This is a genomic window from Enterobacter sp. AG326 (assembly GCF_004362415.1).
Classification (GTDB): Bacteria; Pseudomonadota; Gammaproteobacteria; order Enterobacterales; family Enterobacteriaceae; genus Enterobacter; species Enterobacter asburiae.
The window spans coordinates 699102-893760 of the sequence record NZ_SNXG01000002.1; the positions used below are offsets into that span (position 1 = coordinate 699102).

Genomic DNA, 194659 nt, shown 5'->3' on the forward strand with positions numbered 1-194659 from the left:
AGGGTCTGGTGCGCGCGACGGGTAATTTCGATATAGCTGTAGTAACGCACCACCGGCAGAATTTTCTTCGCCAGAATCTCGTGACACAGCGGTGAGTCGTCGGCCCAGTTGTCGCCATCGGACGCCTGCGCGGCATAAATGTTCCACTGCGACGGGTCGTAACGCTCTTTGACCACTTCATCCATCAGCTTCAGGGCGCTTGATACGATGGTCCCGCCGGTCTCCTGCGAGTAGAAGAACTCATGCTCATCCACCTCTTTCGCCTGAGTATGGTGGCGGATATAAACTACCTCCACGTTCTTATAGGTTCTGCTCAGGAACAGGTAGAGCAGAATATAAAAACGCTTTGCCATATCCTTGGTGGCCTGGTCCATCGAGCCGGACACGTCCATCAGACAGAACATCACCGCCTGGCTGGAGGGTTCAGGCCGTTTTTCGTAGTTCTTGTAGCGCAGGTCAAAGGTGTCGATAAACGGTACCCGTTCGATCTTCGCTCTAAGTTCCGCAATCTCTTTACGCAGGCGCTCCTCTTCCAGCAGTTGCGCCGGTTCCGTGTTTTCCACGACCTTCAGGCTGCTCTCCAGCTCGCGCAGTTCGCGCCGTTTGCCCGCCGTCATGGCCGTTCGTCGCGCCAGTGAATTCTGCAACGAACGCACGACGCTGATATTGGCGGGCACGCCGTTGGCGGTGTAGCCCGCGCGATGGGTTTTATATTCATTAAGCTGACGATGCTGATTCTTTTTCAGATTCGGCAGCGCCAGATCTTCAAACAGCAGGTCGAGATATTCGTCTTTCGAAATCTGGAAGACAAATTCGTCCTGACCTTCACCGTCCTGGCTGGCCTGTCCCTGACCGCTTCCTGAACCACCGCCGCCGCCCTGAGGACGCTCAATTCTGTCGTTCTGAACGAAGTGGTCATTACCTGGGTGTACGCGATGGCGCAGGCCGCCTCGCCCCTGATGAAACATCGGTTCGCTGATGTCATCGGTGGGGATGGAGACAGATTCGCCGCTGTCGACGTCGGTCACCGAGCGTTTATTGATGGCCTCGGAGATAGACTGTTTAATTTGCGCTTTATAACGACGCAAGAAGCGCTGGCGGTTCACCGTGCTCTTGTTTTTGCCGTTAAGACGCCGGTCAATAAACCAGGTCATAAACCCCCCGTACTGCATTTGCCAACTTGCATTTTGTAGGCCCGGTATGCGCTAACCGCCACCGGGCACTTGTTTTTAAGACGATTTACGCACGCGCAGATACCATTCGCAGAGCAGGCGGACCTGCTTACGGGTGTAGCCTTTTTCCATCATACGGTCGACAAAATCGTCGTGCTTTTTCTGCTCATCGGTTGAGGTTTTGGCGTTAAACGAGATCACCGGCAGCAGCTCTTCGGTATTGGAGAACATTTTCTTCTCAATGACCGTGCGCAGCTTCTCGTAGCTGGTCCAGTTCGGATTGCGCCCGTTGTTATGCGCTCTGGCACGCAGGACGAAGTTCACAATCTCGTTACGGAAGTCTTTCGGGTTGCTGATCCCGGCAGGCTTCTCGATTTTTTCCAGCTCCGCGTTCAGGGATTCACGGTCAAACAGCTGGCCGGTATCCGGGTCGCGGTACTCCTGATCCTGGATCCAGAAGTCAGCATAGGTGACATAACGGTCGAAAATGTTCTGCCCGTATTCTGAATAGGATTCCAGGTAGGCCGTCTGGATCTCTTTGCCAATGAACTCGGCGTATTTCGGGATCAGGTAACCTTTGAGGAACTCAAGGTAGCGTTCAGCCTGCTCCTGCGGGAACTGCTCGCGTTCGATTTGCTGCTCCAGCACGTAGAACAGATGAACCGGGTTGGCCGCCACTTCCGCATGGTCGAAGTTAAAGACGCGGGAAAGGATCTTAAACGCGAAACGCGTGGACAGACCGTTCATTCCCTCGTCGACGCCAGCGTAATCGCGGTACTCCTGATACGATTTCGCTTTCGGGTCGGTGTCCTTCAGGCTCTCACCGTCATAGACGCGCATTTTCGAGTAGATGCTGGAGTTTTCTGGCTCTTTCAGACGCGAAAGAATGGAGAAGCGCGACAGCGTTTCCAGCGTGCCGGGCGCGCAAGGGGCGTGCACCAGCTCGCTGTGGTTAAGCAGTTTCTCGTAAATTTTGATCTCTTCGGAGATCCGCAGGCAATAAGGCACCTTGACGATGTACACGCGGTCAAGGAAGGCCTCATTGTTTTTGTTATTACGGAAGGTCACCCATTCAGATTCGTTCGAGTGGGCGAGAATAATCCCGTTAAACGGCAGGGCGGAGATACCTTCCGTCCCGTTGTAGTTGCCTTCCTGGGTAGCCGTCAGCAGAGGATGCAGCACTTTAATCGGTGCTTTAAACATCTCGACGAATTCCATAATCCCCTGGTTCGCGCGGCACAGCGCGCCTGAGTAACCATAGGCATCCGGATCGTTTTGCGCGAAGTTTTCCAGCTTACGGATATCGACTTTACCCACCAGCGCCGAGATGTCCTGGTTGTTCTCATCACCGGGTTCTGTTTTGGCGATGGCGATCTGCTCAAGGATAGACGGCCAGACCTTCACCACGCGGAATTTGGTGATGTCGCCACCAAACTCGTGCAGGCGTTTTGCCACCCACGGCGACATGATGGTGCCGAGGTAGCGACGCGGGATGCCATACTCTTTATCCAGAATCTGCGCGTCTTCCTGCGGATTGAACAGGCACAGCGGATGGTCGTTCACCGGGCTGCGTTCACCGTTGGCGCTCAGAACATAGATAGGCACGCGCTGCATCAGCGACTTCAGGCGTTCAGCCAGCGAGGATTTACCGCCACCCACCGGGCCGAGTAAATAGAGGATCTGTTTCTTCTCTTCCAGACCCTGAGCGGCATGCTTCAGATAGGAGACAATCTGTTCGATGGCATCTTCCATACCATAGAACTCTTCAAACGCCGGGTATCGGGCGACCACCCGATTCGAAAAGAGACGGGAAAGCCGAGGCTCCAGGGCAGTGTCAACCATGTTTGGCTCACCAATAGCCATCAATAGCCGTTCTGCCGCATTGGCATAAGCACTGCGATCTTGCCGACAGATGGTAAGAAACTCCTGCAGTGTGAACTCTTCGTCCTTGGCAGCTTCATAGCGCTGGCGATAGTGATCGAATATATTCATGGCATGCCGTCCTTTCGTTTTTTAGCACAGGATAAGAGCCGTTCGTATGAGTAGTGGAGGCTCCCGGAAGAGAATCTCTCGCACCTCACTGCCAGAGCAGCAACCTGTGTGCCAGGTCAGACGCTAAGAACCGCAGGGTGTTCAGGAAAACTCTTCTTAAATTAAAGCGTAGATGGCATTTGCAAAACTTGCATGCCCAGAAAATCTACTTTCAATGACATATCAATAACTCATCCAAAAATTTCCACTGTCGTTATAAGACAAATGCACGTTTTTCATTCAGTGGTCATATAAATGAAAGCGGGCTGTCATCTGAAAAGTTAAAAATAACGGGTTAATCAGACTGATTAGCAGGCAAAAAATTTTGGGATGTACGGGAATGGCGGTTACACTTCATCCGCTGATTATTTGACTACAGGAAAGAATGGATTGTGACCAAACTCAAACTTCTGGCATTAGGCATCTTTGCCGCGACCGCAGTGAACACCGCACAGGCGGAAAGTCAGTGGACGGTTGGCGCGGGTGTTGGCGTCATTAACAGCCCGTATAAACAGTATGACCGTGATGTTTATCCTGTTCCCGTTATCACCTATGAAGGCGACAACGTCTGGTTCCGCGGGCTCGGTGGCGGCTACTATCTCTGGAACGATAAGGCCGATAAGCTCTCCATCATGGCCTACTACGATCCAACGCACTTCAAGCCGGGTGACAGCGACAGCCATGCGCTTCGCCAGCTCGACAAGCGTAAAAGCACCATGATGGCCGGGCTCTCGTATGTACATAACACCGAGTATGGCTTCCTGCGCACGGCCCTGGCGGGTGACACGCTGGACAACAGCAACGGCTTTATCTGGGATCTGGCGTGGTTGTACCGCTACACCAACGGCGGGCTCACCCTGACGCCGGGTATCGGTGTGCAGTACAACAGCGAGAACTACAACGACTATTACTACGGCGTCTCTAAAAGCGAGTCCCGCCGCAGTGGTCTGAAAAGCTACAGTGCAGATGACGGCTGGGATCCTTACCTGGAGCTGACCGCGAGCTACAACTTCCTCGGTGACTGGAGCGTGTACGGTACCGGCCGCTATGAGCGTCTGAGCGACGAAGTGAAGGATAGCCCGATGGTCGATAAGTCCTGGGCAGGCATCTTCTCTGTGGGTGTGAGCTACAAGTTCTGATTGTGCATTAATTCAGTGCAATCTATGCATCAAAACGGGGCGCTTGCGCCCCGTTTGCATTAGTGTGGTGCAGGGAAATTATCGCTTAACAATCCGAATCGTCTGCCCTAAACGAGACGGTTTTTCTTCACTCGCTTTCTGCGGGTTGGTCACGCGAGCCGTTTCCACGCAGACAAACGTTTTATATCCATCATCCGTCATGTCGGCCATGCTGACGGACAGCGCAGGCCCCGGGTTCCAGCCCACCACGTCGCTGTGATGATGATGGACCACTTCAATGCCGCGGTTCAGGGCGCCGTCGTGGATCACGCTGCACGCTTCCGGGTGCAGGTAAACGCGATCGGTACGGTCAGGGAATGCCTGAACGCCGTCGCTCAGTTTGCCTTCTTTCGCGTTATCCACTTTGTCGATATAGGTATCGCCCAGGCCGCTCACCTTCACTGCGCTGATATCACCCACGTTGAAATAGGTGTGCAGGGCAGAGGTGGTTTCGAACTCGCCGTGAGCTTCCAGTTCGATTTCACAGGTTTTACCCAGCTTGAAGCGGGCATACAGGGTGAAATCGTGCGGCCAGAGGGCGCGGGTTTCATCATTAGCCTGCAGCTCAAAGGTCAGCACTGCGCCGTTGTCATCTTCGTTATGCGCTTTCAGCGTCCACTGCTGGTTGCGGGCAAAACCGTGAGACGGCAAACCCGACTGTGCGGACGGGCCGAACCACGGCCAGCAGATCGGTACGCCACCGCGGATTGCGGCCCCTTTTTTGAAGGAGGTCGCATCGCTCAGCCATAAGCCTTCAGCTTCGCCTTCCGGTTTCCAGGAGAGCAGGTGAGCGCCGTTCAGCGCCACGGACGCTTTGACGCGCGGATGGTCAACGACGATAACGTCGGCACCGTCAATCTGACGGCGTGAGAGCACAGGGGTAAGTTGTTCGACTACCGGAAGTGCAAAAATTTTATTAATCATTAAGCAATCCTCTGTCTTATAAATAAAAAAAGGCGACCGAAGTCGCCTTTTTGGATCAAGCACTCATCTCAACTTATTTAGAGATGTGAGCGATCAGGTCCAGTACTTTGTTAGAGTAGCCAGTTTCGTTGTCGTACCAGGAAACCAGTTTCACGAAGTTGTCGTTCAGTGCGATACCTGCTTTAGCATCGAACACGGAAGTGCAGATTTCGCCGTTGAAATCGGTAGATACAACGTCGTCTTCGGTGTAGCCCAGAACGCCTTTCATTGCGCCTTCGGAAGCAGCTTTGATTGCTTTCTTAATTTCTTCATAAGAAGCAGCTTTTTCCAGACGAACGGTCAGGTCAACAACGGATACGTTAGGAGTTGGAACGCGGAACGCCATACCAGTCAGTTTGCCATTCAGTTCTGGCAGTACTTTACCTACAGCTTTAGCAGCACCGGTAGAGGATGGGATGATGTTCTGAGCCGCGCCACGGCCGCCGCGCCAGTCTTTGTGAGACGGGCCATCAACGGTTTTCTGAGTAGCGGTGGTTGCGTGAACGGTAGTCATCAGACCTTCGATGATGCCGAAGTTGTCGTTGATAACTTTAGCCAGCGGTGCCAGGCAGTTGGTGGTGCAGGATGCGTTAGACACGATATCCTGGCCAGCGTAAGTTTCGAAGTTTGCACCACGAACAAACATTGGGGTGTTGTCTTTGGAAGGACCAGTCAGAACAACTTTCTTCGCACCCGCAGTGATGTGTTTACGTGCAGTTTCATCGGTCAGGAAGATACCGGTTGCTTCAGCAACAACGTCAACACCGATTTCGTTCCATTTCAGGTTAGCTGGGTCTTTTTCAGCAGTAACGCGGATGGTTTTGCCATTAACAACCAGGTGGCCGTCTTTCACTTCAACGGTGCCGTCGAAACGACCGTGAGTTGAGTCGTACTTCAGCATGTACGCCATGTATTCAGCGTCCAGGAGATCGTTGATACCAACGATTTCGATGTCAGAACGTTTCTGAGCAGCACGGAAAACAATACGGCCGATACGGCCAAAACCGTTGATACCTACTTTGATAGTCATATATTCCACCAGCTATTTGTTAGTGAATAAAAGGTTGCCTGTAAAATTACAAAAACCTTACGCAGCGTCAAGCGGAATCGTGTCAATCATTGCGACAAATCAATCCTGTGACTAACGTTTGTGCGACTGACTCGCCTCACTTTCCCTTTGAGCTTGCACCCATATGGGGGCTGAGCCGGGATTTTAAAGTCCTCGCAGGATAAAAATGTGAACATGATCACAATTGCCTGACCGCTTATTCGCGACACATAAGTTTAGATCAAAAGTGCACGCAAGGGTGTTAATGTTTTGTTAGAATCCGGGTTGAAAGATGTCTGTTTCTACAGCGAGATGTAAGCATATGTCGAACCAACGTAACCCTGACGATTTGAAAAAAAACCTCACAGAAATGCAGTTTTACGTGACGCAGAATCACGGGACGGAACCGCCGTTCACCGGGCGTTTACTGCACAATAAGCGAGACGGCGTCTACCACTGTCTGGTCTGTGATGCCCCGCTGTTCAATTCACAAACGAAATTTGATTCTGGCTGCGGCTGGCCGAGCTTCTACGAGCCGGTGAGCGATGAGGCCATCCGCTACCTGACAGACTCGTCGCACGGCATGGTGCGCACGGAAATTCGCTGCGGCAACTGCGATGCGCACCTTGGGCACGTTTTTCCGGATGGCCCACAGCCTACGGGCGAGCGTTTCTGCGTAAACTCAGCCTCAATGAGCTTCACTGACGACGAAAACGGCGACCAGGTGAAGGGTTGAAAAAACGATTCAGCAAATTATTCCTTTGAAAGGGCGCGAGTGTGAATATTGATGACATGATTAGCGGCATGACGCCGGAAATTTATCAGCGTCTGGTGACCGCCGTAGAACTGGGAAAATGGCCCGACGGCGTCGCGCTGACGCCGGAGCAAAAAGAGAACAGCCTGCAGCTGGTGATGCTGTGGCAGGCGCGCAATAACACCGACGCGCAGCACATGACTATCGACACCCAGGGCCAGATGGTGATGAAAAGCAAGCGCGAGCTGAAAGAAGACTTCGGCATTACGCCGAAGCCGATTGCGACGATGAAAATGCAATAACGGTGCGAGTTGATACCCTCTCCCAACCCTCTCCCACGGGGAGAGGGCTTGATTGTCTTACTACTTATGCGGGATCCCAAGCGACTCCGCCAGCTGTTTCGCTAACTGATTGTTGTCATCAGCCCCGTACTCCCAGAACATGGCTCCGGCGAGACCTTTCTCTTTGATGTAGCCCGCTTTGATCGCAACGGAACGTGGGTTCTCATACGAAATCGCAAACAGCGCGTTGCCATCGGCACCCTTCACCGAGAGCCACGGCACTTTCGCCTGGTCGTCCCAGTGCTCGGTAAAGCGCTTCTGCGGATCGTTCAATAGCTTCTTCACGATATCGTTGTACTTCACGTAGGTATCTTTGGTCAGGTCATAGCCGAGTGACTTGAACAACCCGATCTCCTGATGTCCGAAGTAGGGCTGGGTAACCGGATTTTTTTGCGCATCCGGTTTCGTCCAGTCGATCCCCGGCTCTACGGCGCGTTTCGGTACGCGGCCATAGAAACCAATCCCGAGGTTCATCTGCTGCGGCTTCAGCCCGGCGTCCAGATAGTTGTTCACCACAAAATCCACGCTGTATTTGTCTGCGGCAGCCACCGTCGGCCAGGCGCTGGAGTCATACAGGTTGGCGTTGAAGTACTGCGTACCGTACGCCATGTCGTAGGTCATCAGGTTGATGTAGTCGAGCAGGGGCGCGATGGCTTTAACATCCACCCAGCTTTTCGGACTTTCCGCGTTCGCGCCTACAGCAATGGTCACCAGCTTTTTATGCCCGAACGCCGTACGCATCTCTTTCAGCAGGGCGGTGAAGTTATCCCGGTCGGCGGGCTGGCTTGCGACCAGCCCCCATGCGCCGTTTACCGGATACTCCCAGTCGAGATCGATCCCGTCCAGACCGTATTTGTCGACAATCTCCTGCGCGGAGCGGATAAACACCGCGCGCGTCTCTTTGGTTGCCGCTGCGCCAGAGAAGCCACGCGCGCCCCAGCCGCCGACGGAAAGCAGCACTTTGAGGTTCGGGTTTTGCTTACGCAGTGTGGGGATTAAGGCCAGATCGGACGCCACTTTTGGCGATAGCCAGATCTGATGCAGCTTCGCCGGATCTTTTAGCGCAGCGTTGGTTTCGTCTTTTTCGTCGTTATAGACCAGACCAAACGAGTAGTTCAGGTGGGTGATCTGGCGAACGTCCAGTTTATTGATATCGCCACCCGGTCCGGCGGTGACATCGCCACCCCCGTTAAAGTAGCCCACGGACATCAGGGTACTGGCGGAGGCAACTGACGCGCAAAGCAGGGGTAATGCTGCCAGCAAGGGCAAACGTTTCATACAAGTTCCTCTTTGACTTAACAAAACGACCACGCCACAGAAAAGGCGTGGCGAAAAAACAGCCTGACGAGAATAGCATTGCCGCTGCGCTGAGGATGCGAGGGAGTTCACTTTGTGGGGATTGGGGTAGAAATGCCGGGTAAGCGTCTGCTCCACCCGGCTTAAAAGGCTTACGCCTGCGTTTCCAGCCAGTCTTCGAGCGTATACAGCGTTGCGCCTTCCGCAGCCATATCCATAAACGCCTGAGCGCTGTCCTGCGGGTTAATGTTCACCCCGCGGCAGCCGTCGGTGATGACGCTGACGGTATAACCTAACTGGAGCGCGTCCAGCACGGTAAACTTAACGCAGTAGTCCGTCGCCAGGCCCAGCACGATCAGCTCCGTGATTTCGTGATGACGTAACCACGCGTCCAGCGCCGTTTTCTGGCGATGCCCGTTATCAAAAAACGCGCTATAGCTGTCGATAGCCGGGTTTTCACCTTTATGGAACACCGCGTCGATGGCTTTCTGATTCAGAAGCGGATGCAGTTCCGCGCCTTCCGTCTGCTGTACGCAGTGATCCGGCCAGAAGGTTTGCGCCAGCCCGTCGAGTTCCCCCTGAGTGAACGGCTCAACGTTGTGCTGGCTGGCAAAGCTGCCGTGATTCGCCGGGTGCCAGTCCTGGCTTGCGACAACGGCTTCGCCGCGGGCTTTACACCAGTCAATCAGCGTGTTTGCCACGTCAACGGTGCTGTCACCTTCGGCGACGGCCAGCGCACCGCCCGCGCAGAAATCATTTTGCAAATCGACCAGTAGCAGGGCGCGTTGCTTCATGAGTACTCCTTATTCGTCCGGGGTCAGCTCGCCGCGCAGGTTTTGCATCATCGCGCTGCGGATGGACTGAATGTCCAGATCCTGACTCAGTAAATAGTGAAGTTTAGTCAGCGTTGCCTCAACGGTCATATCGAAGCCGCTGATGACTCCCGCATGCGCCAGCGCGTTGCCGGTGGCATAGCCGCCCATGTTGACCTTTCCGGACATGCACTGGGTCAGGTTCACGACCACAATTCCGCGCTCGCTGGCTTCCTGGAGCTCTTTCAGGAACTCGCCGTTCTGCGGGGCATTACCTACGCCATAGGAGCGCAGAATCAGCGCTTTCACCGGCTGGCGAAGGAAGTTACGCACCACATCAGCAGAGATACCCGGGTAGATAGTGACCACGCCAATCGGTTGCGGAGTGATCGGATGCACGATCAGCTCGCCGGCGGTGTTCGGCGCAGGCGACGTGCCCAGACGACGGATATGAATCCCGGCCTCCAGCAGCGGCTGCAGGTTAGGGGAGGCGAAGGCGTCAAAACCGTCGGCATGGGCTTTGGTGGTGCGGTTGCCGCGATACAGACGGTTATTAAAGAACAGCGACACTTCGTTGATCGGGTAATTCGCCGCTACGTACAGGGAGTTCAGCAGGTTGATCTGCCCGTCCGAGCGCAGCTCCGCCAGCGGGATTTGCGACCCGGTGACGATAACCGGCTTGCTCAGGTTCTCCAGCATGAAGGAGAGCGCTGAGGCGGTAAACGCCATGGTGTCCGTGCCGTGCAGGATCACGAAGCCGTCGTACTGGTCGTAATGGGCTTTAATGTCATCCGCGATGTGCTGCCAGTCTTCCGGCGTCATGTCGGAGGAGTCCATCAGCGGCTCGTATTCATGGATGGTAAAGTCAGGCATTTCCGGACGGTGGAATTCTGGCATCAGCGCAAGCTGACGCTGAAGGTGGCCGGAGACAGGGATATAGCCGTTTTCAGAGCGCTGCATACCGATGGTACCGCCAGTGTAGGCTACATAAATCGATTTCTTCTGCATGGTAGTGAGTTCTTGTTCTTCAAAAGAAAAAAATCCCCTCTTCGCGGGAAGAGGGGACGGTTTTTAACGGACGTTAGCGCAGGTCAGGCAAAACGCGTAACGACTCTGTGGATCGTTAAAGGCCGCGAGCTTGTCGCTTTCCGCCTTCATCGCTTTCGCTGCCGTGGCGACCGGCGCAGGCAGGTAAGCCTGCATCGCCTCCGGCAGCATGGCGCGTACCGAGCCGGACATGCTGTCCATGACCATATCGAAGAACGACGGCTCGTCCTGGTAATACTCGATATGCCATTGCTTGAGCTTCGCCAGCTCGGCGGCTTTCTTCACCGCGTCATCGAAGTCGCCCAGGCTGTCCACCAGACCGTTGCTCTTCGCATCCTGGCCGGTCCAGACGTGGCCCTGTGCGATCTGGTCGATCTGCTCAGGCGTCTTTTTACGCGAGTCTGCGACCAGGGTGATAAAGCGTTTATAGCCGTTCTCAATGCTGAGCTGCATCATCTCAGAGACTTCCGGCGGCAAGGATTTGGTCACCGACACATCCGCCAGCGGAGAGGTGGCCACGCCATCGGTATGCACGCCCAGAGAATCCAGGCTGTTCTCCACGGTGTTGATCACCCCGAAGATGCCAATCGAACCGGTCAGCGTGCTTGGATTGGCCACGATGTAGTTGGCTGGCGTTGAGATCCAGTACCCCCCGGAGGCGGCCATTCCGCCCATGGATACGACGACCGGCTTGCCGGCGGCACGCGCCGCGGCCAGTTCAGCGCGGATCACCTCGGAGGCGCTGACGCTGCCGCCAGGGCTGTTCACCCGCAGGACGATCGCTTTCACTTTTGGATCCAGGCGAGCATCGCGGATTTGTGACGCGGTAGTATCGCCGCCCACGTTCCCCGGAGTCTCCTGGCCGTCCATGATGGCGCCGTTGGCAAACACCACCGCGACGCTGTCACCGCTGTCATCCGGCTTTTTCGTCGAGTAATCATACATGCTGATGGCGCTGTAATTTTTATCCTCTTTGCTCCAGCCAAACTGCTTGCTCAGGGATTTTTCAATCTCGGCGCTGGTGCCCAGGGCATCAACCAGTTTGTTATCCAGCGCATATTTCGCGGTATCACCGTCAACCTTACGCAGGCCATCCAGCACGCCCTGCGCGCCGGGGAACGCCTGCTCAGGCGTAATCTGGCGGTTAGCGGCAACGGTGCCCAGATAGTTCTGCCACAGCTCGCCAATCCAGCGGCTGTCCGCTTCACGGGCGGCAGGAGACATATCGTCGCGGATAAACGGCTCGACGGCTGATTTATACGTGCCGACGCGGAAGACGTGGGTGGTGACCTTCAGCTTGTCGAGCAGGGATTTGTAGTACAGGCCGTTGGTGGCAAAGCCGTGCAGATCCACCGTCCCCTGCGGGGAGAGCCAGATTTTATTGGCGAAGCTCGCCAGATAATATTGTCCCTGGCTGTAGCTGTCGCCCACGGCAATCACCGGCTTGCCGCTGTCGCGGAATTCGCGCAGCGCTTTACCGATGTACTGCATTGAAGGCTGATCGCCTCCGGCAAAATCTTTCAGATCCAGCACGATCCCGGTGATGTTCCGGTCGTCTTTGGCCTGGCGGATGGTATCGACGATATCGAACAGGGAGTTTTCCTGCAGACGATCTGAGGTTGCGCCAAACAGCTGGCGACCAATCACGCTCAGGCGACTGCTGGTGGACGGCTTATCAACGATAACGCCGGTGATATCGAGTAACAGGGCCCCGCGCGTTGAATGCTGCGCCTGATTCGCGTTGCTGATATGCATCCAGATGCCCGCGCAAACCAGAACCAGGAAGATGAAGAAGATGTTCATCACCAGGTTGCGGACGAAGTTGAGCAGTCTCCACGTCCATTTAAAGAAACCGGCAATGATTCGCCAAAGGGTTCGCATGTATTCTCCCTAACCAGAAAATGACTGTTTCCGTCGCCACTGGACGGTAATGTTGGGTTATCGTAATGACCCAACCGCCACTTGTCAGCAGGAATCGCCTGCCAGGCTGTAACAAAATCTGCCGTCGTGTTAATTTTGTGAGTAAATTTCAAGAAAGGAGTTAACCAATGGACGCACTCGAACTGCTTGTTAACCGCCGTAGCGCTTCCCGTCTGGCCGAACCTGCTCCGGCAGGCGAGCAGCTGGAGAACATTCTGCGTGCCGGCATGCGTGCCCCCGATCACGGCACGCTGCAGCCGTGGCACTTCTTTGTGATTGAAGGCGAAGGCCGCGATCGTTTCAGCCAGCTGCTGGAGCAGGGCGCGGTTGCCGCCGGGCAGGATGAGAAAGGTATCGACAAGGCGCGCAATGCCCCGTTCCGCGCCCCGATGATTATCGCCGTCGTGGCGAAATGCCAGGCTGACCATAAGGTGCCGGTCTGGGAACAGGAAATGTCCGCAGGCTGTGCGGTCATGGCGATGCAAATGGCCGCCGTCGCGCAGGGCTTTAACGGTATCTGGCGTACCGGTGCGCTGACCGAAAGCCCGGCGGTCCGTGACGGTTTTGGCTGCGGCGAGCATGACAAAATTGTCGGCTTCCTCTATCTCGGCACCCCACAGCTTAAAGCCTCCAGCACCATCAGCGTGCCGGACACCACGCCTTTCGTCAGCCGTTTCTGATCACGCACGCTAAACTGTCTGGATTCTGAGCATCTGCTGCAGAATTCAGACAGTCATACTTACCTCTTTATGGAATGAGCGCTACCATAGCGCGATTGAGATGACAGGAGACGTCCATGAGCGAGCAAACCATTCGTTTAACGCAGTACAGCCACGGAGCCGGTTGCGGTTGTAAAATTTCCCCGAAAGTGCTGGAGACCATCCTGCACAGTGAACAGGCGAAGTTTGTCGACCCGAACCTGCTTGTCGGCAACGAAACGCGTGACGATGCTGCAGTTTATGACTTAGGTAACGGCACCAGCATTATCAGTACTACCGACTTCTTTATGCCGATTGTCGACAACCCGTTCGATTTCGGGCGCATTGCGGCCACCAACGCCATCAGCGATATCTTCGCGATGGGCGGTAAGCCGATCATGGCGATTGCCATTCTGGGCTGGCCGATCAACACCATCCCGCCGGAAGTGGCCCGTGAAGTGATCGATGGCGGACGCTTTGCCTGCCAGCAGGCGGGGATTGCCCTGGCCGGCGGTCACTCTATTGATGCGCCCGAACCGATCTTCGGCCTGGCCGTTACCGGCGTGGTGCCGACCGAACGCGTGAAGCGCAACAGCACCGCCCAGGCGGGCTGCAAACTCTTCCTCACCAAACCTCTGGGCATTGGCGTGCTGACAACCGCCGAGAAAAAATCCCTGCTGAAACCGGAGCACAAAGGCCTGGCAACCGAAGTCATGTGCCAGATGAACCTCGCCGGTGCGGCGTTTGCCAATATCGACGGCGTGAAGGCGATGACCGACGTCACCGGTTTTGGCCTGCTGGGACACCTCTCTGAAGTGTGTCAGGGCGCGGGCGTGCAGGCGCAGGTCTGGTATCAGGACGTGCCGAAGCTGCCGGGCGTGGAGGAGTATATTGCTCAGGGCGCGGTTCCGGGCGGTACCCAGCGCAACTTCGCCAGCTATGGTCACCTGATGGGCGAAATGCCTGAGGAGTGGCGCAACCTGCTGTGCGATCCGCAAACCTCCGGCGGCCTGCTGCTGGCGGTCACGCCGGAATCCGAAGCCGAAGTACAGGCGACTGCCGCCGAGTTCGGCATCACCCTGACGGCGATCGGCGAGCTGGTGACCGCGCGCGGCGGTCGTCCGATGATCGAGATCCGTTAATTCGATGCGGTTGTTTATTGCCGAAAAGCCGAGCCTGGCCCGCGCCATCGCCGACGTGCTGCCTAAACCGCATCGCAAAGGTGACGGCTTTATCGAATGCGGTAACGGGCAGGTGGTCACCTGGTGTATTGGTCACCTGCTTGAGCAGGCGCAGCCGGACGTCTACGACAGCCGCTACGCCCGCTGGAATTTAAACGATCTGCCCATCGTGCCGGAAAAATGGCGCCTGCAGCCCCGACCTTCGGTCACCAAACAGCTCAACGTGATCAAGCGCTTCCTGCATGAAGCCGCTGAAATCGTTCACGCGGGTGACCCGGACAGGGAAGGACAGCTGCTGGTGGATGAGGTGCTGGACTACCTGGAGCTGGCGCCGGAAAAGCGCCAGCAGGTGCAGCGCTGCCTGATCAACGACCTCAACCCGCAGGCCGTCGAGCGGGCGATTTCGCGCCTGCGCGCCAACAGCGAGTTTATTCCGCTGTGCGTCTCGGCTTTAGCCCGCGCCCGCGCCGACTGGCTGTACGGCATCAACATGACCCGCGCCTACACCATTCTTGGGCGCAACGCGGGCTATCAGGGAGTGCTTTCCGTGGGGCGCGTGCAGACGCCTGTGCTGGGGCTGGTGGTGCGTCGTGATGAAGAGATTGAGAACTTCGTCGCCAAAGATTTTTTCGAAGTGAAAGCGCATATCGTCACGCCTAAAGACGAGCGCTTTACCGCCGTCTGGCAGCCGAGCGATGCCTGCGAATCGTACCAGGATGAAGAGGGGCGCTTGCTGCACCGTCCGCTGGCGGATCATGTGGTTAACCGCATTACCGGCCAGCCGGCTATTGTTACCAGCTATAACGATAAACGGGAATCAGAACCCGCGCCGCTGCCGTTTTCGCTTTCTGCACTTCAGATTGAGGCGGCAAAAAAGTTTGGCCTGAGCGCGCAGAACGTTCTGGATATCTGCCAGAAGCTCTACGAAACCCATAAGCTCATCACCTATCCGCGTTCGGACAGCCGCTATCTGCCGGAAGAGCACTTTGCCGGACGCCACTCGGTGATGAACGCCATCGGCGTGCACGCGCCGGATCTGCTCCCGCAACCGGCGGTAAACCCGGACACCCATAACCGCTGCTGGGATGATAAAAAGGTGGATGCCCACCACGCGATTATCCCGACGGCCCGCGCCAGCAGCGTCAACCTGACCGACAACGAAGCGAAGGTCTATAACCTGATCGCCCGTCAGTACCTGATGCAGTTCTGCCCGGACGCGGTATTCCGTAAGTGCGTGATTGAGCTTGAGATTGCCAAAGGTAAGTTTATCGCCAAAGCGCGTTTCCTCGCAGAAGCGGGCTGGCGCACGCTGCTCGGTAACAAAGAGCGCGACGAAGAGAACGACGGCACGCCGCTGCCGGTGGTCGCTAAAGATGACGAACTGCTGTGCGAGAAGGGCGAAGTGGTTGAACGTCAGACCCAGCCTCCGCGCCATTTCACCGATGCGACGCTGCTGTCGGCGATGACCGGGATCGCCCGGTTTGTACAGGATAAAGATCTGAAGAAGATCCTGCGCGCCACCGACGGTCTGGGGACGGAAGCAACCCGCGCGGGGATCATCGAGCTGCTCTTTAAGCGCGGCTTCCTGGAGAAAAAGGGACGCTATATCCACTCAACGGAGCCGGGCCGGGCGCTAATCCACTCTCTGCCGGAGCTGGCCGCGAGGCCGGACATGACCGCGCACTGGGAATCGGTGCTGACGCAGATAAGCGAGAAGCAGTGCCGCTATCAGGACTTTATGCAGCCGCTGGTCGGGACGCTTTACCAGCTGATCGATCAGGCGCGCAGCACGCCGGTGAAAACGTTCAGAGGGATGGTTGCGCCCGGTAGCGGCGCGAAGAAACCGTTCAAGAAGAAAAAGAGCGCGGCCTGATACGCCCGGTTTTCTCCCTCTCCCTGTGGGAGAGGGCCGGGGTGAGGGCACCCGGCCGCACGCTGTAAACCTTAAATCACGCCTTGCCCAATCATCGCATCCGCCACCTTCACGAACCCGGCGATATTCGCCCCGCGCACGTAGTTGGTTTGCGATGCCTCGCCGCCGTACTCCACGCAGGCATGGTGAATATCCAGCATGATGTGGTGCAGGCGCGCATCCACTTTCTCCGCCTTCCAGCCGAGACGCGCGGCGTTTTGCGCCATCTCGAGGCCGGAGGTCGCCACGCCGCCCGCGTTAGCGGCCTTGCCCGGCGCAAACAGCACGCCCGCTTCCAGGAACAGGTCCGTCGCGTCGATGGTGGTCGGCATATTCGCCCCTTCGGCCACCGCTTTTACGCCGTTGCTAATCAGGGTACGCGCGGCGTCCGCATCCAGCTCGTTCTGCGTGGCGCACGGCAGGGCGATATCCACCGGCACGCCCCACGGCTGTTTCCCTTCCAGGTAGGTCAGGCCAAACTCCCGGGCATAATCCGCCACGCGGCCGTCGCGGCTGGCTTTGATCTCACACAGGCGCGCCAGCTTCTCTGCCGTGAAGCCCGCTTCATCCACCACCGCGCCGCTGGAGTCAGAGGCGGTCACCACGCGAGCGCCAAGCTGCATCGCTTTCTCAATAGCGTACTGCGCCACGTTACCGGAGCCGGACACCGCGACGCGCATGCCTTCAAAGCCTAAACCGTGACGCTTGAGCATCGCCTCGGTGAAGTAAACCAGGCCGTATCCTGTCGCTTCCGGGCGGATCAGGCTGCCGCCAAACGACAGACCCTTGCCGGTAAAGACGCAGGCGCTGTTGTTGGAGAGCTTTTTCATCATCCCGGCCATAAAGCCCACTTCACGTCCGCCCACGCCGATATCACCTGCAGGAACGTCGGTATCCGGGCCGAGGTGACGGTAGAGTTCGGTCATCAGCGCCTGGCAGAAGCGCATCACTTCCCCTTCGCTTTTGCCTTTCGGATCGAAATCGCTGCCGCCTTTCCCGCCGCCCATCGGTAGCGTGGTGAGGGCGTTTTTAAAGGTCTGCTCGAAGCCGAGGAATTTCAGAATCGACAGGTTCACGGACGGATGAAAACGCATGCCGCCCTTAAACGGGCCAATCGCCGAGTTAAACTGTACGCGCCACGCGCGGTTAACCTGTACCTGATTGCGATCGTCAACCCACGTCACGCGGAACTGGATCACGCGCTCTGGCTCGACAAGGCGTTCAAGCAGCGACATCTGGCGATAACGCGGGTTTTGTTCAAGGAAGGGCCACAGGGTGGTCATAACTTCACGCACGGCCTGCGCGAACTCGCTTTGGTGCGGGTCGCGCTGCTGAACATGGGCAAGGAAACTTTCCAGAGAGCGTGTCTGATCCATAGATATAAGAACCTCTTATCGTATTTTATGTGTATTACTTATGCGATTTGTGTTGTTTTTTTGACTATACCACCCGTACCGCTTTGTGAGGCAAGCAGAAATTTATGCCGAAAGGGAAATTAATGAGAGGGCGGGCGTCATAACGAAAAGCGATGAAGAGATAAATTAAAGGTTCCGCTCTGGTTTACCGTTATAGTCATTATCAAGGAACTACTGGAAGATGTGTCTATGAAACGTTATCTACTCACCGCGTTATGTCTGATCTTTACCGCAGGCGTGCAGGCCAACCCCATTCTCCCGGACGTGGAGGTGAATGTGCCGCCGGAAGTGTTTAGCTCCAGCGGCCAGAATCAAACGGTGCAGCCCTGTAATCAGTGCTGTATCTATCAGAATCAGAACTACTCGGAAGGGGCCGTTGTGAAAGCGGACGGCATTCTGCTGCAGTGCCAGCGCGACGAGCGCGCCATCAGCACGAACCCGCTGGTCTGGCGTCGCGTAAAACAATAAACGCTTCCAGCAACGGAATATCCGCCGGGGCTAAGGCGTAGCCAAACGCCTCTTCCGGCGTACACCACGCGAGCGCGCTGTGGTAGTGCGCCGTGAGCTCGCCGCGAAAAGCAGGGACGTGCCAGGCATGCAGGTTGATCAACCGCTGCGACACTTCCCGCTGGTGGCTTGCCACGTATTGCCCCGGCAGGGCGTCAATGCCCAACTCTTCACGCAGCTCGCGGATAAGCGCTTCTGGCTGGGTTTCTCCGGCCTCGACTTTACCGCCTGCAAATTCCCACATTCCCGGCTGATCGGCGTGGGCAGGGCGCTGCGCCAGTAAAATGTTGCCGTCTTTTTCGATGATGGCGGCAACGACATCGAGTGTTTTCAGCATGGTCGTCAATAATTAATAGCGAAAAAAGACATATTATCGTGCCCTTTCTCAGAGTCCAGTAAACAGGAGAATCAGGTGAAAGAGTCCACCGCCTGGGTTGCCCCCCTCGAATCCCTTCCCGCCAGCCTAAAACCGATAGCCGCCATGCAGAAAAAGCATTTTGGCGCGGTGCTGAATCCCACCCGCTGGTGGGGGCGAATGCCGCGTCTGTTCTGGCTGGTGGCGCTGTTTGTCGGCTTTCTGGAACGCCGTCGCGCGCGCCTGACGCCCGCGCTGCGCTCGCTGCTCATGACGCGGGTATCCCAGCTCTGTCACTGCGCTTTCTGTATTGATGCCAACAGCCTGCGTCTGGCCGAGCGCTGCGGCGCGCTGGATAAGGTTCAGGCCGTGAGCGACTGGCATGATTCCGTCTTGTTCACCGAGCAGGAGCGCGCGGCGCTGGCCTACGCCGAGGCGTTGACCGCCACGCCGCCCCGGGCGGATGAGGCAGTCAGAATAGCGCTGAAACGCCACTTCACGGACGATGCCATTACCGAGATGACGGCGCTGATTGCGTTTCAGAATCTCTCCGCCCGCTTTAATGCCGCGCTGGATATTCCGGCGCAGGGGCTGTGCGCCACGTTTAACGAGACTCCCCATGCTTGACCGTCACCTGCACCCGCGGGTTAAGCCCGCTCTGAATCGTCTGGTTTCCGTGATGAATAAGCCGGGCATCACGCCCGACGGATTGACCCTGACCGGGTTTGCCATCGGCGTGCTGGCGCTGCCGTTTCTGGCCCTCGGCTGGTATCCGGCTGCGCTGGCTGCCATCGTGCTTAACCGCCTGCTGGACGGTCTGGACGGCGCGCTGGCGCGGAGGAGAGGGCTGACCGATGCGGGGGGATTTCTCGACATCGCGCTCGATTTTCTGTTCTACGCCCTGGTGCCGTTTGGCTTTGCGCTCGCGGCTCCCGCAGAAAATGCGCTGGCGGCCGCCTGGCTGCTGTTTGCGTTTATCGGTACCGGCAGCAGCTTTCTGGCGTTTGCGGCGCTGGCCGCGAAGCACGACATCGACAATCCCGGCTATGCGCACAAGTCGTTTTATTACATCGGTGGGTTAACGGAAGGGACGGAGACCATCGCGCTGTTCGTGCTGTGCTGCCTGTTTCCGGCGCACTTTACGCTATTCGCGTGGGTATTCGGCGCGCTGTGCTGGCTGACCACCACAACGCGCGTCTGGAGCGGCTATGTGACGCTGAAGTCACTCAACCCTTAGAGAGCGCTTTCTGGCCCGCGCGCGCCGGTGGTGACCGGGTTCTGCGGGTGACTGCTCCATTCGTACCAGCCGCCGTCATAGACGGCGACATTCTTCCAGCCCATCGCCCGGGCGTACATAAAGGTTTCTGACGCCCGCCACCCGGTGCCGCAGTAAAACGCGACGTGCTGCTCCGGCAGAATATTCCAGCGCTTCCACTGGGCGGCGATATCGTCCGCGCTGCGCATGGTGCCATCCGGGTTATGGAAGTCTTCCATATGGGTCGCGTCGCTGCCCGCATGACCCCAGCGGGTACCGGCTATTTCACCTTTTGGCTTGATGTAGCTGTAGCCGCTGGTTTCGCCGATGAACTCCGGCCACGAACGAATGCTGACCAGGGAGGCATCCTGACGGTGCAGCATCCCGCGCGCCTGTTCCATATCAACCATCAGCTGCGGCTGGCCGGGGATCGGCGCGCCGAAATCGGGTGCTGGCGTCACTTTGCCGGGCGTGCCGCGTTCAACCGGGAGGCCTGCATCCGACCACGCCTTCCAGCCACCGTCGAGAATGCGCACATCCTTCACGCCCGCATACAGCATGATCTGCGCCACGCGCGCGGCGGCGTAAACGTCACGGCCATACAAAATAACGGTGGTGTCGTGACGGATCCCGTGCTTCGCCAGCATCGCTTTCAGCTTGTCGTCGGAGACTTTATTCCACAGCGGCTCGCTTTCCACCTCGTTGGTGTCGATGTAGCCCGCGCCGGGAATGTGGTTCAGCAGGTAAAACTTCGGTGCGCCCCAGGCGGCTTCAATCACTTTCCAGTCACCAGCAGGCGCGGCGGTCACGGGTTTACCCTGCTGGAGGCGGTGGATCCACTGCGGGTAAACCAGCTGTTCAAAGTGAGGCAGGCGCTGAAGGCGGTCGGGCGTCTGCAGCGCGTCGCTGAGCAGCGAGACGTGGCGGTATCCGGCTTTCTCCAGGCGGGACTTCACCGCCAGGTTATCGTTCTCGTCGCCGTACAGGGCGATGGCGGTTGCAGGCGTAAGCTGATGCTGTTTTGCCCAGCTCGCAATCTGCTCGTCGCTCATTGCGCCCAGCCAGGCGGCAGCCAGGTTGAGTGCGGCGGGTTCATGCCCGGAGGGGCCGCTGAGGGTCTGCGGCCAGCCGTTGTAAAACGCGCTGGGACGGGTGTCGACAGGCGTGCCGTGCTGCGCCTGAAGCTGAGACAGCATCATCACGTTGGGCATATCAGCCGCCAGAGAGGAAAAGGAAGCGAGGCCGCAGAGCAGGGCCAGCGCGGTCAGTTGAGAAACACGTTTCATCGAATAACCTGACGTCAGTAAAAGAGGGGGGCATTGTCGTCTCTCCGGAAACGGAAAACATTGCGTTAGCACATTATTGCCAGCGAGAGATCTCAATCAGCTCGCCGCCGGGCGGAATATCATCTTCGTCATGCGTGACCAGCACCGCCGGGATATTGCGCGCGCGGACGGCGTCAAATACCCATGTCCGAAACGTCGTGCGCAACGTTTTATCGAGGCGGCTGAACGGTTCGTCCAGCAGCAGCGCCTGCGGCTCTGCGAGCAGGGCGCGCAGCAGGCTGACCCGTGCACGCTCCCCGCCGGAGAGGGTGGCCGGATCGCTGGCGTAATGACCGCTCAGCCCGGCGGAATCCAGCGCCTGCTCGACCGCTTCCCGACGCGCTCTCCCGACGATCCGCTCAGGCAGCGCCAGCAGCAAATTTTGCCCGACGCTGAACTGTTCAAATAGCAGCGCGTCCTGAAAGAGTATGCCCAGCCCGCGGGATTCAACGGGAAGACCGTCGCAGCGACGTGCGTCGAGCCACAGTTCGCCTTGCGCCTGAAAATCGTCTGACAGCGCGCCGACCATCCACGCAAAAAGGGTCGATTTGCCGCTGCCGGACGGCCCCATCAGGGTAACGATCTCCCCGTCTGGAACGCAAAAACTGACCTCGCGGAAAAGTGGTTCGATGGTGAGATGGTTTACCTTCAGCATTATCGTAATCCTTGACGGTAGCGGCCCGCGAGCCGGGATATCAGGGCGGCAAGACCGAACACCGTGCCCGTCACCAGCAGTAATCCCAGCGCCCTGCTGGCGAGAACGGGGATGCTGCCCCCGCTGCTGAGCGCGACGGTTTCGGTGGTCAGCGTGGCGAAACGTCCCGCGCCAAGCCAGAGCGTCGGCATGTATTGCGCCATGCTGACGGAAAAGCCGGTGGCAAAGGCCAGCAGCGCAGGGCGCACCAGCAGGGGGCATTTCAGCAGTAAGAATATTTTCGCCCGTCGCCAGCCGAGCGTTCTGGCGGTAAGGATAAGCCGGGGATCGATCCGCCGCCAGGCGGGCTGCAGAACCAGCAGCATCCACGGCAACACCCACAGCAGATGGCTCCAGAGCACGGCGGCATAGTGCCCGTCGAGCCCCAAACGCAATGCAATAAAATATTGACCGGTGACGAGCGGCAGCGCCGGAAGGGCGAGCGGTGACCACACCCACGCTGCGCCGCGCTGCGGTCCCCATTCCAGCCAGAGAAAAATGACGATGAGGGCGATCAGGCTCGACAGCAGGCCGAAGGAAAGGCTGGTCCCCACGGGACCCACGTCGCCCCCTTGTGCCAGCATCAGCAGTACCGCGGCGCACAGGATGCCGCACGCGGGCAGTAACCCGCCTAATGCCCGCTCAGGCAGGACGAGTGGAGAACGGGGGCGCGTCCCCGCGAGGTTCGGGATCGTGCGACGCCATGCTTTCCAGAGGCCGTACCCGAGGGCGGCAAGCGCGGCCAGCAGCATAAGGAGAAGCAGGCACAGCAGCATTCCTTTTGCCTGCTGCTGCGCGTCGCCCTGGCTTAGCCATTGCCAGGCCAGCACGGCCAGGGTGGGCGGGTTACCGGGCCCGAGAACGATCGCCACGTCCACGACCGAGAGCGACCATGCCAGCACCGCCAGCATCACCGCGCCGAGGACAGGGGCGATCGCCGGGAGGATCAGCCAGCTGAGCGTCTGATAACGCCCGTAGCCAAAGGTTTGCAGGACGATCTTCTGCTGCGCGAGCCGTTGTTCCGGCAGTACGGCGTAAATGGCCCACAGCACGAACGCGCTCTCTTTGACCGCGAGCGTCAGGCCCAGCCCGACGCCGTAGCGGTCAAACGGAGCCGTACAGACGGTACAGAGCTGATAAAACAGACCGCCCTCGGCAAACTGCAGCAACGCGCTGGTGGCGAACGCCACATGGGGGATCGCCAGTAGCCAAGGCAGTCGGGTCGTGAGGCGCCGCCAGCGTTGACCGGGCCACAAAAGGCAGACGAAGAAAAGGGCAATCAGCAACGCCCCCAGCGTGGCGATGAGCGTTGAGACCAGCGTGGCGACGGTCGCCTGAGGCAGCTGCGGATCGTTCAGCAGCCGCTGCCAGTTTGTCGCAGAAAGCGCCGGTGCGAACAGCATCACGCCAGCGGGCAGGATCGGCAGATAAATCACCGCCATCGCCAGCCAGACGAACCCGCTCAGCGGGTGCCGTAACGACGCAGCCATTCCTGCTCCAGCGCGTTCACCCAGGCGGACTGCGGCTCTGCAAGCACCTGCGGCAGCCCCTGAGGCGTATGGGCCCGCAGCTGTTTCGCGTCACCTTCGGGCAGCGTTTTCGCATCCAGTACGCTCGGGTCTCCCCAGACGGCCGGGTCGGCCTTGCGGATCTGCGCCTGCGGCGACAGCAGGAAATTAGCGACCACTTTTGCACCCGCGCTCGCGCCGGCATTGGCCGGGATAGCCACAAAATGGACGTTGCCGAGCATCCCGCTATGGAAACCAAAGCTGTAGCTGTCGGCAGGCAGTTCGCCGCTCGCCACTTTCTGCTGCGCATGGGCCGGGTTAAAGGTCAGCGACAGGTTCAGACTGCCGCTGGCAAGCAGGGCATCCATCCGCGCAGGCGAGGGAGGGAAATCTTTTCCTTCGCGCCACAGCAGCGGATGCAGCTTATCGAGGTAGGTCCACAGCGGCGCCGTAACCTGAGCAAACGTTGCATCTGGCGCTTTTTGTAAAGCCTCAGGGCGATCGGTGAGCGTCAGAAGCAGCTGCTCAAGAAATGCCGTGCCGGTAAAATCGGGCGGGCGAGGATAGCTGACCTTGCCCGGGTGCTGCTGCGCGTAGGCCAGCAGCGCCTGCGGATCCACCGGCGGCGTCGGCATGCTGGCTTTGCGGGCGATAAAGGTCAGCTGCGCGCCGCCCCACGGCGATTCCGCCCCGTCGGTGGGAATAGCAAAATCTTCCGTGACGGGTTTACGGGTATCGACATAGCGCCAGTTTGGCAACGTCTGCGCCCATCCTGTTTGCAGCAGGTTCGCCTCTTTTAACGTGCGGAAGTTTTCGCCGTTGACCCACAGCAGGTCGACCGAGCCGTTGGTCTTACGCCCCGCGGCGGCTTCGGTCTGGATCCGTTTTACCGCATCGGCGGCATCCGCCAGCGGGACGATTTTTAGGGTAATGGCGTAGTGCGTTTGCATCTCACCGCTGACCCACTCAAGGTAACGGTTGACCGCCGGATCGCCGCCCCAGGCGTTAAACCAGACGGTCTGGCCTTTGGCCTGCTGTTGGATAGCGTGCCAGCTTTCGGCGGCACAGAGGGGGGCTGCCAGCAGCAGACCGGTCAGGAACGCGCAAAAACGCACACGGCGCATAATGCCTCACTTTTTAGCAGACGGGAGATAACGGGAAAACAGCCGGCGCGTGGCCAGCGGCAATAACCCCAGTAGTGTAAAGGCGATTAGCATGCCCGGCGACAAAATATCGCGCAGCGACGCCACTTTCCCCAGCTCGCGCCCGGCATTCAGAAAGACAATCGTCGCGGGCAGCATGGCGACCTGGCTGACCCACCAGTAGTGATATACGCCAATGCGGGTCAGCCCCATCAGCAAATTCACCAGGAAAAACGGGAACAGCGGCATCAGGCGCAGGGCAAAAAGATAGCCCGCGCCGTCATGCGCCATACCGGCGTTCACCGTTTTCATCTGCTGAGCAAACCGACGCTGGACCCATTCGCGAAGCAGATAACGGCTGGCGAGCATCGCAAGCGTGGCTCCGAGCGTGGAGGCAAACGAGACCAGCACGGTGCCTTCCCACAGGGGAAATAACGCCCCGCCCAGCAGGGTGAGGATCGCCGCGCCGGGGATCGACAGAGCGGAGACCACCACATAGAGCGCAAAAAAGATCAGCGCGCTTCGCAGCGGCGCGTGGTCAACATGGGAGAGGAGTGCCTGCTGGTGGGTTTTAATCCCTTCCAGGGAGAGCGTGCCTGGGGGAAGCATGACAAACGTCAGAATAAATGCGCCCAGAAGGGCGCACAGTAAAGCGAGTTTTCGAATGTTCACGCGTCATTACAGCTTGAATTTAGCCCACACCGGCGCGTGGTCAGACGGTTTTTCCATGCTGCGGATCTCATAGTCGATCCCGGTTTCGATGCAGCGCTCTGCCAGCGGCGAACTGGCGAGCAGCAGGTCGATACGCAGGCCGCGGTTGTCGTCAAAGCCTTTTGAGCGGTAGTCAAACCACGAGAAGCGATCCTGCGTGTCCGGGTTGGCGGTACGGAAGGTATCCACCAGCCCCCAGTCCAGCAGGCGCTGCATCCACTCGCGCTCTTCCGGCAGGAAGGAGCATTTGCCGGTACGCAGCCAGCGTTTGCGGCTGTCTTCACCGATGCCAATATCCAGATCGGTCGGGCTGATATTCACATCACCCATGATCAGCACCGGATTGTCTTTGTTGAGTTCGGTTGTCAGGTAGTTCTGCAGATCCTGATAAAACTTGGCTTTGACCGGGAATTTGGTCGGATGGTCGCGGCTTTCGCCCTGGGGAAAGTAACCATTAATCACTGTGATGTTACCCAGCGGGGAAGGCAGCTCCGCCATGATGATGCGGCGCTGTGCTTCTTCGTCATCGCCGGGAAACCCGCGGCGGACTGAAACTGGCGTCTCTTTGGTCAACAGCGCAACGCCGTAATGGCCTTTCTGCCCATGATAGAAGACGTTGTAGCCGAGCTTCGCCACCTCTTCGAGGGGGAACATATCGTCGTGAACCTTGGTCTCCTGCAGGCCGATCACATCTGGCTGATGTTGTTCAACGATAGCTTCAAGCTGATGGGGGCGGGCGCGCAGGCCGTTGATATTAAAAGAGACAAATTTCATAGTCGCTGCCAGTGCAAGGTGAATAGTGCATGGATGGTAGCAGAATTTGCGTCAACTGTTACCGGGTTCGACCAATAACTGCGACAGATAATGTCGGTGGTGCAATATTTGCACCATTCTGACGCGCCTCGCCCTCAAACAGGGCGTAAATGACCGATAAATTTCGCGAGCGATCACAATTCCAGAATTATATTTGGCCTGTGCATACTCTTTCTGATTTTCATGCGGCAAAGCGCCGCTTGTCGTAAAAATATTCACTTATTATGCACTAACAGTGAATAACTCCATATCGTAACTTATTGATATTCTGTTACCCCAACCCGTTTATGCATTTTTATCGCTGGCTGGCACGAAGGCTGCAATCTACATTCACAGTGCAAACACTCAATTATTTAACATTCAAATAACTTTTTATTTACCGGATGAGGTCGCTATGTCTCTGTCAATTACGCGTGAAAATTTCGATGAATGGATGATGCCGGTTTACGCTCCGGCGGCTTTTATTCCGGTTCGTGGGGAAGGCTCGCGCCTGTGGGATCAGCAGGGTAAAGAGTATATCGACTTTGCAGGTGGGATTGCGGTCAACGCGCTGGGTCATGCGCACCCTGCGCTGCGTCAGGCCCTGAATGACCAGGCGGCGAAGTTCTGGCATACCGGCAACGGCTTTACCAACGAGCCTGCGCTGCGCCTGGCCAAAAAACTGATCGACGCGACGTTTGCTGAAAAAGTCTTTTTCTGTAACTCGGGGGCGGAAGCCAACGAAGCGGCGCTGAAGCTGGCGCGCAAATATGCGCACGATAAATTTGGTACCCACAAGAGCGGCATCGTGGCGTTTAAAAATGCCTTCCACGGGCGCACGCTCTTTACCGTCAGCGCGGGCGGCCAGCCTTCCTACTCGCAGGATTTCGCCCCGCTGCCGCCGGATATCCGTCACGGCATTTATAACGATCTGCAGTCCGCCAGCGAGCTGATTAACGACACCACCTGTGCGGTGATCGTCGAGCCGATGCAGGGCGAGGGCGGCGTGCTTCCGGCGCAAAAAGCCTTCCTGCAGGGGCTGCGCGAGCTGTGCGATCGCCACAACGCGGTCCTTATTTTCGACGAAGTGCAGACCGGCGTGGGCCGCACCGGCGAGCTGTATGCCTATATGCACTACGGCGTGACGCCGGACGTGCTGTCGACCGCCAAAGCGCTGGGCGGCGGCTTCCCGATTGGGGCGACGCTGACCACCGATAAATTCGCCAGCGTGATGACCGTGGGTACCCATGGCACCACCTACGGCGGCAACCCGCTGGCCACCGCCGTCGCCGGGCAGGTTCTGGACATCATCAACACGCCTGAGGTGCTGAAAGGCGTTAAGCAGCGTCATGACTGGTTTGTCGAGCGCCTGAATGCCATCAACGGCAAAACGGGGCTGTTTAAAGAAATTCGCGGTCTGGGGCTGTTAATCGGCTGCGAGCTCACCGCTGAGTTTGCCGGGAAAGCTAAACTTATTTCACAGGAAGCGGCAAAAGTGGGCGTGATGGTGCTGATTGCCGGTGCCAACGTGGTGCGTTTCGCGCCGGCGCTGATCGTCAGCGAGGAAGAGGTGCAAACCGGTCTGGACCGTTTTGCGCTGGCGTGTGAAAAAGTGAAATCCGGGGTGTCATCATGATGGTCATCCGTCCCGTTGAGCGCGGCGATCTCGCCGGGCTCATGCAGCTTGCCGGTAAGACGGGGGGCGGGCTGACCTCGCTTCCCGCCGATGAAAAAACGCTGTCGGCGCGCATTGAGCGCGCCCTGCAAACCTGGCAGGGGACGTTGCCAAAAAGCGAACAGGGGTATGTGTTCGTGCTGGAAGACACCGACACGGGGACCGTAGCCGGGATCTGCGCCATTGAAGTGGCCGTCGGGCTTAACGACCCGTGGTACAACTACCGCGTCGGCACCATGGTTCACGCCTCGAAAGAGCTGAACGTCTACAACGCGCTGCCCACGCTGTTTCTCTGCAATGACCACACGGGCGCCAGCGAGCTCTGCACGCTGTTCCTCGACCCGGCGTGGCGCAAAGAGGGCAACGGCTATCTGCTCTCCAAATCGCGCTTTATGTTTATGGCCGCCTTCCGCGATCGCTTTAACGAAAAAGTGGTCGCTGAGATGCGCGGCGTGATCGACGACACCGGCTACTCGCCGTTCTGGGAGAGCCTGGGCGAGCGCTTCTTCTCGATGGAGTTCAGCCGGGCGGACTATCTCTGCGGCACCGGCCAGAAAGCCTTTATTGCCGAGCTGATGCCGAAGCATCCTATCTATACCCATTTCCTCAGCCCGGAAGCGCAGGCGGTGATTGGCGAAGTCCATCCGCAGACCGCGCCCGCCCGCGCGGTGCTGGAAAAAGAGGGGTTCCGCTACCGGAACTATGTCGACATCTTTGACGGCGGCCCAACGCTTGAGTGCGATATCGACCGCGTGCGCGCGATCCGTAAAAGCCGTCTGGTTGAGGTCTCTGAAGGTCAGCCCGCGCCGGGTGACTGGCCCGCCTGTCTGGTGTCGAACGAAAATTACGCCAACTTCCGCGCCATGCTGGTGCGTACCAACCCGAAATGTGAACGTCTGGTGCTGACGGCTGCAGAACTGGATGCCCTGAAATGTAACGCCGGCGATACGATTCGCCTGGTGCGTCTCTGCCCTGAGGAGAAAACAGCATGACATTATGGATTAACGGTGACTGGGTCACGGGCGAAGGCGAAGAGCGCGTAAAGACCAATCCGGTCGGAAAAGAGGTGCTCTGGAAGGGGCATGACGCCAGCGCCGCGCAGGTGGAACAAGCCTGCCGCGCCGCGCGCCGCGCGTTTCCGGCGTGGGCAAAACAGCCTTTCGCCGTGCGCCAGGAAATTGTTGAAAAGTTTGCCGGGCTGCTGGAGGCAAATAAGGCCGAACTGACGCGCATCATCGCGTCTGAAACCAGTAAACCGCGCTGGGAAGCGACAACCGAAGTGACGGCGATGATCAACAAAATCGCCATTTCGGTCAAGGCGTACCACACCCGTACCGGCGAACAGCACACCGACATGCCGGACGGCGCGGCCACGCTGCGCCATCGTCCGCACGGCGTGCTGGCGGTATTTGGCCCGTATAACTTCCCGGGACACCTGCCGAATGGCCACATTGTGCCTGCGCTGCTGGCGGGCAATACCGTCATCTTCAAACCGAGCGAGCTCACGCCATTCACCGGCGAAGCGGTGGTTAAGCTGTGGGAACAGGCCGGCCTGCCGCCGGGCGTGCTGAACCTGGTGCAGGGCGGGCGGGAAACCGGTCAGGCGCTGAGCGCGCTGAGCGATATCGACGGCCTGCTGTTTACCGGCAGCGCCGGTACGGGCTATCAGCTGCACCGCCAGCTGGCAGGGCAGCCGGAGAAAATCCTGGCGCTGGAGATGGGCGGCAACAACCCGCTGATTGTGGAAGACCCTGACGATATCGACGCCGCGGTGCACCTGACGATTCAGTCCGCCTTTATTACCGCCGGACAGCGCTGCACCTGTTCCCGCCGTCTGCTGGTGAAGCGGGGCGCACAGGGGGATGCCTTCCTGAAACGTTTGGTTGAAGTGAGCGCGCGTCTGGTGCCTGCCGCGTGGGATGCCGATCCGCAGCCGTTTATCGGCGGGCTGATTTCCGAACAGGCCGCGCTGAACGTGCTGAAGGCCTGGCAGGACCACGTCGCGCGCGGCGCGAAAACCCTGCTGGAGCCGAAGCAGGTTCAGCCGGGTAGCTCGCTGCTGACGCCGGGCATTGTAGAGATGAGCAGCGCGAGCAACGTGCCGGACGAAGAGGTCTTTGGCCCGCTGCTCTGCGTCTGGCGTTACGACGATTTCGATGCGGCTATTGCGATGGCGAATAACACCCGCTACGGCCTGTCGAGCGGGCTGATTTCGCCGCATCGCGAGAAGTTTGACCAACTGCTGCTGGAAGCGCGCGCCGGGATTGTGAACTGGAATAAACCGCTGACCGGGGCCGCGAGCACCGCGCCGTTCGGCGGCGTGGGCGCGTCGGGCAACCATCGCGCCAGCGCGTGGTATGCCGCCGATTACTGCGCGTGGCCGATGGCAAGCCTGGAAACTCCGGCGCTGACGCTGCCGGAGACGCTTAATCCGGGGCTGGATTTTACCGGAGGGGATCGTCATGAAAGCGCGTGAGGTTAACTTTGACGGGCTGGTGGGGCTGACGCACCACTATGCCGGTCTCTCTTTTGGTAATGAAGCCTCGACGAAGCACCGTTTTCAGGTCTCCAACCCGAAGCTGGCGGCGAAGCAGGGGCTGCTGAAGATGAAAGCGCTGGCGGATGCCGGTTTCCCGCAGGCGGTGATCCCGCCGCAGGAACGCCCGAACGTGGCAGTCCTTCGTCAGCTCGGCTTTAGCGGTACCGATGAGCAGGTGGTTGAAAAAGCGGGTACGCAGACTCCGCACCTGCTCTCCGCGGCAAGCTCCGCCTCCTCGATGTGGGTGGCAAACGCCGCGACCGTCGCGCCGTCAGCCGACACGCTGGATGGCAAAGTCCATCTGACGGTGGCGAACCTGAACAACAAATTCCACCGCGCTACAGAAGCGGAAACCACCGAGCGCGTGCTGCGCGCCATTTTCAACCATGACGCCCATTTTGAGGTGCATCAGGCTCTGCCGCAGGTAGCGATGTTTGGCGACGAAGGCGCGGCCAACCATAACCGCCTGGGGGGCGACTATGGCGATCCGGGCCTGCAGCTGTTTATCTACGGGCGAGAAGAGGGGGGGCACGCCGCGCCAACCCGTTATCCTGCTCGTCAGACGCTGGCGGCCAGCCAGGCGGTTGCTCGCCTGAACCAGGTCAATCCTTCCCAGGTGGTTTTTGCCCAGCAAAACCCGCATGTGATTGACCAGGGCGTGTTCCATAACGATGTGATTGCCGTTTCTAACCGCCAGGTGCTGTTCTGCCACGAGCAGGCGTTTGCTCATCAGGAGAAGCTGCTCGCCACGCTGCATGAGCGCGTGCGCGGCTTCACGCCAGTCCAGGTGCCCACGGAGGCGGTGAGCGTGCAGGACGCGGTAGAAACGTATCTGTTCAATAGCCAGCTGCTCAGCCGTGACGATGGCAGAATGATGCTGGTCCTGCCGCAGGAGTCCCGGGATCATCAAGGCGTGTGGCGCTACCTGACGGAGCTGGTCAAGGCCGATAACCCGATTGACGAACTGCGCGTGTTTGATCTGCGCGAAAGCATGGCTAACGGCGGCGGTCCAGCCTGTTTACGTCTGCGCGTGGTCCTGACCCAGGACGAAATGCAGGCGGTGAACCCCGCGGTCATGATGAACGATACGCTTTTTACGCGGCTGAATGACTGGGTCGATCGCTACTATCGCGATCGTCTGACGCAGGCGGATCTGGTTGACCCGCAGCTTCTGCGTGAAGGGCGCGAGGCGCTGGACGCGTTATCGACAATCCTGCAGCTGGGATCGGTTTACCCGTTCCAGCGCTAAAGGAGTGGATATGGAAAATTTACTGGCGCTGACCCTGGCCGATGAGACGCCGGAACAGAAAGAGGGGGACGGCCCCTCGTTTCGCTGGCGGTGGCTGGGGCGCGGGGTGCTTGAGCTGATGCCGACCGTCAAAAGCGATCTCTCGCTGCTGCTTTCCACGGGTATCCACGGGAATGAAACCGCACCCGTTGAGATTGTTGATCTGCTGCTGCGTGCGCTGTATCGCAATGAGATCGCCCTGAAGTGCCGCGTGCTGGTGGTGCTCGGCAATCCACCTGCGCTGGCGCAAAACAAACGCTATCTGGTGAGCGACATTAACCGCATGTTCGGCGGCCGCTGGTCGCAGTTTCCTCAGAGCGATGAAACGGCGCGGGCAGAGTGGCTGGAGAGCGTCGTGACCGCGTTTTTTGCCGCCGCGGGACCGGCGCGCTGGCATCTGGATCTGCATACGGCAATCCGCGCGTCCTACCACGTTCGCTTCGGCGTTCTGCCGCAGCGCAGTCAGCCGTGGGATGAAGCGTTCCTGAGCTGGCTGGGTGATGCCGGTCTGGAGGCGCTGGTATTTCATCAGTCGCCGGGCGGAACGTTTACCCATTTCACCTGTGAACGTTTCGCTGCGCTGGCCTGCACGCTGGAGCTGGGAAAAGCGCTGCCGTTCGGCCAGAACGATCTGACCCGCTTTGCGCCTACGCATCTCGCCCTTCGGGCGCTGCTGGGAGGAACGGCTCCCGAGCACGCGCATCAGCCCGTTGAGCGGTATCGGGTCGTACAGCAGATCACGCGCCGCAGCGATGCCTTCCTGCTCCATATGGCCGCGCACACCCTGAACTTCACCCCGTTCCGCAAAGGGGCGCTGCTGGCTGAGGATGGCGAGGAACGTTACGAGGTGCAGAAAAACACCGAGTATGTTTTATTCCCTAACCCCACCGTCGCGTTTGGCCTGCGGGCCGGGTTGATGCTGGAAAAAATATCCTGAACCTTTCCCCTCTCATCATCAGGGAGGGGGAAGCAAAAAACTTTTCTTAACGATTAAAGCGCTTGCGCTTGTTTTGCAGAATATTCCTGGTGAATTGCTTTATTATTGATCTGCACTTCGCTATACTTCTGCTAAATTTCTTTAAAATCATCGCATTGAATATTTCTTGTTGCAACTCTCCACGCTTTATCCTTATTTCCTCCACATTTGACGGAAATTTGTTTTTTACACTTTCATTGTTTTACCGTTGCTCTGACTAATTGACGATAAACCCCGTAAAGTTAATCTCGTCAACACGGCATAGCGCCGAAGAATAACTGAAAGAAAGGAAATAAATTATGCGTAAGTTTACTGCACTGTTTGTTGCTTCTACCCTGGCTCTGGGCGCTACCAGCATGGCGTTCGCCGCAGATACTGCGACCACTACGACTGCCGCGCCTGCTGAAGGCAAAATGATGATGCATCATAAAGGTCCGGGTATGCACAACGAGATGATGATGTTTAAGGATCTCAACCTGACGGATGCGCAGAAGCAGCAGATCCGCGACATCAGAAAAGGCGAACGCGACCAGATGAAACGTCCTCCGCTTGAAGAGCGCCGTGCGATGCATGACATCATCGCCAGCGACAGCTTCGATAAGGCGAAAGCCGAAGCGCAGATCGACAAAATGGCCGAGCAGCACAAAGCCCGCATGCTGGCTCACATGGAAACCCAGAACAAGATCTACAACATTCTGACCCCGGAACAGAAAAAACAATTTAATGCGAATTTTGAGAAGCGTCTGACAGAACGTCCGGCGATGGAAGGTAAAATGCCAGCACCAACCGAATAATCGGTTCACACTCTTAAGACCGCCGGGATCCTGTCCACAAAAGCGCAACCGCTGTGGACAGGACCGGCGGTTTTTCTTTCCTGCCCTCTTGCCTGCCGCCGCCAGCGCGGTATCCTCCTGTAGTCGCTTCAGAGAATGTTTGCACAGTCATGGCGTTAGAATTTTTATTAACGTTCCGCTAAGGCCTGCCCGCTCTGCTGCCGATACTGTTTCTGTGAATACCCAACGATAACAAACAAGACAGCAACGATAGCGATATCCTTGCCCTGGCACGGGTTGTGCCATTCAGGAGTGGTGATGGAGTTCTTTGATATCCGTAAGATGCCGGTCAGCCTCTGGCGCAATGGTGCTGGCGAAACGCGTGAGATTTGCTGCTTCCCTCCCGCGACGCGCGATTTTCACTGGCGTGCCAGTATCGCGACGATTGCCAGCAACGGCGAATTCTCCTCGTTTCCCGGTGTTGACCGGGTGATTACCTTGCTGGAAGGGGGAGAGGTGACGCTGGATGCGGGACAGGCGTTCTCCCATACTCTCAAGCATCATCAGCCCTACAGTTTTGCCGGCGATTTGCCGGTGAAAGCGCTGCTTTGTGATGGGCGGATGGCGATGGACTTTAACATCATGACCCGGCGCGACTGCTGCCGGGCGAAGGTGCGCGTTGCTGACCGAACCTTTACCACCTTTGGCTCACGCGGGGGGGTGGTGTTCGTGCTAAGCGGGGCGTGGCAGCTGGGCGATAAACTGCTGACGGCCGAGCAGGGGGCCAGCTGGGAGGAGGGTACCCATACGCTGCGTCTGCTGGAGGCTCAGGGCACCTTATTGTTCAGCGAAATCACGTGGCTGCCGGGTCATTGAGCACAATGATCTCAAACTTTCCGGCCAGGACCGGTTTACAGAGAATTTTATAGCCATCGTGGTCAAATCCGGCGGGCGTGCGCAGCAGGGTTGCCGCGTCGTTGATGTCGTCGACAGCGCCCAGCCAGAGCCAGTTGTTGACGATGTGATACTGGGTCATTGCCTCGCCCACCTCTTTTAGCGCAACGGCGCTTTCCCAGGGCCAGCAGTTCACGCTGATGGCCGCCAGACCGGTGAGAAGCCGGGCGTGATGCGCCTCAACGCTCTCTTTCCCGCAGCACGCACCGGCGCAGCGCTTCAGCGCGGATCGAAAACAGGCGCGTCCGCGGGTGGTTGCCTCCAGACCTAAAAGGCTGTAGCAAAGCTGTAAATCGTCCGCCAGCGTCTGCAGCGCCTGGAGCGCGGCGCGCTTATTGGCGAAAAGCCCATAGAGATTCGGGGCATGAGAAAAATCGACGTCGCGCGCGTAGACGACCTGCGGCTTGCCATCGTTGATCTGCAGGGAGCAGAGCTGACGGTTGCGGCGCAGGCGCTTATTGAACAGCGGCTGTTGTTCTTTTATCAACCGCGCCTCCAGCAGCAGCGCGCCCATTTCTCCCGCCGTCTGGAACCAGGTAATGCGTCGCGACTGGCGCAGCATGGCGGCCTCGTCCGGCGTACGCAGATGGGATAACACCCGGCTGCGAATGTTAACGCTCTTGCCGATATAGAGCGGCAGGGTGTCGCTTTCACCGTGAAAGATGTACACGCCCGGCTGTTTAGGCAGCGCCTCAAGCCAGGGGCGAAGGTGCTCGGGATATTCGTAGATAGCCGCCGGTTCAAACTCAAGACGCGGGGCGGATTGACGCCTGCTCACATACTGCTCCATATACTGTTCAGACATACAGTGTAGCAGGAGTGCGGTGGTTAAAAAAGAGCCGGGTGGGGGCTACGCCTTACCCGGCCAGGACGTGCGGCCTGATGCCCTCACCCCAACCCTCTCCCACGGGAGAGGGCGCAAACACTAAAAACGGTAACCTGGTTACCGTTTTGCTTTATTTTTTCCAGAAGTCGTCAAACACCGTAATTGGCGTGTGGCGCTTGTGCTCGGTTTTCAGATACCAGCCTTCGATGATTTTCGCGGTACCTTCATCCAGCTTTTTGCCTTCCAGATAATCATCAATGTTGTCATAGGTGACGCCAAGGGCCGCTTCATCCGGCAGGGAAGGGCGATCGTCTTCCAGGTCCGCTGTTGGCGCTTTCTTATACAGATGCTCAGGACAGCCCAGCGCGGCCAGCAGCTGCTTACCCTGACGCTTGTTAAGACGGAAGATAGGGTTAATGTCGGTGCCGCCGTCGCCGTATTTGGTGAAGAAACCGGTGATCGCTTCTGCCGCATGGTCGGTGCCGACGACAACGCCTTTGGTCATCCCGGCGATGCTGTACTGCGCTTTCATGCGCTCGCGGGCTTTCTCGTTGCCGCGAACAAAATCGCTCAGCTCAATGCCCGCTTCGCGAAGCGCCTGCTCGCTTGCCAGCACCGAGCCCTTAATATTCACGGTCAGCACGCGGTCAGGCTGGATAAAGGTAATCGCATCCTGGCAATCCTGCTCGTCCGCCTGTACGCCATAAGGAAGACGCACCGCGATAAACTGCAGTTTCTCATCGCCCGTCTCTTCGCGAAGCTCTGAAATCGCCATCTGGCAGAGTTTACCGGTCAGGGTAGAGTCCTGGCCGCCGCTGATGCCCAGCACCAGGGATTTCAGGAACGCGTTCTTTTTTAAGTACGATTTTAAAAAATCCACGCTGCGGCGGATCTCTTCATGTGCATCTACCGTAGGCTTCGCGCCCAGTGCCTGAATAATCTCTTGTTGCAGAGCCATCACGCCCTCCATATGCAGTACATAAACAGAATGTGTTAGCTGTTAAAACTAACCCTTTGGGCGAGAAACGACAAGGATCACAGTTTCGAGTGCGCTAATTTGCGCCGATTTAGCAGGTTATCGTTGTTTTATTAGAATTTTCCGAAATTCGTCTGGTGTAATCCACAAAGTTGAACAATAGTACTTTTTATCCCATGCTTAGATAACACGCTGATAAACAAGAGGACGGAATATGAACAAGAACGTAGCAGGAATTCTTAGCGCAGCGGCGGTACTGACTATGCTGGCAGGGTGTACGGCTTACGATCGCACTAAGGATCAGTTTACGCAGCCCGTAGTAAAAGACGTTAAAAAAGGCATGACCCGTTCGCAGGTTGCTGCGATTGCCGGTAAACCTTCTTCTGAAGTGACCATGATTCATGCGAAAGGGACCTGCCAGACCTATATCCTGGGTCAACGTGATGGTAAGGCAGAAACCTACTTCGTCGCCCTGGATGATACCGGTCATGTGATCAACTCCGGCTATCAGACCTGTGCTGAATACGACACCGATCCGCAGGCACCTAAGGCGCAGTAACCCTGCTTGCCTGAGGATGTTAACAAACCGGCCCATGGGCCGGTTTTTTTATGCATCAGAAAATCTTATTTCTTTGCGCGAATTATTTGCCCGAAATGTGAAGGGAGTCAACAAGCCAGGTCAATGAGAGACAATTTGAGTCTATCCAGAATTATCCCCTGTCTGTACCATTGCGTATACTCACTCCAACGATAAACAACAGTACGCAAGCTACCTGTCTGCCGGGACAGCGAGTCGAGTGATAGCGCGATGGCAGGTAGTCATACAAGAGGGAAATCACGATGGAAAAGAAACATATCTACCTGTTCTGCTCAGCGGGCATGTCAACGTCGCTTCTGGTGTCAAAGATGCGTGCGCAGGCTGAAAAGTATGAAGTCCCTGTGGTGATTGAAGCGTTTCCAGAGACGCTGGCGGGCGAAAAAGGCCAGACAGCCGATGTTGTTTTACTGGGGCCGCAAATTGCCTATATGTTGCCCGAAATTCAACGACTGTTACCCAATAAACCGGTCGAAGTGATCGACTCGGGGCTGTACGGCAAGATTGATGGTTTAGGTGTTCTTAAAGCTGCTGTGGCAGCCATTAAAAAAGCTGCTAATTAATTTTTATTTTTCCCGTCAAAGAGTTATTTCACACACAATACGCCGTAACATGCGTTACGGCATTTAAGGGTATTTTCCTATGAGTAAAGTCATCGCTTCACTTGAAAAGGTACTCCTTCCTTTTGCTGTTAAAATAGGAAAGCAGCCTCACGTTAATGCCATCAAAAACGGCTTTATTAAATTAATGCCGTTGACGTTGGCCGGGGCCATGTTCGTTTTAATTAACAACGTTTTTCTGAGCTTTGGTGAAGGTTCCTTCTTTTATTCATTAGGAATTCGGTTAGACGCTTCCACTATTGAAACCCTTAATGGTTTTAAAGCCATTGGCGGCAACGTCTATAACGGTACGTTAGGGATTATGTCGCTGATGGCGCCTTTCTTTATTGGGATGGCACTGGCAGAAGAGCGTAAAGTGGATCCGCTGGCTGCCGGGTTATTATCCGTCGCCGCCTTTATGACCGTAACGCCTTACAGCGTGGGTGAAGCCTACGCCGTTGGCGCCAACTGGCTGGGCGGGGCCAACATCATCTCCGGTATTGTTATCGGCCTGGTGGTGGCAGAAATGTTCACCTTTATTATCCGTCGCAACTGGGTTATCCGCCTGCCGGATAGCGTACCGGCTTCCGTTTCTCGTTCATTTTCCGCGTTGATTCCAGGCTTCATTATTCTCTCCATCATGGGGATTATCGCCTGGGCGCTCTCCCACTGGGGCACAAACTTCCACCAGATCATCATGGACTCTATCTCTACGCCGCTGGCGTCGATGGGTGGCGTGGTCGGTTGGGCGTATGTGATTTTCACCTCTCTGCTGTGGTTCTTTGGCGTGCATGGTTCACTGGCACTGGCCGCGCTGGACAGCGGGATTATGACCCCCTGGGCACTGGAAAACGTTGCGCTTTACCAGCAGTACGGCTCCGTTGACGCGGCGCTTGCAGCGGGTAAAACCTTCCATGTGTGGGCGAAGCCGATGCTTGACTCCTATATCTTCCTGGGCGGTACCGGGGCGACCTTGGGTCTGATCATCGCGGTCTTTATTGTCTCTCGTCGTGCTGACTACCGTCAGGTCGCGAAGCTGGCGCTGCCATCAGGCATCTTCCAGATTAACGAACCGATTCTGTTCGGTCTGCCAATCATCATGAACCCGGTAATGTTCATTCCGTTCATACTGATTCAGCCGCTGCTGGCCGCGATCACCCTGACGGCGTATTACATGGGCATCATTCCACCGGTCACCAACATTGCACCGTGGACCATGCCGGCGGGCCTGGGCGCCTTCTTCAACACCAATGGTAGCGTCGCGGCCTTCCTGCTGGCGATATTCAACCTCGGGATTGCCACCCTGCTGTACATGCCGTTCGTGGCGATTGCCAACAAAGCCGCCACCATTATTGATGAAGAAGAGAGCGAAGAGGATATTGCCCTCTCACTGAAATTCTAAGATTGACCGGCGCGGGGAAGCCCGCGCCAGCCACAAGGAGCTTAAAAATGTTAGATTTGGATAGTATTGTCGCAGACGAAGCCGTCGAGAACGATCTCGAAGAAGTGGTGATGGGGCTTATCATCAACTCCGGACAGGCTCGCAGCCTGGCCTATGCCGCACTGAAGCAGGCTAAGCAGGGGGATTTCGCCGCGGCGAAAACCATGATGGACCAGTCCCGCACGGCGCTGAACGAAGCGCACCTGGTGCAGACAAAGCTGATTGAAGGCGATCAGGGCGAAGGGAAGATGAAGGTCAGCCTGGTGCTGGTCCACGCGCAGGATCACCTGATGACCTCGATGCTGGCGCGTGAGCTGGTGGCGGAGCTCATCGAGCTTCACGAGAAAATGCACTGAGTCGGATTTCGCAGCAGGAGGTCAGCACGATGGAAATTAAAACCGCACTTGAACAGCAGCTGTTTAACGGCAAAAATTTTCACGTGGTTATCTACAACAAGACGGAGAGCGCCAGCGGTCTGCACCAGCATGACTACTACGAATTCACGATTGTTCTGACCGGCCGCTACTACCAGGAGATCAACGGTAAGCGCGTCCTGCTTGAGCGAGGGGATTTTGTCTTCCTGCCGATGGGGTCTTATCACCAGAGCTTTTACGAATTTGGTGCCACCCGTATTCTGAATGTGGGCGTCAGCAGACGCTTCTTTGAGAAGCACTATCTGCCGCTGGTGCCGTTCTGCTTTGTGGCCTCCCAGGTCTATCGGGTCAAAAACGAGTTCATGACCTGGATTGAAACGGTTATCGCCTCGCTTAACTTCCGCGACAATGAATTTGATGAGTTTATTGAAACGGTGACCTTCTACGTGATGAACCGGCTGCGCCATCATCGTGAGGAGCAACAGGTGACGGATGATATTCCACAGTGGCTGCGCAGCACCGTTGAGCTGATGCACGATAAAGGCCAGTTCAGCGAAAATGCGCTGGAAAATATGGTGTCACTGTCGGGGAAATCCCAGGAATATCTCACCCGCGCGACGCAGCGCTATTATCGTAAAACACCCGTGCAAATTATTAATGAAATCCGCATTAATTTTGCGAAGAAACAGCTGGAAATTACCAACTACTCTGTCACCGATATTGCATACGAGTCAGGATACAGCAGTCCCAGCCTGTTTATTAAGACCTTTAAAAAATTGACTTCATTCACACCGAACAGTTACCGGAAGAATTTGACGGTAATTAATTAACTTTCGGCGGATTACCCGCCACAAATATTGCTTTAATGGCTTGCCCAAATAGCGGGAAGAGTACGCTATACCTTGCAGGCGATTAACCTGATACGCTAAGGGAGATATTATGCAGAAGAAATTAAAAGTCGTAACCATTGGTGGCGGCAGCAGCTATACCCCGGAATTACTTGAAGGTTTTCTGAAACGTTACCATGAATTACCGGTCAGCGAATTATGGCTGGTGGACGTTGAGGAAGGTCAGGAAAAGCTGAATATTATTTTCGACCTGTGCAAGCGCATGGTGGAGAAAGCGGGCGTGCCTCTGACCGTGCATAAAACTCTGGACCGTCGTCTGGCGCTGAAAGATGCGGATTTCGTCACCACCCAGCTGCGCGTCGGCCAGCTGAAGGCGCGCGAGCTGGACGAGCGTATTCCGCTGAGCCACGGCTATCTCGGGCAGGAAACTAACGGCGCGGGCGGCCTGTTCAAAGGCTTGCGTACTATCCCGGTGATTTTCGACATCGTCAAAGACGTGCAGGAGATCTGCCCGAACGCGTGGGTGATTAACTTCACCAACCCGGCCGGGATGGTGACCGAGGCGGTCTATCGTCATACCGGTTTCAAGCGCTTTATCGGCGTCTGTAATATTCCGATCGGTATGAAGATGTTTATCCGCGACGTGCTGGCGCTGACCGACAGCGACGATCTTTCCATCGACCTGTTCGGCCTGAACCACATGGTGTTCATTAAAGACGTTATCGTGAACGGTAAATCGCGCTTTGCCGAACTGCTCGACGGCGTGGCTTCCGGTCGCCTGACGGCGGCATCGGTGAAAAACATCTTTGACCTGCCGTTCAGCGAAGGGCTGATCCGCTCGCTCAACCTGCTGCCGTGCTCGTACCTGCTTTACTACTTCAAGCAGAAAGAGATGCTGGCCATCGAAATGGGCGAGTACTATAAGGGCGGCGCGCGCGCGCAGATCGTTCAGAAAGTCGAGAAGCAGCTGTTCGATTTGTATAAAGATCCGAACCTGAACGTCAAACCGAAAGAGCTGGAGCAGCGCGGCGGGGCCTACTACTCCGATGCGGCGTGCGAGGTGATTAACGCCATCTACAACGACAAGCAGGCGGAGCACTATGTCAACGTGCCGCACCACGGCCATATCGACAACATCCCGGCGGACTGGGCGGTTGAGATGACCTGTATCCTGGGACGCGATGGCGCTAAACCGCATCCACGCATCACCCACTTCGATGATAAGGTCATGGGCCTGATCCACACCATCAAAGGCTTTGAAGTTGCGGCAAGCAATGCGGCGCTGAGCGGCGAGCTCAATGACGTGCTTCTGGCGCTGAACCTCAGCCCGCTGGTGCATTCCGACCGCGATGCGGAGCAGCTGGCCAGCGAGATGATCCTGGCGCATGAAAAATGGTTGCCGAACTTTGCCGCCACGATCGAGAAGCTGAAGTTCAAACACCACTAAGAGGACGCACAATGGAAAACCTGCTGATCGTTAATGCTGATGATTTTGGCCTCTCGAAAGGCCAGAACTACGGCATTATTGAAGCCTGTCGCCGGGGAGTTGTGACCTCTACCACGGCACTGGTGAATGGCGAGGCGGTTGAACACGCGGCGCAGCTGAGCCGCGAGGTGCCTGAGCTGGGCGTCGGCATGCATTTTGTGCTGACGCTCGGGATGCCGCTTTCGCCAATGCCGGGCCTGACGCGCGACGGCCAGCTGGGCAAATGGATTTGGGAACTGGCAGAGCAGGATGCTCTGCCGCTCGAAGAGATTGCCGGCGAGCTGGAGCGTCAGTTCAACCGCTTTATTGACGCGTTTGGTAAGGCGCCGACGCACATCGACAGCCATCACCACGTGCATATGATCCCGGCGATTTTCCCGATTGTCGCGGAGTTTGCGCAGCGCAAAGGCGTGGCGATGCGCGTGGACAGGGAGGCGCGCGGCGTGCCCGACTGCGCCGTGACCACCACGGAGGGGTTCAGCAGCGCATTTTACGGCGACGAGATCGACGAAGCGCTGTTCCTGAAGGTGCTGGATGATTCCGCAGCGCGGGGGGAAAAGTCGCTGGAGGTCATGGCGCATCCTGCTTTTGTCGATAATACCGTGCGGAAAAGCGCCTACTGCTGGCCGCGCCTGGCGGAGCTGGACGTGCTGACGTCGGCGTCGCTGAAGTATGCGATTGCCGAGCGTGGGTATCGGTTGGGGACGTTCGGGGATTTGTGAGAAATTCCCCCTCACCCTAACCCTCTCCCTTTCAGGGAGAGGACCGGGGTGAGAGTATTTTTTACGCCGGGATCTGATCAATCTTGCTGCTGCGCGACCACACCCTGTGCGCGGCGAGCAAATCAAACAGCTTCGTCATGAACGCATCGTCAACGTTGTCGCCCTCGACAATGCCGTCCTCACCCTGATCGGCCACCTTCAGCTGCGCCTTAAACCGTCGCGCGTCGCCGGACAGCGCGATCGGTTTCAGGTGCTTGTAGGCTTCCAGCAGATAATACACGGCGTCACCGTTGGTCAGCAGGCTGTCTATATCCCCGCACGGCACAATCACCGCATCAACGGTCAGCGATGGCGCCCCGGCAAAGGTCGCCGCCACCGGCAGCACGGAGCCGTCATCGGCGGTCACTTCCCCCATGCGGGAATAAAGCAGTTTCGCATGCACGCCCTGGGTTTTCAGCGCCTGCATAATCCCCAGCACGTCGCTGGCGCGGGTTTTGTCGTTCAGCAGGATGGCGACCACGCGGCCTTTAATCGAGCCACCCGGCACAGCATACAGGCTCAGCGACGGATCTTTCTTCACGCCGTTAACGTCTTTCGGCGGGGCAAGGTTGCGCTGCTCATCGGTCAGCGTAATGCCCAGGTTATCCGCAACGCTCTGGGCGAGCTGAATATCAATGCGCGCCAGCTGATCGACGACCCGCTCGCGGATGTAGGTACGCACCACTTTGCTCAGCTCAAAGCTGAAGCCGCCGATAATGTGCTGCTGCTCAATCGGCGTCTGGCTGTTCCAGAACAGGCGAGGGTGGGCGTAATACTCGCCGAACGACGGGCTGCGCTCGCGAATTTTATTGCCGTCGACACGCTCCTGGTACGATTCGAATCCACCGCGTTTCGGCGCCGGGGGCGTTTCGCGCGGCCAGTTATCGTTAATCGAGTTCGGCTCATAGTTAGCCGGGTTGGTATCGATATCCTGACGGTGCATCCCGTCGCGCTGGAAATTGTGGTACGGGCAGGTTGGGCGGTTAATCGGAATTTCGTGGAAGTTCGGCCCGCCAAGACGGCTGATCTGCGTATCGGTGTACGAGAACAAACGTCCCTGCAGGAGCGGATCGTTGGTGAAATCCAGCCCCGGCACGATATGCCCCGGGTGGAACGCAACCTGCTCGTTTTCGGCAAAGAAGTTATCCGGGTTGCGGTTGAGCACCATTTTACCCACTAGCTGAACCGGCACCAGCTCTTCCGGGATCAGCTTCGTCGGGTCAAGCAGGTCGAAATCGAACTTAAATTCGTCCTCTTCCGGTATGAGCTGCAGGCCCAGTTCGTATTCCGGGAAGTCGCCCGCTTCAATGGATTCCCACAGCTCACGGCGATGGAAGTCCGGATCGCGCCCGGTCAGCTTCTGCGCCTCGTCCCATACCAGCGAGGCTTTACCCGCCACCGGCTTCCAGTGGAAGCGGACAAACGTGGCCTTACCCTCGGCGTTGATCAGACGGAAGGTGTGGATGCCAAACCCCTCCATGGTGCGATAGCTGCGCGGAATGCCGCGGTCTGACATCGCCCACATGACGTTGTGTAAGGTTTCAGGCTGCAGGGAGACGTAGTCCCAGAAGGTGTCGTGCGCGCTTTGTCCCTGCGGTATGGCCCAGTGGGGCTCCGGTTTTACCGCATGGACAAAGTCAGGAAATTTATGCGCATCCTGAATGAAGAACACCGGGGTGTTATTGCCCACCAGATCGAAAATACCCTCTTCGGTATAAAACTTGGTGGCAAAGCCGCGAATATCCCGAACCGTATCTGCCGAACCCGCGCCGCCCTGTACGGTGGAGAAGCGAACAAATACCGGGGTGATTTTGTCCGGGTCGGAGAGGAAGTCCGCTTTGGTGATCGCTTTCAGGCTCTTGTAGGGCTGGAAGTAGCCGTGCGCAGCGGAACCGCGCGCGTGGACGATGCGTTCAGGAATTCGCTCATGGTCGAAATGGGTGATTTTTTCCCGCAGGATGAAGTCTTCCAGCAGGGTAGGCCCGCGCGCGCCTGCGCGAAGGGAGTTCTGATCGTCAGCAATGCGCACGCCCTGATTGGTGGTGAGCGCAAAACCTTCGCCGCCTTTGCGGTGCGGCTCAAGCGATTTCAGCTTCTCGTTTTCCGCGTCCGGTGATTTCATGCTTCCCGGTGCGGTAGGTTGTTCGCCCGGTGCGGAAGGGCCAGGGGAGGGGCGGTGAGAGCCGTCAGCAGGGGCGAGAGAGTCCATGCCCGGTTGAGATTCCTCAGTGCCATGAATCGGTGATTGATGAGTTTTATCTTTGTTCGACATTGCACGCTTCTCCTTTATCCATTGCTAAAAACCCTATTAAGGATAGAACAATGTCGCGAGATGGCTCGCGAACTAAGAGTTTTCACATGCCGTCATTGACGAAAGGAGCCATCCCGCCCACTCGGAGCGCGACGGAAGGCAGCAGGATCGGCTATCATAGAATTTTCCTGCTTCAAGAATTTGCTTTAGTGAACCAGTCGCTTATGAAACCTCTTCGTCAACAAAACCGCCAGGTTATTAGCTATGTGCCCCGCGTTGAGCCCGCGCCGCCTGACCATGCCCTGAAAGTGGAGGGTTTTCGCGATGTCTGGCAGCTGCGGGGAAAATACGTGGCCTTCGTGCTGATCGGCGAACACTTCCGTCGTTCACCCACGTTTACGGTGCCGGAATCGGCGCAGCGGTGGGCGATGCAGATCCGCCAGGATGAAGAGGTTGAAGAATAACAGCCATAAAAAAACCGCCATCAGGCGGTTTTTTTATTTCTACCGTGATTAACGGTGCGCCAGCTCGGCGTCGTCTTCACTTTCCAGAATCGCTTTGTCGGTCTGCTTCAGCCACTGGCTGGTCAGCGTACCGGCGGTCATGGAGCCGCTCACGTTCAGCGCGGTACGGCCCATGTCGATCAGCGGCTCAACGGAGATCAGCAGCGCGACCAGCGTCACGGGCAGGCCCAGCGCAGGCAGCACAATCAGCGCGGCGAAGGTTGCGCCACCGCCAACGCCCGCAACGCCTGCGGAGCTGATGGTAACAATCCCGACCAGCGTGGCAATCCAAACCGGATCCAGCGGGTTGATGCCCACCGTCGGGGCGACCATCACGGCCAGCATCGCCGGGTACAGACCCGCACAGCCGTTCTGACCAATGGTGGCACCAAAGGAGGCAGAGAAGCTTGCGATAGATTCAGGCACGCCCAGACGACGGGTTTGCGCTTCAACGTTCAGCGGAATAGACGCGGCGCTGGAACGGCTGGTGAAGGCAAAGGTCAGTACCGGCCAGACTTTACGGAAGTATTTCAGCGGGCTGACGCCGTTCACGCCCAGCAGGATGCCGTGCACCACGAACATAATGCCCAGGCCCAGATAAGAGGCGACAACGAAGCTGCCCAGCTTAATGATGTCCTGCAGGTTAGAGCCGGCAACCACTTTGGTCATCAGCGCCAGCACGCCGTAAGGAGTGAGCTGCATGACCAGACGAACCAGCTTCATCACCCAGCTTTGCAGGGTATCAATCGCGGTCAGCACGCGTTCGCCTTTAGGCGCGTCGTCTTTCAGCAGCTTCAGCGCCGCTACGCCCAGGAACGCGGCGAAAATAACCACGCTGATGATCGAGGTTGGGCTCGCACCGGTCAGGTCAGCAAACGGGTTCTTCGGAATGAAGGAGAGCACCATCTGCGGCACGGTCAGATCAGCCACTTTACCAACGTAGTTGGTTTGAATCGCGGTCAGACGCGCCGTTTCAGCGGTACCCTGAACCAGGCCTTCTGCGGTCAGGCCAAACAGGTTGGTGACCAGCACACCCACCAGCGCGGCAATCAGCGTGGTGAACAGCAGTGTACCAATGGTCAGGAAGCTGATTTTTCCCAGCTGCGTGGCGTTATGCAGGCGGGCCACGGCGCTCAGAATAGAGGCGAATACCAGCGGCATAACGATCATCTGCAGCAGCTGGACATAGCCGTTACCGACGATGTTGAACCACTGAATAGAGTCTTTCAGAACTGGATTATCGGAGCCATAAATTGCCTGTAATGCCAGACCAAATACGACACCCATGGCCAGACCAACCAGCACTTTTTTCGCCAGGCTCCACTGTTTGTGGCGCGCCTGCGCGAGAAGCAATAGCAATACAACGAACACAACGACGTTCGCGATGAGTGGAAAATTCATCCCCGTTCTCCTGATTTATTATTGGGTCGGTTTTTACCGATCCTGTTGGCGGAAGGTTAGCAGAAGTGTGATGTAGCGCTTATATCCAAATGGAATGGGTTATGACAAATGGGATAATTTTGTCGGTTTACTGTTCAATCTGGTGATGAATAAAGCGATTGAACTGAAATTGCAGCGAATTAATCATCTGGGATGACCAGCGGACTGCACTGTTTTCGGGCAATGTTTGCGGCATCCAGACGGCGTAAGCAAACAGCGCCATGCACAATACGCGCTCAAGCTGGTTGCCTTTCTGCGGTGCGAGGATGGGAAAACGGAAACGCCATCGGCAGGGCCAAAGCAGCGGCACGCCCGCAGGCGTCAGCATATCGGCGAGAATATGGCTTAAATAGCCCAGCACCATCCCCTGGATGGCATCGGCGGGGACTATCCAGCTTTCGGGCACTTTTAAATAGAAAAGCGTCAGCAGGCCAAACACGGCCAGCAGGCTGTGCGTAAACCCCCGGTGGCCGAACGCGCGGGCGATGGGTTTCGACACCCACTTCAGGCGTTGTCCGAGGAAAGATTTAGGATGGTCAATGTCGGGCAGCAGACAGGTCAATACGGCGGAAGGGACAATATGCCACCAGTCCCCCTGTGCCAGCACGGGGGTGAGTTCAGCGTTTTTGGCAAATACTGCGCACGCAATAGAAAAAAGCAGGTGGCCTTCCGCCGTCATGATAAAACCCACAAAACTGTCAATTCATACAGTATAGGGTTTTTATACAGTAGGCGGAAGAGGTGACGGTGTAACTGTTTGTCACAAACCGGAGGAGGGCGTTAACCTCCGTGCAGATGATGCGCCGTGAGTTCTGCCAGTGAATTAAGCTTCACATCGGCAAGAGCAAACCGGGGATCGTGACGGCCTTCTTCAGCGGGCACCACAATGGAGCGCATCCGCGCAGCCTTCGACGCCACCATACCGTTAACGGAATCTTCCAGCGCAACGCAGTTGAGGGGATCCAGGCCCAGCTTTGCGGCGCAGTCCAGATAGACCTGCGGGTGCGGCTTGCTGTAAGGCAATTTTTCAGCGGACGCCAGCGCGTCGAAACTGTCGCGCAGTTCAAACATCGTGAGCACTTTTTCCAGCATATGCAGCGGCGAAGCCGAGGCCAGGCCAACCTTCAGCCCCTGGGCTTTACACAGCGCAACGGCCTCACGTACGCCGGGCAGCAACGGCCTGTTCTCTTCCACCAGCGAAATGGCGCGGCTGATAATCCGTGCGGTCACCTCATCGCGATTGGGCCCTACCCACGGCTGTTGGGCAAACCACAGGTCAACCACCATATCGATGCGCAGGCCCAGCGTATCGGGAAGTTCATTACGGCGGCTAATATCCACGCCCAGGCTGGCCATAACGTCCAGTTCGGCGCGATCCCACAGCGGTTCGGAATCGATCAGCAATCCATCCATGTCAAAAATTGCGGCAAGAATTTGGCGCGGTGTCGACATCACAACGTCTCCTTATCCAGGGTGTTCGACAGACGATACGTGCTAAGCACAATCTGCAATTTAGCATATTGCTTTTAAAGAGCGGGCGAAATTGATGACCAGCAGGTAGACTTAGGCACAAATAACGCGTCTTTATGAAGAGGAACTGATGACGTATCAACAAGCTGGACGCATTGCGGTCTTAAAACGTATTGCTGGCTGGGTGATTTTTATTCCTGCCGTCATTTCTACGCTGATTTCTGTACTCAAATTTATGTACGATCACAGCGAAAAACAGCCGGGTATCAATGCGGTAATGCTTGATTTCGCTCATGTCATGATTGAGATGATGCGTTTTAATACGCCATTTTTGAATGTCTTCTGGTTTAACTCACCCACCCCGGATTTTCATCAACAGCTGAATATCGGCTTTTGGGTGATATATGCCCTGATCTTTGTCGCGCTGGCGCTGCAGGCCTCTGGCGCGAGAATGAGTCGCCAGACGCGCTTTTTACGCGAAGGTGTTGAGGATCAGTTGATTCTGGAGCAGGCCAAAGGCCCGGAAGGAATGAGTCGGGATCAGATTGAATCCCGCATCGTTGTGCCGCGTCACACCATTTTCCTGCAAATTTTCCCGCTCTATATTCTTCCCGTAATCATCATTGTGGCGGGATACTTCTTCTTCTCACTGCTCGGTTTTCTGTAAGCGATAGGGGTGGCGGCAAGGCCACCCGTCTCTTCTCAGGCGGCAAGCATACGCTCGAGTGCCCGCTGCGCGTTAACAAGGTGTTCTCCGCCAAAAAGAATGGCACGGTTCATCAGCGTATATAGCTGATACACCGGCTGGCGGTCGAGGAAACCGGGCGGCAGGGGGGAAACAGACTGGTATCCGTCGTATATTTGCGGCGGCTGTTCAGGGTGAAGCGGCAGCATGGCAAGATCGCACTCTCTGTCACCCCAGTAGCAGGCCGGGTCAAAGATGTACGGGCCGTTGGGACCCAGCGCGCAGTTATTGGACCACAAATCGCCGTGAAGCAGCGACGCCTGAGGCTGGTGGGATGCCAGACGCTGTTGAACGTGCTCAACGATGGCGTCGATATTGCCAAATTCCAGTCCTTTTTCGGCGGCCAGCTCAAGCTGCCAGCCAATGCGCTGCTCAGCAAAAAATGTCGACCAGCGACGCTGCCAGGCATTGGGCTGTGGCGTGGTGGAGAGATCGTTGTCAAAATCGAGACCAAACTGCGGCTGGTCGCTCCATTGATGCAGGCGCGCTAACTGTTGGCCAAGGATGAACGCATTATGGGCATCCAGCGGGCGGGCGGGGAGATATTCCATTACCAGGAAGCTGTAGTCGCGGTCGCTCCCCACGGCCAGAACCTGCGGGACCGTGACCGTTTTACTGCGCGACAACAGCTCCAGCTGGTCGGCTTCGGCGGTAAATATTGGAAGCAGCTCTCGCTCATCGCACTTAACGAAAAGATCGCGTCCTGCGTAGCGTAAATGCCACGCGGCGTGGATCTCACCGCCTGGCAGTTCGTTACGCAGTTCAATTTCACCTTCACCCAGCTGCTCACGTAAAAGATGACTGATAGCCTGCCACATGTTGTCTCTCCCATGTTGTCTGCCAGATCATAAAGTTAGCGCATAACTGCGGTAAAAAAATACGAACTAACGCACACCTGAGCGGTTTAAATTCATACAGCGCACTTATTGTTCTTTTTTCCGCCAGCTTTCCCATGTATCCACGTCGATTTCGGCAGGCTTGTCGGTCACGCTCTCCACCAGACTGGCGGCCAGCGCATGAACCTCTTCCTGGCTCAGGGCGCCGATCAGACCAAATGCCAGGGTGCCTAAATCATGAATATTGCCCTCGTCATCCGTCAGCGTAAGGAGAAAATTAGCCCGGGTGAAAGCATTGTTGAGCTCATTCAGCTCGGTCAGCGATGCTTCATGAAGGTTGATGGTCACGACGTAGCGTGTGATGTCACCACTGCTCATAATTCACCTCATTGTTATCATGGAAGTTTTCTTAGCATAGTCGATAGTTTGCGTTTGGCGACTCAGAGAGGACATTCCCCTCCGTAAAGACGAAGGGGAAAAGGGGTTAATTTCGGGACAGGTAATCGACGATTTTTTGCGTATCGGCAAGCGAACAGAGACGCGTGCCCTGGTTGATGGTGGCGGCGCTGCCCGCCGCCACGCCGTAGCGTGTCATTTCGAGCAGAGACGCGCCCTGCGCCAGTTTTAGCGTCATCGCACCCACCATGCTATCGCCCGCGCCAACCGTGCTCTGACTCTTCATCGGCGGTGGGACAACCTGAACGGACGAAGACTCATCGACTGCCAGCGCCCCCTGAGGGCCAAGGGAGACAACTACGCGCCGCGCTTTTCCGCTGCGCACCAGCTCCTGCGCGGCGGTGCGCACATCATCAGGCTGCGTCAGTTCGCGGTTGACCAGCGCGCTTAGCTCTTTCTGGTTGGGTTTGACCAGCTCCAGATTGCCCGGCACCAGGGCCGCCTGCAGGGCCTCGCCGCTGCTGTCGACAATGCAGCGGATGCCGCGCTGTTGCGCAGCCTGAATCAGCGCCGTTAATTTTTCCGTGCTTACGCCGGGCGGCAAGCTGCCGCTTATCACCAGCAGCGCGCCGCTTTCTATCGTCAGCACTTTCTCTTCAAGCTGACGAAACTCGTCATCGCTGAGTTTCGCGCCCGGCATGACAAAACGGTACTGCTCGCCGCTGGATCCCACGTGGACGTGCAGGTTTTGCCGCGTCCAGTCTTTGGCCTCAACGGTTTCAACAGCCACCTGTTCATCGGCCAGTAGAGAGATCAGATGTTCACCGGTGGCACCGCCTGCGGGGAAAATTGCCGTGGCTTTGCCGCCGAGATGTGTAATGGCGCGCGCCACGTTGATCCCGCCGCCGCCGGGCTCAAAGACCGGGGCGCTACAGCGCAATTTACCTTCCGGGTAAATCTGCGGCGTCAGGGTGGCGGAATCCAGGGAAGGGGAGAGCGTCAGAGTATAAATAGAAACCATCATTACCTCCTTTTAGCATGGGTTCTTATTAGCCTGGCACCATTTGTCAGGAAGGCAATGTAAATAACAGTATGATTTTAAATATGAATACTGACAAAAAGTGAGGCGGGGGATATATAAAATAAAACGCTTTTTGAGATCGTTCTTATTCAAAAAATGAAATAAGAAAACATTGCTATGTTATTTGCGGCTTTTTATAATTTGTTACCTTTCTCTGGACGCCTTGTCATTGATCCTCAAGAAAGATTCCGGGACCGTGTGGTCTCTTTTTTTGTTGTACGGACTCCTTAATAAAATGAAGCTTTTAAAGACAGTGCCCGCTGCACTGATGCTAGCGGGTGGCGTGTTTGCGGCTATGAACGCGACCGCTGATGATACCGTTTTTACTGTCATGGACGATCCTTCCACCGCGAAAAAACCGTTTGAAGGTAACCTGAACGCCGGGTACCTGGCACAATCCGGTAACACGAAAAGCTCTTCTCTGACGGCGGACAGTACGCTCACCTGGTACGGCAACACCACCGCCTGGTCTCTGTGGGGTAATGCCAGCAACACTTCCGCTAATGACGAACGTTCTTCCGAGAAATATGCGGTAGGCGGACGTAGCCGTTACAACATGACCGACTATGACTACCTGTTTGGACAGGCAAGCTGGTTAACTGACCGTTACAACGGTTATCGCCAGCGCGATGTGTTCACCGCCGGTTATGGTCGCCAGTTCCTGAACGGTCCGGTACACAGCCTCCGTTTTGAATTCGGTCCTGGTGTGCGTTATGACGAGTACACCAATGGCGATACCAAAACCCAACCGCTCGGTTACGCTTCCGGTACCTATGCCTGGCAGATGACTGACAACACCAAATTCACCCAGGGTGTTTCTGTATTTGGTGCCGACGACACGACGCTGAACTCTGAGACGGCGCTGAACGTGGCTATCAACGAACACTTTGGCCTGAAAGTCGCCTACAACGTGACCTGGAACTCTTCACCACCAGAATCTGCGCCGGATCATACCGACCGCAGAACCACGGTTTCACTGGGTTATAGAATGTAATAAAAGCGGGCCGATGATAAGGTCGGCCCGTTTATTGTCTGCGGTCTTTTGACGTCCCTTCTGATGACTTGTCTTCGCCCCTAGCCCCAAATCATTGCCGCCCAACGGAGTAGCAGCATTGCGCCGCAGATGGCAATCAGCACCAGCACCATTTTCCAGTGTTTTACGGCAAATCGTTTAGTTGGCATAACCTAATCCTTGTTGGTTGATACCCACAGTCTACCAAACAGGGCCGAAATATGCCCCTTCTCGGGATCGATTAGGTTATGCCAGCGCAGGGTTCGGCTCAGAACCAGTGGAATCGTTCGGCGAGTATCAACAATAAACCTGTGGCGGAAAGGACATTCAATATCACAACCGTTCTGCTGGATACGTTCATGGTATGCACCTTTGGGTTTAAAGACCTGTTCAAGAGTAGCCCAGCATCTTCGAAATGCGAGCGCAGGGGAGAAGCAACCTGCAGATTCGTACGAAAGTGCCAGCCCATCAATCTGGCCGCAGAGGGTGCAATCTCCTTTCCGTTAGTGTTAACATTACGTCGCTTGCCGTAAATCCGCATTAATCTGAATTCGGCAGGTGAATGATGACGAACCAATTTGACGATTGTTGGTCAGATGGTGTCGTAATCTATTGTCAAATCACGATTATTTTCTTTGTATATGCTCTTATGTGTGGGGCATCACTGCAAATAAGGATATAAAATGCCTGTAATTACTCTTCCTGATGGCAGCCAACGCCATTTCGACCGTGCTGTTAGCCCAATGGATGTTGCCCTGGACATTGGTCCTGGTCTCGCGAAAGCGACTATCGCTGGCCGCGTTAACGGTGAGCTGGTGGATGCTTCCGATCTGATCGAAAACGATGCGACGCTTGCAATCATCACTGCGAAAGACGAAGAAGGTCTGGAGATCATTCGTCACTCCTGCGCGCACCTGTTAGGCCATGCCATCAAACAGCTGTGGCCAAACACCAAAATGGCGATCGGTCCGGTTATCGACAACGGTTTCTACTATGACGTTGACCTTGACCACACCCTGACTCAGGAAGATATCGACGCGCTCGAAAAACGCATGCACGAGCTCGCCGAAACGAACTATGACGTCATCAAGAAGAAAGTCAGCTGGCACGAAGCGCGTGAAACCTTCGTGAAGCGCGGCGAGAGCTATAAAGTCTCTATTCTTGACGAAAACATTTCGCATGATGACAAGCCTGGCTTGTACCATCACGAAGAATACGTCGACATGTGCCGTGGACCGCACGTGCCGAACATGCGCTTCTGTCATCACTTTAAGCTGATGAAGATCGCGGGCGCCTACTGGCGTGGCGACAGCAACAACAAGATGTTGCAGCGTATCTATGGTACCGCGTGGGCCGATAAAAAAGCCCTGAACGCGTACCTGCTGCGCCTGGAAGAGGCGGCGAAGCGTGACCACCGTAAAATCGGTAAGCAGCTTGACCTGTACCACATGCAGGAAGAAGCGCCGGGTATGGTGTTCTGGCATAACGACGGCTGGACTATCTTCCGTGAACTGGAAACTTTCGTACGCTCCAAGCTGAAAGAGTACCAGTATCAGGAAGTGAAAGGCCCGTTCATGATGGACCGTGTGCTGTGGGAAAAAACCGGCCACTGGGACAACTACAAAGATGCGATGTTCACCACCTCGTCTGAGAACCGTGAATACTGCATCAAGCCAATGAACTGCCCGGGCCACGTTCAGATCTTCAACCAGGGTCTGAAGTCCTACCGCGACCTGCCGCTGCGTATGGCGGAGTTCGGTAGCTGCCACCGTAACGAACCATCAGGTGCGCTGCACGGTCTGATGCGCGTTCGTGGCTTTACTCAGGATGATGCGCATATCTTCTGTACTGAAGATCAGGTCCGTGACGAAGTTAACGCCTGTATTCGTATGGTCTACGATATGTACAGCACCTTTGGCTTCGAGAAGATCGTCGTCAAACTCTCAACGCGTCCGGAAAAACGTATCGGTAGCGATGAGACCTGGGATCGCGCAGAAGCGGATCTCGCCGTGGCGCTGGAAGAGAACGGCATTCCGTTCGAATACCAGCTGGGCGAGGGCGCATTCTACGGTCCGAAAATTGAATTTACCCTGTATGACTGCCTCGATCGCGCATGGCAGTGCGGTACTGTACAGCTGGACTTCTCCCTGCCGCAGCGTTTAAGCGCCTCTTATGTTGGCGAAGACAACGAGCGTCAGGTACCGGTAATGATTCACCGTGCAATTCTCGGTTCTCTGGAGCGCTTCATCGGCATCCTGACCGAAGAGTTCGCTGGCTTCTTCCCAACCTGGCTTGCGCCAGTGCAGGTCGTGGTGATGAACATTACCGATTCTCAGGCAGATTACGTTAAAGAATTGACGCAGAAACTGCAAAATGCGGGCATTCGCGTAAAAGCAGACTTGAGAAATGAGAAGATTGGCTTTAAAATCCGCGAGCACACTTTACGTCGTGTCCCGTATATGTTGGTCTGTGGTGATAAAGAGGTGGAAGCAGGCAAAGTTGCCGTTCGCACCCGCCGTGGTAAAGACCTGGGCAGCCTGGACGTAAGTGAAGTGATTGAGAAGCTGCAACAAGAGATTCGCAGCCGCAGTCTTCAACAACTGGAGGAATAAGGTATTAAAGGCGGAAAACGAGTTCAAACGGCACGTCCGAATCGTATCAATGGCGAGATTCGCGCCCAGGAAGTTCGCTTAACAGATCTTGAAGGTGAACCACTGGGGATTGTGAGTCTGAGAGAAGCGATCGAAAAAGCTGAAGAAGCTGGAGTAGATTTAGTTGAAATCAGCCCTAACGCCGAACCGCCAGTTTGTCGTATCATGGACTACGGCAAGTTCCTTTATGAAAAGAGTAAGTCTTCTAAGGAACAGAAGAAGAAGCAAAAAGTTATCCAGGTTAAGGAAATCAAATTCCGTCCTGGTACCGACGATGGCGATTATCAGGTAAAACTCCGCAGCCTGATTCGCTTTCTGGAAGATGGCGATAAGGCCAAGATCACACTGCGTTTCCGCGGTCGTGAGATGGCCCACCAACAGATTGGTATGGAAGTGCTTAACCGCGTCCGTGACGATCTGAGTGAACTGGCAGTAGTCGAATCCTTCCCTACGAAGATCGAAGGCCGCCAGATGATCATGGTGCTCGCTCCTAAGAAGAAACAGTAAGGCCTTCAAGCAGCAAAATCTGTGGAGCCTTCGGGTTTCATAGGTTTTGTTCGCCTATGTTTCGTTTATTTAACAATGCGAAGTGGAAGTTATTAAGATGCCAAAAATTAAGACCGTACGCGGTGCTGCTAAGCGCTTCAAAAAAACCGGTGGTGGTGGATTTAAGCGTAAGCACGCAAACCTGCGTCATATTCTGACCAAAAAATCTACTAAGCGTAAACGTCACCTGCGTCCAAAAGGCCTCGTTTCTAAAGGCGATCTGGGTCTGGTTATCGCGTGCCTGCCGTACGCATAAGCCGTTAACGTTTAATTTTTTTACTAAGAATATAGATACAGGAGAGCACATATGGCTCGCGTAAAACGTGGTGTAATTGCACGTGCACGTCACAAGAAAATTTTGAAACAAGCTAAAGGCTACTACGGTGCGCGTTCACGCGTTTACCGCGTTGCCTTCCAGGCTGTTATCAAAGCAGGTCAGTACGCTTACCGTGACCGTCGTCAGCGTAAGCGTCAGTTCCGTCAACTGTGGATTGCGCGTATCAACGCAGCAGCACGTCAGAACGGTATTTCTTACAGCAAATTCATCAACGGCCTGAAAAAAGCCTCTGTTGAAATCGACCGTAAGATCCTGGCTGACATCGCAGTATTCGACAAAGTAGCGTTCACCGCTCTGGTCGAAAAAGCGAAAGCAGCACTGGCATAAGCCAGTTGAAAGAGGGGGCTTTGCTCCCTCTTTTCATTTAACACCATCAGAAGATTGACATTTATCCGTCCAGGCTTTTCAATAAGGTCTTAACGGTTTTACCAGACAAGGTAACGCAAGCATGAATGCTGCTATTTTCCGCTTCTTCTTTTACTTTAGCACCTGATTTCAGGAGGCTAGCGCGTGAAAGATGAAACGAAAAACAGCGCCAGATAAGCCTCCCGATGGAGGCTTTTTTTGTGCCTGAATTTGAGAGAATAACTCCACCAAATCGGTGTCTGCACCGACATAATGAGGAAAATCATGTCACATCTCGCAGAGCTGGTTGCCAGTGCAACAGCCGCCATTAATCAGGCCTCAGATGTTGCCGCGTTAGACAATGTCCGCGTCGAATATCTTGGGAAGAAAGGGCACCTGACCCTTCAGATGACAACCCTGCGTGAGCTGCCGGCAGAAGAACGCCCGGCAGCGGGTGCGGTGATTAACGAAGCTAAAGAGCAGGTACAGCAGGCGCTGAACGCGCGCAAAGCCGAGCTGGAAAGCGCGGTGCTGAATGCGCGTCTGGCCGCAGAGACGATCGACGTTTCTCTGCCGGGTCGCCGTATCGAAAACGGTGGTCTGCATCCGGTTACCCGCACCATCGATCGTATTGAAAGTTTCTTCGGTGAGCTCGGCTTTACCGTGGCGACTGGCCCGGAAATCGAAGATGATTACCACAACTTCGACGCCCTGAACATTCCTGGCCATCATCCGGCACGCGCTGACCACGACACTTTCTGGTTCGACGCTACGCGTCTGCTGCGTACTCAGACCTCCGGCGTTCAGATCCGTACCATGAAGGATCAGGCGCCGCCAATTCGTATTATCGCGCCGGGCCGCGTCTATCGTAACGACTACGATCAGACCCACACCCCAATGTTCCACCAGATGGAAGGTCTGATTGTTGATAAAAACATCAGCTTCACCAACCTGAAGGGCACGCTGCACGATTTTCTGAACAACTTCTTTGAGGAAGATCTGCAGGTTCGTTTCCGCCCGTCCTACTTCCCGTTCACCGAACCGTCTGCGGAAGTTGACGTGATGGGTAAAAACGGCAAATGGCTGGAAGTGCTGGGCTGCGGCATGGTGCATCCAAACGTACTGCGCAACGTGGGTATCGATCCGGAAGTTTACTCCGGCTTTGCCTTCGGCATGGGCATGGAGCGTCTGACCATGCTGCGTTACGGCGTGACCGACTTACGTGCATTCTTCGAAAACGATCTGCGTTTCCTCAAACAGTTTAAATAAGGGCAGGACAGAACAATGAAATTCAGTGAACTGTGGTTACGCGAGTGGGTGAACACCACGCTGGACAGCGACGCGCTTTCTAACCAGATCACCATGGCGGGTCTGGAAGTGGACGGTGTTGAGCCGGTTTCCGGAGCCTTCAACGGCGTGGTCGTCGGCGAAGTAGTCGAGTGCGGTCAGCACCCTAACGCTGACAAACTGCGCGTAACAAAAGTAAACGTGGGCGGTGACCGTCTGCTGGATATCGTCTGCGGTGCGCCAAACTGCCGTCAGGGCCTGAAGGTGGCCGTGGCGACCGTCGGTGCGGTGCTGCCAGGTGATTTCAAAATTAAAGCGGCTAAGCTGCGCGGCGAGCCGTCTGAAGGCATGCTGTGCTCCTTCTCCGAGCTGGGTATTTCCGACGACCACAACGGCATCATTGAGCTGCCGCTGGATGCGCCAGTCGGCACCGATATCCGTGAATACCTGAAGCTTGATGACAACACCATTGAAATCAGCGTCACGCCAAACCGTGCCGACTGCTTAGGCATCATCGGCGTGGCGCGCGACGTGGCCGTGCTGAACCAGACTGAACTGAATGCGCCGGAAATCGCGCCGGTTGAAGCGACCATCGGTGACGTGCTGCCTATTCAGGTTGACGCTGCGGATGCTTGTCCGCGCTACCTCGGTCGCGTGGTGAAAGGCATCAACGTGAAAGCGCCAACCCCGCTGTGGATGAAAGAGAAGCTGCGCCGCTGCGGTATTCGCTCTATCGACGCCGTGGTCGACGTGACCAACTACGTTCTGCTGGAGCTGGGCCAGCCAATGCACGCGTTCGATAAAGATCGTATCGACGGCGGCATCGTTGTGCGCATGGCGAAAGAGGGCGAAACCCTGGTTCTGCTGGACGGCAGCGAAGCGAAACTGAACGCCGATACCCTGGTAATTGCTGACCACAGCAAAGCGCTGGCAATGGGCGGTATCTTCGGTGGCGAGCATTCGGGTGTCAACGACGAGACGCAAAACGTCCTGCTGGAATGCGCGTTCTTCAGCCCACTCTCCATCACCGGTCGCGCACGCCGTCACGGCCTGCATACCGATGCCTCTCATCGCTACGAGCGCGGCGTTGACCCGGCGCTGCAGTACAAAGCGATGGAACGTGCGACCCGCCTGCTGATCGACATCTGCGGCGGCGAAGCGGGCCCGGTTATCGACGTCACCAACGAAGCGACCCTGCCGAAGCGAGCGACCATCACCCTGCGCCGCAGCAAGCTGGATCGCCTGATTGGCCACCACGTTGCCGATACGCAGGTAACTGACATCCTGAAACGTCTGGGCTGTGAAGTAACCGAAGGCCAGGACGAGTGGAAAGCAGTTGCGCCATCATGGCGTTTCGACATGGAAATTGAAGAAGATCTGGTGGAAGAAGTGGCCCGCGTTTACGGCTACAACAACATTCCTGACGAGCCTGTCCAGGCGGGTCTGGTGATGGGCACCCACCGTGAAGCCGACCTGTCCCTGAAGCGTGTGAAAACCATGCTGAACGACAAAGGCTACCAGGAGGTGATCACCTACAGCTTCGTTGATCCAAAGCTGCAGCAGCTGATCCACCCGGGTCAGGAGGCGCTGATCCTGCCAAGCCCAATCTCCAGCGAAATGTCCGCGATGCGTCTGTCTCTGTGGACGGGCCTGCTGGGCACTGTCGTTTATAACCAGAATCGCCAGCAAAACCGCGTGCGAATTTTCGAAAGCGGTTTGCGCTTTGTACCGGATAATCAGGCAAATTTAGGCATCCGTCAGGATCTCATGCTGGCTGGCGCCATCAGCGGCAACCGCTATGAAGAGCACTGGGACCTGGCAAAAGGCACGGTTGATTTCTACGATATGAAGGGCGATCTGGAAGCGATTCTGGATCTGACCGGTAAATTATCTGAAATTGAATTCCGCGCAGAAGCCATTCCGGCCCTGCATCCGGGCCAGAGCGCAGCCATCTATTTAGACGGCAAACGCGTTGGTTTTATTGGGGTTGTTCACCCTGAGCTGGAGCGCAAGCTGGACCTGAACGGCCGTACCATCGTGTTCGAGCTGGAATGGAACCTGGTGGCTGACCGCGTTATTCCTCAGGCTCAGGACGTCTCCCGCTTCCCGGCAAACCGCCGTGATATCGCGGTTGTGGTCGCGGAAAATGTGCCCGCAGCAGATATTTTGGCCGAATGTAAGAAAGTTGGCGTAAATCAGGTAGTTGGCGTAAACTTATTTGACGTGTACCGCGGCAAGGGCGTAGCAGAAGGTTTCAAGAGCCTCGCTATTAGCCTTATCCTTCAGGATACCAGCCGTACACTCGAAGAAGAGGAGATTGCCGCTACCGTCGCCAAATGTGTAGAGGCATTAAAAGAGCGATTCCAGGCATCATTGAGGGATTGAACCTATGGCGCTTACAAAAGCTGAAATGTCAGAATATCTGTTTGATAAGCTTGGGCTTAGCAAACGGGATGCCAAAGAGCTGGTAGAGCTGTTTTTCGAAGAGATCCGTCGTGCTCTGGAAAATGGTGAGCAGGTAAAACTCTCCGGTTTTGGCAATTTTGATTTGCGAGACAAAAACCAACGTCCGGGCCGCAACCCGAAGACGGGGGAAGATATTCCCATTACAGCCCGCCGCGTGGTGACCTTCAGACCCGGCCAGAAGTTGAAAAGCCGTGTCGAAAACGCAACGCCCAAAGCAGAGTAATATGAACTAACTAAAAAGGCCGCCCACGCGGCCTTTTTTCTTTGCGCTCTCCGGCAAACCCGCCGTAAAATCAATTACATCTCACGCTACTAAAACCGTACACATGCTTGATTATGCTCATCGCCAGCACCGTTCCGATAAGCGTCGCCTGTTTTTGCTGGTGCTGTTGCTCATTGTCGCCGCAGGCGTAAGCCTCTGCGCGGGCGACAGATGGATCGGGCCTGAAAGCTGGTTGGGGCCGGACGGGCAGCTCTTCGTCTGGCAAATTCGCCTGCCGCGCACCGTCGCGGTGCTTCTGGTCGGCGCCGCGCTGGCGCTGTGCGGCACCATAATGCAGGCGTTGTTTGAAAACCCTCTGGCGGAGCCCGGGCTGCTCGGCGTGTCAAACGGCGCAGGCGTAGGCCTGATTGCGGCGGTAATGCTCGGCGGAGGAGAACTCTCCGGATGGAGTATTAGCCTGAGCGCTATCCTCGGCGCGCTGCTAATCACCGCGATCCTTCTTCGTTTTGCCAGACGGCACTTATCGACCAGCCGCCTGCTGCTTGCCGGCGTGGCGCTGGGGATCATCTGTAGCGCGCTGATGACTTGGGCGGTCTACTTCTCAACATCCTTTGACCTGCGTCAGCTGATGTACTGGATGATGGGCGGCTTTGGAGGCGTTGACTGGCACCAGGGCTGGCTGATGGCGCTGCTGGTGCCGGTCATCGTCTGGGCTGCCCTGCAGGCGCAGCCGCTTAATATGCTCGCGCTGGGTGAAACCTCTGCCCGCCAGCTCGGCATGCCGATTGGGTTCTGGCGTAATGTGCTGGTAATAGCTATTGGCTGGCTGGTCGGCGTCAGCGTGGCTCTGGCGGGCGCGATCGGCTTCATCGGGCTGGTTATTCCGCACATGCTGCGCCTGTGTGGCCTCACGGACCATCGGACCCTGCTTCCGGCCTCGGCGGTTGCCGGGGCCGTCACGCTGCTGGTGGCTGATATCATCGCCCGGCTTGCCCTGACGGCCGCAGAGCTGCCGATTGGCGTGGTGACCGCCACGCTGGGCGCGCCGGTATTTATCTGGCTACTATTAAAAGCTGGACGTTAAATCAATAAGCCGTAAAACAACCTGAGGGAATGCTATGCAGTCAGATATCCTGAATACTGAAGTGACCACCATTGACGGCGATAACACCACGCTGGAAGGCTACAAAGGCAACGTGCTGCTTATCGTCAACGTAGCATCGAAATGTGGCCTGACGCCGCAGTACGAGCAGCTGGAAAACATTCAGAAGGCCTGGGAGAAAGACGGTTTCACCGTGCTGGGCTTCCCGTGCAATCAGTTCCTGGGCCAGGAGCCGGGCAGCGAAGAGGAGATTAAAACCTTCTGCAGCACCACCTATGGCGTGACGTTCCCGATGTTCAGCAAAATCGATGTCAACGGCGAAGACCGCCATCCTCTGTATGCGAAACTGATCGCTGCCGCGCCGAAGGCCGTTGCGCCTGAAGGAAGCGGTTTTTATGAACGCATGGCCAGCAAAGGCCGCGCGCCGCTTTACCCGGACGATATCCTGTGGAATTTTGAAAAATTCCTGATTGGCCGCGACGGCCAGGTCGTTCAGCGTTTTTCGCCGGATATGACCCCTGAGGATCCGATCGTCATGGAATCGATCAAGCTGGCGCTGGCGAAATAATGTCGTTGCTGATGCAGCTCACGGACGTCGCCGAGAGGGGACGTCTGGAGCCGATAACCGGTACCATCAATGCGGGAGAAATCCTGCATCTTGTCGGGCCAAACGGTGCAGGGAAGAGCACGCTGCTGGCACGGATGGCGGGCATGACCGACGGAGAAGGGCAGATAACGCTGCTGGAGCATACGCTCGCCGACTGGTCACCGGTCTCGCTGGCGCACCGGCGCAGTTACCTTGTGCAGCAGCAGGTGCCGCCTTTTGCGATGCCGGTCTGGCACTATCTGATGCTGCATTTGCACGACAAACAACAAACGTCACTGCTGACGGACGTTGCCGCGGCCCTGGGGCTGGAAGATAAACTGTCCCGGCATGCCAGCCAGCTTTCCGGCGGAGAGTGGCAGCGGGTGCGTCTGGCGGCCGTCATTCTTCAGATCCACCCGGCAGGTAATCCTCACGGGCGAATGCTGCTTCTCGATGAACCTATGAGCGGTCTGGACGTGGCGCAGCAGGCGGCACTGGATACGCTGTTAAGCACCCTGAGCCGAAAAGGTATCGCCGTGGTGATGAGCAGTCATGACCTCAACCACACCCTGCGTCATGCCCACCGGGTGTGGCTGCTGTCGCAGGGAAAGATGATCGCCAGCGGCGCGCGGGATCGGGTTCTTACGCCGCCCCATCTTGCCCGCGCGTACAACATGTCGTTCCGCAGGCTGGATATAGAGGGACATAAGATGCTGATTTCTACCGGGCAGACGTAACCGTTTCTTGCCTCTTAGCACAATTGCACGCTAAATTACGAAAAGAACAAAAAAAGCAGAGGATTCGTCTGAAAATGCGATTCTGGTTTCTCCTGATGGCCACACTTTTTCTTGCGGGATGCAGTAGCCATCGTGCGCCGCCGCCTAACCCACGGCTTTCAGATTCGATCACCGTCATTGCCAGCCTTAACGATCAGCTGAGCAACTGGCGCGGCACGCCTTATCGCTACGGCGGAATGAGCCGCGGCGGCGTGGATTGCTCCGGTTTCGTTCTGATGACGTTCCGCGATAAGTTTGATTTACAGCTTCCGCGCGAAACGCGCAAACAGGCAGAAATAGGCACTGAAATTGATAAAGACGATCTTCTGCCCGGAGACCTGGTTTTCTTCAAAACCGGATCGGGTGAAAGCGGTCTTCATGTGGGGATATATGATACAGACAATCAGTTCATTCACGCCTCGACAAGCCGCGGCGTGATGCGCTCTTCTCTTGATAATGTTTACTGGCGTAAAAATTTCTGGCAGGCTCGACGTATATAGTCATTGTCAGACACTTCTCTTATGACGGCATGGTATCTAATAAATCATGCCGTTTTTTCTCAAATAAGATGCTTAAAGTTAAATTTATCTAAAATTAGCGAATCCTGCATGTGTCTGTTTTATCTAAAACTGGCTATTATTCGACAACCAGGATAAAATTAATTTAGATTCAGGGATAAATCTGAAAATAAATACGGAACTAATGAAATTAATCTTATTAAAATCAAGACAGTGGAATTGTGTCGGCAATTGCTCCAGGATGTCCTCTCTCATCTTTAATGTGGAGCGAGTGCAATGATTATTACGCTAGATAATGCTTACCAGTCTGAACTGCTGCTTCTGCCTGCCCGTAATAGCGCAGGGGAGCTTAAAGGTTTAGAGGTTCTGGTTAACTTTACTGGCGTCGGCAGCGATGTGCGGATCCCCACTGAACTTGTTATCCCTCGGCTTTCAGCAGCTGAAGAGTTAGTGCTGTTTAACGAAAAATTGCAATTGCTTGATACCTGTAAACTGTTTTTTATTCAGCATCAGTTAATTGCATGGATCAATATTACACCTGCAATAGTTGAATTTTTATTAAGTAATGGAAACGCTGTTTCAATCCTTGAGCGTTACCCGTTTCTTGAGTTTACTGTTAATGAGAATTATCCAGGTTTAAATAACGGAAAGGACGATCTGCAGCTGGCGAGAATGGCAATCCATTTCCCGTTGGTCCTGGCAAACTTTGGCGCAGGCGCCGCATCGCTCAAAGCGGTCTATGATGGATTATTTAAACGGGTTATTCTCGACAAAGGCTTCATTCAGCAGCGTGCCCCGGAGCTCTCTTTTGAGCCTTTTATGCGCGCCATCCTCTGGCAAATCACACCGCACTGCCAGTCAGTGATCGTCTCGGGCATTGACGACCACGGCCTGTTGCAACGCGTTTTGTCCTTCAATTTTGGCGCCATGCAGGGCGCACTCTGGCCAGCCGTCTCTGCGGAGCACGTTACATCGCTGGTTCAGCAGCGATAACCCTTGCTTTCGCCCGTGTTTAAGTCCGGGTAAACCCTCTACACTAAAAGCAGGAGGACTTATGACCCTGTCTTTTACTGCTCACTGGCATGATGAGTTGCCTGGCTTTTACACCGCACTCAAACCAACACCCTTACAAAATTCACGCCTTATCTGGCATAACGATTTGCTGGCAGAAGAACTGGCCATTCCGCCTGAGCTGTTTCAGCCTTCAGAAGGCGCAGGCGTCTGGGGCGGGGAAACGCTTCTCGCCGGTATGCAACCTCTGGCTCAGGTCTATAGCGGACATCAGTTTGGCGTCTGGGCGGGACAGCTTGGCGACGGCAGGGGGATCCTGCTCGGCGAACAACGGCTTCCCAACGGGGAGACAGTCGACTGGCACCTGAAAGGCGCGGGTCTGACTCCCTGGTCGAGAATGGGCGACGGGCGCGCGGTGCTGCGTTCAACGATTCGCGAGTGCCTGGCGTCCGAAGCGATGCACGCCCTGGGGATTCCCACTACGCGCGCGCTGTCGATTGTCTCCAGCGATACGCCGGTAGCGCGCGAAACGGTGGAAAAAGGGGCAATGCTGATGCGTATTGCGCAAAGCCATTTGCGCTTTGGTCATTTCGAGCACTTTTACTATCGCCGCGAGCCGGACAAGGTTCGCCAGCTGGCTGACTTTGCCATTCGTCACCACTGGGCGCATTTGCAGGACGAGGCGGATAAATACGTTCTCTGGTTCAGGGATGTGGTTGCCCGTACCGCAAGCCTGATTGCCCGCTGGCAAACGGTGGGCTTTGCGCATGGCGTCATGAATACGGACAACATGTCGATCCTCGGGCTGACCTTTGATTACGGTCCGTTTGGTTTCCTGGACGATTATCAGCCTGGCTATATCTGCAACCACTCCGACTATCAGGGACGTTACAGCTTTGATAATCAGCCAGCGGTTGGCCTGTGGAACCTGCAGCGGCTTGCGCAAACCCTGTCGCCGTTCATCGACGTAGATGCCCTCAACGATGCGCTCGACAGCTATCAGGACATATTGCTGCGAGAATATGGCATGCTGATGCGCAACAAGCTGGGGCTGATGACGCAGGAGAGGGGCGATAACGACATCCTCAACGGCCTGTTTGCCCTGATGGCGCGCGAGGGCAGCGATTATACCCGTACCTTCCGGATGCTGAGCCAGACGGAGCAGCATAGTGCGGCCTCGCCGCTGCGCGACGAGTTTATTGACAGACAGGCGTTTGACGACTGGTTTGCCACTTACCGCGCGCGGCTGCAGCAGGAGCAGGTGGACGACGCCACTCGCCAGACGCAAATGAACGCGAAGAATCCAGCGATGGTGTTGCGCAACTGGCTGGCGCAGCGGGCGATTGAGCAGGCAGAGCAGGGGGAGTATGACGAGCTACACCGCCTGAACCTGGCTCTGCGCACGCCGTTTGCCGACCGGGATGATGACTACGTCAGCCGCCCGCCCGACTGGGGCAAGCGGCTGGAGGTCAGCTGCTCAAGTTAGAAATTTTGCCGGGTGGCGGCGTCGCCTTACCCGGCAAAAATTACTGCGCAACCCAGCCGCCATCCATATTCCACGCGGCGCCGCGAACGTTCACGGCGCCCTCGCTGCACAAAAACAGCGCCAGTTCACCCAGCTGCTCCGGGGTGACAAACTCGCCCGAAGGTTGTTTCTCCGCGAGAAGCCGATCGCGAGCCTGCTCCGGCGGGACGCCTTCAGCGATGCGCTTGTCGATTTGCTGTTGCACCAGCGGCGTCAGCACCCAGCCCGGGCAGATGGTATTGGCGGTAATACCGGTGCGGGCGGTTTCCAGCGCCAGCGATTTCGTAAAGCCCACTACGCCATGCTTGGCGGCCACGTAGGCAGACTTCTCTTTTGACGCGACCAGCCCGTGAACGGAGGCGATATTGATGATGCGCCCCCAGTTTTTCTCACGCATGGCGGGCAGCGCCAGCCGGCTGGTGTGAAATACCGAGGAGAGATTAATGGCGATAATGTCGTTCCATTTCTCCACCGGAAACGCATCAACCGGGGCGACATGCTGTATCCCGGCGTTGTTGACAAGAATGTCCACGCCGCCAAACTGCGATTCGGCGTAGCGCATCATGGCTTCAATTTGCAGCACGTCACGCAGGTCCGCATCGTGATAGCCCGGCTTTTTGCCCAGTTGCGCAATCTCTTCTCTTGCTAATTCGCTGTCGCCGAAACCGTTGAGGATCAGCTGCGCCCCGGCCTTCGCCAGTACGCGGGCGATCCCAAGTCCAATGCCGCTGGTCGAGCCCGTCACCAGCGCGGTCTTACCGTTCAGATTCATCTTTCTCTCCTTACACAATGCCGGTCAGATAGAACACGGCAATGACAAAAAGCACTGCCAGACTTTTAATGATGGTGATAGCGAAAATGCCGCCGTAGGCCTGACGATGGCTCAGGCCGGTAATCGCCAGCAGGGTAATCACCGCGCCGTTATGGGGCAGCGTATCCATCCCGCCGCTCGCCATCGAGGCCACGCGGTGTAGCACCTCAAGCGGGATATTTGCGGCGTGGGCGGCGGCGACAAACGAGTCGGACATGGCGGCGAGCGCAATACTCATCCCGCCGGACGCAGAGCCGGTGATCCCCGCAAGCACCGTCACGCTGATGGCTTCATTCAGCAGCGGATTCGGGATAGCCGCAAGCGCTTTGGATAACACCAGGAACCCGGGCAGGGCGGCGATCACCGCGCCGAAACCGTACTCAGAGGCGGTATTCATCGCCGCCAGAATGGCACCGCTCACCGCGGTCCGGCTGCCTTCTGCCAGACGACCCCGGATATTGTGAAAGCCAAAAATCAGCACCAGCACGATACCGGAGATCAGCGCCGCTTCCACGGCCCAGATGGCGGTGATCTTGCCCACCTCGGTCACAATGGGTTTCGCCAGTCCTGGCAGAGTCAGCTCGTGGGTCGTGCCGTACCAGCCGGGGATCCAGCGGGTAAACAGCAGGTTAAGTATGCCCACCACCAGCAGCGGGGAGATAGCAATCAGCGGGTGCGGAAGGTTAATGTTATCCGGCGTTTCGGGCTCATTTTTCAGATCCGTGCCGTAACCTTCGTTGTTATTGAACGCCTTACGACGCTGACGCTCCAGCCAGAGCAGGCCAAAGGCGATAATAAACAGAGAGCCAATAAGCCCCAGCCACGGCGCGGCCCAGGCGTTCGTACCAAAGAAGCTGGTGGGGATGATATTCTGGATCTGCGGCGTGCCGGGCAGGGCGTCCATGGTAAACGAGAATGCCCCCAGCGCCACGGTGGCCGGGATCAGCCGCTTGGGGATGCCGCTCTGGCGGAACAGCTCCGCGGCGAAAGGGTAAACCGCAAACGCCACCACGAACAGCGACACGCCGCCGTAGGTTAACAGCGCGCACACCAGGACGATCACCGGAATAGCGTGGCGACGACCGAGGATCTGAATCGCGGCGGCGACGATCGAGCGTGAGAAACCGGAAAGCTCAATCAGCTTGCCGAAAACGGCCCCCAGCAGGAACACCGGGAAGTAGAGCTTGACGAAGCCCACCATCTTTTCCATAAACAGACCGGTAAACGTCGGGCCGACGGCACCCGGATCGGTCAGCAGCACGGCGCCGAGCGCCGCAATCGGCGCAAACAAAATAACGCTGTATCCGCGATAGGCCGCCAGCATCAGCAGCGCCAGCGCCGCCAGGGCAATTAACACACTCATTACGACTCCTCACTTTAATTATTATTCGGGTATCAACGAGATGCTTAACGTTCGACGGTCAGAGCAATGCCTTGTCCGCCGCCCACGCACAGGGTGACGAGCCCTTTTTTGACGTCACGGCGCTGCATTTCGTACAGCAGCGTCACGAGGATGCGGCAGCCGGAGGCGCCAATCGGATGACCCAGGGCGATAGCGCCGCCGTTAACGTTCACCCTGCGCTCATCCCAGCCGAGCTGCTTGCCCACCGCCAGCGCCTGGGCGGCAAAGGCTTCATTGGCTTCAATGAGGTCCACGTCATCGAGCGTCCAGCCCGCCCGCGCCAGCGCCGTCCGGCAGGCGCTGACCGGTCCGATGCCCATCACCGACGGGTCAACGCCCGTCACGGCGTAGCTCACGATGCGACCGAGGATCGGCAAACCACTTTCCCGCGCCTTTTCGCCGCTCATCAGCAGCACCGCAGCGGCACCGTCGTTGAGCGTTGACGCATTTCCGGCAGTGACCGTGCCTTCCACCTGCAGAAAGGCGGGGCGCAGCTGCGCCAGCTGCTCAGCGGTAGTGCCTGGCCGGGGCTGTTCGTCACGGCTGACGATAAGCGGCGGTTTTTTGCCCTGTTTTACCGTCACCGGCGCTATCTCGTCGTCAAAGCGACCCGCTTCGATGGCGGAGGCCGCTTTGTGCTGCGACCGGGCGGCAAAGGCGTCCTGCTGCACGCGGGATATGGCATTCTCCCGGGCGACGTTTTCAGCGGTGATCCCCATGTGATAATCGTTGAACGCGTCCCACAGCCCGTCGGTAATCATGCTGTCCTGCAGTCCCGTATGGCCAAAACGCAGCCCTGAACGCGCGCCGTCCAGCAGATAGGGGGCGTTGCTCATGCTCTCCTGACCGCCAGCGATGGCCACGTCCGCGTCGCCGCAGCGGATCGCCTGCGCGGCGAGCTGCACCGCTTTTAGGCCCGCGCCGCACACCAGGTTGACCGTTGTCGCCGGCGTGCTGACGGGTAATCCGGCGGCGATGGCCGTCTGACGCGCCGGGTTTTGCCCGCATCCCGCCGTCAGCACCTGCCCGAAAATCAGTTCATCTACCTGTTCTTCGCGAAGACCGCTGTTCTCCAGCAGGTGCCGCACCGCTACGGCCCCCAGCTCAACCGCCGAAAGGGACGATAGCGAGCCGCGAAAACTGCCAATGGGGGTTCGCGTTGCCCCGACAATCATGACTTCTTTCATCGTGAGTCCTCAGTTGAAGCGCATCTCGCGAACGTCGTCCGCCACAATCATTTTCCCGGCTGTCTTAGCCGCAATTTCGTCGATGCTGACGCCGGGGGCGTATTCCCGCAGGATGAACGCGCCGTCCTCGATCTCCAGCAGTGCGAGGTCGGTTAAGACCCGACGGATACAGCCCGCGCCCGTGAGCGGCAGCGTGCAGCGCGGCAGCAGCTTTGACTCACCGTTTTTCGACGCGTGGGTCATCACCACAATGATGTTCTGCGCCCCGGCCACGAGATCCATCGCGCCGCCCATGCCCTTCACCATCTTTCCGGGGATCATCCACGAGGCGATATTGCCCTCGACGTCCACTTCAAACGCGCCCAGCACGGTCAGATCCACATGACCGCCGCGGATCATGGCAAACGACTGGGCCGAGTCGAAAATGGCCGCGCCGGTGCGCGCGGTCACGGTCTGTTTACCGGCGTTGATCATGTCGGCGTCAAGGCTCCGCTCGTCAGGAAAAGCCCCCATCCCCAGCAGCCCGTTTTCGGACTGAAGCATCACGTCCATCCCGTCCGGAATGTAGTTCGCCACCAGGGTGGGGATACCGATCCCCAGGTTGACGTAATACCCGTCGCGCAGCTCGCGGGCGACGCGCATGGCCATCTGTTCACGGGTCAACATTGTCAGACTCCTTCCGCGCGCAGGGTGCGCTGTTCAATGCGTTTTTCAAACTGGCCGACAATCAGCCTGTCGACGTAAATTCCCGGGGTATGAATGGCTGACGGGGGCAGCTCACCCGGGGGAACTATCTCTTCCACCTCGACGACCGTTATCCGCCCCGCCGTTGCCATCAGCGGATTAAAATTTTGCGCGGTATGCCGATAGACAACGTTGCCGTACCAGTCCGCTTTCCAGCCCTTAATGAGCGCGAAATCGCCGGTAATGGCCTCTTCAAGGATGTAGTGCTTCCCCGCAAACTGGCGCACGTCTTTGCCGGCAGCCACGGGCGTGCCGTAGCCGGTGGCCGTGTAAAAAGCCGGAATGCCCGCGCCGCCCGCGCGCACCTTTTCCGCCAGCGTGCCCTGAGGCGTGAGTTCAATCTCCAGTTCGCCGCTCAGCACCTGCTGCTCGAACAGGGCGTTCTCGCCGACGTAAGAGGCCACCACTTTGCGAACCTGCCGCGTTTCGAGCAGTATCCCGAGACCGAAACCGTCCACGCCGCAGTTGTTTGATACCACCGTCAGATCTTTCACCTGACGGCGTCTGACCTCTGCAATCAGGTTCTCCGGAATCCCGCACAGGCCGAAGCCACCCGCCAGCAAGGTCATTCCGTCCGTCAGCCCATCCAGCGCCTGCGCATAGCTGCCGACGCGCTTATCCAGTCCCGCCATAGTCATCCCTCCCGTTATCCGTGCCGGTATCATTAGGGGCTGCGACTCATTTGTTAATTTTGAATTTGTGACCCACTCATTTGGTTTTTTTATTAATTTCCTGTTAACTAAATTTTTTCAATTAGTTAACGGGATGAAAAATGAGAATGAGTGTCAAACAGTTACGCGCGTTTTTAGCGGTAGCTCACACTCTCAATTTCGCGCACGCCAGCGAACGGCTGAATCTTTCCCAGCCGGCCCTGAGCCTGACGATTAAAGCGCTGGAGGATGCGCTCGGCGGACCGCTGCTGCAGCGGAGCACGCGCAAAGTCGCGCTGACGCAGGAGGGAGAGACGTTTTTGCCGATGGCGCGTCAGCTGCTTGCCGACTGGGATAACGTCGAAGAGGCGATGCACCAGTGCTTTACCCTGCAGCGCGGTAAAATTTCGGTTGCGGCCATGCCGTCGTTTGCCGCGAATGTCCTGCCCGAGGTGCTAAAAGCGTTTCGCGATCGTCATGCCGGGATCAACGTCACCGTGCACGATGTCATTAACGAGCAGGTGATAGAGATGGTGCGGGAAGGGCGGGTCGAGATGGGCATCGCCTTTGAGCCCGCGCCAACGCACAACCTGCTGTTTACTCCGCTGGGCCTCGACAGGTTTGTTGCCATTGTGCCGAAAGATTCCTCGCTGGCAGGCAAGAAGCGCCTGTCATGGGATGATCTGCTGACGCTGGATTTCATCACCCTGCAGCGCCCGTCGGCGGTACGTCTGATGATGGAGGAGGAGCTGGCGCGAAGCGGCAGAAAGCTGGACGTGGCGCTGGAGAGTCATCAGCTGGTGACGGTCGGGCGAATGGTCGCGAGCGGGCTGGGCGGCAGTGCCGTTCCGGCGCTCTGCGAGGCGCAGATGACGGCGCTGGGCGCGGTCTGTATCCCGCTGGATAACCCGCCCATTGAAAAGTGCATCGGGGCGATCCATCCAGGGCATACGCAGCTCTCTAAAGCGGCGCATGCCCTGCTGGAAACGCTGAAGGATTTTTACCAGCCGGGTCAGGCGGAGTGACCCGGCCGACCCGATTGCTTCAGAAGCGGGTATCTACCGCAGAGGCCAATTTTTCCAGCAGCAGTTCGCTGTCTTCCCAGCTCAGGCACGGGTCGGTGATCGACTGGCCGTAAACCATCTGCTGCCCGGCAACTATTTTCTGCGTGCCTTCTTTGATAAAGCTCTCAGCCATAATCCCTGCAACGGCGGTCGAGCCGCTGCGGATCTGCTGACAGATCTCATCGCAGACGTCCAGCTGGCGGCGATGCTGCTTCTGGCAGTTGCCGTGGCTGAAATCCACCACCAGATGTTCCGGCAGGTCGAACTCGGCCAGCGTTTCACAGGCCGCCGCAATATCTTGTGCATGGTAATTGGGTTTCTTCCCGCCGCGCATAATGATATGCCCGTAAGGGTTACCGCTGGTCTGGTAGATGGTCATATGACCGCTCTTATCCGGCGACAGGAACATGTGGCTGGCACGGGCAGCGCGGATGGCATCAACCGCAATACGGGTGTTGCCGTCGGTCCCGTTTTTAAAGCCGACCGGGCAGGAGAGGGCAGAGGCCATCTCACGGTGGATCTGGCTTTCGGTAGTGCGCGCGCCAATCGCGCCCCAGCTGATCAGATCGGCGATAAACTGCCCGGTCACCATATCGAGAAACTCGGTCGCCGTCGGCACGCCCAGCTCGTTGACCTGTAAAAGCAGCTTCCTCGCCAGCTCGATACCGTGGTTAACGCGATAGCTGCCGTTGAGGTCAGGATCGGAAATCAGGCCTTTCCAGCCCACCACGGTCCGCGGTTTTTCAAAGTAGGTGCGCATCACGATCTCAAGGCGATGCTGGTACTTATCCCGCAGTCCCTGGAGTCGTTTCGCATAATCCATCGCGGCATCCAGATCGTGGATGGAGCAAGGCCCAATCACCACCAGAAGACGTTTGTCTTCACCGTTCAGGATTTTTTCAATGCGGCGGCGGGAGGCCGTCACATGTTCCGCGACGGCGGCGGAAACGGGATGCCGCTGTGCCAGTTCAGCCGGCGTGACCAGGCTGTCAATGCGCGCAGTGCGGAGTTCATCGGTTTTATTCATGGAATGTCTCAGAAAATTTTTGCTTCATCGGCAGACTACCGGGAAGTGATGGGCATCACCTTAAACCAATCCCTGCTGATTTCAAGTTCGGGGCGACACCGCCCCGTGGTTGCCGATGATGATACCTGAATCTGAGCTAATGTACTAGCATATTAGTACATGCGGCGATTAAGCCCCATGATGTCGAGAATTTTGGTGGCAATTTCTTCAACCGAATAGTTGGTGCTGTTCAGCCACGGGATCTGGTTTTTGCGGTACAGCGCTTCCACTTCGGAAACCTCCATCCGGCACTGGCGCATGGAGGCGTAGCGGCTGTTCTCGCGTCGCTCCTCGCGGATGGCGGCAAGGCGTTCCGGGTTGATCGTCAGGCCGAACAGCTTGTGCTGCAGCGGCTTAAGGGCGGCGGGCAGGACCAGATTATCCATGTCATCAGCGATAAACGGGTAGTTTGCAGCGCGAATGCCAAACTGCATCGCCAGATAGAGGCTGGTCGGGGTTTTGCCGCAGCGCGACACGCCAAGCAGGATCACCTGCGCCTGGTCGAGATTACGCAGAGAGATACCGTCGTCGTGTGCGAGGGTGTAGTCAATGGCGGCGATACGCGCGTCGTACTTAATCAGGTTGCCGGGGTTAAGCCCGTGGGTACGGTGGGCGATAGGCGTCGGGTCGAGCTTAAGCTCGCTCTGCAGCGGAGCCACCAGCGCCTGCACAATATCCTGGCAGAAGCCTTCACTTTGCAGAATGATGGCGCGAATCTCGGGGATCACGATAGAGTAGAACACCAGCGGGCGGATGCCGGTCTGCTGGTAGATGGCGTCAATCTGGTCCTTCACCGCTTTGGCGCGGCTTTCGTTTTCGACAAACGGCAGCGTGATGCTGTTAATCGAAACGGGAAACTGCGACATCACCGCGTGGCCCAGCACCTCGGCGGTGATCGCCGTACCATCAGAAATATAAAAAACGTGGCGATCGACAGCACTATCCATTTTACTCACCCTGAATATCAGACCTAATTGTCTGAAAGCATAAATTAAAAAAGTAAATTACACAGCAAAGAACTTATCTTAATTATAAATGAAACGGTGTTTTTGATTTTCCTGAAAAGTGGATTTCATTTTTCAAATAGCGACTTTATTTTTGGGGTTTCTGGCTGAATATAGAGGAATCATCGGGTTAATCGTTGATGGGAAAGTATCCGAAAAGTTGAAAATTTAAATTGCTTACACGATTCACCGTTTTTTTAGCGGAAATAAATATGCCAGTATAAATACGTAGTCAGGTGTTACTTACTCCGATCAAATATCACAAAAGGATTGTTTCGATGTCCAACAATGGCTCGTCACCGCTGGTGCTTTGGTATAACCAACTCGGCATGAATGATGTAGACAGAGTTGGGGGCAAAAATGCCTCCCTGGGTGAAATGATTACAAATCTGTCGGGTATGGGTGTCTCCGTACCGAACGGGTTTGCCACCACCGCCGATGCCTTTAACCTGTTTTTAGACCAGAGCGGTGTTAACCAGCGCATTTACGACCTGCTGGATAAAACGGATATTGATGACGTTACCGAGCTTGCCAAAGCCGGGGCGCAGATCCGCCAGTGGATCATCGACACACCTTTCCAGCCGGAACTGGAAAAAGCCATTCACGACGCGTACAACCAGCTCTCTGCTGACGATGCGCAGGCCTCCTTTGCCGTGCGTTCCTCTGCAACCGCAGAAGATATGCCGGACGCCTCGTTCGCCGGGCAGCAGGAAACCTTCCTGAACGTCCAGGGTTACGATGCGGTGCTGGTGGCGGTGAAGCATGTGTTTGCTTCCCTGTTCAACGACCGTGCCATCTCCTATCGCGTGCACCAGGGCTACGACCATCGCGGCGTGGCACTCTCCGCTGGCGTGCAGCGCATGGTGCGCTCGGACGTGGGTTCATCCGGCGTGATGTTCTCCATTGATACCGAATCCGGCTTCGACCAGGTGGTGTTTATCACCTCCGCGTGGGGTCTGGGTGAGATGGTTGTGCAGGGCGCGGTAAACCCTGACGAATTCTACGTCCACAAGCCTACGCTGGCCGCTGGCCGTCCGGCGGTGGTGCGCCGCACCATGGGCTCGAAAAAAATCCGCATGATTTATGCCCCGACCCAGGAGCATGGCAAGCAGGTTAAAATTGAAGATGTACCGCAGGAGCAGCGCGACCGCTTCTCCCTGACCGACGCCGAAGTGCAGGAGCTGGCGAAGCAGGCGGTGCAGATCGAAAAACACTACGGCCGTCCGATGGACATCGAATGGGCGAAAGACGGGAACACCGGCAAGCTGTTTATCGTGCAGGCGCGTCCGGAAACCGTCCGCTCTCGCGGTCAGGTGATGGAGCGTTATACGCTGCACGCGCAGGGTAAAATCGTGGCGGAAGGCCGCGCCATCGGTCACCGCATCGGTGCCGGTCCGGTCAAAGTGATCCACGACATCAGCGAGATGAACCGTATTGAGCCAGGCGACGTGCTGGTAACCGACATGACCGACCCGGACTGGGAACCGATCATGAAGAAAGCGGCGGCTATCGTCACCAACCGCGGCGGTCGTACCTGCCACGCGGCGATCATTGCCCGCGAGCTGGGCATTCCTGCGGTTGTCGGCTGCGGTGACGCCACCGAGCGCATGAAGGACGGGCAGAACGTGACCGTCTCCTGTGCCGAAGGCGATACCGGCTACGTCTACGCCGATATCCTCGACTTCAGCGTGAAGAGCTCAAGCGTGGATACCATGCCGGACCTGCCGCTGAAGATCATGATGAACGTCGGCAACCCGGACCGCGCGTTTGACTTCGCCTGCCTGCCGAACGAAGGCGTTGGCCTGGCGCGTCTGGAATTTATCATCAACCGTATGATCGGCGTTCATCCGCGCGCGCTGCTGGAGTTTGACGACCAGGATCCGAAGCTGCAGAACGAAATCCGCGAGATGATGAAAGGCTACGACTCGCCGAAAGAGTTCTACGTCGGCCGTCTGACCGAAGGGATCGCGACGCTGGGCGCCGCCTTCTATCCGAAACGCGTGATCGTGCGTCTGTCTGACTTTAAGTCTAACGAATACGCCAACCTGGTCGGCGGCGAGCGCTACGAGCCGGAAGAAGAGAACCCGATGCTGGGCTTCCGCGGGGCCGGACGCTACGTGTCCGACAGCTTCCGCGACTGCTTCGCGCTGGAGTGTGAGGCGGTGAAACGCGTGCGCAACGAGATGGGGCTGACCAACGTTGAAATCATGATCCCGTTCGTGCGTACCGTGGATCAGGCGAAAGCGGTGGTGGACGAGCTGGCGCGACAGGGTCTGAAGCGCGGCGAGAACGGGCTGAAGATCATCATGATGTGCGAAATCCCGTCCAACGCCCTGCTGGCCGAGCAGTTCCTCGAGCACTTCGACGGCTTCTCTATCGGCTCGAACGACATGACGCAGCTAACGCTGGGTCTGGACCGCGACTCCGGCGTGGTCTCCGAGCTGTTTGACGAGCGCAACGAGGCGGTGAAAGCGCTGCTCTCCATGTCCATCCGCGCGGCGAAGAAGCAGGGTAAATACGTCGGGATCTGCGGTCAGGGTCCATCCGACCATGAAGACTTTGCCGCATGGCTGATGGAAGAGGGGATCGATAGCCTGTCCCTTAACCCGGACACCGTGGTGCAAACCTGGCTGAGCCTGGCAGAACTGAACAAGTAACGCCACGCTGACCCGAAAAGGCGAGGATAATATTCCTCGCCTTTTTTATTTCATTTCTTATTTGCTCCCCATCACAAATAAAGTAAAAAACCAAATATCATAATTTGTCTGTCAATTTAGACAATTGTTAGCGCGCAAACCGTTGCTAATACTTGAGCCTTACTGCGCATTTCCCTTAAGAAGATGCGCAACTGGTTGAAATACGTTTTAACCTGATAAAAAGGCAAATAACAATGACACTTTCCTCTGTATTGCGTACCAAAGATAAAATAGGTTATGGCTTAGGCGATATGGCCAGCGCGCTGGTCTGGCAAACGGCAACGTTATTTCTCGCTTATTTTTATACAGATGTTTTTGGGCTACCCGCCGCGATTATGGGCACCATGTTTTTAGTGGTGCGCGTGGTTGATGCGTTTGTCGATCCGTGCATTGGCGCACTGGTTGACCGCACCCGGACGCGTCACGGACGTTTCCGTCCCTGGCTGCTGTGGTTTGCCATCCCGTTTGGCGTGAGCTGCCTCATTACCTTCTATGTGCCGGACGTTGGGCCGACGGCGAAAATCGTGTACGCCTGCGTGACCTACGCGATTTTAAGCCTGATTTACTCCGCGATTAACGTGCCTTACTGCGCCATGCCCGGCGCGCTGACGCTGGATCCGCGCGAGCGTCATTCTCTGCAGTCGTGGCGCTTTGGCCTGTCGTTTATCGGCGGGCTGATCGTGACGGTTATTGCCCTGCCGCTGGTCTCACTGTTAGGCCAGGGCAACGTGCAGAAAGGCTATTTCTATGCCATGAGCCTGATGGGGTTGCTGGGCATTGTGCTGTTCTTCTGCTGTTTCCTGATGACCCGCGAGCGTTATTCTCCGCGCAATGATACCTCCGGCTCCATGCTCACCGATTTAAAACTGCTGGCCGGGAACAGCCAGTGGCGTATTGTGTTCCTGTTTAATATTTTGCTGTTAACGGCGGTGGTGACGCGCGGTTCCGCCACCATGTATTACGTAAACTATGTGCTGCTGCGTCCGGATCTGGTTTTTGCCTTTATTGTTTCCGGCATGGTGGCCTCCTTAAGCGGCGCATTATTATCTGAACGGCTGCTGGGGAAATTTGACCGCGTTCGCGCCTACCAGTGGACGATTATCTCCTTCGTTATCTTCGGCGCGCTGATTTTCTTCCTGCCTCCTTCACAGGTGTGGCTCATCTTTGGCCTTAACATCGTCTTTAGCTTTATTCAAAACCTCACCACGCCGCTGCAGTGGACCATGTTCTCCGATGTGGTCGACTACGAAGAGCACCGCAGCGGCCGTCGTCTGGACGGGCTGGTTTTCTCCACCGCGCTGTTTGCCATCAAGTTTGGCCTGGCGCTGGGCGGGGCGGTCGTCGGCTGGGTGCTTGGCATGGTGGATTACGCCCCGGGCCAGGCAACCCAGGCGCCAGGCGTTCTCTCGACCATCAACGCGCTGTTCACCCTTATCCCGTGCGCGCTGTTCCTCTGCATGGTCGCGCTGCTTGCCATCTACAGGCTAAACAGCCGGCTGGTGGATTCCATCGCCCGGGAGCTGGCCAGCAAGCGTGAAGTCAGACCCGAAGCGGGGCAGCTCAGCCCGGCAACCCCTTCCGCACTACAGGAGTAAAACATGACGACTATCTATAAGGACGCGGGACGTCCCGTGCACGAGCGCGTCGCCGATTTACTGGCGCGCATGACCCCGGAAGAGAAGTTCGCCCAGATGCACGCGTACTGGCTGATCCTCGATGAAAACGGTAACCACCGCGAGCGCAGCGACCTCAGCGACGAATTCGCCGGCGTGAGCGAGCAGGCTGCGCTCAGCGAACGGCTCAAGCTGGGCGTCGGGCAGATCACGCGGCCGCTGGGCACCCACATCGTTGACGCGAAAACCGGCGTGCGCGCCGCGAACCGCCTGCAGCGCATGATGATGGAAGAGACGCGTCTCGGCATTCCGGCGCTGTTCCACGAGGAGTGTCTGGTGGGGCTGCTGTGCAAAGACGCCACCTTGTTCCCGTCGTCATTGAACTACGGTTCGACCTGGGATCCGGAGCTTGTGCAGCGGGCGGCAGAGCAGATTGGCAAAGAGGCGCGCTCCGTCGGCTGCCAGCAGGGGCTTGCGCCGGTGCTGGACGTATCCCGCGACGTGCGCTGGGGGCGTACCGAAGAGACCTTCGGGGAAGATCCCTGGCTGGTGGGCGTAATGGCGACCGCCTACGTGAAGGGCTTACAGGGCGATAAGCGCGACCTGCTGGCAACCCTGAAACATTACGTGGGGCACTCGTTCAGCGAGGGGGCGCGCAACCACGCGCCGGTACACCTGGGGTTCAGCGAGCTGAACGACACCTTCCTGCTGCCGTTTGAAATGGCGGTCAAGCTGGCAAACGCCGGTTCGGTTATGCCCGCGTACCACGATATTGATAACCAGCCGGGGCACAGCGACAGCTTCCTGCTGACCACCGTCCTGCGCGAGCAGTGGGGGTTCGACGGGATTATTGTGGCGGATTACGGCGGCGTCAGCCTGCTGCACCAGCACCACGGGATTTCCCACGACGCGGCCGAATCTGCCGCGCTGGCGTTCAACGCCGGGCTGGACGTTGAGCTGCCGAAAGATGACTGCGCGCGGCATCTGGCGGAAGCGGTAGAGCGCGGGCTGATCTCTATGGCGAAGGTCGATGAGATCGTGGCGCGTACGCTGACTGAAAAATTCCGCCTTGGCCTGTTTGAAAACCCGTACGCGGATGAAAACGGTATCGATCTGCAAAACGATATGACCCGCCAGGCCGCGCGGGAGGTGGCGACGAAATCGCTCACGCTGCTGGAAAACAACGGAATTTTACCGCTCGGCGGCAAACCTCGGGTGGCGGTAGTGGGGCCGACGGCAGACGATCCGCTGGCGTTACTGAGCGGCTACAGCTTCCCGGTGCATTTGATCATCAGCGATATGGTGGAAGAGACCTCGCAGGTCACGACCCCGCGCGCGGCGCTGGAGCAGTATCTCGGTGCATCGAACGTCCGCTATGCCAAAGGGTGCCACATCATCGAAAAACGGATGGCGGGCGCGCCGGTCTTCCCTGGCGACAGCGGCGGCAAACCGATGCAGCAGTCGCCGGTTTCACTAAGTACCGCCCTGATCCCCGAGGCCGTGAACGCCGCGCGGGAGAGTGACGTGGTGGTGGCCTGCGTGGGCGATCTCGCCGGGCTGTTCCAGAGCGGTACCGTGGGGGAAGGTTCCGATACCGATTCCCTGAACCTGCCGGGCGTGCAGCAACAGCTGCTGGAAGCGCTGGTCGCCACCGGTAAACCGGTGATTGTGGTCATGACCGGGGGGCGTCCATACAACCTGCAGGGTCTGGAAGACAAGGTCGCGGCGCTGATGATGGCCTGGGCGCCGGGACAGGAAGGGGGCTGGGCGATTGCGGACGTGCTGACGGGGCGGGCAGAGCCGCAGGGGCGTCTGGTGGTGAGCGTGCCGAAAAGCGCCGGGGCGATGCCGTATTACTACAATCACAAGCTCAAAAGCGGCGGTACGCCGTTTGCGTTCCATTTCGGTTCGCGTTACCCGTTTGGCTTCGGCCTCGGCTGGACGACGTTTAGCTGGGGCGCTGTCCGCGTCGCCGAAAGCAGCGTACCGGTCGACGGTGAGGTGACGCTGAACGTGGATATCACCAATACCGGAGAGCGCAGCGGCAGCGAGGTGGTGCAGGTTTACGTCAGGGATAAGGTCGCCACTCAGGTGCGGCCGCTTCAGGAGCTGAAGGCCTTCCAGCGTGTCACCCTCTCGCCGGGTGAAACCGCCACGCTCGCCTTTACGCTGCCGGTTGAGATGTTCAACTTCACCCGTCGCGACGGAAAACGCATCGTTGAGCCGGGCGAGTTTGAGCTGCAGGTTGGCGCATCGTCGGCGGATATTCGCGAGGCGGTGACGGTCAATGCGACAGGGGAAACGCGGGTGCTGCCTGCTGAGTGGCGGATGCTCAGTACCTGTGAGGTCAGGCGCGCGTAGTCAGGATAAAAAAAAGCCCATCGTGGGAGATGGGCAAAGACTACACACAGCAATTCGTTGTTTCACTCAGGGGATTTCCATGCTTATAAATCAAGGTGTTGATTTATAACCGTGTGCTAATAGTAGGCATTGTGTTATTTAGCGTCGATCGGATTCGTCTCAATAGTTTAAGAGACGTAAAGATTTCTTGAGGGTAATAGCAGACTTACTGCTGAATGGGCGGGTCTGACCAGTGATTGACGAATAAATACTTTAGCGGCATTAAAGTATCGTGAGGAGAAATGTAGGCCGGGTAAGCGTTAGCGCCACCCGGCAAAAAAACTTAATGCGTGTTCTTCTCTTCCAGCTCTTCCAGTTCGCTCAAAATGACGTCCGGGTCAGTTCCCGGCGGCGGAATTTCATGCACCCAGGCAGAGAACAGACGCCAGGTGACGGCGAGCAGCACCGGGCCAATAAACAGGCCAATCATGCCAAAGGCAATCAATCCGCCAATGACCCCGGAGAGGATCAGGATCAGCGGCAGGTCTGCGCCCATGCGGATGAGGATCGGACGAATGACGTTATCCATGGTGCCGACCACGCAGCTCCAGACCAGCAGCACCGTTCCCCACGTGGTATCGCCCGTCCAGTAGAGCCAGATGATGCAGGGGACCAGCACCAGCAGCGGTCCCAGTTGCGCAAGACAGGTCATCAGCATGACAACGGTGAACACGGTGGCGTACGGTACGCCGGAAATCGCAAGACCGATCCCGCCCAGCACCGCCTGCACCAGCGCGGTGACCACCACGCCCAGCGCAACCGCGCGTACGGCCTGCGCAGCCAGCAGTACCGCCGCGTCACCGCGTTTGCCCGCCAGGCGGGTGGCAAAGTGACGAACGCCTAAAGCCACCTGCTCGCCGCGCCAGTAGAGCAGGGCGCTGAAGAGCAGCATCAGGGTACAATGCATCATAAAGCGGCCGATATGCGCCGCCTGACCGACAAACCAGGTGGTGGTGGTGCCAATGTACGGGCGGACTTTTGCCATCAGCGCGCTGCCGCCCATCTCCAGCAGGCTATGCCAGCCGCTGTAGAGTTTTGAGCCCACCAGCGGAATGCTGTTCAGCCAGGCGAGATCCGGCAGCGTCAGGTCGCCGCTGCTAATGGCGCGAATAACCGGACCACTGGAATCCACCAGGCTATTCACCAGCAGGGCAATAGGAATAATAAACAGCAGGAACAGCAGGAGCGTCATGACCAGCACGGCGAGCCCGCGACGGCCAAACAGCAGCTTCTGCAGGCGCAGCAGCAAAGGCCACGTGGCGACGACAACGGTCGCAGCCCACGCAAAGCCGAGAATAAAGGGTTGAACAATCCACAGACACGCAATAATCATGAGGGCCAGAAACAGCACCGACAGCAAAATTTGCGCAACATCCCTGGGCTGGCGAAGATTGACCATAAATGAAACTTTCCTTAAAAGAACGCCAGTACCACTGGCGGGAACGGAAAACCGCGTCTCTTTAATCATTAATGATCTCAGCGGTTTTTAACAGGCGAATTCTGCCTGTAATTCAGCAGAGATTATAAGAAAAAAATGTGATAAAACTTTTAAGATACACGCAAACGATTTCATACAACTCTAATTAGGGTCGACGGTTATGATCCCACAGATTTCTCAGGCACCTGGCGTCGTTCAGCTGGTGCTTAATTTTTTGCAAGCACTGGAGCAACAGGGTTTTACAGGTGATACCGCCACGAACTATGCCGACAGGCTGACGATGGCGACCGATAACAGTATCTACCAGCTTCTTCCCGATGCCGTGGTTTTCCCCCGTTCAACGGCCGACGTCGCGCTTATCGCCCGGCTGGCCACGCAGGAGCGGTTTGCCTCGCTGGTCTTTACGCCGCGCGGCGGCGGCACCGGGACCAACGGTCAGGCGCTGAACCAGGGCATCATTGTTGATATGTCACGCTATATGAACCGCATCATTGAGATCAACCCGGAAGAGGGATGGGTGCGGGTCGAAGCGGGCGTCATCAAAGATCAGCTTAATCAGTATCTCAAGCCGTACGGCTACTTTTTTGCCCCTGAGCTCTCCACCAGCAACCGCGCGACCCTTGGCGGGATGATTAACACGGATGCCTCCGGGCAGGGCTCGCTGGTCTACGGTAAAACCTCCGATCACGTGCTGGGCGTGCGTGCGGTGCTGCTGGGCGGCGATATCCTCGACACCCAGCCGATGCCGGTCGAACTGGCGGAAACGCTGGGCAAAGACAACACTGCCAGCGGGCGCATCTATCGCACCGTGCTGGAACGCTGCCGCGACAACCGCCAGCTCATTCTCGATAAATTCCCCAAGCTGAACCGCTTCCTGACCGGGTACGATCTGCGTCACGTCTTTAACGATGACCTGACCCAGTTTGATTTAACCCGCGTGCTGACCGGCTCCGAGGGAACGCTGGCGTTTATTACCGAAGCGCGGCTGGATATCACCCGGTTGCCGAAAGTGCGCCGTCTGGTGAACGTCAAATATGACTCCTTCGACTCCGCGCTGCGCAATGCGCCGTTTATGGTGCAAGCGCAGGCGCTGTCGGTGGAGACCGTCGACTCTAAGGTGCTCAATCTGGCCCGGGAAGATATTGTCTGGCACTCCGTGAGTGACCTCATTACCGACGTGCCGGACAAAGAGATGCTCGGTCTCAACATCGTGGAATTTGCCGGCGATGATGCGGAGCTGATTGAGCGCCAGGTTACCACGCTCTGCCAGCGTCTGGATGAGCTGATTGCGCAGGGGGAAGGCGGCGTGATCGGCTGGCAGCTCTGTAACGATCTGGCCGGGATTGAGCGTATCTATGGGATGCGTAAAAAAGCCGTGGGCCTGCTCGGCAATGCGAAAGGGGCGGCGAAGCCCATTCCCTTTGCCGAAGATACCTGCGTGCCGCCCGAGCATCTGGCGGATTATATCGTTGAGTTCCGCGCCCTGCTGGACAGCCACGGCCTGAGCTACGGCATGTTCGGCCACGTCGATGCCGGGGTACTCCACGTGCGTCCGGCGCTGGACATGTGCGACCCGCAGCAGGAGATCCTGATGAAGCAGATCTCCGACGACGTGGTGGCCTTAACCGCCAAATACGGCGGTCTGCTGTGGGGAGAGCACGGGAAAGGGTTCCGCGCGGAGTACAGCCCGGCATTCTTCGGCGAACAGCTTTACGCGGAGTTGCGTAAGGTGAAAGCGGCTTTCGACCCGCATAACCGCCTCAACCCGGGTAAAATCTGCCCGCCTGAGGGTGTTGATGCCCCGATGCTGCAGGTGGATGCCGTCAAGCGCGGCACGTACGACAGGCAGATCCCGATTGCGGTGCGCTCGTCCTGGCGCGGCGCGATGGAGTGCAACGGCAACGGCCTGTGCTTTAACTTTGATGTGAAAAGCCCGATGTGCCCGTCGATGAAAATCACCAGCAACCGTATCCACTCGCCAAAAGGGCGGGCGACGCTGGTGCGCGAGTGGCTGCGTCTGCTGGCCGACCGCGGGGTGGATCCGCTCAAGCTGGAGCAGGAGCTGCCGGAAAAACGGGCCAGCCTGCGCTCGCTGATTGAGCGCACCCGCAACAGCTGGCATGCCAACAAGGGCGAGTATGATTTCTCCCATGAGGTGAAAGAGGCGATGTCCGGCTGTCTGGCCTGTAAAGCCTGCTCCACCCAGTGCCCGATTAAAATCGACGTGCCGGAATTCCGCTCGCGTTTCCTGCAGCTTTATCACACCCGATACCTCCGCCCGGTGCGCGACCATCTGGTGGCGACGGTGGAAAGCTACGCGCCGCTGATGGCGCGAGCGCCAAAGACCTTCAACTTCTTTATCAACCAGCCGCTCGTGCGCAGGCTCTCCGAAAAACACATCGGCATGGTCGATCTGCCGCTGCTGTCGGTCCCGTCTCTGCAGCGCCAGCTTGTTGGCCACCGTTCGGCAAACATGACCCTGGAACAGCTGGAGGCGCTCGCTCCGGAGCAAAAAGCGAATGTAGTGCTGGTGGTGCAGGATCCGTTCACCAGCTACTACGATGCGCAGGTCGTGGCCGATTTCGTGCGTCTGGCGGAGAAAGTGGGCTACCAGCCGGTGGTTCTGCCGTTCTCTCCCAACGGCAAGGCGCAGCACATTAAGGGTTTCCTGAACCGCTTTGCGAAGACCGCGCAGAAAACGTCTGACTTCCTGAATCGCGTGGCGCAGCTCGGGATACCGATGGTCGGCGTCGATCCGGCGCTGGTGCTTTGCTATCGCGATGAATACAAGCAGACGCTGGGCGATAAGCGCGGCGATTTCAACGTGATGCTGGTGCACGAGTGGCTGCCGATAGTGCTGGAAGATAAGGCTGTTCAGGATGTCAGCGGTGAACCCTGGTATCTGTTCGGTCACTGCACGGAAGTGACCGCGCTGCCGGGTGCCCCCGCGCAGTGGGCGTCCGTTTTTGCCCGCTTTGGTGCGAAGCTGGAGAGCGTCAACGTAGGCTGCTGCGGGATGGCCGGAACCTACGGACACGAAGTGAAAAACCACGCCAACTCGCTCGGCATCTATGAGCTGTCCTGGCATCAGGCGATGCAGCGTTTGCCGCGAAACCGCTGCCTGGCGACGGGTTACTCCTGCCGCAGCCAGGTAAAACGGGTAGAGGGTAACGGCGTACGTCACCCATTGCAGGCTTTACTGGAGATAATTGGATGATCTGGAAACGTGTCGTGACGCTGCAGGCGCTAAACGCCATGGGCGAGGGGAATATGGTGGGGCTGCTGGATATCCAGTTCATCCGAATTGGCGACGATGAGATTGAGGCCACCATGCCCGTCGACAGTCGCACCCACCAGCCGTTTGGTTTATTGCACGGCGGTGCCTCCGTCGTGCTGGCCGAAACGCTGGGCTCGGTGGCGGGGTATCTCTGTACCGAAGGGGAGCAGAAGGTTGTCGGGCTCGAGGTGAACGCTAACCACATTCGCTCGGTGCGCAGCGGGCGCGTGCGCGGTGTTTGCCGCGCGCTGCACGCCGGAAGCCGCCATCAGGTGTGGCAAATAGATATTCTCGATGAGCAGGATCGCCTATGCTGCTCGTCGCGGCTGACCACGGCGGTTGTGTAAAGTTTTCAGATGTTTTGCCTTTGGTCAAAAACTAGCCTGCGCGTTGTGATATACTGGTCAGGTTTTGTACATAAGCGAGGACATCATGGATACTGAAATAACCCCAACACAGCTGGCAATTGAATATTTACGTCGCGATAAGAGCAACCTGTCTCCGGCGCAGTACCTGAAAAAGCTGAAACAGCTTGAGCTGGAATTTACAGATTTGCTGGCGCTCTCTTCGAATGAACTGAAAGAAGAGATCTACTTTGCCTGGCGGTTGGGCGTTCACGTCCATTGAGTACATGAGAATAAAAGGGCCGCGAGTGCGGCCTTTTTTGTGTCTGAAATTCAGTATCGGGCGGCGGTGACGCCACCCGGCATTGTCCTCAAACATTGACGGCGTTGATCAGCCGCGACTTCATGGACTGATACGCCGACGCCGCAAAATCCTCCGCCCAGCGCTGGTCCTCAATCGCCTCCAGCTGCACCGCGCAGTACTTCGTTTCCGGCGTTTTGGAGATGGGATCGAGATTATCTTGGGTCAGCTCGTTGCAGGCGCCAATCCACCATTGATAGGTCATATAGACGGCCCCGGCGTTGATACGCTCGCTGATGCTGGCGCGGGTAATCACTTTGCCGCGACGCGAGCGCACCCAGACCAGCTGACCTTCCCTGATGCCCAGATTTTCCGCATCGGCAGGGTTCATTTGCACCCGGCCCGGCTCATCGGCCAGGCTTTGCAGCGCGGCGCAGTTCCCGGTCATCGAGCGGCAGGAGTAGTGCCCCACTTCACGTACCGTACACAGCACCAGCGGGAAATCTGCGTCCGGAGTTTCCGCCGGTGCGCGCCACGGTGCGGCAAAGAGCTGGCCTTTACCGGTTGGGGTGTCGAACTGATTGTCTTTGTACAGGTACGGCGTTCCCGGATGATCCAGCGTCGGGCACGGCCACTGCACGTGGCCCATCTCGCCCATTTTTTCATACGTCACGCCGTAGAAGAGAGGGCACAGCTCGCGCATCTCATCCCAGATCTGCTGGTTAGAGTCATAATGCATCGGGTAGCCCATCTCGGTGGCGAGCAGGCTGATGATTTCCCAGTCGCGCTTCACGTTGCCGCTGGCCTCAATGGCTTTGCCGAAACGCTGGAACCCGCGATCGGCACAGGTAAAGACGCCGCCGTGTTCACCCCAGGAGGTGGCAGGAAGCAGGACGTCCGCCACTTCTGCCGTTTTGGTCATAAAGATGTCCTGAACCACGACAAAGTCGAGCGCCTCAAAACCGCTGCGAACGAGACCGAGATCGGCTTCGGTCTGAAGCGGATCTTCCCCCATGATGTAGTAGGCCTTGACCTTGCCTTCCAGCGCCAGATGGGGCACCTCGGTAATGCGCGTCCCGACCCGATCGTCCATTTTATTGACGTCAATTCCCCATGCATCGGCAAACTTCTGCCTGACCGCCGGGTCGGTCACATCCTGATAGCCCGGGAACATATTCGGCAGAACGCCCATATCGCAGGCGCCCTGAACGTTGTTTTGCCCGCGCACGGGACCGACGCCGACGGCAGGGCGGCCGAGGTTGCCGGTCAGCAGCGCCAGGCTGGAAAGCCCTTTGACTACATCCACGGCCTGACCAAACTGGGTCACGCCCATCCCCCACATCACGGTGGCGGAAGGGGCCGCCGCGAAGGTACGCATTGCCTGGCGAACGTCGCGGGCGGGAATGCCGGTAAGATGCTCAACCTTCTCCGGCGCATAGTCTTTCACCGTCTGGCGATAGGCCTCAAGACCCTCGGTAAAGCGCGCCACGTAGCTTTTGTCGTAGAGCTCCTCTTCCAGCAGCACGTAGCCAAAGGCGTTCACCAGCGCCATGTTGCTGCCGTTTTTCAGCTGCAGATGCTGATCGGCGATGCGCGCCGTTTCAATGCGCCGCGGATCGCAGACGATGATTTTTGCGCCGTTTTCCCGCGCTTTCAGCACGCGCCGGGCGACGATAGGGTGGGAGTCCGCGCAGTTATAGCCAAACACCAGCAGGCATTTTGAGTTTTCAATATCGTTGATTGAGTTGCTCATCGCGCCGTTGCCGAGCGTTTCCTGTAAACCGGCTACGGAAGGGCCGTGACAGACGCGCGCGCAGCAGTCCACGTTGTTGGTGTTCAGCACCGCGCGGGCAAATTTTTGCATCACATAGTTTGTTTCATTGCCGGTTCCGCGAGAGGAACCGGTGGTCATGATCGACCGCGGCCCGTGCTGCGCTTTAATGCTGCTGAGCCTGTGGGCGGTGTAGCGGATAGCCTCTTCCCAGGTAACGGGAGTGAATGCCTCGCCTTTGCGGTAGCGGATCATCGGCTGGGTCAGGCGCGGGGTGAGCAGACGGGTATCGTTGAGGAAGTCCCAGCCGTAAAAGCCTTTCAGACACAGGGTGCCCTGGTTTGTGACGCCTTCTGCGGCTTCGGCACGGATGATACGGTTATTTTCAACGACAAGGTTTAATTTACAGCCTGCACCGCAGTAGGGGCAGACGCTGGCGATCTTTTTCATCAATAACAGACCTGTTAAGAAATGAAGCAAAGTTGACTGGAAAACCCAGTCCCGTAAGCAGAGGTAAGCAGGAACCGTGCCAGGTTGGCTTTGCTGGTTTAACAGGGTGTCAAGCGGGGAAGGCGCGTGTCATCGTCAGGCTGTTCGTCATTTTTGACGATGACACGAAAGCAGGATGAGTGGCCGTGAAATTACAGGTCGTCCATGGTGTAGCCCACGACAATTTCCAGCGTCTTGCGAATCACATCCGCCTGGACAACATCGTGGGTCGCTTCCAGCGTCTGAATGAGCCAGAGGATTATCGCTTTGTTGGACAGATGGCCTTCGGAGGCCAGAACACAGCGTACTGCAGTAGAAAAAACAGCGGACTCTTCAGCAAAACGATCGCCTGCGTGACGGAAATATTCCGACAGCGCACTGTCTAAAAAAGCAGAGTGGTATTCGGGTTGAAGCTGAATATTTTGTCTCATTTGTTCTCACCGTAGCTGTTAAATTGCAGTCAATGTATTTTTTTGGGGTCGGACGGTTTTCCACTTCCAAATAAAGGCACTACATTGTCTCTGTTATCGTTGAGAGGTCCCTCTCTGTTCGTTCGTCCTTGCGCGGTTCTGCGACGTTTAAAGGCGATGCTGTTTGAGCCGATCTCGGCAATCACCACCGCAAGTGTCTCCCGCCGCCGGGGATCCTTTTCATGTTCTTTCATGACCCGCAGACGCTGCAGCAATCCTTCGGTTGTCACTGGCCCCCGCTCTTTCAGAAGAGAGAGAACGGCTTCACCGATAAGCGTGTCGATCAGTCGGTCTGCGTCACTGCTATTCATCACGTTACCGTTCGAAGAGCAGACCAAGCAGCATGTGGTAATGCTCTTCCTCTTCCGGACCATCCGCCCTTTCGAGGCGGCTGAGCAGTTTGGTACAGAGCGATTTGCGATTCAGGTTTCGCCCGTCGCTTAGGATTTCGACAACCACCTGGCCCAGCGTCTCCTGCTGGGTGGGAAGCGCAGCCTTTTCGAAGTACTGTGCGATCGCTGCTGCGGAATCTGTGGCGTAACCTTTCTGCTGCATGTTTCGCTCCTGTAAAATTTTGTAATCACTAACGTTACAATTAAGGTATACACAATTCCTAAATCTGTACATATAAAATGTACAGATTTTTAATATTTTTATGATATATTTTATAAAATGCTTTATTTTCAATATGTTGTTTGGTTGTCATGAACCGGTAATGTTACAGGATATATTGTACAAAAAGGTCTGACACTGGTAAGTTGTACAGCGCAGAAAAATGTTTCATTAACTGCCGTAAATGATTGAGATGTAAATTATTTGTCAGGCAATGAATGTGCTATAAATGTTACTTATCCACCTTTTTTGTGGCCAAAACCCAAACCCCAGGAATCGCATGCTCACAACCATCATTTACCGCAGCCATATCTGCGAGGACGTTCCAGTGAAAGCGCTGGAAGCCATGGTCGCTGCAGCAAATAGTAAAAACCGGCAATCCAACGTCACGGGGATCCTGCTGTTTAACGGCACACATTTTTTTCAGCTGCTTGAAGGGCCAGTGGAACACGTCTCTGCTATCTATGAGCAGATCTGCAACGACCCGCGCCACCATAACGTGGTGGAGCTGATGCGCGATCACGGACCTGTCCGGCGTTTTGGCAACGTGGGCATGGAGCTTTTTGATTTGCGCCACTTCGACAGGGACGAAGTGCTGCAGCAGGTGCTCAACAGGGGGACGACACGCTATCAGCTGACGTATAACGACCGCCCGCTGCAGTTTTTCCGCACCTTTGTCGAGGCCACGGAAAAAGCGAACTATTTTGAACTGCCGCCTGCGGATTCCTGGGAGTTCGTTCGCGAAGAAACGCGCCTGTCCGCGCAGCCCGAGGTGGTCGCAAAAGGGGCGGATTGCAGCTTTGCGTTCCAGCCGATAGTCGATCCGTTTATGCAGCAGGTCGTCTCCTGGGAGGCGCTTCTCCGCACGCCTGACGGCGGCGCTCCGGGAGATTACTTTGCCAATTTGCCGCGTGACGAGGTGTACGCCTCTGATCTACACAGCAAGCAGGTGGCGCTGTCCATGGCCAGCGCGCTGGGGCTCCAGGACCAGACGTTATCCCTCAACCTGCGGCCCATGACGCTGGTCAACATTCCCAACGCCGTGGATTTCCTGCTCACCGCGATTGAAGCCAATGGGTTTGTCCCCGAGCAAATTGTGGTGGAGTTCACCGAGAGCGAAGCCATTTCCCGTTTTGATGAATTCACGGATTCGGTCAGGCAGTTAAAAAGCGCGGGTATCAGCGTGACGATCGATCACTTTGGCGCCGGTTTTGCCGGTCTGCAGCTGCTGGCGCAGTTCCAGCCGGACAGAATTAAGATTAATCGCGATCTGGTCGCGAACGTGCATAAAAGTGGCCCCCGGCAGGCCATTATTCAGGCGATTATCAAATGCTGTTCCTCGCTTGAGATCCAGTTCTGCGCGGTAGGGGTAGAGAAGGCTGAAGAGTGGATGTGGCTGGAGTCCGCGGGGATTTCCCAGTTCCAGGGACATCTTTTTGCCAGCCCGCGACACGGCGGTATTCCCGCGATTGCGTGGCCGGAGAAAAAGTTCGACTTCTGATAAAGCTGTACACATTCCGGCAGAGTTAACTGTACGAATGGTAAATTTTATACAACAATGTATTAACAGGTGGATGGGAAAGAACCCCGTTCACCCATTCAAAATGCGGTCTTAGTTATACAAATGGTGTGTACAATCTGATAAGGTTGGTGCAGTTAGGTATGGAAGTTCTGAGCGTGAGGGAGTTAATGGCCTATTACAGTATCGGCGAAGTGGCCGAACGATGCGGTATCAACCCCGTTACGCTGCGTGCCTGGCAGCGCCGCTATGGATTGTTGAAGCCGCAGCGCAGCGAAGGGGGTCATCGTCAGTTTGACGATGAAGATATCCTGCGCATTGAAGAGATCAAGCGCCTGATGAAAAGCGGCGTCTCGGTCGGAAAAGTCAAAGCTTTGCTGGAAAACAAAGAAGTGTTGACTCAGGGCAACTGGGTTTCGTTCCAGGAAGAGATGATGACCGTTCTGCGTTACGCCAGCCCGGCAAAGCTGCGCGCCAAAATGGGCGAACTCCGCCGCGATCACGCGATAGACGCGCTGATTGACAATATTATCTCTCCCGTTCGTCAGCGCATGAACCAGGACCAAAACACCGTGCGCCACATGGCGAGCCTGTTTGACGGCGTACTGATCGAATTCGCCATTGCAAGCCTGGCGGAATCCCGCAAAAAAATCGGTAAAGACGCGCTGCTGATAGGCTGGGAATGCGATGACCGCACCCACCTGTGGCTGGAAGCCGCGCGCTTATCGCAGAAGGGCTGGCACATTGACGTCCTTGCGGAACCCATTGATTCGCCGCGCCCTGAACTGTTTCCTGGGCAAAAAATCTTCGTATGGACGGGGAAATCCCCAACGCCTCGCCAACAGGAACAGCTCGATCACTGGCGTGAACAGGGGTTTGCTGTCTCATTTCATCACTGATCGTCAGAGGCCCAGAGGGCCTTTTTTTGTTTTAGTCATTTTCTGAGCAAAAGCTATCTCAAAAATAGGCATTTCCGATGCATATTTTACTTTTCTCTTCCCCGTCATAAATGCCGCGATGAAATGCATTATTAATCAATGCATTGAACAAATACATCCATCCTGACTGCATCCTCTCACAGGGTCTATGCTTAATAAAAGTAGGCAAAAAGGGCGGTTTAGCCGAATGCCCCTGCTGACAGAGGGTTGAAGTGATAATCGTTATCACTAACATGGTGTTATGCCCTGATGGCTTATCAGATGAGGTGGACCTATGGAACTGCATTCAGAAACCTTTAATCCTGCCGATTTTGCCTGGCGCGGCTTAACGCTCACGCCAGCGGCGGCGGCACATATTCACGAGCTGGTGGCGAAAAAGCCCGAGATCCTCGGCGTACGTTTGGGCGTCAAACAGACCGGCTGCGCGGGTTTCGGCTACGTGCTCGATACCGTCACCGAGCCCGAGAAAGATGACCTGGTGTTCGAGACGGACGGCGCGAAACTGTACGTCGCGCTGCAGGCCATGCCGTTTATTGACGGTACCGAAGTGGACTACGTCCGCGAAGGCTTAAACCAGTTATTCAAATTTCATAACCCGAAAGCCCAGAACGAATGCGGCTGCGGCGAAAGCTTTGGGGTATAGGCGGAACTATGTCTCGTAATACTGAAGCAACGAGTGATGTAAATACCTGGAGCGGTGGGCACCTCAACTATAAAGAGGGGTTCTTCACCCAGCTGCAGACCGATGAGCTGGCGAAAGGCATTAACGAAGATGTCGTGCGGGCGATCTCGGCGAAACGTAACGAGCCGGAGTGGATGCTGGAGTTCCGCCTGAGCGCCTTCCGCGCCTGGCTGGAGATGGAAGAGCCGCACTGGCTGAAAGCGCATTATGACAAGCTGAACTATCAGGATTACAGCTACTACTCTGCACCGTCCTGCGGCAGCTGTGACGACACCTGCGCCTCGCAGCCCGGCGCGGTGCAGCAAACCGGTGCGGAGAACAGCTTCCTCAGCAAAGAAGTGGAAGAAGCCTTTAACCAGCTTGGCGTGCCCGTGCGTGAAGGGAGAGAGGTGGCGGTGGACGCCATTTTCGACTCCGTCTCGGTGGCGACCACCTACCGCGAGAAGCTGGCAGAGCAGGGGATCATTTTCTGCTCCTTCGGCGAAGCGATTCACGATCATCCGGAACTGGTGAAAAAGTACATTGGGACCGTGGTGCCCTCTAACGACAACTTCTTTGCGGCGCTCAACGCGGCGGTAGCCTCTGACGGCACCTTTATCTATGTGCCAAAAGGCGTGCGCTGTCCGATGGAGCTTTCCACCTATTTCCGCATCAATGCCGAAAAAACAGGCCAGTTCGAACGCACGATTCTGGTCGCGGATGAAGGCAGCTACGTCAGCTACATCGAAGGGTGTTCCGCCCCGGTCCGCGACAGCTATCAGCTGCACGCGGCGGTAGTGGAGGTCATCATCCACAAGGATGCCGAGGTGAAATACTCCACGGTGCAAAACTGGTTCCCGGGTGACGGCAATACCGGCGGTATCCTGAACTTCGTCACCAAGCGCGCGCTGTGCGAAGGCGAAAACAGCAAGATGTCGTGGACACAGTCCGAAACCGGCTCGGCCATCACCTGGAAATACCCGAGCTGCATCCTGCGCGGGGATAACTCTATCGGCGAGTTTTACTCGGTGGCGCTGACCAGCGGCCATCAGCAGGCCGATACCGGCACCAAGATGATCCACATTGGTAAAAACACCAAATCGACCATCATCTCGAAAGGGATCTCTGCCGGGCATAGCCAGAACAGCTATCGCGGGCTGGTGAAAATCATGCCGACGGCCACCAACGCGCGTAACTTTACCCAGTGTGACTCGATGCTGATTGGCGCAGACTGCGGGGCGCATACCTTCCCGTACGTCGAGTGCCGTAACAACACGGCCCAGCTTGAGCATGAGGCGACGACGTCGCGGATTGGGGAAGATCAGCTCTTCTACTGCCTGCAGCGCGGGATCAGCGAAGAAGACGCCATCTCAATGATCGTCAATGGCTTCTGTAAGGACGTGTTCTCTGAACTGCCGCTGGAATTTGCCGTTGAAGCCCAGAAACTCCTCGCCATTAGTCTTGAACACAGCGTCGGTTAAGGAAAGCACATGTTAAGCATTAAAGATTTACAGGTTAGCGTAGAAGACAAAGCCATCCTGCGTGGCCTCAATTTTGACGTTAAGCCGGGTGAAGTTCACGCCATCATGGGGCCGAACGGCTCCGGGAAAAGTACGCTTTCTGCGACGCTGGCGGGGCGCGAAGATTATGAGGTAACCCACGGCTCGGTCGAGTTTAACGGCAAGGATCTGCTGGAGATGTCGCCGGAAGACCGCGCGGGAGAGGGCATCTTCATGGCCTTCCAGTACCCGGTCGAAATTCCGGGCGTCAGCAACCAGTTTTTCCTGCAGACGGCGCTGAATGCGGTGCGCAAGTATCGCGGCCTGGAGGCGCTGGACCGCTTTGACTTCCAGGACCTGATGGAAGAGAAGATCAAGCTGCTGAAAATGCCGGAAGATCTGCTGACCCGTTCGGTGAACGTTGGCTTTTCCGGCGGCGAGAAAAAGCGTAACGACATTCTGCAGATGGCGGTGCTGGAGCCCGAGCTGTGCATTCTGGATGAGACCGACTCCGGTCTGGATATCGACGCCCTGAAGATTGTCGCTGACGGGGTGAACTCTCTGCGCGACGGCAAGCGTTCGTTCATTATCGTCACCCACTACCAGCGCATTCTGGACTACATCAAGCCGGATTACGTCCACGTGCTTTACCAGGGGCGTATTGTGAAATCCGGTGATTTCACGCTGGTTAAACAACTGGAGGAGCAGGGCTATGGCTGGCTTACCGAACAGCAGTAATGCGCTCCAGCAGTGGCACAGGCTGTTTGAAGCCCAGGGCGGCACGCGCTCTGAGCAGGCGCAGCAGCATCTGCAGCAGATGCTGCGTCTCGGCCTGCCGACGCGTAAGCATGAGAACTGGAAATACACCCCGCTTGATGGCCTACTGAACGCCGAGTTTGTGACCCGCCTGGCGGATCTCACCCCGGCGCAGCGTGACGCGCTGGCCGTAAACATGGATGCCGTGCGCCTGGTGTTTGTCGACGGTGAGTTCCGTCCGGAGCTGAGCGACGCCCTTCAGGGGAGCGGATTTGAGATTGAGATAAACGACGATCGCCAGCCCCTTAGCGCCCCGGTTCAGCCTGAGGTGTTCCTGCACCTGACCGAGAGCCTGGCCCGCAGCGTAACGCACATCCGCGTGAAGCGTAACCTGCGTCCGGCAAAACCGCTGCTGCTGATGCACATCACCCAGGGGCTGGACGGCGACGAAATCAACACCGCGCACTATCGCCATCATCTTGAGCTGGCGGAGGGGGCGGAGGCCACGGTGATCGAACATTACGTCAGCCTCAACGAGACGCGCCACTTTACCGGCTCGCGTTTGACGATGAACGTAGCCGCCAATGCACAGCTTCACCACGTCAAGCTGGCGTTTGAGAACCCGCAGAGCCACCACTTTGGCCATAACGACATTTTACTTGGGCAAGATGCCGCAGCCTACAGCCACAGCTTCCTGCTCGGCGGGTCGGTGCTGCGCCACAACACCAGCACGCAGCTTAACGGTGAAAACACCACGCTGCGCATCAACAGCCTGGCGATGCCGGTTAAATCAGAGGTGTGCGACACGCGCACCTGGCTGGAGCACAACAAGGGCTACTGCAACAGCCGCCAGCTGCATAAAACCATCGTCAGCGACAGAGGTCGCGCGGTGTTTAACGGACTGATTAACGTGGCGCAGCACGCCATCAAAACCGACGGGCAGATGACCAACAACAATCTGTTGTTAGGGCGCCTCGCGGAGGTGGACACCAAACCGCAGCTGGAGATCTACGCCGACGACGTGAAGTGCAGCCACGGTGCGACGGTCGGGCGGATCGACGACGAGCAGATGTTCTACCTGCGTTCCCGCGGTATCGACCAGCAGGCGGCGCAGAAAATGATTATCTATGCGTTTGCCGCCGAGCTGACGGAAGCGCTGAACGATGGTCAGTTAAAACAGCAGGTGCTGGCGCGTATCGGCCAGCGTCTGCCTGGAGGCGAAGCATGAGTTTTCCCGTCGAGAAAGTACGGGCAGATTTTCTGGTTCTGACCCGTGAAGTGAACGGTCTTCCTCTGGCCTATCTGGACAGCGCGGCCAGCGCGCAGAAGCCGAACCCGGTCGTGGATGCGGAAGCCGAGTTCTATCGCCACGGCTACGCCGCCGTGCATCGCGGTATTCATACCCTGAGCGCCGAGGCGACCCAGCGTATGGAAAACGTGCGCACGCAAATTGCCGCCTTCCTCAATGCAAAATCGCCTGAGGAGCTGGTCTTCGTGCGCGGAACCACCGAAGGGATCAACCTTGTGGCTAACAGCTGGGGCAACGCGCAGGTCCACGCGGGGGATAACATTATCATCACCCAGATGGAGCACCACGCCAATATCGTGCCGTGGCAGATGCTCTGCGAGCGCGTTGGTGCGCAATTGCGGGTCATTCCGCTCAACGTTGACGGGACGCTGCAGCTCGAGCAGCTCGACGCATTGCTTGATGACCGCACGCGGCTGGTGGCGGTCACCCAGGTCTCTAACGTGCTGGGGACGGAAAACCCGGTGGCAGAGATTGTCGAAAAAGCCCATCAGGCCGGCGCGAAGGTGCTGATTGACGGCGCCCAGGCGGTAATGCACCACGCGGTTGACGTTCAGGCGCTGGACTGCGATTTCTACGTCTTCTCAGGCCACAAGCTCTATGGGCCGACCGGGATTGGCGCGCTCTACGTGAAGGAAGACATCCTGCAGGCGATGCCGCCGTGGGAAGGGGGCGGATCGATGATCGCCACCGTAAGCCTGACGGAAGGCACCACCTACGCGCGCGCGCCGTGGCGTTTTGAGGCGGGTACGCCCAACACCGGCGGGATTATCGGTTTGGGTGCGGCGGTTTCTTATGTCTCGGCAATCGGCCTTGATAGCATTCAGGAGTACGAACAGCTGCTGATGCACTATGCGCTTGCCGAGCTTGCCAGCGTGCCGGATCTGACCCTCTACGGGCCTGCCGACCGGCAAGGGGTGATCGCGTTCAATCTCGGGAAACATCACGCCTATGACGTGGGCAGTTTCCTCGATAACTACGGCGTGGCGGTCCGTACCGGGCACCACTGCGCCATGCCGCTGATGGCGTTTTACCAGGTGCCGGCAATGTGCCGCGCGTCGCTGGTGATGTACAACACAACGGAAGAGGTCGACAGGCTGGTGTCGGGGCTTAAGCGTATTCACCAGCTGCTGGGCTAACGGAGAGGCAAAAGATGGCAGAACTGCCGGACAGAGACAAATTGCTGCGCAACTTCTCGCGTTGCGCAAACTGGGAAGAGAAGTACCTGTATATCATCGAGCTGGGGCAGCGTCTGCCGCCGCTCGCTGAAGAGGCGAACAACCCGGAAAATATTATTCAGGGCTGTCAGAGCCAGGTGTGGATTGTGATGGAACAGTCTGACGACGGCACGATAGCACTGCACGGCGACAGCGATGCGGCCATTGTAAAAGGTCTCATTGCGGTCGTCTTTATTCTTTACCACCGGATGTCGGCGCAGGATATTGTCGCGTTTGATGTCCGCCCGTGGTTTGAAAAAATGGCCCTGACCCAACACCTCACTCCGTCTCGTTCCCAGGGTCTGGAAGCGATGATTCGCGCTATTCGCGCCAAAGCTGCAATCCTTAGCTAGACTTACAGAACAGCATTCATTCTGTTTCGCGAGGTGGTTCCCGCCTCGCTGGTTTTTCAGCTTTCTGGCGTCCTGTCAGTGAATAAGGAATCTCAGCATGAAGCGCGCGTCTCTAATAACTCTATTACTCCTCAGTTCGCTCGGCGCACTTAATTCGGCCCGCGCGATGGACTATCCGTTGCCGCCCGCAGGCAGTCGCCTGATTGGGCAAAATCAAACCTACACGATACAGGAAGGGGATAATAAGCTGCAGACCATCGCCCGCCGGTTTAATACCGCTGCGCAGGTGATCCTGGAAACGAACAATACCATTGCGCCGGTAAACCCTGCGCCGGGAACCGTCATTACCATTCCGTCGCAGATGCTGCTGCCGGACACGCCGCGCGAGGGCATTGTGGTAAACCTCGCAGAGCTTCGGCTCTATTACTTCCCGCCGGGAGAAAACATCGTTCAGGTCTTCCCGCTCGGCATCGGACAGCTGGGGCTGGAAACGCCGGTCACGACCACGCGCGTAAGCCAGAAAATCCCGAATCCCACCTGGACACCCACGCCGGGCATCAGAGCACGCTCTCTGGAGCAGGGAATTAAATTACCTCCGGTGGTGCCTGCCGGGCCAAATAACCCACTGGGACGCTTCGCACTGCGTTTAGGGATAGGCAACGGGGAATACCTCATCCACGGCACCAGCGCGCCTGACAGCGTAGGCCTGCGGGTCAGTTCAGGCTGTATGCGGATGAACGCCCCGGACATTAAAGCCCTGTTCGAACAGGTGCGGGTTGGCACGCGGGTACAGATTATCAATGAACCCGTGAAGTTCTCCGTGGAGCCGGATGGTAAACGCTATATTGAAGTCCACCGCCCGCTGGCGCAGGCTGAGGGAGAAAACCCGCAGGTCTCGCCCATTACCCATTCCACAGACTTTGCGACCTTTGTTTCTCAGTCGGGAAGCGATAAGGCGCTGATTGAGAAAGCCCTGTCACGCCGCGCCGGGATCCCGGTTATCGTGTCGTCAGGTAGCGGTCCGTCAGCCAGCAATAGCGTGTTGTCGGTGCAGAACAGTCGGGTGTCCGCAGTGGTAGCGGAAGATGAAGGGGAGAAGGTGACGCAGTAGCCGTTTAACGCAGGCAAAAAAAAAATGGCGCACAATGTGCGCCATTTTATTAACAGGTACTATTACTTACGGTATTTAGTAGCCTGGTTGTCCAGACGCTGGTTAGCGCGAGCTGCGTCGTCTTTAGCAGCCTGAACGTCGGAACGCATTGCGTTCACGTCGTTGCTCAGCTGGTCAACTTTAGCGTTCAGAGTCTGAACGTCAGAAGACAGCTGATCGATTTTAGCGTTGCTGGAGCAACCAGCCAGCAGAGTAGAACCCAGGATTACCGCGCCCAGTACCAGTTTAGTACGATTCATTATTAATACCCTCTAGATTGAGTTAATCTCCATGTAGCGTTACAAGTATTACACAAAGTTTTTTGGGTTGAGAATATTTTTTTGATGGGAATACACCTATTTTTGATCGTTCGCTCAAAGAAGCATCGAATCGGCCCTTTTTGAGCAAAAATCTATGTAAAAAAAGGCATTTATCATCGGATTCATCTTAGATAATTCGCAATTAAATAGAGAAACCCGATTTGCAATTTGAATGACTTTGGCTAATGCCAGGAATAAAAAAAGCGCCCTGAGGGCGCTTTTTATCAAAATTAATTCGTTCGGGAATTATTACAGCACGTGAACAGATGCGGTATTGGTAGTTCCGCTTGGTACCAGCGCGCCAGAAACCATGACCACAACGTCACCTTTCTGTGCCAGACCACGATCAACCAGCTCCAGCGCCACTTCTTTACCCAGACGGTAGAAATCATCCGTAGAGGCGATCTCTTTCACCAGGTGAGGGATCACGCCTTTGCTCAGCACCAGCTGACGAGCCGTGGTTTCGTTGGTGGTCAGCGCCAGGATAGTCGCATCCGGGAAGTATTTACGCACCGCGCGAGCAGATTTACCGCCCTGGGTGGCAACCACGATCAGCGGTGCTTCCAGCTTCTCAGCCGTTTCTACTGCACCGCGGCAAACCGCTTCGGTGATGCGCAGCTTGCGGCTGTCGTTGTTGTAGTCCAGACGGCTTTTCATTACGCGGTCGGTACGTTCGCAGATGGTGGCCATGATGGACACCGCTTCCAGCGGATATTTACCTTTTGCGGATTCGCCGGACAGCATAACGGCATCAGTACCGTCGAGGATGGCGTTAGCCACGTCGCCTGCTTCTGCGCGGGTTGGGCGTGGGTTTTTGATCATGGAGTCCAGCATCTGCGTTGCGGTGATAACCACTTTGCGCGCGCGAACACATTTCTCGATCATCATCTTCTGCGCGAAGATCACTTCTTCAACCGGGATTTCTACGCCCAGGTCGCCACGTGCAACCATGATGCCGTCAGACGCTTCGAGGATTTCGTCGAAGTTGTTCAGGCCTTCCTGGTTTTCAATTTTGGAGATGATCTGGATCTTCTCGCCGCCGTGCGCTTTCAGGTGCTCACGAATTTCAACCACGTCAGAACGCTTACGGATGAAGGATGCCGCAACAAAGTCAACGCCTTGTTCACAGCCGAAGATCAGGTCCTGTTTGTCTTTTTCAGCCAGTGCTGGCAGTGCGATAGAGACGCCCGGCAGGTTAACGCCTTTGTTTTCGCCAAGGTCGCCGTTGTTCAGCACTTTACAGATAACCTTGTTGCCTTCGATCGCAGTGACTTCCATACCGATCAGACCATCGTCTACCAGCACGGTGTTACCGACTGACAGGTCGTTGGTGAAGCCTTCATAGGTCACTGCAACGATTTCGCTGTTGCCGACAACGGATTTGTCGGTGGTGAAGGTGAAGGTCTGGCCCGCTTTCAGAGAGACGTCGTTACCGCCTTCCAGTTTGATGGTACGGATTTCTGGACCTTTGGTGTCCAGCAGGATGGCCGCTTTTTTACCGGTCTTGCTCATTACGTTGCGCAAGTTCTGGATACGCTGACCGTGTTCTGCGTAATCACCGTGGGAGAAGTTCAGACGCATCACGTTCATGCCGGCGTCCAGCATTTTGGTCAGCATCTCTTCAGATTCGGTTTTCGGGCCGATAGTACAAACAATTTTCGTCTTTTTCATGACAGTCTTAGTCTTTAAGTTGGGAAGGATATGGAAATCTCGCTCCGGGGGCGCACCGCCGCGGAGTCAAACCTGTGTTGCAAAAGAGTATATGACACGCACTAAGGATAGGAGACATCAAATGAGCGTGCAGAAGAAAGTGTGCCTGAGTGACAGCCCAACGAAGGAGAGGAGAAGTTGTACGTTGTTTTTTGTATTCCAAGCGCTGAAACCATTCACCAGGGATTAGGCGCGCATTATACGCTGATTTTAAGATAAAAGGAAAATGGAAACGGTGTTTCAGAAATATTCTGTGCAGTTTCACATAATATTGTTATCAAGGCGTTAAGCCATGATGACAACTTATGGCGGCAGGTGATTGACCTGCCGCGTTTTGCTTATTTTTGCAGCGCCTGGCTGAGGTCGGCAATCAGGTCTTTGGGATCTTCAATCCCGACTGACAGACGGATCAGCTGCGGCATAATGCCGTTTGCCAGGCGTTGCTCCAGCGGAATCGAGGCGTGCGTCATGCTGTAAGGCTGGCTCACCAGACTTTCCACGCCGCCGAGGCTTTCCGCGAGGGTGAACAGCTTCAGGTTGCGAATCACATCGGTGGCGCGTTGCGCATCGCCTTTTACCACGACGGAAATCATCCCACCGGGCAGGGCCATCTGCGTGCGGGCAAGCTGATACTGTGGATGCGATTCCAGGCCGGGATAGAACACCTTTTCGACCAGAGGATGCTGATCCAGCCATTGCGCAATCGCCAGCGCGTTGGTGCTGTGCTTTTCTACCCTCAACGCAAGCGTGCGAATACCGCGCAGCGTCAGGAAGCTGCTGAACGGATCCAGGACGCCGCCCACCGCGTTTTGCAGATAGCCCAGCTTATCCGCCAGTTCCCTGTTGTCCCCGACAATCGCCAGCCCGGCCACCACGTCAGAATGGCCGTTCAGGTATTTGGTGGCGGAGTGCACCACGATATCGAAACCCGACTCCAGCGGACGGTGGATCACCGGCGACGCGAAGGTGTTATCCGCCACGCTGATGACGTTATGACGACGGGCGATCGCCGCAATGGCCGCCAGATCCGCCAGCTTCAGCAGCGGGTTGGTTGGCGTTTCGACCCACACCATGCGGGTATCCGGGCGAATGGCGGCCTCAAGCCCGGCCAGGTCGTCCGGTTTAACCCAGCTGACCTGCAGGCCGGTGCTGCGCTTGCGCACGTTTTCAATCAGGCGGTACGTCCCGCCGTAAACGTCATCAATGGCGACGATATGGCTGTCTTTGTCCAGCAGTTCGAGCACCGTGGAGATGGCCGCCAGACCGGAGGCGAAAGCGTAGCCGCGCGTGCCGCCTTCCAGTTCGGCGATGGCGGTTTCCAGCGCGTGGCGGGTAGGGTTGCCGCTGCGGGAATACTCATAGCCGGTATGCTCGCCGGGTGACGGTTGCGCAAACGTTGAGGTGGCGTAAATCGGCGGCATGACGGCGCCGTGCTGGTCGTTGAACTCGCCGCTGTGTACGCTCAGGGTAGCCAGGTTTTTCATCATCTATTCCTTTATTGCTGAAGACGGTTGCGCCAGGCGGTCAGAACGTCGCTGCGCGTAATCAGACCGAGAAAACGGTCGTTGTCATTAATCACGGCCACCAGACCGCGGTCGAAGATGGCGTTCAGGGCGCTTTCCGGGGCGTGTTTATCAAGAAACTCCACCTGACGCGTCATGGCTGCCGTCACCGGAAGCGCGAAGCGGTCGCCGTCGCCGCCGATGTGCCGCAGGAGATCCCACTCGTCGATAATGCCCACCACCTTGCCGTTCTCCAGCACCGGCAGCTGGGAGATGTCATACAGGCGCATGCGTGCCAGTACGGTGGAGAGCGTGTCGTCCGGGGCGGCGGTAACGGTGGCGCCTTCATCGTGGCGCAGGGCGATGTAGTCGGAGAGATCGCCGGCCTGAGGTCGCGTGATGAGCCCTTGCTGACGCATCCAGTCATCGTTGAACATCTTCGAGAGGTACTTATTGCCGCTGTCGCAGGCGAAGGTCACCACGCGCTTCGGCGCGGTCTGCGCCTGGCAATATTTCAGCGCGGCCGCCAGCAGCGTGCCGCTGGAGGAGCCCGCCAGAATGCCTTCCGTTTTCAGCAGCTCGCGCGCGGTGGTGAAGGCCTCGCGGTCGGTAATGCGCCAGGCGCGATTCACCCCTTCGATGTGGGCCAGCGGCGGAATAAAGTCTTCGCCAATACCCTCAACCAGCCAGGAGCCCGCGTCGTGGTAGCGTCCGGTTTCAACCTGGTCGGCGAGAACCGATCCGGCCGGGTCTGCCAGGACAAACTCCGTGTGCGGAGAGTGCTCGGCGAACCACGCCTGCAGGCCGCCCAGGGTACCGCCTGAGCCGACGCCCACCACGATGGCGTCGATCTGGCCGTCAAGCTGCTCGTACAGTTCCGGTGCCGTGGTGGTGCGGTGGGCCAGCGGGTTGGCTTCGTTATTGAACTGGTCGATGTAAAACGCGCCGGGCAGCTCGTTGGCCAGGCGCTGGGCGTAATCCTGGTAGTAGGCAGGGTGGCCCTTGTTAACGTCGGAGCGGGTCAGCACCACCTGGGCACCCAGCGCGCGCAGGTGGAAAATCTTCTCGCGGCTCATTTTGTCCGGCACCACCAGGATCAGCGAGTAGCCTTTCTGGGCGGCAATCAGGGCCAGGCCGAGACCGGTATTTCCCGCCGTCGCCTCAATAATCGTGCCGCCCGGCTTCAGCTGGCCGGTACGCTCCGCTTCGTTAATCATCGACAGCGCAACGCGATCCTTAATAGAGCCGCCCGGATTCTGGTTTTCCAGCTTGAGGAACAGCGAGCAGGGGCCGGTATCAAGCTTGTGCAGCTGGATAAGCGGGGTACGGCCAATCAGTTCGGTGACGGAGTGGTAAATCGTCATGATGTTTTCCTTTCTGGATGTCATGACGGGATGATAGAGCGGCGAAATTTTCGCAATAAAGAACCATTCACTGCTCTTTAGAACAGAAAAGAATATAAATGCCATATTTGGATGTCAGGACAGCAAGACGTAAAGTTGTCTGGATGTGAGGATGGCTATATCGGCATGAAATGCTGAAAAAACGACCGTTTTTAGCGGGCATTTATCAGCAGATATGCATCCGGCAGATAATCATTGCTGAAATTGGTCTAAATGCTTCCCACCCTGTAAATCCGCTGTTTATTTCCCAAAGTTATAACAAATTCTTTTTTGTTCATTTGAAAGCTGATCGCGCCTGTTTACTATCGTTTGGACATCCATACTGCTAAACAGCCATGCGCGAAACGGATAAAGAATAAGAATGATCGTACTCAGGAATATTTCGAAGGTTTTTGACAACGGAAAGGTCGCGCTGACTGCCGTTGATAACGTCAATTTGACGATAGAGCAGGGACAGATTTACGGAATTATTGGCTACAGCGGCGCCGGGAAAAGCACGCTGATTCGTCTGCTGAACGGCCTGGAAAAACCCAGCGCCGGAAGCGTGACCATTAACGGGCAGGATATCTCTGCAGCAAAGGGTGAAGCGCTGCGCCAGGCGCGCCTGAAAATCAGCATGGTGTTCCAGCACTTCAACCTGCTGTGGTCCCGCACGGTGAGCGAGAACATCGCTTTCTCGATGCAAATCGCCGGTGTGCCAAAAGCCAATATCAAGGCGCGCGTCGCCGAGCTGGTGGAGCTGGTAGGCCTGAAGGGGCGTGAGCATGCCTACCCGTCCCAGCTGAGCGGCGGGCAAAAGCAGCGCGTCGGTATTGCGCGCGCTTTGGCTAACAGCCCTGACGTGCTGCTCTGCGATGAAGCCACGTCCGCGCTAGACCCGCAGACCACCGATCAGATACTCGATCTGCTGCTGGATATTAACCGCCGCTTCAGGCTGACCATCGTGCTGATCACCCACGAGATGCACGTGGTGCGCAAAATCTGCGACCGCGTGGCGGTGATGGAGAACGGTAAAGTGGTGGAGGAGGGCGACGTGCTGAGCGTCTTTACCCATCCGCAGCAGCCGATTACCCAGCAGTTTGTCCGCCAGGTGAGCCAGTATGCCGAAGAGGAAACCTTCAATACCGAACTGGCAAACGATCTGGAAGGCACGGTCATCAGGCTGACCTTTACCGGGCACAGCACCCATAAGCCGATCGTGGGTGAACTGACCCTGCGCTACGGCCTGCCGTTTAACATCCTGCACGGAAAAATGACGCAAACCGCCCACGGGGTGTTTGGTCAGCTCTGGGTACATGTCGTGGCATCCGATGAACAACTGAACAATATCCTCGCCGACCTGCAGCACAGCGATATTGAAGGCGAGGTGATTAAACATGGCTGAGAATCTCTTTCCGCACCTCAAGTGGGATCAGCTCTGGGCGGCGACGCTGGAGACGCTGTACATGACCGCGCTGTCCGGCGTGGCGACGTTTGTGCTGGGCATCGTGCTGGGGCTGGCGCTGTTTTTAACCGCGCGCGGCGGGCTGTTCCACAACCGCACGGTTTACAGCGTGATTTCGATTGTGGTGAACGTGTTCCGCTCTATTCCGTTCATCATTTTGATTGTCCTGCTGATCCCGTTCACCAAGACCGTCGTCGGCACCATTCTTGGCGCCAACGCGGCGCTGCCGGCGCTGATTGTGGGCGCCGCACCGTTCTACGCACGCCTGGTGGAGATCGCCCTGCGTGAAGTGGATAAAGGCGTTATAGAAGCAACGCGCTCTATGGGCGCACGACTGAGCACGTTAGTGTTTCGGGTTTTACTGCCGGAATCATCACCCGCACTGGTATCGGGTATTACGGTGACGCTGATTGCGCTGGTGAGCTACAGCGCAATGGCGGGGGTGATTGGCGCCGGTGGTTTGGGAAATCTGGCTTATCTGGAAGGATTCCAGCGCAACCATGGTGACGTCACGCTGGTGGCAACGGTGACCATTCTGATCATCGTTTTCATTATCCAGTTCTGCGGCGATGTCATTACTTCACTGTTAGACAAAAGATAATCTCTAATAACACACAGGAACCACATCATGAAAAAAACACTGACACTGATCGCCGCCGCAACCCTGAGCGCCCTGAGCTTCGCCTCCTGGGCCGACACCCTGACCGTGGGCGCATCCAATACGCCGCACGCCGAAATTCTGGAGCAGGCTAAGCCGATTCTGGCGAAGCAGGGTATCGACCTGGAGATTAAACCGTTCCAGGACTACATTCTGCCGAACACCGCGCTGGCGGGTCATGACATCGACGCGAACTATTTCCAGCACATTCCTTACCTGAACAGCGTACTTAAGGATCATGCGGGCGATAAAGACTACGATTTCGTCAGCGCGGGCGCGATCCACATTGAGCCAATCGGCATCTACTCCAAAAAATACAAGTCGCTGAAAGACCTGCCGGAAGGTGGCAAGATCATCATGCGTGACGCGGTTTCTGAAGAGGGGCGTATTCTCTCCATCTTTGAGAAAGAGGGCGTTATCAAGCTGAAGCCGGGCATCGATAAAGTGACCGCGCGCATCAGCGACATCGTTGAGAACCCGAAAAAGCTGAAGTTCACGCCGAACGTGGAAGCCTCTCTGCTGCCGCAGATGTACAACAACAACGAAGGCGACGCGGTGGTGATTAACGCCAACTACGCGATTGACGCCGGTCTGGATCCAGTTCACGATCCGATTGCGGTAGAGAGCGGTGAAAATAACCCGTACGCCAACATCATTACCGTGCATCGCGGTGACGAGAAGAAGAAAGATATCGTTGCGCTGGTGAACGTGCTGCACTCGAAAGAGATTCAGGACTGGATCCGCACCAAGTACAAAGGCGCGGTTATTCCAGTAAACAACTAATTTACTGATTTTACAGATGAAGCCCGGCGAGTCTCTCGCCGGGCTTCTTTTTTGTATCCGGCAGGAGAATCATTTAAGCTCAACGTTTAAAAGGCAATGGAGTGATGACGATGGGTAACGTGACCAAAGATGAAGCGCTGTACCAGGAGATGTGCCGGGTGGTCGGGAAGGTGGTGCTCGAGATGCGTGATTTAGGGCAGGAGCCAAAGCATATTGTCATTGCCGGAGTCCTGCGTACCGCGCTGGCGAACCAGCGCGTTAAACGCAGTGAACTGACAACCGAAGCGATGGAAACGGTGGTTAAAGCGCTGGCCGGGTAATGCGCCAGCGTTTCGCAAGCTGCTCGAGCGAGCAGCAGAGCAGGTAGTAGACCACGCCCGTAAAGATAAAAATGGCCGCCGGGTAGATTTGCACCCGGTTGTTGACCTGTCCCGCCACCGTGGTCAGCTCCGGTACGTTCACGATAAACGCCAGCGACGTATCCTTCAGCAGGCTGATAAAAATCCCCACCAGCGACGGCAGAATATTCCTCAGCGCCTGCGGCAGCAGCACGCGCAGGAGGGTTTGCTGCGTGCTGAATCCCTGAGACAGTGCGGCCTCATATTGTCCGGACGGTAGCGCGTTAAGCCCTGCCAGTACCGAGTGCATCACCGTTGCCGCGGTAAACCAGGCCAGGGCCAGCGTGACGGTCAGCGCCCCCGGCAGATCGCCTCCGGTCATAAGCGGCAGGAGATACCACATCCAGAAAATCACGAAGATGAGCGGGATACCGCGAATCAGCTCTGCCCACAAAAAGAGGGCCTTTCGCACAAGCCCGGTAAAGCGCCAGGCCAGACACGCGAGCACTATCCCTCCGGGCAGAGCGATGATGGCGGCCCCGGCAGCCATCATTAACGAGAGCAATACGCCCCCCGGTTCACCCGTTGCCGCGCGTCCCCACAGCAGATAATCGAGGTTATCGGTGATGACATTAAGTCCGGCAATCATATTTTTCACTCCCTGAGGTGGCGACGTTTTGGCGTTTACGTTTCGCTTCAGGTCCGATGCGAACCAGCACTATCCCCATGACCAGGCCGGTCAGCAGATAGAGCGCGGTTCCGAGGGTAAACGCCTCCAGCGCGTGCGCGTTATAGCTCTCGATCTGTCTGACCTGATAGGTCAGCTCGGCAAAGCCAATTCCGCTTGCGAGCGAGGAGAGCTTCATCAGATTAAGGTACTGGCCCACGACCGGCTGCCAGGCGTTGGCCAGGCCCTGCGGCAGAAGGATGTAACGAAACAGACGCCACGCGGAGAATCCCTGAGCGAGCGCCGCCTCCCGCTGTCCGGCAGGCACGGAGCGTAAGCCCGACTCCACCTCTTCGATTAGAAACGCCGAGGTAAAAACGCCCAAACCCCAGGCAGAACATAAAAATTCGGGCGTAAACCACCAGACGTCGCCGGGCAGAATTGACCAGCTGTGATCCGCGTTCACCGCGTCGCGGAACGCCTGCGGTAGTCCGTTCCAGGCGGCAAAATACCAGAACAGCAGCTGCACCAGCAGCGGCGTATTGCGAAACAGCGACACCCAGCTGCTGACGATCGCGTTCCCGGGGCGTCCGCCGGAAAGGCGCAGAAGCATAAAGAGCAGTGCGAGCAGGCTGGCCAGCAGCATCCCGGCAAGCGTTACCCACAGGGTGGTGAGGAATCCGGAGAGTATCCACTGCAGAGGCTGTCCGGTCAGTACCCCCTGCCAGTCGAGCGCGGGCATTACAGATGCTCCTGATGCAGCGGGTTGAGCACCTTTTGCAGGAACCGCTGCGCGCGCGGATGCGACGGCTGGCTGAAAAACTGTGCCGGCGGCGCGGTTTCCAGAATTTGCCCGCCGTCGATAAAGACAATCCGGTCGGCAATTTCCCGGGCAAACTGCATCTCGTGGGTCACCACGATCATCGTGATCCCGCTGTGGGCGAGGGCTTTCATCACGTACAGCACTTCACCAATCATCTCCGGATCCAGCGCGGAGGTGGGTTCATCGAACAGAATGATTTGCGGTGAAGAGGCGAGGGCGCGGGCAATCGCGACGCGCTGCTGCTGTCCACCGGAAAGCTCCGCCGGGAAATGGTGGGCTTTTTCCAGCATCCCGACCTTCTCCAGCAGGGCCAGCGCGCGCTCCTGTGCGGGCTGCGGCTTCCAGCCGTGAACGTGCTCCAGCGCCAGGGTGATGTTCTGGCTGGCGGTGAGGTGGGCGTAAAGATTGAACTGCTGGAACACAAACCCCACGCGGCTGCGCAGCTGGCGAAGCACGGTACCGGAGAGCTTTGCGGTAGGCTTGTTATCGACCAGAATCTCTCCGCCGCTAAGAGTTTCAAGCTGGTTGATGAGACGGATCAGGGTAGATTTACCGGAACCTGAAGGGCCGAGGATGGCGACCACTTCACCGGGGGTGATGGTGAGATTAATGTCGTTTAAAACCTGATGGTCACCGTAGCGTTTGTCCACATGACGAAACTCGACGCTGGCCTGTTCCAGATGTGAAAAATCCGCGGCACCGGCCGCGGAGTGTGAAAATAAACCTGAGAGCATAATTATCTGGCTTCTATTTTAAAGCCGCGAGGCTGTGGAGCTGGGGTGCCTGGACCAAACCAGACGTCGTAGATTTTTGCCGCCTGACCGTTCTTCTCGAGATTAACCAGCTCGTCGTTAACGGCCTTCAGCAGCGCGGTTTCACCTTTCTTCACCCCAACGCCAATCTCTTCTTTGCTGAGCAGGTCGGGCAGGATTTTAAAGTTCGCTTTATCCGGTGCCTGCGCCAGCAGACCGGCCAGAATGGTGCTGTCCTGGGTAATGGCCTGCACGTTTCCATTGCGCAGTGCCGTCAGCGCCAGCGGAATATCGTCATACGAGAGCACGCGTGACTGCGGGAAACGCTGGTGCAGCGCCTGCTCGCCCGTTGTTCCTTTGACCGCGCCAATGCGCGCCCGGCTATAGTCATCAAGCTTGTCCGGTGATTTAGCCGGAACCAGGAACTGCTGGCCGGTGACAAAGTAAGGGGTCGAGAAATCAATCACCTGCGCGCGTTCAGGGGTGATAGTAATATCCGCCACAATCAGGTCTGCTTTTCCGGACTGCAGCAGCGGAATACGGTTAGCCGGATTGGTGGCAACCAGTTCAAGCTTCACGCCGAGCGATTTTGCCAGCGCTTTGGCGAAGTCCACGTCATAACCCACGATCTCGTGCGTTTTGGCATCAATAGAGCCAAACGGCGGGTTGGCGTCAAACGTGGCCACTTTCACCACCCCTGCGGCCTTAATATCCGCCAGCTGATCGGCCTGTGCCTGCGCTGAAAGCAGGCTGCCCGCCGCCAGTAATCCCAGAACCAGTGTCCGTTTGGTAAACCCTTTCATGTTTGCTGCCATAGTCATTCGCCATCCCGTTGTTTTTGTTTTACCCCGCTACGCTCCCATAAGCGAAAGCTATCGCCAAATAAGAAATCGTTCTTTGCTATGAGCAAAAAAGCATTAGTGAACAAGGTGTTAATAAAGAGTGAAAAGAGCGGGATGCTATTTGCAGATCCTGCACATCGACAGTGGATTTTGGTATTTCCCCCGCGCGGCATTTGAGTGCTTAACTGAGGTCAGACACGGCGAAAGAGGGTAAGACGATGAAAAAATGGATCAGCACGTTACGGCGGTTTTTTGCGACCCGACCAGTGAATGCGGAGAACAGCGCGCAACGTGTTCTTGAGTCAATCCTGCCTGTCGCCAGCCTGTATGGCGTCGACGTTGCCAACATTGACCCGGAGTGGTTCCATGATAAAACGTCACGCTGAACTGCGCCGCACGCGCGAAACGTACTGGAACGAGGTGTGCGTGACGTTTAACGAGTGAAATAAAAAAGCACCGGGATACCGGTGCTTTTTTATTAGATCTTGCAGGCGTCGCCGCAGTCGTCGTCGGCGACAATCGCCTGCGCTTTTTTGTCCGCATCGTCCAGGCGTTCCGCATTACGCTCTTCGGCTTCATCCAGACCGTTAAAGACTAAGTTATCGAGATCAATTTCCATGTGGCACCTGCTCTGTTCAGTTTTTGATACTGGCACAGTATAGGGCAAAAAAAGCCAGCAATGTACCTCGCAGCACATAAGGATAATCCCTGCCATACTCAGTGCTTTATCGCTGAGGAGAGCACATGATTATACTCTGTAAAACCTGTGGAACAGCCTACGATACGCAGCCGGACCGATGTCCGATTTGTGAAGATGAGCGCCAGTACGTGCCCGCCACGGGCCAGGCGTGGACCGATCTCGACACCGTCACCGCCACGCATACCAACAAATGGCAGCAGCTGGAGCCGCGGCTGTTCGGGATCAAAACGGTGCCCGCGTTTGCGATAAACCAGCGGGCGCTATTCCTGCAAACGCCCCACGGCAATATCCTCTGGGACTGCATCGCCAACCTCGACCCCGCAACCAAAGCGCTCGTTACCGCCCTCGGCGGCATCAGCGCAATTGCGATTTCACATCCGCACTATTACACCACGATGCAGGAGTGGGCTGCGGCGTTTGATGCGCCGGTGTACCTGCACGCCAGCGACAGGGAGTGGGTCATGCGCGACAGCCCGGCCATTCATTTCTGGGAGGGGGACGCGCTGGACGTTTTCCCGTCGGTCACCTTGCTGCGTCTGGGCGGGCATTTTGCCGGTGGAACCGTGCTGCACTGGCAGGAGGGGGATGGGGTGTTGCTGGTGGGCGATATTCTGCAGGCCACGCCGGGTAAAGACGCCGTCTCGTTTATGTGGAGCTATCCGAATTATCTTCCGCTGCCGGCCCGCACCGTGGCGTCGGTGGTGAGTCATCTCGAAGGCAAAACCTTTGAACGCCTTTACGGCGCGTTTGAAGGGCAGAACATCCAGGCCAGTGCGGACGAGATTGTGCAGCGGTCGGGCCAGAAATATATTGCTTGTCTGAAGTAAACCACGATGGGTAAACTTTACGAGTGTGATCTCGATCATGCCTAAACTAAAACAGATAAAAGAGACATTGCTATGCAACATATCATTGAAGGTTTTCTCAGCTTTCAAAAAGAGATTTTCCCGCAACGTAAAGAACTCTTCCGCAGTTTAGCGTCCAGCCAGAATCCCAAAGCGCTGTTCATCTCATGCTCCGACAGCCGTCTGGTCCCGGAACTGGTCACCCAGCAAGAGCCAGGACAACTCTTTGTCATTCGTAATGCTGGCAACATCGTACCGCCTTTCGGGCCGGAGCCTGGCGGCGTGTCCGCTACTATCGAATACGCCGTGGTGGCGCTGGGCGTGACGGATATCGTGATTTGCGGTCACTCCAACTGTGGCGCGATGAAGGCGATTGCCGATAACGCGAACCTGGAACCGATGCCTGCTGTGTCACACTGGCTGCGCTATTCTGACGCGGCGAAAGCCGTGGTAGAGAAGAAAACCTGGGATAAGCCGATCGATAAGGTCAATGCGATGGTGCAGGAGAACGTGTTTGCGCAGCTGAGCAACATTAAGACCCACCCGTCCGTCGCGGTGGGCCTGCGTAATAACTCCATCCGACTGCACGGCTGGGTGTACGACATTGAAAGCGGCAAAATTCTTGCCCTGGATAAAGAGACGAAAACCTTCGTTTCGCTGTCTGAAAACCCGGAAGTCTTCTTCGAGTAATCCGCGACAGCAGGGCATGGAAGCCCTGTCAGTTCTCAATATACGGTAATCTGCGCCGCGATCCGGACGCGGGTTTTTCCGCCGCTTTCGCCATTGCTTGTGCAATCTCTGCACACTCCGCCAGCCCCTGAACGAAGGGTCGATCGTGCATCAGCCACGGTATCGCGCCGAAGGCGATGCGACCGCGAACGGCGTCAGGCGCATTTAAGGTGTAATCCTCACCGACGTCCGGTATCTCTTCGCCCGTGGCTTCCAGCTGTTTGCGCAGCGTCGGAAAGGGCAGATCCTTCGTTTTGAGCGGCTTCTGCCCGCGCGCATCAATAAACACGTCGAAGCGGTAAACGGTCTCTTTTGTGGTGATTACCGTGCGATCGCTGCCAACGTCCAGCGCGTAATCGTCACCGAGCGTCGCCACGCTGATGATGCCGGCTTCGCGAAGCGCGAGCAGCCTGCGGATAGACTGCGGAGGAATGGCCGCATAGTTGTCGATAAATACGCGGGCGAGGCCTTGCTTAAAGCGCTCTCTGTCCCGTTCGTTGAGGTGGGGAACAATCTCCTGAACCACCTCATGCAGCCGAAGCACGGTATAGCGCCAGGCTACGGTGCGCCGCTCGCGTTTGTTTCGCTCCACCTCGTTGAGATTTTCTTCCGCCCAGGTAAAGGGGCCGTGCCGTTTACGATCCTCAAACCAGGCCTCACGAATGCTGTCCGCGTTCTGCTTATGCAGCGATATTTTCTCGCACCACGTCGGGTCAGCGAGCTGAAGCTCTTTGACCATCAGGGTAAAGATGCGATCCAGCAGGCCATCCGATCCTTTGGCAATCTCGCTTTCAGCCGCGCCTTCGGTCAATACCGACAGCGGTTCGTAGGGGATAGGGCAGTAAAAATCGGCTTCCGGCAGAATGCCCGTCCGGGACATCAGGACAATCTTCAACGCGTCGCTGCCTTTATCCAGCACGAATTTATCATCACGAAATTCACCGTGCTGCATCACTACCGCCATGGCCGCGTCGAGACCGCTTAACGATGTCCCCATAATACCGACGCGGCAGGGAGGGATACTGGCGTCCATCAGACCGGACCACGGGCTTGGGAAGAACGTGCGCGTAGCTTCATCCTCTTCTGGCCAGACGTGGCCGGTGGCGATAACCGCAAGGTCGAATTGTTCGGGCAAGACGCTGCCGTTTACGGAAAGCGTAACGCCGGTTGTCGTGGGAATGATGTCAGTGACCTTCGCAGATTCATGGACATCAACGTTGAATCCCAGCTTTTTTGCCTCTTTTACGATGGAAAGAAAGCTGTCGCGGAAATACTCGCCCAGCAGGAGTCGGGGCAGGAACTGTCGGTCATGCAGGCGGGCTTTATCAACCTTAAAACGCGCAAGATGGGCGTCACTCTGTTCCTTGAGCCAGTCGAGGTAGGTGATAAAAATGGGCGGGATTTCAATGCTCGCAATGTTCGCCAGCATCAGCCGGGAATTATCGTCGTCGTTATAGGGCATACCCACGCCAGCGTCTTCGGATTGTTCAAAGATGGAAACTGAGAGCGGCGTGCTGTTTTTAAGGAGATGATAAAAAGTATAAATCCCTGTGGGGCCGGAGCCGATAATCGCGATTTTCTTCATCGACGGTCTTCCTGTTTTTTTTCCATAAGAAAAGCGTAGCAGGAGAATAATGATGAAAATAAAGGATTAGGAAAATTCAGGATATCAGAAGAGGATTTGCACCATTTCAGGACTGAAATGGTGCGTCCGAGTGGACTCGAACCACCGACCCCCACCATGTCAAGGTGGTGCTCTAACCAACTGAGCTACGGACGCAGAATGGTGCGTTCAATTGGACTCGAACCAACGACCCCCACCATGTCAAGGTGGTGCTCTAACCAACTGAGCTATGAACGCAACGTGTTGTCGGTGACAACGGGGACGAATATTAGCGGCACAGCACCGAGGTGGCAAGAGGGAAAATGCATTTTTCTCTCTGATTTCACGCGATTGCTTCATTACCGCGCAAAGTGAAGAGAAAGTAGCCGCCGGGCGGCGGCTACCGCGTCGTTAACGTGCCGCGCGCTGCAAAATGACCGTTGATGGCTGGCGTTGCAGGAAGCGCATTCGCATCATCATCATAATCGCCGCCGACGTCAGGCCGATGATAAAGCCCATCCAGAACCCTGCCGGACCCATGCGCTCAACCACTAAGTCAGTCAGGGCCAGAATATAGCCAGCCGGCAGTCCCAGCACCCAGTAGGCGATAAAGGTGATAAAGAAGATGGAGCGCGTGTCTTTATATCCGCGCAGCACGCCGCTGCCAATCACCTGAATGGAGTCGGAAATCTGGTAAATCGCGGCCAGCAGCATCAGGTGCGAGGCCAGCGCCACCACTTCCGGGTTGTCGTTGTAGAGCAGGGCGATCTGCTCGCGTAATGCAACGGTAAAGAGCGCCGTACAGACAGCCATGCACACGCCGACGCCCAACCCGGTCCGGGCGGCTGTTTGCGCATCCAGCGTTGAGCCCTGGCCCAGGCGGAAGCCGACGCGGATCGTCACCGCCGCCGCCAGCGACATCGGCAGGACGAACATCAGGGAGCTGAAGTTCAGCGCAATCTGGTGCCCGGCCACGTTCACAATGCCCAGCGGGGAGACCAGCAGGGCGACTACGGCAAAAAGGGTCACCTCAAAGAACAGCGCGAGGGCGATCGGCAACCCTAACTGCACCAGACGCGTCATGATGTTCCAGTCCGGCGTGCTAAATCTTTTCTCGTTGCGAATATCGCGCATGGAGCGGGCGCGTTTTACAAAGGCGATCATGGAGAAGAACATCACCCAGTAAACGGCTGCCGTCGCCACGCCGCAGCCGACGCCGCCGAGCTCCGGCATCCCGAAATGACCGTAAATAAAGACATAGTTCACCGGAATGTTGACCAGCAGGCCGATAAAGCCCATCACCATCCCGGGCTTGGTTTTCGCCAAGCCCTCACACTGGTTACGCGCTACCTGGAAAAAGAGGTAGCCGGGCGCACCCCAGAGCAGGGCGCGCAGATAGCCCACGGCTTTATCAGCCAGTGCCGGGTCAATGTTATGCATAGCGCGAATGATGTGGCCCGCGTTCCAGAGCACGACCATGATCAGCACGGAGACAAACCCTGCCAGCCAGAAACCCTGACGGACCTGATGGGCAATGCGCTCGCGACGACCCGAGCCATTGAGCTGAGCGATAACCGGCGTGAGCGCGAGCAGCAGACCGTGGCCGAACAGGATGGCCGGAAGCCAGATTGACGTGCCGATAGCAACGGCCGCCATATCGGTGGCGCTGTAGCCACCTGCCATTACCGTATCCACAAATCCCATTGCGGTCTGGGCCACTTGCGCGACGATCACTGGTATAGCCAGTGCCAATAGCTGGCGCGCTTCATTCATGTACTTCTGCACGTGAACACCTTTATTTTGTTGTTATTTGAGAGACTAAAAAAGCCGCCGAAACGGGCAGCAAGAAGAAAATGCAGGGGGGTGCCAGCTATTGTAGCGGGCTTTAGCTATTTATCTAGTGAAAAAATCGCCAGAAAATGCGCTCCGCTGGCAACCTCTTTTTCCAACTGTTATTGTGGTGGGATTAAACGGTGTCACCACCGTCCGGAAAAAACAGGAGTTGTAAGCATGTTTACTGGTATTGTGCAGGGCACCGCCAAAGTGGTGTCCATTGATGAAAAACCTAATTTCCGTACTCATGTTGTTGAGCTGCCGGAATATATGCTTGAGGGTATTGAAACCGGCGCGTCGATTGCTCACAACGGCTGCTGCCTGACCGTTACCGAAATTAACGGCAACCAGATTAGCTTTGATTTAATGAAAGAGACGCTGCGCATCACCAACCTGGGCGAGCTGGCGGTGGGAGATACCGTCAACGTTGAGCGGGCGGCAAAGTTCAGCGATGAGATTGGCGGGCACCTGATGTCCGGCCACATCATGACCACCGCTGAAGTGGCAAAAATCGTGACCTCGGAAAATAACCGTCAAATCTGGTTTAAAATGCAGGATCCTTCATTAATGAAATACATCCTCTATAAAGGATTTATTGGCATTGATGGGATTAGCCTGACGGTGGGTGAAGTAACGCCAACGCGTTTTTGCGTGCATTTAATTCCTGAAACGCTGCAGCGCACCACGCTGGGCGCCAAAAAACTGGGGCACCGCGTGAATATTGAAATCGATCCGCAAACCCAGGCGGTGGTGGATACGGTTGAGCGCGTGCTGGCAGCAAAAGAAGCGGCAATAATAAAGACCGCCGCAGAAGAAGAATAAAAAATAACCCCGGGTATCCGGGGTTATTTTTTAGCGTGCGACACGTAGTCCGTGTTCAATCCCACGGCTGAATACCACCTGCCAGAGCTGAATATCCCGTGCGCGAAACGCCCCCGCGCAGGCATTCAGATAATAGCTAAACATCCGCCTGAATCGTTCAGAATAGTTGTCCGCAATCTCAGGCCAGGTCTCCTGAAAACGCGCGTGCCAGGCCATCAACGTGGTGTCGTAATCCGCGCCAAAGTTATGCCAGTCTTCCATCACGAAATGGGGTTCACTGGCGTTGGCAATCTGGCGGACGGACGGTAAACAGCCATTCGGAAAGATGTATTTGTTGATCCACGGGTCGACGTTATTGTCGGTCCGCTTAGAGCCGATGGTGTGCAGCAGGAAGATGCCGTCCGGTTTCAGATTCCGATCCACCACCTCAAAATAGGTAGCGTAGTTTTTCGGCCCGACGTGCTCGAACATGCCGACGGAAACGATCCGGTCAAACTGTTCGTTCAGGTCACGGTAGTCCTGCAGCCGGATATCCACATCGAGGCCCTGGCAGCGTTCCCGCGCCATTTTTTGCTGTTCCGCTGAAATCGTCACGCCGACGACGCTGACGCCATAGTGCTTCGCCATAAAATACGCCAGCCCGCCCCAGCCGCAGCCGATATCCAGCACGCGCATACCGGGCTGGAGCTGTAGCTTCTCGCTAATCAGACGCAGCTTGGCCTGCTGTGCCTCTTCAAGCGTCGACGCCTCTTTCCAGTAGGCGCAGGAGTACTGCATGAAAGGGTCCAGCATACGGCTGAACAGGTCGTTGCCAAGATCGTAGTGTTCTTTACCTACGATCCACGCGCGCTTTTTACTTTGCAGATTGAACAGTCGGGAAGAGGCGACGCGCAGGGTGTCTTTGAGATTGCGAGGGAGTTGATTTTCAAGACCGGCACGCAGCACGCTGGCGAAAAAGGTGTCCAGACGTTCGCACTCCCACCAGCCGTCCATATAGCTTTCTCCCAGGCCTAACGATCCCTCCCGCAGCACGCGTTTAAAAAAGTCGGGATGTTTAACCTGCGGATCGGATGGCGATGATCCATTGATAGTGATGCCTGCTCGACCTAACAGTTCACTGACGATCCGGGACCAGTTGTCGTCCGGAACGCTGACTTCTTCTATACACGATGAACTCATAGCTTCTCCATCACCCTACTGTGATCAGAACCTTAAAACAGCGTAGACGCTTTTTTTGGTTTGTGAGAAATCTCACGGTAAATACCGCGAGGCTAGTATCCGACGTAGAACAGAGGAAGGGAGATAACCCTTGCCGAAATGCCTTCCATGGTAAAACGGGAGCGCTCCGGCTCCCGTTAACACTTAATATTTATCGTATTTAATCGAACCAAATTTAGTATAGGCCTCAAAATTTGGTGATTCAATAGAAAATTCTTAGCAACCTAATCACTGAAAATTAACATGATTTCTGGCGCAATCAGGCATGTGACGTTTCAACCTGAGCACTCTTTTCCTGCTCACGCTGCGCGGAGGCCTGCATGCGATAGCCCAACACCGCCAGCGCAACGGTCACCAGCATCACGCTGGTAGTGGTCAGGAGCGGCGTGGCAATCAGCGCCGATACCACCAGGCTTGCCAGGAAGCACAGCCCCAGCTGCAGGGTGTTCTGCAGCGCGGCGGCGCGGCCTGTCGCCTGCGGGAAGGGACGCAGCGCCTGGGCTACGACAATCGGGTAAATCGCCCCGTTCGCGACGGCCATCACGCAGAATGGGATCAAAATTTCGGCCAGACCGGCACCCGGAATAAAGCCAACGGCCCAGGTCCCGATGACGCTCAGCGCATACAGCACCAGCAGCCACGGCAGCATCTGCTGACCTTCCCACTTTTGAAGCGCCGCGCGGCAGCCGTACCCGCCCACCAGGAACGCGATGGTCTGCGGAACATAGCTCAGGCCGATGGCTGCCGGGCTGTAGCCCATATCGTGCAGAATGAATGGCGAACCGGTGAGCCACGCGAAGAAGCTTGCCGAGCAGGCGGCATAGATCAGGACATTACCGCGATACGCTTTGGTGCTGAGCAGGGAAGTGAAGGTAATCGGCTTCGCGTCAGCATGCGCTTCTTTTTTATGCGCGGGCTTGAGGGCGAACGCCGGCAGCATCAGTACCAGGGTAATGGCAAACAGCGTGGCGAAGATGGCCTGCCAGTCGAAATGCGCGAGGATCCAGCTGCCCAGCAGAGGGGCGAGGGCAGGTGAGAGACCCACAAGTGGCATAATGGTGGCGAAAATACGGTTTGTGCGGTTAGCCGGGTAATAGTCGGTGACCAGCGCCTGCCAGGTCACGGCCGCGGCACAGACGCCCACGGCCTGAATAAAACGCAGCACCAGCAGCCAGGTGGCATCGCGTACCCATAACATCCCCAGGCAGCCCACGGCAAAAATGGCCAGGCCCAGCAGCAGTACCGGTTTACGACCAAAGCGATCCGAGAGCGGTCCCCAGAGAAGCTGTGCGAAAGCAAAACCGGCGAGGAATAAACTCAGGCTGGCGCTGATGGCGGCGGCAGGCGTTTGCAAATCTTCCTGCATGGCGGCAAACGCCGGCAGGTACATATCGGTGGCCAAAAAGCCCAGCACGCTTAAGCCGCCGAGCCAGACTAAAAAACCGTTCCTGGGTTGCATTATTTTATTCTCCTGAGGAGGCAGGTATACATTGGCGCTGAGTGTAGGGAGTGCAAAGCCGCTTGTGAAACGCTAATATTTGGCGGGTGCATTCAAATTTTTTGCAGGCAGAAAATGTGGTCAGATTATTCTCTTGAAGTGGTCGATGCTGTTGCGCGTAACGGCAGCTTTAGCGGTGCGGCGCAGGAGCTGCACCGCGTCCCTTCGGCAATCAGCTACACGGTGCGTCAGCTGGAGGAGTGGCTGGCGGTTCCGCTGTTTGAACGGCGGCATCGTGATGTGGAATTAACGCCCGCAGGCGCGTGGTTTTTGAAGGAAGGGCGTTCTGTTATCAAAAAAATGCAGATCACCCGCGAACAGTGTCAGCAGATCGCTAACGGCTGGCGGGGACATCTTTCCATCGCCGTGGATAATATCGTTAAGCCAGAGCGCACCCGGCAGATGATCGTCGATTTCTACCGTCATTTTTCTGACGTCGAGCTGCGGGTCTCGCAGGAGGTGTTCAACGGCGTCTGGGATGCGCTGGCGGACGGCAGGGCAGAGATGGCGATTGGGGCCACGCAGGCGATCCCGGTTGGGGGACGTTACGCCTTTCGCGATATGGGGATGCTGAGCTGGAAGTGCGTGGTGGCAAGCGATCATCCGCTGGCGGCGATGGAAGGGCCGCTGAGCGATGATACGCTGCGCAACTGGCCGTCGCTGGTGCTGGAGGATACGTCCCGTTCATTGCCGAAGCGTATCACCTGGCTTCTGGACAACCAGCGGCGGGTGGTAGCCCCTGACTGGGAATCGTCGGCGACGTGCCTCAGCGCCGGACTGTGCGTCGCAATGGTGCCCGTTCATTTCGCGCGTCCGCGCATCGATACAGGAGAGTGGGTTGAGCTGACGCTGGAGAATCCGTTCCCGGATGCGGCCTGCTGCCTCACATGGCAACAAAATGATGTCTCGCCTGCGATGGCCTGGCTGCTGGATTATCTGGGAGACAGCGAAACGCTAAACCGGGAATGGTTACGGGAGCCAGCATAGCTGGCCCCGTAAAGCGATTAACGACGGTAGTCGCGGAACGGACCGTCCGCTACGGAACGGCGTTCGATAAGACGCGGGTGAACTTCAATGGACTGCGACTCTTCACGCTTGTTGACGATTCTGTCCATCAGCATATTGAAGGCCGTTTCGCCCAGCGAATCTTTCGGCTGGTGAATGGTGGTCAGCGCTGGCGTGAAGAAACGCGCGTTACGCACGTTGTCATACCCGATCACGGAAATATCCTGCGGGACGCGCAGGCCCAGCTCGTCGGCAGCGCAGAGCGCGCCCATGGCCATGATGTCGCCTCCGCAGAACACGGCGGTAGGACGGTGCGGCTGGGAGACGATCTGCTGCATCGCGCGGTAGCCCGATTCCGGCTCAAAGTCGCCCTGCACAATCCAGTTTTCCGGCACGTTGATCAGCGCTTCTTCCATCGCTTTCATAAAACCGGCCAGACGGCCCGCGCCGGTGTTGCGCTCCAGCGGACCGGGGATCACGCCAATCTCGCGGTGACCGCGTTCGATCAGATAGCGACCGGCCATATAGCCGCCTTCAAAGGCGTTATCGATAACGGAATCGGTGAAATCCGCGCGCGCTTCGCCCCAGTCCATCACCACCATCGGAATATGGCGATACTCTTCCAGCATCGACAGCACGGACTCCGGATACTCGGAACACATCACCAGCAGGCCATCAACGCGCTTTTGCGCCATCATCGACAGGTAGGCACGCTGTTTTTCAATGCTATTCCACGCGTTGCCCAGAATCAGGGTATAGCCTTTCTGGAAGCAGTTCTTTTCGACCGCTTCAATGATCTCGGCAAAATAGGCCGCTTCACTGCTGGTCGCCAGCAATCCAATGGACTTGGTGTGATTAACCTTGAGGCTACGCGCAACCGCACTTGGCGAATAGTGCAGCTCTTTGATCGCTGCCCAGACGGCGTTGCGCGTCTCTTCCGCCACAAAGCGGGTTTTGTTAATTACATGTGATACGGTTGTAGTGGAAACGTTTGCGCGTTTTGCTACGTCTTTAATTGTTGCCATTAAATGTCACTCCAGACCATATCCTAAGCTCCTGAAAAACATGAAGGTAAACGTTTGCCTTCTCTCACCCTTATCTCGCAATCTTGAATTGCGGCACGCCGGGAAAACGACACGGGACGTCAGGAGGGGGTCAATGGCCGGTACGCTAATAAATTTAGCGTGGAATTTTGTCCTATCTTGATGAAAAGGGGAAGAGGTAAAGTGGTTATCAGTATAAATCCAGGAAGATTTTTGACGTAATCTGTGCAAAAATGAGCAAGCTCACTTTTCGTGTGGGGATTAAAAGGAGAAAAATTGATGAGTTCCGATCTTAAGTTTTCGCTGTTCACCACCGTTGTTGTGCTGGCTCTGATTGTTGCGGCCGGTCTGACGGCTGCGCTGCACTGATTTACGCGGAGGGAGAGCCTTCTCCCTCCCGACTCCCCGGATTGTTACTTCTCTGGCAAAAATCTTTTGCCATTTTGTTAACTTCTCATTTTTTGTGATTGATGTCATGCTTTCCGCTTCTTTGTTCTGTGTCACCACATGACACGGCATCCGGAGTTGACGCATGAAAATCAATTTTCCCCTGCTGGCCCTGGCGATTGGCGCTTTTGGGATTGGCACCACTGAATTCTCCCCGATGGGGTTACTGCCTGTTATTGCCCGGGGCGTAGATGTCTCTATCCCTGCGGCAGGGATGTTAATCAGCGCCTACGCTATCGGCGTGATGGTCGGGGCGCCGTTGATGACGCTTCTGCTTTCGCACCGCGCGCGCCGCAATGCGCTGATTTTCCTGATGGCGATTTTCACCCTGGGCAACGTGCTTTCGGCCATTTCGCCGGACTACACCACATTGATGCTGTCACGCATTCTGACCAGCCTTAACCACGGCGCGTTCTTTGGGCTGGGGTCGGTCGTGGCTGCCAGCGTGGTGCCAAAACATAAGCAGGCGAGCGCCGTGGCAACCATGTTTATGGGGCTGACGATTGCCAACATCGGCGGGGTGCCTGCGGCAACCTGGCTGGGGGAAGCGATCGGCTGGCGTATGTCCTTCCTGGCGACTGCCGGGCTTGGCGTGGTTGCAATGGTGGCGCTGTTCTTCTCCTTGCCGAAAGGCAGCGCGGGGGAACGTCCTGACGTGCGCAGAGAACTGTCGGTGCTTATGCGCCCGCAGGTGCTCTCCGCGCTGCTCACCACCGTATTGGGGGCAGGGGCGATGTTTACCCTCTACACCTATATTTCACCGGTATTGCATGATATTACCCACGCAACGCCACTCTTTGTGACCGCAATGCTGGTGCTGATTGGCGTGGGCTTCTCGATTGGCAACTATCTCGGCGGGAAATTTGCCGACCGTTCCGTAAGCGGGACGCTGAAGGGCTTCTTAACCCTGCTGATTGTCATCATGGTTGCCATTCCGTGGCTTGCGCGTAATGAGTTTGGGGCCGCGATTGCGATGGTCGTCTGGGGAGCCGCCACCTTTGCCGTGGTGCCGCCGCTGCAGATGCGCGTAATGCGTGTCGCGCATGAGGCGCCGGGACTTTCATCTTCCGTGAATATCGGTGCGTTTAACCTGGGTAATGCCCTGGGCGCCGCGGCCGGTGGAGCCGTGATTTCAGGTGGTCTGGGGTACAGCTTTGTGCCGGTGATGGGGGCGATTATTGCCGCGCTCGGCCTGCTGCTGGTGGTGATGTCGGGTCGTAAACAGCCTGAAGCAGCCTGCGCTGCGGAATAAACCAAAAACGCAGAAGGGCGAACCCTTCTGCGTATCTCTTACGCGGCGAAGTTCTTCGCGACAAAGTCCCAGTTAACCAGTGCCCAGAAGTGCTCCAGGTAGTTCGGGCGCGCGTTGCGGTAATCAATGTAGTAAGCGTGTTCCCACACGTCCACGGTCATCAGCGGCTTCGCGCTGGTGGTCAGCGGGGTACCTGCGTTTGAAGTGGACACGATAGCCAGTTTGCCATCCGCCTCTTTAACCAGCCACGTCCAGCCAGAACCGAAGTTCTTGATGGCTGCATCGGTAAATTTCGCTTTAAAATCCGCGAAGCTGCCAAATGCGGTGTTGATAGCGGTAGCCAGTTCACCGACAGGTTCACCGCCGGCATTCGGTGCCAGGCAGTGCCAGTAGAAGGTGTGGTTCCACACCTGAGCAGCGTTGTTAAAGACGCCACCCTCTGAGCTGCGGACGATCTCTTCCAGCGTTTTGCCTTCAAAATCGGTGCCCTTGATCAGATTATTCAGGTTGGTGACGTAAGTCTGGTGATGCTTGCCGTAATGATATTCCAGGGTTTCCGCAGAAATGTGCGGTGCCAGGGCGTCTTTTGCATACGGTAGTGCAGGTAATTCGAACGACATTGCTTCTCTCCTTATTGTATTTTGTGTTGCCAATAACCACACAGACAACATGGACAGGATAGCAAATTGAAAGGGTATGCAAAAGAGGAACTTACCCTGCCACGGATGTGGCAGGGCAGGGGTTAGCGAATGGTTTTCGGCGTCATCACGCGACGCGCGCCGACGTAGTGGCGTACCCAGTAGTCTTCACTGAGAGAGGTGATCTGAATATCCTGGCCGCTACGCGGTGACTGGATGAATTTCCCATTGCCGACATACACGCCGACGTGGTCAGCCGTGCCGCGACCCTGAGTGCGGAAGAACACCAGATCGCCGTTTTCCAGCTCACCGCGGTCAACCGGTGAGGCATCGCGCAGGTGGTACATCTCATTGGCGGTACGAGGAATGCGGAATTTGACCAGATCTTTATAGGCGTAATAGACGAGGCCGCTGCAGTCAAAACCGGTACGCGGCGAGCTGCCACCCCAGTGATAAGGTTTGCCAATCTGCCCCATCAGTTTGTTCATCGCGGTTTTTTGCGCTTTCTGTACACGCACTTTATGCACTTCCGCTATTTTCGTGACCTTCGTGCATTTCGCCTTGTGGCCTTTACGCGTGATGCATTTTTCAGTAACGAGGTTAGCGGCGGTTTGCGAAGCTTTACTTTTGGAGGAGTGTGCAGTGCGGGAAGGTTTTGTTTTCGTCTTGCTGGAAGCGGTCTGTTTCGTCTGAGCCGGTGTTTTTTTCTTGTCGTTCTTAGCGGTGGTTTTTTTCTTACGTTCTGTGGCTTTCACCAGATGGTTTTTTTGTACAGCAGAATGCCGCGCCTGCTGAGAGGCGTTTGCCACTGGCGTGAAAGTGAGTGAAGTAAACAGTAAAGCACAGAGCGTGATCGAGATTTTATTTATCCGCGCCACTGGGCAGTCCCCTGATAAATGCAGGTCATCAATAATACCCGCGTGTGATTTACAAAGCCCGTCGATTCTAATCTATAAAAACCCAGAAAGTTAATAGCATTTTTCAATCTACAATCCTGTTTCGTTAGCAAGTGCAAAAAAATTCATCGTTCTGTCGCACATTTGCCCACTCCTTAAGCAAAACCCTGACTGCCGCAGGGGTAAACACCATTTGCAATGCAACTTTTCGTGACTCGGGGTAGAATGTATAAACGTGACAAAAATGTTATTTTCCGATGCCAGTCTGAACCGCTACAATGTCAGACGAATGCCGTAACAGAAGTTAAAGGAAGCAAGACATGAGCACCACTATTGAAAAAATCCAGCGCCAGATCGCTGAAAACCCGATTCTGCTGTATATGAAAGGTTCTCCGAAGCTGCCAAGCTGCGGCTTCTCCGCACAAGCGGTTCAGGCGCTGTCAGCCTGTGGTGAGCGTTTTGCTTACGTTGATATCCTGCAGAACCCGGACATCCGCGCTGAGCTGCCTAAGTACGCTAACTGGCCGACTTTCCCACAGCTGTGGGTTGACGGTGAGCTGGTTGGCGGCTGCGATATCCTGATTGAAATGTATCAGCGCGGCGAACTGCAGCAGCTGATCAAAGAGACGGCGGCGAAGTACAAAACCGAAGAGCCGGACGCAGAGTAATTTTCTGCGCAAATAAAAAAGCGACCTGATAAGGTCGCTTTTTTTTATTCTTCGCTGTCGCCCATCGGCAGCGGCCAGCCGCCCAGACGCTTCCAGCGGTTGACGATCTCACAGAACAGCTCTGCGGTGCGCTCCGTGTCGTATAAAGCGGAATGCGCCTGCGTACCGTCAAAAGGTATACCCGCCGTGATGCAGGCTTTAGATAACACCGTTTGTCCCAGAGCCAGGCCGCTCAGCGCGGCGGTGTCGAAGGTCACAAAAGGATGGAAGGGGTTGCGTTTAAGCGCGGCGCGCTCCGCGGCGGCCATGGTAAAGCTGTGATCGAAGGTGGCGTTATGGGCCACCATGATGGCGCGGCTGCAGTTACTCTCTTTCATGCCTTTACGTACCATTTTGAAAATGGCGTGCAGCGCATCATATTCACTGACTGCACCACGCAGCGGGTTATGCGGATCGATACCGTTAAACGCCAGCGCTTCCGGCTGTAAGTTTGCCCCTTCGAAAGGTTCAACGTGGAAATGCAGCGTGGTGTCCGGTGTAAGCCAGCCCTGTTCATCCATCTTCAGCGTGATGGCGGCAATTTCGAGCAGCGCATCGGTTTTAGCGTTAAATCCGGCTGTTTCTACATCAATGACAACGGGATAAAAACCACGAAAACGGTCGCACAGACCGCTAAATTGAGCGTTATCGGACATCAGGGTCTCTTACAAGGGGAAAAAGCAGAGCGCATTATGGCAAATTTTGCAGGGTGATGCAGTAAAACTACGGGCGCATGTTGCGCCCTAAGGGATCAGTTGCCCAGACCGCGACCCGCGTCTTTGGCTTCAATCAGCTCGATTTTGTAACCATCCGGATCTTCCACGAACGCAATCACGGTGGTGCCGCCTTTTACCGGGCCCGCTTCGCGCGTCACGTTACCGCCGTTGCTGCGAATGCGCTCACACGCTTCGGCCGCGTTGTCCACTTCCAGCGCGATGTGGCCGTAGGCGGTGCCCAGCTCATAGCTGTCTACGCCCCAGTTATAGGTCAGCTCGATCACCGCTTCATCCGTTTCCGGGCCGTAACCCACGAACGCCAGCGAGTATTTGTATTCCGGGTTTTCGCTGGTGCGCAGCAGCTTCATGCCCAGGACGTTAGTGTAGAAATCAATGGAACGTTGCAGGTCGCCAACGCGCAGCATGGTGTGAAGTAGGCGCATAATTTCCTCATTAACCAATAGAATAGACTGTCTTTTTGAACAGAAACGATGTTTTAGTATAGCGGCGAAGTATCGCCGCTATCAATGAACAACGGCGAGATTACAGAGAAGGGTAGTCGGTGTAGCCTTCCGCGCCGCCGCCGTAGAAGCTTTCCGGGCGCTGCGGGTTCAGGGCCGCTTTTTTCTGCAGACGGGCAACCAGATCCGGGTTGGCGATGTAGTCGCGGCCAAACGCGACGGCATCGATTAGCCCTCTGCCGATCAGATCTTCGGCTTTTTCCGGGGTATAAGCCCCCGCACCGATGATCACCCCGTGGAAACGCTCGCGCACTTTCTGACGGAAAGCGTCCGTGTAAGGTTTACCGCCAGCCCAGTCCGGCTCGGACATGTGCAGATAGGCGATGCCACGTTTTGCCAGTTCTTCGATCAGATAAAGAGCATCGGCTTCTTCGTTTGGACCGTTGTCGACGTTCTGGAAAGAACCGATTGGGGAGACGCGGATCCCGATACGATCCGGGCTCCACTCCTGGCATACGGCATCAACCACTTCCAGCACCAGGCGAGCGCGGTTTTCGACGCTGCCGCCGTACTGGTCGGTGCGGTGGTTAGACGACGGTGACAGGAACTGGTGCAGCAGGTAGCCATGCGCGGAGTGCAGCTCAATCAGGTCAAAACCGGCTTCACGGGCGTTGGCCACGGCCTGGCGGAAGTCGTTCACGATACCCGGGATCTCGTCCAGCTCAAGCGCACGCGGCATAGAGGTATCCACGCGGATCGCATTGCCGTTTTCATCACGCAGGGAAGTACGGGTATTTGCGCTCAGGGCTGAAGCGGAGACCGGTGCCTGGCCGCCAGGCTGAATGCTGCTGTGAGAGATACGACCGGTGTGCCACAGCTGGACCGCAATGCGACCCTCTTCAGCGTGAACGCCCGCGGTGATTTTCTGCCATGCGGCGATCTGTTCCGGGCTGTGAAGACCCGGCGCACCCGCATAACCCTTAGCCTGAGCGGAAATCTGCGTGGCTTCGGTGATGATCAGGCCAGAGCTTGCGCGCTGACGATAGTATTCACCCATCAGTGGGGTTGGGATGTCGCCCGGCTCAATGCTGCGCAGACGGGTAAGCGGAGCCATAAACACGCGGTTTGGCGCAGTGACGGCACCCACTTTCAGTGGGGTAAATAATTTTTCAGCTGACATAAAGACTCCTGAGTAGACCAGTCGACTAGTAGTTGGGTAAATAAAAACGCCTGTTAAATGCCAGGCGCAGTAATGCTGTTTTTCACATGTGCCAGCGCGCTTTCCAGCGGCACGGCACTGCGCGAAATTTTTGCCTGCAGGTTAGCGCCTAGCCAGAGCGCATATAACACCTGCGCCTGGGTTAGCGGCTCGCCGGAAAAGGCCAGCGTTTTTTCATCGCGGCCTTTCTCCAGCGCCTGGGCCAGGAGGGCGATAACGCCGCGGGCACCTTTATCCATCGCCGTGCGCATATCTTCAGAAAGATCGCACACTTCTGCAGACAGCTTAACGGTCAGGCATCCGCTGATAATGCCCTGCTGACAGAACTGGTTCAGCGTTTCCTGATAGTAGTTCAGAACACGATCCCGGTAGTTACCTTCACCTGAAGCAAAGTGGGTCGCCAGACGCTGATGGTAGCCAGCATAATGACGCTCCAGCATCGCTACGCCAAAAGCCTCTTTGGACCGGAAGTAGTGATAAAACGACCCCTTCGGTACCTCAGCGGTTTTTAACAGCTCGCTCAACCCCATACCGGTAAACCCGCGATGCATGCAAAGTCGCTCGCCGGTTGCCAGTAAATGTTCGCGGGTATCGTGTTCAGTATTTCTGCTCATGGCCGCACTCTAATAGACCGTTCGGTCTAATGCAAGCGAGTTTACGGGCGACATGCGCTCAGTATATCCAGCTGCGGTTGATAAACCGTTGATTTCACGTCCATCATACCCAATACGGTTGAGAATAAATTGTCCTGGGAAACCGCATTTTTTGCTGCATGGTCGCGCAAACACTGTTCGTTGATGCCAAAGTTTTTCGCGTAATCCGGTGACAGCCAGAACATAAACGGAATATGCGTTTGCTGCTCCGGCGCCAGCATGTACGGCGTACCGTGCAGATAAATACCGCTTTCACCCAGCGATTCACCGTGATCTGAAAGATAAATCAGGGCGGTGTTCATGCTCGACTGGCGCGCTTTCAGCGCATCGATGGTTTTGCTGACCATGCTGTCGGTATAGAGGATGGTGTTGTCATAGGTATTTATCAGCGCCTGATGATCGCAATCCTGAATCTCATTGGTGTCGCAGGTTGGGGTGAATTTACGGAAGTTGTCCGGGTAACGGCGATAGTATGCCGGACCGTGGCTCCCCATCAGGTGGATAACCAGCACCGTATCTTGCCTCACGCCATCCAGCACGTTGTCCAGACGATAGAAGTTCACGTCGTCAATGCAGGATTTGTCTTTGCAGAACTGATCCAGCTGCCACTGCGTCATGTCGGTATGGGGCACCCGATCGCAGGCACCTTTACAGCCGCCGTCGTTGTCGCGCCACAGCAGGTTGATACCCGCATGCTTGAGCACGTCGAGCAGTCCCTCGCGATGGTGAGCCAGGTCGGCATCGTATTTGCTGCGCGTCATGCCGGAGAACATGCAGGGAACGGAAACCGCGGTTTCGGTACCACACGAGGAGGCCTGCGGGAAGTTAATCACGTCCTGCTTTTTCAGCTCCGGGTTGGTTTCGCGTTCGTAACCGTTCAGGGAGTAGTTTGCCGCGCGCGAGGCTTCGCCGACGACAAGCACCAGAACGGTTTTCTTTTGTTGACCGGTAATCAGTGACCCTTTATGGGCATCTTCACCAATGCGCACCAGCGTTTGATCGCCGGCAAACCAGCGCATCTTGCTGTACTTCACCACGGCGCTGACATAGTTCGCCGGGGTGACCATTTTGACGATGCTTTTGTTATTGCGGAACAGCGACGCGTAATCTTTATAAAACAGCGCGGCAATGAGGATAATCACCAGCAGAGCGCCGAGCATCGCGGCAACGCGCGTCAGCAGCGCGTACCACCATTTTCCGGTACGAATCCGGGTCAACGCCAGCACCACGGAGGGAACGAGGCCGGCTATAACAATCCACAGAATCATCTGCGGGGTCACCAGGGCGGTCGCTTCCTGAGAGTTGGTTTCGAACACGTTCACAATCATGTTCTGATCGATCACCGCGCCATAGGTGTACATAAAGTAGGTTGCCGCGGCGCATCCGATCGTCAATACAATCAGCAGCGGCTTGCGGAGATACGGGATGTTAAGCAGGCTAAAGACAATCACCCAGCCGCAAAATAGCACCAGCGGTACGGAGGCGGCAAAGAGGAAGTCGTGCAGATGGACTGGGCCGATAATGGCCCAGCTGCGCTGGATAAACAGCCCGTTCAGCAGAGTAAAGAAAAGTGCACAGCCCAGAGTAAATTTAATGTCGTTACATTGTAACTTTTTGATTAACCACATCGATCGGTAAACCCGTTATTGTCATGATGGGCCGAGTATAGAGAGGGAAGATTAGTGAAACCTTAATGCCACAAATCTGTGATATAGGCCTTGCACGTGGCGCGATTAACGTCTTCACTGTAGGTGAGAGGTGCTTTCGGGAGGTGAGTGTGGCAGAGCAGCTGGAGTTTTTCCCCATCCAGAGCCCGTGCCGGGGGATTTGTCAGGTCGATGAACGCGGATATTGCCGCGGGTGCATGCGTACCCGCGATGAGCGTTTTAACTGGCAAAACTTTAGCGACACGCAAAAGCAGGAGGTGTTACGCCTCTGCCGACAGCGTCTTCTGCGCAAAATACGCGCAAACAAAGCGGGTGAAACCGAAGAACCCCAGCAACCTTCACTTTTTTAACACGGTAATTGCGTATACTCATGACATTACGTCCTTGAGGAAAATGTTATGGTTCAGCGAATTACCCTTGCCCCCCAGGGGCCAGAATTCTCCCGTTTTGTAATGGGCTACTGGCGTCTGATGGACTGGAATATGTCCCCCCTCCAGCTGGCGAGCTTTATTGAAGAGCACCTTGATTTAGGCATCACCACGGTCGATCATGCGGATATTTACGGTGGCTACCAGTGCGAGGCCGCGTTCGGCGAGGCGCTCAAGCTGGTTCCGGCCCTGCGCGATCGCATGGAGATCGTCACGAAGTGTGGGATTGCCACCACGGCAAAACCTGAACACGCCCTCGGTCATTACATCACCGACAGTGCGCATATCATCAAGAGCGCCGAGCAGTCGCTGGTCAATCTGGCGACCGACCGTATCGACCTGCTGTTAATCCACCGCCCCGACCCGCTGATGGATGCCGATGAGGTGGCGGAAGCCTTCCTGAACCTGCACCAGAGTGGGAAAGTGCGTCACTTCGGCGTCTCTAACTTTACCCCGGCACAGTTTGCGCTGCTTCAGTCGCGCCTGCCGTTTACGCTGGCCACTAACCAGGTTGAGATCTCTCCGGTCCACCAGCCGCTGCTGCTGGACGGTACCCTCGATCAGCTGCAGCAGCTGCGCATTCGCCCAATGGCGTGGTCGTGCCTGGGGGGCGGACGTCTGTTCAATGATGATGAGTTCCAGCCGCTGCGCAACGAGCTTGAAACCATCGCCCGCGAACTGAACGCGGAGAGCATCGAACAGGTGGTTTACGCATGGATCCTGCGCCTGCCGTCAAAACCGCTGCCGATTATCGGTTCCGGCAAAATTGAGCGCGTGCGTTCTGCGCTGGCCGCTGAAGAGCTGCAGATGACCCGTCAGCAGTGGTTCCGCATCCGTAAGGCCGCGCTGGGTTACGACGTACCATAAACCGCCTGAAGGTGACTTTCCGGTCAAATCTTTGCCCCTGGTATACACTTAAGGGGCAAAAAATAACCCGCGGAGGTCATTATGAAGCGTTTTGCTCTGGCACTGGTCACGCTGGTTGTTTGCGCAGGGGCGCAGGCAGCCAGTGACGAAGTGGAAATGAATCTCGTCACCCCACAGGGTGTGGGTCAGTCCATCGGAACGGTGAAAATCACTGAAACCGATAAAGGACTGGAGTTTGCACCCAACCTCAAAGCCCTCCCTCCCGGTGAACATGGTTTCCATGTTCACGCCAAAGGCAGCTGTCAGCCCGCTTTAAAAGAGGGCAAACCGTCGGCGGCGGAAGCGGCAGGGGGTCACCTCGACCCGCAGCATTCCGGCAAGCATGAAGGCCCGGATGGAATGGGGCATTTAGGCGATCTGCCAGTGCTGGTGGTGAATAACGACGGTAAAGCCACCGATCCCGTTGTCGCGCCTCGACTGAAAAAGCTGGATGAGGTGAAAGGCAAAGCGCTGATGATCCATGTCGGCGGCGACAATATGTCCGATCGGCCTAAACCGCTTGGCGGCGGCGGGGCACGCTATGCGTGCGGCGTGATCTGATCCCCAATCGTTCCCGGTGGCGGTGCCTGTTCCAGCTGCGAGAGCGAGCAGTGCAGGCGCCAGATTATCGAGGCCAAATCACGGGCTGCGGGCAAATGATGCTGTGCCAGCGTATCGCAGATCCGCTGCAGTTCATTCAGCGTGGTTTCGAGCGGCCGCTGCTGGACACCGCGCTCGCTCATTACATCGCGCAGCAGGGAGATGCAAACATCACGAACCTGCGACAGCGGATCGGAACGCGTTTCCCACGCACGAAGCTGCCAGACCACGTGCGAGCAGTTCAACAGCACCACGCCCCAGCGCAGCAGCCAGCGCCGGGACAGCGCGTCCTGGCTGTTATTCAGCTGACTGACGTGATGATAGACCAGCGATTCATACTCGTTTTCACCCAGGTGCGGTTTACGGCTGAGCTGGTCGACAAACCCTCTGCGTAACTCCCGAATATGCCTGCGGCTCTTGCGTGCATCGGAGCCGGGACGTAACACCGCAAAAGCCAGCCACGCCAGCCCCACGCCAAGGATCTTTGCCAGGTTATCATTGAGAAAATCGGCGTAATCATAAACCGGTGGATTCGTCACGGAGATAAACGAGCCCATAAAGACAATCAGCTGTCCCCAGAGGCCCGCCAGCTTAGGCATTTGCAGCTTCAGAAGCTGCATGGTGGTTAACAGGGGAAACAGGAAAAGCAGGAACTGCCACAGATCGCTTATCTGCACCATCAGGCCAAACTTCACCACGAAGCTGAAAAGCGACAACAGCACCAGCGTGCGCAGCAGGAGCGTAAGCGAGTTGAACGGCGAGGCCGCGACGGAATAAAGCACGCAGCTGATGGCGGCAAGCGTCAGGGCCGCCGTACCGGACTCCCACTGCGTGGTAATGCTCCACGCCCCCACCAGCATCAGCGCGCAGAAGGTGCGAAAACCGCTCCACAGCGCTTCAAGATAGTCGGTATGGCGCGCAAGTGCCGGGCTGCCGGGGACGTTGAACTCCGTTAATGGGGTCGCGTTTTCGACGGCCGTAATCCAGCGGCTGCTGCGCAGGTACAGCCGGCAAAAGTAATTCAGGCGCTGCCAGAAGGCGCGATGGCGGTAGTCGTACTCATCAACCGGGGCGAGCGGAGCGATAATCCGCGCTACGGTGTAAATGTCCGCATCCGGGCGCGCAAGAGCCGCGAGCAGCGTTTCAATCACGGCTCGGGTATTTTCAGGCGGCGTCGGCCAGTTGAGCAGCATCCGGCGCAGGCTGGAGATGGCGCTGGTCATGCGCAGCTGCTGGTGCAGCAGATAGTTAAGCAGGGTGTTCTGGCGGCGAAAGCGGTAGTGGCTCCAGAACGCCTGAATGCGCAACAGATTCATCGTCAGGATCTGTCCGATAACCTTTTCATGCGCGAGGCGGATATCGTCGCTGGTATCCGGTTGCCACAGCAGACTCGCGTGTTCCAGTAACCGGGTATGCATGGTTTTCAGCGCGGTGATGAGCGCGGTGCCGTCGGATGTGCTGGGGAGGATCATCATCATGAAGCCGCCGCTGAGGATCCCGACAATCACTTCGCAGACGCGCGCCTGGGCTATATCCCACAGCTCGGTGGTGTCGAGCACGTTAACCACCGGAAAGGCGATGATGGCGGCGGTGTAGCCTGCCAACTGGAACGCATAGGCGACGTTATTGGTAAAATGGGCGCAGGCCCAGGTGCAGCACCCCAGCCATGCGGCCATGCTCAGCAGGAACAGCCACGGATCGTTCAGCGTATGGCCGGCGATAATTAGCGCCGCGGTGGCGCCCAGCAGGCTGCCTGCGATGCGGCCAAGACTTTTACTGATCACCCCGCCGACCGTCGGGAAACTCACTACCGCCGCAGACGTCATCGCCCAGTAGGGCTCATCCAGGTTCAGGTAATAAGCCACAGTCAGCGCAAGACACATGGCAATGCCGTTACGCAGCGCGTAGCGCCACTGGGGACGCGTCGCTTTCATCCACGGCGTGTTTTGCCAGGAGAGACCCTGCAGCTTCATCACCGGTTGCCGATGGAGACAGTGCAGGTGGTGCCGGACACAAGGGTAATGTCCTGCGGTAAACGGTCAAACTCCACGCGAACCGGAACGCGCTGGGCCAGACGCACCCAGGGGACGTTCGGCTTTATGTCCGGCACCAGCCCTGAATCCGTTTCAACGCTTTGATCGTAAATGGCGCGGCCAATGCTGGATACGTGACCCTGTAACTTCTGCGAGCCGCTGTAAAGCGTTATTGCGGCTGGAGAACCCTCGCGAATATGTCGAAGCTTGGTCTCTTCGAAATAGCCCACGACGTAGAAGGAGTGGCTGTCGACGAGGGCGAATATCGGTTGTCCCGTGGTAGCATAATTCCCCACGCGGGCCGAGAGGTTGGTCACCCATCCATCAACAGGTGCCGTAATCACGGTTTGGGTCAGTTGCCACTGCGCCTGCTTCAGCGTCGCCTCCGCCACGTTGACGTTAGCCTGCATCGCCTTAACGTTGATATTGGCGGTGTCTAAATCTTCCGCTGAGATGTAGTTTTGCGACAAGTGGCGGCGGCGGTTGGCCTCGTTGTTGGCCTTTGCCAGATCCGACTGGGCTTTAGCCAGCTGCGCCTGGGCGTTCAGGATCGCAATGTGGTACGGGGTGTCGTCGATGCGGAATAAAATGTCTCCCTTTTTGACGAACTGGTTATCCTTAACCAACAGCGTCGTAATACTTCCCGACACCTGAGGGGTAATGCTGACCTGCTCAGCGCGGACTTTGCCATCACGCGTCCAGGGCGACTGCATATAAAAATTCCACATCCACCAGCCCGCAACCAGCGCGAGGGCAAGGACAAACAGGGTGGAAAAGTACTTTAGCGTTTTCAGGGACATATTCACCACACAGTCAAAACGGCAAGGCCCAGGCATACGGAAAGGGCAAACAGGGAAAGATCCATCAGCATGGGATGCCAGATTTCGCCGGAGTACATCCAGTCGCGAAGCAGACGATGCGCGATGAGCCAGAGGATAAAGCCCACCAGAACGGCCTTAAACAGAGGAGGAAAGTAGACTGACGCACCGAAGATCAGGTCCTGAAGGGGTAAACCCTCTGAGCGATGAAAAAACGTCACGGGCAGAAATCCTTTGCAGTGAACAGAATGCCGCGTTGGCTTGTCTTAGTATGATGAAGCATCACAATTCAGTGTAAGTCATACTTTTAAGTTCGATGAATGCAGTATTGCATTTGTTTTGGCAATACAAATGCTGCACACTATTCTAAAATCAGTATAATAACTTAGCAAGCTAATTATAAGGAGATGAAATTGGAATCGCCATTAGGTTCTGATCTGGCAAGGTTGGTACGCGTCTGGCGTGCTCTGATTGACCATCGCCTGAAACCTCTGGAACTCACACAGACGCATTGGGTCACGCTGCACAACATTCATCAGCTGCCGCCCGATCAGTCGCAAATTCAACTGGCAAAAGCGATAGGAATTGAGCAACCGTCGCTGGTACGCACGCTTGACCAGCTGGAAGAGAAGGGGTTGATATCGCGGCAAACCTGCGCCAGCGATCGTCGCGCCAAGCGGATTAAACTCACCGAGAAAGCGGCGCCTATCATCACGGAAATGGAAGCCGTGATCACCAAGACGCGCGGTGAAATCCTGTCTGGTGTTTCACCGGCGGAGCTGGAAATGCTCATCAGCCTCATTGGGCGCCTTGAGCAAAACATCCATGAGCTACAGTCGCGCGACTGACAAACAACAAGGCCTTGCAGCAGCAAGGCCTTTTTTTACTTAAAGACCACCACGCGGTTACGTCCTGTCTCCTTCGCTTCATACATCGCTTTGTCGGCATTTTCCACACAGGTTTCTGCGGCTATTGCGGGCGACGTTGCCGTAAACACCCCCATGCTGATGGTGATTGGCTCCGGTAATTGACCGCCGCTGCTGCTGTTATCGAAGCTGCTGAGATTTAACCTTATGCGTTCCGCCACCTGGTACGCCGCGTCTGATGAGGTGTTGCCCAGCATCAGAACAAACTCCTCACCACCGATACGGGCCGCGATGTCCTGGGGGCGCACGGAATCCATCAGCAGATTAGCGACAAACTGCAGGACCTTGTCGCCCTGAAGATGCCCGTAGGTGTCGTTGATACGCTTGAAGCGATCGAGATCGCTGACGATGACGGAAACCGGGCGGCTGGGTTTGGCGATATCCAGCGCCTGCTTTAACGTTTCATAAAAATAACTGCGGTTATACAGGCGCGTCAGCGGGTCGCGAATGGAGTTCTGGTAAGACTGCTGATACTTAACGTGCGAGTCGCGATACAGCCTGAAAACATCGTAGAGCAGAACAAAAATGATCATCAGCGTGGCGACGGTTTCAAATAAGCGAGCGCGATACCAGGAGATATCTTCAACATGTCCACCCACTAACAGCATTGAGAGCGTGACGATATAGCAGACGCACAGAAAATTACCGCCCACCCAGAATAAGTTGCGTATGAGCGTAATAAACATCAGTGTGGCTAATGTCACCACCCAGAGTGCAATTAATGCAATATTAATGAAGTGGCTCCAGAGAACCATAAATTCACGGGTTTCATTATCCACAAGATCAATGGATAAAAAGGAAGAATGACTGGAATACATCCATGCCAAACCTACTGCAAAGACGGTAAACAGAAACTCGCCGCTCACAATAGCGATATGCGCCAGCCGCGAAAGGGGACAATTGCGCGTGGTATAGAGTATTGCCGAAACGATTATTAGCACCGCCATTAAGAGATGGCGGAACATATAGAAGATCATCGCATCGTTGTAGTTCACCGCGTTGAACTGATAGAGGTCCAGCCAGGCGGGAAAGCTGCACAGCGTTCCGACCATCAGCGATGCCGACCCTGCAAAGGCAAAAGCGAGCGATACCAGATACAACCGTTTTCGGTCACACCAGTATTTCATTGCCATAAAGCAGGCAATAAACAGATCAAACACCAGTAAAAAAATGGTGAGCGTAGGGAACAAGTGAGACGAAAAGGTTGGAACCCATTCGGCAATTTTTGAAAACAGGGCGTGTAATATGCCGATAACAGCAATACAACCTAGACAGAACGAGATATAACGACCCTTTACAGAACGATGATTCGCATACATATACGGTTTTAATGACTTTATAATGAATTAAGGTGAGGGTATTGCGGAGAGTGTAATCAATTAGCACGCTAAATACTTTGCGCAGAAACAATATATGGCGTGGTTAATAATTGGTGAGGTGAATGTATTTTGTAAATGTATTTGTGGGAGTGATAAACAATGTAAATGGATGTGGCCTGATGACCACATCCATTTTTAATTAACGTGGAGAAACGGTCACCTGACTTCCGTTGCTTGCCAGAACAACGCGCTGGCCTGCAGAGAAGCGAGTGCTGCCTTGTTTCTGTACAACCATGATCGTGCTGCCGTCGTCTTTACGAATTTCCAGCTCTACGCCCTGGGTTTTGTTCATCGCACCCTGAACGCCCTGGCCGGCTACGCCACCCGCAACGGCGCCTGCGGCTGTTGCCAGCGAGCGTCCTGTACCGCCACCGACGGTATTACCGAGGAAACCACCCAGAACGGCACCGCCGATTGCACCCATCACGTTGCTTTCATCACCACCCTGGATCTGTACAGGACGTGCGTTAACAACGGTACCGTAAGTCACGTTCTGAACCTGTTTCGCTTCAGAAGCGCTGTAAACGTCGCCAGAAAGTGAACTGTCATTCACACAGCCAGCCAGAGTTAAACCAATCAGCGAAACGCCCAGTACACGTAAAATCATTTGAATCTCCTGTTCACCAAAAACGCCCGATTGGGGGCATCCGTTATGGCTAAATTATATGGCATAAGGGGCCATAGTTCATATCTTTGCACTAACAATAAGAAAATTGTACTTGAATTTGACTTAACGAGACATAAACAGGAACCGCCCGTGTTACCCGTCTGACATTGTTAAAAAATATTATCGCCGGATGGCAAAGCTGCGCCGTTTATGGTTGAGTGGATATCCTTAGCCCACGCAACGTAAGGAAAGCGCATGAAATCGGGTCGCTACATTGGTGTGATGTCAGGCACCAGTCTGGATGGGGTAGATGTCGTTCTGGCCGCCATTGACGAAAACATGGTGGCGCAGCAGGCGAGCCTGACCTGGCCAATCCCCATTTCACTGAAAGAGGATATTCTGAGTATCTGTCAGGGGCAGCAGCTAACCCTCTCCCAGCTTGGACAGCTTGATGTTCGCCTGGGGGCGCTGTTTGCGGATGCGGTGCAGGCTTTGATGCAAAAAGAACATCTTCGCCCGCAGGATGTGGTGGCCATCGGGTGTCACGGACAAACGGTCTGGCATGAGCCCGGCGGCGATGCCCCGCATACCCTGCAAATCGGCGATAACAACCAGATTGTGGCGAAGACGGGCGTGACGGTAGTAGGCGATTTCCGTCGTCGCGATATCGCCCTTGGCGGGCAGGGCGCGCCGCTGGTACCTGCGTTCCATCAGGCATTACTGGCGCACCCTACAGAACGTCGCATGGTGCTCAACATTGGCGGGATTGCCAACCTGTCGATGCTCATTCCGGGGCTGCCCGTCCGCGGCTACGATACCGGCCCGGGCAATATGCTAATGGATGCCTGGATCTGGCGGCAGTGTGGTCAGCCGTATGATAAAAACGCGGAGTGGGCGAGCGGGGGGAAAGTGATTATTCCGCTGCTGCAGTCGATGCTAAGCGCCCCTTATTTTGCCCTGCCGGCCCCTAAGAGCACGGGGCGTGAATACTTCAACCTGGGCTGGCTTGAGCGTCAGCTGGCGCCATTCCCGGCGCTCGCGCCGCAGGATGTCCAGGCGACGCTTGCCGAGCTGACGGCCGTGTCGATCTCCGAACAGGTTCTGCTCAGCGGCGGATGTGAACGCCTGCTGGTGTGCGGCGGAGGAAGCCGCAACCCGCTGGTGATGGCGCGTCTTGCGGGGCTACTGCCGGGTACCGAAGTGACCACGACCGATGAGGCCGGTATCAGCGGGGATGATATGGAGGCGCTGGCCTTCGCCTGGCTTGCCTGGCGCACCATTGCCGGACTGCCGGGCAACTTGCCGTCGGTAACCGGTGCTCGTGAAGCGAGCGTCCTCGGGGCGATTTTCCCGGCCAATCCTCGTCATAATCAGAGTTAACTGAAATTCAGCGCGGCGCATCATCGTTAGAATGGAACGAAACAGGAGGGCAGCCATGCCCTCCAGGACCAGGAAAGTCTTCGGAATACGCCCATGAAAAAACTTCTTCTTATTGCCGCGCCTTTGTTGCTGTCAGGATGCAGCGTCTATAACCAGCTCCTTGAACGCATGCAGACCGATACGCTGGAGTATCGCTGCGACGAAAAACCGCTGACCGTGAAGCTGAATAACCCACGCCAGGAAGCCAGCTTTGTTTACGACAATAAACTGCTGACGCTGAAGCAGGGCATGTCGGCTTCCGGCGCGCGTTATACCGACGGTATCTACGTCTTCTGGTCAAAAGGCGAAAGCGCTACGGTCTACAAACGCGACCGCATTGTGCTGAACAATTGCCAGCTCGAAAATCCGAAGCGTTGAGATTTTTACAGGGGCGGCGCACAATAGCGCCACCCATTCTCAATGTCAGCTAACGCCATGTCAGATAACGACGAACTGCAGCAAATTGCGCATCTGCGCCGTGAATACACTAAAGGCGGCCTGCGTCGCCAGGATCTTCCCGCTGAACCCCTCGTGCTTTTCGAACGCTGGCTGAAACAGGCCTGCGAAGCGAAACTCGCCGATCCCACGGCCATGGTTGTCGCGACGGTGGATGAAAACGGCCAACCGTATCAGCGCATCGTATTGCTCAAGCATTATGACGAGAAAGGGCTGGTGTTCTATACCAACCTCGGCAGCCGCAAGGCGCACCATTTAGAAAACAATCCGCGTATCAGCCTGCTGTTCCCCTGGCACATGCTGGAACGTCAGGTAATGGTCACCGGCAAGGCGGAACGTCTCTCGACGCTGGAAGTGGTGAAGTATTTCCACAGCCGTCCTCGCGACAGCCAGATTGGCGCCTGGGTATCAAAACAGTCCAGCCGAATTTCTGCCCGCGGCGTTCTGGAAAGTAAATTCCTGGAGCTGAAACAGAAGTTCCAGCAGGGTGAAATTCCTCTGCCAAGTTTCTGGGGCGGGTTCCGCATCCCGATTGAGCAGATGGAGTTCTGGCAGGGGGGCGAACATCGCCTGCACGACCGCTTCTTATACCAGCGCGAGAATGGCGGCTGGAAAATCGACAGACTGGCACCGTAATCCCCGAAATTTGTTGATTTAAGCGCTAGCGCACACCGCGCTTGCGCTTTATTCTATGGTCCTTTCGCATCAGGCGAAAAGTCGTGTACCGGCAAAGGTGCAGTCGTTTATACATGGAGAATTTGATGGCAAGCAGTAACTTGATTAAACAATTGCAAGAGCGGGGCCTCGTGGCCCAGGTGACGGACGAGGAAGCGTTAGCAGAGCGACTGGCGCAAGGCCCGATCGCGCTCTATTGCGGCTTCGATCCCACCGCTGACAGCTTGCATTTGGGGCATCTTGTTCCATTGTTATGCCTGAAACGCTTCCAGATGGCGGGCCATAAGCCTGTTGCGCTGGTGGGCGGCGCGACCGGTCTGATTGGTGACCCAAGCTTTAAAGCCGCTGAGCGTAAACTGAATACCGAAGATACCGTGCAGGAGTGGGTGGATAAGATCCGCAAACAGGTTGCACCGTTCCTCGACTTCAACTGTGGTGATAACTCTGCCATTGCCGCGAACAACTACGACTGGTTTGGCAGCATGAACGTGCTGACCTTCCTGCGCGACATCGGCAAGCACTTCTCTGTTAACCAGATGATTAACAAAGAGGCCGTGAAGCAGCGTCTGAACCGCGACGACCAGGGTATCTCCTTTACCGAGTTCTCCTACAACCTGCTGCAGGGTTATGACTTTGCCTGCCTGAACAAGCTGCACGGCGTTTCCCTGCAGATTGGCGGTTCCGATCAGTGGGGTAACATCACCTCCGGTATCGACCTGACCCGTCGTCTGCACCAGAACCAGGTCTTCGGCCTGACCGTTCCGCTGATCACCAAAGCCGACGGCACCAAATTTGGTAAAACCGAAGGCGGCGCGGTATGGCTCGATCCGAAGAAAACCAGCCCGTACAAATTCTACCAGTTCTGGATCAACACGGCGGATGCCGATGTTTACCGCTTCCTGAAGTTCTTCACCTTTATGGACATCGAAGAGATCAACGCGCTGGAAGAAGAAGACAAGAACAGCGGTAAAGCGCCGCGCGCCCAGTACGTGCTGGCGGACGAAGTGACCAAACTGGTTCACGGTGAAGAAGGTCTGGCTGCGGCAAAACGCATTACCGCAAGCCTGTTCAACGGTACCCTGAGCGATCTGAGTGAAGCGGACTTCGAACAGCTGGCGCAGGACGGCGTGCCGATGGTTGAGATGGAAAAAGGGGCTGACCTGATGCAGGCGCTGGTGGACTCTGAGCTCCAGCCTTCGCGCGGTCAGGCGCGTAAAACTATCGCCTCTAACGCTATCACCATCAACGGTGAGAAACAGGCCGACCCGGAATACACCTTCGTTGACGGTGACCGTCTGTATGGTCGCTACACGCTGCTGCGTCGCGGTAAGAAAAACTACTGCCTTGTCTGCTGGAAATAAATAACAGTCTCCAGGGGCGTGGGAAACCACGCCCCTTTTGTTTTTTCAGGGTTTGGTAAGAAAAAAATGAAGAACATCCTCGCCATTCAGTCCCACGTTGTTTTTGGACACGCCGGCAATAGCGCCGCGGAATTCCCGATGCGTCGCCTCGGCGTCAACGTCTGGCCCCTTAATACCGTGCAGTTCTCTAACCACACGCAATACGGCAAATGGACCGGCTGCGTAATGCCGCCTTCGCACCTCACCGAGGTTGTGCAGGGGATTGCCGATATCGACCAGCTCAAACGCTGTGACGCCGTGCTGAGCGGCTACCTCGGCTCAGCGGAGCAGGGGGAGCATATCCTCGGCATCGTACGCCGGGTGAAAGCCGCAAACCCGTCGGCAAAATACTTCTGCGACCCCGTTATGGGCCACCCGGAGAAAGGCTGCATCGTGGCACCAGGCGTAGCAGAGTTTCACGTCCGCCACGCGCTGCCCGCCAGCGATATCATCGCGCCAAACCTGGTCGAACTCGAAATTCTCTGCGAGCGTCCGGTTAACAGCGTTGAAGAGGCGGTAAGCGCGTCTCGTGAGCTGATCGCTCAGGGGCCTGAGGTGGTGCTGGTAAAACATCTCGCCCGCGCAGGGTTGAGCCAGGACCGTTTTGAGATGCTTCTGGTGACGAAAGATGACGCCTGGCATATTAGCCGTCCGCTGGTGGATTTCGGCCTGCGCCAGCCTGTTGGGGTCGGGGATGTCACCAGCGGTCTGCTGCTGGTGAAATTACTGCAGGGGGCGACGATGCGCGACGCGCTGGAGCACGTTACCGCGGCGGTGTACGAAATCATGATTGCGACGAAACAGATGCAGGAATATGAACTGCAGGTGGTTGCGGCACAGGATCGTATCGCGAAGCCGGAGCACTATTTCAGCGCAACCCGGTTATAACCGGCCAAAACGTGCAGGCCGGGTGAGCGTTAGCGCCACCCGGCAACACAGGCCGCTCGGTTAGTTCAACCCTTCCGCTTTCAGCGCCGCAGCCACCGCAGGACGCTCTGCCATGCGTTTCATATACGATGCGATATGGTCTAACCCTTCCAGGTTCAGCTTAACCGCGCGCGCCCAGCGCAGCACGGTAAACAGATACGCATCGGCAATCGTGAAGCGCGAACCACAAATCCACTGTTCGTCTTTCAGCGATTCGTTAACGTACTGCAGCTTTTTCTCAAGAAGCGCACGCAGGGTCGGTTTGAACTCCTCTGGCGTATCCGGGCGAAACAACGGCGTAAATCCTTTGTGCAGTTCGGTCGCAATGTAGTTCAGCCATTCCAGCGTCTTATAACGAGAAATGGTACTGACCGGAGCCAGCAGCTGGCGATCGGGTACGCTATCTGCCAGGAACTGCATAATCGCGACGCCTTCGGTCAGCAGAGTACCGTCATCCAGCAAGAGAGCCGGAACTTGTCCCTTGGGGTTAATAGCAAGAAAATCGTCGCCATTTTCCAGACGCTTTTTCATCAGATCAACGCCATCCAGCGTGAAATCTTTGCCGCTCTCGCGCAGGGTGATATGGGAAGCAAGAGAGCACGCGCCCGGTTTGTAGAACAGTTTCATCGGTAACTCCTTTTTGCTGAGGTTTCAGCTATGTTAGTGCGCCAACGGACAAAAAAAAAGCCGCTAATCTGCATTAGCGGCTCGTCGTTTCTCAATAATCTTACGCGGTAGCGGTTTTGGTCGCTTCAGCCGTCTTGTCGTCGTCCTGAGTCATACGATTCAGTTTCGGCGCGGTCAGCAGCATCAGAACGGCAATAACCGCAGTCGCGATACCAATCTGCATGAACACAGTGCCGTACACGTTCAGGGAAAGCAGTGGGTCAGTCACGTTTTCCGGAACCGCCATCAGGTTAGCAATCTTACCTGCGATGATTGCCGCACCCGCAGTGGTCAGGAACCAGCTACCCATGATGAAGCCCATCAGACGCTGTGGCACCAGCTGTGCAACCATCGCCAGGCCCAGACCGGAGATCATCAGTTCGCCGATAGACTGCAGCGCGTAGCTCAGGATCAGCCAGTTAACGGACACGATACCGGCGTCGGTGGCAAATTTGGTACCCAGCGGCAGCACCAGGAAGGCGCAAGAACACAGCACCATGCCCACGGCGAACTTGTGCGGCATTGGCAGACGGTCGCCCATCTTGTTATAGATAGCGGCCAGAATCGGGGAACCAATCATGATCCAGAACGGGTTCAGCGCCTGGAACTGCTCAGGTTCGAACGCGATACCGAGGATTGAATGCTCAACGTTACGGATAGCGAAGAAGTTCAGGGAAGTTGGCATCTGGCTATACAGCACGAAGAAGATAATCGCTTCCAGCATCAGAATGAACGCCACAATCATCTTACGACGGGCAGCGCCCTGCATGGCGAAGGCTTCTTTCGCAAAGATGACCACGATACCCAGCGCAACCACGCCCAGAACGGCACGGGCGATACCCTGGTTGTGCAGCAGCCAGGTGGCGATTGCCGCGAGGACAACAACGCCCACGATGGTAGCCAGCAGTTTGCCCATATGCACAGGCTCGAAGTCAGGTTTTGAACCGTAGTCTTTAACCCAGCTGCGGCAGAACAGGAAGTTCACCACGGTGATCAGCATGCCCACGAAGCTCAGCGCAAACGCCACGCTCCAGCCGAACTTCGCCGCGAGCCATGGGGTTGCCAGCATCGAGAAGAACGAACCGATGTTGATGGACATGTAGTACATGGTAAATGCACCGTCTAGGCGCGGATCGTCTTTGTTGTAGCAGGTAGAAAGCAGGGAGGACGGGTTCGCTTTGAACAGACCGTTACCGACGGCAATCGTCGCCATACCCATATAAACGACAGCGGCATCATGCCCTGACCATGCAACCAGACCATAGCCAATCGCCAGGACAATGGCGCCCAGCATGATGACGCGTTTAGTTCCGAGGACTTTATCACCCAGCCAGCCGCCAATAGCGACCAGACCGTACACCAGAGCACTGAAGGAAGAGAACAGCGTGATGGAATCGGCTTCGGACATACCCAGCTGTTTTACCAGGTAAACCGCCATGATCCCTTGCAGGCCGTAATAGCCAAAACGCTCCCATAACTCGATAGAGAAAATGAGATAGAACGCTTTAGGCTGTTTAAAAGCGTTGAGACTCACGCTTTCATCTGTTGGTTTATTGTTTGCAGTAGACACATATACCTCTTTTTTTACATCCCATATTAACGGGGGTGTTCATAGCGTGATGGCCGTAGTCCATACGCCTTATAGTTATATTGGGAGGAGAAACGGCGGGTAATGTTCACTATCCTGCCCCATCTGGCAATACGTTTGTAATAATCTGTTACATATATCTGAAGTGGTATAATCGTCGGTTCATATAAATGTTATTCAGCGTTAAATTTCATACGATGATTAAAGGTAGTTTTTTCGACTGGCAGTAACCCACTTCGACCGGTCTTTGGCGATATGTTCTGCTATTTGCCGCTTAGCGCAGTGATATAGCCCATATTCTGAAAAATAGCTGGTCTTATCTTCGGTGATGGAGGGGGAGTATCTTGCCAGGCAAAGGGTTTAGGCGGATTTTGACAACAAAAATTCAACATGAAGTTATCAGGGTGATCGCGATCACAGATGTATAGAAATTTTTGGCTATGAAAAAAGTATTAACCTGTTTGAGCGTTAAACAACCGAACAAGTGACAGGTTGGAGGAGGCGAAAGACGGACAAATAACGGCCAAAAGAAGGGCGCCTGGTAGCCCTTCTTTTGGTAAGGGATTGTGACGATCAGGGATACACTTTTTCTTTGTATTCGCAGAGATCTTCAATAATGCAGGAGCCGCAGCGAGGCTTACGGGCAATGCAGGTATAGCGACCGTGCAGAATCAGCCAGTGATGGCAATCAACCTTAAATTCGGCCGGAACCACCTTTAACAGCTTCTCTTCGACCTGCTCAACATTTTTCCCCGGCGCGAAGTTAGTCCGGTTAGACACGCGGAAAATATGCGTATCCACGGCGATGGTCGGCCAGCCAAACGCGGTGTTGAGCACCACGTTCGCAGTCTTACGCCCCACGCCCGGTAAGGCTTCCAGCGCGGCGCGATCTTCCGGTACTTCACCCCCGTGCTGTTCCAGCAGGATCCGGCAGGTCTTAATGACATTTTCGGCTTTGCTGTTAAACAGGCCGATGGTTTTGATATAGGACTTCACGCCTTCTACGCCCAGTTCCAGCATGGCTTTCGGCGTATTGGCGACCGGATAGAGCAGGGCAGTGGCTTTATTGACGCTCACATCGGTCGCCTGCGCGGAGAGCAACACGGCGATCAGCAGCTCAAACGGGGAGGTAAAATTCAGCTCCGTCGTCGGATGCGGGTTCTCGTCCCGCAGACGGGTCAGGATCGCAATGCGCTTTTCTTTATTCATGAAGCCTTCTCGGGTGTCCCTTCAAGAACGCTACGCTCAGCCGCACGGCGCTTACGTTTCTCATCAATCAGGTATTTTATCGCCAGCATCATGCCAAGGCCAATAAACGCACCAGGGGGCAGCATTGCCAGCAGGAATGGCGTATCGGTGTGGAACACTTCAACGCGCAGCGCTTTGGCCCAGCCGCCCAGCAGCGCATCTGCGCCGTCAAACAGCGTACCGTTACCGAGGATCTCGCGCAGCGAGCCCAGCACGAACATGGCGCAGGTGGCGCCCATTCCAATGGAAAAACCATCCAGCGCCGACATGGCGGGGCTGTTTTTCACCGCGAACGCTTCCGCACGGCCAACGACGATACAGTTGGTGACGATCAGGGGAATAAAGATCCCGAGCGACTGGTACAGGCCAAACGCGTAGGCGTTAATCAGCATCTGGACGATACTGACCACCGACGCAATGATCATGACGTAAATCGGAATACGAATTTCCGACGGTGTCCAGCGGCGCAGGGCGGAGATGGAGAGGTTGGTCAGGGTCAGCACCAGCGTGGTTGCCAGGCCCAGACCGAGCGCGTTGGTGGCGGTGGACGTTACCGCCAGCAGTGGACACATCCCCAGAAGCTGCACCAGAGCGGAGTTGTTCTTCCACAATCCCTGGACAATAACCTCTTTAACCTGGCTCATGATTACTCCTCACAGGCCGGAAGATTGTTGATTTGCGCGGGCAGCGTTTCGGCATACAGCCCGGCTCGTTTTACGGCGTTCACCACGGCGCGCGGCGTGATGGTCGCGCCGGTGAACTGGTCGAACTCGCCGCCGTCTTTCTTCACCGCAAATGCGGTATCCCCTTCGCCATGGATAACTTTACCGGCGAAGTGCAAAATCCAGTCGCTCAGACGGGTTTCAATTTTATCGCCCAGGCCCGGCGTTTCATGATGCTGCGTCACGCGGGTACCCAGTATTGTGCCGGAGAAATCGCTGCCGACAAGCAGCTGAATGGCGCCGGAATAGCCGTCGGGCGCCGTCGCTTCCATCACCGCGCCTACCGGTTTATCCCCTTTGCGGGCAATAAAGAGGCGGTGCGGGCCTTTCCCAAGCTGCGGCGCGTCTACCACAAAGCAGCTCTTTTGCAGGTCATTATCGTAGAAATCTGACGGGATCACCTGATCGAACAGCGCCTTTTGCTGCTTTGAAGCCTGCTCTTCGATGGTCGTTTTGGTTAACGCATTCACCAGTGCCGTCAGCCCCGTCAGGACCGCGGCGAAGACAGCCAGCGTGACGCCGTGTTTTTGCATCGTTTTTAACATGGCGAAACCCTTAGCGATGGCCGTACACACGCGGGCGCGTGTAATAGTCGATGAGCGGAACGGTAATGTTGGCGAGCAGGACGGCAAACGCAACGCCGTCCGGGTAACCGCCAAAGCTGCGGATCAGCCATACCAGCAGGCCCGCCAGCGCGCCGAAGATCAGGCGGCCGCGGTTAGTCGTTGACGCCGTGACCGGGTCCGTCAGGATAAAGAAGGCACCTAACATGGTCGCACCGGAGAGCAAATGCATCTGCGGGCTGGCGAGTGATTCAGGAGAGAAGACCCATCCCAGCGTCGCGCAAACCGTCAGCGTCACGAGGAAGCTGACCGGAATATGCCAGCGAATGGCTTTCTGCTGCAGCAGGAACAGGCCGCCCAGCAGATACGCCAGGTTGACCCACTGCCAGCCTGCACCCGCCAGCATGCCGCTGTAAATCGCGGATTTCATGATCTGCTCAACGCTGTGCCCGGCATGCAAGGACGTTTTAAAGGTATCGAGAGGCGTCGCCTGACTGATGCCGTCCACGCCCATGCGCAGCGCGTTCATATCAGCCCCGAGCGCCGTATGGCCGGTAAAGATCACGTGCAGGGCATCCATAAAGCCCGGAACCGTGGCGGCAATCTCGTGCGGCGGCAGCCAGCTGGTCATCTGCACCGGGAAGGAGATCAGCAGCACCACGTAGCCAATCATCGCCGGGTTAAACGGGTTATGGCCGAGCCCGCCGTACAGCTGTTTGGCAATGATCACGGCAAACACGGTACCAAGAACCACCATCCACCATGGGGCGAAAGGCGGGATACTGATGGCCAGCAGCAGGCCGGTCAGCAGCGCGGAGTTGTCGGCAAGAATGCGTGAAACCGCCATCTTACGCAATTTCAGGACGAGTGCTTCCGCCGCGACGGCGCTGGCGCAGCCCAGGGCTATCTGGAACAGGGTTCCCCAGCCGAAAAACCAGCACTGAACGGCAATGCCCGGCAGCGCGGCCAGGCAGACCAGCATCATAATGCGCGATGTCTGCCGCTGGTTGTGGGTGTAGGGGGAACTTGCGATTCTGAAAACCATTTAATCCTCGTTTACGGCTTGCTGTGCGGCTTTCTTCGCCTGAACGCGCGCAATGGCGGCGGCGACGGCGGCCTTGCGCGGGTCATCGTTGGCGGCCTGCGGCTGCTCTTCCTGTTGCGCCGCCTTACGGGCTTTGGCGCGGGCAATCGCCGCTTCGACGGCCGCTTTGCGCGGGTCGACCGGTGGTGCTTCTGCTTCTGATACTGCCGCTGGTGCCTGCTGCGCAGCCTTACGGGCTTTGGCCCGGGCAATTGCCGCTTCGACGGCCGCTTTGCGCGGATCGACCGCATCCTGCTCGATGACCACGCTTTGCTCACCCGACTTACGGGCTTTGGCCCGGGCAATTGCCGCTTCGACGGCCGCTTTGCGCGGATCGACCGCATCCTGCTCGATGACCACGCTTTGCTCACCCGACTTGCGGGCTTTGGCGCGCGCAATCGCCGCTTCAACGGCCGCTTTACGCGGGTCGACCTCAGTATCTGCCTGAACCGTTTGCGCTTTTTCCGCCTGACGCGCGCGAGCCGCAGCCTTTCGCGCTTCGCGGGCGGCAATCGCTTCGCTGTTATCCGGTTTTTCCCCGGCCTGGATCACCACCGTCTGGGCGGCATCGGCTTTTTTCTCGCGAACGCGAGCCAGTGCGGCGTTGATCGCGTCCTGATCTTTCCCGGCAGGCTGAACGGCGGCCTGCTTGTGGCGTTCCTGACGGGCGATTTTTTCGCGCTCCAGTCGCGCCTGACGCGCTTCGAAACGTGCCTTGGCTTCCGCGGCGCGTTTTTCTTCCATGGAAATGGCATAAATCTCGGCCTTCTCCTGGCGGAAGTATTGCACCAGCGGAATGTTGCTTGGGCAGACCCAGGCGCAGGCACCGCATTCAATGCAATCGGCCAGGTTATGGGATTTTGCCTTGTCGTGCAGCTGGCCTTTGCTGTACCAGTACAGCTGCTGCGGGAGGAGATCCGCCGGGCAGGCATCGGCACAGGCGCTGCAGCGGATGCAACCTTTCTCTTCCTGTTCTTCACCCATTTCGGTTGGGGAAGGGGCGAGCAGACAGTTCGTGATTTTCACTACCGGAACGTCCAGCCACGGCAGGGTAAAGCCCATCAGCGGGCCGCCCATGATCACCATCTGGTCGCTGGCCGGGCAAAATTCAGCCTGTTCCAGCAGATGGCGCACCGGCGTACCCAGACGCGCCCAGACGTTGCCCGGACGGGAAACCGACTCGCCGGTCAGCGTCACCACGCGCTCGGTCAACGGCTCGCCGTCAATCACCGCGCGTTTCACCGCATAGGCGGTGCCGACGTTTTGCATCAGCACGCCAATATCCGAAGAGCGTCCGCCGTGCGGCACCTGCTTGCCGGTGAGAATTTGCGTCAGCTGTTTTGCGCCGCCAGAAGGGTACTTGGTCGGGATAACGCGCAGGCTAATATCATGACTGCCCGCCAGCACGGCGCGCAGCATCGAGATGGCCTGCGGCTTATTGTCTTCGATACCAATCAGCACTTCCCGCGGCTTCAGAATATGCGCCAGGATGCGGATGCCTTCCACCACCTGAGCGGCGCAATCCTGCATCAGACGATCGTCTGCGGTGATATACGGCTCGCACTCGGCGGCATTGATAATCAACGTCTGGATGTTATCGCCACCGCCGCGCAGCTTGACGCCGGTCGGGAAGCCCGCACCGCCCAGCCCGGCGACGCCGAACTGATGAATTCGCTCGATAAGCGCTTCGCGGCTGTGGGCGCGGTAATCGCTCCAGCCGTCACGGTCAATCCAGCGGTCTTCGCCGTCGGCTTCAATGATCACGCTCAGCTCCGACAGCGCGGATGGATGAGCCACCGTATGAGGGGCAATCGCCACCACTTTACCGGAGGTGGGGGCGTGTATCGGCAGCATGCGTCCACGGCCAAAGGTTAGCGGCTGACCGCGAAGAACCGTATCGCCTTCTTTCACGCACAGCTCGCCCTCAGCGCCAATATGCTGCTTGAGCGGCATGACGTAACGCGTCGCCAGCGGAATTTGACGCAGCGGCGTGCCGTTGGACTGGGTTTTCATTTCCGGTGGATGAATACCACCGTCAAAGTCCCAAATCTTCTCTTTTCTGAAAGCAGAAAATAACTTAAGCATGTTGTTCCACAGGAATGATGCGAACCGGAATGGTTTGAAGATCCCACTTCCAGCTTTCGGTAGTCGTTTCAACCGGGCGCAGCTCGATACATTGCGTCGGACAGGGGGCCACGCAGAGGTTACAGCCGGTGCACAGATCCGCCACAACGGTGTGCATGGCGCGGGTGGCGCCAACAATGGCGTCAACCGGGCAGGCCTGAATACATTTGGTACAGCCGATGCAGTTTGCCTCGTCGATCACGGCGAGGGCGCGAACCGGTTCCTGCACCTCCGCATCGCCATCAACGGGCTGCGGATCGACGTTGAGCAGGGCCGCAATTTTCAGCATCACCGCTTCGCCGCCGGGGGCGCAGCGGTTAATTTTTTCACCCTGAATGCCTACCGCTTCAGCGTAGGGACGGCAGCCCGGGTAGCCGCACTGCCCGCACTGGCTTTGCGGCAAAAGCTCATCAATTTTTTCAACAACGGGATCGTCCTCTACCGCGAAACGGCGGGAGGCGTAACCCAGGATAAGGCCAAACACCAACCCCAGGACGCTGATAGAGGCGATGGCAATCCAGATAGCATTCATTACAACTTCACCAGACCACTAAAGCCCATAAAGGCCAGAGACATTAAACCCGCGGTCACCAGCGCAATCGCGTTACCGCGGAAGGGAGCAGGGATATCCGCTGCCGCCAGACGCTCGCGAATCGACGCGAACAGGACCATAACAAATGAGAAACCGACGGCGGCGGAAAAACCGTACAGCGCCGACTGCATGAAGTTATGACCAAGGTTGATGTTCAGCAGCGCAACGCCGAGAACGGCGCAGTTGGTGGTGATCAGCGGCAGGAAGATACCCAGCAGGCGATAGAGGGCCGGGCTGGTTTTACGCACCACCATTTCAGTAAATTGCACAACAACCGCAATGACCAGAATAAAAGCCAGCGTACGAAGGTAGATTAACCCCAGCGGGATGAGGATCCAGGTATCAATCAACCACGCGCAGATGGACGCCATCGTCATGACGAAGGTCGTCGCCAGCCCCATGCCCATCGCCGTTTCCAGCTTTTTGGACACGCCCATAAACGGGCACAGGCCAAGGAACTTCACCAGAACGAAGTTGTTAACCAGCACGGTGCCGACAAAGAGCAGTAAGTAATCGGTCATTATTTAGCCTGAAATAAAAAAGCCGCCTATTATCGGACAAACCCACGCAGGCGACAACAGGTTATCTGTAAGGTTATTACGGGTTCACGAAGGTGTTTTTCACCCGCGTCGAACGCTTGAAATAGGGGACCAGAAGCGCGGCGGCCAGTAACGGGAAAAGCAGCTGACGAACGGCCAGAGCGTCTGATACGGGCGAAAAAGCAAACGCTTTCACCGCCAGCAGAACCGAAATCAGCAGCCAGATAATGTAGTGTTTAGGTACACTTTTGCGGCGCTTAAAGAAGGCGATGGTCAACCACAGGGTGTAGTACCACATTCCAATCGCGAAAACGAACGACACAAACCACATCGCAATATTCAGCACGCTTTGCGACATCAGGGTCTGGATGGCGTGAGGGGTAATCAGTGCGGTGGTATACAGCAGCAGCGCAAGCGATGCGCTTAATAAGGCAACCAGCAGCCATGCCAGTGGGGCGATTAACCAGCCTCCAATGCGATCTCCAGGCGTTGCGGTCATGAACTCTCCCATAATCTGCGCGAAATGTTGTACAGCCAGTTTGCAGGGCGGAGAGTATATAACATTTCGCGCGGATGGCTACTTTCTTATAAAACGTAACGCCATACGGACTTAGGCACTTCACCCACGTTGAACAAACGACCTCCGGAAACCAGCTCCGCACGGCGATGGTCAGCGGCGCGATACATATTAATGATGTCCTGATTATCCGACAGGGTGTAGTTCAGATGGTCAAACAGTTTTTCCAGGCTCTCAAGCGAATTGATCTTGCGAAATTTTAATAAATAGTCCTGAACTGTCATATTAATAAGTTTCCATATAAAAGTGAGTAATACCAGTTAAGGTAATTCGTTCGAATAATAAACGGATTAATAAAGACGTAAACAGCCCACTCAGGTAACGCGACGAAATTAGGAGTTTTCTTTGCTGAAATTCAGGCATCAGACGATGCCTGGAAGAGAAGGTTAACCGTGTTCACCAGGGCTGGCAATAAGTAACTGACATATTATGTCACTCTTTATTGCAGTAACCGGTTACTTAGGTTGGGCGACTGTGACAGGCTCCGGCGGCTGGTAGTTATCGATATGGCTGGCAACACCCAGCAAAATGACCGAAACCCCAAGGACAATCCATCCCGCTAATTCAATGATTCGATTAATAATTGACGTCATGATTCGTAGTTGTACTTTATCCATAAATACATGTCGCAAATGTTACAGCGACGTTTCCCCGACGGCAAGCGCTTTGGGAACGGTTCCCTTAAACAAAATCAGTGGGTTAATACTATGTAACAAAAACAACCCGTACAACCTGCTATTTTAAGTCATATGGCACATTATTAATCTGTGGTAATGCCAGGCTAGCCAGTGTGAAATAAGAACGTCATAAAAGAGGACGGCACTATGAGTGATAATATCCGCGTTGGGCTTATCGGATACGGGTATGCAAGCAAAACGTTTCATGCGCCTCTGATAGCCGGAACGCCCGGGATGACCCTGGCTGCGGTATCCAGCAGCGATGCCGCTAAAGTCCATGCCGACTGGCCTTCCGTGCCGGTTGTCTCTGAGCCAAAACACCTTTTCAACGATCCGAATATTGATTTAATCGTTATCCCCACCCCGAACGACACCCACTTCCCGCTGGCAAAGGCCGCGCTGGAGGCTGGTAAGCACGTGGTGATCGATAAGCCTTTTACCGTCACGCTGTCTCAGGCTCGCGAGCTGGATGCGCTGGCAAAGAGTCTGGGCAGGCTGCTGTCGGTGTTTCATAACCGCCGCTGGGACAGCGACTTTCTGACGGTAAAAAGGCTTCTCAGTGAAGGCACGCTAGGGGAGATCCTCTTTTTTGAATCGCACTTTGACCGCTTCCGTCCGCAGGTACGAAACCGCTGGCGCGAGCAGGCCGGTCCGGGCAGCGGCATCTGGTACGATTTAGCCCCGCATCTGCTGGACCAGGCGGTCAATCTTTTTGGTCTGCCGGTGAGCATGACGGTCGATCTGGCCCAGCTCCGGCCCGGAGCGCAGACGACCGATTACTTCCACGCGGTGCTAAGCTACCCGCAGCGGCGGATTGTGCTGCACGGCACGATGGTCGCGGCCGCGGAATCGGCCCGCTACATTATTCACGGCACGCGCGGGAGCTACGTGAAGTATGGCCTCGATCCGCAGGAGGACCGGCTGAAAAGCGGAGAACGGTTGCCGCAGGAAGACTGGGGCTATGATATGCGCGACGGCGTGATAACGCGGGTGGAAGGTGAGGAACTGGTAGAGGAGACCTTGCTGACGATCCCGGGCAACTATCCGGCCTATTATGCGGGCATCCGCGATGCGCTGAACGGCACGGGCGAAAATCCGGTTCCGGCCAGCCAGGCGATTCAGATTATGGAGCTGATTGAGTTGGGTATTGAATCTGCCAAACATCGCGCCACGCTCTGTCTGGCATAATTTTTTAATATTTTGTCGGCCGGGTAAGCGTCAGCGCCACCCGGCAACGGTGTTAACCGCGAGCCACTTTATCTTTAAGCGCCTGCTTCTCTTCAGGCGTCAGGAAGGCGATCTCCAGCCCGTTGATCTGTGCCTGTCGGATCTGCTCGCGGCTCAGACCCGCCTGCGGTGCGGCGATGTTGTATTCGTGGATGATATCCACGCCCTGGACCGCCGGATCGTCAGTGTTCAGCGAGGCCAGCACGCCGTGCTCAAGGAACGTTTTCAGCGGATGCTGCGCCAGCGTTGCCACGGTGCTGGTCTGAATGTTAGACGTCAGGCACGACTCAATCCCGATACGCTGCTCCGCCAGGAAATCCATCAGGGCGCGATCTTCTACCGCCTTCACGCCGTGACCGATACGCTCGGCGCCAAGCTCGCGGATGGCCTGCCAGATGCTTTCTGGGCCAGCCGCTTCACCCGCATGCACGGTAATGTGCCAGCCGGCATCGCGCGCGCGGTTGAAGTGGGAGAGGAACAGACTGCCCGGGAAGCCCAGCTCGTCACCGGCGAGGTCGACGGCGGTGATGGCATCGCGATGGGCCAGCAGCGCTTCCAGCTCCTGCAGGCAGGCGGCTTCACCGAACGTACGGCTCATAATGCCAATCAGACGGGCCTGAACGTCGAAGGTTTTACATCCTTCGCGCACGCCTTCAATCACGGCTTCCACCACGCCTGCAACGGGCAGGCTGTGGGTCATCGCCATATAGCCCGGCGAGAAGCGCAGCTCGACGTAATGCAGGCCGTTACGGGCCGCATCTTCAATGTTCTCAAACGCCACGCGGCGGCAGGCATCCAGCGAGGCCAGCATCTTCACGCCCCAGTCGAGTTTGCTCAGGAAGCTGACCAGATCCGGTTCACTGGAGGTCACCTGTACGTGAGGGATCAGCGACTCAAGCGTCTGCGCAGGAAGCGATAAATTGAACTGGCGGCCAAGATCGAGGATGGTTTGGGCACGAATGTTACCGTCAAGGTGACGATGAATATCAGTTAAAGGCAGGCGTGTATCAATCATGGTCGCACTCTTTTCTGGTTAAAGTGCGCCATATTATAAAAACAAAACGGGGTAAAAAGCTATTTGCGCAAGGGAATATTCCGTTGCGCAAATCGATTAAAGGAGCGTGTTAATACCGGCAATGAGGCGTTGCACCCCTTGTTCAAGCTTGCTGCGCGGACAGCCGGCGTTCAGGCGAACAAAACCGTTTCCCTCTTTGCCGTAGGTATATCCCGGCATGATGGCGACCTTTTGCTGCTCGATCAGCACTTTTTGCAGCGCCCGGTCGTCAATATTCAGCGGGCGCAGGTCAATCCAGGCCAGATAGGTCGCTTCCGGCGGCTGCCAGTTCAGCTTCGGAAAGGCGCGGTTTACTTCCCTTGCGATATACAACAGATTCTCTTCCAGATAACCCCGCAGGGCATCCAGCCACAGCGCTCCCTGCTGATAGGCGGCGATATGCGCCGTTAGCGCCAGCACGGAAGGGGAAGAGAGCCCGTCCCGGCCTTTTAGCGCGCTGAGGTAGCCGTTACGGCTCGCGTCATCGCCGATCAGGCCGTAAGCGCCCGTCAATGCCGGAATATTAAAGCTTTTCGAGCCGGAGGTGAGAAGCGCCCATTTACCGCGCGCCACCGCGCTCCACGGCGTGTGACGATGCTCTCCCCACACCATATCCATATGGATTTCATCACTGATAACCGCCACGTCATAGCGTGCGGACAGCTCCGCCATCTGCGTCAGCTCATCCCGCGTCCAGACCTTGCCGGTTGGGTTTTGCGGGCTGCACAGCAGTAAAATCTTGTTTTCAGGTTTCGCCAGCGCCGCTTCCAGCGCCGCCATATTTCCCTGCCAGCCTGCGGCATGCTTTTCCATCTCCACGGGCACCACATGACGCGCATTCCCTTCAATAGCTTTGTAAAACGCGTCGTATGCCGGGGTGTGAACCACCACACCGTCGCCGGGGTGTGACCAGAGACGAATCAGCTCTGACACCATGTAAATAACGGAAGGACCATAAACGACGGTTTCCGTATCAATCGTGCTGTTAAAGCGCTGCTGGAACCAGTGCGCGACGGCGGCGAGAAACTCATCGTTCTTCCAGCGGCTGTAGCCCAGCACGCCGTGACTGATGCGCTGATGCAGCGCGTCGGTAATGCAGGGCGCGGTGGCGAAATCCATATCCGAGATGGTGAAGGGCAGCAGGTCGGCCGCGCCAAAACGGTCGGCGACGTAGTCCCACTGCGTACACCAGGTGCCGTGTCGATCCACGACGGTAGAGAAATCAAACATGACGTTAATCCTTAAAGTAAAACCCCCTCATGAGAGGGGGCTGAGGCATCAGGCTTCTACTGTTCGCATCAGGGTTGCCAGCTCATCCTTCACTGACTGGACCTGCGGGCCGATAACCACCTGCAAATTGTGCTTATTTAACTGTACCACGCCGATGGCCCGGTTGGCTTTCAGGGCGTTGGTATCCACTTTTGACATATCCGCCACCGACAGACGCAGGCGGGTAATGCAGTTATCGAGAGAGGTGATGTTATCCGCACCGCCCAGCGCCGCCAGAATGGCCGGTGTGTTGTAGCCAGACTTGCCCACGGTCCCGGCAACCGCCTGTTCAACGCTGCTTGCCGTTTCAACATCGCGGCCAGGGGTTTTCAGGTTAAAGCGGGTGATGGCGAAGCGGAAGATGCCGTAGTACACCGCGAACCAGATAGCCGCCACGACCGGCACCAGGTACCACTTGGTGGACAGGCCGTGCAGGATGCCGAACACCACGAAGTCAATGACGTTGCCGTCGGTGTTGCCGATGGTCACGCCCAGCACCGCCATCACGGTAAAGCCCAGACCGGTCAGCACCGCGTGGATGAGGTACAGCACCGGTGCGACGAACAGGAACAGGAATTCGATTGGCTCGGTGGTACCGCCCACGACGCAGGCGATCACGCCGGAAATGAGCAGGCCTTTAATTTTATGACGATTTTCCGGGCGCGCGCAGTGGTACATCGCCAGCGCGGCACCCGGCAGGCCGCCGAGGAACGCAGGCATTTTACCCTGGGACAGGAAGCGGGTGGCGCTTTCGGAGAAGCCGTGGGTGGTCGGGCAGCTCAGCTGCGCCTGGAAGATGGTCAGCGCGCCGCTCACGTCGTGACCGCACACCTCCATCGTACCGCCCGCTTCGGTGAAGCGAATCAGGGCCACCAGAATATGCTGCAGGCCAAATGGCAGAAGCAGACGCTCGCCGGTGCCGAAGATCATCGGACCGAAATCTCCCGCGCCGTTGATGATGCGGCCAATGCCGTTGATGCCCATCGCAAAGACCGGCCAGATCAGCGGAATGATTAAACCGAACAGACCCATCACGACCAGGGTAACAATTGGCACAAAGCGGGTACCGCCGAAGAAGGCCAGGGCATCCGGCAGGCGGATATTGTGGAAGCGCTCGTGCAGCATCCAGATAATCACACCCGCGATCACTGCCCCGAGGATCCCGGTATCAATAGACTGGATACCGATCACGCTCTGAATGTTGTTGGCTTTCAGCACGGCGGCGTCGGTGGTCGGCAGAATGCCTTTCGCGGTCAGCCAGAAGTTAACCGCCAGGTTCATCACGGCGTAGCCAACAAAACCGGCAAACGCCGCGACGCCTTTATTTTCGCGCGCCAGGCCCAGCGGGATAGCGATACAGAACATGACGGGCAGGAAGCTAAACGCAAAGGAGCCGACTTTACTCATCCAGATGAAGATCGCCTGCAGCACCGGGGTACCGAGGAACGGGATCAGCGTGATGACGTCTTTACTGCTCAGCGAGCTGCCGATCCCGAGCATGATCCCGCAGAACGAGAGGAGTGCCACAGGCAGCATAAAGGTTTTACCCAGTTGCTGGAAAAATTCCCACAGCGATATTTTTTGTGCTGCTTTCGCCGTCATAAAACGACTCCTTTATTGTTAAAATCAGTTTGTCTGTTTCAATGCTGCGAGAAGATAAAACGTTTTATCAAAGTTTAGTGCGCGCTAAATCACATTCTCAGGCTTTGACTGGTAGTATAAAGATAACGTATTGATAAAACGTTTTACCGATCTCATTTCAGGGAGTCACGCCGACACATGGCTGTAGCGAAAAAAATCACCATCAACGATGTCGCGCTGGCGGCGGGCGTTTCCGTCAGCACCGTTTCTCTGGTGCTGAGCGGAAAAGGGCGCATCTCTCCTGCGACCGGTCAGCGGGTGAACGAGGCGGTTGAGCAGCTGGGTTTTGTGCGTAACCGTCAGGCGTCGGCGCTGCGCGGCGGGCAAAGCGGAGTGATTGGCCTCATTGTTCGCGACCTGACGTCACCTTTCTATGCGGAGCTGACCGCCGGGTTAACCGAAGCGCTTGAAGCGCAGGGGCGGATGGTCTTTCTTCTGCACGGCGGTCGCGAGGCCGATCAGCTTCTCTCCCGGCTCGATATGCTGCTGAACCAGGGTGTTGACGGGGTGATCGTCGCCGGAGCGTCTGGCGTGGGCAGCGAGCTGTGCGAGCGCGCCGCCGAAAAAGGCGTGCCGCTGGTGTTTGCTTCGCGCGCCAGCTACCTGGACGAGGCCGATACGCTGCGCCCTGATAACATGCAGGCCGCGCAAATGTTGACCGAGCATCTTATTCGTCGCGGGCATCAGCGCATTGCCTGGCTGGGTGGGAAAAGCTCGTCCCTGACCCGCGCCGAGCGGGTCGGCGGATACTGCGCGACGCTGATTAAATACGGCCTGCCGTTCCACAGCGAATGGGTCGTGGAGTGTGAATCCAGCCAGAAGAAAGCGGCGGAAGCGATAGGCGCGCTGCTGCGCAGCAGTCCGACGATCAGCGCCGTGATTTGCTACAACGATGTGATTGCCATGGGCGCCTGGTTTGGCCTGATCCGCGCCGGGCGTCAGAGCGGCGAGGGCGGGGTGGAAACCTTCTTCGGCCACCAGGTGGCGCTCGGGGCGTTCGCCGACGTCGGTGAAAATGCGCTAGACGATCTACCGATCGTCTGGGCTACCACCCCTGCGCGGGAGATGGGCTACACGCTGGCGGACAGGATCATGCAGCGCATCGACAATACGGACGTTCAGGCCGGGCACCAGATTGTGTCGGCGCGGCTGGTGACGGTGAAATGATATCAGGTGGGCTGCGTTAGCGGATTGAGCAACAGTTCGGCTTCCAGCGCTTCCACAAACTTTCGTACTTTTGCCGGGATCAGCCGGGAGGTCGGGTAAACCGCCCAAACGGCCAGCGATTCCGGCTGAGCGTCCTCCAGGACGATCCGCACGAGTTTACCCTCTCTGAACGCCGACTCTACGTACCAGCGGGATAAATTGGCGATCCCCAACCCTCCCAGGCAGGCTTCGAAAATTGCCTCAATAGAGTTCGCGGTGAATCGGCCCGACACCTTTTGTTTGTAGCGCTGTTCGCCCTGTTCGAATGACCAGTGGACGGTATCTGACGTGGTCAGACAGCTGTGTCCCGCCAGATCGTTAAACGATTTTGGATAGCCATTCGCGGCAAGATACGTCGCGCTGGCGCAGAGATCGCGAGGGTTGTGACACAGGCGATGGGCAACCAGCCGGTTATCGCGCAGCGGCGCAATGCGTAACGCCACGTCTATGCCTTTTCCGACAATATCAACCTGTTCGTCGGTGGCGAGTAAATCGACCTGCAGGGCGGGATGTTGCTGCATGAACCGGGTCAGCATGGGAGCAACGATCTTACGGCCAAACCCCGCTGAGGCGGTAATGCGCAGACGTCCGGAAAGATGCGTCCCCTCGGGAAACAGATCGGCCAGCGCGTTATTTTTATCTTCCAGCAACGCCTGCGCATGGGGCAAAAAAACGGCCCCATCGCTGGTGGGTGAGAGGGAACGCGTGGTGCGGTGCACCAGCCTGACCCCCAGTTCAGCCTCAAGATTATTAAGAGACCGTGATGCCGCCATGGCGCTCACAGAGAGCCGACGCGCGGCGCCCGCCAGGCTACCCGCCTTGACGGCTTCGACAAACACTTCAACATCTTCCAGCTTCATTGTATCGATTTTCGTTATGCTGACTTATCAAAGTACATATCTACATTATTTATCGTTACGCTGCCATAGTCTCTTCACAACCTAGAAAATATCAATCTGGAGTGAAGATGAAAAAGTTGAAAACGGTTCTGGCGCTCAGCGGCCTGCTCCTGGCAAGCACATCGTGGGCAGATGCCCCGGCGCAGGTGAAACAGCAGGTGCCGGGCTATTATCGTCTGGCGGTCGGGGAATATGAGGTGACGGCGCTGTTCGACGGCTATAACGATCTTTCGCCTGCCTTACTACACGGGCTCTCAGGGGACAAGGTTCGCGAACTGCTGGCTCAACACAAAATTGATGCCGAACGCATGCCTACCGCCTTTAACGCCTTTCTGGTGAATACTGGTAAGCACCTGGTCATGATTGACAGCGGGGGTGGCCACTGCATGGCGGAAACGGCCGGCCAGCTGGTCAGCAATATGAACGCATCAGGGTATCGTCCCGAGCAGGTTGATACCATTTTCCTGACCCACCTGCATCTTGACCACGTGTGCGGCCTGAGCGATGCGGAGGGCAAGGCGTTGTTCCCCAATGCCACCGTCTACGTACCGCAGGGGGAGGCCGACTACTGGCTTGACCCCGCAAAAGAAGCGAGCGCACCGGCTAATGCGAAGGAGTATTTCGCTATCGCCAGGCATGCGCTGTCCGCGTATAAAGCCGCCGGACACCTTAAAACCTTCGTCCCGCCAGCTTCGCCTGTCCCGGAAGTCCAGACGTCATATGCCATTGGTCATACGCCAGGCAGTACCGTTTATCGCTTCGCGTCGCAGGGGACGGCTATAAACTTCATTGGGGATTTGATTCATGCTCCTGCCGTCCAGTTCCCGCACCCTGAAGTGTCTATTCGCTTTGATGTCGATCCGAAAAAAGCCATCTCATCCAGGGTGCAGGAGTTTAACGCGCTGGCAAAAGACGGTGAGTGGATGGCCGCAGCGCATCTGCCTTTCCCTGGTATCGGGCATATCACTTCCGGGCAGCAGGGCTATAGCTGGAATCCTGTCAATTACGGTCCTTATCAACGTGCGGCCAACGTGCCTCTGCTGAAATAAAGTGAGGTGACGAGCATGAAAAGTTACACCGTAACGGCGAACGGTATCCGACAGTTCGTCGTAGAAGAGGGTGAAGGCGCACCGGTTATTCTTCTGCATGGTTTTCCAGAAACAAACTATGCCTGGCGGTACCAGATACCCGTTTTGTCCCGACACTATCGTGTGATTGCGCCAGATTTACGCGGGTATGGCGAAACGGATAAACCTGCTTCTGGCTATGATAAGCGCAACATGGCGCGGGACATCCGGGAACTAATGCGTGTGCTGGGTTTACAGAAAGTGGTGCTGGTGGGGCACGATCGCGGCGCGCGCGTCGCGACGCGGTTTGCAAAAGATTACCCTGAGCTGGTGGATCGACTGGTGGTGATGGATAACGTGCCAACGCGTATTGTGGCGCGCGATCTGAATGCGTCGATTGCGCGTGCGTACTGGTTCTTCCTGTTTCATCTTGTGCCAGACCTGCCGGAAGCGCTGATTGCGGGTCGGGAGCATATCTGGCTACGCCACTTTTTCTCGGACTGGACCTACAATCCTTCGACCATTAGCGACGAGGCGTTTGACACCTATGTTCGGGCGTATCAGGCGCCGGGTGCCGTGCGTGGCGCAATGGCTGACTATCGCGCCAACGCAGAGGATGTGGCGCAGGATATGGCTGACGCTGAGGTGAAAATCACCTGCCCGGTAATGTCGCTGTGGGGTAATGATTTTTATGCGGTCGGCAAGCTTTTCGATATGGAAAGCGTCTGGGCAGAAATGGCGGAGAACCTTCGGGCGCAGGGTATTGATGAGTGCGGCCATCTGCCGCAGGAGGAGCAGCCAGAGAAAGTGAACGCGCTTCTGCTGGATTTCCTTGCTGGATGGAAAAGTTAGCGGGCAATAAAAAACCCCTCATACGAGGGGTTTTGACGTTTACTGCTGCGGTGCCGCCGGTTCGGCCGGTGCTGCCGGTTCCGGCATCCCCAGCGTCGGCATACCAAACATGCCGACGAAGTCTTCCAGAGGCATCTTGTCGCCGTTGAGCGTGACCTGGCCGTTGGCGTACTGCAGGCTGGTGGAGATCGTGTTGTTTTCCACTTTAGTGATGCGGAACATCTGGCCCATGGCCGCCAGGCCTTTCACCTGCTGGTTCGCAAGCTTGCCGGCGTCTTCATCGCCGTAGCCTTCCAGTTTCGCAATCTGGGTCATAAACTCGGTCGCCATATCCATCGGGATGGTCAGCTTGCTGTCGAGCGACTTCACGCTGCGATCCACTTCCTGCGCCAGCGTCTGCGGTTCACCCGTTGCGGTTGCCGGATCTTTCAGGAACAGAGACAGGTTGAAGCTGGTTTCGCCTTTGCTGTTTTTCCAGCTCAGCGGCGCAACGGTTATCACCGGCTCGCCTTTCAGCAGGACAGGCAGGTTGTTGAACAGTACCGCCATCGCCTGCTGCTGATATACCTCAGGGTTCTGCTGCAGCGCGGCATCGGTCAGCAGCGCCTGGCTCTCTTTGCTGTATTTCTGGCTAAACTCGTGCCACGCCTGGCCGTCGATATTGCCGATCTTCAGCGACAGTTTGCCGGTGCCCAGATCCTGATTCTGCACCTTCAGGCTCTTCAGCGTGTAATCCAGCTGCGTGTTAATGCTATTACCATCTTTGGAAACGTCGGATTTGCCGATGACGTCCATACCTTCCAGCACGGCCATCTCTTTTCCTTCAACCGCAATGGCTACCTTGTCGAGAGACAGTTTTTGATCGCCGATACGCTCCTGGAAATCGGTCATTCGGCTGTTGCCGTCGGCTTTCAGGTTGTTGAAGGTTAGCTGAACCTTTTGGTTATATTCGTTCACGGCATTGACCAGGCCGCTTTCCGCTTCACCCGTCAGGGAGAATACGTTTCCGTCGCGGTCAGCATCGAGTTTGAAGTGACCGCCGCTGAAGGCGACTTTCTCATTCTCTTTCTCGTAGTTCAGCGCTTTCAGGGCAATATCGGAACTTGTGTCACCGGCATAGCTAATTCGGGTATTAATGTCGAAAGGCGACTCATTCTTCGCCAGGTCAAACAGCGGTTTGGTGACGTCGTTATTCACCAGCACGGTATGAATAGAAGCCATCGACGGGATCAGGTTAAAGGACTTCAGCTGCGCCAGCGGCAGCGGGCCGTGGCTCACCACCTCGTCCAGCACCACGCTCTGGCCCGGTTTCAGCCAGCCGTTTTCAGCACCGGCAACCGGCTTCACCACCAGCTGCATACGGCTGGTAAACACGCCGCGATGATAATTCTGGTAGCTCAGCTCAAGGCCCGCCTCCGGCGCGCTGCGCTTAATCTCTCCGTTAGCCTGCGCCACCATCTCAGCCAGACGGCCTTCCAGCTGTTTCCCGGTAAACCAGGAGGCACCCGTCCAGACCACGCCTAACGCTACAATCACTCCAACCGCTACGACCGATTTTTTCATTGCGACTATCCCTAAAATGAAACCAGGCGGTAAAAACCGCCTGGAGATATTAAGCCTGCAACTAGCTTAGCAAGAGTTGTTAAAAAATTCAGTAAGTGCTTAAAGCTTATTGAAAACGCGCGCCAGGCGACCGGCGCCGCTTACGCTGACCGGTGATTCATTGGCTGCAACGAATGCTGACTCACCGGGCTTAAGCACCAGGCGCTGTTCGCCTTTGCGCAGCGTCGCTTCGCCCTCCACGCAGAACAGAATCGCCGCGCTTTCCTGCGCGATGGCGGTTTCGGCCTGGCTCAGGTCGTGCAGGGAGAAGGCAAAATCCTCAACCGGAATCGGGAAGTCCAGCTCTGCGCCGTTTTTCACCGGCTGAGTCAGCAGCTCCGCGGCAGGTTTCGCCACGAACTTCACGTTGGCAACCAGCTCAGGAATATCGATGTATTTCGGCGTCAGGCCCGCGCGCAGCACGTTATCGGAGTTGGCCATCACCTCCAGCGCCACGCCCTGCAGGTAGGCGTGCGGGGTTTCGGCAAACAGGAACATCGCTTCGCCCGGGTTCAGCTTCACCACGTTCAGCAGCAGAGGGGAGAACAGGCCGCTGTCGTCCGGGTAGAATTCGGAGATCAGGCGGATGGTCTCCCACGGTTCACCCTGCTGGCTGCCCAGAGCCGCTTTCAGCACCGCCAGCGCGTGAGATTTCTCTTCACCCTGCATATTCAGCAGGCTGGCAAACAGCTGACTCAGCGCGTCCGCGTTCGGGTTTTCAAGGAAGTGGGCGATAGCCTTGTGGGCACCCGCGACCGGTTGCAGCAGGGAAACGATCTCTGAAAACTCGCGGAACGCGTTCATCGCCAGGAACGGGGTCAGCGCAAAGACCAGCTCCGGCTTGTGGTTAGGATCTTTGTAGTTACGCTCGGCTGCGTCTAACGGAATACCCGCCGCGTTCTCTTTCGCAAAGCCGATTTCAGAGGCTTTCTTGTTCGGGTGAACCTGAATGGAGAGCGGCTGGTCGGCGCACAGCACCTTAAACAGGAACGGCAGTTCGCCGAAGCGCTGAGCCACCTTGTCGCCCAGCAGCGCGGCTTTATCGGCATCAATCACGTCACGCAGGTTGCTTACCTGGCCGCTGGCGTCTTCAATTTTTGAGCTGCTCTTCGGGTGTGCCCCCATCCACAGTTCTGCCATCGGCAGGTTGTTCGGGTTCGCGATACCGTAGAGATCCGTTAACGCAGTTTTACTTCCCCAGGCGTAGTTTTGCACTGAGTTAATGAGTTTTTGCATTATCAAGCCCTGATTCAATTATGGAATTAACTCCGGGTATTAAAGCAATAAACCTCATGGAAGTAACCTGTGGATGTAAAAAGTCGTACTAGTCTCAGTTTTTGTTAAAAAATTGTGTAGGATAAGCTGACTCGCTTTTAAGCCGGGCAGCGGAACATCTGCCCTGAATAAACAGACCGAAGCAGTAAGTGAGAGACAAATGTCGAATAAACCCTTCCATTATCAGGATCCTTTCCCCCTCAGTAAGGATCGGACCGAGTATTACCTGTTAACCCGCGATCACGTCTCCGTCTCTGAGTTTGAAGGACAAGAGATCCTCAAGGTTGATCCGCAGGCGCTGACGCTGCTGGCGCAGCACGCTTTCCACGACGCCTCGTTTATGCTCCGCCCAGCGCACCAGCAGCAGGTTGCCGATATCCTGAGCGACCCGCAGGCCAGCGAAAACGATAAATACGTTGCCCTGCAGTTCCTGCGTAACTCAGACATCGCGGCGAAAGGTGTTCTGCCTACCTGTCAGGACACCGGCACGGCGATCATCGTCGGTAAAAAAGGCCAGCGCGTCTGGACCGGTGGCGGTGACGAAGCGGCCCTGGCCCACGGCGTCTACAACACCTACACCGAAGATAACCTGCGCTATTCGCAAAACGCGGCGCTGGATATGTACAAAGAGGTCAACACCGGCACCAACCTGCCTGCACAGATCGATCTCTACAGCGTCGACGGTGACGAGTACAAATTCCTCTGTATCGCCAAGGGCGGCGGTTCGGCCAACAAAACCTACCTCTACCAGGAAACCAAGGCGCTGCTCACCCCGGGCAAGCTGAAGAACTACCTGGTTGAGAAGATGCGCACCCTCGGCACCGCGGCGTGCCCGCCGTACCATATCGCGTTTGTGATCGGCGGTACGTCGGCGGAGAGTACGCTGAAAACCGTCAAGCTGGCCTCAACCAAATACTACGACGGCCTGCCTACCGAAGGTAACGAGCACGGCCAGGCGTTCCGCGACGTACAGCTTGAGCAGGAACTGCTGGAAGAAGCTCGCAATCTGGGCCTCGGCGCGCAGTTTGGCGGCAAATACTTTGCCCACGACGTGCGCGTGATCCGTCTGCCGCGTCACGGTGCCTCCTGTCCGGTCGGGATGGGCGTGTCCTGCTCTGCGGATCGCAACATCAAGGCGAAGATCAACCGTGAAGGCGTGTGGATCGAAAAACTGGAAAACAACCCGGGCAAATATATCCCGGAAGAGCTGCGTAAAGCGGGTGAGGGTGAAGCGGTTCGCGTCGACCTGAACCGTCCGATGAAAGAGATTCTGGCGCAGCTTTCGCAGTATCCGGTCTCGACCCGTCTCTCGCTGAACGGCACGATCATCGTGGGTCGCGACATCGCGCACGCGAAGCTGAAAGAGCGTCTGGACAACGGCGAAGGGCTGCCGCAGTACATTAAAGATCACCCGATCTACTACGCAGGCCCGGCGAAAACGCCTGAAGGCTACGCGTCCGGCTCGTTAGGCCCAACCACCGCAGGGCGTATGGACTCGTACGTTGACCAGCTGCAGGCCAACGGCGGCAGCATGATCATGCTGGCGAAAGGCAACCGCAGCCAGCAGGTGACGGATGCCTGCCACAAGCACGGCGGCTTCTACCTCGGCAGCATCGGCGGCCCGGCAGCTGTTCTGGCGCAGGGCAGCATCAAGAGCCTGGAGTGCGTGGAATACCCGGAACTGGGTATGGAAGCGATCTGGAAAATTGAAGTGGAAGACTTCCCGGCGTTTATCCTGGTGGATGACAAAGGCAACGACTTCTTCAAGCAGATCCAGTCGTCCCAGTGTTCGGCGTGCGTGAAGTAATTCTGTAAATTGTCGGGTGGCGCCAGCGCCACCCGACACCAAAAAGAGCGCACAAAGCGCCATATCGTTTCTCAGAAGTCATCAATACTTATCCCTTAAGCATGTGAGCAATCCCTCTTTTGTTATCAAGGAGAAAGTAATGACCACGGTACGCCATGAGAAAGATTCGATGGGCGCCATCGACGTCCCGGCCGACAAGCTATGGGGCGCGCAAACCCAGCGTTCGCTGGAGCATTTCCGTATTTCGACCGAAAAAATGCCCGTCTCGCTGATTCAGGCGCTGGCGCTCACCAAACGCGCCGCCGCGAAAGTGAACCAGGATTTAGGCCTGCTGACGGCGGACAAAGCGACCGCCATCATCAACGCCGCCGACGAAGTGCTGGCGGGTAAGCATCCCGATGAATTCCCCCTCGCCATCTGGCAGACCGGTTCCGGCACCCAGAGCAACATGAACATGAACGAAGTGCTGGCGAACCGGGCCAGCGAACTGCTGGGCGGCGTGCGCGGCGTGGAGCGTAAGGTCCATCCGAACGATGACGTCAACAAAAGCCAGAGTTCTAACGACGTTTTCCCGACGGCGATGCACGTGGCGGCGGTGATTGCTATCCGCGAGCAGCTTATTCCGCAGCTCAACGTGCTGAAATCCACGCTCAACGAGAAAGCGCAGGCCTTCCGCGACATCGTCAAAATTGGCCGTACGCATCTGCAGGACGCCACGCCGCTGACGCTCGGCCAGGAGATTTCCGGCTGGGTGGCGATGCTGGAACATAACCTGAAGCATATTGAGTACAGCCTGCCGCACCTGGCGGAGCTGGCGCTCGGCGGAACGGCGGTCGGGACCGGGTTAAACACCCATCCAGAATACGCGGTGCGCGTGGCGGAGGAGCTGGCAAACATCACCGGGCAGCCGTTCGTCACGGCGCCCAATAAGTTTGAAGCGCTGGCGACCTGCGATGCGCTGGTCCACACCCACGGCGCGCTGAAAGGGCTGGCGGCCTCGCTGATGAAAATCGCCAACGACGTGCGCTGGCTGGCCTCGGGTCCGCGCTGCGGCATCGGTGAAATCAGCATTCCGGAAAACGAGCCGGGCAGCTCCATCATGCCGGGTAAAGTGAACCCGACCCAGTGCGAAGCCATGACCATGCTCTGCTGTCAGGTGTTGGGCAACGACGTGGCCGTCAACCTGGGCGGTGCGTCCGGCAACTTCGAGCTGAACGTCTATCGCCCGATGGTGATCCACAACGTTCTGCAATCAATTCGTCTGCTGGCGGACGGAATGGAGAGCTTTAACGAGCACTGTGCGGTAGGCATTGAGCCGAATCGCGAGCGTATCAGCCAGTTGCTCAATGAATCCCTGATGCTGGTGACGGCGTTGAATACCCATATCGGCTACGACAAAGCCGCCGAGATCGCTAAAAAAGCGCATAAAGAGGGGCTGACGCTGAAAGCCTCCGCCCTGGCGCTGGGCTATCTCACGGAGGCAGAGTTCGACGCCTGGGTTCGTCCGGAAGCGATGGTCGGCAGCCTGAAATAATCATCCCGCCACGTACAGGTGCAGCCGCGGAATAATCAGCTGTAGCGGCTGCGCCTGAGGTCTGTAACGGTGCTGGACATTGTCCGCATCGTAATTCAAAAGCTCACCAATATCCGGCACGATGCCCCCCCGATCGGCATCATAAAGCGCAATCAGCGGCGTAGGGCAGGCATACTGAACCTGTTTTTGCTGGCCGGAATACCAGACGCGGGCGATAGGCTGCACCTTCACCGGGCGCTTTATCTTGAGGCGCGTGTCCGCCGGCAGCGAGGCGATGCTGTGATACTCCTGCTCCAGGCGCTCAATCCACTGCTCACGCGACCACGGCGCGACGGTGCGCGGCGTCTTCAGGCTTTTCTCCAGCTGCGCCAGAATTTCATCCCGGGTGAAGTTTTTAATGATGTGCTTATTCGCCCAGCCGAAGCGCAGCGTGGCGGGGTGACGCAGTACCGTCAGCGTGCGATAGGCGTTCAGGGTAATCAGCCCCGGAAGCTGTCGGTGCACCCATTCAAACCGGGCGGCAGGGGCGAGGCCGGACTCTTCGGTGATGATCTTTTCAAATGCCGCTTTCAGGGTGTTGATATGGGTAATCTGGCTTTCCAGCGCGTCGCGCGTTGTCGCATCGGTTTGCAGGCAGATCACGCCGGGCAGACGCACGGCGGCCTTACTGCTGCGGTTTTCTGACTGCTGCTGGATAAACAGGCGGCGATAGTGCTTCAGCGCCAGCTCAAGGGCTGCGCTGCCGATGTGCTGTTCAACCTCGATGGCGTCCAGCGGGTCGTGCTCGGCCCCTTTAGCCACCTCGGGGAGAGTAAAGACGCGCGCGGCCAGCAGGCGGCAGCTCTGCAAACGTTCGGTCAGGGTCAGGAGCTCGTGTTCTATTTCCCGAAACGTGCTGTTCAGCCGTTCGAGGAGATCGTAGGTCGCCATAAGCACTCTCGTTAGTTACAACATACTTATCATATAGCACAGCACGCCGGGTCAGGCCAGCGTGCGGTTGAGGTCAGGCAGGGACGGGAAGGGCGATGTTATGGTACACCGGCCAGCTAAAGCAGAAGCGCGCGCCGCCGAGTTCGCTCTCTTCGCAATGCACCGTGCCGCCCATCGCCTGCGCGATAGAGTAAACAATCGCCAGCCCCAGGCCGCATCCGCCGGTGGCGCGATCGCGGCTGGGGTCGAGGCGGACAAATGGTTCAAACACGGTTTCTCGCGCTTCCGGGGCGATCCCCGGCCCGTCATCCTCCACCGTCAGGCTGGCCTGATTGCCCTGCAAATCCAGCCCAATCTGTAGCGTGCTTTCGCTGTAGCGCATGGCGTTGTTCATCAGATTGTCCAGCACGCGCTCCATCAGGCGCATATCGAGCGCGCCGTAATCACCCGGCGTGACGCGCGTTAACAGCGTGCGCTGCGGGTTCACGCTCTGAACGTCATCGATGTGGGTTTGCAGCCAGGCGGGCAGGTCCGGCGTGCTGAGGTTCAGTTCGTTTTGCGGACGATCGAGGCGCGCGTAGGTCAGCAGCTCCTCAATCAGCCCTTCAAGCTGGCCAATATCGCGGTTAAGTGCCTGAGACTCCGCTTCCGTCAGATTCTCGCTCATCTCCAGACGATAGCGCAGGCGAACCAGCGGCGTGCGCAGCTCGTGGGCAATCCCGTCGATCAGCTGCTTCTTACTGGCGATAAGGGCATTGATGTTATCGGCCATCTGGTTAAAGGCCACGCCCAGGCGTTCAAAGCTGGAACCGCTGTCGAAGTGGATGCGTTCGGTAAAATGCCCCTCGCCAAAACGCTGCGCGGCAGATTCCAGCTTCAGCATGTCCTGCCAGTGGGGGCGCATCCAGATAAAGACCGGAAACGCGAGCGAAATGGCGATAAAGGCCATTAGCGCCATGTCCAGCAGACGCATCTGGTGCAGATAATAGAGATAGGGTACCGGCCCGACGGCCAGCACGTAATGGCTGCGCGGAATGCGCTGGATAAAGGTGTATTTCTCGTCCAGTGCGACGATGTCCCCGTCGCGCAGACGCTGCATGGCGGGCGGATCCAGCTCAAAATCTTTTAACGGCTCGATGCGTAAATCGAACGACAGGTTCAGATCCAGCTCTTTCAGGGTTTTCGCCCAGTCGTGAGGCGGGATCTCTCTCAGTTCGCTGCGCATCAGATAGAGCGAGCTTTTCATCAGATCGTCCAGCGACTGCCTGCCCGCACGTTCGGCGGTGAATTTATAGACCAGCCCGACCAGCATGGTCATGACCAGGAAGCAGACAAACAGCAAAAGATAAAACTGCACAAACAGCTTTTTCATTAAATATCACCGGGAAATCAAGTAATTAACTACTTTGTTTTTACCTTCAGGGGCACTATAGGGGCATTTGCATATCCGCCAAAGCGCTGATTCAAAAATGATACCTGATCGCTATCGAGAGCATTTATCCACGCAGAGTATACATGGAAGACCATCTCTGCATTCTCATGACCCATCTGATTCGCTATAAAAGCAGGATTAGCACCTGCCGACAACATCCAGCACGCATATGTATGACGCAGCTGATAGGGGCGTCTGCGGCGAATTCCCGATCGTCTTACCGTAATATCCCATAATGACACAATTGAACTGACTGAATAGTACGCAGCTTGCTTGCCTTTCTGGGGGCGAGGCATAAACACAAAGTGCAGCTTTTGCGTTTCCGTTTTTCCGAACTCCCGGTGGTGAAAAGTGATTGGTACTTTAGGGGCACTCCCCGTAAGCTCCTTTTGAGCTCGCAAAGCCTCCAGAGCCGGCTCCAGTAACTTTATAGTCCGATATCCAGCTTCGGTTTTAGGTGGTCCAAAAAAGCCTTCCTGAGTTAGATTGCGTGCAATCGTAGCTTCGCCGGAATTAAGATCGATATCTTCCCATGCAAGAGCGCAAAGCTCCCCAGGCCGAACACCGGTGTAAGCAAAAAATTGCCACATGTTTTTCTGCTGAGTCGGAGCAGTCTCTTTCAACTGCTCAAATTCATGTCTCAGCAGTGGATCGGGTTTTGTTTGCCCTTTGCGAAGCCTTTTTATCCCGACATATGGTTGATATGAAATGACTTTATTTTTGACCGCATAGTCGAGGATTTGTCGCAGGATGGCCAGATAATAATCTACTGTTCTAACGGCGCGGCCGGTTTTATTTCTCCTCTTTTCGGGAGCATAGTTAGTCTCGCCAGTCAGTAATTCCTTTCTCCAGCCCAGAATGTCGCTGTTGGTGATGGATGCAACCAGCGTTTCAGGGCCGATTAGTTTTGTTAACGTTCTTACAGCTATCCCATAGCTTCTTGTGGCATTGGGTGAGAGATCGATTTTATGGTTTTCATACCAGGTTGATGCAAGTTCGGAGAACGTCGTAATGTTTTTAGATGTATAAAACTTTGCTGCCACCTTTGACTCCGGGAACACGTCCCGGTAGTCAAAAGTGCCCAGCTGAATCTCGCTTACAATTTTGGCCCTTAGATTCCCGGCTTTTTTGAGATTCGAAGCATTTACGATCCATCCTTTCAATGTTTCTCGACATCTAACGCCCTGAAACTTGAAACTTATTCGTATCTTATTGTTGTGGATCTCAACACCCGTTGGCATTGCAGCCATTATGCCTCCTTCACAAACCTGTTAATGTTTGGGATGTTGTACCAGACAAGTCCTCGCTCTTCGGAGCTGCTTCCATCCAATGGGATTCTCTTAAAATGAACACCTTCTACCCAGGAGGTTTGGCGATAGCTTTTAATCTGACGATCTGTAAGGCCTGTCTTCTCTTTTAGTTTTGAAGCAACGCCCCATTCTGAATCGTAAATTACCTGCGACATGGTTCACCTCAGGTAACCGGCATGAGTATAGATATGCCGGTCTTTAGTCGTTGATATTTCAGTTTCAGTTTGCCTGGCCGGGCAGGGAACGCAGTCGGCGCATGCCGGTCATTGCAGTGGCCACGTAGCTTGCCTTGCAGTTGACCACTTCAACCCAGACCTTCACGCCTTCCACTCTCACCGTATAGGTCTCTTTCATCTTGCTGCGCCCATAGTCACCATATCTTTGCTGGTGGGCTGCGAGTGCGATTTCACATGCCTGGCGAGCCAAAGGGGATTGCTTACTGCCTCGATTAATCAGTCGCATTTCTTCTCCTTGAGGGAGGGTTTCCCCTCCCGATCTCGTTAGTCCACGTATTCCGGTTTCATATCCGCCAGGGTGACGCTGAACTGACCATGCAATTCGTCGCCCAGATGGCGTTTCGACGATGCAAGGACGCGCTCAACTTCTGCGAACCGAGCAGCTGCATCGGGCTCATCTGCAGGTGGCAAGGAATTGATTGCTGCTTCGACTTTGTTCCGTGCATCAACCAGGTAATAACGCTTCACGGCCTTGTTTTTCAGCTCAGTGAACAGGGCACAACCCAGCGTTGCTTTCACGGTTTCAATATCTGCGCGCAGAGCTTTAGCGCTATCCACATCCTGAGCCGCCTCGATGCGGTCGCGGAAATCATCAGCTAGAGCATCGATGTTTTGAGCTGATTCCTGAGCCGTTTGAGTGGTAGTGACGTTGTCACCTGAAATATCTGCGAGGCTAACGTGCTGCGCCGGTGCCGGGTTTACCTCTCGTTCTTCTCGACGATCATCGAGCTCATCAGGGGTGTAAACGCCCAGAATCACATCCGGGCAGAACAGTCTCGCCCAGCGTTTGACGGCCAGGTACGCCAGCTGCTGGCGAGGGTCATCAGCCCAAAGGGTAGAGTTTCGGGTTCGGGCCTGAGCCAGCAGCAAATCGAGTTCTCTCGGCTGATCTTCACCTTTAAGCGTTGCGCGGATAATGATGCCGATCCCGGCTTCGTCAGCCAGGGTCCAGCCCGGGACGCGGTACTCGCCTTTGTCGCCTTTACGGATGTGGAATTTTCCAACGACCTTTTCCCATGGCCCGTACCATTCATATTCAAAGCGGCTGGCCAGCACGCCGCTGCGTGAAATTACGGCATTAACCAGCTGTGCTTCATACCCGAGCACACCGTTAATCAGGTGCGTCTTTTGGGCCACGGCAAAGGGATTCATCTGCCACTGTGCCGCTTGCATCGCTACAGCCATGCAGTCGGCCTGATTGCCCTGCAGGTGCTTAGGAACTGTAGCGGTGCCCTGGGCCATAATCTGCGCGAACGTGCTGATGGCGTTCAGATACTGGGAATCGAACAAAGCCACGTTGGAGTTAATAACGGTGTTCTGGTCAGCAACGGTAACGTTAGTGTTATGCATAAATCCCCCTTAAGCCTGAGCGCGCAGCGCTTCGAGGCGGCGCAGGTCGAAGTCGTTCAGTTCATCGGTGTAATCGGTAGTGATCGGCGCTGGCCATTCGCCCGTGTCGAAACCTATGGCAATTGCGCGCATCGTTTTGCGGTACTCGAGCATGCCCAGTTCCAGCAGTTCGGTGGATGCCTCAATGATGGCGATCCAGTGGTAGTTCTCGTCTTTGTTGACGAAAATCCAGAAGAACTGATCCAGCGCCGCGGTCTCGCAATACATAGCCGCGCTGAGGTGATAGTCACGGTCTATGATTTCCCGGTGCAGCCTGGCGCGCAGGCTTTCCTGCTTCACATTCCACATGCTGATGGTTTTCAGGTCAGCACCGATGCGCACGCCGTCCAGTTCAATCTCGAGGTCAGGGCGTACACGCACTTCTAATCCGGTTTCGTCGTCGAAACCGAAATAGCTCACCTCAACGGCGCGGCTTGGATGTGTCAGCAGCATGCCCGCGGTCGGGTGCGCCAGTAGTGCGGACTGAATTGCCCGCGCTGTGGCCAGTTGCTGGCGGGTAACCAGAATCTTTTCACCAGGGTTGTCGCGCCAGGCATCCAGCAGTTCGTCGGCGAATATGGCATCGGGCTTAACTGATTTAATTGTCTGGATCATATCTGCTTTGGTACCGGACACTTTCAGCGGCGTCGGTTTCTGCGCTTCTTGCGCCACCAGATCAGGATTGATGATCGCTAATTGCTCGAGTAGCGCATCACGGCTGCCGCTGGTTTTAACTGGCGCGGGCAGGGTGGCGTTGTACTCTTTAATACATGCCTTCATTGCTGTTGCTGTTTGCTTCTGGCCTTCTTCAATACGCTGGTACTCAGCAGGGAGAGCCATATAGCTTTGAGCCGTTTCTTCCAGGCTCGCGCCAAGCGGCACTGGAGCGGGAAGGGATGCGTTATGTTCTTCAAGCAACGCTTTAATCTCGTCAGCGCTTAGCAGCGCCGGTAGGCTGGCGTTGTACGCATCGATGAACTCGCGCAGAGTTGCGGTGGTGGTGAAAGCAACCTCCGGGATCTCCGGTTCTACGCTGAACTCTGCTACGAGGTTTTCCGGCTGCAATGCAAGGGCGTGCACTAGGTTTCCCATATCCAGTACTTTGGATGCTGTTCGCGGGATGGTTTTAGCCACATGGCGCGCGTTAAAGTACATCAGGCTGACGCGGGCATCTTTCACTTGGGTTGAGCTAATACCGTTTGCTGCGTGATAAACGTCATTCGGTAGGCATTCGTAGCGGCCAGGCTCGAAGTAAGCCGGGTATACAATTACCGGTTCTGCTTGCTGTTCTTCCAACGCTACGGAATCTGTCTGCGAATTAGCTGCATCAGTGCTTTCGCCCGGTGGTACCGAACCAACATCTTCGTCTTTCTCTGGCTTAACCGTTTCCATCTGCACATCGCTGATGGTCTCCGCTATTTTTTCCGTTTTTTCGACTTCATTTGAGGAGGTATTGATGACCGGTTCGGTATTTCCATTCATCAGGCCATCGATGGAGAACACGCCGCTACCGAGATTTTCAAACTGCGGTTGTTCATCTGGGGCTTTTGTCTCAACTGCATGGGTAGGCAACGGCAGTAACTCCACAGCAGAGTTAAACTCAGCCGTCATGGTTTTATTAACGAACTCAAGATGAGCCGCTGGCGTGTGATTAATGTTCTCGGGAGCGATGCGGATCAGATTGAAGATTGCCGCACGGTTCACCGCCAGTACACCCGGCTGATTACGCAAGATGGCGCTCCATGATTTCCATGGTTCTTCTTTCTTAGCCACGATTTCTTTGGCACGTCGTAATACGCTCGAAGGAATTTCGAAGTGGTGGAAGTCCATAGGCAGTAGGGCGCATGCGATCTCAAGATCGAGGGTGTCCAGAGTGTGATGCGCGCCTTCGCCGCGATCCGTTACATAGCCACCGTCGACATTGGTACCAGAATTGCTGCGCTGAACATTACTGATGCGGTTTCCGGCAGCCCATTCGCGCGCCAGGATGCCGCGGTCAATGTAATCAGTCGCCGCCCAGATTCGGGTGAAACGGAGAACCAAAGCGAGTTCGTGGCGCTTCTCCTGGCTGAACACCTTGCGAATGGCGTCGGTATAGCGCCACAGGTCTTTGGTGTCGTAACCCTTAACCTCTTCGCAGTTTTCTGCCGCCAGCAGCAGGTTCTGGACATAGCTGTTGTCAGTGTCCATCTCCAGAGCGCTGATACCTTCGTATTCTTCGCGGGTTAAGTGGTGGCGCAGTTCGTCGGCGGTGAACTGGGCGAGTAGCTGCTTCCGGAACGGCATACGAACGACTGGATAACGAGTGGTTTCGTCATCATTCTCGTCAATCTGAATACCGTTTTCAGGTTCTGGAACCTGATCGGTTGTAACATCGGTGTCGCTGGTGCTTTCTGATTTGAGAAGAGAAAGCTTTCCGCTTCTCCACTCTTCAACTAACTGATTGCGGTCGCCGGCATCTGCTCTCGCCCAGTCAGCCATGAATGCAGCGATAATTTCGGTTTCGTGTGCTTCATCTGGCGTGAATACCAGCTTAATCGCCTGAACCAGTTTCCACTCAGCGTTCAGGCTGAGTTCGGCAACTTCAGGGATATCGTTCTTCGCAAGCAACAGGTTCTGGAGATAGGTGTTGCCTTCATCCAGTGACATTTCGCTGGCAGCCAGTTGCTGCTCTTTAGTGATATGTGACTGGTATTTGTCGGTGGTCAGGTGGACAGCAAAACGGACCATTGGAGTGCGGTTTTCAAGCGGGACACTCTCGACAGTAGTTTCGACTTTAACGGTCGTTTCCGGTGCGGCAGTTTTGTCCACGGCACCAGTCGACTCAGTACCAGCCTTTGGCAGCCAGGTGCGTCCATCGTCCTGCAGTTCGTAGCGTTTGCACCAGGTGTAATCCACTGTGCTTTCTTCTGGCAGGTCGTTGTAAACAGGGAAATCGGTACGGACAGGCTTGCTATAATCCTTCCCCCGGCCGGTTTCGATGCCAGCATCTTCCAGCTCTACATCCAGCTGCAAGTTGGCTCGTGCTTCTGATTTAGCCGTGAACCAGATAACGGCATCTTCTTTGCCGGATTTCTGCGTTGCCTTGATTAAATGAAAGAATTCCATATCGGGTCCTTAATTTTGATTGTAAGATACCCGCAGCTAATGATTGCCGCCTTGGGTAGTGGTCATTGGTCAAAACTCGATTCCGGAAAGCTTTGGTCGGCTGACCGGGTACTTAACCCGCCTTGCGCGGGTTTTGTGCTTTTAAGGGCTGGTAGCAGCCATTGGGCATAACTCGATTAAAATTAGAAAGCAGGCTGTTGGTCTTCAGCCGGTTTATATGGGTAACATTCTCCTTTAATGTGCTGCTCTTTGGCAGCTGCATCACAACCAGATTCGGTCTGATAAACACCGAGCATGATGTCTGAGCATTCCCCGGTGAGGGCGCAGACGGTAACGATCAGGGCAAAGAACGAGCTCATGCTTTTAGCTCTGGATTGCCTTTTTGCGCCAGTAAGTAGCAAAGCTTGCGAATCCATACTTCCGCCGCACTGAGGCGGATAGCTTGTTGTCTTGAAGGTGTTCGTGCAAAGTCGATCATTTATCTTTCCTTTTAATTCTGACTGTCGTATCGCGGTCCTAACTTCAGTGCTATTGTGGTTATTCCCGCACTCTAATGAGGGAATTAACTGTGGATAAAGAAGAGAAAGTCTTGTATTTAACTCGCTTAGCGGTTGATACATATAACTCTTACCGTTCTGCTCAAATATCTTCTGGCCGGAATCTTTCTGACCCCCACGATCCGGTGGAAGAGATAGAAAAAATCTATGCAAAATTCGAAGTCTTTCTTGACCAGAAACTCTCAGAAGACGAATGGAAATAGGGTTATATGCTTCTCCAGCTAGACCTATTTCTCCAGAGTGAGCTGTTGCAATGTGCATAAAGCTCACTCTTTCTTATGACCGTGTCATCCACAATTTTTCCCCCTATATGCGCCTGTAACGCCGGCCAGCGGAACGTTTACACCTGATGCGCGTTAATCTCTCCACCTCATCCGACTATTCGTATGCCGTCGGCGGCTACTTCGTGGGCGTCCTGCCTTGGTGGTTCGTAGTGCGTCTTGGTGAGTTGGATTAAATCACTGGTTTATACGCGTGTCAACTTAAGGTTAATGTTAATTGTAAATCTGAGGTTTATATTGCTGGTTTTTGTGACGTGTCTGCCGAATCGCAGGCAAAAAAAATCCCGACGGAAAGGTCGGGATGGGGCGTTCTGGGCGTTAGTTTGGCGGAAGAGTTGAAGGGTGAGGGTAGAAAAAAACCGGCGCAGTGGCCGGATGCATTTATTCGAATGGGAGATCTATTTGTCTCTGTGGATTCAGCTGTTTTTTTACATGCTCAATTTCGAATGTGGTTTTTATAGTATCACCAATCATGTATTGGGTTACCTTTAGGTCAACAAGCAACATATCGCCTTTAGAAAAGTTTAGGGTGTTGTTATCAATATCACTGATAAACTTCTGGTCTTTAATCTCAGCCAAAAAGCTACTGGCTCCATCCGAAAATCTCCATCGGCTGCCTTCATTAAAAGAAATGTTCTTAATCTGAAGGGCTTTCTCTACCGTGGACTCCGAGATTATTGATTCAGCAGGAAGCTCAACTTTGAAATAATGCGCCTCTTGTTTGTCGATCGTCATGAACGTCAGTCCATCATCGACAGTGGAAGCAAAACTGTCGATACCTTCCTGCTCTAGCGGCTTGCATATAACTTCTTGCAATGAAGAACGAAGTTTAATGTTTCTATACAGTTCGATTACTTTGCTATCGAAAATTTCACTTTCGTTATCAACAAAGACTTCAATGTTGCTATCAGGCAGATTGTGTAACTTTTTAATTTCTCTTGGTCCGATCCATTTAACTAATTGGATCAGACCCTTGCAAATTTTTTCTCTGGGACCAGGGCAAAAACCAATTAAAGCAATAAGATTAGCTGCGGCTGTTACTGAATCGCCCGAAAAGAAATCAACTGCCTGTTTGAACCAAGATGTCGATGAGGCAATCAGATCTATTCCAAATGAGCCAGCTTTGAATGATGCATTAACCTTTACTGAAACAACGGTCTTGTTACCATAAACTGTTTTTCCGGCTTCCTCTAATGCATCTGACAGGGATAGGAGTGCAGGGGCAAGGTCACGCACGTTCATTTCGTGCGTCTCCAATGCTGGTCCGTCGTATACTATCCTGAACTTCATATCATTAGTTTCCGAATTGCTGCCTGCATCCATTATGGCACTCACCTGATCGCATATACAGTAAATTTACTTTTTACCCCGACACAATGCTTGATGCCGGATGGAAATCCCTACCGCTTCTCGATTGTAAGAGTCAATTGTACGTTCGCCGGTTATCAATCCTCCTGCGACCGGATCCGCCCCTTCATGTACTTCTCATACAGGTCATCCAGTTCTTTCAGGCGAATCGCGAATATGCGGAGCATGTTCTGCTGCTCTTCTTCCGGTAACTGGCGGTAGAGCTCCAGCAAGCGCTGTTCGTCCGGCTTAAGTCCGTCTTTTTCACCAACGTCCTCACCAAGTAGCCAGGCGACAGAAATGCCTACAGCGTCGGCTATGGCCAGTGCCGATTTCTTACTAATCACACCTTTTTTGAACCAGCCGTTTACGGCCTGAGGGGTGACTCCAGCTATTCGTGCCATGTCTGCTTTTGTAACGCCGCGATCAGTGATCTCAGTAAGGCGCTCTACCAGAACGAGGTTGGGTTCTTCTTTTCTCATAGGTTCATTGTAAATATTTGGTTTATACACACAATAAATCCATGGTTTGCATGATGTATAAATCTGTGGTTTACTTCTGCTGTCAATAAGCAGGAGAAGCACATGTCCGCACTCGATAAAGCAATTAAAGCCGCTGGCTCAGCCAGAAAGCTCAGTATCGCGCTTGGTGTGACGAGTATGTCTGTAAGTCATTGGAAGAATCGTGACCAAGGGATCGTCCCGCCAAGTTATATCTTCCCGATTTTCAAAATGACAGGCGTAACTCCCCACGAGCTGCGCCCCGACCTCTATCCAAACCCAACTGATGGTTTACCTAAACAGGAGCCTTAACAATGCAAACTATTTCATTTCAAGAGAGTAGCAGAGCTTCCTCTAATCCAATGATATTCCCGTGTCATCAAAGCGAATCGGCAGAGCAGGATATTGATCACCGCGATATTTGTTCTGCAGTCCGGGCGTGGGCAGCGGCAGAAGGGCGCGTAGCTGTTGCGCTTCAAATCCAAGAAGCAGCGGAAGAACTTCAAGTTGTTGGCGTGAATTTTTCAGGCCAGGCCGATGTCTGGAACGTGAAGCTGTTCCGTTGGCTGGATAACAAAGAAGACTCCGCATCGTACCGAAAGAACGTCGAACAGCTGGTGCCCGCGATCATGTCTGTATTACCACTTCGATACCGCGACCGTGTCGTAAAGAACGACTCGTTTGCCTACCGGATGGCCAGGTTGGAAAAAGAAGTGAGTGAGGCGAAGCAAGCTTTGATGCTCGATGCACCGAAGAAGGAAAAGCTGAAGGAGTTAGGCGAGGGGATTTTCGAAATGTTCAGAGTCGACCCTGACCTAACGGCGCCTTTACTGGCGATGGTCACAACCATGCTGGGGGCGATATGAAGACTTCAGAAAAGGCGAAAGCCGGTCTGCGCGAACAGAACCGACTTTCAGGTGCAAAAACGGAGTGTAATTGCGGAGCTAAGTATGTCAAACACAGCTGAAATTATCAATTTCCCCCACAGAACCGAACAACCGGGAGGTCGTATGGCCGACCTGTCGAACGGGTATACCAAGGTTGCTAACGAGATCCAACAGCTCAAGCCTCGTCTGAGAATGTCAGGCCGGGAGTGGCAGTGTTTTGAGGCGGTGATCTGGCTTACCTACGGCTGGAACAAGAAACAAGACCGCGTTACGAACACGGTGATCGCTGAGCTTACAGGGCTGAGTGATTCGCATGTCTCTGATGCGCTCAAATCGCTCGCAGAACGCAAAATTATCATCAGTCAGAAGCAGGGCGTGATGAAAATCGTCGGTGTAAATACTGACCTTTCTGCCTGGATTTTAGACAAACCGAAAACGGGAAAAACCTTCCCGAAATCGGGAAAAGTGTTACCGAAAACGGGAAAAGTGTTACCGAAAACGGGAAAAACCTTCCCGGAAACGGTAGACACCCAAGACTATAACAAGAACAATATTAAAATATCCTCGTCTCGGAATTCTGACGAATCCCGAAACCAGAAAACTCAAAAATTTCTCTCTCGCCATCCTGAAGCTGCCGCCGGGATATACACCCCGGCAGGTAAATCATGGGGATCCGCTGACGACCTCAAGGCCGCACGCTGGATTTACGACAGGCTTCTCACCGTCAACGCATCGCTATCCGAACCAAACTGGGCTGAATGGGCAAACACCATCAGGCTGATGCGTGTCCAGGACAAACGCACTCACTACGAAATTTGTGACCTGTTCCAGTGGGCCAACCGGGACGAGTTCTGGAAAGACAATATCCTGAGCCCCTCGAGTCTGCGCAAACAGTGGGATCAGCTCACTACCAAGCGGTTGCGTGCAACCGGAACGGTAAAACCTTCCCGGGGCGGCATTGACCTGCATAACACCGACTGGATTGACGGGGTGCTGGAATGAAAAACCTCGCAGAGAACATTCGCAATTTTGACCGGGAACAGGCTCGCCGTGTGGCGCATAACCTGTCTGAGCAGCACACCGAGCGCGAACAAACGCAGCAGGTGGCGCAGATTATCAACGGGCTGTTCGTACAGCTGGCGGCCGCGTTCCCGGCAAGCCTAGTTAATCGCAGCCAAGAAGACGTGAACGAGATCCGCCGTCAGTGGGTGCTGGCCTTCAAAGAAAACGGGATCACCAGCATGGAGCAGGTAGAGGCCGGCATGCGCGCGGTGCGTCGCCAGGAACGCCCGTTTTTGCCGTCGCCAGGTCAGTTCATCAAGTGGTGCAGGGAAGGGCGTTGTGTTCTGGGGATCACCACCGCAGACGTGATGGCTGAATACTGGAAGTGGCGCAAGCTGGTGTTCCGGTATCCGAGCAGTGAGCAGTATCCCTGGCCTAAACCCATTTACTATCACATCTGCCTCGAGCTGCGGCGCCGGGGAACTGATGGTCAACTGTGCCACAAAGAACTCGAGCATGAAGCCGGCGACATTCTGGATATGTGGGAAAAGCGGGTGCTGGCCGGGAAACCAATCCCGCCTGTTCGTCGTGCGTTGGCAGCACCAGTGGCTCCGAGGGGGCCAACGCCAGCTGAACTTCTGAAGGCTAAATACGCGCGCCTAAAAGATGAAGGGAGAGTTTAACTGTGCGAGCAAAGATTCTTCAGATTCGTACCATACAGCGAATGAGTAGAAGGCTTTGTTTCCACAACGTGTTATAAACAAGTTACAAGTCGCCTCCTCTGGCGACAAAGAGGCATGGCATGAAATTACGAATCACAAGAGCAATCGGCCTCAGCAAGTTCTCGCCACGTTGGGTTAAGGTTATCTGTTTACGGTTGACTAAAAACGATATTGAGCGCTCCCTCAACGCGCTTCTGGCCACAATTGATGAAACTGAACTCTCTTCGGAGCAAGTCAAAGCATTGAGGGAATGCGTTGACAGAATCAACCTGGCAAGGGGAAAGGGGATGCAAGCGTGAGCGCTACTGCTATTGAGCCGAAAGAGATTTTTTATACCACATGCTCATTGCTGAACACATAAAGCGTAGCTGAAGTGACTGATGCTGACTGAGTGATGCGCGGAGAAATAGTTGTCTAATAACTCAATCATATTAATCACTTTTCCCATGGTACCTTTTTTATCTTGAGGATTAGGCAGTACGAAATCCTAGCTTTGGCCGCTCTATTGGATCCTACACCTCTGAACTGCTAAGGACGGAATATGAACGGATGAAAGCTAGCATGAGATGCGAGTGGTGTTGAGAAAGGTCCACTGGACAATCATTTGAATAATTCTGTGAAAAATTCATTTGTATAAAGAGTCTTCTCCTTCTGGGCGCGTTTTGAACCTTCGATGCATCCACAGGTATTGCTCAGGGGCGCGGAGGATTTCACGCTCGATGATTTTATTCATATAAGCAGCTGCAGCGATATTATCGTCCTCCGGATATCCTAACAATGGATTACTGATATACATATGATAACCTTTTTTATCGCTCCGTCGAATCATGCTAAGTGTGATCAAATTTGCTCCAGCGAGTTTTGAAAGTGCGTACGTTCCGTTCGTTGTGGCTGCTTTTTTTACCGAGAAAAAGGGTGCGAAAACGCTCCCCTTAGGCCCGTAATCCTGATCTGGTGCAAACCACACAGCTTCACCGGCCTTGAGTGCATGAACTAAGCGAGATAGATTACGTCGATCAATCATAGCTTTATTTGAACGCATACGTCCTTTTGTCTGAACCCATTCCATCAATGGATTGTTGTGCGGCCGATATGTTGCCATCATTGGATGGCATAACCCCATTACTCTTCCGCATAGTTCAAGCGACATGAAATGAATCCCGACAACCATTACCCCTCCGGTTGCGTTAGCCAAGTTTTCAATCCCTTCTACGTCAAACCACTTTTTGACTCTCGCATCGCTCCAGAACCAGGCCATGCCAGTTTCCATCAGTCCCAGCCCGAGAGAAACAAAGTTATTATTTATCATCTGGCTTCGGGCAATCGGAGTCATATCGGGAAAACAGAGTTCAATATTCCTAACCGCTATACTTTCTCTACGTTTTAAAAAGGGCCTGGAGATTTTTCCAAGACCGGAACCAAGAGTATATAAAACCGGATAAGGAAGTTGGACTATAACCCACAGAAGTGCCAAGCCTGCCCAGGAAAACCAGTGGCGGGGATGAAGTAATTTGTATGTAAAGAGTTGTGACATAAATTTCCCTAAGTTAATGAAGGTTGTAATGCACATGGATAATTTGAAAATTTGTTTTTCAGCGGAACGTTTCATTTAGATAATTGAGTTTTTTTTTGAATTCAGGGGGACAGATTGCGTGTGGGAGTGGATGCTCACTAAATGGTTTAGTGAGGCGAAAAAAATTCTTTTTCTATAAGACTCAATGGGTTATTAACGATATTCGAGGAATTGCCTTCTGGATTCATCCTCCCCAACATACTCAAAAGATAGAAGACGAATTGGGATTAAGTTATAAAACCAATAGCAATCATTTCGTTGAATAACTTCGCCTGGCTTGAAACATATCCCTGATGCTTCCCGAACAATTGCATATTTACCATTGCTAAATTTCACTCTGTGGATATAGAAATGTTGACCGATCTGTCCATGACAGCTGTTCGAAAGTATATCTCCTTCAATAAAAACAGATTTTTTATCTTTCATCATAATGCCCTCTACCACTATACTATAAAAGGAATGTTGGCATTTACAGATATCAGTTAAGTTGCAGGAACTGTTCAGCCGCCGATGCACCAGCATTCTGATGGCCTGAACAACAGTCCGCAGGCAGGACATTCCAGAACAGCATTTTTTCTTAGTTTACCTGCTTTCTGATTGGCTCTGTATGCGCATACCGGGCAAGCAACATGGACCGGTCTTTCTTTAAAATGTCTAAGTCCCTCTGTAAATGACATAAAATAACCTCTGAAAAATATAATATTTATTATACGCTTTAAAATATAAATTGTCGGGTTAAGTTATGAATATTTATTGCTGAATAAAATATGAGCTTTTAGAAAACAACAGTTTGATTTATGTTACAATATCCTTCCATGAGAAATTTATGATGAAATCAGAAGACACTCTTGACTGGTACCCGGCGCAGTTGCCGCCAGTAAAAATTATTTTAGGTGAAGCAGTGCTTGCTGTGGGTAAACAGGGAAGGCCCATTAATACCCGGACCTTGCTCGAGTATCTTCAAGTCATGCAAGGTAAGCAAAAAAGACGTGATGATAAAGTTGCTATGCAGACTGCGATTGAAGTGCTTAGAGACAATCAGCGCATTAACGGTAGGCGTTAATGCGCTCTTAAGATCCCTTAGTTCTGAGTGATCTCTACTATGTGTCTTTGACCATCCTGCTTTAAAGGTATTCGGTCATCAGACAGTTCGATACCATCTAGTATGACCTGATACTCCCCGTTGCCACGTGTAATGGTAATCTCGTAATGACTTTCGTCATGCTGATATGTCAGAGAAAAAGACTCCCACTCTGCTGGTAACAGGGCATGTATGGTCAAGATATCACCGGAACGTTTTATGCCCATCAATTCTTCTGTAAGAAGACGATAGGCCCAACCCGCTGATCCGGTGTACCAACTCCAACCTGCACGTCCAGTATGTGGCGCGATGCTGTAAACATCTGCACTCATTACGTATGGTTCTGCTCTGTAAATCGCAACTTCTTCGTCAGTAGACGCGTGGTTTATTGGATTGATCAGTGACCAGAGTTGCCACGCACGCTCTGCATTTCCCATTCGGGCAAATGCCATCACGGCCCAGATAGCACCATGAGTATATTGCCCGCCATTTTCACGCACACCAGGCACATAACCCTGAATGTAACCGGGATTTGGTCCGTGTCCATCGAATGGAGGCGAAAGTAGCTTTATCAACCTGGATTCGGAGTTTACCAAATGCTTGTCCAGAGCCTGCATTGATTTACCGGCACGTCCACAGTCAGTCTCACCGGATAAAACGGACCAACTTTGAGCTATTGCATCAATCCGGCAGTCTTGAGAACTTTTGGAGCCTAAAGGCGTTCCATCGTCAAAATATCCACGCCGAAACCATTCCCCGTCCCAGGCTGTCGCATTCAGATTTTTCTGCAAGTGTTCCGCCTCCGTGCGACACAGCGATGCTACAAGCTTATCTTGCTGACGATCAGCGAGCGTCGCGAAACGCTTTAAAATGTCGAACAGGAAGAACCCGAGCCAAACGCTTTCACCTTTTCCTTCGATGCCGACCCGGTTCATCCCATCGTTCCAGTCGCCAGCGCCCATTAGCGGCAGACCATGTTGTCCAAAACGAAGCCCATGCTTAATGGCTTTAACGCAGTGTTGCCATAGCGTCTCTTCGGTGTGGCTGATTAGTGGTGTATCGTAAACGGACTCTTCTCCAGGCTGGAGCTGACGTCCTTCCAGATAAGGAATCATCTGCTCTAGTATTCCGATATCCTCAGAAGTGTCGACGTAGTGACAGACGGCGAGCGGGAGCCAGAGAAAATCATCTGAACATCGCGTGCGTACGCCGTTACCGTGAGGTGGATGCCACCAGTGCTGCACATCGCCTTCAATAAACTGTCTTGACGCACATAGTACTATTTGGTCGCGCAGGCGTTCCGGTGCAGCGTGGGTCAGTGCTAATGTATCCTGGAGTTGATCCCGAAAACCAAATGCGCCACCCGATTGATAATAACCACTGCGCGCCATGAGTCGACAGGCCATTGTCTGATACAGAAGCCAACCGTTAACTAGCTTATCAACTGAATGGTCTGGTGTATTGACCACTATCTTATCCAGCATGCGGTGCCAGTGACGATGGACATTGTCCAACTCCTGTCGAACGATATTTTCATCCAAATAATGAGCGAGTATAGTCTGAGCCCGGGCGGAGTTTTCCTCGCTGCCGAGTACAAAAATAAAGGTCTTCTGATCACCGTCAATTAGGGTGGTAACAGACTGAACTGCACCGCATGGATCCAAACCGGCGCCCGTATTTCCCGATAAACTGCGAAGCTTCATTGCGGCCGGTTTTTGCAAAGAGCCATTGCGGCCAATAAACTCTCGGCGATCACCTGTCAACGAACAATGAGGATCGTTGACAGCGAAAAATGCAATGCGTCCTTCGCCGTTAGCTCCGTAAAAGTTATTTGCTGTAACTCCACTACCAGCCGGCACGATCACCGTATGTGTAACGATATGGGGAGCAGAACGCGAGCGTGATTCCCCAAGCGTCCACTCTACGTACCCTGTGACCGATAATTTGCGCGTGCGGCCCGAATTGTTACTAAGCGTCAGAAGTGCCAACTTAACAGGATCGTGTTCGCTAACCAGTATTGTCAACTCGCTATCTATACCACTATCGCGGTGCGCAAATACGCTGTAGCCAAAACCATGACGGGTTAAATAATCCCCGCGGCCACGCACAGGTAATGTCGTGGGTGACCATACCGTTCCGCTCTCTTCATCACGAATATAAAAAACCTCACCGCTACGGTCGCTTACTGGATCGTTTTCCCAGGGGGTTAAACGATATTCATGAGCGTTCTCATACCAACTGTAAGCCTGTCCGGCTTCTGAAATGACGCTACCAAAACAGGAGTTTGCCAGCACATTTGACCAAGGGGCCGGCGTTGGAACATTTTCCTTCAGGATAATCTGATACTCCCGTCCATCCTCAGAAAACCCTCCATGCCCATTGAAGTTGAACATATGTTCTATATGCGGCGTCCAGTCTTCGTGTCGATTGCTTCCCTCAGTGACAAAAGGTACAAATGGCCTTTGCGGTTTAATTGACGAGTGGAGCCGCTGATTAAGTTGCTCGTTTAGCCCGCCGGCGCGATCGTCAAGATGCATACATGCAACGCTCATCAACAATTGCTTATCTTCGGAAGACAAATGCTCCCCGTTACGGACAAAAATGCCGCCAGGTTTATCCAGCAGGCTGGCTTCTGAACCGGCATAGATTAAATCCATAATCAGTGTTTGTAGGGCCTGCTGATAGCCACCGGCGCTGTTATTGAGGATAACAAGGTCCACTTCAAGCCCTTTTAGTCGCCAGTAACGATGAGCTTGAATCAGTGTAGTGATAGAGGTCATACTCTCATCGCTGGTCACGCTATGCAGTACAATCGGTAGATCACCTGAAATACCCCAGCCCCACAGTCCGGACTGACCGCGGCGGTTACGGCTTATGACTTGAACGTCGGCGCGTAGTTCCTGACAGGAATAGAGCACAGCGCTAGCGAGTCGGTTAAACAGCGTTGCGTCATCTTCGCTAGCATTTATCTGCCTGAGCACTACCAGACTGTGCGACCAGGCAAGCTCAAAAACACGCTCAGCGATTGGGTAATCACGGTATTTTTCCAATAATGCCTTGCTTTGCTGACGGCTCTCACTGATGCCATAAACGATATCAATCGTTATCGGAATGCCTGGCATGAGTCTCACAACTTGTCGGATCGCTAGTACAGGATCCAGCACGGCACCGGAAGTATTGCTGAGCGGCCCGTTAGCATAGATAGCAGCGGCATCAGCCGGACTTCTGCCCCTCCCAATAAACTTAGCTCGGTCTGTTTCAAACGAGGCTTCATTATGATCATTGCTATGCACCACCATCATGTGAAACAGAAATGGGCTCGGTTCATCTTGAGAACGCGGTCGTCGATGGCAAAGAATAGCGTCCCGACTGTGATCAATCTCAGTTTCAATGAACAAATTACTGAATGCCGGATGCGCTAGATCACTGGTTTCTGGAGCAATCACTACTTCAGCATACGTTGTTAGCTCAAGCGTTCGCGGTAGACGGCCATGGTGTACCAGGGTGACACGCCGCAGCTCTATATCATCTTCCGGGGAAACCACAACCTGTGTCCTAACGCTTAGGGCTCCCAAGGTACGCCTGAATTCTGCGCCTGCGTCGGTGAAGATTATCTCATCGCTGCTGTTCGCATTTCCGCCCATGGGCTGCCAAGTATTGCTCCACACCTCATTCGTATGCGGATCACGGATATAACAGAACGATCCCCAGTTATCACGGGTTGTATCGCTGCGCCAGCGGGTAACTGAAATCGAATTCCAACGGCTGTACCCTCCACCACCTAGCGTCAGCATCAAATGGTAATGCCCATTTGAGAGCAGTTGTATTTCCGGAGTAGGGCTGTCTACATGACTGAAAACTCTCGGTTCATATCGCACCGGTTTAACCCTTCCTTCATGGGATTCAAAATGACGGCGAGGGCTGTAAAGATCGACTGAATCCGGGACGCGTTCCTGCAAAAGAAGATTCGCCGACATAAAGGTGGGGCTTGTCATAAATCGCTCGCTCATTGGGGCATCAAGCAGGATATGCGCTAGCGCCTGGAATCCCATCCCCTGGTGGTGTGCCATCCAGGACTGTACAACCGCGTACAGTTGCCCGGTAGCAAGCCGCGATGGCGTGTAGTCCAGCGCTTCATAAAACCCGTATTCGCCATGTGCGCCGCTCTGCTCCAGTCTAAGCAAGTTTTCACAGGCCTTCTGGGGGGAAACGAGCAGAGCCAGTAGTGTTGCATACGGCGCGACAACCATATCGTCCGCAAGTCCTCGGCGAAGACCGAGTCCAGGTACCCCAAATGCCTGATACTGATAATTACTCTGGACATCAAATGCATGATAGCCGGACTCAGAGACGCCCCATGGTACGCCACGTTCCTTGCCCCAGTTAATCTGGCGTGTCACTGCGGATTTGCCCATTTCATCAAGCAAACTGCCGCGCCAGTTTGGCATCACCAGATTCGGCATCAGGTATTCAAACATCGAGCCGCTCCATGACATCAACGCGGTTTCATTGTCGATATTGGTGAACAACCTTCCCAACGCATACCAGCTTTTCATCGGAAGCTGATTTGTCGCGATAGCGAGATAACTTGTCAGCCTGATTTCAGAGGGCAGAAGGTCATAGTGGCTTTTATCGGCGGTATTTGTGTCGCAGTTATATCCGACACTCAGTAGGCTGGTAGCTTCGCTGTAGAGAAAGGCAAAATCCATTCGTGCATGGTCATTTAATCTCTTTTCAAGTTCGCTGATGATATCCAGCCGCAAACGGGCGTGAGTAATTACTGGTGCAGGAGGCGTTCCTTCTCCGGTATCGGTACTCTGCGCCAACCAGCTTAGTGTTGGCAGTGTCTCGCTTTGGTATGTAGGGGGTATCCACGCGAGCAGATGTGACCATTCGTGGCATAATTCAACCAACTGATGCTCCAGATGTTCGGCCCAGCGCACCACAAGATCGCCTTCCTGCTGACACGCAGCGGTGAGATGTTTGCACTGAGTTCGCATCTTTTTAAGTTCGCTGTAAAGAGCTCCCGGAGGTAGTTCCGCTGAGCTGAAACACTGCTTTTGAAGCTCTTTAAGCGAATCCGGTGCCCCCGGCCCCCAGTGTTTTTCAAGAAGTAATAATGTATCGATTAACCCTGCAAGTATTCTTTCGACATTCAAAATGGGCTGGTTTCGCATGGCTAATAACCCTTCACGCAGAGTTAACAAATGTCCGGCCATATTACCGCTGTCCACGCTTGATACGTAACGTGGACTCAGCGGCGCAAGCGTTCGAGTGTCATACCAGTTATATAAATGACCACGAAAATGTTCCATATTATCAAGAGAGTCGAGCGTGAGCGTTATGCGTTGTAAGACGCTACCGCCTGGCAAATAGCCAAAATCCCAAGCAGTAAGGTTAGCCAGTAGTGATAACCCAATGTTGGTTGGAGATGTACGGTGCGCGATCGTCGGCTGCGGTATTTCCTGGTAATTATCAGGGGGGAGCCAATTTTCTTTCGCTGTGGCGAAGGTCTCAAAAAAAGACCATATTTCTCGGCTTGTCTGTCTCAGCAGAAGTTTCTGTTTCTGATCTGGCAAAAAGGGCTTACACGCGGGTTGGCGGCTCAGCCAAGCCATAATAATGGGAGATATGCACCACCCGACGCTAATGGGCAATGCAATGAACATCATCAGCGGATCAAACACCAATGCTAGTGATGCGAGACTCAGACCGCAGGCAACATTCAGCCACATTGCCCGATAAAAACCTAAAACAGAGATACTGGATTGGTAGTTATCTGGGTTATAGCTTACCCATTGGTTGAGGTTACGCTGGCTTATACCTAGTCGCCAAAGCGTAACTCCAATAGCGTATAATGAGTAACCGGCCTCGTGGGGTAGTATCATAAATGTGAGACCGATACGTGAAACGCGCTTCAAGGCTCCAGCTGAAACCAGTTGCAGATGTTGTTTAAGGGGACGGCGGTGCGGTTTATGAACGAGATCCCATGCTATGCTAAGCGCCGCAGGAAGAAACCATATTAGCGTTAGCACGCTAAACCAGTATAAAGGGTTGGGGAGCCAGAGCAGCGTGCTAAATACAAGCAGCATGATCGACGGCGCTACCAGGCTGCGTCGGAGATTATCCAATAACTTCCAGCGAGAAAGGATGGACAATGGATTTTTTTCCCTACTTCCGTCAGCTTTTCTGACCCGAACCCTCAGCCAATTGAGCAGTTGCCAATCTCCTCGGATCCAGCGCGTACGACGTGCGACGTCTGAGAGATAATTAGTTGGATATTGTTCGTAAAGTAAAACGTTGCTCAGCAGACCAGAGCGGGCGTAACATCCTTCCAGCAGGTCGTGACTGAGTACGAGATTTTCCGGACAGACGTTGGCAGTGGACTGGACAAAAATATCTACGTCATAGATACCTTTGCCTACGAACGATCCCTCGCCGAAAAGATCCTGATATATATCTGAAGACATCATCGAATAGGGATTATTACCCGGGACGCTGCTGCGCATGGCGGCGTAGCGCCCCTGACCGTAAAGAGGCATTTCCTCTGCTAAGCCTGGCTGTAAAATTCCGTACCCTTTAACGACTCGTTGGAACGTTGGATCATATACTGGTTTGTTCAGCGGATGCGCCATTGTGGCCACCAGTTTATGGGCTGTATCACGAGGCAGGAGCGTATCACTGTCAAGAGTGATGACGTATTTAATCCGTCCGGGCAAAGCCTGCGAGGGAAGGTCTGCAACGCTCGAAAACTGGGTTCCCGGTTGGCGTAACCAGCTGTTAAGAAGAGCTAGTTTGCCCCGCTTGCGTTCATATCCCATCCAGATTCTCTGCGAATCGTTCCACTCCGGCTGGCGGTGCAGTAGATAAAATCGAGATCGGCCGCTAGGGTTGCGCCGATTAAGTCTCTGCATCTCAGCAATCGCTTGCCTTAAAAGGACAGTGTTTTCCTCGGTATCCTCAGTTGATGAATCCGGAAAATCGGTAAGAAGTGCAAAGCAGAGATTTTCATCCTGATTGCCAAGGCTGCAGACTTCCAGGCGGAAGAGAAGTTTGCAGAGGCTTTCATAGCTTGTCAGCATGCAAGGGATCGCAACCATTGTGGCATATTCAACTGGTATCCCACTTGAAAAGTCCATCCGCGGCAGAGGCCTGGGAATACGAAAGCGTGTCGTTGCTTCGCTAAGCATATCGCTGGCGAGTTGACTAATGGCAACAATAAGGGGGAGTGCTAGGGGGATGAGCAGCCAGAATATACCCTGTAGTGCAGTTTCATACAATATGGTAGCTGAAGCGGCCGTGGTCAAAAGACTCAGGCTACCAAGCCATGACAGAAGGGGCGATTTATTCATACTCTGCCGCAGCCGTTTCAATAGAGACCTTTCAGCTGACAACAGTTTTTCAAGTTGTGGCCTTCCACCCCCAAGCAGAAAATAACCGATATGTCGGTGCTCAGGATCTAGACTCGGTTCGCAAGACATTGCCATCACACGGTTTGCAACTTCCGGCTCACTTAAGATCGCATCCCTGGCAAGCGTTTCAATCACATGGCGATAATGATCTCGGGTGTCGAAGTGCATGTGAGGATATATACCAGCTGGGTCAAGGCGTAATGTTTGCTCGACTACGCTGATGGTCTCTGCAAAATCAGACCAGTTCGTTTCATTCAGCAGACGTAAACCCGAAATACTGTTACTGACGGAAAGCTGGCTGGCGGCAAGCTGCTGATTGAAGCGATGAATCAGGACCTCAGTTGTAACACCTTGCTCTGCAAGACGTTGTTCAATCCAATTCAGAGGGAGTGCAAGAGCATTGCCATGTCCCTGCAGACGACGAACCATTTCAGCGACAAAGGCACTGCTCAGCGGAGGGTGAGTACGCGCCATATCGGCAACAATCATAATTAGGTCGGCGGGAGCATTCTCTGCACAATCAAAAATCCGCGTTATCCACATATCTGCAAGATTTCGCTCCTGCTGGGCTTGGGTCACTTCGTTGCTCACACGACGCAGGTTTTCAATCAGCGCTAGACGCAGCATTCCTGGCAAAGCCCATATCTCCCCCAACGTCAGAGGTGTCACCTCTTGATAGGCGGAAATATAACTGGTAAGACTGCTGGTGTCCCAGCGTCCGTCGCCATGCGCTATGGCCTCTGAGGCTAAGTCATAAATTCTGGGACATCTATGCGGGTAGGCTAGTAGCGGAAGACCCTTACCAAAGCTTTTCGGTAAGTGCTGGCGTACCATGCGAATCTGCTCTTCAATCAGGTAATAGTTGTCCAGCAGCCACTCACCTGCGGGCATGATACTCGTTTTTTTTCCTGCATTGAGTAGATAGCAACATCGCGTAATTATCGTTTCATTGTCAGTTAGTCGTTTAAGAAGGTAGTACGGTAGTATTTCCGGAGACAATTTGTGCGTACGAGCCAGTTTTTTTCCAAAGCGTTCCAACTGAGGGGTAGAAAACAGTTCCGAACGTAAATAGTTTTCTCCTCCCCAATCGTTGACTGTGGCTGATATGTGTGCGCTGCCTTCGGGCAGAATACGAGATCGCTTAAACCACGCGATATGTTTCATTTTCATAGGGTTGCTCTTTTGCTACGTTAACGCGCAGGAGCAGATGCGAAATCAGTTCAGAAACGTTCTCTCAGGATGGGCGTAAGGCATCGGGGATTTTGACAACTGCTGATATTATATTAAGTGTAGAACATCGGCTGTGAAGCTAGCGCGGAGAGATAAAAAGTGCTTTACACCCCGGACAGAGCATGGGGCTTTTTAGACGCAGTTTAGAGGAAGACTGAGCGGATTTTAATCCGCAAACAGGGCAGGTGACGGTGGTGGTTAATACGCTTCCAAAAAGTTTCATTGCGTAATCGATAACAGACATGATGATTAGCCTCTCAATGAATGTATTTCACTCTATCACATCTGGCTAAAATTAAACCAATTTAAAAGTCACCCAATTTTTTAACATAAGTGATGTTTTTTTCTCTTTTCTAACACATCGCTTTCATGTCCGATTTAGAAGCGAATGAATTCCAACCTTTTAAAATCCTTATGTTATTTTGCGACGCGAGATCAGTTTTATCTAGGTTGCCGCCTGGATTGAACACTTGATTTGTTCTACAAGAAAAATCGGTTGATTCAAATTCGATGTTCTGAAAGCGTTGCAAAACCCGTAAGATATGTTTATAAATATACTGTATATACATACAGTTATTCGTTGCGGAGGGAAAAATGAAAATCGAGTTAACCATTGATCGCATGAAGAAACTTCCTGATGGATCTATACCTGCGCTCGAGTCAGAACTGCTGAAAAGGCTCAGCAAGCAGTTTGATGATTGCCAGCTTACGATTAAGCGTGCCAGCCATGATGGGCTGACTGTTTTCGGGGGTGACAAGAAAGAGGTCGAACATATCGTGCAGGAGACCTGGGAAAGCGCTGACGAGTGGTTTAATTAATCGCGTGAATTTCACTGGAGCAGTTTCAAAGAGTATTGCTGTTTGCGCTCCCCTGGCTGTTCCCGATTACTGTTTACCGTGTCAATAAGTCGCTCTGGGGGAAAATAGTGTGTAGTGCAGATGCCTTTAATGCAGATGATCAATGGTACGACGTTGTCAGAAGGGCCGATAACGCAGTCATCTATAGCTTCCCGGCGGAAGGGAGATATCTGGTTTATCGAGTAAATGGAATAGTTTCATTACGACCGTTACTCGACGAGGAAGAAATCTTCACTCTCAACGGGTTTATGCAATTTGCAAAACGACTGGGGTACCGAGTTACACCACCGTCTGATATTATTCTTTCATAGGCCTGAACACCCTATACCTGATGCGCCACGGAGAGAACCATGGCGCTAGAATTACAACTTATCAAACACCATTCAGGAATACTGATCCCGGCTACTCCCGAGACCAGCGATATCCTGCAATCCAAAACCCGGCTCGGCGATGTTCTTGTGGCCGAGTTCAGACGTGTACGAAACCCGGCATTCCACCGACGCTTTTTCGCGCTTCTCAATCTCGGTTTTGAATACTGGGAACCAACCGGCGGGGCTATCTCGAGTAACGAGCGGAAGCTGATCACTGGCTACGCCAAGTTCCTTGCTTCGTATGGCGGGAATGAGGGCGCGCTGATCGATGCTGCTGAGCAGTATCTAGAGCAGGTTGCTTATACCGACTGGATCAGGGGAGTGTCTAACGATAATGCTGATGATTATCTGGGTGAAATCGCAGACGATTTCCTTACCTCGGCCGACGGCGACCGTCTGACCAGCGATATTGATACCAATCTCGAAGCTGCAATGCAGAACGCGCTGGCCAACCATGGAACAGTTGAACATCAATGGGCGCAATACGGAGAAGTACGCGCCGATATCCTGGTTGTGAAAACGACTATTGCTGAGGTAGATAGGGCAATGGCCGAAATGTCGACACAGGTGCAGGCGCAGATCGACAACGTCACCGCTTCCCTGGAAGACAAGCTCACAGCCGTCGTCGATGCCTCCGGTGCTTCGGCAATCTACACCCTCAAAACAGGCGTGAGGATAAACGGGGTAATGTACAACGCCGGGATGTCGATTGCTGTGCTTGCTGAGGCCGGGAAACCGGTAGAGTGAATCGCCACGGGTTTAACAGACACCTCAGAGTCATTTAAGATGACTTAAAGAGAGGTGCCCATGAGCGGTAAGCGTTATCCTGAAGAGTTTAA

At 55.6% G+C, this 194659-nt stretch carries 189 protein-coding genes, 2 tRNA genes, 1 other RNA gene, 2 pseudogenes and 1 other annotated feature (1 of these 195 running past the window's edge); of the genes and pseudogenes, 94 read left to right on the top strand and 100 right to left on the bottom strand.

Features of this window, described 5'->3' with window-relative positions; translation table 11 throughout:
- Both DFO52_RS10395 and yeaG read right to left on the bottom strand, forming a co-directional pair.
- Nucleotides 1-1154, bottom strand: partial view of a YeaH/YhbH family protein gene (locus DFO52_RS10395; RefSeq protein WP_047648072.1) — the 5' portion only. 130 nt of this gene lie to the left of the window's left edge; only the first 1154 of its 1284 coding nucleotides appear in the window; it begins with the start codon at nucleotides 1152-1154; its stop codon lies off the left edge, out of view.
- Between the two features lie 75 nt (nucleotides 1155-1229).
- The gene (gene yeaG, locus DFO52_RS10400; protein WP_133550329.1) at nucleotides 1230-3164 is read right to left on the bottom strand and encodes a protein kinase YeaG; all 1935 of its coding nucleotides are present in this window, start codon (nucleotides 3162-3164) and stop codon (nucleotides 1230-1232) included.
- A gap of 431 nt (nucleotides 3165-3595) precedes the next feature.
- Here yeaG and DFO52_RS10405 point away from each other — a divergent pair, with 431 nt between their 5' ends.
- A complete protein-coding gene (locus tag DFO52_RS10405; RefSeq protein ID WP_133550330.1) occupies nucleotides 3596-4342 on the top strand; it encodes a MipA/OmpV family protein in 747 nt (248 codons plus the stop codon).
- A 78-nt stretch (nucleotides 4343-4420) separates the two neighbouring features.
- Here DFO52_RS10405 and DFO52_RS10410 read toward each other — a convergent pair whose 3' ends face one another.
- Both DFO52_RS10410 and gapA read right to left on the bottom strand, forming a co-directional pair.
- Nucleotides 4421-5305, bottom strand: a complete 885-nt coding sequence (locus DFO52_RS10410; protein ID WP_047648071.1) for a D-hexose-6-phosphate mutarotase — start codon at nucleotides 5303-5305, stop codon at nucleotides 4421-4423.
- A 73-nt stretch (nucleotides 5306-5378) separates the two neighbouring features.
- A complete protein-coding gene (gapA, locus tag DFO52_RS10415) occupies nucleotides 5379-6374 on the bottom strand; it encodes a glyceraldehyde-3-phosphate dehydrogenase (RefSeq protein WP_023311257.1) in 996 nt (331 codons plus the stop codon).
- A gap of 340 nt (nucleotides 6375-6714) precedes the next feature.
- On the opposite strand from gapA, the gene msrB reads away from it, so the two are divergent.
- Entirely contained in the window at nucleotides 6715-7128 is a 414-nt protein-coding gene (msrB, locus tag DFO52_RS10420) for a peptide-methionine (R)-S-oxide reductase MsrB (protein WP_029739831.1), read from the top strand.
- 41 nt (nucleotides 7129-7169) lie between these two features.
- Nucleotides 7170-7448: a YeaC family protein gene (locus tag DFO52_RS10425; protein ID WP_029739830.1), complete on the top strand. Its 279-nt coding sequence runs from the start codon at nucleotides 7170-7172 to the stop codon at nucleotides 7446-7448.
- Nucleotides 7449-7508: 60 nt separating this feature from the next.
- Here the strand turns inward: DFO52_RS10425 and DFO52_RS10430 are convergent, their stop codons facing one another.
- From DFO52_RS10430 to sppA, 4 genes are all read right to left on the bottom strand, one after another.
- On the bottom strand, nucleotides 7509-8765 hold the full coding sequence (locus tag DFO52_RS10430) for a glycoside hydrolase family 18 protein (protein ID WP_047648070.1): 1257 nt from the start codon (nucleotides 8763-8765) through the stop codon (nucleotides 7509-7511).
- A 170-nt stretch (nucleotides 8766-8935) separates the two neighbouring features.
- Complete coding sequence (pncA, locus tag DFO52_RS10435; RefSeq protein WP_133550331.1) at nucleotides 8936-9577, bottom strand: bifunctional nicotinamidase/pyrazinamidase; 642 nt, start codon at nucleotides 9575-9577, stop codon at nucleotides 8936-8938.
- Nucleotides 9578-9586: 9 nt separating this feature from the next.
- Nucleotides 9587-10603 carry an asparaginase gene (gene ansA, locus DFO52_RS10440; RefSeq protein ID WP_133550332.1) on the bottom strand — a complete coding sequence of 339 codons (1017 nt, stop codon included), beginning with the start codon at nucleotides 10601-10603 and terminating at the stop codon, nucleotides 9587-9589.
- Between the two features lie 63 nt (nucleotides 10604-10666).
- Complete coding sequence (sppA, locus tag DFO52_RS10445) at nucleotides 10667-12523, bottom strand: signal peptide peptidase SppA (protein WP_121931282.1); 1857 nt, start codon at nucleotides 12521-12523, stop codon at nucleotides 10667-10669.
- A gap of 167 nt (nucleotides 12524-12690) precedes the next feature.
- On the opposite strand from sppA, the gene DFO52_RS10450 reads away from it, so the two are divergent.
- The 3 genes from DFO52_RS10450 to DFO52_RS10460 all read left to right on the top strand — a co-directional run bounded on the left by DFO52_RS10450 (nucleotide 12691) and on the right by DFO52_RS10460 (nucleotide 16314).
- Nucleotides 12691-13242, top strand: a complete 552-nt coding sequence (locus tag DFO52_RS10450; protein ID WP_047648067.1) for an NAD(P)H nitroreductase — start codon at nucleotides 12691-12693, stop codon at nucleotides 13240-13242.
- Nucleotides 13243-13358: 116 nt separating this feature from the next.
- Nucleotides 13359-14402, top strand: a complete 1044-nt coding sequence (selD, locus tag DFO52_RS10455) for a selenide, water dikinase SelD (protein WP_008500702.1) — start codon at nucleotides 13359-13361, stop codon at nucleotides 14400-14402.
- Nucleotides 14403-14406: 4 nt separating this feature from the next.
- On the top strand, nucleotides 14407-16314 hold the full coding sequence (locus DFO52_RS10460) for a DNA topoisomerase III (RefSeq protein WP_121931284.1): 1908 nt from the start codon (nucleotides 14407-14409) through the stop codon (nucleotides 16312-16314).
- A 71-nt stretch (nucleotides 16315-16385) separates the two neighbouring features.
- Here the strand turns inward: DFO52_RS10460 and gdhA are convergent, their stop codons facing one another.
- Entirely contained in the window at nucleotides 16386-17729 is a 1344-nt protein-coding gene (gdhA, locus tag DFO52_RS10465) for an NADP-specific glutamate dehydrogenase (RefSeq protein WP_133550333.1), read from the bottom strand.
- 228 nt (nucleotides 17730-17957) lie between these two features.
- Here gdhA and DFO52_RS10470 point away from each other — a divergent pair, with 228 nt between their 5' ends.
- Complete coding sequence (locus DFO52_RS10470; protein WP_029742006.1) at nucleotides 17958-18236, top strand: DUF1496 domain-containing protein; 279 nt, start codon at nucleotides 17958-17960, stop codon at nucleotides 18234-18236.
- Here DFO52_RS10470 and DFO52_RS10475 read toward each other — a convergent pair.
- Nucleotides 18196-18612 (bottom strand): pyrimidine (deoxy)nucleoside triphosphate diphosphatase, encoded by a 417-nt coding sequence (locus DFO52_RS10475; protein WP_032657918.1) that lies wholly within the window; start codon nucleotides 18610-18612, stop codon nucleotides 18196-18198. The two genes, DFO52_RS10470 and DFO52_RS10475, sit on opposite strands and share 41 nt — an antisense overlap.
- A gap of 75 nt (nucleotides 18613-18687) precedes the next feature.
- Between DFO52_RS10475 and DFO52_RS10480 the strand changes: the two genes are divergently transcribed.
- Entirely contained in the window at nucleotides 18688-19257 is a 570-nt protein-coding gene (locus DFO52_RS10480; protein WP_133550334.1) for a carboxymuconolactone decarboxylase family protein, read from the top strand.
- The gene (locus DFO52_RS10485; RefSeq protein WP_133550335.1) at nucleotides 19250-19867 is read left to right on the top strand and encodes a CDP-alcohol phosphatidyltransferase family protein; all 618 of its coding nucleotides are present in this window, start codon (nucleotides 19250-19252) and stop codon (nucleotides 19865-19867) included. Before DFO52_RS10480 ends, DFO52_RS10485 begins: the two co-directional genes overlap by 8 nt.
- Here the strand turns inward: DFO52_RS10485 and DFO52_RS10490 are convergent.
- The 6 genes from DFO52_RS10490 to xthA form a co-directional block, all read right to left on the bottom strand.
- Complete coding sequence (locus tag DFO52_RS10490; RefSeq protein WP_133550336.1) at nucleotides 19864-21171, bottom strand: sulfurtransferase; 1308 nt, start codon at nucleotides 21169-21171, stop codon at nucleotides 19864-19866. The two genes, DFO52_RS10485 and DFO52_RS10490, sit on opposite strands and share 4 nt — an antisense overlap.
- Before the next feature lie 73 nt (nucleotides 21172-21244).
- Complete coding sequence (locus tag DFO52_RS10495) at nucleotides 21245-21865, bottom strand: ATP-binding cassette domain-containing protein (RefSeq protein ID WP_133550337.1); 621 nt, start codon at nucleotides 21863-21865, stop codon at nucleotides 21245-21247.
- Entirely contained in the window at nucleotides 21865-23394 is a 1530-nt protein-coding gene (locus tag DFO52_RS10500; protein ID WP_133550338.1) for a thiamine ABC transporter permease, read from the bottom strand. Before DFO52_RS10500 ends, DFO52_RS10495 begins: the two co-directional genes overlap by 1 nt.
- Nucleotides 23367-24536 carry an ABC transporter substrate-binding protein gene (locus DFO52_RS10505; RefSeq protein WP_133550339.1) on the bottom strand — a complete coding sequence of 390 codons (1170 nt, stop codon included), beginning with the start codon at nucleotides 24534-24536 and terminating at the stop codon, nucleotides 23367-23369. The genes DFO52_RS10500 and DFO52_RS10505 overlap by 28 nt, the downstream gene beginning before the upstream one ends.
- Nucleotides 24537-24542: 6 nt before the next feature.
- The gene (locus DFO52_RS10510; RefSeq protein ID WP_133550340.1) at nucleotides 24543-25226 is read right to left on the bottom strand and encodes a TVP38/TMEM64 family protein; all 684 of its coding nucleotides are present in this window, start codon (nucleotides 25224-25226) and stop codon (nucleotides 24543-24545) included.
- 6 nt (nucleotides 25227-25232) lie between these two features.
- Nucleotides 25233-26039, bottom strand: coding sequence for an exodeoxyribonuclease III (gene xthA / locus DFO52_RS10515; protein ID WP_133550341.1), 807 nt, complete (start codon nucleotides 26037-26039; stop codon nucleotides 25233-25235).
- Nucleotides 26040-26472: 433 nt separating this feature from the next.
- On the opposite strand from xthA, the gene DFO52_RS10520 reads away from it, so the two are divergent.
- The 7 genes from DFO52_RS10520 to ves all read left to right on the top strand — a co-directional run bounded on the left by DFO52_RS10520 (nucleotide 26473) and on the right by ves (nucleotide 34184).
- Nucleotides 26473-27693 (top strand): aspartate aminotransferase family protein, encoded by a 1221-nt coding sequence (locus DFO52_RS10520; protein ID WP_029742016.1) that lies wholly within the window; start codon nucleotides 26473-26475, stop codon nucleotides 27691-27693.
- Nucleotides 27690-28724, top strand: coding sequence for an arginine N-succinyltransferase (astA, locus tag DFO52_RS10525; protein ID WP_121931294.1), 1035 nt, complete (start codon nucleotides 27690-27692; stop codon nucleotides 28722-28724). Before DFO52_RS10520 ends, astA begins: the two co-directional genes overlap by 4 nt.
- Nucleotides 28721-30208 (top strand): succinylglutamate-semialdehyde dehydrogenase, encoded by a 1488-nt coding sequence (gene astD, locus DFO52_RS10530; RefSeq protein WP_133550342.1) that lies wholly within the window; start codon nucleotides 28721-28723, stop codon nucleotides 30206-30208. The genes astA and astD overlap by 4 nt, the downstream gene beginning before the upstream one ends.
- Nucleotides 30195-31520, top strand: a complete 1326-nt coding sequence (gene astB / locus DFO52_RS10535; RefSeq protein ID WP_029740451.1) for an N-succinylarginine dihydrolase — start codon at nucleotides 30195-30197, stop codon at nucleotides 31518-31520. Before astD ends, astB begins: the two co-directional genes overlap by 14 nt.
- 10 nt (nucleotides 31521-31530) lie before the next feature.
- Complete coding sequence (astE, locus tag DFO52_RS10540; RefSeq protein ID WP_133550343.1) at nucleotides 31531-32496, top strand: succinylglutamate desuccinylase; 966 nt, start codon at nucleotides 31531-31533, stop codon at nucleotides 32494-32496.
- Between the two features lie 338 nt (nucleotides 32497-32834).
- Nucleotides 32835-33329 carry an ATP-independent periplasmic protein-refolding chaperone Spy gene (spy, locus tag DFO52_RS10545; RefSeq protein WP_023311279.1) on the top strand — a complete coding sequence of 165 codons (495 nt, stop codon included), beginning with the start codon at nucleotides 32835-32837 and terminating at the stop codon, nucleotides 33327-33329.
- Nucleotides 33330-33626: 297 nt separating this feature from the next.
- Nucleotides 33627-34184: an environmental stress-induced protein Ves gene (gene ves / locus DFO52_RS10550; RefSeq protein WP_133550344.1), complete on the top strand. Its 558-nt coding sequence runs from the start codon at nucleotides 33627-33629 to the stop codon at nucleotides 34182-34184.
- Here ves and cho read toward each other — a convergent pair.
- Both cho and nadE read right to left on the bottom strand, forming a co-directional pair.
- Nucleotides 34162-35040 carry an excinuclease Cho gene (cho, locus tag DFO52_RS10555; protein ID WP_208110471.1) on the bottom strand — a complete coding sequence of 293 codons (879 nt, stop codon included), beginning with the start codon at nucleotides 35038-35040 and terminating at the stop codon, nucleotides 34162-34164. The two genes, ves and cho, sit on opposite strands and share 23 nt — an antisense overlap.
- 178 nt (nucleotides 35041-35218) lie before the next feature.
- Entirely contained in the window at nucleotides 35219-36046 is an 828-nt protein-coding gene (gene nadE, locus DFO52_RS10560; protein ID WP_047648051.1) for an ammonia-dependent NAD(+) synthetase, read from the bottom strand.
- A 232-nt stretch (nucleotides 36047-36278) separates the two neighbouring features.
- On the opposite strand from nadE, the gene osmE reads away from it, so the two are divergent.
- The 7 genes from osmE (at nucleotide 36279) to chbG (ending at nucleotide 42129) form a co-directional block, all read left to right on the top strand.
- Nucleotides 36279-36623: an osmotically-inducible lipoprotein OsmE gene (gene osmE / locus DFO52_RS10565; RefSeq protein ID WP_010430142.1), complete on the top strand. Its 345-nt coding sequence runs from the start codon at nucleotides 36279-36281 to the stop codon at nucleotides 36621-36623.
- A gap of 281 nt (nucleotides 36624-36904) precedes the next feature.
- A complete protein-coding gene (chbB, locus tag DFO52_RS10570) occupies nucleotides 36905-37222 on the top strand; it encodes a PTS N,N'-diacetylchitobiose transporter subunit IIB (RefSeq protein ID WP_008500676.1) in 318 nt (105 codons plus the stop codon).
- A gap of 79 nt (nucleotides 37223-37301) precedes the next feature.
- Nucleotides 37302-38660 (top strand): PTS N,N'-diacetylchitobiose transporter subunit IIC, encoded by a 1359-nt coding sequence (gene chbC / locus DFO52_RS10575; protein WP_023311283.1) that lies wholly within the window; start codon nucleotides 37302-37304, stop codon nucleotides 38658-38660.
- A gap of 47 nt (nucleotides 38661-38707) precedes the next feature.
- Nucleotides 38708-39055: a PTS N,N'-diacetylchitobiose transporter subunit IIA gene (chbA, locus tag DFO52_RS10580; RefSeq protein WP_023311284.1), complete on the top strand. Its 348-nt coding sequence runs from the start codon at nucleotides 38708-38710 to the stop codon at nucleotides 39053-39055.
- A 5-nt stretch (nucleotides 39056-39060) separates the two neighbouring features.
- Nucleotides 39061-39903: a transcriptional regulator ChbR gene (chbR, locus tag DFO52_RS10585; protein WP_071789366.1), complete on the top strand. Its 843-nt coding sequence runs from the start codon at nucleotides 39061-39063 to the stop codon at nucleotides 39901-39903.
- 109 nt (nucleotides 39904-40012) lie between these two features.
- Nucleotides 40013-41368, top strand: coding sequence for a 6-phospho-beta-glucosidase (locus DFO52_RS10590; RefSeq protein WP_069302673.1), 1356 nt, complete (start codon nucleotides 40013-40015; stop codon nucleotides 41366-41368).
- 11 nt (nucleotides 41369-41379) lie between these two features.
- Nucleotides 41380-42129, top strand: a complete 750-nt coding sequence (gene chbG / locus DFO52_RS10595) for a chitin disaccharide deacetylase (RefSeq protein ID WP_059346541.1) — start codon at nucleotides 41380-41382, stop codon at nucleotides 42127-42129.
- 61 nt (nucleotides 42130-42190) lie between these two features.
- On the opposite strand, the gene katE is transcribed toward chbG, so the two are convergent.
- Complete coding sequence (gene katE, locus DFO52_RS10600; RefSeq protein WP_133550346.1) at nucleotides 42191-44440, bottom strand: catalase HPII; 2250 nt, start codon at nucleotides 44438-44440, stop codon at nucleotides 42191-42193.
- Between the two features lie 86 nt (nucleotides 44441-44526).
- On the opposite strand from katE, the gene cedA reads away from it, so the two are divergent.
- The gene (gene cedA / locus DFO52_RS10605; RefSeq protein ID WP_074166726.1) at nucleotides 44527-44883 is read left to right on the top strand and encodes a cell division activator CedA; all 357 of its coding nucleotides are present in this window, start codon (nucleotides 44527-44529) and stop codon (nucleotides 44881-44883) included.
- A gap of 48 nt (nucleotides 44884-44931) precedes the next feature.
- On the opposite strand, the gene DFO52_RS10610 is transcribed toward cedA, so the two are convergent.
- The 3 genes from DFO52_RS10610 to hxpB form a co-directional block, all read right to left on the bottom strand.
- Nucleotides 44932-46323 (bottom strand): L-cystine transporter, encoded by a 1392-nt coding sequence (locus DFO52_RS10610; RefSeq protein ID WP_029740442.1) that lies wholly within the window; start codon nucleotides 46321-46323, stop codon nucleotides 44932-44934.
- A 127-nt stretch (nucleotides 46324-46450) separates the two neighbouring features.
- Entirely contained in the window at nucleotides 46451-47041 is a 591-nt protein-coding gene (locus tag DFO52_RS10615; RefSeq protein WP_014883483.1) for a metal-dependent hydrolase, read from the bottom strand.
- A 101-nt stretch (nucleotides 47042-47142) separates the two neighbouring features.
- Nucleotides 47143-47814 carry a hexitol phosphatase HxpB gene (hxpB, locus tag DFO52_RS10620; protein ID WP_029740440.1) on the bottom strand — a complete coding sequence of 224 codons (672 nt, stop codon included), beginning with the start codon at nucleotides 47812-47814 and terminating at the stop codon, nucleotides 47143-47145.
- 148 nt (nucleotides 47815-47962) lie between these two features.
- On the opposite strand from hxpB, the gene DFO52_RS10625 reads away from it, so the two are divergent.
- Nucleotides 47963-48499, top strand: coding sequence for a YniB family protein (locus DFO52_RS10625; protein ID WP_047648045.1), 537 nt, complete (start codon nucleotides 47963-47965; stop codon nucleotides 48497-48499).
- Between the two features lie 35 nt (nucleotides 48500-48534).
- On the opposite strand, the gene DFO52_RS10630 is transcribed toward DFO52_RS10625, so the two are convergent.
- The 3 genes from DFO52_RS10630 to pfkB all read right to left on the bottom strand — a co-directional run bounded on the left by DFO52_RS10630 (nucleotide 48535) and on the right by pfkB (nucleotide 50830).
- The gene (locus tag DFO52_RS10630) at nucleotides 48535-49395 is read right to left on the bottom strand and encodes a fructosamine kinase family protein (protein ID WP_029740438.1); all 861 of its coding nucleotides are present in this window, start codon (nucleotides 49393-49395) and stop codon (nucleotides 48535-48537) included.
- Between the two features lie 105 nt (nucleotides 49396-49500).
- Nucleotides 49501-49791 carry a type V toxin-antitoxin system endoribonuclease antitoxin GhoS gene (ghoS, locus tag DFO52_RS10635; RefSeq protein WP_047648044.1) on the bottom strand — a complete coding sequence of 97 codons (291 nt, stop codon included), beginning with the start codon at nucleotides 49789-49791 and terminating at the stop codon, nucleotides 49501-49503.
- Between the two features lie 106 nt (nucleotides 49792-49897).
- The gene (pfkB, locus tag DFO52_RS10640) at nucleotides 49898-50830 is read right to left on the bottom strand and encodes a 6-phosphofructokinase II (RefSeq protein ID WP_059346545.1); all 933 of its coding nucleotides are present in this window, start codon (nucleotides 50828-50830) and stop codon (nucleotides 49898-49900) included.
- Between the two features lie 295 nt (nucleotides 50831-51125).
- Between pfkB and DFO52_RS10645 the strand changes: the two genes are divergently transcribed.
- Complete coding sequence (locus DFO52_RS10645) at nucleotides 51126-51884, top strand: YdiY family protein (RefSeq protein ID WP_029740435.1); 759 nt, start codon at nucleotides 51126-51128, stop codon at nucleotides 51882-51884.
- Between the two features lie 80 nt (nucleotides 51885-51964).
- On the opposite strand, the gene yniD is transcribed toward DFO52_RS10645, so the two are convergent.
- Nucleotides 51965-52072 carry a small membrane protein YniD gene (gene yniD, locus DFO52_RS10650; RefSeq protein ID WP_008500658.1) on the bottom strand — a complete coding sequence of 36 codons (108 nt, stop codon included), beginning with the start codon at nucleotides 52070-52072 and terminating at the stop codon, nucleotides 51965-51967.
- A 98-nt stretch (nucleotides 52073-52170) separates the two neighbouring features.
- The gene (gene yncL / locus DFO52_RS23430) at nucleotides 52171-52443 is read right to left on the bottom strand and encodes a stress response membrane protein YncL (RefSeq protein ID WP_320206187.1); all 273 of its coding nucleotides are present in this window, start codon (nucleotides 52441-52443) and stop codon (nucleotides 52171-52173) included.
- Nucleotides 52444-52585: 142 nt separating this feature from the next.
- On the opposite strand from yncL, the gene thrS reads away from it, so the two are divergent.
- The 14 genes from thrS (at nucleotide 52586) to selO (ending at nucleotide 65236) form a co-directional block, all read left to right on the top strand.
- The gene (gene thrS, locus DFO52_RS10660; RefSeq protein WP_008500657.1) at nucleotides 52586-54514 is read left to right on the top strand and encodes a threonine--tRNA ligase; all 1929 of its coding nucleotides are present in this window, start codon (nucleotides 52586-52588) and stop codon (nucleotides 54512-54514) included.
- Between the two features lie 3 nt (nucleotides 54515-54517).
- Nucleotides 54518-55060: a translation initiation factor IF-3 gene (gene infC, locus DFO52_RS10665; protein ID WP_014069901.1), complete on the top strand. Its 543-nt coding sequence runs from the start codon at nucleotides 54518-54520 to the stop codon at nucleotides 55058-55060.
- Nucleotides 55061-55157: 97 nt separating this feature from the next.
- Entirely contained in the window at nucleotides 55158-55355 is a 198-nt protein-coding gene (gene rpmI, locus DFO52_RS10670; protein WP_003030583.1) for a 50S ribosomal protein L35, read from the top strand.
- Nucleotides 55356-55406: 51 nt separating this feature from the next.
- On the top strand, nucleotides 55407-55763 hold the full coding sequence (gene rplT / locus DFO52_RS10675; protein ID WP_000124850.1) for a 50S ribosomal protein L20: 357 nt from the start codon (nucleotides 55407-55409) through the stop codon (nucleotides 55761-55763).
- Nucleotides 55764-55879: 116 nt separating this feature from the next.
- Nucleotides 55880-56004: a sequence feature (Phe leader region), on the top strand.
- Nucleotides 55885-55929, top strand: coding sequence for a pheST operon leader peptide PheM (pheM, locus tag DFO52_RS10680; RefSeq protein WP_001386830.1), 45 nt, complete (start codon nucleotides 55885-55887; stop codon nucleotides 55927-55929). (Overlaps the previous feature by 45 nt.)
- 62 nt (nucleotides 56005-56066) lie before the next feature.
- Nucleotides 56067-57050, top strand: a complete 984-nt coding sequence (gene pheS, locus DFO52_RS10685) for a phenylalanine--tRNA ligase subunit alpha (RefSeq protein WP_029740434.1) — start codon at nucleotides 56067-56069, stop codon at nucleotides 57048-57050.
- 15 nt (nucleotides 57051-57065) lie between these two features.
- Nucleotides 57066-59453 (top strand): phenylalanine--tRNA ligase subunit beta, encoded by a 2388-nt coding sequence (gene pheT, locus DFO52_RS10690; RefSeq protein ID WP_133550347.1) that lies wholly within the window; start codon nucleotides 57066-57068, stop codon nucleotides 59451-59453.
- Nucleotides 59454-59457: 4 nt separating this feature from the next.
- Nucleotides 59458-59757: an integration host factor subunit alpha gene (gene ihfA / locus DFO52_RS10695; RefSeq protein WP_003857805.1), complete on the top strand. Its 300-nt coding sequence runs from the start codon at nucleotides 59458-59460 to the stop codon at nucleotides 59755-59757.
- A gap of 103 nt (nucleotides 59758-59860) precedes the next feature.
- Nucleotides 59861-60841 (top strand): vitamin B12 ABC transporter permease BtuC, encoded by a 981-nt coding sequence (btuC, locus tag DFO52_RS10700; protein WP_133550348.1) that lies wholly within the window; start codon nucleotides 59861-59863, stop codon nucleotides 60839-60841.
- A gap of 34 nt (nucleotides 60842-60875) precedes the next feature.
- A complete protein-coding gene (locus tag DFO52_RS10705; protein WP_023311298.1) occupies nucleotides 60876-61427 on the top strand; it encodes a glutathione peroxidase in 552 nt (183 codons plus the stop codon).
- Nucleotides 61427-62182, top strand: a complete 756-nt coding sequence (gene btuD, locus DFO52_RS10710) for a vitamin B12 ABC transporter ATP-binding protein BtuD (RefSeq protein WP_133550349.1) — start codon at nucleotides 61427-61429, stop codon at nucleotides 62180-62182. Before DFO52_RS10705 ends, btuD begins: the two co-directional genes overlap by 1 nt.
- A gap of 74 nt (nucleotides 62183-62256) precedes the next feature.
- The gene (locus DFO52_RS10715; RefSeq protein ID WP_023335377.1) at nucleotides 62257-62721 is read left to right on the top strand and encodes an NlpC/P60 family protein; all 465 of its coding nucleotides are present in this window, start codon (nucleotides 62257-62259) and stop codon (nucleotides 62719-62721) included.
- 294 nt (nucleotides 62722-63015) lie between these two features.
- Nucleotides 63016-63732 carry an EAL domain-containing protein gene (locus DFO52_RS10720; RefSeq protein WP_032657851.1) on the top strand — a complete coding sequence of 239 codons (717 nt, stop codon included), beginning with the start codon at nucleotides 63016-63018 and terminating at the stop codon, nucleotides 63730-63732.
- A 61-nt stretch (nucleotides 63733-63793) separates the two neighbouring features.
- Nucleotides 63794-65236: a protein adenylyltransferase SelO gene (gene selO, locus DFO52_RS10725; RefSeq protein ID WP_133550350.1), complete on the top strand. Its 1443-nt coding sequence runs from the start codon at nucleotides 63794-63796 to the stop codon at nucleotides 65234-65236.
- A gap of 40 nt (nucleotides 65237-65276) precedes the next feature.
- Here selO and DFO52_RS10730 read toward each other — a convergent pair whose 3' ends face one another.
- From DFO52_RS10730 to DFO52_RS10750, 5 genes are read right to left on the bottom strand one after another with little or no spacing between them, the layout of a single operon-like run.
- Complete coding sequence (locus DFO52_RS10730; RefSeq protein WP_133550351.1) at nucleotides 65277-66047, bottom strand: 3-hydroxybutyrate dehydrogenase; 771 nt, start codon at nucleotides 66045-66047, stop codon at nucleotides 65277-65279.
- 10 nt (nucleotides 66048-66057) lie between these two features.
- Nucleotides 66058-67449, bottom strand: a complete 1392-nt coding sequence (locus DFO52_RS10735; protein WP_029740427.1) for a GntP family permease — start codon at nucleotides 67447-67449, stop codon at nucleotides 66058-66060.
- Nucleotides 67450-67493: 44 nt separating this feature from the next.
- The gene (locus DFO52_RS10740; RefSeq protein WP_133550352.1) at nucleotides 67494-68675 is read right to left on the bottom strand and encodes an acetyl-CoA C-acetyltransferase; all 1182 of its coding nucleotides are present in this window, start codon (nucleotides 68673-68675) and stop codon (nucleotides 67494-67496) included.
- A 9-nt stretch (nucleotides 68676-68684) separates the two neighbouring features.
- Nucleotides 68685-69341 (bottom strand): CoA transferase subunit B, encoded by a 657-nt coding sequence (locus tag DFO52_RS10745; protein ID WP_063441728.1) that lies wholly within the window; start codon nucleotides 69339-69341, stop codon nucleotides 68685-68687.
- A 2-nt stretch (nucleotides 69342-69343) separates the two neighbouring features.
- Nucleotides 69344-70051, bottom strand: coding sequence for a CoA transferase subunit A (locus DFO52_RS10750; protein ID WP_133550353.1), 708 nt, complete (start codon nucleotides 70049-70051; stop codon nucleotides 69344-69346).
- Nucleotides 70052-70191: 140 nt separating this feature from the next.
- Here DFO52_RS10750 and DFO52_RS10755 point away from each other — a divergent pair, with 140 nt between their 5' ends.
- The gene (locus tag DFO52_RS10755; RefSeq protein ID WP_059346564.1) at nucleotides 70192-71094 is read left to right on the top strand and encodes a LysR family transcriptional regulator; all 903 of its coding nucleotides are present in this window, start codon (nucleotides 70192-70194) and stop codon (nucleotides 71092-71094) included.
- Between the two features lie 19 nt (nucleotides 71095-71113).
- Here DFO52_RS10755 and aroH read toward each other — a convergent pair whose 3' ends face one another.
- Both aroH and DFO52_RS10765 read right to left on the bottom strand, forming a co-directional pair.
- Nucleotides 71114-72160 carry a 3-deoxy-7-phosphoheptulonate synthase AroH gene (gene aroH, locus DFO52_RS10760; protein WP_023311314.1) on the bottom strand — a complete coding sequence of 349 codons (1047 nt, stop codon included), beginning with the start codon at nucleotides 72158-72160 and terminating at the stop codon, nucleotides 71114-71116.
- Nucleotides 72161-72312: 152 nt separating this feature from the next.
- Nucleotides 72313-73146: a pyruvate, water dikinase regulatory protein gene (locus DFO52_RS10765; protein ID WP_029740422.1), complete on the bottom strand. Its 834-nt coding sequence runs from the start codon at nucleotides 73144-73146 to the stop codon at nucleotides 72313-72315.
- Between the two features lie 335 nt (nucleotides 73147-73481).
- Between DFO52_RS10765 and ppsA the strand changes: the two genes are divergently transcribed.
- The 3 genes from ppsA to DFO52_RS10780 all read left to right on the top strand — a co-directional run bounded on the left by ppsA (nucleotide 73482) and on the right by DFO52_RS10780 (nucleotide 79873).
- Nucleotides 73482-75860, top strand: coding sequence for a phosphoenolpyruvate synthase (ppsA, locus tag DFO52_RS10770; RefSeq protein ID WP_047648034.1), 2379 nt, complete (start codon nucleotides 73482-73484; stop codon nucleotides 75858-75860).
- A gap of 233 nt (nucleotides 75861-76093) precedes the next feature.
- A complete protein-coding gene (locus tag DFO52_RS10775) occupies nucleotides 76094-77494 on the top strand; it encodes an MFS transporter (protein ID WP_133550354.1) in 1401 nt (466 codons plus the stop codon).
- 3 nt (nucleotides 77495-77497) lie between these two features.
- Nucleotides 77498-79873 (top strand): glycoside hydrolase family 3 N-terminal domain-containing protein, encoded by a 2376-nt coding sequence (locus tag DFO52_RS10780; RefSeq protein ID WP_133550355.1) that lies wholly within the window; start codon nucleotides 77498-77500, stop codon nucleotides 79871-79873.
- A 5-nt stretch (nucleotides 79874-79878) separates the two neighbouring features.
- On the opposite strand, the gene rprA is transcribed toward DFO52_RS10780, so the two are convergent.
- An RNA gene (gene rprA, locus DFO52_RS10785) (antisense sRNA RprA) lies at nucleotides 79879-79986 on the bottom strand.
- Between the two features lie 209 nt (nucleotides 79987-80195).
- Nucleotides 80196-81311: an AI-2E family transporter YdiK gene (ydiK, locus tag DFO52_RS10790; protein WP_133550356.1), complete on the bottom strand. Its 1116-nt coding sequence runs from the start codon at nucleotides 81309-81311 to the stop codon at nucleotides 80196-80198.
- 199 nt (nucleotides 81312-81510) lie between these two features.
- Here ydiK and DFO52_RS10795 point away from each other — a divergent pair, with 199 nt between their 5' ends.
- From DFO52_RS10795 to DFO52_RS10805, 3 genes are all read left to right on the top strand, one after another.
- On the top strand, nucleotides 81511-84567 hold the full coding sequence (locus DFO52_RS10795; RefSeq protein ID WP_133550357.1) for an FAD-binding and (Fe-S)-binding domain-containing protein: 3057 nt from the start codon (nucleotides 81511-81513) through the stop codon (nucleotides 84565-84567).
- A complete protein-coding gene (gene menI, locus DFO52_RS10800) occupies nucleotides 84564-84974 on the top strand; it encodes a 1,4-dihydroxy-2-naphthoyl-CoA hydrolase (RefSeq protein ID WP_133550358.1) in 411 nt (136 codons plus the stop codon). The genes DFO52_RS10795 and menI overlap by 4 nt, the downstream gene beginning before the upstream one ends.
- An 85-nt stretch (nucleotides 84975-85059) precedes the next feature.
- The gene (locus tag DFO52_RS10805) at nucleotides 85060-85254 is read left to right on the top strand and encodes a YdiH family protein (protein ID WP_003857766.1); all 195 of its coding nucleotides are present in this window, start codon (nucleotides 85060-85062) and stop codon (nucleotides 85252-85254) included.
- 88 nt (nucleotides 85255-85342) lie between these two features.
- Here the strand turns inward: DFO52_RS10805 and fdhF are convergent, their stop codons facing one another.
- The 4 genes from fdhF to ycgZ form a co-directional block, all read right to left on the bottom strand.
- Nucleotides 85343-87493, bottom strand: coding sequence for a formate dehydrogenase subunit alpha (gene fdhF, locus DFO52_RS10810; RefSeq protein ID WP_133550359.1), 2151 nt, complete (start codon nucleotides 87491-87493; stop codon nucleotides 85343-85345).
- A 191-nt stretch (nucleotides 87494-87684) separates the two neighbouring features.
- Nucleotides 87685-87963, bottom strand: coding sequence for a biofilm/acid-resistance regulator YmgB/AriR (locus DFO52_RS10815; RefSeq protein WP_023311323.1), 279 nt, complete (start codon nucleotides 87961-87963; stop codon nucleotides 87685-87687).
- A gap of 29 nt (nucleotides 87964-87992) precedes the next feature.
- A complete protein-coding gene (locus DFO52_RS10820) occupies nucleotides 87993-88313 on the bottom strand; it encodes a hypothetical protein (protein WP_029739770.1) in 321 nt (106 codons plus the stop codon).
- A gap of 4 nt (nucleotides 88314-88317) precedes the next feature.
- On the bottom strand, nucleotides 88318-88557 hold the full coding sequence (gene ycgZ, locus DFO52_RS10825) for a regulatory protein YcgZ (protein WP_029739771.1): 240 nt from the start codon (nucleotides 88555-88557) through the stop codon (nucleotides 88318-88320).
- A 337-nt stretch (nucleotides 88558-88894) separates the two neighbouring features.
- Between ycgZ and DFO52_RS10830 the strand changes: the two genes are divergently transcribed.
- From DFO52_RS10830 to DFO52_RS10875, 9 genes are all read left to right on the top strand, one after another.
- The gene (locus DFO52_RS10830; RefSeq protein ID WP_032657802.1) at nucleotides 88895-90115 is read left to right on the top strand and encodes a diguanylate phosphodiesterase; all 1221 of its coding nucleotides are present in this window, start codon (nucleotides 88895-88897) and stop codon (nucleotides 90113-90115) included.
- A 188-nt stretch (nucleotides 90116-90303) separates the two neighbouring features.
- A complete protein-coding gene (locus tag DFO52_RS10835) occupies nucleotides 90304-91032 on the top strand; it encodes a MerR family transcriptional regulator (protein ID WP_133550360.1) in 729 nt (242 codons plus the stop codon).
- A 313-nt stretch (nucleotides 91033-91345) separates the two neighbouring features.
- Nucleotides 91346-91714 carry a Fe-S cluster assembly scaffold SufA gene (gene sufA, locus DFO52_RS10845; protein ID WP_008500631.1) on the top strand — a complete coding sequence of 123 codons (369 nt, stop codon included), beginning with the start codon at nucleotides 91346-91348 and terminating at the stop codon, nucleotides 91712-91714.
- A gap of 8 nt (nucleotides 91715-91722) precedes the next feature.
- Entirely contained in the window at nucleotides 91723-93213 is a 1491-nt protein-coding gene (sufB, locus tag DFO52_RS10850; protein WP_010430231.1) for a Fe-S cluster assembly protein SufB, read from the top strand.
- Between the two features lie 9 nt (nucleotides 93214-93222).
- The gene (sufC, locus tag DFO52_RS10855) at nucleotides 93223-93969 is read left to right on the top strand and encodes a Fe-S cluster assembly ATPase SufC (RefSeq protein ID WP_014831592.1); all 747 of its coding nucleotides are present in this window, start codon (nucleotides 93223-93225) and stop codon (nucleotides 93967-93969) included.
- Complete coding sequence (gene sufD, locus DFO52_RS10860) at nucleotides 93944-95215, top strand: Fe-S cluster assembly protein SufD (RefSeq protein ID WP_133550361.1); 1272 nt, start codon at nucleotides 93944-93946, stop codon at nucleotides 95213-95215. The genes sufC and sufD overlap by 26 nt, the downstream gene beginning before the upstream one ends.
- Nucleotides 95212-96432: a cysteine desulfurase SufS gene (sufS, locus tag DFO52_RS10865; RefSeq protein WP_133550362.1), complete on the top strand. Its 1221-nt coding sequence runs from the start codon at nucleotides 95212-95214 to the stop codon at nucleotides 96430-96432. The genes sufD and sufS overlap by 4 nt, the downstream gene beginning before the upstream one ends.
- Before the next feature lie 14 nt (nucleotides 96433-96446).
- The gene (gene sufE / locus DFO52_RS10870; RefSeq protein ID WP_133550363.1) at nucleotides 96447-96863 is read left to right on the top strand and encodes a cysteine desulfuration protein SufE; all 417 of its coding nucleotides are present in this window, start codon (nucleotides 96447-96449) and stop codon (nucleotides 96861-96863) included.
- Between the two features lie 97 nt (nucleotides 96864-96960).
- Nucleotides 96961-97974 (top strand): L,D-transpeptidase family protein, encoded by a 1014-nt coding sequence (locus tag DFO52_RS10875; RefSeq protein ID WP_133550364.1) that lies wholly within the window; start codon nucleotides 96961-96963, stop codon nucleotides 97972-97974.
- Nucleotides 97975-98036: 62 nt separating this feature from the next.
- Here DFO52_RS10875 and lpp read toward each other — a convergent pair whose 3' ends face one another.
- The 4 genes from lpp to DFO52_RS10895 all read right to left on the bottom strand — a co-directional run bounded on the left by lpp (nucleotide 98037) and on the right by DFO52_RS10895 (nucleotide 102909).
- Nucleotides 98037-98273, bottom strand: coding sequence for a murein lipoprotein Lpp (gene lpp, locus DFO52_RS10880; protein ID WP_001082307.1), 237 nt, complete (start codon nucleotides 98271-98273; stop codon nucleotides 98037-98039).
- A gap of 309 nt (nucleotides 98274-98582) precedes the next feature.
- The gene (gene pykF, locus DFO52_RS10885) at nucleotides 98583-100004 is read right to left on the bottom strand and encodes a pyruvate kinase PykF (protein WP_029739779.1); all 1422 of its coding nucleotides are present in this window, start codon (nucleotides 100002-100004) and stop codon (nucleotides 98583-98585) included.
- Between the two features lie 377 nt (nucleotides 100005-100381).
- Nucleotides 100382-101527 carry a PLP-dependent aspartate aminotransferase family protein gene (locus tag DFO52_RS10890; protein WP_047648023.1) on the bottom strand — a complete coding sequence of 382 codons (1146 nt, stop codon included), beginning with the start codon at nucleotides 101525-101527 and terminating at the stop codon, nucleotides 100382-100384.
- A gap of 11 nt (nucleotides 101528-101538) precedes the next feature.
- The gene (locus DFO52_RS10895) at nucleotides 101539-102909 is read right to left on the bottom strand and encodes a cystathionine beta-synthase (RefSeq protein WP_047648022.1); all 1371 of its coding nucleotides are present in this window, start codon (nucleotides 102907-102909) and stop codon (nucleotides 101539-101541) included.
- A 400-nt stretch (nucleotides 102910-103309) separates the two neighbouring features.
- On the opposite strand from DFO52_RS10895, the gene DFO52_RS10900 reads away from it, so the two are divergent.
- The 4 genes from DFO52_RS10900 (at nucleotide 103310) to fumD (ending at nucleotide 106153) form a co-directional block, all read left to right on the top strand.
- Nucleotides 103310-104332, top strand: a complete 1023-nt coding sequence (locus tag DFO52_RS10900) for an ATP-binding cassette domain-containing protein (protein WP_029739782.1) — start codon at nucleotides 103310-103312, stop codon at nucleotides 104330-104332.
- Nucleotides 104325-104993 (top strand): methionine ABC transporter permease, encoded by a 669-nt coding sequence (locus DFO52_RS10905; protein ID WP_008500617.1) that lies wholly within the window; start codon nucleotides 104325-104327, stop codon nucleotides 104991-104993. Before DFO52_RS10900 ends, DFO52_RS10905 begins: the two co-directional genes overlap by 8 nt.
- Nucleotides 104994-105020: 27 nt before the next feature.
- On the top strand, nucleotides 105021-105833 hold the full coding sequence (locus tag DFO52_RS10910; protein WP_008500616.1) for a MetQ/NlpA family ABC transporter substrate-binding protein: 813 nt from the start codon (nucleotides 105021-105023) through the stop codon (nucleotides 105831-105833).
- A gap of 110 nt (nucleotides 105834-105943) precedes the next feature.
- On the top strand, nucleotides 105944-106153 hold the full coding sequence (gene fumD, locus DFO52_RS10915; RefSeq protein WP_008500615.1) for a fumarate hydratase FumD: 210 nt from the start codon (nucleotides 105944-105946) through the stop codon (nucleotides 106151-106153).
- Here the strand turns inward: fumD and DFO52_RS10920 are convergent.
- The 4 genes from DFO52_RS10920 to DFO52_RS10935 are packed head-to-tail and all read right to left on the bottom strand — an operon-like array spanning nucleotide 106134 to nucleotide 109228.
- Nucleotides 106134-106820: an ABC transporter permease subunit gene (locus tag DFO52_RS10920; protein WP_047648019.1), complete on the bottom strand. Its 687-nt coding sequence runs from the start codon at nucleotides 106818-106820 to the stop codon at nucleotides 106134-106136. The genes fumD and DFO52_RS10920 overlap by 20 nt on opposite strands.
- The gene (locus tag DFO52_RS10925; protein ID WP_133550365.1) at nucleotides 106804-107580 is read right to left on the bottom strand and encodes an amino acid ABC transporter permease; all 777 of its coding nucleotides are present in this window, start codon (nucleotides 107578-107580) and stop codon (nucleotides 106804-106806) included. The genes DFO52_RS10920 and DFO52_RS10925 overlap by 17 nt, the downstream gene beginning before the upstream one ends.
- Nucleotides 107580-108395, bottom strand: a complete 816-nt coding sequence (locus DFO52_RS10930) for an amino acid ABC transporter ATP-binding protein (protein WP_133550366.1) — start codon at nucleotides 108393-108395, stop codon at nucleotides 107580-107582. Before DFO52_RS10930 ends, DFO52_RS10925 begins: the two co-directional genes overlap by 1 nt.
- 2 nt (nucleotides 108396-108397) lie before the next feature.
- Nucleotides 108398-109228, bottom strand: a complete 831-nt coding sequence (locus tag DFO52_RS10935) for an ABC transporter substrate-binding protein (RefSeq protein ID WP_166642362.1) — start codon at nucleotides 109226-109228, stop codon at nucleotides 108398-108400.
- A gap of 245 nt (nucleotides 109229-109473) precedes the next feature.
- Here DFO52_RS10935 and DFO52_RS23105 point away from each other — a divergent pair, with 245 nt between their 5' ends.
- Nucleotides 109474-109641, top strand: coding sequence for a hypothetical protein (locus tag DFO52_RS23105; protein WP_014831607.1), 168 nt, complete (start codon nucleotides 109474-109476; stop codon nucleotides 109639-109641).
- A 92-nt stretch (nucleotides 109642-109733) separates the two neighbouring features.
- On the opposite strand, the gene DFO52_RS10940 is transcribed toward DFO52_RS23105, so the two are convergent.
- Nucleotides 109734-109874, bottom strand: a complete 141-nt coding sequence (locus DFO52_RS10940) for a hypothetical protein (protein ID WP_003857665.1) — start codon at nucleotides 109872-109874, stop codon at nucleotides 109734-109736.
- A 125-nt stretch (nucleotides 109875-109999) separates the two neighbouring features.
- Here DFO52_RS10940 and DFO52_RS10945 point away from each other — a divergent pair, with 125 nt between their 5' ends.
- A complete protein-coding gene (locus DFO52_RS10945) occupies nucleotides 110000-110782 on the top strand; it encodes an MBL fold metallo-hydrolase (protein WP_133550367.1) in 783 nt (260 codons plus the stop codon).
- A gap of 72 nt (nucleotides 110783-110854) precedes the next feature.
- Entirely contained in the window at nucleotides 110855-111490 is a 636-nt protein-coding gene (locus DFO52_RS10950; protein WP_023335425.1) for a carbonic anhydrase, read from the top strand.
- Nucleotides 111491-111518: 28 nt separating this feature from the next.
- Here the strand turns inward: DFO52_RS10950 and DFO52_RS10955 are convergent, their stop codons facing one another.
- The 4 genes from DFO52_RS10955 to mdtK form a co-directional block, all read right to left on the bottom strand.
- The gene (locus DFO52_RS10955; RefSeq protein ID WP_133550368.1) at nucleotides 111519-113114 is read right to left on the bottom strand and encodes an FAD-NAD(P)-binding protein; all 1596 of its coding nucleotides are present in this window, start codon (nucleotides 113112-113114) and stop codon (nucleotides 111519-111521) included.
- 118 nt (nucleotides 113115-113232) lie between these two features.
- A tRNA-Val gene (locus tag DFO52_RS10960) sits at nucleotides 113233-113309 on the bottom strand.
- 4 nt (nucleotides 113310-113313) lie between these two features.
- Nucleotides 113314-113390, bottom strand: a tRNA-Val gene (locus DFO52_RS10965).
- Between the two features lie 153 nt (nucleotides 113391-113543).
- A complete protein-coding gene (mdtK, locus tag DFO52_RS10970) occupies nucleotides 113544-114917 on the bottom strand; it encodes an MdtK family multidrug efflux MATE transporter (RefSeq protein WP_121931330.1) in 1374 nt (457 codons plus the stop codon).
- Nucleotides 114918-115142: 225 nt separating this feature from the next.
- On the opposite strand from mdtK, the gene DFO52_RS10975 reads away from it, so the two are divergent.
- Complete coding sequence (locus tag DFO52_RS10975; RefSeq protein WP_023311347.1) at nucleotides 115143-115787, top strand: riboflavin synthase; 645 nt, start codon at nucleotides 115143-115145, stop codon at nucleotides 115785-115787.
- Nucleotides 115788-115817: 30 nt separating this feature from the next.
- Here the strand turns inward: DFO52_RS10975 and cfa are convergent, their stop codons facing one another.
- Together cfa and punC are read right to left on the bottom strand one after the other, a co-directional pair.
- Complete coding sequence (cfa, locus tag DFO52_RS10980) at nucleotides 115818-116966, bottom strand: cyclopropane fatty acyl phospholipid synthase (protein ID WP_029739791.1); 1149 nt, start codon at nucleotides 116964-116966, stop codon at nucleotides 115818-115820.
- Between the two features lie 298 nt (nucleotides 116967-117264).
- Nucleotides 117265-118464 carry a purine nucleoside transporter PunC gene (punC, locus tag DFO52_RS10985; protein ID WP_133550369.1) on the bottom strand — a complete coding sequence of 400 codons (1200 nt, stop codon included), beginning with the start codon at nucleotides 118462-118464 and terminating at the stop codon, nucleotides 117265-117267.
- Between the two features lie 114 nt (nucleotides 118465-118578).
- On the opposite strand from punC, the gene punR reads away from it, so the two are divergent.
- Complete coding sequence (punR, locus tag DFO52_RS10990) at nucleotides 118579-119490, top strand: DNA-binding transcriptional activator PunR (protein WP_023311350.1); 912 nt, start codon at nucleotides 118579-118581, stop codon at nucleotides 119488-119490.
- Nucleotides 119491-119507: 17 nt separating this feature from the next.
- On the opposite strand, the gene purR is transcribed toward punR, so the two are convergent.
- Nucleotides 119508-120533, bottom strand: a complete 1026-nt coding sequence (gene purR, locus DFO52_RS10995; RefSeq protein ID WP_023335431.1) for an HTH-type transcriptional repressor PurR — start codon at nucleotides 120531-120533, stop codon at nucleotides 119508-119510.
- Between the two features lie 297 nt (nucleotides 120534-120830).
- On the opposite strand from purR, the gene DFO52_RS11000 reads away from it, so the two are divergent.
- Entirely contained in the window at nucleotides 120831-120920 is a 90-nt protein-coding gene (locus DFO52_RS11000; RefSeq protein ID WP_008500596.1) for a YnhF family membrane protein, read from the top strand.
- A gap of 163 nt (nucleotides 120921-121083) precedes the next feature.
- Entirely contained in the window at nucleotides 121084-122250 is a 1167-nt protein-coding gene (locus tag DFO52_RS11005) for an MFS transporter (protein ID WP_133550370.1), read from the top strand.
- Between the two features lie 38 nt (nucleotides 122251-122288).
- Here the strand turns inward: DFO52_RS11005 and sodB are convergent, their stop codons facing one another.
- Nucleotides 122289-122870 carry a superoxide dismutase [Fe] gene (gene sodB / locus DFO52_RS11010; protein WP_047648011.1) on the bottom strand — a complete coding sequence of 194 codons (582 nt, stop codon included), beginning with the start codon at nucleotides 122868-122870 and terminating at the stop codon, nucleotides 122289-122291.
- A 122-nt stretch (nucleotides 122871-122992) separates the two neighbouring features.
- Nucleotides 122993-123766 (bottom strand): C40 family peptidase, encoded by a 774-nt coding sequence (locus DFO52_RS11015; RefSeq protein ID WP_029739796.1) that lies wholly within the window; start codon nucleotides 123764-123766, stop codon nucleotides 122993-122995.
- Between the two features lie 338 nt (nucleotides 123767-124104).
- Between DFO52_RS11015 and grxD the strand changes: the two genes are divergently transcribed.
- On the top strand, nucleotides 124105-124452 hold the full coding sequence (gene grxD / locus DFO52_RS11020; RefSeq protein WP_003832760.1) for a monothiol glutaredoxin 4: 348 nt from the start codon (nucleotides 124105-124107) through the stop codon (nucleotides 124450-124452).
- 44 nt (nucleotides 124453-124496) lie between these two features.
- On the opposite strand, the gene rnt is transcribed toward grxD, so the two are convergent.
- The 5 genes from rnt to eptA all read right to left on the bottom strand — a co-directional run bounded on the left by rnt (nucleotide 124497) and on the right by eptA (nucleotide 129168).
- Nucleotides 124497-125147 carry a ribonuclease T gene (gene rnt, locus DFO52_RS11025; RefSeq protein WP_023311355.1) on the bottom strand — a complete coding sequence of 217 codons (651 nt, stop codon included), beginning with the start codon at nucleotides 125145-125147 and terminating at the stop codon, nucleotides 124497-124499.
- Between the two features lie 95 nt (nucleotides 125148-125242).
- Entirely contained in the window at nucleotides 125243-125650 is a 408-nt protein-coding gene (gene gloA / locus DFO52_RS11030) for a lactoylglutathione lyase (RefSeq protein WP_013096923.1), read from the bottom strand.
- 100 nt (nucleotides 125651-125750) lie between these two features.
- A complete protein-coding gene (locus tag DFO52_RS11035; protein WP_029739797.1) occupies nucleotides 125751-126848 on the bottom strand; it encodes an alkene reductase in 1098 nt (365 codons plus the stop codon).
- Nucleotides 126849-126901: 53 nt separating this feature from the next.
- On the bottom strand, nucleotides 126902-127501 hold the full coding sequence (locus tag DFO52_RS11040) for a TetR/AcrR family transcriptional regulator (RefSeq protein WP_029739798.1): 600 nt from the start codon (nucleotides 127499-127501) through the stop codon (nucleotides 126902-126904).
- 41 nt (nucleotides 127502-127542) lie between these two features.
- Nucleotides 127543-129168, bottom strand: a complete 1626-nt coding sequence (gene eptA, locus DFO52_RS11045) for a phosphoethanolamine transferase EptA (RefSeq protein ID WP_133550371.1) — start codon at nucleotides 129166-129168, stop codon at nucleotides 127543-127545.
- Nucleotides 129169-129317: 149 nt separating this feature from the next.
- On the opposite strand from eptA, the gene DFO52_RS11050 reads away from it, so the two are divergent.
- The 3 genes from DFO52_RS11050 to sodC all read left to right on the top strand — a co-directional run bounded on the left by DFO52_RS11050 (nucleotide 129318) and on the right by sodC (nucleotide 131102).
- On the top strand, nucleotides 129318-129557 hold the full coding sequence (locus tag DFO52_RS11050) for a DUF1289 domain-containing protein (protein WP_008500587.1): 240 nt from the start codon (nucleotides 129318-129320) through the stop codon (nucleotides 129555-129557).
- Between the two features lie 48 nt (nucleotides 129558-129605).
- The gene (locus DFO52_RS11055; RefSeq protein ID WP_032638255.1) at nucleotides 129606-130502 is read left to right on the top strand and encodes an aldo/keto reductase family oxidoreductase; all 897 of its coding nucleotides are present in this window, start codon (nucleotides 129606-129608) and stop codon (nucleotides 130500-130502) included.
- A gap of 81 nt (nucleotides 130503-130583) precedes the next feature.
- Entirely contained in the window at nucleotides 130584-131102 is a 519-nt protein-coding gene (gene sodC, locus DFO52_RS11060; protein ID WP_045887807.1) for a superoxide dismutase [Cu-Zn] SodC, read from the top strand.
- Here sodC and DFO52_RS11065 read toward each other — a convergent pair.
- Genes DFO52_RS11065 through DFO52_RS11075 form a run of 3 tightly spaced genes read right to left on the bottom strand, consistent with a single transcriptional unit; the run spans nucleotide 131081 to nucleotide 134213 of the window.
- Nucleotides 131081-133114 (bottom strand): FUSC family protein, encoded by a 2034-nt coding sequence (locus tag DFO52_RS11065; RefSeq protein WP_133550372.1) that lies wholly within the window; start codon nucleotides 133112-133114, stop codon nucleotides 131081-131083. The genes sodC and DFO52_RS11065 overlap by 22 nt on opposite strands.
- Nucleotides 133114-133974 (bottom strand): HlyD family secretion protein, encoded by an 861-nt coding sequence (locus DFO52_RS11070; protein ID WP_133550373.1) that lies wholly within the window; start codon nucleotides 133972-133974, stop codon nucleotides 133114-133116. Before DFO52_RS11070 ends, DFO52_RS11065 begins: the two co-directional genes overlap by 1 nt.
- Nucleotides 133975-133976: 2 nt before the next feature.
- A complete protein-coding gene (locus DFO52_RS11075) occupies nucleotides 133977-134213 on the bottom strand; it encodes a DUF1656 domain-containing protein (RefSeq protein WP_032657739.1) in 237 nt (78 codons plus the stop codon).
- 186 nt (nucleotides 134214-134399) lie between these two features.
- Between DFO52_RS11075 and slyA the strand changes: the two genes are divergently transcribed.
- On the top strand, nucleotides 134400-134840 hold the full coding sequence (gene slyA, locus DFO52_RS11080; protein ID WP_024909359.1) for a transcriptional regulator SlyA: 441 nt from the start codon (nucleotides 134400-134402) through the stop codon (nucleotides 134838-134840).
- A 35-nt stretch (nucleotides 134841-134875) separates the two neighbouring features.
- Here the strand turns inward: slyA and DFO52_RS11085 are convergent, their stop codons facing one another.
- Complete coding sequence (locus DFO52_RS11085; protein WP_133550374.1) at nucleotides 134876-136237, bottom strand: GGDEF domain-containing protein; 1362 nt, start codon at nucleotides 136235-136237, stop codon at nucleotides 134876-134878.
- A gap of 199 nt (nucleotides 136238-136436) precedes the next feature.
- Nucleotides 136437-136904, bottom strand: a complete 468-nt coding sequence (gene slyB, locus DFO52_RS11090) for an outer membrane lipoprotein SlyB (protein ID WP_023311367.1) — start codon at nucleotides 136902-136904, stop codon at nucleotides 136437-136439.
- 255 nt (nucleotides 136905-137159) lie between these two features.
- Between slyB and anmK the strand changes: the two genes are divergently transcribed.
- From anmK to pdxY, 5 genes are all read left to right on the top strand, one after another.
- Nucleotides 137160-138284, top strand: coding sequence for an anhydro-N-acetylmuramic acid kinase (gene anmK, locus DFO52_RS11095; protein WP_133550375.1), 1125 nt, complete (start codon nucleotides 137160-137162; stop codon nucleotides 138282-138284).
- Between the two features lie 93 nt (nucleotides 138285-138377).
- A complete protein-coding gene (gene mliC / locus DFO52_RS11100; RefSeq protein ID WP_059346604.1) occupies nucleotides 138378-138701 on the top strand; it encodes a C-type lysozyme inhibitor in 324 nt (107 codons plus the stop codon).
- 57 nt (nucleotides 138702-138758) lie between these two features.
- Nucleotides 138759-139415, top strand: coding sequence for a pyridoxamine 5'-phosphate oxidase (pdxH, locus tag DFO52_RS11105; protein WP_024909355.1), 657 nt, complete (start codon nucleotides 138759-138761; stop codon nucleotides 139413-139415).
- A gap of 125 nt (nucleotides 139416-139540) precedes the next feature.
- Nucleotides 139541-140815: a tyrosine--tRNA ligase gene (tyrS, locus tag DFO52_RS11110; protein WP_047648003.1), complete on the top strand. Its 1275-nt coding sequence runs from the start codon at nucleotides 139541-139543 to the stop codon at nucleotides 140813-140815.
- A gap of 66 nt (nucleotides 140816-140881) precedes the next feature.
- The gene (gene pdxY / locus DFO52_RS11115; protein WP_133550376.1) at nucleotides 140882-141742 is read left to right on the top strand and encodes a pyridoxal kinase PdxY; all 861 of its coding nucleotides are present in this window, start codon (nucleotides 140882-140884) and stop codon (nucleotides 141740-141742) included.
- 60 nt (nucleotides 141743-141802) lie between these two features.
- On the opposite strand, the gene gstA is transcribed toward pdxY, so the two are convergent.
- The 12 genes from gstA to blr all read right to left on the bottom strand — a co-directional run bounded on the left by gstA (nucleotide 141803) and on the right by blr (nucleotide 152065).
- Nucleotides 141803-142408 (bottom strand): glutathione transferase GstA, encoded by a 606-nt coding sequence (gstA, locus tag DFO52_RS11120; protein WP_029740317.1) that lies wholly within the window; start codon nucleotides 142406-142408, stop codon nucleotides 141803-141805.
- 100 nt (nucleotides 142409-142508) lie between these two features.
- Complete coding sequence (gene dtpA / locus DFO52_RS11125) at nucleotides 142509-144017, bottom strand: dipeptide/tripeptide permease DtpA (protein ID WP_032657721.1); 1509 nt, start codon at nucleotides 144015-144017, stop codon at nucleotides 142509-142511.
- 591 nt (nucleotides 144018-144608) lie between these two features.
- Nucleotides 144609-145244 carry an endonuclease III gene (gene nth, locus DFO52_RS11130; protein ID WP_008500570.1) on the bottom strand — a complete coding sequence of 212 codons (636 nt, stop codon included), beginning with the start codon at nucleotides 145242-145244 and terminating at the stop codon, nucleotides 144609-144611.
- Nucleotides 145241-145927 carry an electron transport complex subunit E gene (locus DFO52_RS11135; protein ID WP_023617347.1) on the bottom strand — a complete coding sequence of 229 codons (687 nt, stop codon included), beginning with the start codon at nucleotides 145925-145927 and terminating at the stop codon, nucleotides 145241-145243. Before DFO52_RS11135 ends, nth begins: the two co-directional genes overlap by 4 nt.
- Before the next feature lie 2 nt (nucleotides 145928-145929).
- Nucleotides 145930-146550, bottom strand: a complete 621-nt coding sequence (gene rsxG / locus DFO52_RS11140; protein ID WP_029740313.1) for an electron transport complex subunit RsxG — start codon at nucleotides 146548-146550, stop codon at nucleotides 145930-145932.
- Nucleotides 146551-146560: 10 nt separating this feature from the next.
- A complete protein-coding gene (gene rsxD, locus DFO52_RS11145) occupies nucleotides 146561-147613 on the bottom strand; it encodes an electron transport complex subunit RsxD (protein ID WP_047648002.1) in 1053 nt (350 codons plus the stop codon).
- A complete protein-coding gene (gene rsxC, locus DFO52_RS11150; protein ID WP_133550377.1) occupies nucleotides 147614-149737 on the bottom strand; it encodes an electron transport complex subunit RsxC in 2124 nt (707 codons plus the stop codon).
- On the bottom strand, nucleotides 149730-150308 hold the full coding sequence (rsxB, locus tag DFO52_RS11155) for an electron transport complex subunit RsxB (protein ID WP_023311378.1): 579 nt from the start codon (nucleotides 150306-150308) through the stop codon (nucleotides 149730-149732). Before rsxB ends, rsxC begins: the two co-directional genes overlap by 8 nt.
- Nucleotides 150308-150889: an electron transport complex subunit RsxA gene (gene rsxA, locus DFO52_RS11160; RefSeq protein ID WP_014883581.1), complete on the bottom strand. Its 582-nt coding sequence runs from the start codon at nucleotides 150887-150889 to the stop codon at nucleotides 150308-150310. Before rsxA ends, rsxB begins: the two co-directional genes overlap by 1 nt.
- A 76-nt stretch (nucleotides 150890-150965) precedes the next feature.
- Entirely contained in the window at nucleotides 150966-151406 is a 441-nt protein-coding gene (locus DFO52_RS11165) for a DUF2569 domain-containing protein (protein ID WP_029740310.1), read from the bottom strand.
- An 86-nt stretch (nucleotides 151407-151492) separates the two neighbouring features.
- On the bottom strand, nucleotides 151493-151708 hold the full coding sequence (gene ydgT / locus DFO52_RS11170; RefSeq protein ID WP_013096896.1) for a transcription modulator YdgT: 216 nt from the start codon (nucleotides 151706-151708) through the stop codon (nucleotides 151493-151495).
- Between the two features lie 231 nt (nucleotides 151709-151939).
- Nucleotides 151940-152065, bottom strand: coding sequence for a division septum protein Blr (gene blr / locus DFO52_RS11175; RefSeq protein ID WP_168112406.1), 126 nt, complete (start codon nucleotides 152063-152065; stop codon nucleotides 151940-151942).
- Nucleotides 152066-152308: 243 nt separating this feature from the next.
- Between blr and DFO52_RS11180 the strand changes: the two genes are divergently transcribed.
- Complete coding sequence (locus tag DFO52_RS11180; protein ID WP_133550378.1) at nucleotides 152309-153349, top strand: oxidoreductase; 1041 nt, start codon at nucleotides 152309-152311, stop codon at nucleotides 153347-153349.
- A 52-nt stretch (nucleotides 153350-153401) separates the two neighbouring features.
- On the opposite strand, the gene add is transcribed toward DFO52_RS11180, so the two are convergent.
- The 3 genes from add to malX form a co-directional block, all read right to left on the bottom strand.
- Nucleotides 153402-154403 (bottom strand): adenosine deaminase, encoded by a 1002-nt coding sequence (gene add / locus DFO52_RS11185; RefSeq protein WP_029740308.1) that lies wholly within the window; start codon nucleotides 154401-154403, stop codon nucleotides 153402-153404.
- A gap of 96 nt (nucleotides 154404-154499) precedes the next feature.
- Complete coding sequence (locus DFO52_RS11190) at nucleotides 154500-155672, bottom strand: MalY/PatB family protein (protein WP_133550379.1); 1173 nt, start codon at nucleotides 155670-155672, stop codon at nucleotides 154500-154502.
- A 48-nt stretch (nucleotides 155673-155720) separates the two neighbouring features.
- Nucleotides 155721-157313 (bottom strand): maltose/glucose-specific PTS transporter subunit IIBC, encoded by a 1593-nt coding sequence (malX, locus tag DFO52_RS11195; RefSeq protein ID WP_133550380.1) that lies wholly within the window; start codon nucleotides 157311-157313, stop codon nucleotides 155721-155723.
- 177 nt (nucleotides 157314-157490) lie between these two features.
- Between malX and DFO52_RS11200 the strand changes: the two genes are divergently transcribed.
- Entirely contained in the window at nucleotides 157491-158519 is a 1029-nt protein-coding gene (locus tag DFO52_RS11200) for a Mal regulon transcriptional regulator MalI (protein ID WP_133550381.1), read from the top strand.
- Between the two features lie 2 nt (nucleotides 158520-158521).
- Here the strand turns inward: DFO52_RS11200 and DFO52_RS11205 are convergent, their stop codons facing one another.
- Nucleotides 158522-159418 carry a LysR family transcriptional regulator gene (locus DFO52_RS11205; protein ID WP_133550382.1) on the bottom strand — a complete coding sequence of 299 codons (897 nt, stop codon included), beginning with the start codon at nucleotides 159416-159418 and terminating at the stop codon, nucleotides 158522-158524.
- A 107-nt stretch (nucleotides 159419-159525) separates the two neighbouring features.
- Here DFO52_RS11205 and DFO52_RS11210 point away from each other — a divergent pair, with 107 nt between their 5' ends.
- Nucleotides 159526-160506 (top strand): MBL fold metallo-hydrolase, encoded by a 981-nt coding sequence (locus DFO52_RS11210; protein ID WP_133550383.1) that lies wholly within the window; start codon nucleotides 159526-159528, stop codon nucleotides 160504-160506.
- 15 nt (nucleotides 160507-160521) lie between these two features.
- Nucleotides 160522-161376 (top strand): alpha/beta hydrolase, encoded by an 855-nt coding sequence (locus tag DFO52_RS11215; protein ID WP_133550384.1) that lies wholly within the window; start codon nucleotides 160522-160524, stop codon nucleotides 161374-161376.
- Between the two features lie 39 nt (nucleotides 161377-161415).
- On the opposite strand, the gene DFO52_RS11220 is transcribed toward DFO52_RS11215, so the two are convergent.
- Nucleotides 161416-162939, bottom strand: coding sequence for a YdgA family protein (locus DFO52_RS11220; RefSeq protein ID WP_133550385.1), 1524 nt, complete (start codon nucleotides 162937-162939; stop codon nucleotides 161416-161418).
- A gap of 99 nt (nucleotides 162940-163038) precedes the next feature.
- Nucleotides 163039-164214, bottom strand: a complete 1176-nt coding sequence (gene manA / locus DFO52_RS11225) for a mannose-6-phosphate isomerase (RefSeq protein WP_133550386.1) — start codon at nucleotides 164212-164214, stop codon at nucleotides 163039-163041.
- Nucleotides 164215-164413: 199 nt separating this feature from the next.
- Here manA and fumA point away from each other — a divergent pair, with 199 nt between their 5' ends.
- The gene (fumA, locus tag DFO52_RS11230) at nucleotides 164414-166060 is read left to right on the top strand and encodes a class I fumarate hydratase FumA (protein ID WP_029740299.1); all 1647 of its coding nucleotides are present in this window, start codon (nucleotides 164414-164416) and stop codon (nucleotides 166058-166060) included.
- 139 nt (nucleotides 166061-166199) lie between these two features.
- Entirely contained in the window at nucleotides 166200-167594 is a 1395-nt protein-coding gene (gene fumC / locus DFO52_RS11235) for a class II fumarate hydratase (protein WP_133550387.1), read from the top strand.
- Here fumC and tus read toward each other — a convergent pair whose 3' ends face one another.
- From tus to DFO52_RS23420, 9 genes are all read right to left on the bottom strand, one after another.
- Nucleotides 167595-168524, bottom strand: a complete 930-nt coding sequence (tus, locus tag DFO52_RS11240) for a DNA replication terminus site-binding protein (RefSeq protein WP_047647994.1) — start codon at nucleotides 168522-168524, stop codon at nucleotides 167595-167597.
- A 73-nt stretch (nucleotides 168525-168597) separates the two neighbouring features.
- Nucleotides 168598-169896, bottom strand: a complete 1299-nt coding sequence (gene rstB, locus DFO52_RS11245; protein WP_047647993.1) for a two-component system sensor histidine kinase RstB — start codon at nucleotides 169894-169896, stop codon at nucleotides 168598-168600.
- Between the two features lie 29 nt (nucleotides 169897-169925).
- Nucleotides 169926-171206: a site-specific integrase gene (locus DFO52_RS11250; RefSeq protein WP_133550388.1), complete on the bottom strand. Its 1281-nt coding sequence runs from the start codon at nucleotides 171204-171206 to the stop codon at nucleotides 169926-169928.
- Nucleotides 171206-171421 carry an excisionase family protein gene (gene xisR, locus DFO52_RS11255; RefSeq protein WP_047647992.1) on the bottom strand — a complete coding sequence of 72 codons (216 nt, stop codon included), beginning with the start codon at nucleotides 171419-171421 and terminating at the stop codon, nucleotides 171206-171208. Before xisR ends, DFO52_RS11250 begins: the two co-directional genes overlap by 1 nt.
- Nucleotides 171422-171485: 64 nt before the next feature.
- On the bottom strand, nucleotides 171486-171728 hold the full coding sequence (locus DFO52_RS11260; protein WP_020882485.1) for a DUF4060 family protein: 243 nt from the start codon (nucleotides 171726-171728) through the stop codon (nucleotides 171486-171488).
- Nucleotides 171729-171766: 38 nt separating this feature from the next.
- Nucleotides 171767-172852 (bottom strand): RecT family recombinase, encoded by a 1086-nt coding sequence (locus DFO52_RS11265; protein ID WP_133550389.1) that lies wholly within the window; start codon nucleotides 172850-172852, stop codon nucleotides 171767-171769.
- Between the two features lie 9 nt (nucleotides 172853-172861).
- Complete coding sequence (locus DFO52_RS11270) at nucleotides 172862-175999, bottom strand: RecE family exodeoxyribonuclease (protein ID WP_133550390.1); 3138 nt, start codon at nucleotides 175997-175999, stop codon at nucleotides 172862-172864.
- A gap of 182 nt (nucleotides 176000-176181) precedes the next feature.
- Entirely contained in the window at nucleotides 176182-176358 is a 177-nt protein-coding gene (locus tag DFO52_RS11275; protein WP_101744516.1) for a DUF1482 family protein, read from the bottom strand.
- Nucleotides 176355-176477, bottom strand: coding sequence for a hypothetical protein (locus DFO52_RS23420; protein WP_258321457.1), 123 nt, complete (start codon nucleotides 176475-176477; stop codon nucleotides 176355-176357). Before DFO52_RS23420 ends, DFO52_RS11275 begins: the two co-directional genes overlap by 4 nt.
- Before the next feature lie 90 nt (nucleotides 176478-176567).
- On the opposite strand from DFO52_RS23420, the gene DFO52_RS11280 reads away from it, so the two are divergent.
- A complete protein-coding gene (locus DFO52_RS11280; protein ID WP_133550391.1) occupies nucleotides 176568-176759 on the top strand; it encodes a hypothetical protein in 192 nt (63 codons plus the stop codon).
- Nucleotides 176760-177218: 459 nt separating this feature from the next.
- On the opposite strand, the gene DFO52_RS11285 is transcribed toward DFO52_RS11280, so the two are convergent.
- The gene (locus DFO52_RS11285) at nucleotides 177219-178160 is read right to left on the bottom strand and encodes a hypothetical protein (RefSeq protein ID WP_133550392.1); all 942 of its coding nucleotides are present in this window, start codon (nucleotides 178158-178160) and stop codon (nucleotides 177219-177221) included.
- Between the two features lie 122 nt (nucleotides 178161-178282).
- Nucleotides 178283-178696, bottom strand: coding sequence for a helix-turn-helix domain-containing protein (locus tag DFO52_RS11290; RefSeq protein WP_073397240.1), 414 nt, complete (start codon nucleotides 178694-178696; stop codon nucleotides 178283-178285).
- A gap of 72 nt (nucleotides 178697-178768) precedes the next feature.
- Between DFO52_RS11290 and DFO52_RS11295 the strand changes: the two genes are divergently transcribed.
- From DFO52_RS11295 to DFO52_RS11315, 5 genes are all read left to right on the top strand, one after another.
- Nucleotides 178769-178996, top strand: coding sequence for a YdaS family helix-turn-helix protein (locus DFO52_RS11295; protein ID WP_029882071.1), 228 nt, complete (start codon nucleotides 178769-178771; stop codon nucleotides 178994-178996).
- A 2-nt stretch (nucleotides 178997-178998) separates the two neighbouring features.
- Complete coding sequence (locus tag DFO52_RS11300) at nucleotides 178999-179550, top strand: toxin YdaT family protein (RefSeq protein ID WP_133550393.1); 552 nt, start codon at nucleotides 178999-179001, stop codon at nucleotides 179548-179550.
- An 84-nt stretch (nucleotides 179551-179634) separates the two neighbouring features.
- Nucleotides 179635-180573, top strand: a complete 939-nt coding sequence (locus DFO52_RS11305; RefSeq protein ID WP_166642359.1) for a replication protein — start codon at nucleotides 179635-179637, stop codon at nucleotides 180571-180573.
- Nucleotides 180570-181256 carry a replication protein P gene (locus DFO52_RS11310; RefSeq protein ID WP_063441150.1) on the top strand — a complete coding sequence of 229 codons (687 nt, stop codon included), beginning with the start codon at nucleotides 180570-180572 and terminating at the stop codon, nucleotides 181254-181256. The genes DFO52_RS11305 and DFO52_RS11310 overlap by 4 nt, the downstream gene beginning before the upstream one ends.
- A gap of 119 nt (nucleotides 181257-181375) precedes the next feature.
- The gene (locus tag DFO52_RS11315) at nucleotides 181376-181594 is read left to right on the top strand and encodes a hypothetical protein (RefSeq protein ID WP_047647982.1); all 219 of its coding nucleotides are present in this window, start codon (nucleotides 181376-181378) and stop codon (nucleotides 181592-181594) included.
- Nucleotides 181595-181920: 326 nt separating this feature from the next.
- On the opposite strand, the gene lpxP is transcribed toward DFO52_RS11315, so the two are convergent.
- The gene (gene lpxP / locus DFO52_RS11320; protein WP_047647981.1) at nucleotides 181921-182829 is read right to left on the bottom strand and encodes a kdo(2)-lipid IV(A) palmitoleoyltransferase; all 909 of its coding nucleotides are present in this window, start codon (nucleotides 182827-182829) and stop codon (nucleotides 181921-181923) included.
- An 868-nt stretch (nucleotides 182830-183697) separates the two neighbouring features.
- Here lpxP and DFO52_RS11330 point away from each other — a divergent pair.
- Nucleotides 183698-183931, top strand: a complete 234-nt coding sequence (locus tag DFO52_RS11330; protein ID WP_039262743.1) for a hypothetical protein — start codon at nucleotides 183698-183700, stop codon at nucleotides 183929-183931.
- Between the two features lie 17 nt (nucleotides 183932-183948).
- On the opposite strand, the gene DFO52_RS11335 is transcribed toward DFO52_RS11330, so the two are convergent.
- A complete protein-coding gene (locus DFO52_RS11335) occupies nucleotides 183949-192531 on the bottom strand; it encodes a glucoamylase family protein (protein ID WP_133550395.1) in 8583 nt (2860 codons plus the stop codon).
- Nucleotides 192532-192670: 139 nt separating this feature from the next.
- A complete protein-coding gene (locus DFO52_RS23290; protein ID WP_213730115.1) occupies nucleotides 192671-192835 on the bottom strand; it encodes a YnfU family zinc-binding protein in 165 nt (54 codons plus the stop codon).
- A gap of 350 nt (nucleotides 192836-193185) precedes the next feature.
- Here DFO52_RS23290 and DFO52_RS11340 point away from each other — a divergent pair, with 350 nt between their 5' ends.
- The 4 genes and pseudogenes from DFO52_RS11340 to DFO52_RS11355 all read left to right on the top strand — a co-directional run.
- The gene (locus DFO52_RS11340; protein ID WP_063441146.1) at nucleotides 193186-193410 is read left to right on the top strand and encodes a DinI family protein; all 225 of its coding nucleotides are present in this window, start codon (nucleotides 193186-193188) and stop codon (nucleotides 193408-193410) included.
- Nucleotides 193411-193517: 107 nt separating this feature from the next.
- On the top strand, nucleotides 193518-193760 hold the full coding sequence (locus DFO52_RS23295) for a hypothetical protein (RefSeq protein WP_072034227.1): 243 nt from the start codon (nucleotides 193518-193520) through the stop codon (nucleotides 193758-193760).
- A 39-nt stretch (nucleotides 193761-193799) separates the two neighbouring features.
- Nucleotides 193800-194120 (top strand): annotated as a pseudogene (locus DFO52_RS11350) (DUF1367 family protein); the annotation flags it as partial.
- Nucleotides 194121-194561, top strand: a pseudogene (locus DFO52_RS11355) (DUF1983 domain-containing protein); the annotation flags it as partial. It abuts the pseudogene before it with no gap.
- Nucleotides 194562-194659: the final 98 nt, after the last annotated feature.

Bases quoted from the DNA above. Each gene is read 5' to 3' on its own strand.
- DFO52_RS10815 (WP_023311323.1), bottom strand. From the start codon at position 87,963: ATGAGACAAAATATTCAGCTTCAACCCGAATACCACTCTGCTTTTTTA.
- fumA (WP_029740299.1), top strand. From the start codon at position 164,414: ATGTCGAATAAACCCTTCCATTATCAGGATCCTTTCCCCCTCAGTAAG.
- DFO52_RS10755 (WP_059346564.1), top strand. From the start codon at position 70,192: ATGAGAATGAGTGTCAAACAGTTACGCGCGTTTTTAGCGGTAGCTCAC.
- gloA (WP_013096923.1), bottom strand. From the start codon at position 125,650: ATGCGCCTACTTCACACCATGCTGCGCGTTGGCGACCTGCAACGTTCC.
- sufD (WP_133550361.1), top strand. From the start codon at position 93,944: ATGGCTGGCTTACCGAACAGCAGTAATGCGCTCCAGCAGTGGCACAGG.
- yniD (WP_008500658.1), bottom strand. From the start codon at position 52,072: ATGCCAACTAAACGATTTGCCGTAAAACACTGGAAAATGGTGCTGGTG.
- DFO52_RS10920 (WP_047648019.1), bottom strand. From the start codon at position 106,820: ATGATTGCCGGACTTAATGTCATCACCGATAACCTCGATTATCTGCTG.
- DFO52_RS11180 (WP_133550378.1), top strand. From the start codon at position 152,309: ATGAGTGATAATATCCGCGTTGGGCTTATCGGATACGGGTATGCAAGC.
- DFO52_RS11270 (WP_133550390.1), bottom strand. From the start codon at position 175,999: ATGGAATTCTTTCATTTAATCAAGGCAACGCAGAAATCCGGCAAAGAA.
- DFO52_RS11300 (WP_133550393.1), top strand. From the start codon at position 178,999: ATGCAAACTATTTCATTTCAAGAGAGTAGCAGAGCTTCCTCTAATCCA.
- DFO52_RS11285 (WP_133550392.1), bottom strand. From the start codon at position 178,160: ATGGATGCAGGCAGCAATTCGGAAACTAATGATATGAAGTTCAGGATA.
- fdhF (WP_133550359.1), bottom strand. From the start codon at position 87,493: ATGAAAAAGATCGCCAGCGTCTGCCCCTACTGCGGTGCAGGCTGTAAA.
- DFO52_RS10925 (WP_133550365.1), bottom strand. From the start codon at position 107,580: ATGCCCGCGCTCGACTGGCAGGGGGTACTGACCGGACAGCCTCTGCAG.
- DFO52_RS11330 (WP_039262743.1), top strand. From the start codon at position 183,698: ATGAAATCAGAAGACACTCTTGACTGGTACCCGGCGCAGTTGCCGCCA.
- DFO52_RS11070 (WP_133550373.1), bottom strand. From the start codon at position 133,974: ATGTCCCTGAAAACGCTAAAGTACTTTTCCACCCTGTTTGTCCTTGCC.
- nth (WP_008500570.1), bottom strand. From the start codon at position 145,244: ATGAATAAAGAAAAGCGCATTGCGATCCTGACCCGTCTGCGGGACGAG.
- DFO52_RS11135 (WP_023617347.1), bottom strand. From the start codon at position 145,927: ATGAGCCAGGTTAAAGAGGTTATTGTCCAGGGATTGTGGAAGAACAAC.
- DFO52_RS10470 (WP_029742006.1), top strand. From the start codon at position 17,958: ATGAAACGTTATCTACTCACCGCGTTATGTCTGATCTTTACCGCAGGC.
- DFO52_RS23290 (WP_213730115.1), bottom strand. From the start codon at position 192,835: ATGTCTGTTATCGATTACGCAATGAAACTTTTTGGAAGCGTATTAACC.
- DFO52_RS10610 (WP_029740442.1), bottom strand. From the start codon at position 46,323: ATGAATTTTCCACTCATCGCGAACGTCGTTGTGTTCGTTGTATTGCTA.
- eptA (WP_133550371.1), bottom strand. From the start codon at position 129,168: ATGTGGTTAATCAAAAAGTTACAATGTAACGACATTAAATTTACTCTG.
- DFO52_RS10935 (WP_166642362.1), bottom strand. From the start codon at position 109,228: ATGGCAGCAAACATGAAAGGGTTTACCAAACGGACACTGGTTCTGGGA.
- pdxY (WP_133550376.1), top strand. From the start codon at position 140,882: ATGAAGAACATCCTCGCCATTCAGTCCCACGTTGTTTTTGGACACGCC.
- katE (WP_133550346.1), bottom strand. From the start codon at position 44,440: ATGTCGAACAAAGATAAAACTCATCAATCACCGATTCATGGCACTGAG.
- menI (WP_133550358.1), top strand. From the start codon at position 84,564: ATGATCTGGAAACGTGTCGTGACGCTGCAGGCGCTAAACGCCATGGGC.
- DFO52_RS11055 (WP_032638255.1), top strand. From the start codon at position 129,606: ATGGTTCAGCGAATTACCCTTGCCCCCCAGGGGCCAGAATTCTCCCGT.
- DFO52_RS10905 (WP_008500617.1), top strand. From the start codon at position 104,325: ATGGCTGAGAATCTCTTTCCGCACCTCAAGTGGGATCAGCTCTGGGCG.
- rsxA (WP_014883581.1), bottom strand. From the start codon at position 150,889: ATGACCGATTACTTACTGCTCTTTGTCGGCACCGTGCTGGTTAACAAC.
- DFO52_RS10490 (WP_133550336.1), bottom strand. From the start codon at position 21,171: ATGAAACGTGTTTCTCAACTGACCGCGCTGGCCCTGCTCTGCGGCCTC.
- DFO52_RS10505 (WP_133550339.1), bottom strand. From the start codon at position 24,536: ATGCGCCGTGTGCGTTTTTGCGCGTTCCTGACCGGTCTGCTGCTGGCA.
- sufB (WP_010430231.1), top strand. From the start codon at position 91,723: ATGTCTCGTAATACTGAAGCAACGAGTGATGTAAATACCTGGAGCGGT.
- rplT (WP_000124850.1), top strand. From the start codon at position 55,407: ATGGCTCGCGTAAAACGTGGTGTAATTGCACGTGCACGTCACAAGAAA.
- cedA (WP_074166726.1), top strand. From the start codon at position 44,527: ATGCCGTCATTGACGAAAGGAGCCATCCCGCCCACTCGGAGCGCGACG.
- anmK (WP_133550375.1), top strand. From the start codon at position 137,160: ATGAAATCGGGTCGCTACATTGGTGTGATGTCAGGCACCAGTCTGGAT.
- DFO52_RS11210 (WP_133550383.1), top strand. From the start codon at position 159,526: ATGAAAAAGTTGAAAACGGTTCTGGCGCTCAGCGGCCTGCTCCTGGCA.
- DFO52_RS10460 (WP_121931284.1), top strand. From the start codon at position 14,407: ATGCGGTTGTTTATTGCCGAAAAGCCGAGCCTGGCCCGCGCCATCGCC.
- pdxH (WP_024909355.1), top strand. From the start codon at position 138,759: ATGTCAGATAACGACGAACTGCAGCAAATTGCGCATCTGCGCCGTGAA.
- chbG (WP_059346541.1), top strand. From the start codon at position 41,380: ATGGAAAACCTGCTGATCGTTAATGCTGATGATTTTGGCCTCTCGAAA.
- sodB (WP_047648011.1), bottom strand. From the start codon at position 122,870: ATGTCGTTCGAATTACCTGCACTACCGTATGCAAAAGACGCCCTGGCA.
- manA (WP_133550386.1), bottom strand. From the start codon at position 164,214: ATGCAAAAACTCATTAACTCAGTGCAAAACTACGCCTGGGGAAGTAAA.
- DFO52_RS10910 (WP_008500616.1), top strand. From the start codon at position 105,021: ATGAAAAAAACACTGACACTGATCGCCGCCGCAACCCTGAGCGCCCTG.
- DFO52_RS10930 (WP_133550366.1), bottom strand. From the start codon at position 108,395: ATGCTCTCAGGTTTATTTTCACACTCCGCGGCCGGTGCCGCGGATTTT.
- nadE (WP_047648051.1), bottom strand. From the start codon at position 36,046: ATGGCTCTGCAACAAGAGATTATTCAGGCACTGGGCGCGAAGCCTACG.
- DFO52_RS10945 (WP_133550367.1), top strand. From the start codon at position 110,000: ATGATTATACTCTGTAAAACCTGTGGAACAGCCTACGATACGCAGCCG.
- DFO52_RS10890 (WP_047648023.1), bottom strand. From the start codon at position 101,527: ATGAAAAACCTGGCTACCCTGAGCGTACACAGCGGCGAGTTCAACGAC.
- DFO52_RS11205 (WP_133550382.1), bottom strand. From the start codon at position 159,418: ATGAAGCTGGAAGATGTTGAAGTGTTTGTCGAAGCCGTCAAGGCGGGT.
- yncL (WP_320206187.1), bottom strand. From the start codon at position 52,443: ATGCGGATTTACGGCAAGCGACGTAATGTTAACACTAACGGAAAGGAG.
- DFO52_RS10615 (WP_014883483.1), bottom strand. From the start codon at position 47,041: ATGACGGCGGAAGGCCACCTGCTTTTTTCTATTGCGTGCGCAGTATTT.
- msrB (WP_029739831.1), top strand. From the start codon at position 6,715: ATGTCGAACCAACGTAACCCTGACGATTTGAAAAAAAACCTCACAGAA.
- DFO52_RS10950 (WP_023335425.1), top strand. From the start codon at position 110,855: ATGCAACATATCATTGAAGGTTTTCTCAGCTTTCAAAAAGAGATTTTC.
- DFO52_RS10590 (WP_069302673.1), top strand. From the start codon at position 40,013: ATGCAGAAGAAATTAAAAGTCGTAACCATTGGTGGCGGCAGCAGCTAT.
- DFO52_RS11310 (WP_063441150.1), top strand. From the start codon at position 180,570: ATGAAAAACCTCGCAGAGAACATTCGCAATTTTGACCGGGAACAGGCT.
- pheT (WP_133550347.1), top strand. From the start codon at position 57,066: ATGAAATTCAGTGAACTGTGGTTACGCGAGTGGGTGAACACCACGCTG.
- DFO52_RS11265 (WP_133550389.1), bottom strand. From the start codon at position 172,852: ATGCATAACACTAACGTTACCGTTGCTGACCAGAACACCGTTATTAAC.
- rpmI (WP_003030583.1), top strand. From the start codon at position 55,158: ATGCCAAAAATTAAGACCGTACGCGGTGCTGCTAAGCGCTTCAAAAAA.
- DFO52_RS10740 (WP_133550352.1), bottom strand. From the start codon at position 68,675: ATGAAAGAAGTCATGATTGTCGGGGCAACGCGAACCCCCATTGGCAGT.
- punC (WP_133550369.1), bottom strand. From the start codon at position 118,464: ATGCAACCCAGGAACGGTTTTTTAGTCTGGCTCGGCGGCTTAAGCGTG.
- DFO52_RS11005 (WP_133550370.1), top strand. From the start codon at position 121,084: ATGAAAATCAATTTTCCCCTGCTGGCCCTGGCGATTGGCGCTTTTGGG.
- DFO52_RS23420 (WP_258321457.1), bottom strand. From the start codon at position 176,477: ATGATCGACTTTGCACGAACACCTTCAAGACAACAAGCTATCCGCCTC.
- DFO52_RS11275 (WP_101744516.1), bottom strand. From the start codon at position 176,358: ATGAGCTCGTTCTTTGCCCTGATCGTTACCGTCTGCGCCCTCACCGGG.
- astA (WP_121931294.1), top strand. From the start codon at position 27,690: ATGATGGTCATCCGTCCCGTTGAGCGCGGCGATCTCGCCGGGCTCATG.
- malX (WP_133550380.1), bottom strand. From the start codon at position 157,313: ATGACGGCGAAAGCAGCACAAAAAATATCGCTGTGGGAATTTTTCCAG.
- DFO52_RS11340 (WP_063441146.1), top strand. From the start codon at position 193,186: ATGAAAATCGAGTTAACCATTGATCGCATGAAGAAACTTCCTGATGGA.
- DFO52_RS10765 (WP_029740422.1), bottom strand. From the start codon at position 73,146: ATGGATAGTGCTGTCGATCGCCACGTTTTTTATATTTCTGATGGTACG.
- DFO52_RS10730 (WP_133550351.1), bottom strand. From the start codon at position 66,047: ATGAATCTGAACGGTAAGACCGCGCTGGTGACGGGCTCGACCAGCGGC.
- mliC (WP_059346604.1), top strand. From the start codon at position 138,378: ATGAAAAAACTTCTTCTTATTGCCGCGCCTTTGTTGCTGTCAGGATGC.
- DFO52_RS10430 (WP_047648070.1), bottom strand. From the start codon at position 8,765: ATGAAACGTTTGCCCTTGCTGGCAGCATTACCCCTGCTTTGCGCGTCA.
- hxpB (WP_029740440.1), bottom strand. From the start codon at position 47,814: ATGTCGACACCGCGCCAAATTCTTGCCGCAATTTTTGACATGGATGGA.
- DFO52_RS10485 (WP_133550335.1), top strand. From the start codon at position 19,250: ATGCTTGACCGTCACCTGCACCCGCGGGTTAAGCCCGCTCTGAATCGT.
- DFO52_RS11065 (WP_133550372.1), bottom strand. From the start codon at position 133,114: ATGAAGCTGCAGGGTCTCTCCTGGCAAAACACGCCGTGGATGAAAGCG.
- grxD (WP_003832760.1), top strand. From the start codon at position 124,105: ATGAGCACCACTATTGAAAAAATCCAGCGCCAGATCGCTGAAAACCCG.
- xisR (WP_047647992.1), bottom strand. From the start codon at position 171,421: ATGTCGCAGGTAATTTACGATTCAGAATGGGGCGTTGCTTCAAAACTA.
- DFO52_RS10745 (WP_063441728.1), bottom strand. From the start codon at position 69,341: ATGTTGACCCGTGAACAGATGGCCATGCGCGTCGCCCGCGAGCTGCGC.
- DFO52_RS11215 (WP_133550384.1), top strand. From the start codon at position 160,522: ATGAAAAGTTACACCGTAACGGCGAACGGTATCCGACAGTTCGTCGTA.
- fumC (WP_133550387.1), top strand. From the start codon at position 166,200: ATGACCACGGTACGCCATGAGAAAGATTCGATGGGCGCCATCGACGTC.
- DFO52_RS11250 (WP_133550388.1), bottom strand. From the start codon at position 171,206: ATGGCTGCAATGCCAACGGGTGTTGAGATCCACAACAATAAGATACGA.
- add (WP_029740308.1), bottom strand. From the start codon at position 154,403: ATGATTGATACACGCCTGCCTTTAACTGATATTCATCGTCACCTTGAC.
- rsxG (WP_029740313.1), bottom strand. From the start codon at position 146,550: ATGTTAAAAACGATGCAAAAACACGGCGTCACGCTGGCTGTCTTCGCC.
- rnt (WP_023311355.1), bottom strand. From the start codon at position 125,147: ATGTCCGATAACGCTCAATTTAGCGGTCTGTGCGACCGTTTTCGTGGT.
- osmE (WP_010430142.1), top strand. From the start codon at position 36,279: ATGAACAAGAACGTAGCAGGAATTCTTAGCGCAGCGGCGGTACTGACT.
- DFO52_RS11315 (WP_047647982.1), top strand. From the start codon at position 181,376: ATGAAATTACGAATCACAAGAGCAATCGGCCTCAGCAAGTTCTCGCCA.
- DFO52_RS11260 (WP_020882485.1), bottom strand. From the start codon at position 171,728: ATGCGACTGATTAATCGAGGCAGTAAGCAATCCCCTTTGGCTCGCCAG.
- DFO52_RS10705 (WP_023311298.1), top strand. From the start codon at position 60,876: ATGCAGTCAGATATCCTGAATACTGAAGTGACCACCATTGACGGCGAT.
- DFO52_RS11305 (WP_166642359.1), top strand. From the start codon at position 179,635: ATGTCAAACACAGCTGAAATTATCAATTTCCCCCACAGAACCGAACAA.
- tus (WP_047647994.1), bottom strand. From the start codon at position 168,524: ATGGCGACCTACGATCTCCTCGAACGGCTGAACAGCACGTTTCGGGAA.
- spy (WP_023311279.1), top strand. From the start codon at position 32,835: ATGCGTAAGTTTACTGCACTGTTTGTTGCTTCTACCCTGGCTCTGGGC.
- ghoS (WP_047648044.1), bottom strand. From the start codon at position 49,791: ATGAGCAGTGGTGACATCACACGCTACGTCGTGACCATCAACCTTCAT.
- gdhA (WP_133550333.1), bottom strand. From the start codon at position 17,729: ATGGATCAGACACGCTCTCTGGAAAGTTTCCTTGCCCATGTTCAGCAG.
- pfkB (WP_059346545.1), bottom strand. From the start codon at position 50,830: ATGGTTTCTATTTATACTCTGACGCTCTCCCCTTCCCTGGATTCCGCC.
- fumD (WP_008500615.1), top strand. From the start codon at position 105,944: ATGGGTAACGTGACCAAAGATGAAGCGCTGTACCAGGAGATGTGCCGG.
- DFO52_RS10720 (WP_032657851.1), top strand. From the start codon at position 63,016: ATGATTATTACGCTAGATAATGCTTACCAGTCTGAACTGCTGCTTCTG.
- DFO52_RS10900 (WP_029739782.1), top strand. From the start codon at position 103,310: ATGATCGTACTCAGGAATATTTCGAAGGTTTTTGACAACGGAAAGGTC.
- DFO52_RS11200 (WP_133550381.1), top strand. From the start codon at position 157,491: ATGGCTGTAGCGAAAAAAATCACCATCAACGATGTCGCGCTGGCGGCG.
- sodC (WP_045887807.1), top strand. From the start codon at position 130,584: ATGAAGCGTTTTGCTCTGGCACTGGTCACGCTGGTTGTTTGCGCAGGG.
- DFO52_RS10410 (WP_047648071.1), bottom strand. From the start codon at position 5,305: ATGATTAATAAAATTTTTGCACTTCCGGTAGTCGAACAACTTACCCCT.
- DFO52_RS10645 (WP_029740435.1), top strand. From the start codon at position 51,126: ATGAAGCTTTTAAAGACAGTGCCCGCTGCACTGATGCTAGCGGGTGGC.
- xthA (WP_133550341.1), bottom strand. From the start codon at position 26,039: ATGAAATTTGTCTCTTTTAATATCAACGGCCTGCGCGCCCGCCCCCAT.
- ydiK (WP_133550356.1), bottom strand. From the start codon at position 81,311: ATGGTCAATCTTCGCCAGCCCAGGGATGTTGCGCAAATTTTGCTGTCG.
- DFO52_RS10780 (WP_133550355.1), top strand. From the start codon at position 77,498: ATGACGACTATCTATAAGGACGCGGGACGTCCCGTGCACGAGCGCGTC.
- aroH (WP_023311314.1), bottom strand. From the start codon at position 72,160: ATGAATAAAACCGATGAACTCCGCACTGCGCGCATTGACAGCCTGGTC.
- DFO52_RS10875 (WP_133550364.1), top strand. From the start codon at position 96,961: ATGAAGCGCGCGTCTCTAATAACTCTATTACTCCTCAGTTCGCTCGGC.
- DFO52_RS10630 (WP_029740438.1), bottom strand. From the start codon at position 49,395: ATGTGGCAGGCTATCAGTCATCTTTTACGTGAGCAGCTGGGTGAAGGT.
- DFO52_RS11035 (WP_029739797.1), bottom strand. From the start codon at position 126,848: ATGTCAGCTGAAAAATTATTTACCCCACTGAAAGTGGGTGCCGTCACT.
- chbC (WP_023311283.1), top strand. From the start codon at position 37,302: ATGAGTAAAGTCATCGCTTCACTTGAAAAGGTACTCCTTCCTTTTGCT.
- tyrS (WP_047648003.1), top strand. From the start codon at position 139,541: ATGGCAAGCAGTAACTTGATTAAACAATTGCAAGAGCGGGGCCTCGTG.
- DFO52_RS10450 (WP_047648067.1), top strand. From the start codon at position 12,691: ATGGACGCACTCGAACTGCTTGTTAACCGCCGTAGCGCTTCCCGTCTG.
- DFO52_RS10495 (WP_133550337.1), bottom strand. From the start codon at position 21,865: ATGCTGAAGGTAAACCATCTCACCATCGAACCACTTTTCCGCGAGGTC.
- DFO52_RS11190 (WP_133550379.1), bottom strand. From the start codon at position 155,672: ATGTTTGATTTCTCTACCGTCGTGGATCGACACGGCACCTGGTGTACG.
- DFO52_RS11295 (WP_029882071.1), top strand. From the start codon at position 178,769: ATGTCCGCACTCGATAAAGCAATTAAAGCCGCTGGCTCAGCCAGAAAG.
- astB (WP_029740451.1), top strand. From the start codon at position 30,195: ATGAAAGCGCGTGAGGTTAACTTTGACGGGCTGGTGGGGCTGACGCAC.
- ppsA (WP_047648034.1), top strand. From the start codon at position 73,482: ATGTCCAACAATGGCTCGTCACCGCTGGTGCTTTGGTATAACCAACTC.
- DFO52_RS10830 (WP_032657802.1), top strand. From the start codon at position 88,895: ATGCTCACAACCATCATTTACCGCAGCCATATCTGCGAGGACGTTCCA.
- DFO52_RS11335 (WP_133550395.1), bottom strand. From the start codon at position 192,531: ATGAAAATGAAACATATCGCGTGGTTTAAGCGATCTCGTATTCTGCCC.
- DFO52_RS10475 (WP_032657918.1), bottom strand. From the start codon at position 18,612: ATGCTGAAAACACTCGATGTCGTTGCCGCCATCATCGAAAAAGACGGC.
- selD (WP_008500702.1), top strand. From the start codon at position 13,359: ATGAGCGAGCAAACCATTCGTTTAACGCAGTACAGCCACGGAGCCGGT.
- ves (WP_133550344.1), top strand. From the start codon at position 33,627: ATGGAGTTCTTTGATATCCGTAAGATGCCGGTCAGCCTCTGGCGCAAT.
- gapA (WP_023311257.1), bottom strand. From the start codon at position 6,374: ATGACTATCAAAGTAGGTATCAACGGTTTTGGCCGTATCGGCCGTATT.
- DFO52_RS11220 (WP_133550385.1), bottom strand. From the start codon at position 162,939: ATGAAAAAATCGGTCGTAGCGGTTGGAGTGATTGTAGCGTTAGGCGTG.
- rsxC (WP_133550377.1), bottom strand. From the start codon at position 149,737: ATGCTTAAGTTATTTTCTGCTTTCAGAAAAGAGAAGATTTGGGACTTT.
- btuC (WP_133550348.1), top strand. From the start codon at position 59,861: ATGCTTGATTATGCTCATCGCCAGCACCGTTCCGATAAGCGTCGCCTG.
- purR (WP_023335431.1), bottom strand. From the start codon at position 120,533: ATGGCAACAATTAAAGACGTAGCAAAACGCGCAAACGTTTCCACTACA.
- sufC (WP_014831592.1), top strand. From the start codon at position 93,223: ATGTTAAGCATTAAAGATTTACAGGTTAGCGTAGAAGACAAAGCCATC.
- ansA (WP_133550332.1), bottom strand. From the start codon at position 10,603: ATGCAGAAGAAATCGATTTATGTAGCCTACACTGGCGGTACCATCGGT.
- lpxP (WP_047647981.1), bottom strand. From the start codon at position 182,829: ATGTCACAACTCTTTACATACAAATTACTTCATCCCCGCCACTGGTTT.
- DFO52_RS10795 (WP_133550357.1), top strand. From the start codon at position 81,511: ATGATCCCACAGATTTCTCAGGCACCTGGCGTCGTTCAGCTGGTGCTT.
- yeaG (WP_133550329.1), bottom strand. From the start codon at position 3,164: ATGAATATATTCGATCACTATCGCCAGCGCTATGAAGCTGCCAAGGAC.
- DFO52_RS23105 (WP_014831607.1), top strand. From the start codon at position 109,474: ATGAAAAAATGGATCAGCACGTTACGGCGGTTTTTTGCGACCCGACCA.
- gstA (WP_029740317.1), bottom strand. From the start codon at position 142,408: ATGAAACTGTTCTACAAACCGGGCGCGTGCTCTCTTGCTTCCCATATC.
- cfa (WP_029739791.1), bottom strand. From the start codon at position 116,966: ATGAGTTCATCGTGTATAGAAGAAGTCAGCGTTCCGGACGACAACTGG.
- DFO52_RS10895 (WP_047648022.1), bottom strand. From the start codon at position 102,909: ATGACGATTTACCACTCCGTCACCGAACTGATTGGCCGTACCCCGCTT.
- pncA (WP_133550331.1), bottom strand. From the start codon at position 9,577: ATGAAGCAACGCGCCCTGCTACTGGTCGATTTGCAAAATGATTTCTGC.
- DFO52_RS10735 (WP_029740427.1), bottom strand. From the start codon at position 67,449: ATGAGTGTGTTAATTGCCCTGGCGGCGCTGGCGCTGCTGATGCTGGCG.
- DFO52_RS10805 (WP_003857766.1), top strand. From the start codon at position 85,060: ATGGATACTGAAATAACCCCAACACAGCTGGCAATTGAATATTTACGT.
- rsxD (WP_047648002.1), bottom strand. From the start codon at position 147,613: ATGGTTTTCAGAATCGCAAGTTCCCCCTACACCCACAACCAGCGGCAG.
- pykF (WP_029739779.1), bottom strand. From the start codon at position 100,004: ATGAAAAAGACGAAAATTGTTTGTACTATCGGCCCGAAAACCGAATCT.
- DFO52_RS10975 (WP_023311347.1), top strand. From the start codon at position 115,143: ATGTTTACTGGTATTGTGCAGGGCACCGCCAAAGTGGTGTCCATTGAT.
- sufS (WP_133550362.1), top strand. From the start codon at position 95,212: ATGAGTTTTCCCGTCGAGAAAGTACGGGCAGATTTTCTGGTTCTGACC.
- selO (WP_133550350.1), top strand. From the start codon at position 63,794: ATGACCCTGTCTTTTACTGCTCACTGGCATGATGAGTTGCCTGGCTTT.
- sufA (WP_008500631.1), top strand. From the start codon at position 91,346: ATGGAACTGCATTCAGAAACCTTTAATCCTGCCGATTTTGCCTGGCGC.
- DFO52_RS11040 (WP_029739798.1), bottom strand. From the start codon at position 127,501: ATGAGCAGAAATACTGAACACGATACCCGCGAACATTTACTGGCAACC.
- rsxB (WP_023311378.1), bottom strand. From the start codon at position 150,308: ATGAATGCTATCTGGATTGCCATCGCCTCTATCAGCGTCCTGGGGTTG.
- sppA (WP_121931282.1), bottom strand. From the start codon at position 12,523: ATGCGAACCCTTTGGCGAATCATTGCCGGTTTCTTTAAATGGACGTGG.
- DFO52_RS10835 (WP_133550360.1), top strand. From the start codon at position 90,304: ATGGCCTATTACAGTATCGGCGAAGTGGCCGAACGATGCGGTATCAAC.
- DFO52_RS10955 (WP_133550368.1), bottom strand. From the start codon at position 113,114: ATGAAGAAAATCGCGATTATCGGCTCCGGCCCCACAGGGATTTATACT.
- punR (WP_023311350.1), top strand. From the start codon at position 118,579: ATGTGGTCAGATTATTCTCTTGAAGTGGTCGATGCTGTTGCGCGTAAC.
- ihfA (WP_003857805.1), top strand. From the start codon at position 59,458: ATGGCGCTTACAAAAGCTGAAATGTCAGAATATCTGTTTGATAAGCTT.
- DFO52_RS11085 (WP_133550374.1), bottom strand. From the start codon at position 136,237: ATGTATGCGAATCATCGTTCTGTAAAGGGTCGTTATATCTCGTTCTGT.
- sufE (WP_133550363.1), top strand. From the start codon at position 96,447: ATGGCAGAACTGCCGGACAGAGACAAATTGCTGCGCAACTTCTCGCGT.
- DFO52_RS10750 (WP_133550353.1), bottom strand. From the start codon at position 70,051: ATGGCGGGACTGGATAAGCGCGTCGGCAGCTATGCGCAGGCGCTGGAT.
- btuD (WP_133550349.1), top strand. From the start codon at position 61,427: ATGTCGTTGCTGATGCAGCTCACGGACGTCGCCGAGAGGGGACGTCTG.
- rstB (WP_047647993.1), bottom strand. From the start codon at position 169,896: ATGAAAAAGCTGTTTGTGCAGTTTTATCTTTTGCTGTTTGTCTGCTTC.
- DFO52_RS10500 (WP_133550338.1), bottom strand. From the start codon at position 23,394: ATGGCTGCGTCGTTACGGCACCCGCTGAGCGGGTTCGTCTGGCTGGCG.
- chbB (WP_008500676.1), top strand. From the start codon at position 36,905: ATGGAAAAGAAACATATCTACCTGTTCTGCTCAGCGGGCATGTCAACG.
- slyA (WP_024909359.1), top strand. From the start codon at position 134,400: ATGAAATTGGAATCGCCATTAGGTTCTGATCTGGCAAGGTTGGTACGC.
- DFO52_RS10625 (WP_047648045.1), top strand. From the start codon at position 47,963: ATGACGTATCAACAAGCTGGACGCATTGCGGTCTTAAAACGTATTGCT.
- DFO52_RS10940 (WP_003857665.1), bottom strand. From the start codon at position 109,874: ATGGAAATTGATCTCGATAACTTAGTCTTTAACGGTCTGGATGAAGCC.
- slyB (WP_023311367.1), bottom strand. From the start codon at position 136,904: ATGATTTTACGTGTACTGGGCGTTTCGCTGATTGGTTTAACTCTGGCT.
- DFO52_RS10820 (WP_029739770.1), bottom strand. From the start codon at position 88,313: ATGAATAGCAGTGACGCAGACCGACTGATCGACACGCTTATCGGTGAA.
- DFO52_RS10520 (WP_029742016.1), top strand. From the start codon at position 26,473: ATGTCTCTGTCAATTACGCGTGAAAATTTCGATGAATGGATGATGCCG.
- ycgZ (WP_029739771.1), bottom strand. From the start codon at position 88,557: ATGCAGCAGAAAGGTTACGCCACAGATTCCGCAGCAGCGATCGCACAG.
- DFO52_RS11165 (WP_029740310.1), bottom strand. From the start codon at position 151,406: ATGACCGCAACGCCTGGAGATCGCATTGGAGGCTGGTTAATCGCCCCA.
- DFO52_RS10715 (WP_023335377.1), top strand. From the start codon at position 62,257: ATGCGATTCTGGTTTCTCCTGATGGCCACACTTTTTCTTGCGGGATGC.
- lpp (WP_001082307.1), bottom strand. From the start codon at position 98,273: ATGAATCGTACTAAACTGGTACTGGGCGCGGTAATCCTGGGTTCTACT.
- pheS (WP_029740434.1), top strand. From the start codon at position 56,067: ATGTCACATCTCGCAGAGCTGGTTGCCAGTGCAACAGCCGCCATTAAT.
- DFO52_RS10775 (WP_133550354.1), top strand. From the start codon at position 76,094: ATGACACTTTCCTCTGTATTGCGTACCAAAGATAAAATAGGTTATGGC.
- chbA (WP_023311284.1), top strand. From the start codon at position 38,708: ATGTTAGATTTGGATAGTATTGTCGCAGACGAAGCCGTCGAGAACGAT.
- ydgT (WP_013096896.1), bottom strand. From the start codon at position 151,708: ATGACAGTTCAGGACTATTTATTAAAATTTCGCAAGATCAATTCGCTT.
- astD (WP_133550342.1), top strand. From the start codon at position 28,721: ATGACATTATGGATTAACGGTGACTGGGTCACGGGCGAAGGCGAAGAG.
- astE (WP_133550343.1), top strand. From the start codon at position 31,531: ATGGAAAATTTACTGGCGCTGACCCTGGCCGATGAGACGCCGGAACAG.
- DFO52_RS11000 (WP_008500596.1), top strand. From the start codon at position 120,831: ATGAGTTCCGATCTTAAGTTTTCGCTGTTCACCACCGTTGTTGTGCTG.
- thrS (WP_008500657.1), top strand. From the start codon at position 52,586: ATGCCTGTAATTACTCTTCCTGATGGCAGCCAACGCCATTTCGACCGT.